This is a genomic window from Flavobacterium qiangtangense (assembly GCF_042658345.1).
Classification (GTDB): Bacteria; Bacteroidota; Bacteroidia; order Flavobacteriales; family Flavobacteriaceae; genus Flavobacterium; species Flavobacterium qiangtangense.
Genome location: NZ_JBHSQB010000009.1, coordinates 230,685 through 458,364 on the forward strand (window position 1 = coordinate 230,685; position 227,680 = coordinate 458,364).

Annotated in this window: 196 protein-coding genes, 1 tRNA gene and 1 pseudogene (1 of these 198 running past the window's edge); 133 read left to right on the forward strand and 65 right to left on the reverse strand. The window is 35.2% G+C overall.

Annotated features, from left to right (window positions below):
- From ACFPVY_RS12865 to ACFPVY_RS12900, 8 genes are all read left to right on the forward strand, one after another.
- Window positions 1–1,828, forward strand: the final stretch of a protein-coding gene (locus ACFPVY_RS12865) for an MG2 domain-containing protein (RefSeq protein ID WP_379792498.1). 2,705 nt of this gene lie to the left of the window's left edge; the window shows 1,828 of its 4,533 coding nt (coding positions 2,706–4,533); the start codon falls outside the window, past its left edge; its stop codon occupies window positions 1,826–1,828.
- Window positions 1,753–3,810, forward strand: a complete 2,058-nt coding sequence (locus ACFPVY_RS12870; protein WP_379792499.1) for an alpha-2-macroglobulin family protein — start codon at window positions 1,753–1,755, stop codon at window positions 3,808–3,810. The genes ACFPVY_RS12865 and ACFPVY_RS12870 overlap by 76 nt, the downstream gene beginning before the upstream one ends.
- A gap of 78 nt (window positions 3,811–3,888) precedes the next feature.
- The gene (locus tag ACFPVY_RS12875) at window positions 3,889–4,059 is read left to right on the forward strand and encodes a hypothetical protein (RefSeq protein ID WP_379792500.1); all 171 of its coding nucleotides are present in this window, start codon (window positions 3,889–3,891) and stop codon (window positions 4,057–4,059) included.
- A gap of 113 nt (window positions 4,060–4,172) precedes the next feature.
- On the forward strand, window positions 4,173–4,400 hold the full coding sequence (locus tag ACFPVY_RS12880; protein WP_379792501.1) for a CDGSH iron-sulfur domain-containing protein: 228 nt from the start codon (window positions 4,173–4,175) through the stop codon (window positions 4,398–4,400).
- A 134-nt stretch (window positions 4,401–4,534) separates the two neighbouring features.
- On the forward strand, window positions 4,535–5,074 hold the full coding sequence (locus tag ACFPVY_RS12885; RefSeq protein WP_379792502.1) for a DMP19 family protein: 540 nt from the start codon (window positions 4,535–4,537) through the stop codon (window positions 5,072–5,074).
- Between the two features lie 90 nt (window positions 5,075–5,164).
- Window positions 5,165–6,055, forward strand: a complete 891-nt coding sequence (locus tag ACFPVY_RS12890) for a S66 peptidase family protein (RefSeq protein WP_379792503.1) — start codon at window positions 5,165–5,167, stop codon at window positions 6,053–6,055.
- 31 nt (window positions 6,056–6,086) lie between these two features.
- A complete protein-coding gene (locus ACFPVY_RS12895; protein ID WP_379792504.1) occupies window positions 6,087–6,446 on the forward strand; it encodes a YraN family protein in 360 nt (119 codons plus the stop codon).
- A 73-nt stretch (window positions 6,447–6,519) separates the two neighbouring features.
- Entirely contained in the window at window positions 6,520–7,179 is a 660-nt protein-coding gene (locus tag ACFPVY_RS12900; protein WP_379792506.1) for an aspartate kinase, read from the forward strand.
- A gap of 50 nt (window positions 7,180–7,229) precedes the next feature.
- Here the strand turns inward: ACFPVY_RS12900 and mfd are convergent, their stop codons facing one another.
- The 3 genes from mfd to ACFPVY_RS12915 all read right to left on the reverse strand — a co-directional run bounded on the left by mfd (window position 7,230) and on the right by ACFPVY_RS12915 (window position 12,637).
- Window positions 7,230–10,562, reverse strand: a complete 3,333-nt coding sequence (mfd, locus tag ACFPVY_RS12905) for a transcription-repair coupling factor (protein ID WP_379792707.1) — start codon at window positions 10,560–10,562, stop codon at window positions 7,230–7,232.
- A gap of 28 nt (window positions 10,563–10,590) precedes the next feature.
- A complete protein-coding gene (locus ACFPVY_RS12910) occupies window positions 10,591–11,250 on the reverse strand; it encodes a hypothetical protein (protein ID WP_379792507.1) in 660 nt (219 codons plus the stop codon).
- Window positions 11,251–11,368: 118 nt separating this feature from the next.
- Entirely contained in the window at window positions 11,369–12,637 is a 1,269-nt protein-coding gene (locus ACFPVY_RS12915) for a M43 family zinc metalloprotease (RefSeq protein WP_379792508.1), read from the reverse strand.
- Between the two features lie 247 nt (window positions 12,638–12,884).
- Here ACFPVY_RS12915 and ACFPVY_RS12920 point away from each other — a divergent pair, with 247 nt between their 5' ends.
- Entirely contained in the window at window positions 12,885–13,835 is a 951-nt protein-coding gene (locus ACFPVY_RS12920; protein WP_379792510.1) for an L-threonine 3-dehydrogenase, read from the forward strand.
- Window positions 13,836–13,920: 85 nt separating this feature from the next.
- Here the strand turns inward: ACFPVY_RS12920 and ACFPVY_RS12925 are convergent, their stop codons facing one another.
- Entirely contained in the window at window positions 13,921–14,436 is a 516-nt protein-coding gene (locus ACFPVY_RS12925; RefSeq protein WP_379792511.1) for a nuclear transport factor 2 family protein, read from the reverse strand.
- 265 nt (window positions 14,437–14,701) lie between these two features.
- Complete coding sequence (locus ACFPVY_RS12930) at window positions 14,702–16,048, reverse strand: ammonium transporter (protein ID WP_379792512.1); 1,347 nt, start codon at window positions 16,046–16,048, stop codon at window positions 14,702–14,704.
- Window positions 16,049–16,282: 234 nt separating this feature from the next.
- Between ACFPVY_RS12930 and ACFPVY_RS12935 the strand changes: the two genes are divergently transcribed.
- On the forward strand, window positions 16,283–16,873 hold the full coding sequence (locus ACFPVY_RS12935; RefSeq protein WP_379792513.1) for a hypothetical protein: 591 nt from the start codon (window positions 16,283–16,285) through the stop codon (window positions 16,871–16,873).
- Window positions 16,874–16,926: 53 nt separating this feature from the next.
- On the forward strand, window positions 16,927–17,535 hold the full coding sequence (locus tag ACFPVY_RS12940; protein ID WP_379792514.1) for a hypothetical protein: 609 nt from the start codon (window positions 16,927–16,929) through the stop codon (window positions 17,533–17,535).
- A 26-nt stretch (window positions 17,536–17,561) separates the two neighbouring features.
- On the opposite strand, the gene ACFPVY_RS12945 is transcribed toward ACFPVY_RS12940, so the two are convergent.
- Window positions 17,562–18,800: an NAD(P)/FAD-dependent oxidoreductase gene (locus ACFPVY_RS12945; protein WP_379792515.1), complete on the reverse strand. Its 1,239-nt coding sequence runs from the start codon at window positions 18,798–18,800 to the stop codon at window positions 17,562–17,564.
- Window positions 18,801–18,926: 126 nt separating this feature from the next.
- Between ACFPVY_RS12945 and flxA the strand changes: the two genes are divergently transcribed.
- The 34 genes from flxA (at window position 18,927) to flxY (ending at window position 52,560) form a co-directional block, all read left to right on the forward strand.
- Window positions 18,927–20,447 (forward strand): flexirubin biosynthesis tyrosine ammonia-lyase FlxA, encoded by a 1,521-nt coding sequence (gene flxA / locus ACFPVY_RS12950; RefSeq protein WP_379792516.1) that lies wholly within the window; start codon window positions 18,927–18,929, stop codon window positions 20,445–20,447.
- Between the two features lie 13 nt (window positions 20,448–20,460).
- Window positions 20,461–21,573 carry a WG repeat-containing protein gene (locus ACFPVY_RS12955; RefSeq protein WP_379792517.1) on the forward strand — a complete coding sequence of 371 codons (1,113 nt, stop codon included), beginning with the start codon at window positions 20,461–20,463 and terminating at the stop codon, window positions 21,571–21,573.
- Between the two features lie 18 nt (window positions 21,574–21,591).
- Window positions 21,592–22,323, forward strand: a complete 732-nt coding sequence (flxB, locus tag ACFPVY_RS12960) for a flexirubin biosynthesis SDR family reductase FlxB (RefSeq protein WP_379792518.1) — start codon at window positions 21,592–21,594, stop codon at window positions 22,321–22,323.
- Between the two features lie 18 nt (window positions 22,324–22,341).
- Complete coding sequence (locus ACFPVY_RS12965) at window positions 22,342–23,562, forward strand: beta-ketoacyl-[acyl-carrier-protein] synthase family protein (protein ID WP_379792519.1); 1,221 nt, start codon at window positions 22,342–22,344, stop codon at window positions 23,560–23,562.
- A 9-nt stretch (window positions 23,563–23,571) separates the two neighbouring features.
- Complete coding sequence (locus tag ACFPVY_RS12970) at window positions 23,572–23,820, forward strand: acyl carrier protein (RefSeq protein ID WP_379792520.1); 249 nt, start codon at window positions 23,572–23,574, stop codon at window positions 23,818–23,820.
- 332 nt (window positions 23,821–24,152) lie between these two features.
- Entirely contained in the window at window positions 24,153–25,040 is an 888-nt protein-coding gene (locus ACFPVY_RS12975) for an LpxL/LpxP family acyltransferase (RefSeq protein WP_379792521.1), read from the forward strand.
- Window positions 25,041–25,188: 148 nt separating this feature from the next.
- The gene (locus ACFPVY_RS12980) at window positions 25,189–25,953 is read left to right on the forward strand and encodes a hypothetical protein (protein WP_379792522.1); all 765 of its coding nucleotides are present in this window, start codon (window positions 25,189–25,191) and stop codon (window positions 25,951–25,953) included.
- 115 nt (window positions 25,954–26,068) lie between these two features.
- On the forward strand, window positions 26,069–27,724 hold the full coding sequence (locus ACFPVY_RS12985) for a phytoene desaturase family protein (RefSeq protein WP_379792523.1): 1,656 nt from the start codon (window positions 26,069–26,071) through the stop codon (window positions 27,722–27,724).
- Between the two features lie 53 nt (window positions 27,725–27,777).
- On the forward strand, window positions 27,778–28,680 hold the full coding sequence (locus ACFPVY_RS12990; RefSeq protein ID WP_379792524.1) for a dialkylrecorsinol condensing enzyme DarA: 903 nt from the start codon (window positions 27,778–27,780) through the stop codon (window positions 28,678–28,680).
- 23 nt (window positions 28,681–28,703) lie between these two features.
- Window positions 28,704–29,837, forward strand: a complete 1,134-nt coding sequence (gene darB, locus ACFPVY_RS12995; protein ID WP_379792525.1) for a dialkylresorcinol biosynthesis protein DarB — start codon at window positions 28,704–28,706, stop codon at window positions 29,835–29,837.
- 6 nt (window positions 29,838–29,843) lie between these two features.
- The gene (locus ACFPVY_RS13000; RefSeq protein WP_379792526.1) at window positions 29,844–30,269 is read left to right on the forward strand and encodes a hotdog family protein; all 426 of its coding nucleotides are present in this window, start codon (window positions 29,844–29,846) and stop codon (window positions 30,267–30,269) included.
- On the forward strand, window positions 30,270–30,749 hold the full coding sequence (locus ACFPVY_RS13005) for a hotdog family protein (protein WP_379792527.1): 480 nt from the start codon (window positions 30,270–30,272) through the stop codon (window positions 30,747–30,749). It begins immediately after the preceding gene.
- Window positions 30,721–31,125, forward strand: a complete 405-nt coding sequence (DarG, locus tag ACFPVY_RS13010) for a flexirubin biosynthesis protein DarG (protein WP_379792528.1) — start codon at window positions 30,721–30,723, stop codon at window positions 31,123–31,125. The genes ACFPVY_RS13005 and DarG overlap by 29 nt, the downstream gene beginning before the upstream one ends.
- On the forward strand, window positions 31,125–32,120 hold the full coding sequence (darH, locus tag ACFPVY_RS13015) for a BtrH-related acyltransferase DarH (protein WP_379792529.1): 996 nt from the start codon (window positions 31,125–31,127) through the stop codon (window positions 32,118–32,120). The genes DarG and darH overlap by 1 nt, the downstream gene beginning before the upstream one ends.
- Window positions 32,120–32,875 carry an ABC transporter ATP-binding protein gene (locus tag ACFPVY_RS13020; RefSeq protein ID WP_379792530.1) on the forward strand — a complete coding sequence of 252 codons (756 nt, stop codon included), beginning with the start codon at window positions 32,120–32,122 and terminating at the stop codon, window positions 32,873–32,875. Before darH ends, ACFPVY_RS13020 begins: the two co-directional genes overlap by 1 nt.
- Window positions 32,868–34,130: an ABC transporter permease gene (locus ACFPVY_RS13025; protein WP_379792531.1), complete on the forward strand. Its 1,263-nt coding sequence runs from the start codon at window positions 32,868–32,870 to the stop codon at window positions 34,128–34,130. The genes ACFPVY_RS13020 and ACFPVY_RS13025 overlap by 8 nt, the downstream gene beginning before the upstream one ends.
- The gene (locus ACFPVY_RS13030) at window positions 34,105–34,554 is read left to right on the forward strand and encodes an acyl-CoA thioesterase (protein WP_379792532.1); all 450 of its coding nucleotides are present in this window, start codon (window positions 34,105–34,107) and stop codon (window positions 34,552–34,554) included. Before ACFPVY_RS13025 ends, ACFPVY_RS13030 begins: the two co-directional genes overlap by 26 nt.
- Before the next feature lie 118 nt (window positions 34,555–34,672).
- Window positions 34,673–35,839, forward strand: a complete 1,167-nt coding sequence (locus tag ACFPVY_RS13035; RefSeq protein WP_379792533.1) for a beta-ketoacyl-[acyl-carrier-protein] synthase family protein — start codon at window positions 34,673–34,675, stop codon at window positions 35,837–35,839.
- The gene (locus ACFPVY_RS13040; RefSeq protein ID WP_379792534.1) at window positions 35,840–36,463 is read left to right on the forward strand and encodes a 3-oxoacyl-ACP synthase; all 624 of its coding nucleotides are present in this window, start codon (window positions 35,840–35,842) and stop codon (window positions 36,461–36,463) included.
- A gap of 2 nt (window positions 36,464–36,465) precedes the next feature.
- Complete coding sequence (locus tag ACFPVY_RS13045; RefSeq protein WP_379792535.1) at window positions 36,466–36,723, forward strand: phosphopantetheine-binding protein; 258 nt, start codon at window positions 36,466–36,468, stop codon at window positions 36,721–36,723.
- Between the two features lie 3 nt (window positions 36,724–36,726).
- Entirely contained in the window at window positions 36,727–37,920 is a 1,194-nt protein-coding gene (locus tag ACFPVY_RS13050; protein ID WP_379792536.1) for a beta-ketoacyl-[acyl-carrier-protein] synthase family protein, read from the forward strand.
- On the forward strand, window positions 37,921–38,985 hold the full coding sequence (locus ACFPVY_RS13055) for a beta-ketoacyl synthase N-terminal-like domain-containing protein (protein ID WP_379792537.1): 1,065 nt from the start codon (window positions 37,921–37,923) through the stop codon (window positions 38,983–38,985).
- Window positions 38,979–39,752 carry a polysaccharide deacetylase family protein gene (locus ACFPVY_RS13060; protein WP_379792538.1) on the forward strand — a complete coding sequence of 258 codons (774 nt, stop codon included), beginning with the start codon at window positions 38,979–38,981 and terminating at the stop codon, window positions 39,750–39,752. Before ACFPVY_RS13055 ends, ACFPVY_RS13060 begins: the two co-directional genes overlap by 7 nt.
- Entirely contained in the window at window positions 39,742–40,365 is a 624-nt protein-coding gene (gene lolA2, locus ACFPVY_RS13065) for a flexirubin biosynthesis/transport protein LolA2 (protein WP_379792539.1), read from the forward strand. Before ACFPVY_RS13060 ends, lolA2 begins: the two co-directional genes overlap by 11 nt.
- Complete coding sequence (gene lolB2, locus ACFPVY_RS13070) at window positions 40,331–40,966, forward strand: flexirubin biosynthesis protein LolB2 (RefSeq protein WP_379792540.1); 636 nt, start codon at window positions 40,331–40,333, stop codon at window positions 40,964–40,966. The genes lolA2 and lolB2 overlap by 35 nt, the downstream gene beginning before the upstream one ends.
- A gap of 12 nt (window positions 40,967–40,978) precedes the next feature.
- A complete protein-coding gene (locus tag ACFPVY_RS13075; protein WP_379792541.1) occupies window positions 40,979–41,608 on the forward strand; it encodes a porin family protein in 630 nt (209 codons plus the stop codon).
- 14 nt (window positions 41,609–41,622) lie between these two features.
- Window positions 41,623–42,243 (forward strand): outer membrane beta-barrel protein, encoded by a 621-nt coding sequence (locus ACFPVY_RS13080; protein WP_379792542.1) that lies wholly within the window; start codon window positions 41,623–41,625, stop codon window positions 42,241–42,243.
- The gene (locus tag ACFPVY_RS13085; RefSeq protein WP_379792543.1) at window positions 42,243–42,611 is read left to right on the forward strand and encodes an ApeI family dehydratase; all 369 of its coding nucleotides are present in this window, start codon (window positions 42,243–42,245) and stop codon (window positions 42,609–42,611) included. Before ACFPVY_RS13080 ends, ACFPVY_RS13085 begins: the two co-directional genes overlap by 1 nt.
- A gap of 2 nt (window positions 42,612–42,613) precedes the next feature.
- A complete protein-coding gene (locus tag ACFPVY_RS13090) occupies window positions 42,614–43,099 on the forward strand; it encodes a hypothetical protein (protein WP_379792544.1) in 486 nt (161 codons plus the stop codon).
- 63 nt (window positions 43,100–43,162) lie between these two features.
- Entirely contained in the window at window positions 43,163–44,356 is a 1,194-nt protein-coding gene (locus ACFPVY_RS13095) for a DUF2062 domain-containing protein (RefSeq protein WP_379792545.1), read from the forward strand.
- Window positions 44,349–47,966, forward strand: a complete 3,618-nt coding sequence (locus ACFPVY_RS13100; protein ID WP_379792547.1) for a 1-acyl-sn-glycerol-3-phosphate acyltransferase — start codon at window positions 44,349–44,351, stop codon at window positions 47,964–47,966. The genes ACFPVY_RS13095 and ACFPVY_RS13100 overlap by 8 nt, the downstream gene beginning before the upstream one ends.
- Before the next feature lie 33 nt (window positions 47,967–47,999).
- A complete protein-coding gene (locus ACFPVY_RS13105) occupies window positions 48,000–49,517 on the forward strand; it encodes a phytoene desaturase family protein (RefSeq protein WP_379792548.1) in 1,518 nt (505 codons plus the stop codon).
- 17 nt (window positions 49,518–49,534) lie between these two features.
- Window positions 49,535–51,205 carry a C45 family autoproteolytic acyltransferase/hydolase gene (locus tag ACFPVY_RS13110; protein ID WP_379792549.1) on the forward strand — a complete coding sequence of 557 codons (1,671 nt, stop codon included), beginning with the start codon at window positions 49,535–49,537 and terminating at the stop codon, window positions 51,203–51,205.
- A 68-nt stretch (window positions 51,206–51,273) separates the two neighbouring features.
- Window positions 51,274–52,560 carry a flexirubin biosynthesis putative acyl-CoA ligase FlxY gene (gene flxY, locus ACFPVY_RS13115; protein WP_379792708.1) on the forward strand — a complete coding sequence of 429 codons (1,287 nt, stop codon included), beginning with the start codon at window positions 51,274–51,276 and terminating at the stop codon, window positions 52,558–52,560.
- A gap of 45 nt (window positions 52,561–52,605) precedes the next feature.
- On the opposite strand, the gene ACFPVY_RS13120 is transcribed toward flxY, so the two are convergent.
- Both ACFPVY_RS13120 and ACFPVY_RS13125 read right to left on the reverse strand, forming a co-directional pair.
- Window positions 52,606–53,781, reverse strand: coding sequence for a T9SS type A sorting domain-containing protein (locus ACFPVY_RS13120; RefSeq protein WP_379792550.1), 1,176 nt, complete (start codon window positions 53,779–53,781; stop codon window positions 52,606–52,608).
- Window positions 53,782–53,882: 101 nt separating this feature from the next.
- Window positions 53,883–54,317, reverse strand: coding sequence for a very short patch repair endonuclease (locus tag ACFPVY_RS13125; RefSeq protein ID WP_379792551.1), 435 nt, complete (start codon window positions 54,315–54,317; stop codon window positions 53,883–53,885).
- 173 nt (window positions 54,318–54,490) lie between these two features.
- Here ACFPVY_RS13125 and ACFPVY_RS13130 point away from each other — a divergent pair, with 173 nt between their 5' ends.
- Entirely contained in the window at window positions 54,491–55,045 is a 555-nt protein-coding gene (locus tag ACFPVY_RS13130) for a helix-turn-helix domain-containing protein (RefSeq protein ID WP_379792552.1), read from the forward strand.
- A 12-nt stretch (window positions 55,046–55,057) separates the two neighbouring features.
- Window positions 55,058–55,510 (forward strand): response regulator, encoded by a 453-nt coding sequence (locus ACFPVY_RS13135; RefSeq protein ID WP_379792553.1) that lies wholly within the window; start codon window positions 55,058–55,060, stop codon window positions 55,508–55,510.
- Between the two features lie 81 nt (window positions 55,511–55,591).
- Here ACFPVY_RS13135 and ACFPVY_RS13140 read toward each other — a convergent pair whose 3' ends face one another.
- On the reverse strand, window positions 55,592–56,179 hold the full coding sequence (locus tag ACFPVY_RS13140) for an HPP family protein (RefSeq protein WP_379792554.1): 588 nt from the start codon (window positions 56,177–56,179) through the stop codon (window positions 55,592–55,594).
- Window positions 56,179–57,456 (reverse strand): chloride channel protein, encoded by a 1,278-nt coding sequence (locus ACFPVY_RS13145; RefSeq protein WP_379792555.1) that lies wholly within the window; start codon window positions 57,454–57,456, stop codon window positions 56,179–56,181. Before ACFPVY_RS13145 ends, ACFPVY_RS13140 begins: the two co-directional genes overlap by 1 nt.
- A 216-nt stretch (window positions 57,457–57,672) precedes the next feature.
- Between ACFPVY_RS13145 and ACFPVY_RS13150 the strand changes: the two genes are divergently transcribed.
- The 4 genes from ACFPVY_RS13150 (at window position 57,673) to ACFPVY_RS13165 (ending at window position 62,525) form a co-directional block, all read left to right on the forward strand.
- Window positions 57,673–59,373, forward strand: coding sequence for an FAD/NAD(P)-binding protein (locus ACFPVY_RS13150; protein ID WP_379792556.1), 1,701 nt, complete (start codon window positions 57,673–57,675; stop codon window positions 59,371–59,373).
- Window positions 59,374–59,514: 141 nt separating this feature from the next.
- Window positions 59,515–61,554 (forward strand): tetratricopeptide repeat-containing sensor histidine kinase, encoded by a 2,040-nt coding sequence (locus tag ACFPVY_RS13155; protein ID WP_379792557.1) that lies wholly within the window; start codon window positions 59,515–59,517, stop codon window positions 61,552–61,554.
- 29 nt (window positions 61,555–61,583) lie between these two features.
- Window positions 61,584–62,237 (forward strand): response regulator transcription factor, encoded by a 654-nt coding sequence (locus ACFPVY_RS13160; protein WP_379792558.1) that lies wholly within the window; start codon window positions 61,584–61,586, stop codon window positions 62,235–62,237.
- A gap of 114 nt (window positions 62,238–62,351) precedes the next feature.
- Window positions 62,352–62,525: a hypothetical protein gene (locus ACFPVY_RS13165; protein ID WP_379792559.1), complete on the forward strand. Its 174-nt coding sequence runs from the start codon at window positions 62,352–62,354 to the stop codon at window positions 62,523–62,525.
- A 72-nt stretch (window positions 62,526–62,597) separates the two neighbouring features.
- Here ACFPVY_RS13165 and ACFPVY_RS13170 read toward each other — a convergent pair whose 3' ends face one another.
- The 9 genes from ACFPVY_RS13170 to ACFPVY_RS13210 all read right to left on the reverse strand — a co-directional run bounded on the left by ACFPVY_RS13170 (window position 62,598) and on the right by ACFPVY_RS13210 (window position 72,416).
- Window positions 62,598–63,524, reverse strand: a complete 927-nt coding sequence (locus tag ACFPVY_RS13170; protein ID WP_379792560.1) for a cation diffusion facilitator family transporter — start codon at window positions 63,522–63,524, stop codon at window positions 62,598–62,600.
- A gap of 94 nt (window positions 63,525–63,618) precedes the next feature.
- A complete protein-coding gene (locus ACFPVY_RS13175) occupies window positions 63,619–65,469 on the reverse strand; it encodes a hypothetical protein (RefSeq protein WP_379792561.1) in 1,851 nt (616 codons plus the stop codon).
- A gap of 8 nt (window positions 65,470–65,477) precedes the next feature.
- Window positions 65,478–65,909 carry a GPW/gp25 family protein gene (locus tag ACFPVY_RS13180; RefSeq protein ID WP_379792562.1) on the reverse strand — a complete coding sequence of 144 codons (432 nt, stop codon included), beginning with the start codon at window positions 65,907–65,909 and terminating at the stop codon, window positions 65,478–65,480.
- Entirely contained in the window at window positions 65,878–68,331 is a 2,454-nt protein-coding gene (locus tag ACFPVY_RS13185; protein ID WP_379792563.1) for an AAA family ATPase, read from the reverse strand. Before ACFPVY_RS13185 ends, ACFPVY_RS13180 begins: the two co-directional genes overlap by 32 nt.
- Before the next feature lie 13 nt (window positions 68,332–68,344).
- Window positions 68,345–68,860: a type VI secretion system TssO gene (gene tssO, locus ACFPVY_RS13190; RefSeq protein WP_379792564.1), complete on the reverse strand. Its 516-nt coding sequence runs from the start codon at window positions 68,858–68,860 to the stop codon at window positions 68,345–68,347.
- Between the two features lie 25 nt (window positions 68,861–68,885).
- A complete protein-coding gene (locus ACFPVY_RS13195; protein ID WP_379792566.1) occupies window positions 68,886–70,067 on the reverse strand; it encodes a hypothetical protein in 1,182 nt (393 codons plus the stop codon).
- A gap of 10 nt (window positions 70,068–70,077) precedes the next feature.
- Window positions 70,078–70,941, reverse strand: coding sequence for a TssN family type VI secretion system protein (locus ACFPVY_RS13200; protein ID WP_379792567.1), 864 nt, complete (start codon window positions 70,939–70,941; stop codon window positions 70,078–70,080).
- Window positions 70,938–71,864, reverse strand: coding sequence for a hypothetical protein (locus ACFPVY_RS13205; protein WP_379792568.1), 927 nt, complete (start codon window positions 71,862–71,864; stop codon window positions 70,938–70,940). The genes ACFPVY_RS13200 and ACFPVY_RS13205 overlap by 4 nt, the downstream gene beginning before the upstream one ends.
- Before the next feature lie 3 nt (window positions 71,865–71,867).
- Entirely contained in the window at window positions 71,868–72,416 is a 549-nt protein-coding gene (locus tag ACFPVY_RS13210) for a C40 family peptidase (protein WP_379792569.1), read from the reverse strand.
- Between the two features lie 459 nt (window positions 72,417–72,875).
- Here ACFPVY_RS13210 and ACFPVY_RS13215 point away from each other — a divergent pair, with 459 nt between their 5' ends.
- The 14 genes from ACFPVY_RS13215 (at window position 72,876) to ACFPVY_RS13280 (ending at window position 88,966) form a co-directional block, all read left to right on the forward strand.
- Window positions 72,876–73,868: a PKD domain-containing protein gene (locus ACFPVY_RS13215; RefSeq protein ID WP_379792570.1), complete on the forward strand. Its 993-nt coding sequence runs from the start codon at window positions 72,876–72,878 to the stop codon at window positions 73,866–73,868.
- A 44-nt stretch (window positions 73,869–73,912) separates the two neighbouring features.
- Window positions 73,913–74,377: a hypothetical protein gene (locus ACFPVY_RS13220; RefSeq protein WP_379792571.1), complete on the forward strand. Its 465-nt coding sequence runs from the start codon at window positions 73,913–73,915 to the stop codon at window positions 74,375–74,377.
- A 7-nt stretch (window positions 74,378–74,384) separates the two neighbouring features.
- On the forward strand, window positions 74,385–75,752 hold the full coding sequence (locus tag ACFPVY_RS13225) for a DUF5458 family protein (RefSeq protein ID WP_379792572.1): 1,368 nt from the start codon (window positions 74,385–74,387) through the stop codon (window positions 75,750–75,752).
- 192 nt (window positions 75,753–75,944) lie between these two features.
- Entirely contained in the window at window positions 75,945–76,331 is a 387-nt protein-coding gene (gene tssD / locus ACFPVY_RS13230; RefSeq protein WP_379792573.1) for a type VI secretion system tube protein TssD, read from the forward strand.
- A 110-nt stretch (window positions 76,332–76,441) separates the two neighbouring features.
- A complete protein-coding gene (gene tssD / locus ACFPVY_RS13235; protein WP_125012479.1) occupies window positions 76,442–76,837 on the forward strand; it encodes a type VI secretion system tube protein TssD in 396 nt (131 codons plus the stop codon).
- An 11-nt stretch (window positions 76,838–76,848) separates the two neighbouring features.
- On the forward strand, window positions 76,849–77,784 hold the full coding sequence (locus ACFPVY_RS13240; protein ID WP_379792574.1) for a polymorphic toxin type 23 domain-containing protein: 936 nt from the start codon (window positions 76,849–76,851) through the stop codon (window positions 77,782–77,784).
- Window positions 77,784–78,365 carry a hypothetical protein gene (locus ACFPVY_RS13245; protein WP_379792575.1) on the forward strand — a complete coding sequence of 194 codons (582 nt, stop codon included), beginning with the start codon at window positions 77,784–77,786 and terminating at the stop codon, window positions 78,363–78,365. Before ACFPVY_RS13240 ends, ACFPVY_RS13245 begins: the two co-directional genes overlap by 1 nt.
- Before the next feature lie 56 nt (window positions 78,366–78,421).
- Window positions 78,422–79,150 carry a tetratricopeptide repeat protein gene (locus tag ACFPVY_RS13250; protein ID WP_379792576.1) on the forward strand — a complete coding sequence of 243 codons (729 nt, stop codon included), beginning with the start codon at window positions 78,422–78,424 and terminating at the stop codon, window positions 79,148–79,150.
- Window positions 79,151–79,178: 28 nt separating this feature from the next.
- Complete coding sequence (locus ACFPVY_RS13255) at window positions 79,179–81,005, forward strand: type VI secretion system Vgr family protein (RefSeq protein ID WP_379792577.1); 1,827 nt, start codon at window positions 79,179–79,181, stop codon at window positions 81,003–81,005.
- Between the two features lies 1 nt (window position 81,006).
- Window positions 81,007–82,530: a DUF3289 family protein gene (locus tag ACFPVY_RS13260; RefSeq protein ID WP_379792578.1), complete on the forward strand. Its 1,524-nt coding sequence runs from the start codon at window positions 81,007–81,009 to the stop codon at window positions 82,528–82,530.
- 21 nt (window positions 82,531–82,551) lie between these two features.
- Complete coding sequence (locus tag ACFPVY_RS13265) at window positions 82,552–82,986, forward strand: hypothetical protein (protein WP_379792579.1); 435 nt, start codon at window positions 82,552–82,554, stop codon at window positions 82,984–82,986.
- Between the two features lie 42 nt (window positions 82,987–83,028).
- Window positions 83,029–83,832 carry a hypothetical protein gene (locus ACFPVY_RS13270; protein ID WP_379792580.1) on the forward strand — a complete coding sequence of 268 codons (804 nt, stop codon included), beginning with the start codon at window positions 83,029–83,031 and terminating at the stop codon, window positions 83,830–83,832.
- Window positions 83,833–83,853: 21 nt separating this feature from the next.
- Window positions 83,854–87,705 carry a PAAR-like protein gene (locus ACFPVY_RS13275; RefSeq protein WP_379792581.1) on the forward strand — a complete coding sequence of 1,284 codons (3,852 nt, stop codon included), beginning with the start codon at window positions 83,854–83,856 and terminating at the stop codon, window positions 87,703–87,705.
- A gap of 13 nt (window positions 87,706–87,718) precedes the next feature.
- Window positions 87,719–88,966 (forward strand): hypothetical protein, encoded by a 1,248-nt coding sequence (locus ACFPVY_RS13280; protein WP_379792582.1) that lies wholly within the window; start codon window positions 87,719–87,721, stop codon window positions 88,964–88,966.
- Window positions 88,967–89,029: 63 nt separating this feature from the next.
- Here the strand turns inward: ACFPVY_RS13280 and ACFPVY_RS13285 are convergent, their stop codons facing one another.
- Window positions 89,030–89,377, reverse strand: a complete 348-nt coding sequence (locus tag ACFPVY_RS13285; RefSeq protein WP_379792583.1) for a DUF6249 domain-containing protein — start codon at window positions 89,375–89,377, stop codon at window positions 89,030–89,032.
- A 129-nt stretch (window positions 89,378–89,506) separates the two neighbouring features.
- Between ACFPVY_RS13285 and ACFPVY_RS13290 the strand changes: the two genes are divergently transcribed.
- From ACFPVY_RS13290 to ACFPVY_RS13310, 5 genes are all read left to right on the forward strand, one after another.
- Entirely contained in the window at window positions 89,507–90,094 is a 588-nt protein-coding gene (locus ACFPVY_RS13290) for an RNA polymerase sigma factor (RefSeq protein ID WP_379792584.1), read from the forward strand.
- A complete protein-coding gene (locus ACFPVY_RS13295) occupies window positions 90,078–90,467 on the forward strand; it encodes a hypothetical protein (RefSeq protein ID WP_379792585.1) in 390 nt (129 codons plus the stop codon). The genes ACFPVY_RS13290 and ACFPVY_RS13295 overlap by 17 nt, the downstream gene beginning before the upstream one ends.
- 110 nt (window positions 90,468–90,577) lie before the next feature.
- A complete protein-coding gene (locus ACFPVY_RS13300; protein ID WP_379792586.1) occupies window positions 90,578–90,787 on the forward strand; it encodes a hypothetical protein in 210 nt (69 codons plus the stop codon).
- Window positions 90,788–91,016: 229 nt separating this feature from the next.
- Window positions 91,017–91,946 (forward strand): PfkB family carbohydrate kinase, encoded by a 930-nt coding sequence (locus tag ACFPVY_RS13305; protein ID WP_379792587.1) that lies wholly within the window; start codon window positions 91,017–91,019, stop codon window positions 91,944–91,946.
- 259 nt (window positions 91,947–92,205) lie between these two features.
- Window positions 92,206–94,104: an amidophosphoribosyltransferase gene (locus ACFPVY_RS13310; RefSeq protein WP_379792588.1), complete on the forward strand. Its 1,899-nt coding sequence runs from the start codon at window positions 92,206–92,208 to the stop codon at window positions 94,102–94,104.
- Window positions 94,105–94,573: 469 nt separating this feature from the next.
- Here the strand turns inward: ACFPVY_RS13310 and ACFPVY_RS13315 are convergent, their stop codons facing one another.
- Window positions 94,574–95,182, reverse strand: a complete 609-nt coding sequence (locus ACFPVY_RS13315) for a superoxide dismutase (RefSeq protein WP_379792589.1) — start codon at window positions 95,180–95,182, stop codon at window positions 94,574–94,576.
- Window positions 95,183–95,353: 171 nt separating this feature from the next.
- On the opposite strand from ACFPVY_RS13315, the gene ACFPVY_RS13320 reads away from it, so the two are divergent.
- The 6 genes from ACFPVY_RS13320 to ACFPVY_RS13345 all read left to right on the forward strand — a co-directional run bounded on the left by ACFPVY_RS13320 (window position 95,354) and on the right by ACFPVY_RS13345 (window position 105,617).
- Entirely contained in the window at window positions 95,354–95,986 is a 633-nt protein-coding gene (locus ACFPVY_RS13320; protein ID WP_379792590.1) for a hypothetical protein, read from the forward strand.
- On the forward strand, window positions 95,987–99,190 hold the full coding sequence (locus ACFPVY_RS13325) for a UvrD-helicase domain-containing protein (RefSeq protein ID WP_379792591.1): 3,204 nt from the start codon (window positions 95,987–95,989) through the stop codon (window positions 99,188–99,190).
- A 31-nt stretch (window positions 99,191–99,221) separates the two neighbouring features.
- On the forward strand, window positions 99,222–100,415 hold the full coding sequence (kbl, locus tag ACFPVY_RS13330; protein WP_379792592.1) for a glycine C-acetyltransferase: 1,194 nt from the start codon (window positions 99,222–99,224) through the stop codon (window positions 100,413–100,415).
- A 111-nt stretch (window positions 100,416–100,526) separates the two neighbouring features.
- On the forward strand, window positions 100,527–101,936 hold the full coding sequence (locus tag ACFPVY_RS13335) for an OmpA family protein (protein WP_379792593.1): 1,410 nt from the start codon (window positions 100,527–100,529) through the stop codon (window positions 101,934–101,936).
- A gap of 67 nt (window positions 101,937–102,003) precedes the next feature.
- On the forward strand, window positions 102,004–104,763 hold the full coding sequence (locus tag ACFPVY_RS13340) for a PD-(D/E)XK nuclease family protein (RefSeq protein WP_379792594.1): 2,760 nt from the start codon (window positions 102,004–102,006) through the stop codon (window positions 104,761–104,763).
- Window positions 104,764–104,852: 89 nt separating this feature from the next.
- Window positions 104,853–105,617, forward strand: a complete 765-nt coding sequence (locus tag ACFPVY_RS13345) for a hypothetical protein (protein WP_379792595.1) — start codon at window positions 104,853–104,855, stop codon at window positions 105,615–105,617.
- Between the two features lie 5 nt (window positions 105,618–105,622).
- On the opposite strand, the gene ACFPVY_RS13350 is transcribed toward ACFPVY_RS13345, so the two are convergent.
- Window positions 105,623–106,408: an alpha/beta fold hydrolase gene (locus ACFPVY_RS13350; protein ID WP_379792596.1), complete on the reverse strand. Its 786-nt coding sequence runs from the start codon at window positions 106,406–106,408 to the stop codon at window positions 105,623–105,625.
- 180 nt (window positions 106,409–106,588) lie between these two features.
- Window positions 106,589–107,881, reverse strand: coding sequence for an aminopeptidase P family protein (locus ACFPVY_RS13355; protein ID WP_379792597.1), 1,293 nt, complete (start codon window positions 107,879–107,881; stop codon window positions 106,589–106,591).
- A 162-nt stretch (window positions 107,882–108,043) separates the two neighbouring features.
- Here ACFPVY_RS13355 and ACFPVY_RS13360 point away from each other — a divergent pair, with 162 nt between their 5' ends.
- Together ACFPVY_RS13360 and ACFPVY_RS13365 are read left to right on the forward strand one after the other, a co-directional pair.
- Window positions 108,044–109,327 (forward strand): hypothetical protein, encoded by a 1,284-nt coding sequence (locus ACFPVY_RS13360; RefSeq protein ID WP_379792598.1) that lies wholly within the window; start codon window positions 108,044–108,046, stop codon window positions 109,325–109,327.
- A gap of 14 nt (window positions 109,328–109,341) precedes the next feature.
- Window positions 109,342–110,643 (forward strand): hypothetical protein, encoded by a 1,302-nt coding sequence (locus ACFPVY_RS13365; protein ID WP_379792599.1) that lies wholly within the window; start codon window positions 109,342–109,344, stop codon window positions 110,641–110,643.
- Between the two features lie 68 nt (window positions 110,644–110,711).
- Here ACFPVY_RS13365 and ACFPVY_RS13370 read toward each other — a convergent pair whose 3' ends face one another.
- Window positions 110,712–112,073 carry a hydroxymethylglutaryl-CoA synthase family protein gene (locus tag ACFPVY_RS13370; protein WP_379792600.1) on the reverse strand — a complete coding sequence of 454 codons (1,362 nt, stop codon included), beginning with the start codon at window positions 112,071–112,073 and terminating at the stop codon, window positions 110,712–110,714.
- A 201-nt stretch (window positions 112,074–112,274) separates the two neighbouring features.
- On the opposite strand from ACFPVY_RS13370, the gene ACFPVY_RS13375 reads away from it, so the two are divergent.
- From ACFPVY_RS13375 to ACFPVY_RS13410, 8 genes are all read left to right on the forward strand, one after another.
- Window positions 112,275–113,126, forward strand: coding sequence for a ChaN family lipoprotein (locus ACFPVY_RS13375; protein ID WP_379792601.1), 852 nt, complete (start codon window positions 112,275–112,277; stop codon window positions 113,124–113,126).
- Between the two features lie 227 nt (window positions 113,127–113,353).
- Window positions 113,354–114,211 carry a succinate dehydrogenase cytochrome b subunit gene (locus ACFPVY_RS13380; RefSeq protein ID WP_379792602.1) on the forward strand — a complete coding sequence of 286 codons (858 nt, stop codon included), beginning with the start codon at window positions 113,354–113,356 and terminating at the stop codon, window positions 114,209–114,211.
- Between the two features lie 15 nt (window positions 114,212–114,226).
- Window positions 114,227–116,227, forward strand: a complete 2,001-nt coding sequence (locus tag ACFPVY_RS13385; RefSeq protein WP_379792603.1) for a fumarate reductase/succinate dehydrogenase flavoprotein subunit — start codon at window positions 114,227–114,229, stop codon at window positions 116,225–116,227.
- A gap of 83 nt (window positions 116,228–116,310) precedes the next feature.
- The gene (locus ACFPVY_RS13390; protein WP_379792604.1) at window positions 116,311–117,054 is read left to right on the forward strand and encodes a succinate dehydrogenase/fumarate reductase iron-sulfur subunit; all 744 of its coding nucleotides are present in this window, start codon (window positions 116,311–116,313) and stop codon (window positions 117,052–117,054) included.
- 306 nt (window positions 117,055–117,360) lie between these two features.
- A complete protein-coding gene (locus ACFPVY_RS13395) occupies window positions 117,361–120,138 on the forward strand; it encodes a GH92 family glycosyl hydrolase (RefSeq protein WP_379792606.1) in 2,778 nt (925 codons plus the stop codon).
- 468 nt (window positions 120,139–120,606) lie between these two features.
- Window positions 120,607–122,028 carry a glycogen synthase gene (locus ACFPVY_RS13400; RefSeq protein WP_379792607.1) on the forward strand — a complete coding sequence of 474 codons (1,422 nt, stop codon included), beginning with the start codon at window positions 120,607–120,609 and terminating at the stop codon, window positions 122,026–122,028.
- Window positions 122,025–123,299 (forward strand): glucose-1-phosphate adenylyltransferase, encoded by a 1,275-nt coding sequence (locus tag ACFPVY_RS13405; protein ID WP_379792608.1) that lies wholly within the window; start codon window positions 122,025–122,027, stop codon window positions 123,297–123,299. The genes ACFPVY_RS13400 and ACFPVY_RS13405 overlap by 4 nt, the downstream gene beginning before the upstream one ends.
- A gap of 2 nt (window positions 123,300–123,301) precedes the next feature.
- Window positions 123,302–124,066, forward strand: coding sequence for an amidohydrolase (locus tag ACFPVY_RS13410; RefSeq protein ID WP_379792610.1), 765 nt, complete (start codon window positions 123,302–123,304; stop codon window positions 124,064–124,066).
- Between the two features lie 12 nt (window positions 124,067–124,078).
- On the opposite strand, the gene ACFPVY_RS13415 is transcribed toward ACFPVY_RS13410, so the two are convergent.
- Together ACFPVY_RS13415 and ACFPVY_RS13420 are read right to left on the reverse strand one after the other, a co-directional pair.
- Entirely contained in the window at window positions 124,079–125,680 is a 1,602-nt protein-coding gene (locus ACFPVY_RS13415; RefSeq protein ID WP_379792611.1) for an Ig-like domain-containing domain, read from the reverse strand.
- 93 nt (window positions 125,681–125,773) lie between these two features.
- Window positions 125,774–126,466, reverse strand: coding sequence for a ComF family protein (locus tag ACFPVY_RS13420; RefSeq protein WP_379792612.1), 693 nt, complete (start codon window positions 126,464–126,466; stop codon window positions 125,774–125,776).
- A 207-nt stretch (window positions 126,467–126,673) separates the two neighbouring features.
- Here ACFPVY_RS13420 and ACFPVY_RS13425 point away from each other — a divergent pair, with 207 nt between their 5' ends.
- From ACFPVY_RS13425 to ACFPVY_RS13450, 6 genes are all read left to right on the forward strand, one after another.
- Complete coding sequence (locus ACFPVY_RS13425) at window positions 126,674–127,540, forward strand: hypothetical protein (RefSeq protein WP_379792613.1); 867 nt, start codon at window positions 126,674–126,676, stop codon at window positions 127,538–127,540.
- 63 nt (window positions 127,541–127,603) lie between these two features.
- Entirely contained in the window at window positions 127,604–129,145 is a 1,542-nt protein-coding gene (locus ACFPVY_RS13430) for a glycine--tRNA ligase (protein WP_379792614.1), read from the forward strand.
- 485 nt (window positions 129,146–129,630) lie between these two features.
- The gene (locus ACFPVY_RS13435; protein WP_379792615.1) at window positions 129,631–130,434 is read left to right on the forward strand and encodes a LytR/AlgR family response regulator transcription factor; all 804 of its coding nucleotides are present in this window, start codon (window positions 129,631–129,633) and stop codon (window positions 130,432–130,434) included.
- Between the two features lie 186 nt (window positions 130,435–130,620).
- Complete coding sequence (locus ACFPVY_RS13440; protein WP_379792616.1) at window positions 130,621–130,908, forward strand: hypothetical protein; 288 nt, start codon at window positions 130,621–130,623, stop codon at window positions 130,906–130,908.
- A gap of 96 nt (window positions 130,909–131,004) precedes the next feature.
- On the forward strand, window positions 131,005–133,044 hold the full coding sequence (locus tag ACFPVY_RS13445) for an ATP-binding protein (RefSeq protein ID WP_379792617.1): 2,040 nt from the start codon (window positions 131,005–131,007) through the stop codon (window positions 133,042–133,044).
- Between the two features lie 3 nt (window positions 133,045–133,047).
- On the forward strand, window positions 133,048–133,716 hold the full coding sequence (locus ACFPVY_RS13450) for a response regulator (RefSeq protein WP_379792618.1): 669 nt from the start codon (window positions 133,048–133,050) through the stop codon (window positions 133,714–133,716).
- A 1,064-nt stretch (window positions 133,717–134,780) separates the two neighbouring features.
- On the opposite strand, the gene thiL is transcribed toward ACFPVY_RS13450, so the two are convergent.
- Window positions 134,781–135,827 (reverse strand): thiamine-phosphate kinase, encoded by a 1,047-nt coding sequence (gene thiL, locus ACFPVY_RS13455; protein WP_379792619.1) that lies wholly within the window; start codon window positions 135,825–135,827, stop codon window positions 134,781–134,783.
- Window positions 135,828–135,986: 159 nt separating this feature from the next.
- On the opposite strand from thiL, the gene ACFPVY_RS13460 reads away from it, so the two are divergent.
- From ACFPVY_RS13460 to ACFPVY_RS13470, 3 genes are all read left to right on the forward strand, one after another.
- On the forward strand, window positions 135,987–136,862 hold the full coding sequence (locus tag ACFPVY_RS13460; RefSeq protein ID WP_379792620.1) for an ABC transporter ATP-binding protein: 876 nt from the start codon (window positions 135,987–135,989) through the stop codon (window positions 136,860–136,862).
- A gap of 1 nt (window position 136,863) precedes the next feature.
- Window positions 136,864–140,514 carry an ABC transporter permease/M1 family aminopeptidase gene (locus tag ACFPVY_RS13465; RefSeq protein WP_379792621.1) on the forward strand — a complete coding sequence of 1,217 codons (3,651 nt, stop codon included), beginning with the start codon at window positions 136,864–136,866 and terminating at the stop codon, window positions 140,512–140,514.
- A 134-nt stretch (window positions 140,515–140,648) separates the two neighbouring features.
- A complete protein-coding gene (locus tag ACFPVY_RS13470) occupies window positions 140,649–141,125 on the forward strand; it encodes a DinB family protein (RefSeq protein ID WP_379792622.1) in 477 nt (158 codons plus the stop codon).
- Between the two features lie 72 nt (window positions 141,126–141,197).
- Here the strand turns inward: ACFPVY_RS13470 and ACFPVY_RS13475 are convergent, their stop codons facing one another.
- The 4 genes from ACFPVY_RS13475 to lepA all read right to left on the reverse strand — a co-directional run bounded on the left by ACFPVY_RS13475 (window position 141,198) and on the right by lepA (window position 144,613).
- Complete coding sequence (locus ACFPVY_RS13475) at window positions 141,198–142,160, reverse strand: helix-turn-helix transcriptional regulator (protein WP_379792623.1); 963 nt, start codon at window positions 142,158–142,160, stop codon at window positions 141,198–141,200.
- Window positions 142,161–142,188: 28 nt separating this feature from the next.
- Entirely contained in the window at window positions 142,189–142,494 is a 306-nt protein-coding gene (locus ACFPVY_RS13480) for a type II toxin-antitoxin system RelE/ParE family toxin (RefSeq protein ID WP_379792624.1), read from the reverse strand.
- Window positions 142,495–142,496: 2 nt separating this feature from the next.
- On the reverse strand, window positions 142,497–142,718 hold the full coding sequence (locus tag ACFPVY_RS13485; RefSeq protein WP_379792625.1) for an addiction module protein: 222 nt from the start codon (window positions 142,716–142,718) through the stop codon (window positions 142,497–142,499).
- A 98-nt stretch (window positions 142,719–142,816) separates the two neighbouring features.
- A complete protein-coding gene (gene lepA / locus ACFPVY_RS13490; RefSeq protein ID WP_379792626.1) occupies window positions 142,817–144,613 on the reverse strand; it encodes a translation elongation factor 4 in 1,797 nt (598 codons plus the stop codon).
- A 324-nt stretch (window positions 144,614–144,937) separates the two neighbouring features.
- Between lepA and ACFPVY_RS13495 the strand changes: the two genes are divergently transcribed.
- Window positions 144,938–146,509 carry a L,D-transpeptidase family protein gene (locus ACFPVY_RS13495; protein ID WP_379792627.1) on the forward strand — a complete coding sequence of 524 codons (1,572 nt, stop codon included), beginning with the start codon at window positions 144,938–144,940 and terminating at the stop codon, window positions 146,507–146,509.
- Window positions 146,510–146,575: 66 nt separating this feature from the next.
- Here ACFPVY_RS13495 and ACFPVY_RS13500 read toward each other — a convergent pair whose 3' ends face one another.
- Window positions 146,576–147,448, reverse strand: coding sequence for a T9SS type A sorting domain-containing protein (locus tag ACFPVY_RS13500; protein WP_379792628.1), 873 nt, complete (start codon window positions 147,446–147,448; stop codon window positions 146,576–146,578).
- A gap of 235 nt (window positions 147,449–147,683) precedes the next feature.
- Here ACFPVY_RS13500 and dusB point away from each other — a divergent pair, with 235 nt between their 5' ends.
- On the forward strand, window positions 147,684–148,682 hold the full coding sequence (gene dusB / locus ACFPVY_RS13505; RefSeq protein WP_379792629.1) for a tRNA dihydrouridine synthase DusB: 999 nt from the start codon (window positions 147,684–147,686) through the stop codon (window positions 148,680–148,682).
- 3 nt (window positions 148,683–148,685) lie between these two features.
- On the opposite strand, the gene ACFPVY_RS13510 is transcribed toward dusB, so the two are convergent.
- The 3 genes from ACFPVY_RS13510 to rbfA form a co-directional block, all read right to left on the reverse strand.
- Window positions 148,686–150,110: an MATE family efflux transporter gene (locus ACFPVY_RS13510; RefSeq protein ID WP_379792630.1), complete on the reverse strand. Its 1,425-nt coding sequence runs from the start codon at window positions 150,108–150,110 to the stop codon at window positions 148,686–148,688.
- Window positions 150,111–150,307: 197 nt separating this feature from the next.
- Window positions 150,308–151,501: an ABC transporter permease gene (locus tag ACFPVY_RS13515; RefSeq protein ID WP_379792631.1), complete on the reverse strand. Its 1,194-nt coding sequence runs from the start codon at window positions 151,499–151,501 to the stop codon at window positions 150,308–150,310.
- On the reverse strand, window positions 151,502–151,894 hold the full coding sequence (gene rbfA / locus ACFPVY_RS13520) for a 30S ribosome-binding factor RbfA (protein WP_379792632.1): 393 nt from the start codon (window positions 151,892–151,894) through the stop codon (window positions 151,502–151,504).
- A gap of 318 nt (window positions 151,895–152,212) precedes the next feature.
- Here rbfA and mce point away from each other — a divergent pair, with 318 nt between their 5' ends.
- Both mce and ACFPVY_RS13530 read left to right on the forward strand, forming a co-directional pair.
- Window positions 152,213–152,614, forward strand: a complete 402-nt coding sequence (gene mce, locus ACFPVY_RS13525; RefSeq protein WP_379792633.1) for a methylmalonyl-CoA epimerase — start codon at window positions 152,213–152,215, stop codon at window positions 152,612–152,614.
- 100 nt (window positions 152,615–152,714) lie between these two features.
- Window positions 152,715–152,788, forward strand: a tRNA-Ile gene (locus ACFPVY_RS13530).
- Window positions 152,789–152,898: 110 nt separating this feature from the next.
- Here the strand turns inward: ACFPVY_RS13530 and ACFPVY_RS13535 are convergent.
- From ACFPVY_RS13535 to ACFPVY_RS13570, 8 genes are all read right to left on the reverse strand, one after another.
- The gene (locus ACFPVY_RS13535; protein WP_379792634.1) at window positions 152,899–153,066 is read right to left on the reverse strand and encodes a hypothetical protein; all 168 of its coding nucleotides are present in this window, start codon (window positions 153,064–153,066) and stop codon (window positions 152,899–152,901) included.
- Window positions 153,067–153,565: 499 nt separating this feature from the next.
- Complete coding sequence (locus tag ACFPVY_RS13540) at window positions 153,566–154,615, reverse strand: serine/threonine-protein kinase (protein WP_379792635.1); 1,050 nt, start codon at window positions 154,613–154,615, stop codon at window positions 153,566–153,568.
- A 4-nt stretch (window positions 154,616–154,619) separates the two neighbouring features.
- Window positions 154,620–155,087 (reverse strand): hypothetical protein, encoded by a 468-nt coding sequence (locus tag ACFPVY_RS13545; RefSeq protein ID WP_379792636.1) that lies wholly within the window; start codon window positions 155,085–155,087, stop codon window positions 154,620–154,622.
- A 20-nt stretch (window positions 155,088–155,107) separates the two neighbouring features.
- Window positions 155,108–156,769: an LlaJI family restriction endonuclease gene (locus tag ACFPVY_RS13550; protein ID WP_379792637.1), complete on the reverse strand. Its 1,662-nt coding sequence runs from the start codon at window positions 156,767–156,769 to the stop codon at window positions 155,108–155,110.
- Window positions 156,766–158,454 carry an McrB family protein gene (locus tag ACFPVY_RS13555; protein ID WP_379792638.1) on the reverse strand — a complete coding sequence of 563 codons (1,689 nt, stop codon included), beginning with the start codon at window positions 158,452–158,454 and terminating at the stop codon, window positions 156,766–156,768. Before ACFPVY_RS13555 ends, ACFPVY_RS13550 begins: the two co-directional genes overlap by 4 nt.
- Window positions 158,455–158,456: 2 nt before the next feature.
- A complete protein-coding gene (locus ACFPVY_RS13560; RefSeq protein ID WP_379792639.1) occupies window positions 158,457–159,758 on the reverse strand; it encodes a DNA cytosine methyltransferase in 1,302 nt (433 codons plus the stop codon).
- On the reverse strand, window positions 159,755–160,003 hold the full coding sequence (locus tag ACFPVY_RS13565) for a helix-turn-helix domain-containing protein (protein WP_379792640.1): 249 nt from the start codon (window positions 160,001–160,003) through the stop codon (window positions 159,755–159,757). Before ACFPVY_RS13565 ends, ACFPVY_RS13560 begins: the two co-directional genes overlap by 4 nt.
- 548 nt (window positions 160,004–160,551) lie before the next feature.
- Window positions 160,552–160,803, reverse strand: coding sequence for a hypothetical protein (locus ACFPVY_RS13570; protein ID WP_379792641.1), 252 nt, complete (start codon window positions 160,801–160,803; stop codon window positions 160,552–160,554).
- Between the two features lie 93 nt (window positions 160,804–160,896).
- On the opposite strand from ACFPVY_RS13570, the gene ACFPVY_RS13575 reads away from it, so the two are divergent.
- Window positions 160,897–162,153: a toxin-antitoxin system YwqK family antitoxin gene (locus ACFPVY_RS13575; protein ID WP_379792642.1), complete on the forward strand. Its 1,257-nt coding sequence runs from the start codon at window positions 160,897–160,899 to the stop codon at window positions 162,151–162,153.
- Between the two features lie 160 nt (window positions 162,154–162,313).
- Here the strand turns inward: ACFPVY_RS13575 and ACFPVY_RS13580 are convergent, their stop codons facing one another.
- A complete protein-coding gene (locus ACFPVY_RS13580; protein WP_379792643.1) occupies window positions 162,314–162,958 on the reverse strand; it encodes a recombinase family protein in 645 nt (214 codons plus the stop codon).
- A 299-nt stretch (window positions 162,959–163,257) separates the two neighbouring features.
- On the opposite strand from ACFPVY_RS13580, the gene ACFPVY_RS13585 reads away from it, so the two are divergent.
- From ACFPVY_RS13585 to ACFPVY_RS13600, 4 genes are all read left to right on the forward strand, one after another.
- Window positions 163,258–164,448 carry a BT4734/BF3469 family protein gene (locus ACFPVY_RS13585; RefSeq protein ID WP_379792644.1) on the forward strand — a complete coding sequence of 397 codons (1,191 nt, stop codon included), beginning with the start codon at window positions 163,258–163,260 and terminating at the stop codon, window positions 164,446–164,448.
- A gap of 290 nt (window positions 164,449–164,738) precedes the next feature.
- Window positions 164,739–165,887, forward strand: coding sequence for a Shedu immune nuclease family protein (locus tag ACFPVY_RS13590; RefSeq protein WP_379792645.1), 1,149 nt, complete (start codon window positions 164,739–164,741; stop codon window positions 165,885–165,887).
- Window positions 165,888–166,245: 358 nt separating this feature from the next.
- A complete protein-coding gene (locus ACFPVY_RS13595) occupies window positions 166,246–168,045 on the forward strand; it encodes a DUF262 domain-containing protein (protein ID WP_379792646.1) in 1,800 nt (599 codons plus the stop codon).
- On the forward strand, window positions 168,035–170,356 hold the full coding sequence (locus tag ACFPVY_RS13600; protein WP_379792647.1) for a DUF262 domain-containing protein: 2,322 nt from the start codon (window positions 168,035–168,037) through the stop codon (window positions 170,354–170,356). Before ACFPVY_RS13595 ends, ACFPVY_RS13600 begins: the two co-directional genes overlap by 11 nt.
- A 41-nt stretch (window positions 170,357–170,397) precedes the next feature.
- Here ACFPVY_RS13600 and ACFPVY_RS13605 read toward each other — a convergent pair whose 3' ends face one another.
- Window positions 170,398–171,837, reverse strand: coding sequence for a tyrosine-type recombinase/integrase (locus ACFPVY_RS13605; RefSeq protein ID WP_379792648.1), 1,440 nt, complete (start codon window positions 171,835–171,837; stop codon window positions 170,398–170,400).
- Between the two features lie 414 nt (window positions 171,838–172,251).
- Between ACFPVY_RS13605 and ACFPVY_RS13610 the strand changes: the two genes are divergently transcribed.
- Both ACFPVY_RS13610 and ACFPVY_RS13615 read left to right on the forward strand, forming a co-directional pair.
- Window positions 172,252–172,743 carry a DUF1877 family protein gene (locus ACFPVY_RS13610; protein WP_379792649.1) on the forward strand — a complete coding sequence of 164 codons (492 nt, stop codon included), beginning with the start codon at window positions 172,252–172,254 and terminating at the stop codon, window positions 172,741–172,743.
- A 149-nt stretch (window positions 172,744–172,892) separates the two neighbouring features.
- Window positions 172,893–173,258 carry a nuclear transport factor 2 family protein gene (locus ACFPVY_RS13615; protein WP_379792650.1) on the forward strand — a complete coding sequence of 122 codons (366 nt, stop codon included), beginning with the start codon at window positions 172,893–172,895 and terminating at the stop codon, window positions 173,256–173,258.
- Window position 173,259: 1 nt separating this feature from the next.
- On the opposite strand, the gene ACFPVY_RS13620 is transcribed toward ACFPVY_RS13615, so the two are convergent.
- The gene (locus tag ACFPVY_RS13620; protein WP_379792651.1) at window positions 173,260–174,216 is read right to left on the reverse strand and encodes a bestrophin family protein; all 957 of its coding nucleotides are present in this window, start codon (window positions 174,214–174,216) and stop codon (window positions 173,260–173,262) included.
- 193 nt (window positions 174,217–174,409) lie between these two features.
- Window positions 174,410–174,799, reverse strand: coding sequence for a Fur family transcriptional regulator (locus tag ACFPVY_RS13625; protein WP_379792652.1), 390 nt, complete (start codon window positions 174,797–174,799; stop codon window positions 174,410–174,412).
- A 116-nt stretch (window positions 174,800–174,915) separates the two neighbouring features.
- Here ACFPVY_RS13625 and ACFPVY_RS13630 point away from each other — a divergent pair, with 116 nt between their 5' ends.
- Window positions 174,916–175,821 carry an NAD(P)/FAD-dependent oxidoreductase gene (locus ACFPVY_RS13630; protein WP_379792653.1) on the forward strand — a complete coding sequence of 302 codons (906 nt, stop codon included), beginning with the start codon at window positions 174,916–174,918 and terminating at the stop codon, window positions 175,819–175,821.
- Here the strand turns inward: ACFPVY_RS13630 and ACFPVY_RS13635 are convergent.
- Window positions 175,818–178,664: a PAS domain-containing protein gene (locus tag ACFPVY_RS13635; protein ID WP_379792654.1), complete on the reverse strand. Its 2,847-nt coding sequence runs from the start codon at window positions 178,662–178,664 to the stop codon at window positions 175,818–175,820. The genes ACFPVY_RS13630 and ACFPVY_RS13635 overlap by 4 nt on opposite strands.
- A 398-nt stretch (window positions 178,665–179,062) precedes the next feature.
- Between ACFPVY_RS13635 and ACFPVY_RS13640 the strand changes: the two genes are divergently transcribed.
- A complete protein-coding gene (locus ACFPVY_RS13640; RefSeq protein ID WP_379792655.1) occupies window positions 179,063–180,202 on the forward strand; it encodes a peptidoglycan DD-metalloendopeptidase family protein in 1,140 nt (379 codons plus the stop codon).
- Window positions 180,203–180,298: 96 nt separating this feature from the next.
- The gene (locus ACFPVY_RS13645; protein WP_379792656.1) at window positions 180,299–181,480 is read left to right on the forward strand and encodes an MFS transporter; all 1,182 of its coding nucleotides are present in this window, start codon (window positions 180,299–180,301) and stop codon (window positions 181,478–181,480) included.
- 20 nt (window positions 181,481–181,500) lie between these two features.
- On the opposite strand, the gene ACFPVY_RS13650 is transcribed toward ACFPVY_RS13645, so the two are convergent.
- From ACFPVY_RS13650 to ACFPVY_RS13665, 4 genes are all read right to left on the reverse strand, one after another.
- Window positions 181,501–183,285, reverse strand: coding sequence for a chondroitinase-B domain-containing protein (locus ACFPVY_RS13650; protein ID WP_379792657.1), 1,785 nt, complete (start codon window positions 183,283–183,285; stop codon window positions 181,501–181,503).
- Between the two features lie 271 nt (window positions 183,286–183,556).
- Window positions 183,557–184,222, reverse strand: coding sequence for a response regulator (locus ACFPVY_RS13655; RefSeq protein ID WP_379792658.1), 666 nt, complete (start codon window positions 184,220–184,222; stop codon window positions 183,557–183,559).
- An 11-nt stretch (window positions 184,223–184,233) separates the two neighbouring features.
- The gene (locus tag ACFPVY_RS13660; RefSeq protein WP_379792659.1) at window positions 184,234–186,129 is read right to left on the reverse strand and encodes a tetratricopeptide repeat-containing sensor histidine kinase; all 1,896 of its coding nucleotides are present in this window, start codon (window positions 186,127–186,129) and stop codon (window positions 184,234–184,236) included.
- An 86-nt stretch (window positions 186,130–186,215) separates the two neighbouring features.
- Entirely contained in the window at window positions 186,216–186,389 is a 174-nt protein-coding gene (locus tag ACFPVY_RS13665; RefSeq protein ID WP_379792660.1) for a hypothetical protein, read from the reverse strand.
- Window positions 186,390–186,727: 338 nt separating this feature from the next.
- Here ACFPVY_RS13665 and ACFPVY_RS13670 point away from each other — a divergent pair, with 338 nt between their 5' ends.
- The 4 genes from ACFPVY_RS13670 (at window position 186,728) to ACFPVY_RS13685 (ending at window position 190,791) form a co-directional block, all read left to right on the forward strand.
- Window positions 186,728–187,612: a hypothetical protein gene (locus ACFPVY_RS13670; RefSeq protein WP_379792661.1), complete on the forward strand. Its 885-nt coding sequence runs from the start codon at window positions 186,728–186,730 to the stop codon at window positions 187,610–187,612.
- A 262-nt stretch (window positions 187,613–187,874) separates the two neighbouring features.
- The gene (locus ACFPVY_RS13675) at window positions 187,875–189,311 is read left to right on the forward strand and encodes a transcriptional regulator (protein ID WP_379792662.1); all 1,437 of its coding nucleotides are present in this window, start codon (window positions 187,875–187,877) and stop codon (window positions 189,309–189,311) included.
- A 438-nt stretch (window positions 189,312–189,749) separates the two neighbouring features.
- Window positions 189,750–190,454: an aquaporin Z gene (aqpZ, locus tag ACFPVY_RS13680; RefSeq protein WP_379792663.1), complete on the forward strand. Its 705-nt coding sequence runs from the start codon at window positions 189,750–189,752 to the stop codon at window positions 190,452–190,454.
- A gap of 136 nt (window positions 190,455–190,590) precedes the next feature.
- The gene (locus ACFPVY_RS13685; RefSeq protein WP_379792665.1) at window positions 190,591–190,791 is read left to right on the forward strand and encodes a hypothetical protein; all 201 of its coding nucleotides are present in this window, start codon (window positions 190,591–190,593) and stop codon (window positions 190,789–190,791) included.
- A 31-nt stretch (window positions 190,792–190,822) separates the two neighbouring features.
- Here ACFPVY_RS13685 and ACFPVY_RS13690 read toward each other — a convergent pair whose 3' ends face one another.
- A complete protein-coding gene (locus ACFPVY_RS13690; RefSeq protein WP_379792667.1) occupies window positions 190,823–191,410 on the reverse strand; it encodes a riboflavin synthase in 588 nt (195 codons plus the stop codon).
- Window positions 191,411–191,467: 57 nt separating this feature from the next.
- Here ACFPVY_RS13690 and pdxA point away from each other — a divergent pair, with 57 nt between their 5' ends.
- From pdxA to ACFPVY_RS13725, 7 genes are all read left to right on the forward strand, one after another.
- Window positions 191,468–192,517, forward strand: a complete 1,050-nt coding sequence (gene pdxA, locus ACFPVY_RS13695; RefSeq protein WP_379792709.1) for a 4-hydroxythreonine-4-phosphate dehydrogenase PdxA — start codon at window positions 191,468–191,470, stop codon at window positions 192,515–192,517.
- A gap of 84 nt (window positions 192,518–192,601) precedes the next feature.
- On the forward strand, window positions 192,602–193,150 hold the full coding sequence (locus tag ACFPVY_RS13700; protein WP_379792668.1) for a YceD family protein: 549 nt from the start codon (window positions 192,602–192,604) through the stop codon (window positions 193,148–193,150).
- 9 nt (window positions 193,151–193,159) lie between these two features.
- Window positions 193,160–193,354, forward strand: a complete 195-nt coding sequence (gene rpmF, locus ACFPVY_RS13705) for a 50S ribosomal protein L32 (protein WP_125013250.1) — start codon at window positions 193,160–193,162, stop codon at window positions 193,352–193,354.
- 166 nt (window positions 193,355–193,520) lie between these two features.
- Window positions 193,521–194,519 carry a beta-ketoacyl-ACP synthase III gene (locus ACFPVY_RS13710; protein ID WP_379792670.1) on the forward strand — a complete coding sequence of 333 codons (999 nt, stop codon included), beginning with the start codon at window positions 193,521–193,523 and terminating at the stop codon, window positions 194,517–194,519.
- A 24-nt stretch (window positions 194,520–194,543) separates the two neighbouring features.
- Entirely contained in the window at window positions 194,544–195,029 is a 486-nt protein-coding gene (gene accB, locus ACFPVY_RS13715) for an acetyl-CoA carboxylase biotin carboxyl carrier protein (RefSeq protein ID WP_379792671.1), read from the forward strand.
- A 97-nt stretch (window positions 195,030–195,126) separates the two neighbouring features.
- On the forward strand, window positions 195,127–196,473 hold the full coding sequence (gene accC / locus ACFPVY_RS13720; RefSeq protein WP_379792672.1) for an acetyl-CoA carboxylase biotin carboxylase subunit: 1,347 nt from the start codon (window positions 195,127–195,129) through the stop codon (window positions 196,471–196,473).
- Window positions 196,474–196,616: 143 nt separating this feature from the next.
- Complete coding sequence (locus ACFPVY_RS13725) at window positions 196,617–197,456, forward strand: T9SS type A sorting domain-containing protein (RefSeq protein WP_379792673.1); 840 nt, start codon at window positions 196,617–196,619, stop codon at window positions 197,454–197,456.
- 65 nt (window positions 197,457–197,521) lie between these two features.
- Here the strand turns inward: ACFPVY_RS13725 and ACFPVY_RS13730 are convergent, their stop codons facing one another.
- On the reverse strand, window positions 197,522–199,423 hold the full coding sequence (locus ACFPVY_RS13730; RefSeq protein ID WP_379792675.1) for a S9 family peptidase: 1,902 nt from the start codon (window positions 199,421–199,423) through the stop codon (window positions 197,522–197,524).
- 177 nt (window positions 199,424–199,600) lie between these two features.
- Here ACFPVY_RS13730 and ACFPVY_RS13735 point away from each other — a divergent pair, with 177 nt between their 5' ends.
- From ACFPVY_RS13735 to ACFPVY_RS13760, 6 genes and pseudogenes are all read left to right on the forward strand, one after another.
- Window positions 199,601–201,121 (forward strand): dicarboxylate/amino acid:cation symporter, encoded by a 1,521-nt coding sequence (locus ACFPVY_RS13735; RefSeq protein WP_379792676.1) that lies wholly within the window; start codon window positions 199,601–199,603, stop codon window positions 201,119–201,121.
- Window positions 201,122–201,820, forward strand: a complete 699-nt coding sequence (locus ACFPVY_RS13740; RefSeq protein WP_379792678.1) for a DedA family protein — start codon at window positions 201,122–201,124, stop codon at window positions 201,818–201,820.
- A 145-nt stretch (window positions 201,821–201,965) separates the two neighbouring features.
- A pseudogene (locus ACFPVY_RS13745) lies at window positions 201,966–203,087 on the forward strand (NAD(P)/FAD-dependent oxidoreductase).
- A 21-nt stretch (window positions 203,088–203,108) separates the two neighbouring features.
- Window positions 203,109–203,786, forward strand: a complete 678-nt coding sequence (gene mtgA / locus ACFPVY_RS13750; protein WP_379792680.1) for a monofunctional biosynthetic peptidoglycan transglycosylase — start codon at window positions 203,109–203,111, stop codon at window positions 203,784–203,786.
- Window positions 203,787–203,793: 7 nt separating this feature from the next.
- Window positions 203,794–204,747 (forward strand): lipid A deacylase LpxR family protein, encoded by a 954-nt coding sequence (locus ACFPVY_RS13755; RefSeq protein ID WP_379792681.1) that lies wholly within the window; start codon window positions 203,794–203,796, stop codon window positions 204,745–204,747.
- 44 nt (window positions 204,748–204,791) lie between these two features.
- Window positions 204,792–205,094 (forward strand): hypothetical protein, encoded by a 303-nt coding sequence (locus tag ACFPVY_RS13760; protein WP_379792682.1) that lies wholly within the window; start codon window positions 204,792–204,794, stop codon window positions 205,092–205,094.
- 62 nt (window positions 205,095–205,156) lie between these two features.
- Here ACFPVY_RS13760 and ACFPVY_RS13765 read toward each other — a convergent pair whose 3' ends face one another.
- The 10 genes from ACFPVY_RS13765 to ACFPVY_RS13810 all read right to left on the reverse strand — a co-directional run bounded on the left by ACFPVY_RS13765 (window position 205,157) and on the right by ACFPVY_RS13810 (window position 216,723).
- Window positions 205,157–207,292: a prolyl oligopeptidase family serine peptidase gene (locus ACFPVY_RS13765; protein ID WP_379792683.1), complete on the reverse strand. Its 2,136-nt coding sequence runs from the start codon at window positions 207,290–207,292 to the stop codon at window positions 205,157–205,159.
- Between the two features lie 47 nt (window positions 207,293–207,339).
- Window positions 207,340–207,720 carry a DoxX protein gene (locus ACFPVY_RS13770; RefSeq protein ID WP_379792684.1) on the reverse strand — a complete coding sequence of 127 codons (381 nt, stop codon included), beginning with the start codon at window positions 207,718–207,720 and terminating at the stop codon, window positions 207,340–207,342.
- Window positions 207,721–207,901: 181 nt separating this feature from the next.
- A complete protein-coding gene (locus ACFPVY_RS13775) occupies window positions 207,902–208,471 on the reverse strand; it encodes a type 1 periplasmic binding fold superfamily protein (protein WP_379792685.1) in 570 nt (189 codons plus the stop codon).
- 20 nt (window positions 208,472–208,491) lie between these two features.
- Window positions 208,492–210,873, reverse strand: a complete 2,382-nt coding sequence (locus ACFPVY_RS13780; RefSeq protein ID WP_379792686.1) for a TonB-dependent receptor — start codon at window positions 210,871–210,873, stop codon at window positions 208,492–208,494.
- Window positions 210,874–210,955: 82 nt separating this feature from the next.
- Complete coding sequence (locus tag ACFPVY_RS13785) at window positions 210,956–211,303, reverse strand: hypothetical protein (RefSeq protein WP_379792687.1); 348 nt, start codon at window positions 211,301–211,303, stop codon at window positions 210,956–210,958.
- A 169-nt stretch (window positions 211,304–211,472) separates the two neighbouring features.
- A complete protein-coding gene (locus ACFPVY_RS13790) occupies window positions 211,473–212,462 on the reverse strand; it encodes an aspartate-semialdehyde dehydrogenase (protein WP_379792688.1) in 990 nt (329 codons plus the stop codon).
- A gap of 174 nt (window positions 212,463–212,636) precedes the next feature.
- Complete coding sequence (gene mscL, locus ACFPVY_RS13795) at window positions 212,637–213,020, reverse strand: large conductance mechanosensitive channel protein MscL (RefSeq protein WP_379792689.1); 384 nt, start codon at window positions 213,018–213,020, stop codon at window positions 212,637–212,639.
- Window positions 213,021–213,095: 75 nt separating this feature from the next.
- Window positions 213,096–215,537, reverse strand: a complete 2,442-nt coding sequence (locus ACFPVY_RS13800) for a bifunctional UDP-N-acetylmuramoyl-tripeptide:D-alanyl-D-alanine ligase/alanine racemase (protein WP_379792690.1) — start codon at window positions 215,535–215,537, stop codon at window positions 213,096–213,098.
- Window positions 215,538–215,666: 129 nt separating this feature from the next.
- Window positions 215,667–216,023 (reverse strand): DUF4160 domain-containing protein, encoded by a 357-nt coding sequence (locus ACFPVY_RS13805; RefSeq protein WP_379792691.1) that lies wholly within the window; start codon window positions 216,021–216,023, stop codon window positions 215,667–215,669.
- A gap of 76 nt (window positions 216,024–216,099) precedes the next feature.
- Window positions 216,100–216,723: a thymidine kinase gene (locus ACFPVY_RS13810; protein WP_379792692.1), complete on the reverse strand. Its 624-nt coding sequence runs from the start codon at window positions 216,721–216,723 to the stop codon at window positions 216,100–216,102.
- Window positions 216,724–216,825: 102 nt separating this feature from the next.
- On the opposite strand from ACFPVY_RS13810, the gene ACFPVY_RS13815 reads away from it, so the two are divergent.
- The 6 genes from ACFPVY_RS13815 to ACFPVY_RS13840 all read left to right on the forward strand — a co-directional run bounded on the left by ACFPVY_RS13815 (window position 216,826) and on the right by ACFPVY_RS13840 (window position 221,871).
- Window positions 216,826–217,971: a hypothetical protein gene (locus ACFPVY_RS13815; protein WP_379792693.1), complete on the forward strand. Its 1,146-nt coding sequence runs from the start codon at window positions 216,826–216,828 to the stop codon at window positions 217,969–217,971.
- A 150-nt stretch (window positions 217,972–218,121) separates the two neighbouring features.
- Window positions 218,122–218,799 (forward strand): 16S rRNA (cytidine(1402)-2'-O)-methyltransferase, encoded by a 678-nt coding sequence (rsmI, locus tag ACFPVY_RS13820; RefSeq protein WP_379792694.1) that lies wholly within the window; start codon window positions 218,122–218,124, stop codon window positions 218,797–218,799.
- A gap of 84 nt (window positions 218,800–218,883) precedes the next feature.
- Window positions 218,884–219,306, forward strand: a complete 423-nt coding sequence (locus ACFPVY_RS13825) for an OsmC family protein (protein ID WP_379792695.1) — start codon at window positions 218,884–218,886, stop codon at window positions 219,304–219,306.
- A 1-nt stretch (window position 219,307) separates the two neighbouring features.
- Window positions 219,308–219,658 carry a HopJ type III effector protein gene (locus tag ACFPVY_RS13830; RefSeq protein WP_379792696.1) on the forward strand — a complete coding sequence of 117 codons (351 nt, stop codon included), beginning with the start codon at window positions 219,308–219,310 and terminating at the stop codon, window positions 219,656–219,658.
- A gap of 38 nt (window positions 219,659–219,696) precedes the next feature.
- On the forward strand, window positions 219,697–221,391 hold the full coding sequence (recJ, locus tag ACFPVY_RS13835) for a single-stranded-DNA-specific exonuclease RecJ (protein ID WP_379792697.1): 1,695 nt from the start codon (window positions 219,697–219,699) through the stop codon (window positions 221,389–221,391).
- Between the two features lie 126 nt (window positions 221,392–221,517).
- Window positions 221,518–221,871 carry a hypothetical protein gene (locus ACFPVY_RS13840; protein WP_379792698.1) on the forward strand — a complete coding sequence of 118 codons (354 nt, stop codon included), beginning with the start codon at window positions 221,518–221,520 and terminating at the stop codon, window positions 221,869–221,871.
- A 117-nt stretch (window positions 221,872–221,988) separates the two neighbouring features.
- On the opposite strand, the gene ACFPVY_RS13845 is transcribed toward ACFPVY_RS13840, so the two are convergent.
- Window positions 221,989–222,738, reverse strand: a complete 750-nt coding sequence (locus tag ACFPVY_RS13845; RefSeq protein WP_379792699.1) for a UDP-2,3-diacylglucosamine diphosphatase — start codon at window positions 222,736–222,738, stop codon at window positions 221,989–221,991.
- 189 nt (window positions 222,739–222,927) lie between these two features.
- Between ACFPVY_RS13845 and ACFPVY_RS13850 the strand changes: the two genes are divergently transcribed.
- The coding region (locus ACFPVY_RS13850; RefSeq protein ID WP_379792700.1) for a choice-of-anchor L domain-containing protein at window positions 222,928–227,680 on the forward strand (4,753 nt) is incomplete at its 3' end.

Below are 227,680 nucleotides of genomic sequence, written 5' to 3' on the forward strand. Positions count from 1 at the left end.
CTCAAAAACAATTAATACCGAGAAAACTAAGGAGTTACTTTTAAGTTTTTTGCAAAATTTTAAAACAGGAGATTATCGAATGGTTTTTAAAGCAAAAGATGAATTTGGAAATGCCATTGAAACTTCAAAAAACTTCAAAATTTTGCAAAACAATGATGAAAAAGTAGCGATAAACCAAATAATTACAATTAACCAAATCAATGCAAACCCTGAGAAAGACGGCTTTGTGGAAGTAGAATTACATTCCAATGTCCCTGAATTGTATGTTTTTGCCAATGCCTTTTTCGATGGAAAAACATTCTTTGAGAAGTCAATTGTTTTAAAAAATAAGACGCGAATTAAAATTCCGTTTGAGAAAGAATATCGACAAAATGTGCAGTTGACCTTGGAAACTGTCTTTGAAAACCAAAATTATTTACAGTCAAAGGAAATAATTTTGAAACAAGAAAAAGACAATATGAACATTGAAATCGAAAGTTTCAGAAGCAAGATTGAACCCGGAAGCAAAGAAAATTGGAGCTTCAAGATTAAGGAAAATAACAAGGTTACGTCTTCAGAAGTTTTGGCTTCGATGTATGACAGTTCGCTCGATAAATTTACCGTAAAAGATTGGGAAAAATTAAATTTTACGGATAACATCAGCAATTATTTCAGTCAAAAAACTTTTTCTAACTTGGGAACAGAAAGTCTTTATATGACAGATTTGTATTCCCGTTATTTTCACTTTAATACCGCAGTAAAACCAATAGAATTAATGTGGTTTGGATTTAATTTTAGCAACAAAAATGATTACGAAGCGAAAGTTAAATATGAAACCCAAATTGCCGAAAAACGCATTCCAGAAGACGCCATTTTAGTTCACGGAATTGTGACTGATGCATCTGGAAATCCTTTGGTGGAAGCCAAAGTCTACCTTTCGGAAGAAAATAATAGAGCCACGACAACAGAATATGACGGATATTTTCAAATCAAAGCCAATAAAGGCGAACAACTCGTTTTTTCAGCGCCTAAACTGGGACTAAAAATTATCACGGTTTCTGGAAACGAAATAAATGTAACATTGGTGGAAGATAAAGATTCGCCCACAATGCCTGTGGTTATCCTTGATGGCACAGCTAGCGAAGTCAAGGCAGATTTACAAGAAGCTTCGATGATGATGAAATCAGTGAGTTCTACAGCCGTAGTTGTTACCACGCTAGGCGAAAAAATCAACGGATTAGAAATTTCGGGTTCTGGAGATAATCAAATGGTTTCCTTGAATGGTGCACGTTCTGGAGCGAATTTTGCGCTGTTTGTGGTTGATGGTGTTGTGGTTCCAGCAAATTCTTCGGTTCAATTAAACAGCGCCGATGTTGAAACCGTGACGATTTTAAAGCCAGAAGCTTCGGTTAAATTGTATGGCACAAAAGGGAAAAATGGAGCCGTAATCATCACTACAAAAAAGGCGTTAGAAGAATTGACAAATGTAAAAGCAAGGAAAAATCTGAGTGAAACCGCCTTTTTCTATCCAAATTTAAGAACCGATGAAACAGGAAAAGTAAGCTTTAATTTTACGTCGCCCGAAGCGTTGACCAAGTGGAAACTCCGCTTGTTTTCGCATAACAAAAAGGGCAATTCTGCGTATCTCGAAAATTATACGGTGACCCAAAAAGATTTGATGGTTATCCCAAATCTCCCAAGGTTTTTGCGTGAAAACGATACTTTGACAATCACCACAAAAATTGCGATCTCACTGCTGAATCCAAACAAGGAATGGCGGTTTTACAATTATTTGACGCTGTTTCGATGGAAAAAATCGATGTCAAGTTACATAATATCGAACCCATAAAAAACTTCTCGATTAATGCCAAAGGAAACACGGCGGTGAGTTGGAAAATTATAATTCCCGAGGGATTGCAAGGTGTTCAATATAAAATTTTGGCGAAAGCGGGAAATTTTTCCGACGGCGAGGAAAATATTCTGCCCGTGATGACAAATTCGATGCTGGTTACTGAAACCATTCCGTTGTGGGTTCGGGAAAAATCGACGAAGGAATTTACGTTTGAGAATTTAAAAAACAACACTTCTTCAACGCTTCGAAATCATAATTTGACATTAGAATACACGTCAAATCCAGCTTGGATTGCTATTCAGTCATTGCCATATATCATTGAATATGAACACGAATGTGCGGAACAAACTTTTGCCCGGTTTTATGGGAATACGTTGGCAAGTGAAATTATAAATAGCAATCCAAAAATTGCTGAAGTCTTTGAAACGTGGAGGAAATCTGGGAAACCAATCTCAAAATTGAACGAAAACGAGGAATTGAAAAGCATACTTCTGGCAGAAACTCCGTGGGTTTTTGATGCCGAAAGTGACGAACAAAAAAAGAAAAATCTGGCACAACTTTTTGATTTGGAAAAAATGAAAAGTTCGTTAGACAAAACTTTTGAAAAATTGGTAAAAAAACAAAAATTATCTGGCGGATTTGTTTGGTTTGATGGCGGTAACGAAAGCGATTTTATTACGAGGCACATTGTTTCAGGTCTGGGACACTTAGAAAAATTAAAAATTAGGCCAGAAATCAGCGCGAAATTTTCTACAATTACCAGAACTGCTGTTCCATATATTGATTCAAGATTTGTTCAAAATCATAAATATTATGAGAAATTGAACAAGAACAAAAAGTTTACGTGGCCGTATCGCTACACCGATTTGCATTATCTGTATGCGCGAAGTTTTTATGCAGAGAAATATCCGCTGACCGATAGTTTGCGGTTTTATGTCAAAAAATATACTGACGAAGTCAAAAAAGATTGGACTAATTATTCTATCTATGAAAAAGGTTTGAGCGCGCTGATTTTAAACCGTTTTGGCGAAGTTTCCACCGCAAAAAATATCGTAAGAAGCTTGAAAGAAACTGCTTCGAATAATGAAGAATGGGGAATGTATTGGATTGAAAATAATAACGGCTGGTATTGGTACCAATCGTCCATTGAAACGCAAGCGCTTTTGATTGAAGCATTTTCAGAAGTTGAGAATGACAAAAAATCAGTGGATGCTATGAAAGTTTGGTTGTTGAAAAATAAACAGTCAAAAAACTGGCCTACAACAAAATCAACAACCGAAGCCGTTTATGCATTATTAATGCAAGGCTCCGATTTTCTTTCGTTAAAAGACAAAACCGTTTTTAAAATTGGGAACGAAAAAATCTTGACCAAGAAATTGTCCGAAAATGAGAAAGAAGCAGGAACAGGTTATGTGAAAATGAATTGGAAACCAGAAGAAATCAATGCTTCGATGGCAAAATTGACGGTCATAAATAAAAATGATTCTCCCGGTTTTGGCGGATTTTATTGGCAATATTTTGAAGATTTGGATAAAATTAAAGGAAGCGAAAAAAGCGTGATGACCATTTCTAAAGAATTATATCTGAAGAAAAATACGGACAAAGGAGAAAAATTGCAACCGATAACCAATGAAAATTCTTTGAAAATAGGCGATTTGGTAACCATCAGATTGGTAGTTTTGACCAAAGAAGATATGGAATTTGTCCATTTAAAAGATATGCGTGCATCTTGTTTTGAACCAAAAGATGTGATTTCTGGCTATGAATATAAAGACGGTTTGGGATTTTATAAAAGCACGAAAGACCTTGCCACGCACTTCTTTTTTGACGAGATAAAAAAAGGAACTTACGTCCTGGAATATGACGTGAGGGTGACAAATCTTGGGAATTTTTCAAACGGAATTACAACAATCCAAAGCATGTATGCGCCTGAATATTCGAGTCATTCTAAAGGAATTCGAGTTACCGTTACAGAATGATTTAATGACAGTACTTTGTGAAATAGCATCGTAATAATTCCGTTATATTTGTAACCGGAAATCAAAGAAGATGAAATCATGGCAAAAGGACCCGAAAAAAACACAAAGAATAAGGCTTTGCACACCAAATTACTGAACCGAAAAAAGGCAAAACTCCAAGAAGAAAAAAAGGAAAAAGCCTTGCGGATGAAAGCTTTGGTGGCCAAAATGAATCAGCAGAAAAAGGATGATGATTTGAAAACAGAATAAATTTGCTCTAAATTAGAACCATTGTAAATTGGGCTTTCACGAGTAAAAACAGCACAAAAGCTTCATTTCCTTCAAATATATTTTGCAATCTTTGAACTCCAAAAAAGAGATTCATGAGTAAGACAAAATTAACCGTTACAAAGAACGGATTTATAAAAATTGATGGCGATTTTGAAATCGTTGATGCGGAAGGAAAAGTATATCATTTGCAAGGTAGAACTGCGCTAGGACTTTGCCGTTGCGGATTATCAGCAAACAAACCTTTTTGCGATGGCGCACATCGAAATGGTTTTGAGCATGATGCAACTGCATTTGATTTGCCACCGATGAAAGCGAAATAAGAAATTTTAAGATTATAAGGAAAGCCACACTCAGAATGTGGCTTTTTTTGTTTTTTGTTTAAAGTTAAATCCAAAAAATATTTTGTTGCTCAACTATTTAATTGAAATTTGCACCTACTTTAAAATTTGAAAATATGGAATTCGGGAAAATAATAGTTTCAGAAACAGCAATGAATAGCGAGAATCCGCATGATGTGATTTTGTCGAATATCTCAGTAATCAATTTAATGCGCGAAGAAAAAGTGGACGATGATTTGATTCACGAAGACGCTTTGATGAGCTATTATTTGGATTATTACTGGACACAGCTTTCCGAAGGAAATTTTGCGCAATTTGTGCACAAATCAGGTTGGGACAAAGAGTTGAACGAACTTATCGAAGAAGGTTTGGCGTTAATTGGCGCCGAAAAACATTTGGAATTGTTCCAACAGCAATCTAAAAAAGTGAAATTGATGAGCAGTGTCAAGCTCGGTAAGTTTTTGAAAGGAAAATTAGAAGGCGTAAATGCGGTGAGAGATTCCTTGAACAGCGACACTTTTTTTGAATTGGAAGAAAATCTTATTACGCTAAATGCTGATTTCTTAAAATCACACCCCGATTTTGAAGTGCTTTCTGTTGATGAAATTTTTGCTACCTTAGAAGAATTCGTCGGGCACGAAATTAAAAGAGTATAAATTAATCCAACCGAAATGTTCCTAAAAAAAATAATTGCCTTACTTTTCTTTTTCAATCTTTCCATTTTACATTCTCAAACTAAAGTTATTATGCCAGAATATTTAAAAAAAGGTGACACCGTTGGGATTTTGGCCACAGCCAGAAAAATCGATTTGGTTACATTACAACCCGGAATCAAATTATTAGAAAGTTGGGGATTGAACGTGGTCATCGGAAAGAGCATCGGAAAAGAACAAAATCAATTGGCCGGACCAGATTGGCAACGTGCCACCGATTTTCAAGAAATGCTTGATAATCCAGATATAAAAGCAATTTGGGCTGCAAAAGGCGGTTATGGAACCGTGAGAATCGTTGACAGAATCAATTTTGATAATTTCAAAAAGAAGCCAAAATGGGTCATCGGGTTCAGTGACGTCACGGTGATGCACAGCCACATTAATAATATGGATATTGGAACTTTGCACGCAATTATGGCGATTAGCGCAAAATCAGCAACTCCAGAAGCGATTGAAAGTTTCAGAAAAGCATTGTTTGGAGAAAAGCTAGAATACCACATTCCGCATCATGCTTTCAACAAAAACGGAAAAGCTACTGGCGAATTGGTCGGCGGAAATCTTTCGGTTTTGTACAGCATTCAAGGTTCAGAATCGGCAGTGGATATGAACGGGAAAATTCTTTTCTTAGAAGATTTGGATGAATATCTTTATCATATTGATCGAATGATGATGAATTTGAAACGAAATGGTTCTTTAAAAGGATTAAAGGGAATTATTATCGGTGGAATGACTTCGATGAACGACAACGATATTCCGTGGGGACACGATTCCTTAGAAATCATTCAAGACATTGTAAAAGATTTGAATATTCCGGTTTCTTATAATTTTCCGGCTGGACATATTAAAGATAATCGTGCCTTGATACTTGGAAAAACTGTTACATTTGAAGTGAATGATAAAGAAACCGTGTTAAAGTTTCAGTAATTTTTATTTTTCTTTAAAATCTATAAACGCCATGGCAGAACATAATGAACTCGGGAAATTAGGGGAAGAATTGGCTGTAGAACACTTGCAAAAAGAAGGTTATGAAATTTTAGAAACGAATTGGGTTTTTCAAAAAGCAGAGATTGATATCATTGCAAAAAAAGGCGAAATCATAGCGGTCATCGAGGTTAAGACGCGATCAAGCATTGAATTTGGATTGCCACAAGATTTTGTAAAACCAAAAAAAATCCAACTTTTGGTGAAAGCCATTAATGAATATATAATTTCTAACAATTTAGATTCAGAAGTTCGATTTGATATAATTTCTATTCATAAAGATGCGAAAATTTTTAAAATTGAACATTTAGTGGATGCTTTTTATCATTTTTAAGTAACAAAGTTTTAACAATTTGTTTTTAAATTGTATGTTTGCAATACAACTACCACTAAATACTATTTTTAATATGAAAACAATTTCCTCTGTAGTAGAGCATTACATTAAAACCAAGCCGTTCTTATTAAGCGCCTTGTCACAAGGAATTATAAACTTGACTTCCCTATCAAGAAATATGCTTCCAGATTTAAAGCAAGAATTAGGAAAAGACGTGAAACAAGGAGCCGTGGTTATGGCACTGAAACGTCTTTCAGAAGATTTAGATTTTAGATTAAATCACAAAATTATCAAAGTTTTAAAAAGCATTGGAGAAATCACGGTTCGTTCTTCATTAACAGATTTTACTTTTGCGGTTTCAGATAAAATTTTAGATAAACAAGCAGCTTTAATTTCTGAAATAAACACACATTCTGATATTTTTTATACGTCTTCAAGAGGTGTGAGCGAAACAAATATCGTGATCAGCGCAAGTATGGCGCACTTGGTGGACGAACATTTCGTTGGTGAAAAATTGCTTCACAAATGGGAAAATTTGGCTTCAATCACAGTGAAATTACCAAAGGATAACGTTTCAACTCCAGGAGTTTATTATTTTATTTTCCAGCGTTTGGCTTGGGAAGGAATTATCGTTAACGAAGTAATTTCTACATCTTATGAATTCACAATTTTAGTGAGCGAAGACGAGGTGGATGTTGCTTTTAAAGTAATCAAAGACTTGAGAAATCTATAAGATTTTCAATTAAATAAAAAAAATGCCTTTCAGTTTTGAAAGGCATTTTTTTATATCATTTCGATAAGTTCCAAAGCTTTTTTTACCGATTTTACATTCTCAAAAGTCAGCAACAATCGAAGTCCGTTTTTAGTTTCTTTTTCTTTCATTCTGCAAAGGTTTCCGTTCTTTTGAACAAATTGCAAAACCTTGTGAAATTGATTCGAAGTGTAATATTCAGATTGCTGGTCAGAAACAAAATAAGCAACCATTTTTCCTTGTTTTAAGACTAATTTCTCTATTCCAAGTTTTGTAGCGCACCATTTAATTCTGATGCTGTTCATCAATGCAATTGCTTGTCTTGGCAAAGCGCCGAATCGGTCAATCAGTTTCTGTTCGTAAGCAAGCAATTCGGCTTCATTTTTCACATTGCTCAATTCATTATACAAATTCAATCGCTCAGAAACATTGTTGATATATTCATCTGGAAACAATAATTCAAAGTCAGAATCAATCTGAATTTCCTTCACATAATCTTTCTCAGGCGCATTTTCATCTTCCGGATACAAATCCTTGAATTCGTTTTCTTTCAATTCTTCGATGGCTTCATTCATGATTTTTTGGTAGGTTTCAAAACCAATTTCGTTGATGAAACCGCTTTGTTCGCCACCCAATAAATCTCCGGCGCCACGAATTTCTAAATCTTTCATAGCAATATTGAAACCGCTTCCCAATTCGCTGAATTGTTCTAAAGCCTGAATTCTTTTTCTCGCATCATCAGTCATCACAGAATAAGGTGGCGTGATGAAATAACAGAACGCTTTTTTATTGCTTCGGCCAACTCTTCCACGCATTTGGTGAAGATCTGAAAGACCAAAATTATTGGCATTATTAATGAAAATTGTATTGGCATTTGGTACGTCCAAACCGCTTTCGATAATGGTTGTGGCCACTAAAACGTCAAAATCTCCATTCATAAAAGCCAGCATCAATTCTTCTAATTTTTTTCCATCCATTTGACCGTGGCCCACGCCAACACGCGCTCCAGGAACCAAACGTTGGATCATTCCGGCAATTTCTTTGATGTTTTCAATTCTATTATTAATGAAGAAAACTTGTCCGTTTCTTTGAATTTCATACGAAATCGCATCACGAATCAATTCCTCGTTAAATCCAACAACTTGCGTTTCAATCGGATATCGATTTGGCGGAGGCGTTGTGATTACAGATAAATCTCGCGCTGCCATCAATGAAAACTGCAACGTTCTCGGAATTGGCGTTGCTGTCAAAGTCAAAGTGTCAATATTCGCAGCAATCGTTTTTAATTTGTCTTTTACGTTTACTCCAAATTTTTGCTCTTCATCGACAATCAGCAATCCAAGGTTTTTGAAGGAAACATTTTTGTTGACCAATTGGTGCGTTCCAATAACAATATCAAGTTTTCCGTCGGCCAATTCTTTCAGCGTTTCAGATTTTTGCTTTGCAGTTCTAAATCGGTTCAAATAGCCCACCGTTACTGGCATATCTTTTAAACGTTCTGTAAAAGTTTTGTGATGCTGGAAAGCCAAAATGGTCGTTGGAACTAAAATTGCAACTTGTTTTCCGTTGTCAACTGCTTTAAAAGCCGCACGAATCGCAACTTCGGTTTTTCCAAAACCAACATCTCCACAAACCAATCGATCCATCGGACGCTCGCTTTCCATATCATTTTTCACGTCTTGCGTCGCTTTGTACTGATCTGGCGTATCTTCATAAATAAAAGACGATTCTAATTCGGCCTGAAGATAACTATCTGGCGCATATTGAAACCCTTTTTCCAGCCTTCGCTTTGCGTATAATTGAATTAAGTTGAAAGCAATATGTTTGACTCTGGCTTTGGTTTTTTGCTTTAAAACTTTCCATGCATTAGAACCTAATTTGTATATTTTCGGCGGAGATCCATCTTTTCCGTTGAATTTTGAAATTTTATGCAACGAGTGAATGCTCACGTAAACAATGTCGTTATCGGCATAAACCAATTTAATTGCTTCCTGTGTTTTTCCTTCCACCTGAATTTTTTGCAAACCGCCGAAACGCCCGATTCCGTGGTCAATATGCGTTACATAATCGCCAACGGAAAGCGTATTGAGTTCTTTTAAAGTAATCGTCTGCTTTTTAGAATAACCGTTTTTGATGCTGAATTTATGATAACGCTCAAAAATTTGATGATCAGTGTAACAGGCGATTTGGTTTTCTTCGTCCACAAATCCTTGAAATAACGGAAAAACAACAGTGTGATATTGCTTTCGGATATTTTCGCTGTTGACTTCGTCTAAAGATTCAAAAATATCGTGGAAACGTTTTGCCTGCTGTTCATTCGAACAAAAAATATAATTTTTGTATCCGTTTTGCTGATTGTCATTCAAATTATTTAGCAATAAATCAAATTGCTTGTTGAACGAAGGTTGTGGCTGAATGTGAAATTCAAAAGTTTTTTGAGTTCTGAATATTGCTTTCGAACCCATTTCTGCCACCGTAAAATCAAGCGCTTTTTTGATAAATGCTTCCTGATTTAAGAACAATTCTTCTGGAGCAATGTGATTTACAGTCGCATCCATTGTTCCAAAAATTTCTTTTGCTCGTCCAAAAAGCTGATCTAATTTTGAAAAAAGCAAATCGGTATTTTGAATAAAAAGAACCGTTTTTTCGTTGATATAATTTAAAAAACTCTCTCGATTTTCTTGGAAAAATTTATTTTCGACGTTTGGAATTATCGTAATTTTCTTTTGTTTTTCAACCGAAAGTTGAGTTTCTACATCAAAAGTTCTGATGCTATCTACTTCATTTCCAAAGAATTCAATACGAAACGGATTTTCATTCGAAAAAGAAAAAACGTCTAAAATTCCACCTCTGACTGAAAATTCTCCTGGTTCAGTGATGAAATCCACTCGTTTAAATTCATATTCAAACAAAACTTCGTTGATGAAATCGATGGAAACTTGATCACCAACAGCCACTTTCAAAGTGTTTTTGTCTAATTCTTGTCGGGTAACCACTTTTTCAAAAAGGGCTTCGGGATAAGTGACAATTACGGCCGGTTTTTTTCTAGAATTTATCCTATTCAAAACTTCCGCGCGAAGCAAAACACTTGCGTTATCAGTATCTTCAATTTGGTAAGGACGGCGATAAGATCCGGGATAAAACAAGACATCTTCCTCGCCAACAAGCTGTTCTAAATCGTTCAAATAATAAGCGGCTTCTTCTTTGTCCTGAAGAATTACTAAATAAGGAAGCTCATTTTTCTTGAACAAACTCGCCACAATCACAGACAATGAAGAACCCAAAAGGCCTTTCAAATGTACTTTATTTTCTCTGACTTCAAGGCTTTCTGCAATTTGCTTGACCTTTGGAGAATTGGCGTAAATATTTAAAATTGGTAGTTTCAAATGATTGTTATCTATGTAGTTTTGGATCTAAAGTTGGAACAATACCACTGTTTCCTCTGGAGTTGCTTGGTTTTTGCTGCTGCAAATTAATTGGAGCTTTTGGTTTCACAACCGAATCTCTTGGAATTGATCGAAGCATTTCGGCTTCACCTTCTTCTAATTTGATTTCACTTTTCTTGATAATTTCTTCCATCTGAGATTGCAGTGAAGCAATTTCCTCGTTGATTTCTGGAATTAACTTAACGACTTTTTGATCTTGTATGTAGCTTAAATTCATGAATAAGTCGAGCGATTTGACTTTTGTGCTCAAGGTCATAATTCGGCTTATAATTTCTGGCTTATTGAAAACTGACGGAATGTTGTTTTGCAATGCCGTAACTTTTAACGAAAGTGTTTTGGCTTTTTGCTGAAATGCCCCGATGGAACTTTTTGGTTTTTGATTTAATTCTGTCAAAAACAATCTCCATTCTGCCCAATTTTGAATTCTGCTTTGAACTTGTGAATTTGGCGGTGGTGTGTTAAAGATCCAAGCTTTGTTAATTGTTGTAAAAAGTTGTTCTTTTTTTTGAACTTCTTTTGCATTTGCTTGCACTGTTTTCGAGTCATCATCCTTGCAAGAAAAAATGGCAAAACAGGATATAACGATTATTAATAATTTAAGTTTCATAGACTTTCGGTAAGTTGCAAATTTACAAATGTTATTGAAACTTTTGAGTTTCTGCGATTTTGAGAATGATAAATTTTTGATAAAAAAAAAAGCCTTGATTTCTCAAGGCCTTTCAAAATTATTTGATGATAAGTTTGTCTGATTTTACAAACTCATTTTTGTCATAAATTCTCAAGTAGTAAATTCCCGATGCTAAACCGTCAACATTCATTCTATAAGAATCAGTTGAGTCAACTTTAGCAGATTTTACCAATTGACCGTTTTGATTGTAAATTTCAACTTCGTCTATTGATTTAAAAGGAGACGCTATAAAAAATTCAACACTCACCGGATTTGGATAAACCGTAATTGCTTTTATAGCTTGAAAATCCTCAACGCTTAGCGCTCCACACGCTGTTGATGCAGAAGTTAATAAACTGGCTCTTGGCCCGCTCATTGTGTTTTGAACCAAAGCTTTTTGGCCATTTGTGAACATTGCCATGCAAGCGTCATTCACATAATCCATATAATTCATGAAAATAGAACCGTTTGGAGTTGCAGTACAGGCAAATTCATTTGAGGGAAACGTTGGACATTCAAAATAGGGACCGTTAGTGGCAGGAGTATCAGCAACACCGTCGTCGTTTGAAGCACTTCCGCATAAACTATCATCTTCGCCCCAAGGATGATCAAGACCTAAATAGTGACCGATTTCGTGAGTACAAGTTCTTCCTAAGTTAAACGGAGCAGTAGCAGTACCAGTTGTTCCAAAATACCTGTAGTCACAAACAAAGCCGTCCCATGCTTGTCCGGCTTGATCCGGAAGATATGCCCAGCCTAAGATTCCGTTGTAATCTCCATTTAAAATCCCAACCCAAACGTTTAAGTATTTCGTTGGATCCCAAGCAGGATCTCCGGCAGCTAAATAATAACTGTCTCCAAAAGAGACACTTGATGCAATCGATTTTCTCACGATCCCAGTTGTTGTGGCGCCAGAAGGTGTTTTCGTTGCTTTGCAAAAAACGATTTCCATATCTGCAGAAATTCCTTGAAATACAGAAGGAACCACTGCGCTAAAATCAGTATTCAATTTTCTGTAATCTCTGTTCAATACATCAAGTTGTGATTGAATTTGAGCATCAGAAATGTTTTGGTTCGGATTTTTATATAAAACGTGAAACACAACAGGAATTGTAATTACAGTATTGGTACTTTGAGTTCCGTTAGAGCCACTAGTTCTAAAAAGATTGTCTTGTGACGAATTTTTGACAAAGTTCATCACTTCATCATGGTGCGCTTTTTTTTCGGGAGTATTCAAAACATTATTCATTTTTTCATGTGTTAAACATGTTCTTTGGGCAAATAATGTAGAAGAAGCTAATAAAAGCAAAAAGGTAATTTTTCTCATTTTTAAAATTTTAAAGGGACAAATTTAGAAAAATAACAATAGGAAATCATTTTGTTGTAAAGTATTTTGATTCAAATCATTTTAAAAGTATAAGATAGTTTATGCCATTCTTAAAAATGCTGACGATATAGCATTTAACATTCTTAATTCTTAATAAATTATTTATTTTGGATCGATTACTCTTATAATTTTTGAAGATTATCTATTTCGATATAGTATATTTGTGCCAACTACCAAATCATGTGAAATGCACGCAAAAATTTTAATCATTGGCGCTTGTGGCCAAATCGGGACAGAGCTGACCAAACAGCTTCGCAAACAATATGGAACTGACGCTGTAATTGCTTCAGACGTTCGAAAAGGAAGTGCTGAATTTGTAAATTCAGGTCCGTTTGAAGTTGTAAATGCTTTAGATTTCAACCAAATTGAAACGATTGTTGAGCAATATAATATTGAAGAAGTATATTTGATGGCGGCTTTGCTTTCTGCAACGGCTGAAAAAAATCCAGCATTTGCTTGGGATTTGAATATGAATTCGCTTTTTCACGTTTTAAATTTGGCCAAAGCCGGAAAGATTAAAAAAATATTTTGGCCTTCGAGTATTGCGGTTTTTGGACCAACAACTCCCAAAGAAAATACGCCACAATATACCATTATGGAGCCTTCAACGGTTTATGGTATCAGCAAGCAATCTGGCGAAAGATGGTGTGAATATTACCACAATATTTTTGGCGTGGATATCAGAAGCATCCGTTATCCTGGTTTGATCAGTTGGTCAACGCCTCCTGGTGGCGGAACGACAGATTATGCAGTCGATATTTATCATAAAGCGTTAAATGACGGAAAATATGAATGTTTTTTATCAGAAGAAACAAAACTTCCGATGATGTATATGGACGATGCAATTCGCGCGACCATCAGTATTATGGAAGCTCCGGCAGAAAATATAAAAATTCGTTCTTCGTATAATTTAGCCGGAATCAGTTTTACTCCGGATGAAATTGCCGCTGAAATTAAAAAGCATATTCCAGAATTTACAATTTCGTATGAGCCAGATTTCAGGCAAAAAATCGCCGACAGCTGGCCGTCAAGTATTGATGACGCCGAAGCTAGAGAAGATTGGGATTGGAAACACAACTTTGACTTGGAAAGTATGACGAAAGATATGTTGGAACATTTGAGAGAATTAGGAAATTAGCCAATTTGATAATTAGATAATTTTTTGGATTTTTCTTATAAATAAAAAACCGAGAATAGTTTTTTACTGTTCTCGGTTTTTTGTTTTATTGCTTTTTTAAATCTTCAATAAGTTTTGTCTCAATAGTTTCTTTTGCCTTGATGACTTCGTTAGAATTATCGTTTGGGATGGTCATGGACAAAACATAATGCTTAATTTTCCATTTTCCATTTGATTTTTCAAGAACTCCTGAACCTCGGCAGATTTTCATTTGCGTGTTTAAAAGTTCGTCAAACCAAGCTATTTTTTTGTCTGGACTGAAATAAATATTTCTTTGCAAAGCCGTAAAACTCCAAGCTTTTCCTTTATCAAAGTATGGTTTCGCCCAAATTTCGAATTCTTTTTTGTTCCAATTTTCTGTAGCGTCGGTCCCGATGTAAATGGAGTTTTCGGCTAATGCGCTGAAATATTCTTTAAAATTGGCGTCAGATGCGGCTTTGTGCCAAGAATCTAAAAGGTTGTTGATAGTTTCTTTTTCTGCGGTTTCTGTTTGCTTTTTTTGGGCGAAAGTTGCTGTTGAAAAAGCTATGGCTAAAAGCAAGACTGTCTTTTTAAAATTCATTTTAGTTTATTGAGAAGTTGGTAAGTCTCAAAGTTACAAAGTTGTTTTGCTTGAAAATTAAAATGATAGTTTTTTTTCTGCGTAAAGTAGGCAAGCAATCTTGTCGTCCCGAAGCTTCGGGATAAAAGAAGCCTGAAAGTTTGATTTCTAACCCCGATGGGCGGCAGTAGCCTTTTTCTGCTGCCCCGAAGCTTCGGGAGCAGGAAAAGCTACTGCAGACAGCGGGAATATGGATTAAAAAATACGTTTAGTTTGGTTTCAAAAATTAAGCGTGGCCAATTTGTTCGTCGTGCTGTGAAAGGTCGAGTCCCATTTCTTCAGATTCTTCAGAAACACGAAGCGGAATGAAAAGATTGGTGAATCTAAACAAGAAATAAGAACCGAAAAACGTGAAAGAAGCCACCAAAACCAGCGCCATCATGTGATGCGCAAAAACGGACCAGCCACCGTGAAGAAGGCTGGCGTTTTCGCCTTGGGCAAAAATGGCGGTCAAAATCATTCCGGTAATACCCCCAACTCCGTGGCAGGCAAAAACGTCTAAGGTATCGTCAATTTCTTTTAATTTTTTCCAATATAAAGCTTTGTTTGAGATCAAGGCAGCGGCGAATCCGAAGAAAATACTTTTGGGGATGGACACGAATCCTGCGGCTGGGGTAATGGCAACTAACCCAACCACAGCTCCGATGCAAGCTCCCATTGCAGAAACTTTTCGTCCGTTAATTCTGTCGAAGAAAACCCAAGTCAGCATTGCAGCAGCCGAAGCGATTGTGGTTGTTGCAAAAGCCATCGCTGCTGTTGCGTTTGCGGCTAAAGCAGATCCCGCGTTGAAACCAAACCAACCGAACCAAAGCATTCCGGTTCCTAAAAGTACGAACGGAATATTGGCTGGAATGTGACCGTTATTTTTTCTTTTTCCGAGTACCAAAACGCCTGCGATTGCGGCAAAACCGGCACTCATGTGAACTACAGTTCCTCCTGCGAAATCTTTCACTCCGAAATAACTTCCTAACAACCCGTCGGGATGCCAAACCATGTGGCATAACGGCGTGTAAATAAACAAAGTAAACAAACAAATGAACAAAAGAAACGAGATAAAACGGATGCGTTCCGCAAGAGATCCTGTAATAATAGCTGGTGTTATGACTGCGAATTTCATTTGGAAAAGCGCAAACAATATGAATGGAATGGTGGTGGCCATCTTTGCGTGTGGATGTTCGCCGACGTTATCAAAAAGCGAGTAAGTAAAGGGGTTTCCGATAATTCCATAATGTTTTCCGTCGATTGAAAAACCTATGGAATCTCCGAAGGAAAGACTGAAACCAACAACCACCCAAAGAAGGCTGATGACGCCAAGGCAAATAAAACTTTTTAGCATCGTGGAAATTACGTTTTTCTTGCCAACCATTCCTCCGTAAAAAAATGAAAGTCCGGGAGTCATTAAAAGTACCAAACAAGAAGCGGTAAGCAACCAAGCAACATCTGCCGGAACAATATTTTCTAACGGACCAAAATCTTTTGACGGGAAATCTGTTGCTGGTTCATAGAATAATCCTGCGATTGCAGTTATGGCGACTATGGCAAAAGATGCGATCCAACGTTTTTCTATTTTCATTATAAATTTATTTAACGCCTAATTTTATGGGGCAAAATTATAAAAAATATATCTTAATAACGTTTTAACCCTTATTTTTTTATATTCAAAAATTAAAATTTATATATTTTGTATCAAGGGAGATAAAAGGTCACTGAAAATTTTTCATATGACAATCAAAATATGGTTAAACTGCGTATATGATAAAATTTACCAGAAAAATGCGTTCCTTGTGGGAGATTTAAATTCTCGAATATGAAAAAACTGATACTATTTTTGTTTGTATTAACTCCAATTTTTGGATTCTCGCAATTGAAAGTTATATCTGGGGATTTTAAAAATCTAAAAGGTATTTCGCGATATAATGTCGTTTTCGACTATAAAGATTTACAAGTTCATGGCTTCGAAACTGAGGAGGCTTATTTAAAAGAAAAGATGGAGAAGCGCGAAAAAAAAGAAGGCGAGGCGCAAAAATTTAAAGAAAATTGGTATTCTGACCGTGAAAATAAATATGAGCCGAAATTTATAGAGTATATAAATAAAAGGTTTGAAAATGGAGAAATCACGGCGTCAAAAAATGGTGATGCTAAATTTACGATGAACATAAAAACAATTTGGATTTATCCTGGATATAACGTTGGCGCAGGAAAAGAACCAGCAAAGATCAGCGCTGTAATTACGATTTTTGAAACAGCAAATCCGCAGAACATACTTTTAATTGTGGATTTTAAACGTTCGATCGGTTTGGAACCTGGAACTTTTGACTTTGATCAAGGCTACAGAATTGCTGGCGCTTATGAAAAACTGGCAAAAAATATGGCGATGCAACTCAAACGATTTTTGTAATTATATTTTTACTATACTTGCACCATAAAATCAACCACTAAAAACATTTATTTATGAAAAAAATTACGCTTATTGCATTGTTGATGGTTTCTGCGTTGACAATGGCTCAAAAAATGAAAGTCGTGAAAGGCGATTACAAATTTTTAAATGGGCAAAAAGAATTAAACGTGGAGTTCAATTATGATAACCTCAAGCTTTTGAAAGAAAATTTGTCTGAAGAACAATATGTTTCGCAGAGAACAGCTGATTTAAATGAAAAAAGTAAAGGAAATGGCGATGTGTGGAAGAAAAAATGGAAGACCAGTCGCGAAGCAATTTGGAATCCGAAATTTCTGGAGTTGTTAAATAAGACTTATGGAAACGAAAAAGATGTGACGATTCAAGAAGACTTGAAAAGCGCAAAATATACACTTATTGTTGACGTAGCTTGGATTTACCCAGGTTGGGACGCAGCAATTATGAAACAACATGCTAAAGTTTCATTAAATTACAGATTCGTAGAAACTTCAAACAGAAGCAACGTTCTTTTAGAAATCACAAGCGAAGAAGCGCCAGGTGACCAGTGGGGAAATAACTTCAGCAATGAATCAAGAATTGGTGAAGGTTTTGCAAAGTCAGCAAAATCTTTAGGAAAAGAAATAGTGAAGAAAGCATTCAAATAAGATTCTCAGAAAACAAAAAAAGCGCCTTATTGGGCGCTTTTTTCGTTATTTAAAATGTGAGCCATATTTCGAATCACATTATCGTGTTTTTTCACAAACGGATTTTCTTCGTCCCAAACATATCCTGCCAAAACTGCGCAGATTTTTCGTTTTACATCCGGATTTTCTGGTCTGTGAAAAAATAAAGTCTGCAAGTTTCCGGTGTACCATTCTTTGACATAAGTCGCAAAAACATTGACACCGCGACGCATATATTCGGTGTATTCTTTGTCCCAATCCACTTTTTCACCGTTTAATTCTCTCAAAAATAATTTTGCAGAAAGCATTCCGGATTCTGTTGCAAAACAAACGCCGGAAGAAAAAACGGGATCTAAGAATTCAGAACTATTTCCGGTCAAAGTAAATCCTGGCCCGCAAAGTTGCGTCACAGAACACGAATAATTTTCAATTTTATGCGGTTCAAAAAGAAAGTCTACGCCTTCAAAACGGTCTCTGTAAAAATCAGATTTTTGAATGACGGATTTTAAAGCTTCTGTTTTATCTTCTGAAAGTGAATTGATGTAACTCGTTGGTCCGACAACTCCAATACTTGTATTTCCATCCGAAAAAGGAATCACCCAAAGCCACACTTTTGTTTCCAAAATATCAAAAGAAATCAACGTTCCTTCGCGACCTTCGGGTCTGTTCACATCTTTCACGTGCGCAAACATTGAAGAGTTTTCAGGAATAGAAGACGGTGCATCTAACTTTAAAATCCTTGGCAAAACACGGCCATAACCGCTGGAGTCAATAATGAATTTTGCTGAAATTTCTTTTAGGTTTCCATCTTTGTCTTTTACGAGCGTTTTTGAATTTGTACCTTCAAATTTTACGTCTAAAACTTCGGTCTCAAATTCCACGTCAACGCCTTTTCTTACAATTTCTTGCGCTAAAGTATTGTCAAAATCGGCTCTTGGAACTTGCCAAGTCCAATCCCAACCTTCAGAAAATTTATCAGAAAAATCAAAAAGACAAACTTCTTCGCCACGGATAAATCGTGCTCCAAATTTTTTTTCGAAGTTTTTTTCTTTTAGAGAATCTAATAAACCAGCTTCTTCATAATGTTCCATTGATCTGGGAATCAGACTCTCTCCAATAACAAATCTAGGGAACAGCGATTTTTCAACCACTTTAATAGAAGCATTATTTTTATGCAAATATCCAGCAGCAACGCACCCTGAAGGTCCGGCACCAATGATCAAAACGTCCACATTTTCCTTTAACATACTTTAGTTTTTTAAAACCTTAAAATTATCTTAATAAATCTTACATTTGCTCTGTAAAATTAGCAACAATATTTCAATATAAAAATAAAATAACGCTTATCAAATTAGCGCTATAAACTTGAATTAATGAATGTAATTAATGAATTTTTAAGTCTGGAGGAATTTAAGTCTGTCATTTTCAAAAAAAACGAAGTCAATGTAAGCGACGCTGTTTTGAAAAGAGTGATTGAAAGTTTCGATTTCCTAAAAGAATTTTCGGAAAACAAGATTATTTATGGCGTAAACACTGGCTTTGGACCAATGGCGCAATATAGAATCAAGGACGAAGACAGAATCCAACTTCAATATAATTTAATCAGAAGCCATTCTTCTGGAACGGGAAAACCACTTAACAAAACGTTTGTAAAAGCAGCAATTTTGGCTCGTTTGAACACGCTTTCTTTGGGCAATTCTGGCGTTCATCCTTCGGTAATTCATTTGATGAAAGAATTTATCAATCGCGACATCACGCCGTTGATTTTTGAACACGGAGGCGTTGGAGCGAGCGGAGATTTAGTGCAATTGGCGCATTTGGCTTTGACATTAATTGGCGAAGGCGAAGTTTTTTACAAAGGTGAAAGACGAGCGACAAAAGAAGTTTTTGAAATCGAAAATTTACAGCCAATTCAAGTGGAAATCCGCGAAGGTCTTGCCTTGATGAATGGAACTTCGGTCATGACCGGAATTGGGATTGTGAATCATTACCATGCAGAAAAATTGCTCGATTGGTCGCTTCAATTTTCGTGCGCAATTAATGAAATTGTAAAAGCGTATGACGATCATTTGTCTTCAGAATTGAACAATACCAAACTTCATAAAGGACAGCAAGATGTTGCCGAACGCATGAGAAACCATCTTTCTGACAGCAAATTGGTTCGAAAAAGAGCCGACCATTTATATACAGGAGAAAATACAGAAACAGTTTTTACCGAAAAAGTCCAAGAATATTATTCGCTTCGTTGCGTACCTCAGATTTTAGGTCCGGTTTTGGATACTATAAATAATGTAGGAGAAATTTTAGAAAACGAAATCAACTCTGCCAATGATAATCCAATTATTGACGTAAAAAACAAGCACGTTTACCACGGAGGCAATTTCCATGGAGATTATATTTCCCTTGAAATGGACAAGCTGAAATTAGTAATTACAAAGCTTACGATGTTGGCAGAAAGACAGTTGAATTATCTTTTGAATTCAAAAATCAATGAGATTCTTCCTCCATTTGTCAACTTGGGAACGCTAGGTTTTAACTTCGGAATGCAAGGTGTTCAGTTTACGGCAACTTCCACAACGGCTGAAAATCAGATGCTTTCCAACTCAATGTATGTTCACAGTATTCCAAACAACAATGACAATCAAGACATTGTGAGTATGGGAACAAATGCGGCTGTCATCACCGGGAAAGTGATTGAAAACGCTTTTGAAGTGCTTGCCATTGAGTTGATTACAATTGTTCAAGCGATAGATTATTTAGGGTGTAAAAACGAAATTTCTTCGGCAACAAGAAAATTATACGATGAAATTCGCGTCATAATTCCTGAATTTAAGGAAGATCAAGTGATGTATCCTTTTGTTCAAAAAGTAAAAGATTATTTGATAAATAATTAATAATTAGCTTATTATGAAAAAATTATTCTTCTTATTATTGGTTTTTGTGCAAATTTCAAATGCGCAAGAATTGGCTTTGGTTCGAAAAGACGGAAAATTTGGATACATTTCTCAAAAAGGAGATTTTGCAATCCAGCCAAAATTTAAAACTGCAAAAAACTTTTCTGACGGACTAGCTGCCGCAGAAGAAAACGGAAAATGGGGCTTCATAAATCCAAAAGGCGATTGGGCAATTCCTCCCACTTTTGACGATGCAAAATATTTTAACAGCGGTATTTGTATGGTTTCAAAAGACAAAAAATGGGTTTACATCAATAAAAAAGGTGAAGTTCAAAAAGCGCCTGAAACTGATAAATTATTTGATTTTGAGGAAGGCGTTGCATTTTTCCGCCAAAATAAAAAAGTAGGGTTGATTGGTCCAAAAATGAACGTGATTTTAGAACCAAAATACGATATGATAAAACCATTTGAAGATGGATACGCCAGAGTAAAAAATAACGACCGTTGGGGAATTATTGATAAAACCGGAAAAGTTGTCGTAGAAATAATTTATGACGAAGTCGGAAACTACTTTAAAAATACAACTTGGGCAAAAAACGGTTCTGCTTTCGGATTAGTAATCGCAGGAAAATTCAAAGCCATTGACGGAGTTGAAAAAATCTGGGATTTTCATTCGCAAGATTTGACTTACGCTAAAAAAGCAGGAAAAATTGGTTTCATCGACTTAAAAGGAAATTGGGCAATCGAACCAAAATTCGATAAAGCAAGGTCATTCTCAAAAAACCTCGCTCCGGTTTATGTCGGAAGCAAATGGGGTTACATTAATATGAAAGGTGCGATTGTAATTGAGCCTCAATTTAAAGATGCCGAAATTTTCAGTGCTGAAGGTTTGGCTCCAATCAAAGAAAAAAATTGGGGATTTATCAACGAATCTGGAAAAATCGTAATTCCAACGCAATACGGAATCACGGCTGGTGGCGTTTTTGCACTTTTCAAAGACGAGCAAAAAGGCTTCATCAACGGATTGGCAAGAGTGAAAAACGAAAGCAAATGGGGATTCTTAAAACCAGACGGAACCGTTTTAGGAAAACAATGGTTTGAAAACGCAGAACCATTCCAAAAATAAAAATTTTACAGAAAATATATGAAGTGTGCATTAGTAACAGGCGGTTCAAGAGGAATTGGAAGTGCGATTTGTCAAAAATTGGCAATCGACACCGATTATCACATTCTGATTAACTACCAATCTAATAAAGATGCGGCCGAAGAAACTTTGAAGAAAGTAATCGAAGCCGGAAATACGGGAGAAATCATCAAATTTAATGTGGCTGATGCCGAAGAAGTGAAAACTACGCTAACACAATGGCAAGATGCAAATCCAGAAGCGATTGTTGAAACCATCGTGAACAATGCCGGAATCACGCGCGACGGACTTTTTATGTGGATGAACCACGACGATTGGTCGCAAGTAATCAACACCAGCTTAAACGGATTCTATAACGTGACGAACTTTTTTATCCAAAAAATGCTTCGAAACAAATATGGCAGAATCGTGAATTTAGCTTCGGTTTCTGGAGTAAAAGGTACGCCCGGACAAACCAATTATTCTGCTGCAAAAGGCGCTTTGGTTGCCGTTACAAAAGCCTTGGCACAAGAAGTTGCTAAAAGAAATATCACGGTAAATGCTGTGGCACCTGGTTTTATAAAATCTGATATGACGAGTCAATTAGATGAAAAAGAATTGGTGAAATTAGTTCCTGTAAATCGTTTTGGCGAAGCCGAAGAAGTGGCTGATTTGGTTAGCTTTTTGGTGTCTAAAAAGGCGAGTTACATCACGGGAGAAATCATCAATATCAACGGAGGAATTTATTCTTAAACGTTCACAGTAAAGAAAATGGAGAGAAGAGTAGTTATCACGGGAATGGGAATTCATTCCTGCATCGGGACATCGCTAGACGAAGTGAAGCAATCTTTATATGAAGGAAAATCAGGAATTGGTTATGACGAAGAACGAAAAGAATTCGGATTTCGTTCGGCCTTAACCGGAATTGTTCCAAAACCAGACTTAAAAAATCTGCTAAACAGAAGACAGAGAATCAGCATCGGCGAAGAAACCGAATACGCTTATATGGCGACAATTCAAGCTTTGGAACAAGCCAAAATCGATGACAATTTCTTGGATAACAATGAAGTCGGAATTCTTTACGGAAACGACAGCGTTTCAAAAGCAATCATCGAAGCCACAGACATAGTTCGAGAAAAAAAAGATACAGCATTAATCGGTTCTGGAGCTATTTTTAAGTCGATGAATTCTACGGTAACCATGAATTTATCTACCATTTTCAGATTAAAAGGAATCAATTTGACCGTCAGCGCGGCGTGTGCCAGCGGTTCGCATTCCATCGGAATGGGTTATTATTTGATAAAAAGCGGATTGCAAGACACCATAATTTGCGGTGGCGCTCAAGAAATAAACAAATATGCGATGAGCAGTTTCGACGGATTAGGCGTTTTTTCTCCAGATGAAGCCGAACCGGCAAAAGCTTCAAGACCTTTTGATTCGTCTAGAAACGGCCTGATTCCAAGTGGCGGCGGCGCAACTTTGATTTTAGAAAGTTATGAATCTGCGGTAAAACGTGGCGCTCCGATTTTGGCAGAAATCATCGGCTACGGATTTTCTTCCAACGGCGACCATATTTCAACGCCAAATGTTGAAGGTCCTTCAAAAGCGATGCAAAAAGCACTTGACCAAGCTGGAATAAAAGCGTCAGACGTAGATTACATCAACGCTCACGCGACTTCCACGCCGGTTGGCGATGAAAATGAAGCGAAGGCAATTTTTGAAATTTTTGGCGAAAGCAATCCTTATGTAAGTTCCACAAAATCAATGACAGGCCACGAATGCTGGATGGCCGGCGCAAGCGAAGTCATTTATTCAATTTTGATGATGCAAAACAATTTCATCGCGCCAAACATCAATCTCGAAACACCAGATGAAAACTCAGAAAAATTAAATATTGCTAAAAATACGATTAATAAAGAAATTAATATATTTTTGTCCAATTCTTTCGGATTTGGAGGCACAAATTCCGCATTAATCGTAAAAAAGATATAACCCCAGCAGATGAACAAAGCAGATATTATCGAAAAAATAAACGGATTCCTTTCAGACGAATTCGAAGTTGACATTGAAACCATCGAGCCAGACGCCGTTTTAAAAGACACGTTAGGCCTTGATAGTCTTGATTATGTTGACCTTGTTGTGACTGTGGAATCGAATTTCGGAGTAAAATTGGGTGAAGCAGATTTCGTCGGAATTTCAACTTTCGAAAATTTTTATGATTTGATACAAAACAAAATTAAGAACAAATAGCATTTTTTTTAGAATCCAAGCAATAGGCGTTTTTTAAACCATTTTCCCGCCATCCGCTATATCTTTTCTCCCGAAAAAAATCGGGAAGAAAAGGATGCCGCTTCTGTCGGGGATATAAAACAAACAATAGGCCTTTTTTAAACTTTTGTACGCTCACAGAACCTGTTACGTTTCGCAAAAAACATAACAGGTTTTTTTAGTATTATTGTCATTTGTTGCAAAAACAAATTTGGAAATATTCTCAGAATCTATAAATTTTAATAACTGTTCAAAGCCACCAAAAAAATAATTCGTGTAAATTCGTGTAATTAGTGGCAAATAAATAATTTCAAATGAGCAAATGGGATGGTAAATCCAAAGGAGGCGTTTTAGGTTACCAAATATTCGTGTTCTTAATCAAGACTTTCGGCGTGAGAGTCGCCTATTTTATATTATATTTCGTTGCCACCTATTATTTTCTTTTCCTCAAAAAGAGCAATAGGGTGATGTTTTATTATTTCCAAAAAAGACTTGGGTACTCCAATTTGAAAGCCAGAAAAATGGTCTTCAAAAACTATTTTGCTTTCGGCCAAACCTTGATTGACAAAACAGCAATCGCTTCCGGAATGCGTGAAAAATTCACTTACGAATTCGACGGAATCGAAACCTTGCAAAAACTTTTAGCCGAAAAAAAAGGTGGCGTTTTAATCAGCGCCCACATCGGAAACTTTGAAATCAACGAATATTTTTTCAACGACATTGATTTTGACCTCGAAATAAATGTCGTCACTTCAGATACCGAACATCGCGCTATCAAAGAATATCTGGAAAGTGTTTCACAAAAAACAAATGCCAAATTCATTATCGTTAAAGATGATTTGTCCCATATTTTTGAAATAAATACTGCGCTTGCAAAAAACGAACTCGTTTGTTTCACAGGCGACCGATATATTGAAGGAACAAAAAGCATCAAAGAAACTTTCCTGGGCGAAGAGGCAAATTTCCCAGCCGGACCGTTTTTGATTGCATCAAGATTAAAAGTTCCGGTGGTTTTCGTTTATGTAATGAAAGAGCCAAAACTGCATTATCATTTATACGCAAGAGTCGCCGAAGTCACGCACAGAAACGACCGTGAACTACTGAAAACATACATCAAAAGCGTCGAATCGATGCTGAAAAAATATCCGTTGCAATGGTTTAATTATTTTGATTTTTGGGACCAGTTTCCGGATAAAAAATAAAAAATCACCACAGATTCGCAGATTTTTTGATTTGTTAATCTTGAAATAATAATTGGAAAATAAATCTTAAAATCTGCGGTGTAAAGAGACAGAAGAAACCAAATTTCAACGATTTCGAACATTCCTTAGTTACCTAACATTTCTGAACATGATGGATAAAAATTGTAAACTTTGTGTAAGTAGAAAAGCTGATAAAAGTAACTCTCACATTATTCCGAAATTTATGGGGAAAGGCCTCTATGAAGATATACAGCCTAAACATGCAATAATAGTAAATAAACTAGGAAAAGTTAGAAAGGAACAAGATACACCCAAAGAAGACAATCTACTTTGCGCTCAATGCGAAAAGCGCTTAGAAAAAATTGAAACATATTTTGCAGGAGTTTTTAGAGATTTAGGAAATATTCAGAGTTCTAAAAGAAAATACAAATTAGATAATTTATTCGGACAAGATTACTTAATCTGTGAAGAACTTAATCCATCGCTTTATAAACTATTTGTTTATTCGATAATTTGGCGATTATCCGTTTGTGAAATTTACGAATTTGGAGCCTTCAAATTATCAAAAGAAATCGAGGAAGAACTCAGACTATTTTTAGATGCTAATTTGACGGATACTCACAAAGAACTCATGGAAATTAATTTAGAGTTTTACCCTCTTTACCATAATATTCTAATTAAACCGAAAAGCAAGATAAGAGGATATTTTATGGCTTTTCAATCGAGCAACTTTACATTTAGTATCTTCACAGTTGATTATGCAATATTATTTTATGTAAATGAACGAGAATTGGTAAAAGGATTAGAACATTTCAGTAATAACAATGAAAATCCTGTCAAAATAATTTTAGGCAACGATAAAACTTGGATGGAATGGAATAATTTGGTATTTGCACAAATGCTAAAGAATTGAAACGTTAGTGGCCAAACGGAATTTAATATCGGTAGGAATAATGCATTTTTTGATTTTTACCTGAAGAAACTATACACATAAACAATAAGAATCTGCGGTAGAAAAAGCCAGAAAAATGGAAGAATTTGATTCAATAATTATAGGTTCTGGAGCTGGCGGATTGGCCACAGCTTTGTGTTTGGCGCGAGCGGGACAGAAAGTTTTGGTTTTGGAACAACATTCCGTTCCTGGCGGTTGGTGCCACAGTTTCACGCTGAACGGCCAGCGTTTCAGCCCCGGAGTTCACTATATCGGACTTTTGGACGAAGGGCAATCGACCAATGATTTGTACAAAGGTTTGGGCGTGGCAAACGACATTATTTTCTTTCGGATGAAAAAAGAAAGTTATGACCATTGCCTTATCGGAGACAAAAAATATGACTTCCCAGCAGGAATTGAAAACTTAGAATCTAGCTTAATTCTCCATTTTCCGAAGGAAGAAAAAAACATCAAAGAATATCTTTTCCTGATAAAAAAAGTCAACGAACAGTTGCAAATGATTCCGAAATTAAAAGGTTTTTGGCAACATCTGATTGTTCCTTACACGATGAAACATTTTGGGAAATTTGCACTTTTCAACTTAAAACGAGTGATTGATTGGCACATCAAAGACCCAGAATTAAAGGCAGTTTTGAACGCGCAATGTGGCGACCACGGTTTGCCACCAAGTCGGGCGAGTTTTCCGGTGCATTGTTCGGTGATGAATCATTATTTTGACGGCGGATTTTACCCAATGGGTGGCGGAAGTGGTATCGTAAAAGCAATGACCACAAAAATAAAAAGCTACAACGGCGTGGTGAGAACGCAACAATCCGTGGAAAAAATATTGGTAGAAAATAAAAAAGCCTACGGAATCCAATTGGCTGACGGAACAAAAATCTTGGCCAAAAATATTATTTCAAATGCCGACCCATCAACGACTTATGTTAAATTCATTGGAAAAGAAAACATCAGCAAAAGCCTTGCGAAGAAATTAGAAAACACCAAATATTCAGTGACTTCGCTGATTTTATTTCTGACTTTAGATATGGATGTTTCCAAAGCAGGAATTGATTCTGGTAATATTTGGAAATATAAATCAGAAGATATTGACGGTCATTTTGAAACCTTGACCAAAGGAAATATTTTGGAAGGTGACGAATTTCCGGCTTTCTTTTTTAGTTGCACAACGATGAAAGACCCGGTGAGTTTCAACGGAAGATATCACAATTTTGAAGTCGTGACGTATGTGGATTATGACAGTTTTAAAGATTTTAATAATTCAGAAGAGTATCATTCGCCAGAATACGAAGCGTTTAAAAAGCGAATCATCGAGAAGTTTATGAACAGCATCGAAAAAATTATTCCAGAAGCCAAAAATCATGTGGTTCAAGCCGAATTGGGAACGCCAAAAACCAACCAATTTTATATAAAATCCACAAGAGGAAATGTATACGGAACCGAAAAAACGCTCCGCCAAATTGGACCTTTTGCTTATAAAAATAAAACTGAAATCGAAAATCTTTTCTTGTGTGGCGCAAGCACTTTATCGCACGGAGTTACTGGCGCGACGTATTCAGGAATTGCAACGGCTTCCAAGATTTTGAACATTCCTTTTGATGATTTATTGGTAAAAGATGAAGGTCAAAAAATAACGATTTATGATGCGGAAGACCCATCGACTTGGGACGAATTCATCCATAGAAAAAGGGAAGATAAAATCAGGACTTTCAAGGAAATAAAAATTAATTAACATCAAATAACTGTTGTTGTTTTTATATTTGCTTTAAAACAAAATCCCAATTAATGAAAAATGTTCTCGTCATTCATTATTCGCAATCCGGACAATTGAGCGAAATTGCTAGAAATATTGCGAAACCGCTTCTTGAAAATCCAGATATTGACGTTTCATTTCATACGATAGAACCCGTAAAGCCGTTTCCTTTTCCTTGGAATAAAGATACTTTTTTTGACGTTTTCCCTGAATCTTTCCTTCAGATTCCAACCGATTTAAAGCCTGTTCCAGAAGAAATTCTGAACAAAAAATATGACTTGATTTTGTTTTCGTATCAAGTTTGGTATTTGACGCCATCGATTCCGGCGAACTCATTTTTGAAATCTCCAGAAGCTAAAAAACTCCTTGAAAATACACCAGTTGTAACAATTATCGCTTGCCGAAACATGTGGGCTTTGGCACAAGAAAAAGTCAAAAAATTATTGAAAGCAAACAACGCCGATTTAAAAGGAAACCTCGCATTCATTGACAGAGCGGGAAATTTAATCAGCGTAATCACGATTGTGGATTGGATGTTTTCGGGCGTAAAAAAGAAATATTTGGGAATTTTTCCATTGCCGGGAGTTTCTCAAAAAGATATTGATGAAGCTGATAAATTTGGGAAAATCATCAACGAAAGTTTAGACAAAAATAATCTTGAAAATCTCCAAGAAAAATTGGTACAAAACAACGGAGTTTATGTGAGTCCGTATCTTGTGAACGTTGATAAAAAAGGAAATTTTATCTTCAGCAAATGGTCAAAATTCATAAAATCTAGAAAAAATACAAGAAGTTCTTGGCTCAAGGTTTTTTATGTGTATTTATTCCTCGCAATTTGGGTAATCTCACCAATTGTCTATATCTTGCACGTGTTAACTTACCCTTTTACGTTCAAAAAAAGGAAAAACGCCATTAAATATTATCAAAGTGTCTGACACTTGAATTATCGCAAAACGCTATGTTTGAAGTATATATCACAAAATCCGGAAAATATTTGCCTAATGAACCCATTTCAAATGACGAAATGGAAAATTACCTGGGAAAAGTAAATGACACCGCATCGAAGGCGAGACGGCTGATTTTAAGAAACAACGGAATTCAATCACGCTATTACGCCATTGATGAAACCGGAAAGATCACGCACACGAATGCCGATTTGACCAACCGCGCCATCGAAGAATTGTATGATGAAAGTTTTACAAAAAAAGATGTAGAATTGCTTTCTTGCGGGACTTCCACGCCTGATAATCTGCTTCCGTCGCATGCGGTGATGGTGCACGGATTGATGAAAAATCATTCGGTGGAACTGAATTCTTCGTCAGGAGTTTGCTGTGCGGGAATGAATTCGCTGAAATATGGTTTCCTTTCTATAAAATCTGGAAACACAAAAAACGCAATCTGCACAGGTTCTGAGCGCGTTTCGTCTTGGCTGAAAGCCGATAAATATAATAATGAAGTTGTCAATCTTCAGAAATTGCAAGAACAGCCAGTTATTGCCTTCAAAAAAGACTTTCTTCGTTGGATGCTTTCTGACGGAGCGGGTGCTTTTTTATTGGAAAACCAACCAAAAGGAGACATTTCACTTCGAATTGATTGGATGGAATCGTACTCGTTTGCCTTCGAATTGGAAGCGTGTATGTATGCCGGCGGAGACAAATTAGAAAACGGAGAAATCAAGCCTTGGAGCGATTATTCTTCGGAAGAATGGCTGAACGAATCGGTTTTTTCCATCAAGCAAGATGTGAAAGAATTAGACAAATATATTTTGAAAAAAGGTTCGGATTGTATCCAAACAACCTTGGAAAAACATAAAATGAATCCGTCAGATTTTGACCATTTCTTGCCTCACGTGTCGTCGAATTATTTTGTAGATAAATTTTACAATGCGATGATTTCACGCGGTATGGATTTTCCAAAAGAAAAATGGTTTATGAATTTGTCGCGCGTTGGAAACGTGGGTTCGGCTTCGATTTATTTGATGGTTGAAGAATTGATGAATTCTGGCAAATTAAAAAAAGGAGAAAAAATCCTATTGATAGTTCCAGAAAGTGGCCGTTTTTCTTATGCTCACGCTTGTTTAACTGTTTGCTAAATTTTTATGGAACCTATTTTAGAGAAAAATAAAGTCGAAGAATTGTTGCCTCAAAAGTTTCCTTTTGTGATGGTAGATAGCCTTTTTTCGTACGAAGAAACCGCGCTGACTTCTGGTTTTACGATTAAGGAAGATAATATTTTTGCAGACAACGGAAGTTTTGCCGAAGCTGGATTAATTGAGCACATGGCGCAATCGGTGGCTTTGCATACGGGCTATAATTTTTTTCTAAAAAAGGAACAGGCGCCAACAGGTTACATCGGTTCGATTAAGGAAATTGTAATCCATGAAATTCCGAAAATCAACGATAAAATTGTGACTGAAGTTAAAATTCTTCAAGAATTTATGGGAATAACTTTGGTGGATATTTCAACCAAATTGAATGATAAAGAAATTGCTTTTGGGCAAATGAAAACTGTTTTGGCTAAATAAATGAGCGCGACAATCGACATACAGCATTTTCTTCCACATCGAAAACCGATGCTTATGGTCGATTTAATACTGGAATTAAATAAAGAAAAAGTAAAGACGACTTTTGAAATTTTGCCCGAAAATATATTTGTAGAAAATGGCTATTTCGCAGAAGTCGGGTTGATTGAAAACGCCGCGCAGACGTGTTCGTCAATTGTCGCACAATCTTATTTTGACAAGGCCGATTTAGAAAATAAAGATAAAAAAGACGTCATCGGATTTATCAGTTCGATTAAGACTTTAAAAGTATATTCGTTGCCAAAAGCAGGCGAAAAAATTGAAACGATTGCTACTCTGATTGCCAGTTTTGTTACCGAAATGTACACGACTTGCACAATGAAATGCGAGACTTTTTGTGGCGAAGATTTTTTGATGGAATGCGAAATTAATTTATTCATAAAGGAAAAAGCAGATGAAAAAGGAGGAAGTGCCACAAGATAAAAGCAATCTTTCTTCCATTAATATGAAGGAATTGTGTTATGCGGTTGACGAAAACGGCAACTATACCACAGCTTTAAGCGAAGGTTGGGAACCAAAAACAATCGCGCTTGACAATTCAATGCAATTGATAAATGAACGAATTGAAGACGCAAAAAATCAAGTTTTAAAAGGAGAAGCAAGCCCGATTTTATATTTTATGGAATTGCATCGAATGGACGAAGGTATTCTGGCAAGTTATGTCGGGAAGTGGGTTTGGCAAGTTAAAAGACATTTTAAACCGAACGTTTTCAGGAGCTTAAACGAAAAATTGCTTCAAAAATATGCCGACGCTTTTGGGATTTCAACAGATGATTTAAAAAATTTTAAAATAGACTAATGCAACTGGATTTTAAACATCATCAGTCCGCACATTGTGAAAACGGCGTGGCTTCTAATCTTTTGAAAGACAAAGGAATAAATATCAGTGAGCCGATGGTTTTTGGTATCGGTTCGGGACTTTTTTTCGTGTATCTTCCGTTTATAAAGGTGAATCACGCGCCAGTTGTGAGTTACAGACCATTGCCAGGAATGATTTTCAATAAGCTTGCAAAACGTCTTGGAATCAAAATTAAAAGAATAAAATTTTCTTCGGAAGCCAGTGCCAACAAAGCTTTGGAAGAAAATCTAAAAAATAATATTCCCACAGGTTTGCAAGTCGGAGTTTACAATCTGACTTATTTCCCAGATGAATATCGCTTTCATTTCAATGCGCATAATTTGGTGGTTTACGGAAAAAACGATGGTCAATATCTGATTTCAGACCCGGTTATGGAACACGTAACCACACTTTCTGAAGATGAATTGAACAAGGTTCGCTTTGCCAAAGGCGCGTTTGCTCCAAGAGGTCAGATGTATTATCCGATTCATATTCCGGTGGAAATTAATTACGAAAAAGCAATTATTACAGCGATAAAAGATACGTGCCGAAATATGCTGGCTCCGATTCCAATTGTTGGAGTAAAAGGAATCAAATTTGTTTCAAGACAAATCAGAAAATGGCCTGTCAAACATGGCAATAAAAAAGCAAATCATTACCTCGCGCAACTCGTGAGAATGCAGGAAGAAATTGGAACTGGGGGCGGTGGTTTCCGTTTTATTTACGCTGCGTTTTTGCAAGAAGCTTCTGTTCGATTAAAGAATGAAGAATTGCGAAAATTAGCTACCGAAATGACTGAAATCGGTGATTTATGGAGAGATTTTGCCGTCCAAGCGTCACGAGTTTACAAAAACAGGAGTGCTCAAAATGATGTGTATAATATGTTGGCAGACAATTTATTAGACATCGCCAATCGCGAAGAAATTTTCTTCAAAAAACTTAAAAAGGCAATCTAATGGAAAGCCCGATTATCCAGATAAAATCCCTTTCAAAACAATACAGAGATGCCGATATTTTCTCTGTAGATAAGCTGTCTTTGGATGTCAAGAAAGGCGAAATTTTTGGATTATTAGGTCCGAATGGAGCGGGAAAAACCACTTTAATTTCAATGCTTTGCGGATTGATAAAGCCAACTTCGGGAGAATTTTATATAAACGGACTTTCGTATAAAAACGATTCTAAAAATATCAAGAAAATAATAGGGGTTGTGCCTCAAGAATACGCATTATATCCAACATTAACCGCAAGAGAAAACTTGGAATATTTCGGTGCAATGTATGGCTTGAAAGGCAATGATTTAAAAGAAAAAGTGGTCGAAAGTCTTGATTATCTTGGGCTTTTAAAATTTGCCGATAAAAAAATCGATACGTATTCTGGCGGCATGAAACGCAGAGTAAATCTCATCGCAGGAATTCTTCATAAACCGACCGTTTTATTTTTAGATGAACCGACCGTTGGCGTTGACGTTCAATCGAAAAACGTGATTATTGACTATCTAAAAAAGTTAAATTCTGAAGGAACGACGATAATTTATACTTCGCACCATTTGATTGAAGCGCAAGATTTTTGTACCCAAATTGCAATTATCGACGCCGGAAAAATCTTTGCTGAAGGAACACCTGAAAACTTAATTTCAGAGACAGAAAACGCACATAATTTAGAAGACGTTTTTATTTCATTAATCGGAAAAGAACTTCGCGACAATGTATAAACTCTGGAGTTCCATAAAAAAAGAAGTGTTATTGCTCAAACGAGATTTGGGCGGATTGGTCATACTTTTCGTGATGCCGTTGGTATTGATAATCACGATTACGTTGATTCAAGACAGCACTTTTAAAACGGTAAACGACTCAAAAATTCCAATTTTGATTGTGGATAATGACAACGGCGAAGTTTCAAAAGTCATCCGAAAAAATTTGGAAGAAAGCAATTCCTTTGAAGTGATTTCTAAACCAAATGAAAACGAAGCAAAAGACTTAGTTCTCAAAGGAAAATACCAACTTGCCATCGTAATTCCGACAAAGTTATCCACGGATTTACAATTAAAAGTAAACCAAAATGTCAACAAAATAGTTTCAGAATTTGGAATGACAGATTCTACAGATGTTTCTTCAGACCAGAAAATTGACGCTAAAGAAGTCAAACTTTATTTTGACCCGGCGGTACAATCCACATTTAAAAATGCCGTAAAAAGTTCTATCGACAAAATGATTTCTCAAATTGAAACCAAATCGATTTACAGCGCTTTTCAAGAACAATTGGGCGAAGACGAAACCGCATTCCAGCAAGAAAATTTTATCACTTTTAAAGAAATTACGCCCAAAAAAGGCGATAAAGAAATTATCCCAAATTCAACACAGCACAACGTTCCGGCTTGGACACTTTTTGCGATATTTTTTATCGTAATTCCGCTGTCTATCAACATTGTAAAAGAAAAAAACCAAGGAACAATGATTCGTTTGCGAACCAATCCGGTTTCTTATTTTACGGTAATCGCCGGAAAAACAATCACTTTTTTGGTCATTTGCATGGTGCAATTTTACCTGATGGTAGCCGTCGGTGTTTACTTATTTCCACAAATTAATTTGCCCGCTTTACAAGTCGAAGGCATTTTAGGACTGATGAGCATTGTCGCACTTTTTGCAGGTTTCGCAGCCATCGGATTCGGAATTTTATTAGGCACAATCGCCAAAACGCAAGAACAATCAGCGCCATTCGGAGCCACTTCGGTAGTTATTTTAGCAGCAGTTGGTGGCGTTTGGGTTCCTGTTTTTGCAATGCCAAAAATTATGCAAGTCATCGCCGGAATTTCTCCAATGAATTGGGGACTTAACGCGTTTTATGACGTCATTTTAAGAAACGCAACATTCCTCGATATCGTTCCAGAAATCAGTTATTTATTCCTGTTTTTTATCGCAATGATATTGATTTCACTATTTTATGATGAGAAAAAAAGAGCAGTATAACGAAGCCGAATATCTGACCGTTTCTGAAGAAATCAGAATCAGATTCAATGAAACCGACCCGCTGGGAATCGTGTGGCACGGCTATTATATCACTTATTTTGAAGACGGACGCGAAGCTTTTGGCAGAAAACACGGCATTTCATACCTCGATATTCACAAATCAGGTTACACAACGCCCATCGTAAAATCAAGTTGCGAACACAAATTGACATTAAAATATGGCGACGTCATCCGAATCGAAACCTCGATAATTGACACGCCGGCCGCCAAAATAATATACAGATTTAAAATTTTTGACAGCGATAACCAGCTCGCTTGCACCGGCGAAACCGTTCAGGTTTTTGTCGATGCCGAAGGAAATCTGTCACTAAATATCCCGCCATTTTATGAAGAATGGAAACGAAAAGTGGGACTATTAAAATAATTTGAAACGAAAGTTCAGGCATTTGGAGAATCCATTTTCCCGCTGTCTGCAGTAGCTTTTCCTGCGAACCCCGCAGAAAAAGGCTACTGCCGCCCATCGGGGTTAGAGGAGAAACCATTTGAATTTCGAGAAACGCCAGTACCAAGCAATGCCAAGAGAAACCTACATAACAGCAACAAACTGCATCACGCCACTGGGTTTTGATGTGGAAACTAACATGCAAAATATTGAAAAAGGCATTTCAGGAATTTTAGAACACAACAATGAAAAATTCTCCCAAAACACTTTTTTAGGAGCAATCATAAATGATTCTGAATTAGAAATAGCTTTCAAAAAAATAAGCGAAGTTGAAGGTTTTACGAAGTTAGAAAAAATGCTAATTTTAGCTTTGAAACCAATTATTCAAAGAAATCCAACCGAAAAAACAGCGCTAATTCTTTCCACCACAAAAGGAAATATTTCAGAATTAAATACATCTTCCGAAGAAATTTCAGAAAAAGTATATCTCCAAAATTTAGCAAAAACAATAGCCGATTTCTTTGATTTTAAAACAGAACCAATTGTAGTTTCAAACGCCTGCGTTTCGGGAATTTTGGCTGTTGCAACGGCAAAAAGATTAATTCAAGCCGAAATTTATGACGATGCTTATGTAATTGCCGGCGATGAATTTTCAGAATTTGTATTTTCAGGATTTACCTCTTTTCAAGCTTTGAGCGACAAGCCGTGCAAACCTTACGACGAATCAAGAAACGGACTAAATTTAGGCGAAGCAACTGCGTCAGTTTATATTACTTCTGATAAAAATCAAGTAAAAAAAGACGCTATGAAAATCAGTGGCGATGGCGCAATTAACGATGCGAATCACATTTCTGGTCCGTCACGAACGGGCGAAGGACTTTTTAGAAGTATCGAAAGCGCTTTGAAAGAAGCCAAAATCAAGAGTTCAGAAATCCAATTTATTTCCGCCCACGGAACCGCAACTATATATAATGATGAAATGGAATCGATTGCTTTTTCACGATTGGATTTACAAAATGTTCCAATAAATAGTTTGAAAGGTTATTACGGCCACACTTTGGGAGCTTCCGGATTATTGGAAACCGTCATCGGAATTGAGTCTTTAAAACGAAATAGATTGTACAAATCGTTAGGTTTTGAAAATCCAGGAACTTCCGAAAAAATAAATGTCATTACCGAAAATAAAGATGCTGAAATCAGTTGTTTCTTGAAAACAGCTTCGGGTTTTGGCGGTTGCAACACAGCGGTTATCTTTGAAAAAATTTAGATGGAAAGCAAAACCTACATACAATCGTATTGCAAAATTGAAAAAAATGCAATTTGGCTGAACGGAGAAAAAATCTTCGAATCAGATGATTTGGCGTTTCCAGAATTTGCAAAAGAAGCTTACAAACATTTTGAGATTTCATATCCAAAGTTCTTCAAAATGGACAGTTTAAGCAAAATAGCTTTTCTGGCTTCTGAATTAATTTTCAAAGGAAAAATAAACCCTGAAATCGAGAACGATATTGCCTTGCTTTTTGCCAATAAATCATCAAGTTTGGATACCGATTTTAAATACCAAGAATCGATTTCTGATAAAAAGGAGTATTTTCCGAGTCCGGCGGTTTTTGTTTACACACTTGCAAATATCTGCATGGGCGAAATTAGCATCAAGAATCAGCTAAAAAGTGAAAATTGTTTCTTTATATTTGACACGTTTAATTCAGAATTTATGGCAAATTACGCCAATATTTTGTTGAAAACAGAAAAATCTGAAAAAGTGCTTTGTGCTTGGACAGAATTATATAAAGAAGATTACGAGGTATTTATGTATCTTGTTTCCAACGAAAATTTGGGCGAAACTTTAGAAAACACAAAAGAAAACTTAGAAAATTTATATAAAAAATAATTATGGAAGCATTAAAATTAGAGCTAAAAGAAAAAATCATCAATCTTTTGAATCTTGAAGATGTGAATGTGGATGAAATTCAAGATACGGATGCGCTTTTTGGCGACGGATTAGGCCTAGATTCTATCGACGCTTTGGAGCTGATTGTGATGCTTGACAAAGATTATGGAATCAAATTATTGGACCCAAAAGAAGGAAAAGCGATTTTTCAATCGATTAATTCAATGGCGTCTTACATCACTGAACACAGAACAAAATAACAGATGAGCAAAGTTGCCATAACCGGAATGGGAATTATTTCTGCTATAGGAAATTCTGTGGAAGAAAATCTTAATGCCTTGCTGAACGCGACTTCTGGGATTTCGACTATTGAAAATATAGATACAAATCACGAGAATGCGATTAAAGTGGGCGAGATAAAAATGACCAATCTTGAGTTGTCGCAACTGCTAGATTTGCCTGAAGATAATAATTTTTCGAGAACGTCTTTGCTCGGACTTTTTGCTGCAAAACAAGCCGTAAAAAATGCCGGAATCGAAAATATCAACGAACATAAAACCGGATTAATTTCTGCCACAAGCGTTGGTGGCATGGATATGACCGAGCGCTTTTTCTATGATTTCATTGAAAATGAAGAAAATCGCCGTTATATTTTGACCAATGATGCCGGAGATTCTTCGCATAAAATTGCGGATAATTTAGGTTTGGAAGGAATCGTGACGACCATAAGCACGGCGTGTTCGTCGTCTGCCAATGCGATTATGCTTGGCGCAAGATTGATTAAATCTAAGAAATTAGACCGCGTGATTGTTGGCGGAACAGACGCTTTGGCAAAATTCACCATCAACGGTTTTAAGACGCTGATGATTTTGTCAGACACTTTTAACACGCCATTTGACAACGACCGAAAAGGTTTAAATCTTGGCGAAGCGGCCGCTTATTTGGTTTTAGAATCGGATGAAATTGTTCAAAAAGAAGGCAAAAAAGTATTGGCGTACGTTGCTGGTTATGGAAATGCCAACGATGCTTTTCACCAAACGGCTTCTTCAGAAAATGGCGAAGGCGCTTATTTGGCAATGGAAAAAGCACTTAAAATCGCCAATCTAAAACCTGAAAACATAGATTATATCAACGCTCACGGAACGGCAACTCAAAATAATGATTTGTCAGAAGGAAGAGCGATTCAAAATATTTTTGGTCAAAATGTTCCCGATTTTAGCTCTACAAAACCGTTCACTGGACACACTTTGGCGGCAGCTGCGGCGATTGAAGCGGTTTACAGTATTTTGGCCTTGCAAAAAAACATCATTTTTCCAAACTTGAATTTTAAGACAAAAATGGAGGAATTAAATTTGGTTCCTGTGACTGAATTGAAAGAAAAAAACATCGAAAATGTGTTGTCCAATTCATTCGGTTTTGGAGGAAATTGTTCAACCGTAATCTTCTCAAAAAGCTAAATGAAAAAAGTATATATCAATGGTTTGGGATGTATTTCTTGCCAAAAGACTTTTGATTCTGTCTTTTTGGAGGAAGCTGAAATTGAAAAAAATCAGAACGTTTTAACCGCAAAAGAACCGGTTTACAAAGATTATATTTCGCCTGGCGCAAGCCGAAGAATGGCAAAAGGCGTGAAAAATGGAATTGTGGCTTCGGCGATGGCGATGAAAGATGCGAACGTTTCAAATCTTGACGCCATCATTACCGGAACGGGTTTGGGTTGTATCGAAGATTCTGAAAAATTCTTGAAATCCATTATTGATAATAAGGAAGAATTTTTGACGCCAACGTCTTTTATTCAATCGACCCACAACACTGTTGGCGGTCAAATCGCGCTTGGTTTGCAATGCAAAGCCTATAATTTTACGTATGTAAACGGCGGAATTTCCTTTGAATCAGCTTTGCTTGACGCGAAAATGCAATTGGAATTGGATGAATCAGAAACGATTTTGGTTGGAGGAATTGACGAATCGGCTGATTTTACAACGCAGTTTTTCAAGATTGCTAAAGTCATAAAAAGTGACGACGAGAGAAACATTTCCATTTTAGATAAAAAAACAAAAGGACACGTTGCCGGAGAAGGCGCTTCTTTTTTTGTTTTGGAAAATAAAAAAACCGAGAATTCTTATGCAGAAATTGCTTCGATTTCTGTTGTAAATACTTTAGAGCCAAATCAAATTGAAAACCAAATAAAGGATTTTTTAACTGAGAATTCCTTAGAAATAAATGATATTGACGCAGTTATTTTAGGAATTAATGGAGACATAAATTTCGATAACTATTACGACGATATTTCTGAAAATCTCTTTAAAAATACGCCACAAGTGTATTACAAACACTTGTCTGGCGATTATCACACGGCTTCTTCCTTCGGATTTTATGTAGCTTCAAAAATTTTGAAATTGCAAGAAATTCCAGAAATTATTCGGATGAATTCTGTTGAAAAACGCGATTACAAAAACGTTTTATTATACAATCAATATTTGGGGAAAGATCACAGTTTTATACTTTTAAAGCAATGCTAACACATAAAAGCAATACTTTTTTCTTGCTTGCGGTTTTATTTCTATTGTCGGTTTTAAGTTTTTACATAGAAATAAAATGGTACTATTTTGTGCTGGTTTTTTTGTTTTGGTTATTGATTGCAGTCGCTGGTTCGGGGTTGATTCGTATGAACTATCACTTGAAAGCACGTTCCAGGAGTTTTACTTCCGAAAGGAAAGTCGCCATAACTTTTGACGACGGACCCACTTTAATTACGCCAGAAGTTTTGGATATTTTAAAGAAAAATAATATTAAAGCTACCTTTTTTTGCATCGGACAAGAAATTGAAAAATATCCTGAAATCTTTGACAGAATTATCGCGGAAGGACATTTGGTCGGAAATCATTCCTTTACACATTCCAAGAAAATCGGGCTGTTTTCTAAGGAAAAAATGATGGAAGAAATTGCTTCCACGGATATTTCAATCGCCAAGTTTTTAGGCAAAAAGCCAAACTATTATCGCCCGCCGTTTGGAGTTACAAATCCAAATATTGCAAAAGCTTTAAAGTTATCAAAACACTATGTTATTGGCTGGAACGTTCGATCTTTAGACACCAAAATTAAATCAGAAAAGAAGATTTTAAAACGTATAAAATCCAGAATTTCTCCGGGCTCGATTATTTTATTGCACGACACTTCTTTAAAATCGGTGCGGGTTTTGGAACAATTATTGGTATTTTTACAAGAAAATAATTATGAAGCGGTTACGGTAGAACAGCTTCTGAAAATTCCTGCTTATGAAAATTAAAATGTTAACTGCAATACTTTTTTTATGCTCGATTGCTGGCTTTTCGCAAGAACAGAAAATGTCTGAAAGCGAGATTTCCAGCTTTAAAAGTGCGGTAAATTCCACGGCAAAAAGCACCAAAACATTGACTACAGATTTTACGCAATACAAACATTTAGACTTCCTTGAAAAAGATATTGAAACGTCTGGGAAGATGAATTTTAAAGCTCCGGGGTCGCTCCAATGGGAATATTTGAAGCCATACAAATACAGTATTGTTTTTAAAAACAACAAGATTTACATCAATGACGCTGGCAAAAAAAGCAACATTGACAACAATAAGATGTTTGATAAATTGAACAAATTAATCGTGGGAAGCGTAAACGGAAATATGTTTGATGACAAAGAATTTGCGATTTCATATTTCAAAACAAAGGATTTCAATATCACTAAATTGCTTCCAAAAGATGCGACTTTAAAGAAATATATCAAGCAGATGGAACTTTATTTTGACAAATCGAGCAACACCGTTTCTCAAGTGAAAATGATAGAATCTTCGAACGACTTCACAAAAATCGTCTTTAAAAACAAATCAATCAATGCAAAAATCGACGATTCCGTTTTTAATAATTAGCTTTTTTCTGTTGGTTTTATCGAACTCTTGCGCGGTAAAAACGGTGAAGGATTTTGACAAAACTGCCGTTTCTTCGGAAATATTTACGGCGCCATACTTCTTAGATAAATCTATCGATTACGTTTATAAATCAAGTATTTCAGTTTATGCGCGAGATTTCGGAGGCATTTTTATAGCCAAAAAAATCAACGATACCACTCACCGAATCGTTTTCACGACAGAATTTGGAAATAAATTATTCGATTTTGAAATCTCCGGAAACGAGTTCAAAGTCAATTTTATTTTGGAAGAATTGGACCGAAAAATCATCTTGAATATGCTGAAACGCGATTTTACGCTTTTGCTTAAAAAGGAATTTGTTGTCGAAGAGCAATTTGAAAATGAAAATTTTACGGTTTTGAAATCCCTTGAAAATAATCGAATCAATTTTTTATTTGTAGGGAAAAAATCTTTAAAACTCGAAAAATTAGTGCATTCCACAAAATCAAAAGAGAAAATAAGTATTGAATATTTGTCAGAAAATAATACTTTAGCTGATAAAATAATAATTGACCACAAAAACATTAAATTAAGAATTGAACTTAATTATTTGAAAAACTAAACTTTCCCCACTATGAAAAAACTTATTATTGCTACATTATTTTTATGTTTTGGAATTGCAAAAACGAATGCACAAGTTACGGTAAAACCGGGTGTTAAAGCTGGTTTGAATCTTTCTTCATTGACCAATTCTGAAGCTGATAGCCGAACAGATTTTTATGCTGGGGGGTTTGTCGATATCAAATTAGCTAGTTTTTATACGTTGTCACCAGAGATAATTTATTCTCGCCAAGGAGCTACAGTCAACAATTATTTTGATGAATTATATTTTCCAAATCCTGACGACCCAGCGTTTCGTTCCAGAAGTTTTGATCTCGAATTGCAGTACGTTTCGATTGGCGTGATGAATAAATTCAGAATTGTTGAAGGTTTTCATGCGATGGTTGGTCCGTCTTTTGATTTTAAAGTTGGTGATAATTTAGATAATGATGATTTGATTGATTTTGACTTGGCGATTTTAGGAGGTCTGGGTTACACTTTTCCAATTGGTTTGACGGTTGAAGCTCGTTTCAAGCAAGGTTTGGCTGATATTTTTGGAGATAATTACAGCTATAATTATGATTATGATGACAATTATAATGATAATTTAGACCACATTAAATTGAACCAAGTTTTGCAATTTGGAGTTTCTTACGCATTCTAATTTTTCAAACTGCTATGAAAAAATTAGTACTAATTGCAATTTTTTGTTCTTTAGGAGTTTCTGAAATGAACGCGCAAGTAACTTTCAAACCCGGAATCAGAGGTGGTTTAAATTTGACAAGCATCACACAATCGCGCGGTGATTTTAAGCCGACTTTTTACGTTGGCGCGCTTGGTGAAATTAAATTGACGCGAAGATATGGGTTGCAACCCGAAATTATCTATTCGAGTCAAGGTTCTAACAACATAATTACAGAAAATTACGATTACAATACCGGAGTCAATTTTAGAAGTAAAAAAGATGTAGAAATAAATTACATTTCGCTTTCGATGTTAAATAAATTTTACATCGTTAACGGATTTCACGCGGTCGTGGGGCCAACATTAGATTTTATGGTCAGCGATAATTTGGTTGCGCACGATTCTGATGTCGATTTGGGAATTGGCTTCGGTCTTGGATACACTTTGCCGTCGGGTTTAACGTTCGAGGCACGGTTTAAAAAAGGAGTTGTTTACGTTTTAGAAAGTGAATATTATCAAAGCGGAAGCGACTTTTTTTTCGGTGACTACAACACAAATATCCTTTTCCAATTCGGAGTTTCATACGCTTTCAACTTAAAAAGTAAAAAAGAATAATGCTATTAAAAGATTTTTACGAAGTTCAATTAATCGATAAAGTTTCAGATACAAAGTATTTTGCAACAATCATTTTGAACGAAAAACACGAGGTTTTCAAAGGACATTTTCCGGGAAATCCGGTGACTCCAGGAGTTTGTATGATGCAAATTATCAAAGAGTTAACCCAAGAAGTTACTGGTTTTTCATTGCAATTGAAAAGTTCCAATAATGTGAAATTTATGGCGCTAATTAATCCAGAGGAAACGCCAGAATTAAGATTAGAATTAGAAATTCTGCCAAATGAAGACGAAGTGAAAGTAAAAAACACGACTTCTTTTGGCGAAACTGTGGCATTAAAATTAAGCAATACTTACAAAAAAATCTAAAGTTGAAAACGATAATTTTAGTTGCATCTTTGTTCCTATTTGTTGTTACTCCAGAACTTTCGGAAGTCAGAAAACAGTACACAAATGCCATTGATTCAAAGGCAAATGCAGAGAAATTTTATAAATTATTAGAAAGCGTTTCAAAGGAAGATTCAAAAACTTTGGTCGCTTATAAAGGAGCTTCTATCGCATTGCAAGCCAAATTTTCTCCAAAAAAAGAAGACAAGAAAAAGCAATTTATTGAGGGAACACAACTTTTAGATTTTGCCTTAAAAAATGATGCAAAGAATTTAGAAATCAGGTTAATTCGGTTAAGCATCCAAGAAAACACGCCGAAAATAATGAAATATAAAGGAAACATCGCTGAAGACAAACAGTTCATTGTTTCCAATTTTTCAAAGCAAAATAATTCGCTGAAAGAATTTGTGAAATTGTACTTAAAACAATCCAAAGTTTTTTCGGCAGAAGAGAAAGCCACAATGCAGTAAACGTCTGTTTGCCAAAGCAAAATTAAAAAGTATCTTTGCAGGCAATCCCCGAAGGAATCAATAATGGACGCATCGTTAGAAATGTATGACAAGATGAAAAGGCTGAAGTGCTGTGTTATTATTCCTACGTTTAATAATCACAAAACTTTAAAAAGAGTTGTTGACGGCGTCTTGAATTACACGCAAGATATCATCATTGTCAACGATGGCTCTACCGATTCTACCTCGGAAATTCTTTCCAATTATACACAAATTACCCAAATTCATCTCGAAAAAAACAAAGGAAAGGGAAATGCCTTAAAATTTGGTTTTCGAAAAGCCAAAGAATTGGGTTTTGAACACGCCATTACAATTGATTCTGACGGACAGCATTTTCCCGAAGACATTCCAATTTTTATAGAATATTCAGAACAAGAAGGTGAAATTCTTTTAATCGGAAGCCGAAATATGGCCCAGGAAGGAGTTCCAAAAAAGAGCAGTTTTGGGAATAAATTTTCTAATTTTTGGTTATGGTTTGAAACAGGAAATAAGTTAGAAGACACGCAATCTGGCTTTCGTTTGTATCCGTTAAATAAAATTCCGAATCGTTTTTTTACCAATAAATTTGAGTTTGAGATTGAAATTATCGTGCGCTCGGCTTGGAACGGAACGCGTGTAAAAAATATCCCGATTCAGGTTTTATACGATATGTCAGAACGCGTTTCGCATTTCAGGCCGTTCAAAGATTTTACTAGAATCAGCATTTTAAACACGGTTTTGGTGACCATCGCCATTTTTTATATCAAGCCGAGAGACTTTTTTAGGAAGCTTAAAAAAAAAGGTTTTAAGAAATTTTTCCTTGAAAATATTTTAGAAAGTGAAGACAGCAAATTGATAAAATCGCTTTCCATCGCGCTCGGCGTTTTCATCGGAATTGCTCCTTTTTGGGGATTTCAAACGGTTTTGGTTTTGTTTTTAGCTTATATTTTTCGTCTAAACAAAGTCATTTCTTTTGCATTTTCGAACGTAAGCATTCCGCCGATGATTCCGCTTATCATTTTTGGCTCACTAAAAATTGGAGGTATTTTTATGGAAAATCCGCAAAATGTGTTCCCAAATTCATACACCGATTTTGATGAAATCAAGCAACATCTTACGCAGTATCTCATCGGAAGTTTTATCTTAGCATCGATTATGGCAGTGATTTTTGGAATTGCTGGCTATATTTTGATGACGATTTTAAGTTCCAATAAAAATAAACAAATCAGAAATGCATAAGTATTTCATCGCCATACATTTTTTCATCAGCAGAAACCGGTTGTTATCGGTTTTCTTCGCGTTTTTGGTGCTGGCTGTCTTCGGATTTTTCGCTTCAAAAATTAAATTTGAGGAAGATATTACCAAGTTAATTCCAAAAAGCGAACGTTCTGACGAAACCGCAAAAGTTTTGGGACAACTAAATTTTGCGGATAAAATTACCGTAATATTTAATGCAGAACGAGGCGCAACTTCCACCGATTTGACCGAAATGGCGACTGTTTTTTTAGACAGTTTGCAAAATTGTGATTCCTATATAAATTCGGTTCAAGGTCAAGTCGATGATGAAAATATTCAGGAAACTTTTGGCTTCGTTTATGAAAATCTTCCATTGTTTTTAGACGATGCCGATTATATAAAAATTCAAGAAAAGCTCAGAAATGACAGTATTGCCGAGACCGTTTCTGCAAATTATAGAAACATTATTTCACCAACCGGAATTGTAACCAAAGATTTCATTCTTCAAGACCCGCTCGGAATTTCGTTTATCGCTTTAAAAAAATTACAGCAATTAGGAAACAGTGATGATTTTATTTTGGAAGATGGTTTCATTTTGACCAAAGACAAAAAGAAATTACTGCTTTTTATCAACCCAAAACTTCCCGGAAGCGAAACGGAAAAAAACACGCTTTTTGTTGCTAAATTAAAGGCAATACAAGAAAATTTAAATACCAAATTTAAAGGAAAAACCAAGCTAGATTATTTTGGTTCCACGCTTATTGCCGTTGCAAATGCCGAACAAATCAAAAGCGATATTCAAACTACAGTAATCGTTTCGATGGGCGCGCTGATGCTGATTTTGTGCGTTTATTATCGAAAAATTTTCATCCCGATAATCATTTTTATTCCAACGATTTTCGGAGTTTTAGCTTCCTTGGCATTGCTTTATTTTGTAAAAGGAACAATTTCGGCAATTTCGTTGAGTATCGGCGCGGTTTTATTGGGCGTGACGATTGATTATTCGTTGCACATTCTCACGCATTACAAACACAACAGCGACATAAAATCGCTTTACAAAGACATCACGATGCCTTTGATAATGAGCAGTACGACTACTGCGGTGGCTTTTTTGTGCTTATTATTCGTGAAGTCAGAAGCGTTGCAAGATTTGGGAATTTTCGCTTCATCGAGCGTGGTATTAACTTCGCTGTTTTCGCTCTTGATTATCCCACATTTGTACACGCCAAAACCAGGCGAAAGCATTGAAAGAAAGACGGTTCTGGATAAAATGGCCGGTTTTGCATTTGAAAGAAATAAAATTTTGGTGATTTCAAGCATAGTCATAATTATCGTGAGTTTGTTTACCTACCAAAAAGTTGGTTTCAACAATGATATTTCGCAATTAAATTATGTCCCGACCGAGATTAAAAAGGCGGAAAGAGATTTAGAAACATCCACAAGTTTAACTTCGAAGTCGCTTTATGTGGCGGTTTATGGAAATTCCATCGATGAAGTTTTGCAGAAAAACGGAAGGCTGTACAAAGATTTGACCCAAGAAAAAAAGGAAGATAAAATCTTAAATTTTAGTTCTGTCGGAAGTTTATTGCTTTCAAAAACAGAACAGCAAAAGAAAATTGAAAAGTGGAACTCCTTTTGGGACCAAAATAAAAAGACAAATGTAACCAATGAATTAATTTCAGATGGACAAAAATTTGGGTTTAAGCCAACAGCTTATGAACCATTTTATAATCTTTTAAATAAAGATTTTGCCCAAGTTTCCCACCAAGAATTTTTGAAAATTAAAGCGTTGTCGCTTCAAGAATTTGTTACCGAAAAAAACGGTTTTTTCACGATTTCAACTTTGGTTAAAGTCAATGAAAAACAGCGAGAAGCTTTAGTTCAAAAACTTTCTAAAAACAAAGATTTGATTTTAATTGACCGTCAAAAGATGAATGAAACATTTTTAGGCGAATTAAAAAATGACTTTAATTTATTGGTCAATTATTCGTTTGTGGCGGTAGTTTTAATTCTATTTTTATTTTTCCGAAGAATCGAATTGGTCATCATAAGTTGCATTCCGATTGTAATTACAGGCCTTGTTACCGCTGGGATTATGGGTATTTTTGACATTCAATTGAATATTTTTAGCTTGATTGTTTGTACCTTGATTTTTGGTCATGGCGTTGATTTCAGTATTTTTATGACCAGCGCGTTACAGAAAGAATATTCCACCGGAAAAAACGAAATGGGAACTTACAGAACTTCTATTTTGCTGGCGGCGTTGACCACGATTTTAGCCATTGGAGCTTTGGTTTTTGCATCGCATCCGGCGTTGAAATCGATTTCAAGTGTTTCCTTAATCGGAGTTTTCGCGGCACTTTTAATTACGTTTATTTTCTATCCGATATTGTTCCGATTTTTTCTTTCTTCAAGAGTAAAAGCCGGAAAATCTCCGTTCGAATTTAGGACTTTGATTCATTCAACTTTGTCGTTTATTTATTATGGTTTAGGCGGATTTCTTCTTTCGATTTTGGGCGTTTTTTTTGTGAAATTTTTTCCGATAAAAAAGAAAACGAAGATGAAATTTTTTCATTATGTGATGTCAAAATTTATGAAATCGGTGCTTTATACGAATCCGTTTATCAAGAAAAAAATCATCAATACGCAACACGAAAAGTTTGAAAAACCGGCTGTAATTATAGCAAATCACACTTCGTTTTTAGACATTTTAGCTGTAGGAATGTTGAGTCCTAAGATTATTTTTTTGGTGAGCGACTGGGTTTATAATTCGCCAATCTTTGGAAAAGGCGTTCGCTTGGCAGGATTTTATCCGGTTTCACAAGGATTGGAGGGCGGTGTCGAACATCTTCGCGAGAAAGTGAACCAAGGATTTTCGCTGATGGTTTTTCCAGAAGGTTCGCGCTCGATAGACAATCACATCAAGCGTTTTCACAAAGGCGCGTTTTATTTGGCCGAACAATTTAATTTGGATATCGTTCCGGTTGTGATTCACGGAAATTCAGAAGTGCTTCCTAAAGGTGATTTTATCATCAACGACGGACCTTTGACGCTGAAAATATTGCCACGAATTACGCCAGAAAATAAAGAATTTGGAGAAAATTATGCAGAAAGAACCAAGAAATTAAGTGGTTTCTTTAAAGCTAATTTCCAACAAATGCGAACTGAGATTGAAGATGAAAACTACTTTAAGAAAATGATTCTTCATAGTTTTGCTTATAAAGAGACTGAAATTATTCAAGCCGTAAAATTAAACCTGAAATCAAATTTAGAAGTTTATTATAATTTAAATAAAGTCATTGATTCGAAGGCAAAAATTCTTAGAATTTCGAGTGATTACGGAGAATTAGACTTACTTTTAGGATTGCAAGAATCCCAACGAAAAGTAGATTCTTACATCGAAAACGAAGAAAAAAGAGCTATCGCCAAGACAAATTATATTGTAAAAAAACGTTCAATAAACTATTTAGATTCTTTAGAAGGTAAGGCTCTAAAATATGATTATTTGATAATTTCTTCGGAGGATAAATTGCTTTCAGAAGAAACGTTTTTCTCTAATTTCAACAAAATAATTGTTCTTGACATCGCAAATAAAACTTTCAAAATAAATTAATTATAATTGCATTTTCAACCAAAATAAAACGCTGTGAAAAAGGAATATGACGTAGTGATTATCGGAAGCGGGCTTGGTGGCCTGGTTTCGGCAATCCTGCTTGCGAAGGAAGGTTATAGCGTTTGTGTGCTCGAAAAGAACAATCAATTTGGCGGAAATCTCCAGACTTTTGTGCGTGATAAAACAATTTTTGATACGGGAATTCATTATATCGGCGGACTTGACGAAGGTCAAAATCTGAATAAATATTTCAAGTACATCGGGATTATGGATGACTTGAATTTGAAAAAAATGGACGAAGATGCGTATGACGTGATTTCGTTTGGAGACGATAAAATCGAATATCCGCACGCACAGGGTTATGAAAATTTCATTCAGCAATTGCTGAAATATTTCCCGGAAGATGAACCGTGTTTGCGACAATATTGCCGAGAAATTCAGGAAATATGCAATTCTTTTCCGCTCTATAATTTGAAGTTTGGAGGCGGTTACAACGAAGAAATTCTATCTAGAAACACAAATGATTTTTTAAACAGTTTGACTTGTAACGAAAAGTTAAAAGCGGTTTTGGCAGGCTCGAATTTTTTATATGCGGGAATCGAAGACAAAACACCTTTGTATGTTCATGCGCTATCGGTGAATTCTTATATTCAAAGTTCGTGGCGTTGCATTAATGGCGGCAGTCAAATTACAAAACAACTTATCAAACAGCTGAAAAAACATGGCGGTGAAGTCTATAAATACAAAGAAGTAAAAGGCTTTGGTTTTGAAGAAGGAAAGTTGGTTTCGGCCAAAATAAATCAAGACGAAGAAGTTTTTGGAAAACTGTTTATTTCGAATATTGAACCAAAGACGACGCTGAAAATGATTGGCGAAGAAAAGTTCAGAAAGCCTTTCTACAAAAGGGTTCAGAGCTTGGAAGGTGTTCCGTCTGCGTTCAGTATTTATATCGTTTTTAAGCCAGAAAGTTTCAAATATTTCAACCATAATTATTACCATTTCAATAAAAGTACCGAGGTTTGGAAAGCCAATGATTACACCGAAGAAACGTGGCCAAAAGCCTATATGGTTTCGATGAATATCGGCAAAAAGATGGAAGTTTGGGCTGAAAGTATGACCGCGATTACGTATATGAATTTTGACGAAGTCGAAGAATGGGCAAATACTAAAAATACGACTGCAGAAGAAATGGATAGAGGCGAATCGTACCAAGAATTTAAGGCCAGAAAGATTGAAAAATTCTTGAAAGCAATTGAAAAAAAATTCCCAGGAATCAGAGATTGCATTCGTTCAGTTCACGCGTCAACGCCGTTGTCTTATCGCGATTATATCGGCGGAGACCGAGGAAATTTATACGGTTACATCAAAGATTCAAACAATCCGATGAAGACTTTTATTACGCCAAAAACCAAGGTTGAAAATCTGTTTTTGACAGGCCAAAGTATCAATATGCACGGCGTTTTGGGCGTGACGATCGGTGCGGTTGTGACGTGTTCTGAAATCGTTGGGAAAGAATATTTGATTAATAAAATTAATGCCGAAGTCAGTTAGTTTTTAACTCTATTGCAATGAAGAAACTTTGTTTATTTCTACTTGTCGTCCTTTGTTCATGCGGTGTTAGAAAGTCCATCAAACATCTGCCACAAACCGAAGGTTACAATAATGAAATGCCGATTGTGACCAAACATTCCCCAACAAGTTTCAGCTATCAAGATAATTTTTTGTTCAAAAACCAGCAGAATAATCTGTGGGAAATGTATGTGGAAGGCGACGCGTTGCAACGCGGATTGATAATGGGAAGCTTGAGCGATTCATTGATTAAAAAGCAGGAAATCGTGTTTTTTGGGAAGATAAAACAGCTAGTTCCTTCAGATTTTAAATTGCGATTGTTGCGCCAGTTTTTGAAGGTTTACAATCGGAAATTATACAAAAATGTTTCGGAGGAATACCAAACAGAAATCTACGGACTTTCGCGATTTTCTTCCAGAGATTTTGATGATATTGCACCACCTTATTTGCGAACTTTATACCTTCACGGTGCGCACGACATTGGCCACGCGCTGAGCGATTTGTCGCTGGTTGGCTGTACTTCTTTTGCCGTTTGGAACCAAAAAACAGAGGATGGTTCGCTATTAATTGGAAGAAATCTAGACTTTTATGCCGGCGATGATTTTGCTGAAAACAAAGTCGTTTATTTTATAAAACCAGATTTGGGACATCCCTATATGTCGGTTTCTTGGCCGGGAATGATTGGCGTGGTTTCTGGAATGAATATGGAAGGTTTGACAGTGACGATAAACGCCGGGAAGTCAGATATTCCGTGGGTTGCCAAAACTCCGATTGCTATTTTGGCTCGGGAAATTTTGCAATATGCTAAGAATATTGACGAGGCGATTGCGATTGCCAAAAAGCGTGAAGTTTTTGTCTCGGAAAGCATTATGATTGGAAGCGCCAATGACGGAAAAGCCGTTTTATTGGAAGTTTCTCCGAATCATTTTGGAGTTTATGACGTCGCCAATTCTTCTGAATTAATTTGTGCCAATCATTTTCAGAGCGATACTTACAAAGACGACAAAAATAACAGCAAACATATCCTTGAAAGTCACTCGAAATACCGTTTTGACAGAATGGAAGAATTGCTTGAGGAAAGTGAAAAAGTAACTCCGGCGGAAGCAGTGAAAATCCTCCGGGACAAAAACGGATTGAAAGACAAATCGATTGGTTTTGGCAATGAAAAGGCGCTGAATCAACTTCTTGCACATCACGGAATTGTCTTCAAGCCTGAACAAAAATTAGTTTGGATTTCAGCAAATCCGTATCAATTAGGCGAATTTGTCTGCTATGACTTGAACAAAGTTTTTGGTTATGAAATCGAAAATAATTCAGAAAGTCGGGTGTTAAAAACGATGGCAGAAACCAAATTAAATATAGCTAAAGATGCTTTTTTAGATACAAAAGAATACGCCGATTATGAACAATTCCGAATCAAAAATCGGGAGTTTGATAAAGCTTTGAACGATAAAATAGAACTTTCAGAAGAATATATTTTGGAGTTTAAAAACTTGAATCCAGAACTTTGGGTGGTTTATTATAAAATCGGAAAATATTACCAAGAAAAAAAGCAGTTTCAGAAAGCTTCGGACAATTTTGAAACCGCATTGACAAAAGAAATTACTACATTGCCAGACCGAAAAGAAGTGGAAAAGCAGTTAAAGAAAGTAAAGCGTAAACTCGGATAATTCGATTTTTTGATAGTTCTATTTTCGAATTATCCAAGAATCTAAAAATCGACAATCTCAAATAAATGATATTCCCAGCAATAGAAAAAGCATCAAAAAACGAAATTAACAAGCTCCAGGAACAATTGCTTCAGGAAACTTTGCTTTATGTGAAATCGAATTCTGAGTATTACAAAGCGCTTTTTCTAGAGCAAAATATTGATGTGGATCTAATCAAAACCATCGCTGATTTACAACAGCTTCCGGTGACGACGAAAGATGATTTGCAGAAAAATAATGATGCTTTTTTATGTGTTCCAAAGCATAAAATTATCGATTATTGCACAACTTCAGGAACATTGGGCGACCCAGTGACTTTCGGCTTGACCGATAAAGACTTGGACCGATTGGCATATAACGAAGCAATTTCTTTTGATGTTGCAGGCGTAAAAGAAGGCGATGTCGTGCAATTGATGACCACAATTGATAGAAGATTTGTGGCAGGTTTGGCGTATTTTCTTGGCTTGAGAAAATTGGGCGTAGGCGTGATTCGCGTGGGTGCCGGAATTCCGCAATTGCAATGGGATTCTATCTTGAAATACCAGCCAAATTACTTGATTACGGTTCCTTCCTTTTTATTAAAACTGATTGAATTTGCCGAACAGCACAATATTGATTATAATAATTCTGGAATCAAAGGTGCGATTTGCATCGGAGAACCGCTACGGAATCAAGATTTTTCTCCGAATATTTTGGCCAAAAAAATTACGGACAAATGGAACATAAAGTTGTTTTCAACCTATGCTTCTACCGAAATGAGCACAGCTTTTACCGAATGCGAACATTCAAAAGGAGGTCATCATCATCCGGAATTAATTATTACCGAAATTCTCGACGAGCAAAATAATCCAGTAAAATCTGGCGAAAGTGGCGAGTTGACCATTACAACTTTAGGCGTAGAAGGAATGCCGTTAATTCGTTTTAAGACGGGCGATATTGTGCAACTTTACGAAGAACCGTGCGAATGCGGACGAACAACTTCCCGTGTCGGTCCCGTTTTAGGAAGAAAACAACAGATGATTAAATATAAGGGAACGACATTGTATCCGCCGGCGATGCACGATGTTTTGAACCATTTTGATGCAGTTGAAAATCATTTGATTGAAATTTCGATCAATGATTTGGGAACCGATGAAATCTTGATAAAAGTGGCTTCAGAAAAAGCTTCGGAAGAATTATTGCACGAAATAAAAGATTATTTCAGGGCAAAATTAAGAGTGACTCCAAAGATTGAATTTGCTTCAGTTGAAGAATTAAACAAATTAGTTTTTCCAGCAATGAGCAGAAAACCGATTCGTTTTTTTGATTTGAGATAAAAAAAAACGCTGGACTAGCCAGCGTTTTTAAAATTTACCATTTTATTATTGCTTAACAATTTTCAGATTTTTAGTTCCGTCTGAAGTTGTAACTTTTGCAATATAATTTCCTGTTTGCAAGCTTGAAAGATCCATCTTCGCCTCATTAGAATCAAAAGATTTTACCATTACTTGTTGCCCTACTAAGTTGTAAATAGTCACGTTAGTAATAGCATCTGTATAGGTAATATTAAGCATGTCTTTTACAGGATTTGGGTGAGCGCTTAACTTAGCTAAGTTAAAATCCCCTACTGACAACGTTGCCGTTATAGAAATATCATCTACATACAAAAATGCTTGATCGGGAACTGATGTGTTGTGGAACCCAACATAATAAACTCCGGTAGTTGGCGGTGTGAAAGTTGAAGTTGAAGACTGAAAAGGGCTTGCAATTGCGCTGTTAATCCCAGCTAAAGTCACAATTGGAGCAGAAGTCATTGCGGCAGCATTTGCAGCGGTTCCAAATTTTACTTCAAGATTTTCAACATAAGTTGGTCCATCAGAAGATTTATAATTAAAAGTAAGCGTATAAGAAGTTCCTGCGGTCAAATTAAGGCCTGCTGTGTAGAACCAGTCATCGCCCGGAGCTGTCGCATCCCAATTATAGCGGATACTTTTCGTTCCAGTTGAGGCCGTACTAGTCGTTCCAGTAAAGATTGACCAAGTTGTAGCGCCATTTACATTTTCTATTGTGATACATGCTCCATCTTGCACAGTCTCAAATCCCATTGTATAAGGAATATCAACGATTGGATTAGTGCAAACAGGTGGCGTACCACATTTGAATATTCTGCTTCTAATAGTATCTGATCCCACACAAGAAGCATTATCATGCGAGTAAAATCTAACCGTTCCGGTTACTGTCGAAACCCAAGTCAATGGACCAACGCCTGATGTGTAGGCAGTGGTTCCACCTGAATTGCTAATGGTTATGAAGTCGGTAGCAATGCTCGTGCGGAATACATAGGTTTGTCCTGTTGTGACACTAACGTTCGAATATTCATTGTTGTAAGCTAAAGTGGTGATGGTATTGTCAGTAGTTCCATCACAAACAGCAGTAGCAAAAGTAGCTGTTGGATATAAACCATTTGTGGCTGTCAAGCACTGCCCGTTCATTGATGAAGCGCCCAAAATACTCAAGGCAACAATCATTTTTCTGTAGTTAAGTAGTTTTTTCATCATAATTAAATATTTAAAATTTATCCTAAATTAGTAATTTTTAACTTACATTGCTTAATTTTAATGTTAAAATTGTTGTGTTAAATTAATTAGAACTGAATAATTTACAAATAATGAATCCTTTTGTGAATTTCTGCAATCTCTTTCTCAATCTTCCTGACTGTTGTGAATAATTTTTTCTGAACATCTTTACTCCAAAAACGCAAAACAATCCAGCCTTTTGAAGCGAGATAATTATTGACAATTACATCTCTTTCTTGATTTCTTTCAATTTTATTGATCCAATACTCTTTGTTGGAATCCAATCGCTTCTTGACATTTTCCCAGTCTTTTCCGTGGAAGAATTCACCGTCCACGAAAACAGCAATTTTATATTTTTTGAAGGACAAATCGGGAGTTCCAAAAATGGTTTTGTCATGTTTTCGATAGCGGTAGCCACGTTTCCATAAAGCTTTTGCCAAACGAACTTCTTCCTTGGTGTCCTTACTTTTTATGGCGCGCATGATTTTGCTTCGCTTCTCTTTTGAAAATACGTCCATTGATTTGGGGAATTTTGATGGTTTTATAAAGTTAGCGAAAGCACATTTTAAAGCGCGTTAAAGTCTCGTGAAATTCTGTAAATTGTTCGACATCGGTTACTAATAAATTCTTAATTGTTTTAAAGGCACGCGCTTTTTCACTATATTTATAACAACCAACCAACACAAACACAATGAAAATCTACATTAAATATGATATTAATGTGGCTTGTCGCACGATTGTTCAAGAGCAATTGGCAAAGCTCGGAATTGAGTATGATTTGCAAGATTTAGGAGAAATCCAAATTCCGAATGGTATTCCTCCGGAGGTATTTGCTCAATTGCAAGAGAATTTAAAACGTTATGGTATTGATATTTTAAATGACCAAAAAAGCCAGTTAATACAAAGGATAAAAAATACAATTATTGAAATGATTAATCAGGATAAGCTTCCGGCTTCGAAAATTTCATTGTATTTGGCCGAAAAAATGAATATGAATTACAGCTATATTTCAACGCTTTTTTCAGAGTTTACGCATAGTTCCATTGAAAATTATATCATTCTCCAGAAGATTGAGCGCGCCAAAAAGTTACTGCTTCAAGAGCTTTCACTAACAGAGATTTCATATATGCTGAATTACAGCAGTGTTGCCCATCTTTCGGGACAATTTAAGAAAACAACCGGACTTTCTCCATCGGTTTTCAAGAAAATTATTGACGGTAGAAAAAGACGAGTTTATACTACATAAACAAATATACATATGATTGAAGAAGAAAAAATGCACATCATCTTGGCTGATGATGATGAAGACGACCGCAATGTTTTTAAGCAGGCAATTGAAGAATTGGGCTTAAATATCGATTTAACAATTTATAAAAGTGGCGATGAGCTGCTTGACTATTTGTATGAACCAGCCACGGTTGAATTACCTCATATTCTGTTTTTAGATTTGAATATGTTGTGCACAAAATATGATGACTGTTTGAAAGACATCCGCAAAAATGCTAAGTTTCAGGATATGTCGATTGCCATTTATTCTACTTCCACATCTGAAAAAGACATTCAGGAAACATTTATCGGCGGCGCAAATATTTATATCAACAAGCCAAATGATTTTGAAGTTTTGAAGAAATCATTGCGCGAAGTTTTAAAAATCAACTGGCAATTTCACACTTCGGGATTGAGCAAGGACACTTTTTTATTTAGTATTTAGTTCCAAAAAAAAGCAGGTCACGAATGCACTAATTTTCCAACTTAAAAAGGAAAGACAATTAGTAGATTCGTGGCTTTTTCGTTATATTTTCTTAAAAAATCTTTTGAATTTTGTTCGAGCTACTTGCGAAGGATAACTTCTCTTGGAAGTCAAATTATTAAAAATCAGGGCGATTACCAATAAAATCAAAGCTCCTGAAAGCACCGGAGAAATTACATAGAAATAACCCAAATTCTTGATTTCAGCCGAACCCGTTACCGCAATCAGAGCCGTTGCGCCACCTGGCGGATGCAAGGTTTTGGTAATCTGCATAAAAACAATCGACAGCGAAACGGCCAATGGCGCCGCAACCCAAATTAAATCTGGAAGCAGTTTTTGGATCGTAACTCCGATAATGGCCGAAACCAAATGGCCTCCGACTAAATTCCGTGGCTGTGCCAACGGACTCTGGATAACGCCATACACCAACACGCACGAAGCTCCGAATGATCCGATTAAAAAGACCAAATCTGATTCAGGGAGCAATTTGTATTCTAAAAAAGTAATGATTCCCAAGCCAATAAAAGATCCGATGAATGCCCAAAAGTGTTCGGTAAAATCGACTAATGTTTCTTTGTACAAAACATATTTGGTCTTGCGGTACGTTCGCTTGATTTTCTTGATTGGCATTAGGCTGTCGCTTTTTCCTGGTAGGTATAAACGGTGTATGAACAGAAACGTTCTGCCGTAAATTTAGAAACAAAACAAACGATCAAAATAGGGAAGAAGAGCGTGTAATCTCCCACCAAACCGCACACTAAAAATAAAGCCGTGAACGGAGCGCTGATGCTTGCAGACAACATTGCTGCCATCCCAATGATCATAAAATTCAGCGGAATTACCTCAGCGTTAGCAAATTTATTCAAAAGCAAAGCAGTCAACAACCCGATGAAGGCGCCGATGAAAATGCTCGGTGCAAAAACACCGCCATCACCGCCGGCAGAAAGTGTTACCGAAGTAATAATTGGTTTCAAGATTATCACGGCGAGCAACGTCATGAAAATTGAAAGCGTTGGGATTATCGAACTCGACGTGGCAATATTTTGTTTGATGGCGTGATAACCGTCGCCAAAGAGCTGTGGAAAAAACGCAATGCTGATTCCGATGATGGCCGAACCGATGATTACTCTGTGGTATTTGGTTTTGATTGTGGCAAATTTTTTCTTGAAAAACAAAACGGTCTTGGTCAAATAAACCGAATTCAAGCCCGTAATAACGCCCAATAAAATAAAATATGGGATGGCGTGCCAGTGCCAAGTTTGGATATTGGTGGCAAACAACGCGGTTTCATGCAAGAAAAAAGACAAGGCCGTTGCCACGCCAATTGCGATGAATGTAGCGATTAAAAATACCTTTGAAATTTTCTTCGAAAGCACTTCATATACGAACAGAAATCCCGCCATTGGGCTGGTGAAAAGTGCTGCGATTCCGGCGGCTGTTCCGGCACAAATCAGTTCTTTTTTATATTTCTTCAAGAATTTTTCCTTCGAATGTGCGATTGATCCGATAGCGGCGGAAGAAACTACGGTAGAAACCTCGATTCCGGTAGAACCTCCAAAAATTACGGTTAAAAATCCGTTTAAATAATGCGACGGAATTTTATATGCCGGAAGCGCCTTGTTGGTTTTTAAGCTTTCAAAAACTTCCTTGATGCCTTTGTTTTCTTTATTCTTGAACAGGTATTTTCTTAAGATATAAATTATGGAAAGTCCGATGAAAGGCAAAATCAAGAATAAAAGCCAGTTGTTTTCGGCCTTGCCAAAAAAGACATCTTCATAATGTTCTGTGATGTGTTTTAAGGAAATGGCCAGCATTGCAGCTAAAAAACCAATGACCGCAGAGGCGATGATCAAGGTTTGCCATTGCAATCTGGTTAGCTTTTTTTTGCGGGAGGTGAAGTCAGACATTTTATAAAGTTTGAAGAAATACAAAGTTACCGATAAAAAGAGGAAGGGTAAAATGTGGGGAGAAATTAAAGAAAGTTTAACGTTAAAGTATCCCAGAATACCATTTTTTAAAAACAATTTCCAAATCTTACAATATTATCTCCGATTCATATAAGAATTTCCAGACATCTTCGGCTATCTTTATTGTATTAATTTTCACTAATCTCAAATTATCAAATGGAACAAAATCCAACGGAAACCATTGCCATCATTGGCGCAGGACCAAGCGGTCTTTTTATGCTGAAAAACTTGTTGCAGCATTCAAAACCTAACCGCATTATTTCCATATTTGAGAAAAAGCAAACTCTTGGCGCTGGAATGCCTTATAGTGAAGAAGGCGCCAACGTGGAACATATCACCAATGTTTCGGCTAACGAAATTCCAGAATTGGTGACTTCTGTTGCAGAATGGCTCGAGGGCGTTCCGACAGATGTTTTGGATATTTACAACATCAATGCTGACTATTTTAACGAGTATAAAGTGTTACCACGACTGCTTTTTGGAAGTTATCTTGAGGCGCAATTCCACCTGCTTTTATTGGCGGCCGAGCGATCTGGAGTTGAAATCAATCTTTATTTGAACAGTAAAATTAAAGATATAAAAGAGGCTCCAGCAACTGAAAAAGTGAAGATTTTCTTGGAAAACGGAGATCATTTTGAATTTGATCGCCTTGTGGTCTGCACCGGTCATTCGTGGCCAAAAAAATTAGAAGGAAAAATTGAAGGGTATTTTGATTCTCCTTATCCGCCGGCAAAATTGAAATTTAAGGCAAATCATCCTGTCGCTATAAAAGGTTCATCGCTTACCGCGATTGACGCAATCAGAACTTTGTCGCGGTTTAACGGAACTTATTCTCAAGATAAAGACGGAAAATTCAGCTTTACAAAAAATGCCGACAGTCCTGATTTTAAAATTGTGATGCACTCCCGAAGCGGTCTTCTGCCAGCCGTTCGTTTCCATCTAGAGGATTCTCATCTTGGCACGACTTCTTTGCTTTCAGAAAAAGAAATTCAAGCGCATATCAAAAGTAACGGAGGTTTTCTTTCGTTAGATTATATTTTTGATCAAAATTTTAAAAAAATATTGCTTGAGCGCGACCCAGATTTGTATGCAAAAATTGCTTCGATGAAAGTTGAAGAGTTTACCGAAACCATGCTAAAATATAGAGAAGGCGTTGATGCATTTGAACTTTTAAAACAAGAATTTGAAAATGCGGCGAAATCAATTGACCGAAAAGAATCGATTTATTGGAAAGAATTGCTGGCCATTTTAAGCTTTGCCTTAAATTATCCTGCAAAATATTTATCGGCCGAAGATATGATTAGGCTTCAAAAATCATTGATGCCATTGATTTCTGTCATCATTGCTTTTGTACCGCAAAGTTCTGCAGCCGAACTTTTAGCGTTGCACCAAGCCGGAGTCCTAGAAATTATTGCCGTGGGCGAAGACAGCGACGTTATTGAAAACGAAGAAGGCGGTATCTATTACAAGTATAGCGATGAAAACGGAGCGCATTTAGATTATTACAAAACATTTGTAAACTGCGTGGGACAGCCCCATTTTTCAATAGAATCGTTTCCTTTTGAAGGGTTGCGCGATGGAACCGTCAGCGCTGCGTTTTTAGAATTTAAGTCAGAACAAGAAGGGAAAGAGGCTGAAAAGGAAAACAAAAATGTGTTCAAATCAGACGATAAATTTTTACTGAAAGTGCCAGGAATAAGGATAAACGACGATTTTCAAGTTATTGGCGAAGACGGAAAAGCAAATAACAGCATTTTTGTAATGGCCGTTCCATACATTGGCGGTTACAATCCAGATTATTCGGGTCTTGATTTTTGCGAAGAAGCTTCCGGTCGAATTGCAAATACCCTGCAATAATTGCAATTCCATAATTTTATCTGTACGAATTTTAAATCGTAGGAAATAGTATGCTTTCCTACTACGAATTCCTTAAAATTCTCACAATGTATTTACTTATTCTAAAAAATCGATATATTTGGCTATCCCAATACAGCCCCTTTGAAGCAGTTATATATTCTCCTACTCACGCTTATTTTAATAAGCTGCAATACAAAAGACAAAAATGCAAATCGCGTTTTGGCCGTTACTGAGCCTATGGATTCGATTTTGGACAGTCCGAAGCTTGAGGAACTGCCACGCGAAGAAAAAATCAAACTTTTAGACAGTTTAACGCAAGTTGTGGCCAAGAGCCAAAATGATTCGGTTTCACGGTTTAATTTGATATTGGTTGCCAACCAATATTTTTACATTAACGAAATTGAAAAATACCAGGAGGTTTCTCAAAAACTGGTAGCAATGAGCGCTCAAGCCAATGATACGATAGGTTTGGCGCGTGGTTATCATTATTTGGGCGACTATTTTACAGACAGAAATAATCCTGACAGTTCTTATTTTTATTTTACAAAGGCCGAAAAACTTCTTGCGGATTCTCGCGACCGGGAAAACTTTGGTCGGGTAAAGCTGAAAAAAGGATATTTGATTTATAAGATTAATGATTTGGCATCTTCCGAAGCTATTGGAATTGAATCGTTAAAAATTGCCCATGAAGTAAAAGACTTAACGCTTGAATATGAGTGTTATAATTTTTTGAGTTCGGTTTTGACTTCAGAAAAAAAGTTTGCCGAGGCCATTGATTATAACGAAAAAGCTTTGAAAACGCTTGATGAATTTAAGGATGATCCGCAGTATTTTACCATTTTAAAATCCCAAACTTATAATAGTATTGGAACGGTTTATATGTCTCAAAAGGAATATATAAAAGCGTCTGAATACTTTAAAAAAGGGCTTGAGATGGAAGATCTAATCTCGATTCATCCTGCTTTTTATGCCTATATCTGGAATAATTTGATTTACTGCAGGGAACAATTAGGCGAAGAAAATATACTGGAAGATTATCAAGATTGCCTAAAAATCAGGGACAGCATGGGCGATCTTGCCGGAATTGTGGATAGCAAAATCAAACTTGCCAATTATTATCTTTCCAAAAAAGACACAGCTTATGCCTTTCGCTCGGTTCAGGAAGCAAATAAGCAGGCGATCGAAATAAAAAGCCATGACGCTGTAAATGAATCGTTGCAAATTTTGGCCAAAGCCGATACCAAAAACAGTACGGTTTATTTCCAAAAGTATGTTGATTTAACAGATGAAAATCTGAAACAAGAGCGGGAACAACGCGATAAATTTGCCCGAATTGAATATGAAACCGATGAAATTATTTCGCAGAAAAAACTAATAGAATCTGAAAAAGATCGCATTTCATTACAGCGTTGGATGATTTTGGGTTTCAGCTTGTTGATTGTGCTAATCGTTGCGCTTTGGTATATGATTCAGTCCCAACGTAATAAAAATAAAGAATTGCGCTATATTCAACAACAGCAGGAAGCAAATGAAGAAATTTATGAGCTGATGCTTGACCAACAGCAAAAACTAGAAGAAGGAAAACAGCTTGAGAAAAAGAGAATTTCGCAAGAATTGCATGACGGCGTGATGGGAAAATTAACGGGAATCAGGCTCAATCTCTTTGTTTTGAGTAAGAGACGGGACGACGCCACGATTGACCATTGCTTGCAACACATTGGAGAAATCCAGAATGTAGAAAAAGAAATCAGGACTATTTCACACGATTTGAACAAGAACTTTTTCTCTGATGTGGTCAATTTTATTGCCATTGTAAAAAATCTTTTTGCTTCGATTGAAAATCATTCTGATATTCATTTTGACTTAAAAGTTGATGAAAAAATCGACTGGGAAATTGTCAACAGCAATGCAAAAATGCAAATCTATCGTGTGTTACAAGAGTCAATCCACAACATTGAAAAGCACGCCAACGCTAGTGAAGTTCTTATTTCTATGGCAAAATCTGGAAACGATTTAACGATAGAAATAAAAGACAACGGAACCGGTTTTGACACAACAGTTGTTAAACACGGAATTGGGTTAAAGAACATCCAAGACCGCTTAGAACAAATTGGTGGCAAGGTTACCATTACATCTTCTTTGGGCAGTGGCACAATAATTCATCTTATTTTTCCGATATAAAACAGATACAAGAAGTAAAACTTATGGCAATGCGCATTTTAATGGTGGACGACCACCCAACTCAGCTTGACGGTTATAAAATTATTTTGACTTATAACAACCAAGGGATTGAAATTGATACCACAATGGCTTACAATTGCAAAAGCGCTTTTGAAATCATCACTGATCCTGAAAGTGAAGGTTTTGATATGGTTTTCTTAGACTTAAATCTTCCCGGTTATCCCGAAGAATTGTTGAAATCTGGTGAAGACTTGGCTTATCTTGTGAAAAAATATTTGCCAGCGGCTAAAATCATAATGCTGACTTCACATTCGGAAACCTTCTTGTTATATAATATCGTAAAAAAAATTGAGCCTGACGCATTTTTGGTCAAAAGCGATTTTGGCGGAGATGAACTTCTTGATGCCTTCGACGCGGTAATCAATAACCAAACTTATCATAGTGAAACCGTGACGGCGAGCATCCAAGAATTGCTTTCAAGAGAAGAATATCTTGACAGTTACAACAGGCAAATTATCACGCTTTTGGCGCAAGGCGTGAAGACAAAAAATCTTCCAGAACATTTGAATCTTTCGATGAGTGCCGTTGAAAAGCGCAAGTCGCAAATCAAGGATTATTTCTGCATTGAAAAAGGAAACGATGAAGATATTGTTCGCGAAGCCAGAAAACTAGGATTCATATAATTCCCTTCAAGTCTTTATTTTAACAATTGGTACGGTTTTTCCGTACTTTTTTATTTGAGTTACTTATTATTTTTACAGATAAATATAGAAAAGATAATTGTAGTTATCTCAAACATGATAAAATTGGTCACATTTCTGATATTTCTTTTGACTTCTTTGATTGCAAAATTTGAAGTGAAGCCAGAAGTTGTCGAGAAGAAAAGAGACATCAAGATTCAAAATTTACATCAAAAAATAAATCATCCGTTGCTTTTTCAATTTAATAAGAAAAAGGTAGATGAAAAATAATGTAGTTTTTAGTTTAAATAGGTAGTAGTTTTTACAAAGACGATGGTTTGGTAGGCCATCGTTTTTTTTTGTTTATAAGCCAGGTATTTTTTTGCCTTTCAGATTTTTTGCTTCGATATAAATCTTCTTAATCGACGGATACTTTTCCTTAATTCTATTTTCTAAATGATTGATGTTTTCAAAAAGTTGATCCATCGTCATTTCTGTTTTGAACTGAACATCAATGGCCAGCAAAATTTCTTCGGGAGCCAAATGCATCGTCAATGGATAATACAACGTCGAAACAGCCGGTTCTTCATTGATTAAAGTATAAACACCTTTGACAATATCGGCGTGGGCACTTTCGCCAACCAAAAGGCCTTTACTTTCCTTAACCATAATAATCGCTACAAAGATCAGCAACAAGCCAATCAACATCGAAGCGGCGGCGTCATAAACAGGATTGTTGAAATAATGGCACAAAAACACTCCTGCCAAAGCTAATAACAAGCCGAGTAACGCAGCACTTTCTTCATAAATAACGGCAAATAAAGCAGGATCTTTTGACAGTCGCACTTCTTTCCAGAAACTAAATTCTCCTTTGGTTTGGTTAAAAGTTTTCACGGCATAAATCAACGAAGCGCCTTCAAAAAACATTGAAACAATCAAAACGATGTAATTCCATTTTGGATCTTTTAATGGTTCAGGATGTTGCAAATGCGTGATTCCTTCATAAAGTGACATTCCACCACCAAGAGAAAATACCAAAACAGCAACAATTAATGTCCAGAAATAAATCTCTTTTCCGTGTCCAAAAGGGTGTCCGGCATCTGCAGGACGTTTGCTTCGGCTGATTCCCAATAGTAATAAAAGAGAATTTCCAGAATCTACCGCGCTGTGAATTCCTTCAGAAACCATTGCAGAACTTCCGGTAACTCCAGCGGCAATAAATTTAATAACGGCAATTCCAATGTTGGCACCAAGCGCGCCATAAATCGCCAATTTTGATTCTCCTGTCATGAATTTTGGTTTTACTTAAAGTTACCAAACAAATCAAGAAGTTGTATGAGAATTAGCATTTTTTAAGACTAATATTTTCTGCCAAATCTTGTTTTTAAGTATAAATAATTCGAAACGGAACAATATTTATCGCTCTGTTTTCAATCATTAATTTTAAATCTTCGCTCAAGAAATACCATTCTTCGTCGTTATAAAAGTCTTTATCTTTTCGGTGCAAATAAATGTCAATCGTTGGCGTATAACCCACGTTGCTGTCTAAACTCGTCTGGATTCCGTTTTTGACATCTACTTTTGTAATCGCATCTCCATAATGATTTTTGCACAAAATAATGATGTCTTGTCTGGTTACAACTCTTTGATTTGACACCAAATTTTCGCGATAAGCGTATATTTTCTCTGAATTAGAAAGTTCATCTTTTCCGCCTTGCGTTGTCGATAAAAGCATGATGTTATCTCTTTCAAAATCAGAACCTTTGTGAGAAACCAATCTTGAAAATGTATTTATTTTGTTCGCAGCTTCGCCGTTTGTGGTCCAATATTTTGCAAATAAAGTCCCGCGATTTGTGTTGTCTGTCGTATTTAAAATCAAATAAGGATTATTGATATTTTGCATCCCAACTTGCGACATTTTGTTTCTAAAACGAGAAATTATTTGGTTGATTTCCTTCAAATTATTATCGGTAAAATCATGTCCGAGTCTTGAAAAAGCCGCCGCTTCATCCCGAATCAAATCGATTAAATAATTGATTTCTTCCGTTGCATTTCGTTCGTCAAAACGCGCAACGCCACCAAATCTCAAATAAGCATAATCATTGTCGCCTTTTTCATCGTCGCTTTTTATGACATCAAATTCTTTGTTTTTATCGTCAACAACAGAAAATAATTCTAAGAAAAATTCGTCGTTCAAGTTCAGCGGATAAATGTTCAACAAGTTTTTAATATTTCCCTGAACTTCATTCAGCTTTTTATTAATCACCGGAAAACAATTATTGGCGCAGAAAACTTCTGATAAAATGTCTTTTCCAATAACATTTGGAAACTCAATTCGAATCCAAATTAATTTTTCTTCCGCCAATTTTTTAATGTCCTCAACAGGCAAAAAAGCACTCAACTCTGGTGGCAATGAATTGTTGCTATCGCTAATATCGATCACATCTTTTACCGTGATAAAATGCTGCTTATAAAAATCATTTGTGTGTTCTTGCGTTCTTTCGATATGGTAAAAATCCTCCTGAATTAATTCGCCATATTCGTTTGAATGCCTGTCATCATTGTTATAACCTTGAGTTGTGGTCAATAAATGGCCGTTTAAAAACCATTTTGCCCTTGGCAGAAAGTGAAAAAAAGTATTTCTGTCATGGATGTTTTTTAGGTAAAAATAGAACATCAAATCTTTTATAATTCCGTCACCTTGATGTTTTAATCCCAACCAAATTGTTCCGTGTGGCGCGGGTTTTGTGTAATTTGTGCTACTGATTGTTTCTCGAAATTGCTCTTTCACAATCTCTTGAACGCCATTTGGTAAAATGACATAATTCAACTTATTTCGGTTTAATTTTACTGGTTTTGTTGGCCCAAAGAAATAGTTTTTGATCACATTTTCTGTCGGATTATACGGATTTACTTCTTTTCGCTGAAAATAAAACTGGTGATAATCATTTAAAGTAACTTCGTTTTCCACCGGATATGCGCGCATAATTGCTCTCGCCGGCGTCGCTTTCGCGGAAGCTGTAGGCGTTAAAATATCGACTAATCTTTCGGTAATTCTTCTTCGGCTTGAGAAAATTTCATTTGATATTTTCTCTAATTCTTTGGCACAAACATCAAAAAGCAAATTGACAATTGGATCAAAGACATTTTCAAGCTCCACGTCAGAATATCCCCATTGTTTGGAGGCACGTTTGAGTAATCGGTCTTTTATTTGGTCTTTTGAAAGTTGCTTCATCGATGCGTTTATTTAAATGAAAATGGGGCTAAAAAGTAAGAGCTTTTGTAATAATAAGGTTGATTTGTTTTTTTAATTACGCCATAAACCACAATATCCAGACGCTTTTTTACACGAATATTTGTTTCATAACTGATCGTATCTTCGCTTACGCCTAAAGTTACATCGGTCACAATCAGGCGTTTTTCATATTGTTTTACCTTTTCATGAACAGATTCTTTGATCATGTCTTTCAGCTGATTGGCATTGGCCAAAAGATTAAAATCGGTTTCCCAAATCACGGTTCCAAAGCCGTCGTCATATTTATATTCACCAAAAATCGTGGTGATAATCAATGAAATATATTGGGCCAAAGATTCTTCGATAGTGACTTTTCTTATGTCTTCGCCAGTTGTCAATCGCTTGAAATCAATTGGAATTTTGTAAAATAGGTCTTTCATTTTCTATCGTAAATTTAATTTCTCCGTTTTTATCCAAAGTCACTTTTAAAGAATCTCCTTTTTTAATTTCGTTAGAAATTATCATTCTCGAAAGCGGTCTTTTCAGCTGATTTCTGATCGTGCCCTTAATTGGTCTTGCGCCATATTCTGGCGTGAAACCCATCAATGCGATTTTTTCTTTGTCTTTTTCGTCGATTTTTAAAGTGATGTCTAATTTTTCCAAAAGCTGTAATAATTCTTTTTTCAAATGGATGTCGAAGATTCGCGAAACGCTTTTTTTGCTGATTGGCGCAAACGGAATAATTTCTGTCAAACGGCCCAAAAACTCTGGACGGAAATAACCTGTCATCAATTGAATCAAGTCGTTTGATTTCGGAATTACCTCTTTTTCAAACGATTTTACGATATAATCCGAACCAATATTTGACGTAAATAAAATTACTGCATTTGAAAAATCACCTTCTTTCCCCAGTCGATCGTGGAGTTTTCCTTCGTCCAAAATTTGCAGAAATACATCAAAAACCGATTTGTGAGCTTTCTCAATTTCATCAAAAAGCACGATAGAATAAGGCTTTTGACGAATTTTATTGACCAACAAACCGCCTTCTTCATAACCCACGTATCCAGGAGGCGCGCCATATAAAAGTGCAGCCGAATGTTCTTCTTTAAACTCAGACATGTCTAATCTGATGATTGCGTTTTCGTCTCCAAAAAGAAAATCTGCCAATGATTTTGCCAGCTCTGTTTTTCCAGTTCCTGTTGGTCCGAGGAAGAAAAAAGAACCGATTGGCTGACCTGGTTTTGTCAATCCAGAACGTGATTCTAAAATGGCGTCTGCCACAACTTTTACCGCGTGATCTTGACCGATAACTCTTTGTTTTAAAGTGTTTTCAATGTCTAAAAGTCGCTCGCGTTCATCAGATTTTACTTTTCCAGCAGGAATTCCGGTTATTCCAGAAACCACGTGAGAAAGATGTGTATTTAAAACTATATTTTCTTCGTCATTCAGCTTTTCTAAACTTTCTAAAAGTGATTCTAAATGCGAAATTTTCTGCTCTTTTTCTATCGTAGAAAATTTATCATCGTCGTCGCTAAAAAGTTTTCCGGTCTTATTTTGAATATCCGAATGAAGCCAGTGAATTTTTTCTTCTTTTTCGATTTCCTCAATAATATCACGGATTTCTTCCAATTGCTTTTTCAATTCTGGAAGATCTTTTTTGATGTTTTCTTTGGCTACTTTTAAGGAAGACATCGTTCTGTCAATCAAGTCTAAAGCAGAATCGGGAAGTGATTTTTCCTTTAAATATCTTTTCGAAAGTCTTATAGATTCTTTCAAACCTTCTTCATCAATGCTGAAATCGTGGTGCGTTTGGTAATGAGAAATTACGTTTTTGATCATTCTCAATGCCAATTCCTGCGTTGGTTCTGTAACTTCCAACGTTTCAAATCTACGCGAAAGCGCATCGTCTTTGCCTAAAGATTTTCTGAATTTCTCTGTAGTTGTGGCTCCGATAAAAGTAATATCTCCTTTGGAAAGTTCTGATTTTATGATGCTTCCGATGCCATTTCCTTGGTTGGAATCAAATAACTCATGAATGTCGTCGATGAACAAAATTGGTTTTTCGTAGTTTTTTACTTCGTTGAAAATCTTTTGCAATCGATCTTCAACTTCACCTTTATATGAAGCGCCGGCGAACAACGGACCGATATTTATTTCAAAAACATTCGCGTTATTGAAAGCGGTCAAAGTCGATTTATCAGCAATTTTTCCGCAGAAACCTTCAATTAAAGTTGATTTTCCAACGCCAGATTCTCCGATTACGATTACGTGCGGTTTTAATTTTCGGTTTAAAATCTCGGTAATTGTCTTCAATTCGTCATCGCGACCAATCATCGGAATTGATTCTTTCGACTTGTATTGTTTCACTTTATCAGTGCAATATTTATCTAAAGTGGAAGAATTTCCTGTTTGATTTACTTTTGGTTTTTCAGAATTATTTGCTGTTTTTCCTCCATCAAATTGCTCAGACAAATCATTCGCGCTCAACGGAAGCGACTTCAACTGATCGTGCGAAAATCCCACGCCAGGAGTTACCAACGCCTTTAAAATCGGAATAAAATCAACTTCATCGCCGGTTTTTCTGGCAATTTCTTCGGCTTCAGAAAGCACGGTATTTACAGCGCTGTCAGGAGCCGGATCGTCATTTGGTTTCGAAGCTTTTGGATATTCGCTGATTCTGATGTCTGCCCATTCGTCTAGATAAAAAACGTCAATTCCTTTAGAATCTAATTCGCGCATGAACGAAAATTGAGGATTAAAAAGCGCTTTCATCAAATGTGCCGGCGAATATTTTTGGTTGAAATTGTCTTTCGCGTGTTGCTTTGCAATGTGAATTGCCTGCAAAATATCTTCTGTAACCATGATTTTTGAAATTTTAGTTAGCTCTTCTGCTCAATTGTGTTGCCATTTTTAAGTCTCGAACGAGTTCTTTATTTTCTTCTTCATAAGCCTTAATTTGCTCATTTAACGTCTCAATTTCTTTTTTAGAATCGTTTACTTGAAGCAACAATCTTTTGGCATTTACCAAATCTTTCAAGGACAAAATCACGTTGTCATAAAGTTTCAAACTTTGGTCAGAATCTGCCGGAATTTTTTCTTGAAGTTCAACCAATTCATAGTTGATATTTTGTTCAATGAACTGAAAACTTTGTGGCGCTTTGTCAAGAGAATCAATGAGAACGCCAATGTTTTCGATCTTTTCAGAAAACATTTTTTGAAAATTAAATTCAGCTACAATTTTATCATTTTCGTTTTTTAAGACCTCATTTTCTTTTATAGGTAATTTGTAATTGAAAAATATCGCAAAAAACAAGACTCCCGTTGTGACGATAAACATCAAAAGGAATAGCAAAAATGCCGAAGTTCTTTCTTTTTTATTTAAAATATCCATCTTTGGTGTAGGTTTTTGGTTGGTTTTATTCTGCTAAAAAGGAAGGTGATGAAGGCGGATTGTCGTCTTTATTTTCATTCCCGAAGAAGCTCACTTTTTCGTTTCGAACGATATTTTCATTAACAAAAATTCCGGTATCGCGTTTCTTTCCGATGTAATCTAATTGGTTTAAAAGATTAAACAAATAGTCGATTTTTGCAATAAAATTATTGGCGTGGGCAACGGTTGGTTCAATGTCAAAAGCTTTGTATTTTGAATTAATTGTTTCTGAAAAAAGCCTTTCATAATCGCCACTTGAAATCTCAGTCCATTCTGAAAAATAGTTGAAAAGCATTTCTTTTCCATCGCCAGAAAATGAATCAAAGCTGTTTTTGATAATTCGTGCCAAACTGACTACGTTTTCTAAAACCTCCATCGGTTTCATTTGGAAGCTTGTCCATTTGTTTCGAGTAATGTTTTGGGCAACATAATTTAGGATTTTTCCGCAAGAATCAAAAACCATATTTGCAATCAAATTCTCGTCTTCGGTACTATTTCTAAAACGAATTTTCTGAGAAATCTGAACCGCATTAAATTCCAATTGCTTGAAAAAAGATTCATAATTTTCGAACAAAGTTATCAACGTTTGATGGCTGTTCACCGTTAAACTTGGTGGAATATAATCGGTTAAAATTTCATAGCTGTTCGCCGAAGTTTTGAATTTTGCCAAAGGAAATTGCAACGCTCCAATGTTATTTTGATTGACTTCGCTTTCAATAACGCTGGTCAAAAAATAACGCGACATTGCATTTGGAAAACGCGGCGGAATTTCTTCCATATTTTGTTCTCCGGTCGGGATTCTTTGAAATGGATCAACATTCAATAACAAATAATAATTGTTTTCTTTGAAATCAAAATCTTTCAATTCGATTTTTTCATTGAATTCTCCTGTAAAATCAGTGATTTCGATTCTTCCACCGCCAGGAGTTACCGCCTTCATCATTTTAATATTGACACTCAATTCGTTGTGGGCGTCAATGGAAATTGAATATTGAAAAGGTCGTGTCAAATGTGTTGACATCAAGCCATAATTTAACTCATTTACGCCTAAATTTCGAGCGTCACGAACCAAATCTTCGATATTATCCTGTAACGTGATGAAGTGATTTTTGTTGATTTTCATTCCATCAATCCAGTTTACTGGAAAGTGTTTTATATTCTCAGCCATAATTAAAAAATTATATTCGTTGACATATTATTGTTTCTCCGTCTTTGATATTATTGGTATCGATAGCCAATTCTGGATCGATGTAATCTGATGAGCTGAACCATTTTGGCTTTGTATAAAAATACCAACCATACGGCTGATTTTTTTCATCTAAATAGTGAACCTGACTGTTCGGATTCTTCTCGTTATAGTCATTTATGAAATAATAAAACAGTTTTCCAAAGTCAAATGCACGAGGCGCTTTTACTTTAAAATTGATAATTGTTGAATCGTTTGCTTTCTTTGTAAAAACCAGATTTACAATAATTATATTTCTCATTTCAGAAATCTGCGGCGCCGGATATCTTGAATTAACCGGATAAAACCAACGTTTGTGCAACTTTGCCGGAATGGAAATCGCTGTTTTGAACAGTGCAAATACAAATGTGGGAATCAAGAAAAAAAGCATCGCTCCAAAGAAATAAAACATGTATTCCAATTCTTGAAAATGTCCCAAAAGCATGATCAAAAAAGCCAATAAAAACGTTCCGGAAACAATGGAAATAAAAATCTCTTTGTAGGTTTCTTTGGCGTCAAATTGCTTAAAATATAATTGATAAAACGTCAAATGAACTGATCCGGCGATTAAAAGATAAACTTGAAAAGAGATAAATCTGATGTTGATTGTGGTTTCTTTCAAATTGTATAAAATGGCTCCAAAGATCAATAGCATCAAGCCTTGGCATAAAATATATATAAAATAGCGCTTTTTATCTTGCCTGAATTTTGGAGTTTTCATTCCGATAAACATGCTTATAATCATCGCAATTGCAATGGCTAAAAAAATGTAAACTAACGTTTCGCCTCCGCCAATTTGGTTTAAATATTTTCTCATATTACTGTTGATATTCCAAGTCTTGATTTATAAATTGTGTCGTCCATTGCAAAAAGTTCATCTTCAGAATTCAATTGAATCTCGAAAGAATATTGTACTTGAAATGGCAAAAAAAGGTTGAAGAACGTATTTAAAAAGTTTTGCAAAACCTGCTCGTCAAAATAATTTGGCAGGTTGTCTGGGTTTTTCAAAGGACCAATATTAAAGTTGTATTTTTTCAAGAAAATCTCTTGATTGCTTTGTAAAGTTGTTGTGATTCCCATGATCATTTCGCTTGAATCTGCTTCCACGTCGTGACCATTTTCCAGCTGAATATTTCTGGAAGTAAAAGACACTTTTTCACCTAAAATCTTCTCAAGAATTTGACTGATATCGTCAACACTTTGGCCTGCATTTCCTTTTTGTTTCATTAAAGCATAAAACATTTTCACGGTCAAAAGATCAGGAATATTGTCTTCAACGCCCAGAATCATTCTGATGATATCGGCAATGCCATTTGTATTTATTTTCGAAAAGAAATCAGATTCATATTTTTCGATTTCATGTCTAAATCGAAACAGTTCATTTTCTAACGGATTGTAAAAATGGCGCGCTTCTTTTTCTTCTTTCTTCCGAATTTTAAATTCTTGTGAAGCGTCATTTCTTTGATCTCTATTTCTGTAATTGTGCGTAATACTTTCGGGCAAAATATCATAAAAACCATCGCGACTGATGTCAATATTTAAGATGTCAGAATCATTTGAATCAGTTGTTACATTCATGAAATCTTTACTGAACTTTCTGAAAAACACGCCTTTTGTCTGCAAAACAATATCTAAATCGTCTGTTTTGTTTTTTAAAAGCATGTCAAACAACAACTCAGCTCTTAAATCAAAAGAGGCGAGATGTCTGTAATTATCAACAAAATAGCGATTTTCTATCATAAATTAGTCTTGTTTAAATCTTCCGGCGGCCATGAAATTTTTCTTCCAATATTGTTTTTTCAAATTGGCGATTTCAACTCCTCCGACCAAATTCGCTGCAAAAAACTTATCATTTTTTAAATAAATTCCCACGTGCGTGATGATTCTTTCTTCGTTTAATCTAAAGAAAACCAAATCGCCTTCACGCAAATTTTCGTCAGATTTAAACAGCTCTAATCGTTTGTCAAGCGTCATTTCTTCTGCAGTTCTGGGCAATTCTTTTTTGTAAACATAACTGTATAATTGTTGTACTAAAGCAGAACAATCAATGCCATTTCGAGATTCTCCGCCCCAAACATATTTTGTGCCTTCCCAGCTTTTTATAAAATTATAAAGCCTTTCGTTGATGATTTCGTCTTGACTTACACTTAATTTTTTAGCAAAGTATTTTTTGTCATCTTCCGTCAGCTTTGTGTCATAAGTGTATTTAGGTTTTTTTTCTTTTTTACGACTTTCAGATGCTACCAATTCGTCAGTGATCGTAAACTCTTTTTGCGGACGGCATGACGCCATACAAATGAGTATATACGAACTTAAAAGACATAAGTAAATAATCTTTTTTAACATAAAGGCACACGATTTCGTTAATGAAAAACTTACTAATTTAATATAATTTTTGTTGCTCTTAAAGGGGGGAAAGCAATTATTTAAACGTAAAAATATTGGGAACTAATTTATACAATTCTAATTGATAAACAGTTTTAAAGGTGTTAAATTAATACTTTTTGGCTACAAAAAACATATTTAACAATTCCGTAAAGTGAATTTAACAAAATATTATCATTGCCTAAAATTGTAGGAAAATCAAGGTTTGGCAGATTATGCATATGTTAAAAGGCTGTTACTTAAACAACAAATATTGCAATTGTCTGCTGAATGTTGAAAATGGAAAGGAAATTTTTATAAATTTGGAATAAGACAAACTTCACTTATTTATTGCCCCCAGCAGTTATAATTAAATTAATTATAAAAATGAATAAGAGCAACCAAATCAAGACCCACTTCGATGGAAAAGTTATATTGTTTTTCTTTATAATTTTCATTGTTGCGTGCGGACTTTTAGCCTTTAAGATTAACACAAAAGAAGTTTGTACTGTAAAAGACTTTAAAATTGACGCGCCAAGTTTTAAATCTGGCGAGCTGATTACTTTTTCAGATAATACTTTAAACGCATCTGAATGGAGATGGTATTTTGGCGACGGCTCTAAAATTTCATACCGTTCAAAAGTGGCGCACTCTTTTTCGAAACCAGGAAAATATACCATAAAGCTCTTAGTAAATAATAGTTGCACTGTTGAAAAAACAATTACCATAGTTGAAAAAAATGAAGTTGTTGACGAAAGTCTTCTTCCAAAATTTACCGGGCCGGCTTTTGCTTACGTCGGAGAACCAGTTGCTTTCATTGACACAACGGCACACGCAAAATCATGGGAATGGCGATTTGGCGACGGAAGTAAAATAGATGCAATTGATAAAAATCCGACTTATACATACCGAACTGCCGGCGAAAAAGCGGTAACTCTTGTCATCAATGGCGATATGAAATATTTTGCCCAAAGAAAAATAACCGTGCTTCCGGCAAGAAAAGAGCAAAAAGATTTGGTTGCAGAAAGATTGGCCAGAAGAAGTAATGCAAGAGGTGACGTTGTTAATGATTATTTCAATAGTTTGCCAGATGCGCCAGGAAGAAGTCCAGAATTTGCTGGTCTTAACGAAGAAAAGTTTAAAGGAATTTTAAATGGAATTTGCAAAGACGAGCTTTCTTATGACAATGTAAAACGTTACTTCTGTGAAGATGATTTGCCTTTGATAAAGTTAAGGAATGACAAAACGATTTCTTTAAAACAGCTTGATACTGAAATTCGAAACAGAAATATCAATGTAAAAAAGATTCAATTTCAAAAAGATCAAGACGGATGTATTACACTTATCAACTTGAATTACAGGTACAAAACAATTTTTTAAATCTCATTTCTATATATAATTACTAATATTAAATAATCGACAGCATGGCAAATAATTTTTCAAACAGTTATGGAATTGGGGGTAACGAAGTCAGACAAGAAGGACAAGAAGCAATTTTAGAAATCCCTCAAAATAAAACATTAATCGCTCAAAAATTGACTCCAAATACTCCGGTTCGTCCAGAAATTGTAACCGGACTTAAAAATATGGATGAGGTTTTTGAACATTTTGACCCAAAGATTAACGTAGCCTTTGAAGATGACGAAGGGAAACTTACACGAGAGGAATTGTCATTTAAAAATGTTGGCGATTTTTCAATCAACGGTTTGACAGCTCAGAGTCCGTTTTTGACAGATTTGAAAACAAAAAATGAGCAATATCAAAAAATGATTAAACAATTAAAAACAAATAAAGTTTTAAAATTGGCTCTTCAAGATCCTGAAGCACGAAAATCAGTGATTGAAACTATCGAAAAATTAATCAAAGAAATCGAACAAACTGAAAAATAATTGAGCCATGGCAAATCAAGAAAACACTAAAGCGACAAATATTGCATTTGAAAATCAAGAAAATCAAACCAGAACTCTTGAGCAAAATGTAGAATCTTTTATACAATATGGAGGTTTTGATTTATTGGAAGGCGCAATCGAAGGCGTTCAAAATTTAAATCCCGAGAGAAAAGCGCGTAAAAATATCTTTTTGAGCGAAAGCAATAAAAAAGCAGAAAGACAAGCTTTAAAAACGGTGTTGAAACTTTGGGCAGAATCATTAAAAACTACTGATGACCTTTTAGAATTGGTAAATGAAAGCACAAAAAAATCAGAACAAGCAGCAAAAGCTTTGAAGAAAAATTTGGCTACAGCCGTTGAAGAGTCAAAAGAATTAGAAGAAAATTATAGAACACTTTCTCTTTTTTATAAAAATACTGAAGAAAGCAAAGTGAAAAATATTTCGATTATGAACGCAGAATTAGATCAATTGAAAGATCTTGACAATTCTCGTTTTATTGACAATATTCAAGAAGAATTGGTGAACGGATTTGACCGATTGGACCTACGTCAAAATTACTCACTTTTGGTAATCCCAGGATATTTGGGTTCTAACAAAGTGATTGAAAAATGGGCAAAAATCGCGTATGACAACAAAGTTATGTTGATCACCGATTTTCAACATTTAGACGAACCAGATGATGTTATGGAAATGTTTGAATCAGCAAATTTAACTGGCGGTGACACCTATCGTTCGAATGTGATGATGGCTTGTAATTGGTTAGTTGGTCGTGGAAAACACGACGAAATAGATGAATTAGATCATTTATATATTCCGCCATCGACTGCTTTGGCCGGAAAAGTGTACAATACTTTAATGTCGCAAGTTACTGCGGGTAAGAAATTTGGAGGAATCAATGAAGTTGACGGAGTGAAATTTGACTTAAAGAAAAGTGAAATTGCAAATCTTGAAAATTTAGGATTAATTCCGATGGTAAATGAGTATGGAAAAGTAATGGCTTTCTCAGGAAAAACGCTTTTTAGTGGCGATAATCTTGGACTGCAAACCTATTCTGTTGTTCGTGTTTTTGATTATGTAACAAAAGTTTTGATGGATTTCTTAAACCGAAGAGCTTTTGAAAACTTCAATGCAAAAACCAGAAAAGAGATTTTGAACCAAATCGTGAAATTCTTAGATAACGTTGCTGGTCCAGATAAATTGATTGAAGATTTTGAAATCAAAAGATTCGAGCAAGATCCAAACCAAAAAGATAGAATCTTTCTTGATATTCGATTGAAGCCTTATTTTCCGGCTAAAAACTTCTTGATTAAAATGGATGGTCAAAAAGGAGACGATGGAAACGACTGGGATACTGAGTACGCAGAGTCAAAATAATCACATTAACAGATTATGTTGCTTGAAACCAGTTAATTAAACCTAAATTTTTCAATTTTTTAACATTAATTTTATTGCAACTAATCTAAAAAAGTAATACCTTAGAATACAATTAATTAGCAGGAAAAATAGAATAGAAATTCCCCCAATTCTATCACAATTAATAAATTTTAATCTTTAAATTTTTTTATTATGTCATTCAAATCAAAACTAAAAGTTGGCGGGAAAGAATTAAACATTTTGAACGCTTCGTATGATTTGCATCAAGAAGTAGATGCTAGCGGACGTCCATCATCAGTAACACGTGGTGGAACAATTAATTTAACTGTAGAATCAACTGGAGATTCATTCTTCTTCGAATGGATGACCAACAATTTCGAAAGAAAAGACGGTTCAATTCAGTATGTAAAAAGAGACACCGACGCCAAATTAAAAGAAATGAACTTCAAAGAAGGATATCTTGTGAAGTACAAAGAATCTTTCGACGCTTCAGACGGTAGCCCATTAACTGAAACCTTCACAATTTCTGCCAAAGAACTTTCAATGGGCGGTGGAGAACACATTAACGAGTGGGTTTAATTCAATTAGAATTACTTTAAAGTCTTAATGATAAAGGGTTTGTGCACACATTCCCTTTGTCATTATATCTTATTATTTCAGTTTTTTTAATAATTAAATCTTATTCAAATATGTCATTTTTAGCTAAGCTTGAAATTGACGGAGAGGTTTTGAATGTATTAGAATTTCAATGCACTCTTGGTCAAGATACCGATAAAAGCGGAAAACCCTCGGCAGATCCTGCTGGAGGAAAAATCCGAATAGTTGTAGAATCTACAAAAAGCACTATGTTATTTGATTGGATGGTCAGCAATTCGCAGACAAAAAATGGAAAGCTCACTTTTTATAGGAGAGATGCCATTTCAAAAATGCGTGAACTCCAGTTTAAAGAAGCTTATTGCATCAGATATGATGAACTTTTCGTGGCTTATAACACGATGTCAATGAAAATTGAGATTGTAGTTTCGGCCAAAGAAATAAATATGAATGGTTCACAATTTGCCAGAAACTGGCCGTTGAAATTCTAAAATAATTTTTTATGAACGAACTTGATGCTAAATTTTTTGTAGGATTGAGTTGGCATTTCGGTGGCGGAAAATCTTATATGAGTGGCACTGCCGGCGTCGGTGTCAGCAAACGTTTTGGCAATGTGGAACCAGGCGTAAACCTTGCCATGAATTTTTATAATGGAGGAATGGGAGCACGTTCAGACAGCAATGCCATGAACTTTGACACCGTTCTTACCGGAAAAGTTACTGCGGGAGCAGGTCGCGCCAATCCAATGTCAGTTTATCCTTTGCACATGGAAAGCGGTACCGGAATGGATGATACTTATAAATACTCAGCAACTTTGGGAACCAGCATGATTTTGAACAATAACGGACGAAATCAGCAGGTTGGTTTTCTTCAGTTAAGAGCCTCTGATTTTGCCTTTCAGTTTTATAATGATTTTGGAGGTTTCAAAAAAATTGGAATCGCAGATGGTTATGACCGTTGGTGGACTGGTGGCGGAAAAGTCATTTTAGGAAACAACAATCAAAATTACCAAATGATAATTGCGAGCGATGTTTTTACTGCAGAAACAGATTCTGACAATGAATTTGATGAAGCAACCGCTGAACGCAATTTAGAGGAATTTAAAAGCCAAAATACGGGCGGATTTTTTAAAACGTTAGGCAATAAATTTTCAAATTACACGCCTGCCGTGGCTTCAGAAGTGAACCAAGAGTTTTTAAAAGAGTTTAGAAACAACGTTCCTTATAACAGCAATGCACATTCTTTTGACTTGAATACAGGCAGAACTTCCTTCAAATTAAAAACGCCACAAGGTTCTTTTGGAGTAAATGGATTGGGATCAGGTCATATGTATTCTCAAGATGGAATTCATAAAATTATAAATTTTCACTTAATTCCTTCTGAAAGACCAAATTATTGGGAGGTTCAAGTCGGACCTCAATTTAATACTGGTTTTTAATGAAAAACAAATTAACGATAATGATACTGCTTTTTGGATTGTTTTCGTGTGCGCAAAAATTGTATGTCAAAGACGATTATACACTTTATGACAAAAACTTTTTGCTTCCAGCAACATCTTTGTTACAAACCAATGGAGTATATGTTTTAGAAAGCATTTGGACGGATGAAAACGGAGAACGTAAACCAAATGAAAAAGAGCATATGTTTTATAAATTTTACAAAACAGGGCAAGTGAATTTGACAGTTGATTTAGACAATACAATTAAAACTGAACAAGATTTTATCGAAAGAATTAATCAAGATTTTCAACAATATAAAGAAGGAAAGAAACACACGCTTTTTGAAGGATATTATAAATTAAAAGACAATAAAATTGTCATTCAAAGAAAGGTTGTTCCAAGAAAACAATTCAATTATCGATATGGATATGTGCAAGATGACAAGCTGATAATTGTAACGAGCACGCATTTAGGCAAAGGTGAATTTGACGAAAAGCATTTTACAAATTTTTATAAAGAAACATATCAATTTAAGCCACTTTCCACGGCAAAATTAGAAAGCCAAAATCCTTATTGGTAATTCTATTTCATATTGTGAGCTTAATTTATAGTAAGGAATAGTTTAAAAACTCAAATATGAAAAAAACAGCTCAACTATTTTTTTTCTTATTATTCGCAGTTCAAGTTTTTGGACAAGAAACCACTCTTGCCATTTCTGATTTTGATGCGGCTTATCTCAAAGAAATAAAGACAGAAAATAACGCATTAACAGAGAGAATTTCTGCTTTTCCAAAAAATATTCAAGACTTAAACAAGCAAATTGGTCAAGCCATCAGAAACAATGACGATTCAAAAGCACTTGAATTGGCGTATGAAACCGATAAATTGTATCCAAACAATGCCGATATAAAAAATTTCATTGGAAAAAGACAGGCTAAAGCGCAAGATTATTCAAACGCATTAAAAAGTTTTGATGAAGCCATTAAATTAGACGGAAAAAATAAATGGTTTTACATCAATAAAGCTTCCGTTCAAGTAGAAAATAAACAACTTGCAGAAGCTTTAAAAACCATAGAAGCGCTTATCATTTTACAACCAAATTGGAGTTTAGCGTATAATTTAAAAGCGTCATTTTTGCGAGAATTGAACCAGCAAAGCGAAGCTTTGAGAGCCTATGAAATGGCAATTATGGGCGAGCCAAAAAGTGCGCAAATCTACACAAATCGAGGTGATTTATACAAAGAATTGAGCAAAGAAAAGGAAGCAATTGCAGACTACAAAAAAGCGTTGCAAATTCAGCCAGATTATTCCAGAGCCCAAGAAAAATTAAATATGATTTCAAAAACAGTTTCTGAAAAGAAATAGTTTCCACATAATTTAAAAAATAAGAGCGATGCCAATAAGTACACAAATCAAAATAGAAATTGCAGGCGAAGCGTTAACTCGTTTTTCAAAATTGGTGATTGAACAAAAAGTGCAAACACACCACAAGTTCTCATTATTGCAACCGTTGCCAAAAGAATTTGTGAGCCAAGCTATCGACAAGGCGCAAAGTTATATTGGAAAATCGATCAAAATCACCATAAATCCGTCAAATATGATGACTGATTCGCCATTGGTTTTTAACGGAATCATCACAGAAACTCAAATGGTAAGAACGGCAGGAGCTTCTGGCGGTATCATCATTAACGGCTACAGCCCCACAATTTTATTAGAAGGAACGCCTCATATCAAATCATTTACAGATAAAAATATTGCAGCAATTGTTCAAGAAGTCTTAGGTAATTATTCTTCTGAAAGTTTGAAACCATCAGTTTCAGTACAAAAAGATGCGACTTTATCTTACACCGTTCAATATACAGAAAGTGATTTTGGATTTCTTTCAAGAATTGCTCAAAAGAAAGGACAATGGTTTTATTTTAACGGAGAAGAATTAATTTTTGGTCAGCCAAAATCTAAAAATTTCAATTTAGAATATGGTAGAACTTTGCATTCTTTTAATATCGAAATGCGCGCAAAATCTTTAGGTTTTGAATATTTGGGATATGATCCGTCAAACGGAGAGTTGCAAAAAGCAAATTCTTCAGACGTAAATTATCAGCCAGAAGGTTACTCAAAATCGGTATTTGAATCTTCAAAAAAATTATTTCCAAATACTTCAACTTTGCTTTATTCGCATTCCTTGGAAGAAGGAAATTCGAAAACACATTTAACTGACAGAATTACAACGCAATTGCAATCTAGAACCGCTGATTTAGTTACTGCAAAAGGCGATTCAGATGAAACTGGTTTGAGAGTTGGCGACGTTGTAAATATTAAGGAACCCGCATTCTCGTTGACCGGAATTCTTACGGATGGTTTACAAGAGCAAAATTTTGGGAGCTATATTATTACCGATATTGTTCATATTTGTGATGAATCAGGTAATTATCACAATACTTTTGATGCCGTTCCAGAAGCGGTAATTTCTCCACCTTATGGAAATGTGCACAGTTTTCCAATTGCAGAATCACAACCTGCAACGGTAATTTCAAATGACGATCCCGCCGGATTGGGAAGAATTCAGGTGGCATTTGCTTGGCAAAAAGAAACTGAAAAAAATACGCCTTGGATCAGAATGACAAACCCACATTCTGGTAGCGGAAAAGGTTTTTATTTTATTCCAGAAGTTGGTGAAGAAGTTTTAGTGGGATTTGAAGGGGGAAATGCTGAAAAACCATTTGTTCTTGGATCAATGTATAACGGAAGTGCTTCCAGCGGTTACGCAGCCGAAAATAATTCTATAAAAGCAATTCACACACGCAGCGGTCATATCATAAAATTTACGGAAGATGAAAGCATTTTGATTACTGACAGAAGCGGTAATAAAATTCTTTTTGACACGCAGGGAAGCACAATTAATATTTATGCGCCACAAACCATTAATATTGATGCGACCGATATCAACATTTCTGCATCAAATAATATAAACATCAGCGCCGGCGCGAATCAAAATAATACTGTGGGAATTGACAATTCAACATCCATCGGAGGAAATCATTTTGTGAATGTGGGTGGTGAAATGTCTGAAAAAATTCTTGGCGATTTAATCTCGCATACTGAACAAGGAAGGTCAATTAGTTCTGAAAAAGGATACGAATCTTCAAGCAATGGCAATATCAACAAGCATTCACAAAAGGAAATTCAAAATAATAGTGTAGAAAAATCTCAAGCACATTGATATGAGTAAAACTACAATAGTTGGCGGAAGAATCATTGAATCGACGGGCGGAAATTTCAATATTTATGCGAAAGAAAACATCGTGTATCGATCTGCTACGACTATTACAGAAACTGGAGTTGAGAGAGGCGTAAATTATGGAAATCCTCAAAATCCGCCAGAAAGAAAAAATTATTTTACAAAAGGCTGGTGGTCGCTTGATATTGAGGGAAATAAAATTATCAAAAACGCCATTCCGTTTATGACCGTTTATTTTCATCTTGAAACAAAAAATATTCCAAATGGTGGGAATGTTTTTATGACGCTTTATGAAGAAGACAATAGCGAACCAGAAGAAAATGATACTGTTGCAGATAAAGATGATAAAATTACACTTGTCAATAAAAGCACCCAAAAAGAAACCCAAGTTAGGCCGGTAAATAATAACAAAATCGTGGTTCCCATTGAACTTGGCGGACTCGATAATTTTTTAGAAAATGAAGCTGACAAAGTTTTAGAATTATATTTTAGATGTAGTTATTCAAACGAAAATGCGCAATATCCGTCTAATATTCAAGACTATTTAAAAGTCAATGAAATTGTTGCAGACCGATATAAAATGCCAGGATTAAACGAAGAAGGTAAAGAAATTGCGAGCGATTTATCTTTTGGTTATGGTGTTAAAGGTCCAAATCCCATTTATTCGCCAAGCGCAATCACCACATATATTGACCAATATTCAGAAAAAGGTTTTCAACTCAACGACCACGCTTTATTTGTTAACAGCACCGCAAACTCCAATCAAAATGACAAGGCAAAATACAGCAGAGAAGAATGTTATAGTGCAAAATATACAATGGCAACGGTTCCATTTATTAATGTAGACTTAAATGTTCCAACAGGTTTAGATGTTCGAATTTTTGATAACCTTTCAGACGAAACGCTTTTTTGGGATTTTGAGCAAACTGCTTCACTTTATTTTGCAACAGGCTTATTACAAGGAAATTTGAAAAGAATGATTGCAAAATTTAAGTCAAATCAAGGTGGGATTTATGAAGATCCTGTTTTAACCGAAGCAATAATAAATAGTGACGTAACAAAAAAATATTGTGCTGATGTAGAGAAATATCTTTCTGAAAGCATCAAAACAAACATTACAAGCTTAGATAAAATTGAAGATAAGAAACCTTATTTTGGGAATCACAATACGCTTCAAGCGGATCGAAAAAACAAAAATAAAACGTTTTCAAGACCCATTTATAATGTCAATCGAACAGAAGGTTTGACAATTGCATTAAATGATATTTGGGCAACTCAAATTGTGATTAAAGAACTAAAAAATACAAACAATACTTATAAATGCAAATATGAAGTAATTCTTTGGGATCATTTTGGACTTGATTTGCCAGATATGGAAAAAATTTTCAACATAATTCCAAGTGTTGGAGAAGCGTTTGTCACTTGGTTTATTTTGCAACATTTGAGAGGATATAAGCCATTTGTAACGAAAATTAAATTTGAAAAAAAATTTGAAGGTACATTCTAAATCAATTTATATAATTTGAAAATGAATAAATTATTAATCATAATAAGCTTTTTACTGATGTCATGTGAAAATCAAGAAATGTTTGTCAATTTAAAAAATCATTCCGGAATTGGGGTTTTTAGTCGTGGAGAAAACGAGGGAAAATCTTTTTATTACCAAAGTATTTTGGTGACCGATGATTCAAAAGATAAGACGTCGCTTAAAGCGGAATTATTGGCGTATCACTCAAAAAAAAGCGACTCTATTTTTTCAGATAATAAAATAATACAATTCAGTTCGACTTTTTATGAAAGCAATAGCAAAACAGTATATTTTATTGAAAAAGGCGATGATCCCGGAGGTTTTTCAAGTGAGATTCTCACCGATTACTATGATGAATTTGGGATAGCCGAAGTGGTAACGAAAAGAGTAAAAAATTCTAATGAATTTAAAACAGAAATTAGTTTTAAAAAATAAAACACAAACGTTTGATTTGGTTTAATGGAGAAATTTACGCCTATGGAAAAAAGCGCTTTTTTTAAGACAAAAGTGTCTTCTAATTATTTTGAAGTAAGAAATGAAATTAGTTTAAAAACCGAAGAAAGTGATTTTAAAGCAAGTTCTACTTATGAAATAGTTATGAAAAAAACGCCTGATGAAGACTATGATTTGTTTGTGGACCGATTAAAATTTAAGGTCAACGGAAAAGAAATAGAGAACAAATTTTCAAAGGTTTCTGACGAATATTTTAAATGTATTTTTCCAATAAAATTGCTGTTGAATGAAGAAAGTTTTGAGTTGGCAAATTACGAAGAAATTAAAAATAGAATAATCGAAAAAGACAGACAATTGCAAGATGAGATGGAAGGTGATGGTCTAAAATACATTCGAGATCAATTTTTTGAAAAGACAAATTCTTATGAAAAATTAAGCGAATTCATTTTTTCTCTCGGAATCATCAAAACATTAGAAAGCGCGATGCAACGATATTCTTTTGAGAAGAAAAGCAAATTTGACTGGACCTCACCAATTGTTGGAAAAACAGTTTGGCAATTAAAAAATGCAGACGAAGCTAAAGTTTCTGGTGAATATATTTATCAAAATAGTGATCAAAGTGAATTGTTAAATCATTTTAACCAGTACAGAATTGAAAATAATTTAGAAGAAATTAAGGAAGAGGTTTTGATAAAATCTGCGCTGAAACAGCAAATAAATTATGCAAACGAAACGCTATTTTTTACAGAATCAAAAACCGATATCAGCATTGAAATTGGTTCATTTTTAGATTATCAAGAAACACTTTTTTTAAAATCAGTGATGTAATTAAGTTATAAAAACGGCATTATGGAAACAGAAACCATTGATAATAACGAGGCAAAAGTTCAAGATAAATATGATCAAGAACAAAAAAAACAGGCCGAAGAACAACAACAAAAAGAAGCCGAAAAAAGTGAACACGATGATAAATATTTTGTAGTTCACGGAGCGACTTGTGTTTGCAATAAAGCAGAAGATATTACCAAAGAGGCAAAAATTGAAGTCACATCACACAAAAAACTCGTGATCAACGACAGCGACGGAAAATTTGCCGTGACAGAAGACGATAAAACGATAAATCCGCCAACGGCAACTTATGGAAAATGCACTTTAAAACCTTCATCTTCGGGAAATATGCCGTGCGCGCCAGCTTTTGGTCCAAAATGGGATAAGACATACGATAAAAAAATAGTTTCTGGAAAAACAGTGCTTACAGAAATCTCCACATTGCAGTGTACAGTCGGCGGAACAATTTCCATTAAAAAACACGGTCAGACAAATACTGTGGTGAAAGAACACGCAGAAAATACCGATCCTGCAGAGCAAATGCTGATAAATCCCGCGGTTCAGAAGCCGGTTTTGGAACAAGCATTTCCGGTGGTCGATACTATCGTTTTAAAAAATATCACTGGTCGAACAAATTTCACTGAATTAAGTTCTGCAAAATCTAAGGAAGTCGAGAAAATCAGAATCCGAAAAAATGACGAATGTGTTTTTACGGCCAAGTTAAAATCCGGGAATTCAGATTTGACTTCTTGGGTAATTTATGAAGGCACAAAAAAATCATTCGTCAGAGAGCAAACTGGTCCTCAATTTCAAAATGCCTTTTTAGCTTTAGGAACGTATCGCGTGGAAGGTTATGGGAAACCAAAGAGCCCTGATTATAGCGACGGTAGATACGATAAAAATTATACAGATTGCTCCATTGACGTGGAAGTTCTAGAAAACAAACTTGACGGAAACTCTTTAGGAACAAAGGATGGTGATGTTTTTTCTAGGGTAGATAAAGCCAAAACAAATCGTTTGAGGCAAAATTTTCCTGCCGTTTTTAAAGCTAAATTTTTATTAGAACCAAACCAAGAAGAGCTTCAGAGACTCAAATTTTTTGCCAAAGATGAAGCCGGAAATTTGATAACTGACGGAACTCAAAATGGTAATTCGTATACTTTTATACCCACAAATACAACCTCGCAATATACAATAACGGCAGATTATACCAATGAAAATGGCGTTGTTGAAACCCAAACATTTTCTGCAAAAACAGAAAATTTGTCTGTTTTGAGCATCACAAATGCGGCTGAAGTGATTCGTCCAGAAACGCCAATGAAATTTTCTGTAGGAAATACACAGTACAAAAGTTCAAATAATATTACGTCTGAAGAAGGAAATCAAATTAAATGGAATTTGAACGGAAGACCTGTGGGAACGGGTTCTTCCATCAATTTATCTGGATCAAATTTTCTCAAATTAGGAAATTATGTCGTTGAAGCTTTTGTGAATACCAGCAATGCTTTTGGTCCTAAATCAAAAGATGAGGCCGATGATTGGCGTTTTTCGGTAAAACATAACGATGTTGTGAGCATCAGTTTTCCTGAACAAACGAAAGCTGGGCGAAAATTTACGCTAAAAGCCGACAAATTTATAATGCCAAAAAACGACGAAGAAAAAGTTGTTTGGGATGTTAACGGCAAGCAAATCGAGGCAAATGCAATTGATGTCAAAATCGCCAAACCAGGAAAATTGACCGTTACTTGCAAGATCAACAGGCAACCAGGTATCAAGCAAATTATCGATATAAAACAGGCTGAACTTTTAGATGTAGTTTTTACTGATAAAAACGGCGTAAAGATGCAAAAAGCCAGTTGGGGCCATAAAGCCAATATTTATATAAAACACAAAGAGCTTTTGGGCGAGGATTTTAAAGTTCAAATCATTGACGATTCTAACGCAAAAGTTGTTCATGAAACGGCGATAAAAAAATATGACGGCGCTCTGATTCCAATGTCTTTTGATGGAAAAATGAAGTCAAGCGCTGGCGGTCATACCAAATTTCACATAAAAATAGAGGCGCAAGAACTCACGGTTAAAAATGAAGAAGTTAAATTCCCAAAAGCGGGAAGCTTTACTATAACAAGCGACAGAGAAATTTTTGACGCGATGCTTGGCGAAGAAAATGCTTCAAAAAAACACACAGCTGTTGATTACGACAAAATAAGTTGGTTTTATGCCCATACAACAGGAATTCCGGCCAATGAAGAATTAACCGTTGAGGTTTGGCAATCAGTTTTTGGTTTTGACAAAGACATGAAATACACCACAAAAGCAAAGGTTGACGAATCTGGAGTTCTAAAATGTCAGATCAAATGGAGCAAAATTCCGAAGATAAAAGAAATGCGGAAGGTTTATATCCAAGTAAAAAATAAAAATGGAGACAGTCTTTATGACGCTGACGGAAAAACAGAGGAAGCAACAGTACTTTTGCTATTTGCGCCCGCAGCCGTTAAAATGGTTGAGAATAAAAGTGCAGTTATTGTTGGAACCAGTCCGGCAGTTAAAGCAGGCGGTTGTCCAAATTGTCAAAAGCCAGTTACCGTGGCAGAATTAAAGCAAATATTTACACAGGCAGACGACACGACTTTAAGCAAAGTGGCTGATTATTACACAAAGCACATGAAAGATCTTGGCATGGATACCTGCTGGAATAAAGCACACTTTTTTGCGCAAGCTGTGGTTGAGTCTGGGTTAAAATTGCACGTAAAAAGCGGAGAAAATTTTAATTGGTATTACAAAGGATTGATAACCACGTTTGCTGCCTTTCAAACAACAGAAGGTAGAAAAAAAGCAGAATTGTGGGGAAGAGCAGTACTTAAACCTGCACTTCCGGGTGTTTCAGATGAAAACCAAAAAAACATTGCAAATTGGGCTTACTCGCCAACTTCTGCAAAAGGAAAAGAATTAGGAAATACAAAAGCAGACGACGGTTGGAATTTTAGAGGAAAGGGACTTGTGCAATTAACAGGAAGAAAAGCTTATGAATATGCAAACACTTATACTTTAAAAGAAAATTCAAACATTGTAGAAAATCCTAATTTGGTTTTAACCGATGAAGGAATTGCCGTGTTGTCGTCGATGGCTTTTTTTAAATGGAAAAATATTAATACCTTAACGAATGGAAAAATGGATACCAAGCCTATTTCCATTAAAGTTGGTAAAGAAGTTGACGGAAGTTACACGAAAAAGCAAAACGCGTTTAAAGATTTTACTTCAAAAGTATTTAAAGTCGAAAGTTGCGTTTATGGAAAATCAGAGCCAATTCCCGGAAAAGCACCTTGGGTTCCGTTTGCTCTTAAAGAAATCGGACAAAAGGCGATTCTTGGAAAAAAAGATAATAATCCAAGAATCTCTGAATATTTCGATGCATCTTCCAATGGAAAAGGATCGAATGAAGAAACAAATTGGTGTGGCGCATTTGTGAGTTGGTGCTTTGTACAAGCGGGTTACACGCCTCCGGCACTTTCTTGCAGAGCGGCGATGTGGCAATTTTGGAAACAAGACAAACCAATTTATGGTTCTGCCGCAGTAATCGATTGGGATGATAATCAAGAGGCGAAACCAGATGGAAAAGGAGGAGCCGTGGGTGGTTCTGGTCACATCACTTTTGTAATAGGAATCAGCGAAGACGGAAATCATTATTACTGCGTCGGCGGAAATCAAGGCGGTTCGCCAGGTGCAAGAACCGTTAAGATTTCAAAATATAGCAAAAGCGACATCGATTGGTTTGTGATTCCGCCAAATTACACGCCAATTGCAGATGAATATAAACTTAAAATTATGAAAAGTGAAGCTGACGTTGACAAAGCTTCCACCACTAGAAATTAAATATTCAATACTTATGAAATTAAAGATGCTTATTTTCTTGCTGTTTTTGATAGGATTTTCTTCCTGCCAAGAAAAAGATAAGGACCAGTCAGAACAAATTAATACCAGCGATATAATGGAAAATAAAGAAATTGAAACTTTGTTAAAAAAGCAAATTGAGGCTGGATATGCAGCCGAAAGATCTGAAACAGATTATCCAAATTACACGCTTTCTGAAAATGACTTGAATGCTTCCAATGAAATTTTAAAAGGATATTTGTCTTCCAATGGATATAAAGCGCCTTCGAATGATGAATTCGGAAAAAGAATTGAAACCATTTTTGGAAGAAAACTCGATTTTAGTTCTGATAAAAAAACCGTGTTTGTAAGTTTTACTTCGCCTTGTCAAAAAGAAATGAAATTCTTTAAAAACACCGATTTAGATTATGCAAATTATATCAGCAAAGAAGGGAATTTTATTTCAGAGTTGTTTTTTATTCCTGAAATAATGGATTACCAGAAAGTATTTCCTGAAATCGCAAAATTTGAAAATGATTTGCAAGAAGAAACCGCTGGTATTAAAATTTATAAATGGAACTCAAAAACTGATTTATCACGAGAGAGAAGCTATAATTTAAAGACGGTTTTAGCGAGAAATAAATATTTGTTTAACGACAGCAAGGCAGATCTTGAATGGTTGTTGAGCAGTGATAAAGATTTTTTGAAAATGCTGGTTTCGGTTTATGGATATGATTCTGAAGAAAAAATCAACAAACTTGTATTAAATGATTTTTATTCAAAATATGATAAATCGGTACCAAAACAAACGCAGAAAATCGGAGAGCTTTTCTTTGCTAAAGATTGCGACGGAAATTTGAAAATGCGCAAAGGATTGTTAGATTTTGTAAAGAAAAATACAACAGCTTCTGACAATCGATTTATTTATGCATTGGCAAATTATGCGTTGGTTTTGTTTGGCGGCGATATCGATAAGGTTTTCAATGAGGGCCAAGATCCATCAAAGAAATTTAAAACAGAGGAAAAGGCAATGATTATTGCTTATATTGCTAGTATTGAAAGTCCGGCTGTCGAGAAATTCAAGCAGGAAAATGCAACAGTTTGGAACAACGAAGCATCTGTAATTTATAATGTAGCTTCATCACATCCCGAAATTATGGTGATAATGAAGAAGAATAACTACTATAATATTCCAAATTTAAGCCAAATTGCAGAAAGCGCAACTGCTGAGGTTGAAGCTTATAAAATGCACATGCAAGATTAATATTAAAATAAAAAAGCGCGCTTAAACAATTTTAAGCGCGCTTTTTAAATAGATTTTTGACTACTACTTTTTGTCTAAATCTTTTGATCTGCTGAATCCCACAAGCAAGCCGATTCCTGCCATTGTAAGGATAATTGACGGATAAACCGCGCCGTTGTTCAAATCTGTGTAGGTTGTGATTAATAACGCTACAAAAATTCCAACGCCGCTTCCGATCAATAAGAAAGCAAAATTTAAGACAAAAATTTTCCACATTGAAGTTGTTTCTGATCTTCCTTTCATAAAAATAGAAGCATCAACTCCTTTTTCGATTAATGCGATTCTTTCTCGGTTTCTGGTAGAATACATTAGATAAAAGATTCCGAAAAGCATTGCGAAAAAACTGATTGGTATTAACATTCCTGGACCCATAACTGTATTTTTTAATTGATTGATATACCCTTATGACGACACGAAATTAATTTAGGTTACAGATTTAAGAAAAAAAATTATTTTTAATTTTCTTGTAACCTTTTGCACAAATGCTTCGTCTTACCAAATATGACTAAATTATCTGATCAGCACTACATCGCAGAAATCATTGGAGGAAATTCTAATGCGTTTGCTATTTTGGTTGACAGATATAAGGATTTAATATTTTCCTTGGCCTTAAAAATGGTCAAAAATAGAGAGGAAGCCGAAGAGGTTGCACAAGATACATTCATCAAAGTTTTTAATTCTTTGGATAAATTTAAAGGAGATTCAAAATTTTCAACTTGGATATATAAAGTAGCTTACAATACTTGCCTTGACCGAATCAAGAAAAATAAAAAAGACGAAGGAAATATAAATATCGACGATTTCTCAGAACATTTGGTCAAAACAATGGAAAATGCGCTAAGTCAAATGATGGAAGACGAACGGAAGAAATCGATTCAAGATTGCTTAAATTTGTTGCCGAGTGAAGAAGGATTTTTGCTAACTTTATTTTATTTTGATGATCAGAGTTTAGAGGAAATCGCCAAGATTATGAACATCACCGCCAACAATGTAAAAGTAAAACTCTACCGAAGTCGTCAAAAATTAGCCTCGATTTTAAAAGAAAAATTGGAACCCGAAATTATAAATTACTATGAAAGAGAACGATAAAAATGTAGAGCAATTTATAGAAAAAGTAATGAAGGAAACTTCGTTAGAAACGCCATCTTTTGATTTTACGTCTAAAATTATGGCGCAAGTTTCTGTTTTAGAACAAAGCAAAGTCAAAGAATACAAGCCGTTAATTTCTAAAAAAATATGGTTTTCAATCTTTGCGGTTTTAGTTGCAATGGTTTTTTATAGCATTTTTGCAAACAACGAAAAAACACAATTTGATATTGATTTTAGCGCTAAAATTTCAAGTTTAATTCCAACGATTCACGTTTCTGACGTCACGACTTATTCAATTTTAATTGTGACTTTGATGGTTTTAATTCAGATTTCGATATTGAAAAATTACTTTGATAAAAGATTTAACACCTAAATATTTAAATCGTATAAAAACAAAATAAAATGGTGCAACAATAGATTGATTTTAGGTAGGTAATTTAGCAGGAAGAATCGCATTAATAACCACAACCAAAAAATAAAGCTATGGACTCAAATTACATTATCACCAGACTTAAATCAACACAATTCAAATATCCAACTGTAGAATTGTTGCGTTCAAGATTGAAAAATCTTGATGAAAATATCAGATTTGAAATTTTATCATCGTTAAAAAAAGAACTTTGGAAAGAGAAAAATGTTGATATTTATGAACCGCTTATCGAATTAGTTTATAGAATGCCATTGGCTTCATAGATTTCTAAAATAACAAAAAGCCCGAACAAATAGCAAAGTCTATTGGTTCGGGTTTTTTTATTTTTTGCAACCAATAAATAATAATGCGAAACTTTTAAATATTGTTTTAGCTTAAATATTGTAATCTGTTAAATATCAACATTATATATTATCAAAACTTTGTGCTTTACAATCGTTGCAGTTTTCAAACTTTAGAAGTATCTTTGCGCCTTAATTCGAAAATCTAAAAATGAATAAATTATTGATTGTCGGGACAGTTGCTTTCGACGCTATTGAAACTCCTTTTGGGAAAACAGATAAAATTTTAGGCGGAGCAGCAACTTACATTGGTTTGTCAGCTTCACATTTTAACGTTAAATCTGCAATAGTTTCGGTTGTTGGCGATGATTTTCCACAAGAATATTTAGATCTTTTGACAAGCAGAAATATTGATATTTCAGGTCTTGAAATTGTTAAAGGCGGTAAAACGTTCTTCTGGAGCGGTTTGTACCATAACGATTTGAATTCAAGAGACACTTTAGATACACAATTAAACGTTTTGGCCGATTTTCAACCAAAGGTACCTCAGGATTTCAAAAATGCTGATGTAGTTATGTTAGGAAACCTGCATCCTTTGGTTCAAAGCAGTGTTTTAGACCAAATGGCAAAACAGCCAAAATTAGTAGTTTTAGATACGATGAACTTTTGGATGGATTGTGCCTTGCCAGAATTATTAGACGTAATCAAACGCGTTGACGTAATTACGGTTAACGACGAAGAAGCAAGACAATTAACAGGAGAATATTCTCTTGTAAAAGCGGCTGCAAAAATCCACACGATGGGACCAAAATACGTAGTGATCAAAAAAGGAGAACACGGAGCGTTGCTTTTCCACCAGAAAGAAATTTTCTTTGCACCGGCATTGCCATTAGAAGAAGTTTTTGATCCAACAGGAGCTGGAGATACTTTTGCAGGAGGATTCTCAGGATTCATTGCGCAAAGCGAAAATGTATCTTTCGACAATATGAAGAATGCGATCATATACGGTTCAAACTTAGCGTCTTTCTGCGTAGAAAAATTCGGAACAGAAAGAATGGTCAAACTAGAAAAAGCAGAAGTACAAGAAAGACTGCAACAATTCAAAGCCTTGACCCAGTTCGACATCGTCTTAGAAAAATAACGGATAACACCGAAGCCTCAGAAACGGGGCTTTTTTTAATTTATAGCATTAGCGAGAGGCAAGAGAGAATAGCCAAAAGCTGAAAGAGAATCAAGAAAAAAGAGTCAAGAAAAAAGAACCGCCACCCAACTGATATTATTTTAAATGCCTTATATGATAATTAAAGCCACAATTATCAAATTCTAAAATTTCTAAAATAAAAGTACTTCGGTACAAAAATTGCTTTTACAAAAACAACAACTACAACACAACAACTACAATGAGCGACGCTTTAAAACACGAGTGTGGTATTGCCCTTTTAAGATTAAAGAAACCGTTAGAATTCTATAAAGAAAAATACGGCACGGCATTTTACGGAGTACAAAAAATGTACCTGTTGATGGAAAAACAGCACAATAGAGGTCAAGATGGAGCTGGTTTTGCAAGCATCAAATTAGATGTGGAAGCAGGAGAAAGATACATCAGTCGCGTGCGTTCAAATGATCCACAGCCAATCCAAGACGTTTTTGCGCAGATTAACGCCAGAATCAACGAAGAATTGGCGGAACACCCAGAATATGCTGACAGCGTGGAGCTTCAGAAAAAACACATTCCATATATCGGAGAATTGTTTTTAGGCCACGTTCGCTACGGAACTTTCGGCAAGAACAGCATCGAGAGCGTGCACCCTTTCTTGCGCCAAAACAACTGGATGCACAGAAACCTGATCGTTGCCGGAAACTTCAATATGACGAATGTCAAAGAACTTTTTGACAGCTTGATCGAGTTAGGACAGCATCCAAAAGAAATGGCGGATACCGTTACCGTAATGGAAAAAATCGGACATTTTCTTGATGATGAGGTTACTGATTTGTACCAAGATTGCAAAAACGAAGGACTTTCAAAAAGAGAAGCTTCGCCAGTAATTGCAGAAAGACTGGACGTTGGTAAAATCTTGCGCAGAGCGGCAAAGGGCTGGGATGGAGGTTATGCAATGGCAGGACTTTTCGGTCACGGAGATGCTTTTGTTTTCAGAGATCCAGCAGGGATTCGTCCGGCTTATTTTTATGAAGATGATGAAATTACAGTTGTCGCTTCAGAAAGACCGGTTATCCAGACGGTTTTCAATGTTCCTTTCGAAAAAGTGCAAGAATTAGATCCAGGTCACGCCTTGATTATCAAGAAAAACGGAACAGTTACGAAGGAAGAAATTCTGACTCCAACGGTTAAAAAAGCGTGTTCATTCGAAAGAATTTATTTCTCAAGAGGAAGCGACGCAGAAATTTACCAAGAAAGAAAAGATTTAGGAAAATTGATTCTTCCGGCAGTTTTGGAAGCAATTGACCAAGATACCGACAATACTGTTTTCTCCTATATCCCAAACACAGCAGAAACTTCGTTCTACGGAATGGTGGAAGCCGCACAGGATTTCTTAAACCAAAGAAAAAACGATTATATTTTAGCCAATAAAGACACGCTTACGGTTGAAACTTTGCACAAGTTATTGGAAGTAAAAATCCGTACCGAAAAAGTCGCGATTAAAGATGCCAAACTTCGAACATTTATTACAGAAGATAGCAGTCGTGATGATTTGGTTGCGCACGTGTATGACGTAACTTATGGCGTGATCAAGCCCGAAGATAATTTGGTAATCATTGATGACAGTATCGTTCGCGGTACGACTTTAAAGAAAAGTATCATCAAAATGATGGACCGATTAAATCCTAAAAAGATTGTTGTGGTTTCATCAGCGCCACAAATTCGTTATCCAGATTGCTACGGAATCGATATGGCAAAATTAGAAGGTTTGGTTGCTTTTCAAGCGGCTTTAGAACTTTTGAAAGAAAGAAACCTTTACCATATTGTTGACGAAGTGTATGCTAAATGTAAAGCGCAAGAAAATTTCAAAGATGCTGACGTTGTTAATTATGTAACTGAAATCTATGCGCCGTTTAAACCGCAGGAAGTTTCAGATAAAATTGCCACGATGTTAAGTTCAGAAGATATCAATGCTGAGGTAAAAATTATTTTCCAAACGGTTGAAAATCTTCATATTGCTTGTCCGAAGAATCTTGGAGACTGGTATTTCACCGGAGATTATCCAACGCCAGGAGGAAATCGCGTTGTGAATCGCGCCTTTATGAATTTTTATGAAGGGAAAGACTCTCGAGCTTATTAAGAAAAGGTTAAAAATGCGCACTTAATCGATTTTATGAGTCGATTGGTCTAATAAACTTTGCGATTAGCAAACATTTATCTTATATTTGAGCTACCATAGCATTAGTAGGTTAAGTTTATGGTAGATTTGGGGCAAAAAGGGTGGAAGAAATTCCGCCTTTTTTATTTTATAAAATTTCGTAAATTACTGTAATAAAGCATCTCATAACCGAGATGTTTTTTTTTGGTGAAGTAAGTAAAATATCACAAAAGTTGCACTTAATCGGTTTTATTAAACTTTAAACAGATATAATTGCACAAAGAATAAAACAGCTTTACATTTGGACTACCATAGCATTAGTAGGTTAAGTTTATGGTAGATTTGGGGCAAAAAGGGTGGAAGCAATTCCGCCTTTTTTATTTTATAGACTTTCGGTTTTAAGCAAAAAAAAGCGTCCTTTTCAGAACGCTTTTCTATAATTTAAGAAATATTATTTCTCAGAAGCATATCTTCTTGAAACTTCTTCCCAGTTGATTACATTGAAAAAAGCCTCGATATAATCAGGTCTTCTGTTTTGGTAATTCAAATAATAAGCGTGTTCCCAAACATCCATCCCAAGGATTGGAGTTCCACCGCAACCCACTTCTGGCATCAACGGATTGTCTTGATTTGGAGTACCACAAACTTCTAATTTCCCACCTTTTTGAACACAAAGCCAAGCCCATCCAGAACCAAATTGAGTAGCGCCTGCTTTTGCAAACTTCGCTTTGAACTCTTCAAAAGTTCCAAAATCTCTTTCAATAGCGTCTAATAATTCTCCTTTTGGAAGTCCGCCACCATTCGGAGACATTACTTTCCAAAACAAGTTATGATTGTAAAAACCACCCCCGTTATTTCTGACTGCAGCATTTTTTTTATCAAGGTTGATTAAGATATTTTCAATCGTTAAACCCGCCAAATCAGTACCTTCGATAGCAGCGTTTAAGTTGGTTGTGTATGCATTATGATGTTTAGTATGGTGAATTTCCATAGTTTTAGCATCAATATGTGGTTCCAATGCATCATAAGCATACGGTAATTTTGGTAATTCAAAAGCCATAATATGTTTGTTTTAAAGATTTATAAAATATTTATTTCAAAATTAAACATTTAACTTTGGAATTGGAAATACTATTTTGTTATAATTGTATTAACGTAAATGATAATGTCATAATTTTTAAGGCTAAATGTGAAGATTTGTCGATACTGGCTTGTTTTAAATTCTAGATTTATGAGAAATACACTTTTATATTTTGTGCTATTCTTTATTATTTCGTGTCAGAATAAAAAAGGAGATATTATTGAAATATATCTTACGAACCATAGAATTGAATCATACGAAGGAGTTCCCTTAAGAGTTGCTATAAAAGATAGTGTTATTTTGAGACAAGTTCTTGAAAGCTGGGGAGAAGAAATAAGAATTGACACGGTAAATGATAAGCCCATTTTTATGGGACATTTTCAAGCAGAAGAGAAAGATTTACAAAAGAAACCCTTTATAGAGGATTCAGAAATTATTGGTTTAGATTTTAAAAATTCCAGAATACATTTTAAGAAATCAGTTACAGAAAAAATATATGATTCTCTTCCTAAATGGAATAAAAGAAAAGAATTTGGAAAGCAGTTTGTGCTTTGCCATAATGGTAAAATTGTGATTAAAGGTTATTTGATAAATTCCTATTCGTCTAAATGGTCAAGTACTTATCTGATATCATATCACGCATTGCCAGATAAAAACGATGTTATAAAACAGGTTTCCTTTCCAATAAATTATGGATTGAATTTTGAGGAAAATAAATTAAAGAAGCACGAAAATTTATATGGAGCATTTAAAAACAGAGAAATTTTAGAAAATAAAAACTAAATGCAAAAGACAGCATTCTCCATATACGACGCGTCCGCAGGTTCAGGAAAAACCTTCACTTTGGTAAAAGAATACCTTAAAATTCTCTTGACATCTAAAAAAAATGATGCCTACAGAAATATTTTGGCCATCACTTTTACAAACAAAGCCGTGGCCGAAATGAAAGGCAGAATCGTCACGAGCCTTTTTGAGTTTACCAAAGACGAACCAAGCGCAAAAGCCGTCGATTTGATGAACATAATTGCCGAAGAAACCGCCTTGAAAACTTTTGAAATCAAGTCGAAATCACAGCAAATCATCAAAAATATTATCCACAATTATGCGTCGTTTGATATTTCCACGATTGATAAATTCACGCACAAAGTCATTCGCGCTTTTGCCCACGACTTAGGTCTGCCGATAACTTTTGACGTTTCCCTGGAAACCGATAATCTTTTAACCGAAGCCGTTGACGCCATAATTGCACAAGCCGGCGAAGAAGAAACGCTCACCAAATTGCTCGTGGATTTTACGATGGAAAAAACCGACGACGATAAAAGTTGGGACATCACCAGAGAAATTATGGACACAGGAAGATTGCTTCTCAACGAAAACAATCGTACTGAAATTACCCATTTTCAAGATAAATCAATCGCTGAATTTGTGGCCATAAAGAAGAAAATCCAAGAAACGGTTAAAAATCTAGAAACCGAATGCATTGATTTTGCAAGCCAAATTTTGGAACAAATTTCTTCTAATGCAATTGATGAAAAATCATTTTCTGCAGGACATTTTCCAAAGCATTTGCAAAGCATAAAAGACAATCGATTCAATTCAAAAAACAAGACGTATCACGAATTTGACGACATTAAAATAAATAAAACGGCAAAAGACAAATCAATAATTGAAAGTATCATCCCAGAAATGCTTTCGGTTTTGGCTTGCGTTTATAAAAATCACGAAAAGATTGGTTTTTACAATGCGTTCCTGAAAAATATTACGCCACTATCGCTTTTAAATACGGTCAGTCAAGAATTGGCCAAAATCCAGAAAGAGCAAAACGTTTTATCGATTTCAGAATTCAATGCGATAATTCACCGCGAAATTCAGAACCAGCCGGCTCCGTTTATTTATGAACGTTTGGGCGAACGCTACAAGCATTTTTTCATCGACGAATTCCAGGATACGTCAGAAATGCAGTGGCAAAACCTGATTCCGTTGATTGACAACGCGCTTTCGAGCGAAGATTTATCGGGAGAACAAGGTTCGTTGATGATTGTGGGCGACCCAAAACAGTCGATTTATCGCTGGCGTGGCGGAAAAGCAGAACAGTTTATCGAGTTGAGCAAAGACCACAATCCTTTTGTGAATCCTGATAAAAAATTGGAGCATTTGGATAGAAATTTCCGAAGTTATTCTGAAGTAATTGATTTCAATAATCGGTTTTTTAAGATGCTTTCCAATGAATTTACAAACGAAGATTACAAAGATTTATACGAAAATCACAGCCACCAGCATTCCAATTCAAAGGTTGGCGGTTATGTAAATATTTCCTTTATTCCAAATCCCGACACTTCGGGAGAAAAGCTAGATTCTGGAGAAGAAGCTTTAGATAAAACCGAATTATTTGTTTTGGCAACGCTAAATGCGATTCACAGAAGCAACGCGAGAGGCTTTGAATACAGGGATATTGCAATTCTTACGCGGAAGCGAGACCAAGGAATTGCACTCGCCAATTATCTGACAGAACAAGGAATTCCGTTGCTTTCGTCAGAAACTTTGATGATTGAAAATGCCACGGAAGTTATCTTTATTTTGAACGTTCTCAGGTATTTGAAAAACAGCAATGACTTGGAATCAAAGGCAAGTTTGTTGCAATATATTGCCCAAAATATCCAAAACGAGCTTCCGATTCACGACTTTATTTTTGAAGGAATGGCGTTGAAAGACGAAAAAGAATTTGAAAATTGGCTTTTGCATTTTGAAATATCGCTTTCATTCCAAAACTTACGCAGAAAATCGTTGTATGAAGCCGTTGAAATCATCGTTTCAAAGTTTATTAATTTGAAGCAAAACAACGCATATATTCAGTATTTCCTGGATTTGGTTCTAGAACGAGACGTCAAAAATCAAGCAGGAATTACCGATTTTTTATATTATTGGGAGAAAAACGGAAGCAAATTCAGCATTCCGTCGCCCGAAGGAAAAAATGCGGTCCGAATTATGACGATTCACAAGTCAAAAGGTTTGGAATTTCCGGTCGTAATTTTGCCTTTTGCCGAAGAAAATTATTCGTTGAAACCAAAAGATAAATTGTGGCTCGACGGCGAAGAAAATTTATCAGAATTGCCTAAAGTTTTAATTGATAATTCGAGTGCTGTCGAAGGTTTTGGCCAAGAAGCATCGTTTGTTTACCAACAGAAAAAACAAGAAGATTTGCTTGATAATGTAAATGTTTTGTATGTGGCGTTAACGCGCGCCGAAGAACAATTGTATGTGATTTCGAATATGAATTTGTCTTCCAAAGGAGAAATTCCGAAAAATAATATGGCGACTTTTTTCATTAATTATTTAGAACTTTACGGAGGTTTTGGTCCGGATAAATTTGAATATGAAATTGGAAATCCTACAAAATTATCAGACGCATCTTCGAAAATGGAAGAAGCGCCAAAAGTGCCTTTCGTAAAAGAAGTTTTAGACCCAAAAGCCATAAAAATTGCCCAAAGAGAATCGTTAATGTGGGGCACAAATCAGCAAAAAGCTATTGAATATGGAAACGTAGTTCATGAAATTTTGTCGTATGTGGAAACCATTTCTGATGTAGAATTGGCAATTTCAAAAGCCATTGAAAACGGATTAATTACGGAAAATCAAAAGGCAGAAGTTTCGGAAACAATCTTACATATTTTAAACCATCCAGAGCTTTCAGATTACTTTTTAATCGAAAATAAAGTGATGAACGAACAGACGATTATCCAGAAACAAGGCACGCCAATTAAACCCGACAGAATGGTTTTGGCACAAAATAAAGAAGTGTATTTACTCGATTATAAAACCGGAGTTCATAACCAAAAATACCAAAAACAGTTGGAAAATTATCAATTTGCCATTGAACAAATGGGTTTTAAAGTGACCAAAAAAGCGTTGGTTTACATCGGAGAACAAGTAAATGTAGTAAATTTGTGGGCAGAAATTAGGGAAAAGCCAATAGGCAAAAGTTCCTGAACCATAAACCCAAAACCTTATACCAAAAAATATGTACGGAAAAATAAAAGAACATCTTCAGTCAGAATTACAGACCATTGAAGATAACGGAATTTTTAAAAAAGAACGAATTATCACGTCGCCACAAGGTGCTGAAATCACGATTTCAACGGGCGAAAAAGTATTGAATTTTTGTGCCAATAATTACCTTGGATTGTCATCACATCCAGAAGTAGTTCAAGCAGCAAAAGATGCTTTAGATACGCACGGTTTTGGGATGTCATCGGTTCGTTTCATCTGCGGAACTCAAGATATTCACAAGACTTTGGAACAAAAAATTGCTGATTTCTACGGAACAGAAGACACGATTTTGTACGCTGCGGCTTTTGATGCAAACGGAGGCGTTTTTGAGCCTTTGTTAGGAGAAAATGATGCGATAATTTCTGATTCTTTAAACCATGCTTCGATTATCGACGGAGTTCGTTTGTGTAAAGCTTCTCGTTATCGTTATGAAAATAGCAATATGGAAGATTTAGAACAGCAATTAATCAAGGCAAATGAAGCGGGTCATCATTTTAAAATCATTGTGACAGACGGTGTTTTTTCTATGGATGGCGTGGTGGCTCCGTTAGATAAAATCTGTGATTTGGCTGACAAATATGATGCTTTGGTGATGGTTGACGAATGCCACGCCGCAGGATTTATTGGCGCTACCGGAAAAGGAACTTTAGAAGCAAAAGGCGTGATGGGACGCGTCGATATCATTACCGGAACTCTCGGAAAAGCGCTTGGAGGTGCAATGGGTGGTTACACAACTGCCAAAAAAGAAATCATCGAAATTTTGCGCCAGCGTTCACGACCGTATTTGTTTTCAAATTCTTTGGCTCCGTCAATCGTGGGTGCTTCAATTAAAGTTTTTGAGCTTTTGGAAAAAGACACAACGCTGAGAGACAAGCTTGAATGGAATACAAATTACTTCAAAAAAGGAATGAAAGAAGCTGGTTTTGACATCATTGACGGCGATTCAGCAATAGTGCCAGTAATGCTTTATGATGCAAAGTTATCACAAACTATGGCCAATGAATTGCTGAAAAAAGGCATTTATGTGATAGGATTTTTCTTTCCAGTAGTTCCAAAAGACAAGGCGAGGATCAGAGTTCAGCTTTCTGCGGCTCATACGAAAGAACACTTAGATGCTGCTATTCAGGCTTTTACGAGTGTAGGAAAAGATTTAGACGTAATCTAAATTAACATTTAACTAAAATTGCGTTAATTTTTTAACAGAAATCTTTGTAATTAAATTTTAACATCTTACTTTTGTCTGTAATTAACGTATTGTAATCTAATAAAATTAAGTATGAAACATCTAAACAAAATCTTTGCTGCTGCATTGTTAGCATTTGGCTTGAACGCCAATGCGCAAGACAGCGACAATCCGTGGGCGATCACTTTTGGTGCCAACGCAGTGGATACAAGAATTAGCGCAGCTAAAAGTTTTACAAACCAATTTGACGAATTTTTCAATGTAAAAGACAACTGGAATATTCTTCCTTCTGTATCTTACTTGAACGTGTCTAGAAGCGTAGGTTCTGGATTCGTATTTGGTGTGACTGGATCTGTTAACAAAATTGACAAATTCGTAAACACAAAAACTCCAGGAACTTACAGTACTTTTGTAACAACTGATCCAGGAGATTTGACTTATTATGGTATTGATGGGGTTATTAAATATAGCTTCATGCCACTTATCGGATCTAAAGTTATTGACCCATCGATCCACGTTGGTGGAGGTTACACTTTCTTAGGTGACGCTAGCGCTGGAACTGTAAATGGAGGTTTAGGATTAACTTTCTGGTTTACAGAAACTGTTGGTCTTTCTCTTCAATCTACTTACAAACATTCATTTGATGATACAAGAACGCCAAACGTTGATGTAGCATCTCACATGCAGCACTTTGCTGGTCTTACTTTCAAATTTGGAGGAAAAGATACAGACGGAGACGGAATCTACGATAAAGATGACGCTTGTCCAGAAGTTGCTGGTTTAAAAGAATTCCAAGGTTGTCCTGATACTGACGGAGACGGAATCGCTGATAAAGATGACGCTTGTCCAGAAGTTGCTGGTTTAAAAGAATTCCAAGGTTGTCCTGATACTGACGGAGACGGAATCGCTGATAAAGATGATGCTTGTCCAGAAGTTGCTGGTCCAAAAGCATTAAACGGATGTCCTGATACTGACGGAGACGGTGTTGCTGATAAAGATGACAAATGTCCACAAGTTAAAGGTCCTAAAGAAAATGCAGGTTGCCCATGGCCAGATACTGACGGAGACGGAGTTCTTGACAAAGATGACAAATGTCCAAATGTAAAAGGAACTGTTGCAAACAACGGATGTCCAGAAATTACTGAAGAGCAAGTTAATAAATTGAATGCTTACGCTAAAACTATCTTGTTCAACAGCGGTAAAGCTACTTTCAAACCAGAAACTATGCCAGTATTGGAAGCTATCAACGCTATCCTTAAAGAATATCCAACTTCAAGATTCTCTATCGAAGGTCACACTGATAGCGATGGTTCAAACGCGTTAAACCAAACGCTTTCTGAAAACAGAGCTGCAGCAGTTAAAAACTTCTTGATTGAAAATGGAATCGAATCTTCAAGATTAAGATCTACAGGATTTGGTGAAACTAAACCAATCACGACTAACAAAACTGCTAAAGGTAAAGCTGCAAACAGAAGAGTTGAAGTGAAATTAATCAAAGATTAATTAGAACCTAAATAAGTTTTTATTGAAAACGTCCCGATTTATCGGGACGTTTTTTTATTTTTACCTTATGACTACGACTACATTTCTTGATAAAATTGCCAAAACGATAATTGATAATTACAGCGAAAAATTATCAGATTTGATAGTTGTACTACCGAATAAAAGGGCAAAGGTATTCTTAATTGAAGCTTTAAAAAATGCAACAGAAACTACGGTATTTGCACCGCAGATTATCAGTATTGAAGATTTTATACAAGATATTGCTGGCATTCGTTCTGTAGATAGTATCGAATTGGTTTTTGAATTCTATGAAGTATATCTAGAAATTACGGCTAAAGATAAACAACAGACTTTTGAGTTGTTTGCCAATTGGGGAAAAACATTGCTTCAAGATTTCAATGAAATCGACCGCTATTTATTAGAGCCAAATCATGTTTTATCTTACTTAAAAGACATCGAAGATATCAAGCACTGGTCTGTCGATGCCGAAAAAAGAACCAAGATGATTGACAATTATCTTCAGTTCTGGGATTTGCTACCAAGTTATTATGAGTCACTTTACAACCATCTTCTTAAAAAAGGAATCGGTTACCAAGGTTTGATTTACCGCGAAGCCGTCAAAAATCTAAATCAGTTCTCAGACAAAATTGGCGAAAACGAATACCTTTTTGCAGGTTTCAACGCCTTGAATGCTTCCGAAGAAAAAATCGTACAACATTTATTGGCAATTGATAAAGCTAAAATTTTCTGGGATGCAGACGACGCGTTTCTGACTGACCCCTTTCACGATGCCGGATTGTTTTTAAGACGATTTAAAGAAAGCTGGAAACATTACAAATCACATCCGTTTGAATGGATTGTAGATGATTTCTCGCAATCAAAAAATATTCAGATAATCGGAACTCCAAAAACCATTGGCCAGGCCAAAATCGCTGGAAATATCATTGAAGAAAATATCGAAAAAAACGAAAATTCTTTGAACAAAACCGCAATTGTTTTGGGCGAAGAAAATCTTTTAGTTCCGTTGTTGTATTCGCTTCCAAATAGCGTTGGCGCGCTAAATATCACGATGGGATATTCCGGAAAAAATAATCCAGCGCAGATTTTGATAGCCAAATTGTTCAAAATGCACACCAATGCGTTGTCCAGAAACAAGAACAGTTACGTTTTTTATTACAAAGATGTGCTAGACATTTTAACGCATCCGCTGGTGGAACCTTACGCGAAAACTGGCGATTTGGTAAAAATCATCAACGCTAATAATTATACTTTTATACTTCAAAGCAAATTATTTGAATTAAACCAAAATCAAAGTCCGCTTTTTCTATTGCTTTTCAAAAAGTGGGAAAATGGCGCGATGGCAGTTTTACAAACTATTTCTGAATTATTGCTTCAGATAAAATCGAATTTAAGCAACGATTCTGAAGAAGAAAAAATCACGAAAGCCTTTGTGTATTCGATTTTTAAAGTGATTAACAAGCTGATAAATTATTACTCAAAACATCAGCAAATCGACACGATTGACACGCTTTACGCAATTTACAAACAGATTATCGATTTGGCCGAAGTTTCTTTTGAAGGCGAGCCTTTGAACGGATTGCAAATTATGGGAGTTTTGGAAAGCCGTGTTTTGGATTTTGAAACCGTGATTGTAACTTCGATGAATGAAGGTAAATTTCCGGCAGGAAAATCCCAGAATTCCTTTATTCCTTATGATGTGAAACGAGAATTGGGACTGCCGACTTTCAAGGAAAAAGACGCGATTTATACATATCATTTCTATCATTTATTACAAAGAGCAAAAAATATTTATCTGCTTTACAATACCGAAAGTGAAGGTTTGGACGGAGGCGAAAAGAGCCGATTCATAACCCAATTGGAAGTTGAGAAGCAAAAAAATCATACGATTACGCACGAAGTTTACAATGCCACTTTGCCAGACGTAGCGTATCAACCCATCGTGATTCCAAAGTCGGAAAAAGTGATGGAAAGATTAAGAGAAATTGCAGAAAGCGGATTTTCTCCTTCGGCGTTGACGAGTTATATCAGAAATCCGATTCAGTTTTACATGCAGAAAATCCTGCGCATTCGTGAAGTGGAAGAAGTGGAGGAAAATATTGCTTTGAATACGCTGGGAACCATTATTCATGGGACTTTAGAAGAATTATACAAACCTTTAATTGATAAATTTCTTACTTCCGAAGATATCAAAAATTGCATCAAATTAATCGATGAAGAAGTTTTAAAGCAATTTAAGGAAGTTTACAAAGAAGGCGAAATCAAGAAAGGGCGAAACCTTTTGGCTTTTGAAGTGGCCAAGCGAAACGTCTTAAATTTCTTGAAAATGGAACTTCAGGAAATTGAAAATGGCGATGCTGTGAAAGTTTTGGCATTGGAAAAAACATACGAGAGAAAGTTAGAACATTCCGGTTTGCCTTTTCCAGTTTTAATCAAAGGAAATGTAGACAGAATCGAACTTCGCAACGGAAAAATCAGAATTATTGATTACAAAACCGGGAAAGTTGATGCCAGAGATGTGACTCTAAAACAATGGAACAACTTGACTTCAGAAATAAAATCGGATAAAATTATTCAGGTTTTGGCGTATGCGTTTATGTATGAACCGCATCTTCAAGGACAAGAAATGGAAGTCGGAATTATTTCTTTCAAGAACTTAAAAAACGGATTTCTTCCGTTTAATTTTAAAATCGATAAGACGGAAATTTCTACAATCAACCAAGATATTTCTGAAAATTATATTGAACAATTGGTGGTTTTGCTGAATGAAATTTTGGATGTGAATGCTCCTTTTGAGGAGAAAATTTAGTGTTTTTCTTCCCTTTAGTGTTTTCTGTTTATATTTGCTGTCAATTCATACTATTAGTAACAATATTGGCTTAAGGAATAAAAAAAGTTATGGAAGAAAGCATATTTAAAGAAATACCTGCGCATAAAATTTATAGTGATAAGTTAATTTGGGTTGGCACGTTTTTAGGAGGTCCTTTAGTAGCGGGTTATTTTATTTCAGAAAATTATAAAGCATTTGGGGAACAGCAGAATGTAAATAGAACATGGTTGGCTACAATTATGGCATCAACAGTCATTTTTTTAATTATTTTCTTAATTCCAGAAAATATAAATATTCCAAATTTTCTTTTTCCACTTACTTATACGGCAATAGTAGTAGCAATTGTAAAGAAACTACAAGGTGAAAAAATGGATACGCATATCCAATTGGGTGGATTGTTTTTTGGATGGGGAAGAACTATTTTAGCCAGTATTATTGGTCTTATCGTGACTTTTGTTGGAATTTTTATAATTGCCTTTTCAATAGATTACATTCAACAGCCAGATAATGTTGTAAAGCAATATGGTACACTGAATCATGAGATCCATTACGATCCATTTAATATTTCTGAGAAAGATATAGATAATATTGCAAGTGCTTTTACGAGAGCAAATTATTTTGATAGAGATTTTGCGAAATTCGTTTATGCTAAGAAAGAAAATAATGAATATAAACTTTCGTTGTCAATAACAAATGATGTTTTGAAAGAATCTGCAATAATTCAAGCTTACAGGAAACTCCATGCAGATATTAAAAGAGAATTTCCGAAAAATAAAATAGTATTTTTGCTTGTTGTGGATAGCCTTGATAATGTTGTTATGAAAATCGAATAAATCGATTATTTTAGCATTCTAAAAAACTCCAACAAATTATTTCTCAATTCCTCACGATTTTCAATCGGGCTCATGTGTCCGTCTGGGAAAGTGATTAATTTAACCGAAGTATTTTCAATCTGTTCGATGCTTTCTTCGTAATTTAAAACCGGGTCGCTTTTTCCTAAAATCAATAAAATCGGGTAATTAGCAAAATGCAAAATCACTTCTCGGTCTTTGCGAATTTTCATTCCTTCGAGAGAAGCGACGATTCCTTGCAATGGCGTTTTTAAAGCTTCAGTTTTTACATTTTCAATTTCAGATTCTAATCTTTCTCGGTTATTTTCTGAAAATAAATTAGCGATAGAAAGCCGTACAAAGTTTGTATAATTTTGTTTTACAGCCTTAATTGCTCGGTCACGATTGGTTTTTCGTTCGTCAGAATCGGCTCTTGAAGTAGAATTTAAAAGCACAATTCCTTTCACATTGTCAGCATACAATTCGGCGAAGGCCAAAGCCACATAACCGCCCATGGAATGCCCGATGAAAACGGCTTTTCTGATTTTTAATTCTGATAAAACGGCGTGAACCACATCAGCATTGTCTTCCATCGAATGGATATAGCCCAAAGGTTCGGTGTTTCCATGACCCAATAAATCGATAGAAATTACGCGGTATTTCTTAGAAAAATCCGGAATAAAATAATCCCACATTTTGCTGTTTTCCAAAAATCCGTGGAGGAAAACCAATGCGGTTCCTTTGCCGGAATCTGTGAAAGAGATTTTTGTGTTTTTGTAGATTATTTGTTTCAAAGTCGTTGTTTTGTTTTGCAAAAATATAATTTATTAATTGTACGAGACAATTTTTTTGCCACAGATTAAATGGATTTCCAAAGATTCGCGATAAAAAATCATTTTTAATCTGTGGCAAAAAAAACGGCTCGCAATCTGCAAGCCGTTTTCTGAAAACTGCAATCTAAAAACTGCAATCTTTTAAGCATTCATCAAGCTCTCAATTTCCTCAACTTCCACAGGAATATTGCGCATCAAGTTAAACGGTTCGCCTGATTCTTGAACCACAACATTGTCCTCGATTCTGATTCCGAAACCTTCTGCTGGAATATAAATTCCTGGTTCTACTGTGAAAACCATATTGGCTTGCATTGGTTCGTGCAATAATCCGTAATCGTGCGTGTCAAGTCCCATGTGGTGCGACGTTCCGTGCATAAAATATTTTTTATAAGCTGGCCAATCCGGATTTTCGTTCTGAACGTCAGCCTTGTCTAAAAGTCCTAATCCTAATAATTCAGAAGTCATAATTTTTCCAACTTCCAAGTGATATTGTTTCCAAAGCGTTCCCGGCGTAAGCATTTTCGTAGCTTCATTTTTTACTCTCAAAACCGCGTTGTAAACCGCTTTTTGTCTTTCAGAATATCGTCCAGAAACCGGAATTGTTCTTGACAAATCGCTTGAATAATTAGCATATTCTGCAGCGACATCCAATAAAATCAAATCGCCTGCTTTACATTGCTGATTGTTTTCGATGTAATGTAAAACATTGGCATTATTTCCAGAAGCGATAATCGGCGTGTAAGCAAAACCTTTGGAACGATTTCTCACAAATTCGTGAATCAACTCAGCTTCAATTTCATATTCGGTCACATTTGGTTTTACAAATGACAATAATCTTCTGAAGCCTTTTTCTGTTATATTGCAAGCATTTTGGATCAAATCAATTTCCTCACTTTCCTTCACAGAACGCAAACGCTGTAAAATTGGGTTTGATTTTTCTACTTTGTGCGCTGGATAATTCTCTTTCCACCATTTTACAAAACGAGCTTCGCGAGTTTCAGTATCCACAGAAGCACGGTAATGTTCATTTGTATTGATATAAATCGTTTCAGAATAAGCCATGATTTCCTTCAAAGTCTTGTGGAAATCTTGCAACCAAATCACGGTTTTTACGCCAGAAGTTTCGAAAGCGCGTTCTTTTGTCAACTTTTCTCCTTCCCAAATTGCAATGTGCTCGTTGGTTTCTTTTAAGAAAAGAATCTCCTTTAAATTTTCATAAGGCGCATCAGGAAAAAGCAGTAAAATACTTTCTTCTTGATCAACGCCACTTAAATAAAAGATGTCGCGGTGCTGTGCAAACGGCAAAGTGCTGTCTGCAGAAACTGGATAAATATCGTTAGAATTGAAAATGGCAACACTATTTGGCTTCATTTGAGCCGTAAACTTTTCACGATTTTTGATAAAAAGCTGACGGTCGATTTGATGGTATTTCATAATTTAAAAATTTTGATTTTCAAAAGTAATAAGATTAATTTGAAACTTTTAGGGATTTTGCTCCAAAACCAAAATATTAACTTTGAATGTATTGTTTTGTTAATTTTTTTAATATTTTTATGTAAGTAAATACGACAAGATTTTTTCTAAAGCCAAAAACACATGGATAACCAAACAAGATTTTTTAAAAGCGCGATTCTTCTACAGTTTATTCCAATCGTTTTATTGGGCGTGTTTTTATATTCAAAATTCGAATTTCAGGAAATTGCAAACATTCGAGAATTTCATCCAAATGAATTTAATTTAGGGGCACTTTTTCCAGTTTTATTCTTTGTGATTTGCTGTCTGGTTTCAATTTTTTATTTGTTTTCAAAGAAAAATCCCAATGAAACCGCAGCAGTTGAAATCCAGAAAAATTTGCGGATTAAGAATTTCTGGAAATTCTCGTTTTATTCCAATGCAATTTTAGCGACCTCCATCTTGATTTTTTTCGGAATTATAAAATTGCAACATCCAAGAGAAATGATTGTTCGAGGCGATGAAATTTTCTACTTTTTTATTTTTTTTCAAGCGCTTTTGCCTGTTTTATTGTCCTTGATTCTAGCTTCGTTTATGCTGACTTCGGGCGTATACTGGAAAACAAATAAAACCTTGGCAAGTGTCACAATGTTTCTGGGATTTTTCTTTTTCATAACATTTTTTTTAGGCGATTATTTATTTCTGAATGAATTCAAAAAAATGTCAACGTATCATTATGAAGCTCATGAATTAGAAGATAATGCTCAAGAAATGCCTACAGTTGTTGAGGAAGAAATCGATGAAAGTCAATATCAGGAAGGCGATTCAAGTGAAGATCGAGGTGAGCTAGTTGAAATCGAAGAAGCTTGGAATTACTTTTTAAACAATAAATATGACTTAAAAGGAAAGCAAGAATTTACAGAAGTCAGATATCCCATGTATTCGAATTTCCTCGAAAATACCGAAGAGGACGGCGATTATTTTTTAACCGGTTATGTGAAAGAAATTCGAAAAGATCCGGCGATGATATCTTTGGCTTTTGAAATGTATAAAGCGGTTCTGTACAATTCGGTCTCCCGAAGAACGTATCGAATCGCAAATTTTGATAAGGTAATTGACGGTTTGCTTTTTACCTACGAAGATTTGACAAGCGAAGAAAATTCTGGAAATATGCAGAAAATTTACAAAATAATGAGTGCTCCAAGAGAAACTTATGATCTTGATGCCGGCGAATATTATCCGCAATTGGAAAAATATTTTACAGCCGAAACCGTCGAATTATTAGAAAGCACGCGACTTTCAAACGGAAGCCAATTTTCAAACGGAGATATTGTTTGGTTTTATAGTTTTTGGGCCAGACGAAATCACGAAGGAAATGTCAACGAAGTGCTGTCAGTGTTGAGAGAAATCCAAGAAAATTATAATTAAAAGCCGAAGCAAAAATGATAAAATCCTATAAATTTATTCTGATAATTGAAGCTGTTATTCTTCTTTTGTCTTGGTTTTTTAAACCCTACATTTCGTTTGATGAAAATAGGTCATTTGGAACATTTCAAATTTTTATTTTGTCATTTCTGCCTGCGATTGTGCTGGGAATTAGTATTTTATTTCAGAAAATAGCGATTTCTGTTATCCAGTCTGATTCTGGAAAAATTCATGAAGGCTTTTCAGAAGAGAAAATCTGGAAAATTTCATTTTATACAAATCTCTTATTTGCAATCGTCGCCATTATCGCGGTGATGATAATTTGGTTGCTGAAATTTGAAATCGCTCCGGTCACTACGTATGATTTTTCAAGAGATATGGCCACAATTCTGCTAACGTTATTGATAGCAAGTTTTGCCATTGGAATTCTGTTGGTGATAAAAAAAACCGTTTGGGAAGTCAATAAATTCGTGGGAATTTTAATGATTCTTATCTCGATTCTTGTTTTTTTAGCAGCAGTTTATATTCCTGCGATTGGTTATTTTTATTTAAACAAAACCTTTGGAGATTCCGTTGAAAATACTGTTGAAGTAAGCGATTCTGCTGATGAAATGACTGAAGTTGCTGACGAACCAGATACAAAAGATTATGATTTTTATTCGTTCAACCAAAAGGATTTTTCGGATGTGGAAACAGGCGGTTATTTCGAAAAATATTATGACCGAGGAACAAACGAAAATGCAAAATCACAAGAACTCTTAGCCTTGTTTCTGTCTAAAAATTTAGACATCCGAGATGACCAATATATTTCTGAAATGAGGTATGCGATTATGTATGCGCAACACGAGGATGAATTTTCTGAAATTAATGACATCGACGAACAAATGGGCCGAAAGCCAGAAGAAATTCGGCAGGCTTTTGATAGTTATAAACCTTTGATTTACGCTTTTTTGAATGATAAAATTTACTTTGATTCTAACTTAAATTTGATTGTAGAAGCTTTAATTGCCAGCCACGAAGATATTGCTGAAACTGAAAACGCAGAAGTTTCAATGAAAAAGATCAATACGATAATGAATATGGGTTTTAAGGGGGAATTTCCTGGTGAATATTTCGAATCGTTGCAGCCGTTTATGTCCGAAAAAGTTTTGGCTCCGCTGAAAAAAAATGCCCAAAAATTCGAAGAAGAATTTGAATATAATTATAAGTTAAACGCGGTTTGGATTTACAGTTTTTGGGGCCGAAGATTTGAAGAGAAAAACCACGAAGAAGTTTTTAAAATCTTGCAAGAAATCAATCTACATTATCAGGAAAGTTAAAAATAACCGCAGATTTTCTGATTAAAAATAAATCTGAAAATCTGCGGCGAAAATAGTTTGCTAGATTTTTAATCAATCCATTTGTAGTATCTCGAGCCAATTAAATTCGGAATTTCTTTCTCGATTCTGTCTAAAACCCATTCATTTTTCGGATTTCTGACTGCGATTTTCTGTTCTTTTTTATGGAGTTTTTCGTAGGTTTGAAAATCAATTTCTTGACTTTCTTTCAAAGTTTCGAAGAGTTTTACTTTTGAAATTTGTTCTTTCCAAGTTGACTGAATTTCGCCTTCAAAAACTTTTGATTTTGAACCGCTTCCGTATGCTAAAAACCCAAAATTCTTTCCAGCAATTTCTTTTTCTGAATCATAGAAATCTGCCAAAGTCGAAAGCAATCCCATAAAAATAGAACCAGTGTAAAGATTTCCAATTAGTGAAGAAGCCAATTCTGCCGGAAGCAATTTTTGGTTTACAAAATCTTTGTATTCTTCAGATTTGCTGATTTCTTTCAATTTATTTTGGTATTCAGAAGCATCTTCGTTTCCTGATAAGATCTTGGTTTTTGCGTCTAAAGTATAAATTTCTGAAAGCATTCGTCGCCCTTGAAAAGAATACGGCAAATGCATAATAATGCTTTCCCAAGAATCGTAAATTGTTTCTTCAGAATTTTTTAATTTCTTGAATGAAAAGTAAGCGTTTCTGGTGCGATCCATATAACATTGATTGGAATATTGTCCGTCAAAAACGGGCTGTTCTTTGTGGATTTCGATTTCGCTTTCCATGTTTTCAAACCAAGGCTCGTTGTTGAAATTTTTAGTAATTTCTGATTTTGAAATTGTTCGGTACGGTTTGAAAAAGTCGAAAAGACCTTTAGTGTTTGTTGCCCAATTGTTGTCAAAAGCAATAATTCTTGGATTTGAAGTTACTAACATTGCCAAAGCTCCGGCGCCTTGCGTGTATTCTCCGGTGGAATTTAAGTCGTATTTTGCAATGTCTGTTGTGACCACAATCGCTTTTTTTTCAGGATTTAATCGGATAAAATCCAGGCAGTTTTGCAACGCATCAACGCCTCCGATACAAGCAAAAGTGAAATCTACAGCGTCACACTCTGATAAAGAATCGGCGCCAAATTTTTCTTCCATCAAAGATAAAAGGAACGAAGCGATTGGTTTTGAAGAATCAATGCTGCTTTCAGTTCCGACATAAATTCTAGAAATTTCGGACAGATTAATTTCATTCTCTTGAATTAATTTGGTCAAGGCATTTGCTCCAAAAACCACGGGATCTTGATAAACATCTGGCAAAGTCATTTTGATCAAACCCAAACCTTTTTCCAATTTTTCAGGTTCGATATTTCTGGCATTCGCCAACGTTTTTATTGGTAAATGTATTTTTGCAATGTCAAAAGCGATGGCGTCAATTCCTGTTTTCATTCTGTTTTATTCTAAATTTTAGGATGCTAAAATTAGGATTCTGAATCTTAAAAAGACTTGTTTTTTATAGATAAATCGGACTTAAAATTGATTTTTATCGAATTAAAAATAAAGTTTCAGATAAATTACCAATTCAATAATTTTCGTTTTGCCGGCCGATGTTTTATGGCTATTTTTACACAACTTTTTAAAATTCATCCGATGAAATATTTTTTCTACATACTTGCTTTCCTTTTTTCGTTAAATATCGTGGCTCAAGACAAGCTTCCGTATCAATTATATGATAAAAACGGAAAGAAAACTACGTATAAAAAAATGGTGAAACAGGCTGAAAATGCTGAAGTTGTTTTGTTTGGAGAACACCACGATAACTCGATTGTGCATTGGTTGCAATTGGAATTTACGAAAGATTTATTTGAAAAAAAGCCATTGGTTTTAGGTGCAGAAATGATCGAAGCTGATAATCAAAAGCAGTTAAATCAGTACTTGACAGGTGAAATTAATCAAAAAGCGTTTGATACTTTAGCCCGACTTTGGAACAATCATAAAACTGATTACAAGCCGTTGGTGGATTTTGCAAAAGAAAAAAAACTGACTTTCGTGGCGGCAAATATTCCAAGACGATATGCGAGTTTGGTTTACAAGCAAGATTTTCAAGCGTTGGATAAATTATCTGCTGAAGAAAAAACATGGATTGCGCCGTTGCCAATTAAATATGATAAAAATCTTCCGGGTTATGTGAAAATGTTAGAAATGATGGGCGATCACGCAAGTCCGACGATGCCGAAAGCGCAAGCAATTAAAGATGCTACGATGGCGCATTTTATCTTGCAAAATTTAAAACCAAATACAACATTTGTTCATTATAACGGTTCGTTTCACAGTGATAATTTTGACGGAATCAATTGGTATTTGAAACAAGGAAAACCAGACTTGAAAATTATGACAATCGCAACGGTTTCTCAAAAAGACATCTCAAAAATCGAGAAAGAAAACCTAAAGCTTGCGGATTTTATAATTGTGGTGGACGAAGATGTTACTAAAACTTTTTAAAATTCCGCAATTTTCAAATGCTTTTAAAGTAATTTAAGGCGGTTTTTTACCAAATTCTTTGCTGTTTAAAATGCAAATCGAGAATAAAATTATTTATAACAAAATTTTGTGCTTGATTTACTGCGAAATACGTCCACTTTATACTGATTATAAATAAACCGAAAAGGTTGTAGTTAATTTGAATATGCCTTATTTTTGTGTGATTTTTTAAAACACACGAAACTCTTATGGCAAAATCTGCAATCTTAAAGTCATCGCTTGCAAAAAAGTATTGGATGTCTCTAACAGGTTTATTTTTATGCTTGTTTTTAGTTGGGCATTTAGCTGGAAACCTGCAATTGATTTTTAGCGATGCTTCGCACTTCAACGAATATGCATTGTTTATGACTACAAATCCGGTAGTCAAAATCTTATCTTATGTAACTTACATCTCAATTCTTTTTCACGCTGTTGATGGAATTTTGTTGACAATTCAAAACAGAAAAGCCAGGCCAATTAAATATGCCAAGGAAAATGCTGCTGCAAATACCGTTTGGGCATCAAGAAATATGGCTGTTTTGGGAACTTTGATTTTGATTTTTATCGTAACACACATGGTTAACTTTTGGGCCGTAATGCATTTTGATGAAAAAATGCCTTTGCAGACTACTCAAATCGATTACCAAGGTCAGAAATATGATTTTTATATTACAACTTCTTCTGGAAAAGACAAATATATTCCAACAAATTTAGAGCAAACTGGTCTTGAAATTAGAAACAGAACTGAATTTTGGGACAAAGCAGGAAACTTGAAAGTGGCAGACGGTTACAAAGATTTGCATAAAGTTACTTTCGCTTTCTTCAAAGATTCAAAATTCGGATTGATTGCTACAATATTATATGTGATTTCAATGATTGTTTTGGCTTTCCACTTGTCTCACGGTTTCGCCAGCGCATTCCAATCTTTAGGAGCAAATAACCCAAAATATAACGGATTGATTAAAGGTTTCGGAAAAGGATTTTCAATAATTGTACCTTTCTTGTTTGCAATTATCCCAGTTTATATCCACTTTTCAGAACAAATTAATTCACTTTTTGCTAAATAATATACTTATAAAATTATGAGTTTAGATTCAAAAATACCAAATGGTCCAATTTCGGACAAATGGACAAATTATAAAGACCATATTAATTTAGTGAACCCGGCTAACAAACGTAATATTGATATTATCGTTGTTGGAACTGGACTTGCGGGCGGTTCTGCTGCTGCAACTTTAGCTGAATTAGGTTATAACGTAAAAGCATTTTGCTTTCAAGATTCACCTCGTAGAGCACACTCGATTGCGGCTCAAGGTGGTATCAATGCTGCAAAAAACTATCAGGGTGACGGAGATTCAACTTTCCGTTTGTTTTATGATACTGTAAAAGGTGGTGACTATCGTGCTCGTGAAGCAAACGTTCACCGTCTTGCAGAAGTTTCTGCAAATATCATTGACCAATGTGTGGCACAAGGTGTTCCGTTGGCTCGTGAATATGGCGGACTTTTGGACAACCGTTCTTTTGGAGGAACTTTGGTTTCTAGAACTTTTTACGCAAAAGGACAAACCGGACAACAATTATTATTAGGAGCTTATTCTGCAATGAACCGTCAAATCGGTCGTGGAAAAATCAAAATGCACAACCGTCACGAAATGCTAGATTTAGTTATCGTAAACGGAAAAGCAAGAGGAATTATCGCTCGTAATTTGGTTACCGGAGAAATCGAAAGACATTCAGCGCACGCCGTTGTCATTGCTTCTGGAGGATACGGAAACGTGTTTTTCCTTTCAACGAATGCCATGGGAAGTAACGCGACTGCCGCTTGGAAAATACATAAAAAAGGAGCGTTTTTCGCAAATCCTTGTTATACACAAATTCACCCAACTTGTATTCCGGTTTCAGGAGATCACCAGTCAAAACTGACTTTGATGTCTGAATCTTTGCGAAATGACGGTAGAATTTGGGTTCCAAAATCATTGGAAGATGCGAAAGCAATCCGTGAAGGAAAAAAGAAACCTACAGATTTATCTGAAGAAGAAAGAGATTATTACTTGGAAAGAAGATACCCATCTTTTGGTAACTTGGTTCCTCGTGACGTGGCTTCTCGTGCTGCAAAAGAAAGATGTGATGCTGGTTATGGCGTGAACAAAACAGGTGAAGCAGTTTACTTAGATTTCGCGGCGGCAATTGAGCGTTATGGAAAAGAGCAAGCTTATATTAAAGGTCTTGATGCTGATGACAAGAAATTAATCATCAAATTGGGAACTGATGTTGTGGCTAACAAATATGGTAACTTGTTCCAGATGTATGAGAAAATCGTTGACGAAAATCCATACGTTACACCAATGATGATTTATCCAGCGGTTCACTACACAATGGGTGGAACTTGGGTTGATTATAACTTGATGACTACAATTCCGGGTTGTTTCTCAATCGGAGAATCAAATTTCTCTGACCACGGAGCGAACAGATTAGGAGCTTCTGCTCTAATGCAAGGTTTGGCTGACGGATATTTCGTATTGCCTTACACTATCGGAGATTATTTGGCTCCGGATATCAAAACTGGAAAAATTTCTACGGATTTACCAGAATTCGTTGAAGCTGAAAATAACGTTAGAGAGCAATTGAACAAATTTATCAATAATAACGGAAAGCATTCTGTTGACCACTTCCACAAGAAATTAGGGAAAATTATGTGGGATAAAGTTGGGATGGCGCGTAACGCTCAAGGTTTGAACGAAGCGATCCACGAAATTGCAGAATTGCGTGAAGAATTTTACAGAGATGTAAAAGTTCCGGGATCAATCGACAGTTTTAACCAAGAATTAGAAAAAGCAATGCGTGTGGCTGATTTCCTTGAATTAGGGGAGCTTTTCGCAAAAGATGCTTTACACAGAAACGAATCTTGCGGTGGCCACTTCCGTGAAGAATACCAAACCGAAGAAGGAGAAGCAATGCGTGATGACGAAAATTTCGCATACGTTGCTGCTTGGGAATACAAAGGAAAACCTAGCGAAGCTGTATTACACAAAGAACCTTTGGTTTACGAAAATATTAAACTGGTTCAAAGAAGTTACAAATAAAAATTAGTCAAAAGTCACAAGTCAAAAGTCTCAAAGTAGAAGACTTTCGACCTTCGACTTTAAGACTTTTAAACTGAAAAAAGATGAAACTTACATTAAAAATATGGCGTCAAAAAAACGCTAAAGAAACTGGAAAAATCGTGGATTACCCAATCGACGGTGTGGAACCAGATATGTCTTTCCTTGAGATGCTTGACGTTTTAAACGAAGGTTTGATCAATAAAGGCGAAGATCCTGTGGCTTTTGACCACGATTGTCGCGAAGGAATCTGCGGTATGTGTTCGCTTTTCATCAACGGTGAAGCACACGGGCCAGACAGAGCCGTGACGACTTGCCAATTGCACATGAGAATGTTCAAGGATGGCGACACGATTTTTATCGAACCGTTCCGTGCAAAAGCATTCCCGGTGATTAAAGATTTAGTTGTGGACAGAAGTTCTTTCGACAGAATCCAACACGCTGGTGGTTTTATTTCTGTAAATACTTCAGGAAACACGATTGACGCCAATACAATTCCAATTAACAAGCACGACGCTGACCGTTCGTTTGACGCTGCAACTTGCATTGGATGTGGCGCTTGCGTAGCTTCTTGTAAAAACTCTTCAGCAATGTTGTTCGTTTCTGCAAAAGTATCGCAGTTCGCTTTATTGCCACAAGGAAAAGTGGAAGCGCACGACCGTGTTTTGAATATGGTACACCAAATGGACCAAGAAGGTTTCGGAAACTGTACAAACACTGGAGCTTGTGAAGTAGAATGTCCAAAAGGAATTTCTCTTGAAAACATCGCAAGAATGAACAGAGAATATTTGGTTGCAAGTATGAAATAATTGGTTTTGACCAAAAGAAAATAGCCAAAAGGCAAACACAAGAGAACGCATCTGTTAATTCAGGTGCGTTTTTTTTTTTTGAAGCCAATCCCGCTTTCCGCTTCAACTCCTCAACAAAAAAGGCGTGTTTTTAAAAGATAAAAAGAGCTTCCGCCGGTCGCTTTTTTATCTCAAAAAACACTGCCTTTTTTGTTTCTGGGGTTTCCGCTACAATCGGGGCTAGGAGCGAACTTACGAACAATCTATACACAACAAAGGGAAGCTCTTCAACAATATTTTCTATATTTGAAAAACAAAACAAACAAAATGAAATATTTCTCCCTATTACTACTTATTTCAACGTTTACTTTCGCACAAAATTACCAAAAATATGTAAATCCGATGATTGGAACCGGCGGTCACGGACATACTTTTCCCGGAGCAACAGTACCTTTTGGGATGGTGCAACTTTCTCCCGATACCAGAATTGACGGAAGCTGGGACGGATGTTCAGGCTACCATTTTGACGATTCCATAATCTACGGATTTTCGCATACGCATTTAAACGGAACCGGAGTTTCTGATTTTGGAGATATTATGTTGATGCCAACAATGGGCGAGCCAAGATTGACGAACGAAGAATATTCTTCGAAATTCTCTCATAAAAATGAAAAAGCGTCAGCCGGATTTTATTCCGTAAAATTATACAAGCATAATATTGACGTGAGTTTGACAGCTTCCACTCGAGTTGGTTTTCACGAATATACGTTTAATAATTCTGGTCAAGCCAATGTTGTTTTAGACTTAAATCATCGAGATCATTTGCTGATGGGCGAAGTCAGAATTATTGATGAGAAGACAATTGAAGTGGTGCGAAACAGTGAAGCTTGGGCTAGAAATCAATTTGTTTATGCAAGAATTGAATTCAGCCAGCCAATGAAAATTACAAAAGTGAATAACAATGCATTCGCTCCGGCGAAAGTAACCGACAAATTTTTTGCAGGAAGTTTGCTGTCAATGAGTTTCTCCAAACAAGTCAAAAAAGGGGAAAAATTATTGGTAAAAGTATCGCTTTCGCCAACGTCAGTTCAAGGAGCGAATCTAAATATGTCTGAAATAAAACATTGGGATTTCAAAAAAGTAAAAATCGATGCAGAGCAACTTTGGAACAAAGAATTATCTAAAATTGAAGTCACATCTTCGGATAAAAATAAGAAGTCAATTTTCTATACGGCCTTGTATCACACGATGATGCAACCGAATATCGCACAAGATTTAGACGGAAAATACCGCGGGAGAGACAATGAAATTCACACCGCAGAAGGTTTTGATTATTACTCGGTTTTCTCGCTTTGGGACACATTCCGCGCTGCGCATCCTTTATATACTTTGATTGATAAAAAGCGCACGGCAGATTTTATCAATACTTTTTTGAAGCAATACGAACAAGGTGGAAGACTGCCAGTTTGGGAATTGGCGTCCAATGAAACGGATTGCATGATTGGCTATCACTCGGTTTCTGTAATGGCCGATGCGATGGCAAAAGGAATTACTGGCTTTGATTATGAAAAAGCTTTTGAAGCATCAAAACATGCAGCAATGTTGGACCATTTAGGTTTAAATGCGTACAAAAAAAACGGATTTATCAGCATTGATGACGAACACGAAAGCGTTTCAAAAACCGTTGAATATGCCTATGACGATTGGTGTATTGCGCAGATGGCGATGATTTTAGACAAAAAAGAAGACTACAACTATTTCATGAAACGTTCCCAAAACTGGAAAAATATCTTTGATTGGGAAACGAAATTTATGCGTCCGAAGAAAAATGGCGGTTGGGACAAACCTTTTGATCCCAGAGAAGTCAACAATAATTTTACCGAAGGAAATTCGTGGCAATATTCTTTTTTTGTACCGCAGGATATTCCGGGTATGATTGAGGCTTATGGCGGAAGTGAAAAATTTGAAGCTAAATTAGATGAAATGTTCAATAGCGAAAGCAAAACTACAGGACGAGAACAAGCCGATGTTACAGGATTGATTGGGCAATATGCACACGGAAACGAGCCGAGTCACCACATGGCTTATTTGTACAATTACATCGGGAAACCTGAAAAAACGCAAGCCAAAGTGAATTACATTTTAAATGAATTCTATAAAAATGCTCCCGACGGATTGATTGGAAATGAAGATTGCGGGCAAATGAGCGCTTGGTACGTTTTAAGTTCCATAGGAATTTATGCGGTAACTCCAGGAAGTGGCGAATGGACAAAAACAACACCTTATTTTGATAATGTAAAAATCAATTTTGAAAACGGCGAAAGTTTGAACATTTCTAAAAAAGGAATGAAAGGTTATTTGAAGGAAGTTTGGGCGAAAGCGAAGGAACAGAGTTTTGAAAAGATTACGATTGTTCCTGTTATTAGTGCTGAAAGTAAGTCTTTTAAGGATAAAATGGCTGTTGAATTTACAGCTATGAATAATCCAACGGAATACTTTTACAGTGTCAATGATAAAAAATTTGAAATGCTTAATAAAGGATTAATTTTAGACGAAACGTCCAATGTAAAGATTTACACAGACAATGGCTTCGGGAAAGTAAGCGACACTATTTCAGCCACATTCATCAAAAAGCCGAACAATTATTCGGTAAAATTAAACTCAAAATACAACCCGCAATATCACGCCGGAGGTGATGAAGGTTTAATTGACGGAATTTTTGGAAGCGAAAACTGGCGAAAAGGCGATTGGCAAGGTTATCAAAGCCAAGATTTTGAAGCGGTAATTGATTTGAATGAAACTAAAAAAGTGAAATCAATTTCTGCAAGATTTTTACAAGATTCAAGAGCTTGGATTTTAATGCCGACAAAAGTGGAATTTTATACTTCAGAAGATAATGTGAATTTCAAATTGGTAAAAACCATCGAAAATAAATTGGATGCCAGAAATACTGAAGTTCAAATTGCTGATTTTGAAACGTTAATTCCAGAAACAAGAGCAAAATTTGTAAAAGTAAAAGCTAACAATTTCGGAAAACTTCCAGAATGGCATCAAGGGGCTGGCGGTGAAGCCTTTATTTTCGTTGATGAAATTATAATTAATTAGAATGAAGCTACAAGAATTTTGATAATTATAAAAACTTCTCAAATCTGTGTTCCAATAAACTTTCGAGAATCGCATCATTTTTTTTTGGTGGAAATGCTTTTGTTTTCATCGATGAAATTACATTTAAAAAAAAGCAACACAGATTTAAATAATTTATAAAATTATAAAAATTTCTCAAATCTGTGTTCCGAAAATTTTTGAGAATGACATCGAGGTTTTGATGGGAATGCTATCATTTTTTTCGATGAAATCACATCGAAAAAAACAATACAGATTTAAAAAATTTAGAGAATTATAAAAGTTTCTCAAATCGGCGTTGCTGTCAGTTCAAGATATTTCAATTCTAATGCCATTCAATTTTACGACATTAAGAAAAATAATGTAAATTAATTTTTAAATCTACGAAATCGATATATTTCTGATTGGTAAATTTTATATCTTTATGAGAATTCAATTTTTTATAATCCGATGGAAATTTACCATATCAGTGCCGAATGTTATCCTGTTGCCAAAGTCGGAGGTCTTGCCGATGTTGTTGGTGCTTTGCCAAAATACCAAAACGATTTGGGCCACAAGGCTAGAGTTGTTGTCCCAAAATATGGCACCAAATTCAACCAAGAAAACAATTTTGAAATAATCCATTCTGGAAGTTTAAAACTCGGAATGTTCGATTTTAACTATGAAATCCAAAAAGAGAAAACGAATGTTTTGGGTTTTGAACTTTTCGTAGTTTCAATTCCCGCGCTTTTTGATCGGCCAAATGTGTATTCTTATGATGACGATACCGAGCGTTTTTTGGCATTTCAAATTGCTTTTCTAAAGTGGCTTTCAGAAACCAATCAACAGCCGGATATTTTGCATTCGCACGATCATCACACCGGATTGATTCCGTTTATGGTGCAATTTTGCTATGATTTTGCTTCTTTAAAAGAAACGCCGACGGTTTTGACAATTCACAACGGTCAATATCAAGGCTGGTTTGACTTTGATAAAATCGATTATATTCCTGAATTTAATAAATTAAAAACTGGATTTTTAGATTGGAATAATATCATAAATCCTTTGGCCACAGCAATAAAATGTGCTTGGAAAGTGACCACGGTTTCACCAAGTTATTTGGATGAAATCAGTTTTGAAATGAATGGTTTGGAAGATTTGCTTCGACTGGAACGACCAAAATCAATCGGAATCTTAAACGGAATCGACACTGAAATTTGGAATCCAAAAACCGATCCGATGTTAGAATCCAATTATGATTTGAAGGATTTTAAAGTCGGAAAACGTAAAAATAAACAAGCGCTTTGTGACCAATTTAATTTAGATGTTTCAAAACCGCTTTTCACTTTCATCGGAAGATTGGTCGATGAGAAAGGCGCTGACTTGCTTCCTGAAATCTGCAATTTGGCCCTGCTCGCACATCCAAAAGAAATAAACATCTTCATTTTAGGTTCTGGAAATCCAGATTTAGAGATGAAACTACAAGAAATAAAAAGCTTCCACCAAGGAAATTACAACGTTTACATTGGTTACAACGAAAAATTAGCGCATCAAGTTTATGCCGGAGCTGATTTTCTATTGATGCCTTCAAGAGTTGAGCCTTGCGGTTTAAACCAAATGTATTCGCTGAGATATGGAACGATTCCGATTGTCAGGCGAACTGGCGGTTTAAAAGATACCGTGATTGATATTGGCGACAACGGTTTTGGGATTTGTCACGAGCAAACTTCAGTTTCTGATGTTATTTATTCGATAAATCGCGCGGTCGAATTGTATCAAAATCAAGAAAAAACAGAAGCAATTATAAGAACAACAATGCAGATTGACCATTCTTGGAACAAGGCTGCACAAGAATATATCAACGTTTATCAATCATTAAAAACCGAAAAATGAATAAGAATACATTAGCCATCATTTTGGGTGGCGGGCAAGGTTCCAGATTAGCGCCATTAACAGAAAGCCGTTCAAAGCCAGCAGTTCCCATTGCGGGAAAATATCGTTTGGTTGATATTCCGATCTCAAATTGCATTAATTCTGACATCAAAAGAATGTTTGTTTTGACACAGTTCAACTCTGCTTCTTTGAATCAACATATAAAAAATACCTACCAATTTAGTCATTTCAGTAACGCTTTTGTGGACATTTTGGCGGCAGAACAAACGCCAGATAATCCAACCTGGTTTCAAGGAACTGCCGATGCCGTTCGCCAATGTATGTCGTATTTTGTGAACCACAATTTTGATTATGCGCTGATTCTTTCGGGCGATCAATTGTACCAAATGGATTTCAACGAAATGATTGAAGCGCACGAAAAAGCCGGAGCTTCTCTGACAATTGCAACGCTTCCGGTAAATGCAAAAGATGCTCCAGAATTTGGGATTTTGAAAACCGATGATAACAGCTTGATTACGTCTTTTATTGAAAAACCAAAAGCTGATTTATTACCAGAATGGACTTCAGAAGTAAGCGACGAAATGAACGAAGAAGGACGTCATTACTTGGCTTCCATGGGAATTTATATTTTCAATAGAGAACTTTTGATTCAATTGATGGCTGATCCTGACACGAAAGATTTTGGAAAAGAAATTATTCCGGAAGCGATTTTGAAAGAAAAAGTTTTGAGCTATCAATATGAAGGTTATTGGACAGATATCGGTAATATTGATTCTTTTTTTGAAGCAAATTTAGGCTTGACCGATGATATTCCGAAGTTTAATTTATTTCATAATACGAATAAGATTTTTACACGAGCGAGAACTTTGCCACCATCAAAAATCACCGACGGAACTTCGATTGACAAATCTGTAATTGCAGAAGGTTGTATCATCAATGGAGCAAAAATTGAGCATTCGGTAATTGGAATCAGAAGTAGAATTGGGATGGGTTCCTCGATTTCAAATACGTATATTATGGGGAATGATTTCTACCAAAATTTGGATGAAATCAGCCATAATTTAGAACATAATATTACGAATATCGGAATTGGGAAAAACTGCGTGATTGATAATACGATTATTGACAAAAACTGTAAAATTGGGAATAATGTGATTTTAAAAGGCGGAAAACACCTCGAAGATGCTAATACAAAACTGTACACAATTAAAGACGGAATCATTATCGTGAAAAAAAGAGCGATTCTGGAAGATGGATTTACTATAGAATAAATATGAAAATTGCTTTAATTCAAGCGCCGTTGGTTTGGGAAAATCCAAAAGCTAATCGTGACTATTTTGAAGAAAAAATCAAGTCGGTTTCTGATGAAATCGACTTGGTTATTTTACCCGAAATGTTCTCGACAGGATTTACTATGAATCCTTCGGAAGTTTTTGAAACTATGGACGGAGAAACCATTTCGCTTTTAAAAAATTTAGCGAAAGCAAAGAATTTAGCCATTACCGGAAGCTTGATTATTAAGGAAAACGATAAGTTTTACAATCGTTTGGTTTTTGTTTTTCCTTCGGCAGAAATTAAAAAATACGACAAGCGCCATTTGTTTTCTTTAGCTGGAGAAGAAAAAATTTACACAGCCGGAAATGATAAATTAATCGTGGAATATTTAGGTTGGAAAATTTGTCCGTTGATTTGTTATGACCTGCGATTTCCTGTTTTTGCCCGAAATGTTGAAGATTATGATTTGCTGATTTACGTAGCCAATTGGCCAGAAGTCAGAATAAATGCTTGGGATATTTTGCTAAAAGCAAGAGCTGTAGAAAATATGGCGTACACAATCGGAGTCAACAGAATTGGAAAAGACGGCAATGATTATCCGCATAACGGACATTCTCAAGTTGTTGATTTTCTTGGAAATTACGCCATCGAACCGCAAGAAACCGAAGGAGTTTTTACCACAGAATTAAACAAAAAAGAATTGCAAGAAGCCCGAAATAAATTTGGTTTTTTGAATGATAAAGATGATTTTGAGATAAAATAGAAAAGAAATGATTTACGGAGAAAGATTAAAAATTTCGTCCATATAATCCCAATTTGCCCTGAAATCATATTCACTTGGATAATAAATCACTTCTTCGGGTTGAAGTTTTTCAAGGAAATTTCCGGTGTCCCAAATGCCATTTTTATTCGTGTCATAAATAGCCCTGACCGAAACAATTCCAGGCTGAATTCCAGAAAAATCTAATATTTCATCATTTTCAACATACTTTGAAGTAAGAACTTCTCCTTTTTTATTTACAAGTTCTACAATCACCGGATACTGTTTTACGTTCTGAAGCCTCATTCTCATTGTGGCATATTCGCTCGAAGCCTGTGTTTTTAAATTGTATTTTAAGGTGTCATTCGCTGTTTCAAGATAAGTTGTCAGCGCTCCAGGAAGCATTACGATGGAATAGGATTGCGATTCCTCGAGAGCAAAATCCATTCTTATATTTTGATAGAATTCATCATAATTTGTCGTGAAATCAACCGCGACAGAATCTTTGTTAATCAAGCTGATTTTTGAATTATCAATCGAAGAAATAGGCAGTGAAGAGTTAATGGTAAATTTCTCCAGCGGATGCAATGTCCCACTTTGCTTTGGCGAAAAACTCAAAGTATCTTTCTTAAATTCCTTCATTTTAACCGTAAAATCTTTCTCAAAACTTCCTTTTTTCATTGAAATCGAAAGAGAATCTACTTTTAAAGGCTTGAACCATAATTGCAACGAATCTTTTTCAGGAAATTTTGTCAATTTTATAGGCAATTCTTCCGAGCCATTTTTTAAGGTAACCGCCACTTTATCAGCATTTCCTTCGTATGGAATTACCAATCTGTTTCCAGAAGCTTGATAAGGCCTACTTCCTTTAAAATCAGGAATTTCACTAAATAATTTTAACTCATAAACAGAATCTGTTGGGATGGTAATAAACTCTTTTTTAAAAGCAATTTTCTCCTTGTTTGCGTTAAATTTAAAATTGTTATTTAGGTCTTTTAAAGCAATCAGCATATATTTCCCTTCCTTTAAATTCTCCAATTTAAAAGTTTTCAAACTGTCTAAAGTATTGGTAATATATCTAGGATTTTGCTTATAAACGATAGAATCCGTAAACTTTTCATCCACTTCATAAAGCATTACAGACACAAAATTGTCCACATCTTTTTTCAAAGCATCTTTTACGGTGCCACTCAATTCAAGCGAATCGATATAAGTTCCGGTCGAAAAAACGTACTTAAATTGCTGATACGGATTTCCTTCGTTGTTATCCTGAATACTGCTTCCAAAGTTAAAACTATACGTAGTATTTGGTTTCAAAGTATCTTTAATCCTAATATTGATGTACTTGCTCGCGTTCGTTGGCGTGATCACCGGCGCATATTCCATCGGTGGCGACACGATCAACTGCTTATTCATGTCCTTAATCTTGATATATTCGTCAAACGTAATCCTGATTTCCTTCACGTTAAAATTAGTGCTGAAGTTTTCAGGCGAACTTGAGCGCATCACAGGTGGAATTGTATCTTTCATACCTCCAGTAATACTGCCCCTTTTTGCACAGCCAACAACCGCCAAAGCCAATATAAAAAGTAAAAATCGCAAACGAATCTTCAACATCAGAAAAATAATTTAGCCACAAAATAACAATTATATTTAGAGGAAACGAAATCTTTTAAGAAAATTATATTTCTGTTTTAGAAGCTAATCTGGCTAAAAACCAAGATTGTGCGTATCCGCGATCGAAACTATGCTCAGTTTTGTTCCGGGAATTTTCAAAATAGCTTTTGCACATGCTTCTAACGTGGAACCGGTTGTGATCACGTCATCAACCAGCAGAAAGTGTTTTCCATGATTTTCTTCGGAAAAATTGACTCCAAAAATTGTTGCATTCACGTCAGTTCTTCCCAAGAAATTTTTCTTTGTCTGCGTTTTTGAATAAATATTTCTGACCAATATAGAATCATCATATTTAATTTGAAGCTTTTCAGAAAGTGATTTCCCAAAGGTTTCAATCTGGTTGTAACCGCGTTCTTTCAGTCGTTTTTTATGTAAAGGCACCGGAATTATAGTATCAAAAGTTTTTGAGATTTCAAGATTTTTTAAATCTTCGGCATACCAATTTCCTAAGAAAGTTCCAATTTCTTGATGTCTATAATATTTTAAATTGTGAATCAAATTGTGAACAATACCGCTTCTGTGATAAAAAAGCATCGAAGCGCCGAACTGGATTTCAATTCGCCCATAGAATTTTTTGGTCAATTCATTCTCCAACTCTAAATGATAATTTGTCAGCGGAAGATTGTGCCTGCAAGAAGCGCAAATTATTTCTTCGTTTGAAAATAAAAAAGCTTCACAACCCAAACAGACCTTTGGGAACAACAAATTAAATAAATCTTTAAACATAGTTGATTGGCTTATAGCTTAATACGAAATAAATGTACAAAAATAAACGGCAATTGTTAAAAAAATTAAAAATTTATATTATTTAAGTTATTTCGACTAGATTATTTTAAGATAAAGTGCTTTTTAGCAGTTTAATTCACGCTTTGTCGATTATATTTTGTGACGCCGTATCGATGTTTTAGTTTTGCATAAATTTTACTACGAGAAATGGCTGTCAAAAATTATTTATTGGTCATAAAAGTTTCGGTCGTCATACTTTCTGTTGCGATCGTGGCACTTGCTGTAAAGTTGTATTATTCTGAAAATCAAAGAAATAGTTTGTTGAAGCATATTGAACTTGATAAAAAAATTCATAATAATGAGATGAATGAAATCTTAGTTCGGTATGATTCTGTGCTGATTAAAAACTTGAGATTAGAAGAAGAAGTTAGCGCAAATAACGACACGATTATTGACAACAATTCTGACTCTAGCCATAATAAATCCATCAAAAAATTAATAGGAAATATTTCTAATCTTGAAAAAGGAAATAACTTACAAGAGAAACAATTAGTTGCTTTAAATAGCATTTTAAAGTCAAAACAAATTGATCTTGAGTATGATAAAGGTGAAGTTGCTTCCTTAAATTCAAAAATTTCAAAGCTTCAAACCGAAATAAAAGAATCGGTTTCTGAAGTAGAAGCTAAAAAATTAAAAGCGATAAATGTGAACGCGATTGGTTCTAGAATAGTTTCCGAAAAAATTTTGGAAACTAAAAATCTCAACGGAACCGAGAAAATAAAGGTGTGTTTTACGTTAGAAGATAATCCGTTGATTGAAAATGGCGAAAAAGATATTTTTATCCAAATTATAAATCCAAAGTCGAATATTGTCAGTAAAAATCCTTCGGTTTTAGAAATAAAAGACAAAACACTTTTTTATAGCGCGAAAACAACCGTAAATTACGGAAAGGAAGATGTTGACGTTTGCGTTTTTGTTGATGCAAACAAAAACAATTTGGTTAAAGGAAATTATATAGTCAATATTTTTTCTGGAATAAATCTCATTGGCAAAACAAATCTTATGTTAAAGTAAATTTTCTTCCTATTAAATTTAACAACAGCCTCTATTTTCAATCCCTTTTTATATTTTTGCACTATGGCAAAACAAGAAGATTTATTTAAAAATGTAGTTTCGCACGCAAAAGAATACGGATTTATTTTTCCGTCAAGCGAAATTTATGATGGTTTAAGCGCAGTTTATGACTATGCTCAAAACGGAGTGGAGTTAAAGAAAAACATCCGTGAATATTGGTGGAAGTCAATGGTTCAGATGCACGAAAATATTGTGGGCCTTGATGCCTCAATCTTGATGCACCCAACTACTTGGAAGGCTTCTGGCCACGTCGATGCTTTTAACGACCCGTTAATTGACAACAAAGATTCAAAGAAAAGATACCGCGCTGACGTTTTAATTGAGGATTATGCAGAAAAATTAAACCAAAAAGCGCAGAAGGAAATTGAAAAAGCAAAGGTTCGTTTTGGCGATGCTTTTGACGAGCAAGAATTTATCAGAACAAACGCAAGAGTTGTTGAATATAAAGCGAAGCAAAGAGAAATTCTGGAAAGAATGGCAAAATCGTTGGGAGATGAAAATCTTGCAGATGTGAAAGCTTTGATCGAAGAATTGGAAATTGCTGATCCAGAAACGGGTTCAAGAAATTGGACAGAAGTGAAGCAATTCAACTTGATGTTTGGGACAAAATTAGGAGCTTCTGCAGAAAGCGCAATGGATTTATACCTTCGTCCAGAAACGGCTCAAGGTATTTTTGTAAACTTCTTAAATGTTCAAAAATCAGGAAGAATGAAAATTCCTTTTGGAATTGCTCAAACTGGTAAAGCGTTTAGAAATGAGATTGTTGCAAGACAATTTATTTTCAGAATGCGTGAATTTGAACAAATGGAAATGCAGTTTTTTGTGAAGCCGGGCGAAGAAATGAAATGGTATGAATACTGGAAAACGACGCGTTTAAACTGGCATTTGTCTCTTGGTTTAGGTCAAGAAAATTACCGTTTTCACGATCATGAAAAATTGGCGCACTATGCAAATGCTGCGGCAGATATTGAATTTAATTTCCCATTCGGGTTTAAAGAATTGGAAGGAATTCACTCAAGGACTGACTTTGACTTGAAAGCGCACGAGCAATTTTCGAACAAAAAGATGCAGTATTTTGATACCGAAGAAAACAAAAATTACACACCTTATGTTGTTGAAACTTCTGTTGGTTTAGACAGAATGTTTTTGGCAGTTTTTTCAAATTCATTGAAAGAGGAAACTTTGGAAGACGGTTCAACAAGAACAGTTTTACAGTTGCCAAGTGTTTTAGCGCCAACAAAAGTGGCAGTTTTACCTTTGGTTAAAAAAGACGGACTTCCTGATGTTGCAAGAGAAATTATTGAAGATTTAAAATGGGATTTCAATGTGGCTTATGATGAAAAAGATGCCGTTGGAAGACGTTACAGAAGGCAAGACGCACTTGGAACGCCATTTTGTATTACTGTTGATCACCAAACTTTAGAAGATAAAACGGTTACCATTCGCCACAGAGATTCGATGAAACAAGATCGTGTTGCTATCTCTGAATTGCGAGATATAATCAATAGAGAAGTTTCGATGAAACATTGGTTGATGAAAATGTAACTAAATTATTTGATATCAGAAAAGCCAGCCATTCGGTTGGCTTTTTTTTTGTCTAGAAAATTATTTTCGTAAGTAAAATATTATAAATAATTGATTCTCACTTTGCTACGATTCACTTTTACTTAGGAAAGTATTTTACATAATATTGAAAAAGATATCTATTTAATAAAAAAGTTAAGTAGTTCATCGGATTTTTACCTCCGTTAAATTATTTAATTAACAATAATTTAGAATGTATTAACAACAATTCTATTTTTGTAAATTATAAACTAAATTAGTCTGATTGCATACCACAAACTTTAGACTGAATACCAAACAATTTAAACAATTTATATAAGGAAAAAACGAATGATTTTAGGTTTAGAATAGTTCCCCAAACTACTTTACCACATTAAAAACTTAATCAAAAAATGCTCCGATAAAATGTCGGTCAGGCTTTTACATCCCTGATTGGAATTCCAAAAACAAATTTGTAAAAGCAATTGATGAGTAATTCCTATATTATCATTAACGATAATCAAGAGAATGTTTTGAAAATTCAGACCTTGTGTGATGAGTTTCAAAGCCTTCATTTTGTGGCTTCTGCAAATAATTATGCCGATGGATTAAACGCAATTTTAGAATTTCAGCCAAAGTTGGTTTTCCTTGAAATTGATCCAAAAGATAAAAAAAGTAACCTTTCATTGGCTTTAATTAATGAATTGTACCGATATCTGAAAGTGGTTCCAAAAATTGTAGTCACGGCAAAAAACGGAAACCTTGCTTATGAAGCGATAAAATTTGGAGTTTTTGATTACTTGGTTTTTCCATTTCCTATTTCTGAATTGCGAAAGACAATTTTTAAGTTTGAAAAGGAGGTTGATTCTTCCGTAGAAATAAATAATCCAACCGAAAATCTTCCCGTTTTTATTGATAACGACGCTTCCGAAAAGTCGTCAAATGAACTGACAATCTGCATCAAATCTTATGGCGATTATCGTTTTATAAATGCCAGCGACATTATCTATTTTCAGGCAGATAATAATTCAACTGATATTCATCTAGTTAACGGCGAGATGATTACGGCGTTTAAAACATTGAAACATTTTGAAAAAGTGCTTCCTTCAGATTTTTACAGAATCCACAACAGTTACATTATTAATAAGGCGTTTATCTCCAGAATTCATACTGGTAACGCGATATGTTACGTTAAAAATAGCACTATAAAGCTTCCTTTTTCTAAATCTTACAAGTATAACATCGATCAAATTATAATCGATATTTCAAATTCTGATTATTTAGAGATTTAATTTTTTTCTAAAATATATCCATCCGCTCGCAAACGAATGTCATTCACTCACAGATGTGGCCAATCTACAATGTATTTGATTTTATATGTTGTTGATATACAAAGACTTGGTAATTTTACGGTGTGAAAATAAAACATCACGACAAACAAATTTACTCGAATCATTAACCACAAAATGATATTTATTATGAAAAAAGCTATCTTAACAGCAGGTTTATTCTCTTTAGTTGTTTTAACATCTTTTACAACTTCAGAAACTTCAGTTCAAAATAACAGTACAGACGTTGTATTTGCTGAAATCGGAGGTACAGGAAACGGACAAAGCATCGGAGGAAACAAAAAGCATGATGAATTGGCAATTGGTGGTACAGGAAATGGACAAAGCATCGGAGGAAACAAAAAACATGATGAGTTGGCAATCGGAGGTACTGGAAACGGACAAAGCATCGGAGGAAACAAAAAACATGACGAATAGTTTTTCGTACATTATATAACAAGGCTGGCAATTAATTTTGCCGGCCTTTTTTTTTGTCAATAGTTTTACTACTTTTGGAAACCAACTCTAAGACTTTTGAAAAAAAATTACCCCATATTTTTCATCCTGGGTCTCTTGCTTATCGGATGCACAAAGAACAGAAAAGATTTTTCTGACTCAGATAATTCAGATAGTCTGGCGATTTTTTTGTCGTATGCTAATGAAGATTCGGTTCCTTTTGAAAAACGACTGAATTATAATGACAAAGCGTTGTCAATTATACTTGACGATGACAACGATTCATTGAGCAGGGCAAATCTTTTTAAGGTCGCCAACCGATATTTCAACATGAATAAGTTGGAAAAATATGAAAAGACTTCAAAGCTTATTATTGAAAAAGCAAAAGCAAAGCGAGACACAGCCAGCGTTGGAAAAGCGTATGTTTATTTGGGTGATTTTTATGCCAATACTTCAAAAAAGGATAGCGCTTTCTCATATTATACAAAAGCCCAAAAAATTTACCAAAAGCTGAATGACGTTAAAAATTTGGGAGGCGTTTACATTAGCATGGCTTTGGTTCAGGCAGATCAAAAAGATTATTTGGGTGGAGAACTTTCGGCGATAAAAGCTTTAAATGTGCTTCGGGAATCGCAGGAAAAGCCTAAAATCTATGAAGCTTATAATATTTTAGGATATATTTCAAATGAACTTCAAGACTATGAAAAGTCTTTAGAATATCATACAAAGGCGCTGAACTTGGCCAAAGAAAATAACTTAAATGAATTTTTTCAAGTAGCGACTTCTTTAAACAATATTGGTAATGTTTACCAAAATCAGGGCGATTATGAAAGCGCGATTTCAAATTTTAATGAAGCGCTGCGAGCAAAAAATCTATTCTCAGAAAAGCCTAATTTGTATGCTATTTTATTAGATAATTTGGGTTATTCCACGTTTAAACTCAGTGAGAATTCTGAGTTGCCACCTGAATTATTTAATAAGTCTTTAAAGATAAGAGACAGCTTAAATCTCACCTTTGGAGAAATCTATTCAAACATCCACCTCTCTGAATATTACGCTGCAAACAAAGATACTTCAAAAGCAAAAAAATATGCGCAGGAAGCATTGCGACTGGCAAAAGAAACAAAAAGAGACGCTGATGTTTTGATGGCGCTGAAGCAAGCAGGGACTGTGGAGCCCGAAAATGCAAGTATTTATTCCAGAGAATACATCAAGATAAACGACAGCCTTCAGAACGCAGAACGAAAAATAAAGGATAAGTTTGCCAGAATAGAATTTGAAACAAACGAAATTATTCAAGAAAAAGACAAATTAGCCGAGCAAAATAGAAACATGATTTTCTTTTTTGGATTGGCAATTATGATCGGAATTTTACTTTTTGTAATCAGAAGCCAACGGGCAAGAACAAAAGAATTGCTTTTAAAACAAGCCCAACAAAAAGCAAACGAAGATATTTATAATTTGATGCTTTTTCAGCAAGCCAAAATCGAAGAAGGAAGAGCGAACGAAAAAATCAGGATTGCGCAAGAGCTTCACGATGGAATTTTGGGAAGATTATTTGGCGCGCGATTAAATTTAGACAGTTTAAATAAGCGACAAGATGAAGCAGCAATTGACGTAAGAAATACGTATCTTGTTGAACTTAAAAGTATTGAACAGGATATTCGCGAAATTTCTCATGATTTGAACAGAGAAAAATCGGCATTAAATAATAACTTTGTAAGCATTGTAAATAATTTAATTGACCAGCAGGAAAATCTTTCTGACGCCAATGTTTCGTTTTTAATTGACCCAACGATTGAATGGGAAAAGCTTGAAAATACTGTAAAAATCAATTTATATAGAATTTTACAGGAAAGCCTCCAGAATATCAACAAATATGCTCAAGCCGAAAACATAAAAATTGAAATAAAAATTTCTGGAAACAAGCTCAAACTTGTTGTAAAAGATGACGGAAATGGATTTTCTGTCAGCAAGAAAAATAAAGGAATCGGATTGCAAAATATGCTTTCCAGAGCTGAAGCCTGCAACGGAAATTTAGACATAAAATCAAAACCAGGAAAAGGTACAACCATTACAATTGCAGTCCCAATTGAAACCAATATTAAAACCGAATAACAAATGGCAAAAAAATTAAATATTTTAATTGTCGATGACCATCCTTTTATAATTGAAGCTTATAAAAATACGATTGCCGGTTATCAACCTACTGAATTTGAATTCGAAATCACGCAAGCAAATGATTGTAAATCAGCTTATGAGATTTTGTCAAACCCAAATATGATTGCTTATGATGTAGCATTTTTTGACATCAGCATGCCTCCATACACAGAAAAAAACATTCTTTCGGGCGAAGATTTGGCACGCTTAATGAAAAAAGTTTTGCCTTCTTGCAAAGTTATTTTGCTGACGATGCACACAGAATCGTTGAAAATAAATAACATCATCAAATCGATAAATCCAAATGGTTTGATTATTAAAAATGACCTTACGTTTGACGAACTTTTGGTGGCTTTTGATAAAATTCTCAAAGGCGAAAATTATTATAGCCAAACTGTTATCAAATTTGTAAGTCAGCAAACGGGCGACAACAGCCGTATCGACGAATTTGACAGACAGATTTTATACCATTTGTCAAGAGGCGTGAAAACCAAAAATATTCCGCTTCATACTTCTCTTTCTCTGAGCGCGGTTGAAAAGCGAAAATTAAATTTAAAAGATTTATTCAATATAAAAGGAGGCGATGACGAAGCTTTGATTTCAGAAGGTCGCGAGCGTGGCTACATCTAAAATATACGGTAAAACCGTAAAACAAATGCGGTAAAACCGTACAGATGTTCTTATTTTAAACGGTATCTTGGCCCAAGAATTTTGAGTTAGATATTTGAAATTAAGTGTTTTAAAAATTTTCAACCTTTTAAATCAATGCCGTTTGACTGAACTAGCCAAATTTTGCCTTAATTTCTTCAGAAAAAATGAACCGTCTTTTTAATAAGGGACGGTTTTTTTGTTTTAAGGCGTTGGTTCATAGGTGACTAAAAAATTTTAAAAAAAAAATATGCGGTAAAACCGTAACCAACTTTACTTCGTATATAATAATTTTACAAAGTAATCAAAACCGAAACCTTTTATAAAAACCAAAAACCAAATTAAGCAGTCGTCGAAAAAATAATACCACCCTTTTGTCAGCCCCCAAATTTGACAAACCTACAAACTTAATGAAAGACTGCTAAAATGACCCAAGATAAAAAGGCGATGCTTCCCAAAGGCATCGCTTTTTTTATTTTCACAAATGCGGTTAAACAGTAAAAATTTTGCGGTAAAACCGTAATCACCTAATATCGTTTCAATCGTAAATTAGCAAAAAATAAACCTCCATGAAAAGTAAGTTGATTATCGCCAGTTCCATTTTTTCTATTTTGATTTTATGCAAAACGGAAAATTCCGAAGCCAAGGAAGAAAGAATTTTAAAAAATAATTCCTTGAAAATTTTTGACGAAAGCGCGTTTCATAATGAGAATTATTTAGGCTTTAAGTCTAAAAAAATAGATTAATATTTATTGTTTTAAGATAAATTAATAAATTAAAAATATAATTTTGCGAAAATATACGGGAAAACCGTAACCGGGTTTATTAAATATTGCACTACATTTACACTGTAATAAAGTTAAAAGTATTTCATATTAAAAATTCAACAAACCGAAACCAATAAACAGTAGAACAATTTATAATGCCACCTTTTTCGCCCCAAAAACTGGACTTAACCTAAATTTACTGTTTTGAAGAATTGGAAAATAAAAAAGCGATGATCCCCAAACCATCGCTTTTTTTATTGCTTAAAATTTTCTTTTAAATTATTGTTCCAAAGCATTCCAGCCTCTTGCTTTCAACGGAATTTTCGTGTCAGCTCTTGTAATCAGATGAATTCCTTCGCTTTCCTGAACCATGTGTCCGATGATTGAAAAATTTGGATTTCCTTTTATTTTGTCAAAATCATTCATTGAAATGGTGAAAAGCAATTCATAATCTTCGCCACCATTTATCGCAACAGTTGTGCTGTCAATATTAAACTCTTCACAAACTGAAATCAACTGCGGATCAAGTGGCAATTTGTCTTCATATAAATTACAACCCACGCCAGATTGCTTGCACAAATGCATAATTTCTGAAGAAAGTCCATCAGAAATATCGATCATCGAAGTTGGTTTAATTTCTAAAGCGTGAAGTAAAGTTCTGATGTCTTTTCTGGCTTCCGGTCTCAACTGTCGTTCAATTATATAAGTGTAAGCGTCTAAATCAGGCTGATTATTTGGGTTTACCTGAAAAACTTGTTTCTCTCTTTCCAAAACTTGCAATCCCATATAAGCCGCGCCAATATCTCCAGAAACCACTAGCAAATCGGTAGTTTTTGCGCCGTTTCTATAAACCAATTCCTCTTCGTCAGCTTCGCCAATCGCGGTGATGCTGATGATCAAACCTTTTTGTGAAGAAGTTGTGTCGCCACCAATTACGTCAACATTGTATTCTTTTGCGGCTAGAGCAATTCCGTCAAAAAGTTCTTCCAAAGCTTCCAACGGAAAACGATTTGAAACCGCCACCGAAACCGTAATCTGCGTTGGTTTTGCATTCATCGCATAAATATCTGACAAATTAACGACAACAGATTTGTAACCAAGATGTCTCAACGGCATGTACGCCAAGTCAAAATGAACTCCTTCAATCAATAAATCTGTGGAAATTACCGCTTTTTTATCTTTAAAATCAAGAACTGCGGCGTCATCACCAATTCCTTTTAATGTGGAAGGTTGGTTGATTTCAAAATTGGCTGTCAAATGTTTAATCAGTCCAAATTCGCCTAAATCAGAAAGGCTTGTGCGTTGAGGCGTTTTATCTTCTATCATTTTTTATTTTTCTTAAGTTGCAAAGGTACAAAGTTTAAAAGTCTATTCAATTTGAAATCTGCTTGGGCGATTGGTATTTCTAAAATATGTTAAAAAATCTGTAACAAAATTCGCTATCTTTCCACTAATTAGAATAATCAACCATTTATAACCACAATTATGAAGCTTAAAATAAATAACTTAAGTAAGACCTATAAAAACGGAGTGAAAGCGCTGGATAATTTGAATCTGGAAATAAATTCGGGAATGTTTGGACTTCTTGGTCCGAATGGTGCCGGAAAATCATCTTTGATGAGAACCATTGCCACACTTCAAAAACCAGATTCGGGAAGCATCGAATTTGAAGGAATTAATGTACTTGAAGATAATATTTCGCTTCGAAAAGTTTTGGGTTATTTGCCTCAAGAATTTGGAGTTTATCCAAATATGTCAGCCGAAACTTTGTTGGATTATTTTGCAAGATTAAAAGGAATTTCTTCGAGTTCAGAGAGAAAAATATTGGTTAAAAAAGTCTTGGAAGTTACCAATTTATATGAGCAAAGAGGGAAATCAGTAAGCGGTTATTCTGGCGGAATGAAACAACGTTTCGGAATCGCGCAGTTGCTTTTAAACAACCCAAAATTAATCATCGTTGACGAACCAACTGCCGGTTTAGATCCTGCAGAACGCCACCGTTTTTTGAACGTTTTAAGAGAAATCGGCACGAATCACGTTGTAATTTTCTCCACGCACATCGTGGATGACGTAAAAGAATTGTGCAACGAAATGGCGATTTTAAACGGCGGAAAAATTTTGGCACAAGGAACTCCGGCAGAAGCTGAAGCAAAATTAAAAGGTTTTATTTGGACCAAAATTATTGTCAGAGACGAATTGGAAACCTATGAAAAAGATTTCAACGTAATTTCATCAAAATACAACCAAGACAATACTTTAAATATTAAAGTTTACAGCACAGAAAAACCTGACGAAACCTTTATCAACGCTGATCCACAGCTTGAAGATGTTTACTTTGTTGCACTAAAATCTGACCAATAATATGTTTTCAACTATCTTTAATTTCGAATTAAAACGATGGCTGAAAACCTCGTCGTTTTATATATTTCTGTCGCTGTTCTTTTTTCTTTCGTTGCTTTTTGCAGCGATAAACTTTGGTTTTTTTGAAAACGTAAGCGCCGTCAGAAACTCAAACGCCTATGCAAATTCACCAATTGCAATCAACAATCTCATAAACGGGCTGAATACTTTTATTTATTTTCTGCTTCCGATAATCGTGGGAACTTCAGTATATCGCGACTTTAGGTACAATATGCACACGATTTTATTTTCGTATCCGTTTACCAAATGGGATTATATCGGCGGAAAATTCTTGAGTTCGCTGTTTGTGGTCATTTTAATTACGCTGACATTAATTTTGGGAGTTTTGACCGCATCGGTTTTGCCTGGCGTAAATCCAAATTTGCTAACCGATTTTAACGTGCTCGCTTTCGCGGAAACGTATCTTGTTTTCGTGATTCCAAATTTGTTTTTCATCGGAGTTATCATCTTTGCTTTGGTGACAATTTCCAGAAATATCTTCGTCGGATTTATTGGCGTAATCGTAATTTTCTTGCTTCAAATTATGCTTTCGAGCCTCACTCAAGATTCAGAAAATCGTTATGTCGTGGCTTTGTTCGAGCCTTTTGGTTCAGAAGCTTTAGATTATTATACAAAGTATTGGACGATTTCTGAACAGAATGAAAACCTGCTTCCATTGAAAGAAGTTGTGATTTACAACCGATTGATTTGGATTTCTGTTTCGTTAGTAATTCTCGGATTTTTATATAAATTTTTCACTTTTAGCCAAACGGCAATTACTTTTGGAAGAGGAAAAAAAGGAGATCGTGCCATTAAAAATAACTTTGGCGGAATCACAAGAATCGAACTTCCAGTTGTGAAATATGATTACTCTGGATGGCAAAATTTCAAAACAGCATGGAGCCTTTCCAGATTTGATTTTAGATTTATCGTAAAAAATTGGGCATTCATTGTGATTGCTTTCGTTGGATTATTGTTCATTATTTTAATGTCAGTAACGGCGGGCCAAATTTTTGGAACCAAAACATATCCGGTAACGTGGCAGATGCTTTTCTTGCCCGGAAGCACTTTTAATTTTTTCATAAATGTGCTGACTTTTTTGTTCGCGGGAATTTTAATTCACCGTGGCGAAACTTCAAGAATGAACCATTTAATTGACGTAACACCAATACCTAATTGGGTTTTACTATCTTCAAAATTCATTGCAATTGTAAAAATGCAAATCTTATTACTTGTTTTGATTTTAATTGCAGGCGTTTCAATCCAAGCATTTAATGGATTTTATGACTTTGAAATTGGACATTATTTGATTGAATTATACGGAATAAAACTTTGGAATTTAATAATTTGGGCATTTTTAGCTGTTTTAATCCAAACGCTTTTCAAGAATTATCTTTTGGGATTTTTCGTGTTGATTATCATGATGATTGGCTTGGCATTTTTGCCAGAACTTGGCGTGGAACAAGATATTTTTAGCTACAATTCTGATCCGGGTTACCAATATTCTGACATGAACGGGTATGGCCACGGACTTGAACTCTATTATTTGTATAAATTTTATTGGCTTTTGCTTGGCGTAGTTTTCTTCTGTCTGGCTTTATTATTTTGGACAAGGGGAATTCCGATGTCTGCAAAAGAGAAATTTGCGAATGCCAGACAACGCCTTACGCCAAAATTAGCGATTCCGTTGACTGTCGCCTTTTTAGGATTTTTGGCAATTGGCGCAACAATTTATTACGAAGATAATATTGAAAATCCGCGCTATTCTCAAAAAGAGCAAGAACAGCAAATGGTTGATTGGGAGAAAAAATATAAAAAATTCCAGCATTATGCACAGCCAAGAATCACGGATGTGAACGTGAACGTGGCGATTTTCCCAAAGACAAGAGATTTAGAAGTAAAAGGATATTACTTTCTGAAAAATAAATCGAAGGAAGCAATTGATACAATTTTTCTTAATTATGTCGATTTTGAAAACAAGTTCAAATTCAGCAAAGACGTTGTTTTGGTTTCAAAAGATACTATTTACAATTTCAATATTTACCGACTGAAAACCCCTTTAAATCCGGGTGATTCCATCAAATTTGATTTTGAAATTAAGAACAAGCCAAACACTTTGATAACTGACCATTCGCCTGTTTTAGAAAACGGAACTTTCATCAATAACAGTATGTTTCCGTCGATTGGTTATTCTGAGGATGGCGAACTTTCTGATGATGACACTCGTAAAAAATACGGCTTAAAGCCAAAGGATAGAATGGCAAAAGCTACGGATACTATTGCCAGAAAGAACACTTACATTTCAAGTGATGCCGATTGGATTAATTTTGAAACGACCGTCAGTACTTCAGACGACCAAACAGCGATTGCTCCGGGTTATTTGGAGAAAAAATGGACCGAAAACGGCAGGAATTATTTCCACTATAAAATGGACCGTCCGATGTTGAATTTCTACGCGTATCAATCCGCGCGTTACGAAATCAGAAAAGACAAATGGAAAGATGTTGCTATCGAAGTGTACTATCAAAAAGGACACGAATATAACATCGACCGAATGATTAAAGCGGTTAAAAAATCGCTGGATTATTATACTGAAAATTTTAGTCCATATCAGCACAAACAAGCGAGAATCATTGAGTTTCCAAGAACTGGTGGCGGTTTTGCGCAGTCTTTTGCCAACACAATTCCGTTTTCTGAAGCCATTGGTTTTATTGCCGATGTGGATGATGAAAATGAAGACGCTGTCGATTATCCGTTTTCGGTAACTTCGCATGAAATGGCGCATCAATGGTGGGCGCATCAAGTGATTGGCGCAAATGTTCAAGGTGCAACTTTAATGTCAGAAAGTTTATCTGAATATAGTTCTTTGAAAGTTTTGGAAAAAGAATATGGCAAATCTCAGATGCGCAAATTCTTGAAAGATGCGTTAGATAGTTATCTTCAGGGAAGAACAATGGAAAGCAAAAGCGAGCAACCGCTGATGTTTAACGAAAATCAGCAGTACATTCATTATAATAAAGGTTCGCTGGTTTTATACACTTTGAGCGATTATATCGGAGAAAAAAACATGAACAATGCTTTGAAAAAGTATATTGAAAAAGTAGCTTATCAAGAAGCGCCGTATACGAATTCCATCGAATTTGTGTCTTATTTGAACGAAGCCACGCCTGATTCATTAAAATACATGATTGATGATATGTTCAAAACAATCACTTTATATGACAATCGCGTGAAGGATTTTTCTACGAAGAAATTACCAAACGGAAAATATGAAGTGACGATTAATGCGCAAGTCAGCAAATATCGCTCAGACGCAAAAGGGAAAAGATCTTTCAAAGATGCTTATGGAAAAACGCTAACTTTTAAAGCAAAAGGCGAGAAATATGCTGTAGATTCTTATCCGTTAAATGATTATGTGGAAGTTGGAATTTTTGGCGAAGAGAAAGTCAAAGACAAAACCAAAGAAAAACAATTGTATTTGAAGAAGCATAAAATAACGAAAATCGATAATAAATTTGTCATTATCGTAGATGAAAAACCAACCGAAGTGGGAATCGATACTTATAATAAATTGATCGATACCAATTCTGAAGATAATAGAAGGAAGGAGTAATCTTCTGACAATTTTAAAAAAAGACGTGCTGAACAGTACGTCTTTTTTTATTTTTAAATTTTCAAAACCTACTGACAAACTGTTGTCACAAGCTGTCTTTAAATTTGTACTATAAACAATTAAAAGATAAAATTATGTTCGCAACAGCCCAAGTTATCAGTCAAGAAGATTTATTAAAACACTGGCAAGGTCACAGAAATTTGACTCGAAGAGTAATCGAATTATTTCCTGAAAAAGATTTTTTTGAGTTTTCAATTGGAGGAATGAGAACCTTTGCGCAATTAACTTCAGAATTATTGGCCATCGGAGCGCCAGGCTTAAAAGGAATCGTAACTCGACAGGTAGAACCATTTAAAGAAGAAGCAGTAAAATTCACGACAAAAGCAGAATTTCTTAAAAAGTGGGACGAGTCAACGGCAGAAATCAATGATCTTTGGGAACAATTAAGCATGGAAGATTTTAGCGATACTTTCAATCTTTTTGGGCAATATGAATTTCCGGTAATTCAGAATATTCTATATTTTATTGATAATGAAATACATCATCGCGGTCAAGGTTATGTGTATTTGAGAGCTTTGGGAATCCAGCCTCCATTTTTTTGGGAGAGATAATATTTACCGCAGATTCGCAGATTTTTTTAAATAATTTAGGCTATGCTTAGATTTTAATCTGTGAATCTGCGGTTACTTTTTTAACCGAAGCAAAGATTTCTCAACCAATTCCAAAACTCTTTCTTTCAAACTTTCAGGTTCTAAAATTGTTCCGTAATCGCCAAACATCATAAACCATCTCGGGAAATATTCCTCAACATTTGGACTCATAAAAGTCATTTCAATGTTATTTCCAACTGGTTTTTGAGAAACAAAACCATGATGTTTTTTCTCATAATCCAGATGTTTCGCGACTTTTTTGTCAATTAAAATTCTGACTTTTGTCGTAGGATATTTATTCTTGTCTTTTTCCAAATAAGTTTCCAAAGGTTCGTGTTCCAATGAAAATTCTTTTTCTGTAACTTTTATATCGTGAATTCTATCGGTTCTAAATTGCCTATAATCTTTACGCAAATGGCAATATCCCAACGTGTACCAATTGTCATTATCGTGAAAAATCCCAACAGGTTCAATAGTTCTTTCTGTGGCTTCTTCCGCTTCTGCGGTTTGATAAAATAAGATAATTTGGGTTTTTTCAGCAATACTTTTAAAAAGACAAGCCAAAGTATTCGGAGAATTATCATTGAACAAATTTCCTGTCGGTTGCATTAAAATGTTAGATTCAATGTTTGAAACCCAATCTTTGTCTGAACTCTGCAAAACCGCTTTCAGTTTAAATGCCGCTGAAGCATAATGGCTGCCCAATTCCTTATCAGTAAATTTCTGCATCAATTTTTCTGCAGCAATAAAACTGCTAGCTTCCTCACGCGTGAACATTACGGGAGGCAAACGATAGCCTTCCATCAAAGAATAACCAATTCCGGCTTCGCTATAAATCGGAACTCCGGAAGCTTCCAAAGTTCGGATATCACGGTAAATCGTACGCAAACTAACCTCAAAACGTTCGGCTAACTCGTGCGCTTTTACAATTTTTTTGGATTGTAATTGAATTAAGATCGCGACAATTCTGTCAAACCGTTTTGGAGTTTCGTCCATTTTGAAAAATGTTTTTTTAAACCAAATATTATTTAATATTTCTCTTCCAAATTTCTGGACTTCTTGAGGTGTGAAATACAGCAAATATTGTCACTGTTTTGATGTTTTCTTCGACAACATAATGAATTAAAAAAGGGAATTTTTCAATTTTCCTGCATCTAGTTTCATTGTATTTTACAGAAAATAAATAAGGGTCTTTTTTTAGCGAAGTAATTTGCTTTTTAGTCTGGCCTTTATATCGCAGACCTAGTCCTTTGACTTGCGACTCATACCATTCTGTAGTTTCTTCAATGTCATTTAAAGCATCGACATCAATTTTCAATTTGAAACTCAAGTTTAAAAATTTTTCGAAACTTCATCCCAATCTAAAAGTCTTTCGGGATTTGTTTTAGATTTAGAAATTCTATCCATCACAATTTTCTGATGTTCAATCGGAATTTCCATATCATCAGACCAAATCGCATCATTGATTTTAAGCTTGTCTTTCGGAGAAAGTTGCTTAACGGCTTCCATCAGCTGATTTACAGTTAGATTGATATTTAATTTTATAGTTTCCATAAGACAAATTTAATGAATTTCTTGACATAAATAAAAAACCCGACAACTTTCGCCATCGGGTTTATCTCAATTCTCAATACTATTTTCTTAATTCTTGATTAATCATTCAATTTAAGTACAGCCATAAAAGCTTCCTGAGGAATCTCAACATTCCCCACTTGTCTCATACGTTTTTTACCTTTTTTCTGTTTCTCTAAAAGCTTACGTTTACGAGAAATATCTCCTCCATAACATTTTGCAGTAACGTCTTTTCTCAAAGCTTTAATCGTTTCACGAGCAATGATTTTTGCTCCAATTGCTGCTTGAATCGGAATGTCAAATTGCTGTCTCGGAATTAATTCACGCAATTTTTCGGTCATTTTCTTTCCGATATTATAAGCGTTATCTTCGTGAATCAACGCAGAAAGTGCATCAACTCCTTGAGCATTTAATAAAATATCGAGTTTCACCAATTTTGAAGTTCGCATCCCAATCGGAGAATAATCGAATGACGCATAACCTTTTGAAACCGTTTTCAGTCTATCATAAAAGTCGAATACAATCTCAGCCAAAGGCATATCAAATGTCAATTCAACTCGGTCTGTTGTCAAATAAGTTTGGTTCGTGATCACGCCACGTTTTTCAATACAAAGCGACATTACGTTTCCAACAAAGTCAGATTTTGTAATGATTGTAGCTTTGATAAATGGCTCTTCAACGCGATCCAATTTTGAAGGTTCTGGCAAGTCAGATGGATTGTTTACGACGAAAGCTGCTTCAGGATCTTTTTTAGTGTAAGCCAAATACGAAACGTTGGGAACTGTAGTAATTACGGTCATATCGAACTCTCTTTCTAATCTTTCTTGGATGATTTCCATGTGCAACATTCCCAAGAAGCCGCAACGGAAACCGAATCCCAAAGCCGCTGAACTTTCTGGCGTAAATACAAGTGAAGCATCGTTCAATTGCAATTTTTCCATCGAAGCTCTTAAATCCTCATAGTCTTCAGTGTCCACAGGATAAATTCCGGCGAAAACCATCGGTTTTACATCCTCAAAACCTGTAATCATATTCGTAGTTGGGACTTTTGCATCAGTCAAAGTATCACCAACTTTTACTTCTTTAGCTTCTTTAATTCCAGAAATCAAATAACCAACATCTCCAGCAGAAATCATCTGTTTCGGAACTTGGTTCAATTTCAACGTACCAATTTCATCCGCAAAATATTCATTTCCGGTAGCCATAAATTTGATTTTCTGGCCTTTTTTGATTTGTCCGTTGATTACTCTGAAGATAACTTCAATTCCTCTAAAAGGATTGTAAACCGAGTCAAAAATCAACGCTTGAAGCGGTTCATTCGGATCTCCTTTTGGTGGTGGAATTTTCTCAATTACGGCCGCCAAAATATTTTCAACACCAAAACCAGTTTTACCCGAAGCGTGAATAATATCTTCTAATTTGCAACCTAGTAAATCAATAATATCGTCGCTAACTTCTTCAGGATTAGCACTTGGTAAGTCTACTTTATTCAAAACCGGAATAATTTCCAAGTCGTTTTCTAAAGCCAAATACAAGTTAGAAATTGTTTGTGCCTGAATGCTTTGTGCCGCGTCAACGATCAAAAGCGCGCCTTCGCAAGCCGCAATCGAACGGGAAACTTCATAAGAAAAATCCACGTGTCCCGGAGTGTCAATCAAATTTAAGATGTAATCTTCACCTTTATATTTGTATTCCATTTGAATAGCGTGGCTCTTGATCGTGATGCCACGTTCTCTTTCAAGGTCCATGTTGTCAAGCAATTGCGCTTTTTCTTCACGAGCCGTTACGGTTTGCGTAGCGCCAAGTAAACGGTCAGCCAACGTGCTTTTTCCGTGGTCAATATGTGCAATAATGCAAAAATTTCTAATATGTTTCATGTACAGTTTTGTATCAAATTTTACGCGTTCACAAAGAAACTTTTGATTATTTCTCCGCTTTCCTCTTTATCTCCTTTAAAGGTAAGGATTTAATCGGCAAATATAGTTTTTTAGTTGGTAAGTTGAAAGAGGAATTTTTGATAGAATTATTTCCTAAAAACTACCGCAGATTCGCAGATTTTTACATTCAAATTTCTTTGTCATAATTAGAAAATTTGCGAATCTGCGGTGGAAAATTCCGTAGTAATTTATGTTAAAATCGAATTAATGAATTTTCCTTCTGCACAAATTTTGTCTACATTTATTAAAAACAAAATTAACCCTATGAAAAAAGTATTTATACACATAATGATTGCTTTCATGTGCTCGATGGCTGTTGTTTCCTGCAAGAAAAAGGAAAATGACCTGTCAGACATCAAAGTCGATCCTGAAGACAGAGTGATTCAATTTGACAGCACAAAAGTCGCCGGATTTTTTACAAAATATCCTGATTATAAAGAATATGAAACTGAAATAAGACAGCTTTACAAAAAACACGACTATCATTATTTATGGTTTGATAAAAAAGGCGTGATTGAATTTGCCGAAGCGGTTTTCAACCAAGTCAACCAAATCAGCGCAGAAGGTGTTCCTGCAAAACTGCCTTACAAAGAACAGATTGACAATCTTTTTTATGAAAATGAAAATAAAGATCCTGATGTAAATTCAGAATTGTTGGTTTCGGCAATGTATTTCTTTTATGCAAAAAATGTGTACCAAGGCCTTGATGCCAATAAAAGTAAGCAAACGGGTTGGTATTTGCCTCGCGAAAAAACATCTTATGTTGCTTATTTGGATACGTTGATGAAAGATCCAACGCTCTTGAAAAAAGATGATTCTGAAATGATTCCGCAGTATTACAACTTGAAAAAAGCACTTCAGAAATACCGTGAAATCGAGAAAAAAGGCGGTTGGCAAAAAATTGCTTTGGAAGAAGGCGTGAAATCGCTGAAGCCAGGCGACAGTTCAAGCACGATTTTGCAAGTCAGAAAACGTCTTGTGGCTTCGGGCGATTTGAGCAAAGATTCTGGTTCAAATGTTTATGACGAAGAATTGGTGAAAGCGATTACGGCTTACGAAGTAAAAAATAATCAAGTTCCGGATAAATTGATCGGTCCAAATTTGATCAAGGATTTGAATATTTCTGTCCAAGATAGAATCAAGACAATCGTAGTAAATATGGAACGTTGCCGATGGATTTCTCCAAATTTCATCAAAGGAGGAAATTATATTGCCGTAAATATTCCGTCGTATAAAGTGCGTTACATCAAAGACGGAAAGCTAAAATTAGTGTCAAATGTTGTGGTTGGAAAAGAACTTCACAAAACCGTTGTTTTCAGCGGACAGATGAGTTATTTGGTTTTTAGTCCGTATTGGAATATTCCGAGAAGTATTTTGGAAAAAGAAATCAAGCCCGGAATTGCAAAAAACTCAAATTATTTAGCGCAACACAATATGGAATGGAACGGAAACTCAGTTCGTCAAAAACCTGGCCCGACGAATTCTCTTGGTTTGGTAAAATTCATGTTTCCAAATTCGAACAATATTTACCTTCACGATTCGCCAGCAAAAGGACTTTATAATAAAGAAAGTCGCGCGTTCAGCCACGGATGCGTTCGTGTGGAAAAAGCGAGAGAATTGGCCAACGCGATTTTAGAAGATGACAAAAATTGGAATTCGAAAAAAATAGACGAAGCAATGAATTCTGGAACAGAAAAGAATTACTCTTTAAAGAAAAAGATACCGGTTTATATCGCATATTTCACGGCAGCAGCCGATGAAAACGGAAACGTGAGTTTCTATGAAGACGTTTATAAAAGAGACGATAGATTGGCATCGTTGCTTTATAAATCTTAAAAAATAGATTGCATAAAAAAAGCGACTGCCTTAAAAACAGTCGCTTTTTTATTTTACGTTGAAAATTTAGTTTTTGACAAATTTCTTGGTAGTGCTAAACTTTTCTCCTTCCAATTTCAAGATATAAAATCCGTTTGAAAGATGATTTAATGGAATTTGAGTGTTTTGAGCCGAAATATTTTGGGTTCCTAAAACTTTTCCAGAAACATCAATAATGCTGTAAGAAGTAAAATCTGAACTGTTTCCTAATTCTAAATTCAAGAAATCTTTGGCAGGGTTTGGGTATAATTTAATCGAAGCAAATTCTGGATTTTCGATTCCCAGAGAACAATCTGTGTTTGCTGTAACAACAATCGGCTGACCAATAGTTGTATTCGAATTATTTGGGCAAACTCCCGGATGACCAACTGCGTGATATGAACCTTCGCCAGTAATTAAGTAGGTATTTCCAGTTTCCCCAGCAATCAATTCACCATCTTTATACCATTCGATATTCACAAAAAACGGATCAGTTGATAATAAAACTGTAGCTCCTTCACACAAATAAAAACCTTGTGTTTCTGGATTATAAGTCATCGTTTCTTCGTCAATTTGGAAGCTTACATTAAAACCAACCCAATTGTAACTGTCGATTTGAATCTCATTTGATTCATAAGTCACGCCATTTTTAATAGCAACAACTTTAAATAAAGCTTGATCATAAGTGTACCAATCATACGTAAATGAAGCAGAAGTTGCTCCAGAAATTGCTTCATAAGGATCATCTAAAAACCAATATTTAAAGTACCATTGATATGAGTCATAAGTAACTCCGTTTGTGATCGTTGCGGTGCCATCTGTCCAAGGACAAAGCATCGTGTCTCCCGAAATCGTCGGATTTTGTGCCAAAGCTGTTTGCAAGCTTCCAAGGCAAAAAAGCAATAGTAAAATTCTTTTCATAATAGTTATTTTAGTGTAATTTGTTTGTTATTTGATTTGCATCAATAGATTACAATTTTAGTTCTTAATAAATAGATTCCAGTGTTTTCAGGTGTTACAAAGTGTGACAGAAAGTGTGACAAAATGTGACATCTTAAAAAATGTGATTATTTACCAAAGTATTTCAATGCAGACTGCGAGGCAATTATGTTTCCTTAAATCTAAATTTTGTAATTTTGCACCAAAATAATTGAAGATGGTCAAGATTGGCAACATAGAATTACCTGATTTCCCTTTACTTTTAGCTCCAATGGAAGACGTCAGCGATCCGCCTTTTCGAAGGTTGTGTAAGCTTCACGGCGCGGATATGATGTATAGCGAATTTATTTCTTCGGAAGGCTTGATTCGTGATGCCATGAAAAGTCGCCAGAAATTAGATATTTTCGACTATGAAAGACCAGTCGGAATCCAAATTTTTGGTGGAGATGAAGAAGCAATGGCACTTTCTGCAAAAATTGTGGAAACAGTTCGTCCAGATATTGTCGATATCAATTATGGCTGTCCGGTAAAAAAAGTAGTTTGCAAAGGAGCCGGAGCGGGCGTTTTAAAAGATGTGGATTTAATGGTTCGTTTGACAAAAGCGGTGATTAAAAGCACGCATCTTCCGGTGACGGTAAAAACCAGATTAGGTTGGGACGAAGATTCTATCAATATTGATGAGGTTGCCGAAAGACTGCAAGACATTGGCGTTCAAGCGTTGACGGTTCATGCCAGAACGCGAGCGCAGATGTACAAAGGTCATTCAGATTGGACACATATTGAAAGAGTGAAAAATAATCCGAGAATCACGATGCCGATTTTTGGAAACGGAGACATTGATTCGCCAGAAAAAGCTTTGGAATATAAAAACCGTTTTGGCCTTGACGGAATGATGATTGGTCGCGCGGCAATTGGTTATCCGTGGATTTTTAACGAAATCAAGCATTATTTTAAAACCGGGGAAAAATTAGCGCCGCCAACAATGGAAGATAGAGTGGAAGCTGCAAAAAATCACCTGACTTGGTCAATGGATTGGAAAGGCGAACACATCGGAATTGTGGAAATGAGAAGACATTACACAAATTATTTCAAAGGAATTCCGAATTTTAAAGAATACAAACAAAGGTTGGTAACAACAGATGACGCCGACGGACTTTATAAAACTTTAGAAGAAATTATTGAAGTTTTCGGAGGTTTTCAGTTTGCGCAACAGTAAATTTTACACCTGAATCGTTTTCCATTTTCCCTTTTTGAACAAAATATATCCTGCAATGGTAATCGCGGTTTCTGCAATTGGAATCGCCATAAAAACGCCAGTTGGTCCCATTTTCAAGACTTTTGCCAAAACATAAGCCATCGGAATTTGGAACAACCAAAATCCGAAAAAATTAATCCAAGTTGGAGTCCAAGTGTCTCCGGCTCCGTTAAAAGTGCTGATCAAGACCATCCCAATTCCGTAGAAAATATAGCCAAGACTCATTATCCGAATAGCTTCCACGGCAATGCTTTGCACCAAAACATCATTCGTGAAAAAAGCGGCAATATATTCGGCACAAATCAAAGTAATTACCATAATTGAGGCCATAAAAATCACATTGTATTTTGCGGTTTGCATCACAGATTTTACAGCTCGATCCACTTGTTTTGCTCCTAAATTTTGTCCAACCAAAGTCGCTGCAGCATTACTCAAACCCCAAGCCGGCAAGATGAAAAACATCATGATTCGCAAAGCCGTTTGATAACCCGCAGAACCGTGGTCTCCGCCAGTTTCTGCGACTAATTTTGCTAAGAAAATCCAACTGCAAGACGCAATTACAAATTGCAAAATTCCTGGAGCGGCAACTTTTACGATCGCCTTGATTTGTTTCCAATCTGGAATAAAATAGCTTCCGATGATTTTTAAAATTCCTCTTCCATTGAATAAATGATAAGCTTGGTAAAAAACGCCAATCGTTCTTCCTGTTGTGGTTGCGATTGCAGCGCCAGTCAGTCCAAAAGCAGGAATTGGTCCGAGTCCGTTGATCAAAATTGGACATAAGATTATGTTGCAAATATTGGCAATCCACAAACTTTTCATGGCAATTGCGGCGTTTCCGGCACCACGAAAAATTCCGTTGATCAAGAATAATAATACGATAGAGCTGCTTCCGGCCATCATGATTTGCATAAAAGCGGTTCCGTGCAACGCAGCATCTTCTGAAGCGCCCATTAACATTAGGATTTCCGTTGCGTAAATAAATCCGAAGAAACTGATTATTGCATTTACGGCTAACGAAATTATCACGGCTTGCATTCCTGCTTTTGCTGCTTTCGTTGGGTCTTTTTCTCCAATTCTTCGAGCAACGACGGCGGTTGCGGCCATGCTTAATCCGATGGCTAAGGAATATATGATTGTTAAAACTGATTCTGTCAATCCAACAGTTTGTATTGCAAAGCTGGAATTTTCCAAATGTCCTACAAAATATAAATCGACCAAAGCAAAAACCGATTCCATCATCATTTCTAAAACCATCGGGATTGCCAATAAAATAACGGCTTTTCTGATGTTTCCAGACGTGTAATCAAAGTCGGCCTCTCCGCGAAGCGATTGTTTTGTAACGGTAATAATTCGGGATAAAAAACTAGGTTTATGTGTTTTTGTCATAATTTGATAAATAAAAAGTAAACGTTGCCAGCGTCATTTTGTGGCAACAAAAAAAGGTTAATCAAATGACCTAAATGATTTAGGCCTAAACAAAAACTATCATAGGAGTAAAAATTTTAAGTAGCAAAAGTAGAGAAAAATTGGGCAGAAAAAATGTTCGAATAAAAAAGAAATCTGCGCATCTGCGGTCTATTTCCTTAATCCAGCAGTTTTTTGGTCACTCTGCTCGAAGCAATTAGTGAAGAAATAAATCCTAAAGTAAAAATTGTAGCCAGAACAATCAGCACATTTTCGATATTGAAAATCACTGGATAAGGCATCGTGTTGGTAATCATCACCAGCAAAAATTCTTGCTGTAACAAAACAATTCCGATTCCCAGTGCCAATCCAATAACCCCGCCAACTACCGTCAAAATGGTACCTTGAAGCAAGAATATTTTTCGTAGTTTTTTGACCTCAACGCCCAAATTATAAAGCGTTTTTAAGTTGTTTTTCTTGTCAATAATCAACATAATTATCGCTCCGGCCAAGGTGAAAAGCGTCAAAATAATCACCAACGTAAAAATCAAATACAGCGCGGTTTGCTCGGTATTCAACATTTTATACAACGAATCATTCATCTGCTCGCGGTTTTTAATCGTGATTTTATTGGCAAAAATGTTTTGGAGTTTTTCTGAAATAATGCTTTGGTCAGCTTCCGGTTTTAATTTGAATTCGATTCCAGAAACTTGACTTGGCTTAAACTGAAGTAATTCTTGGGCTAGACCCAAATCTGCAAACACATATTTATTGTCTAATTCTTCGCTCACTGCATAAATTCCGGTCGGCAAAATCTTCGAAACATTAAACGCTTGTTTTGGGTCGATGGCGCCTTTTCCAGGTTTTGGAACATAAACTTCCAACGGAATACTGTAGTCGAAACTCAAGGAAAGCTTCTGGAAAATTCCGTGGCCGAGAACAACTTCGGGTGAATTTGGTTGTAACCAATTGCCCAAATAAAGACTTTTTTGCACGTTATTTACCTTTGGATACAAGCTGTCAACACCTTTTAAATAGGTCACAACTTCTTTTCCATCGTATAAAAAAAGAACGCGTTCTTCAATGGTTTTGCTGTAAGAAGCGATTCCGTCAACCGTTTTTAATTGCTTTTCCTGCGGGTCAGAAATCAAAAGCGATTTGCCCAAAGTACTCGTGATTTTCAAATCTGGATCGAAATCATTTGAGAATGAAAGACTAAAATCACGCAAGCCGCTGAAGACCGAAAGTACCACAAACAAAGCGCACGCACCCACGATAATCCCCAGCGAAGCAATTCCAGTAATGATATTAATGGCGCTGCTTTTGCTGAAACTAACGGTGTAACGTTTCGCTATGTAAAATGGAAAATTCAATTATGCTTTTCGTCTTTTTTCTAATAAATCACGGTTTTCAATCGGATTTTCTTTGTCTTTCAATGCATTGTCGATCTTCTCAATATAGTCTAAAGAGTCGTCGATATAAAACATCAAATTCGGAACTTTACGCAATTGCAAACGCACTCTTTGCGATAAATCGTGTTTGATTAAAGGCGTATTTGTTTTAATCGCCGCCAATAATTCGGCCGCTTTTTCCGTTGGGAAAATGCTCAAATGCACCGAAGCCACTGACAAATCTGAAGTCACATTCACTTTAGAAACCGAAATAATCAAATTTGAAATCCCGTTTTTTCTCACCTCACCTTGAAGAATATCCACCAAATCATTTTGCAGAACGCTTCCTATTTTTTTCTGTCTATTTGTTTCCATTTTGCAAAAATACGATTTTAAGTCGAAAGTCTTAAAGTTTGAAAGTCAAAAGTCTTAAAGTCGGATGTCATAAAGTAAGTAGCAACTTTAAACAAGTTTTATATATTTGCTTAGATTTTGAAGCCAGACAGTAGGCTCTTTTTTAAATGAAATTCCCGCTGCAGCAACTCGCTTTAAACCGGTTTGTTCACCGGTTTAAGAGCTCAGACAAATGCAGCATCGGGGCTATTTACAAACTTCAGGCTTCTTTTAAACGCTTACAACTGTTGTCAAAAAACGCTGCGACTTTGTAACTTAACTACGTTGAAACTTTAAACAATGAGAAAAATAGAACACATCGGCATTGCCGTAAAAGATTTAGAAACTTCAAACAATCTCTTCGAAAAACTCTTTGGAGCACCGCCATACAAGCAAGAAGAAGTTGCGAGCGAAGGCGTGAAAACGTCGTTTTTTATGAACGGCCCAAATAAAATTGAGTTATTGGAAGCCACAAATCCAGAAAGCCCAATCGCCAAATTCTTAGAAAAAAAAGGCGAAGGAATTCACCACATAGCGTTTGACGTGGAAGACATCGTTTCAGAAATCGAAAGATTAAAATCAGAAGGATTTACAGTTTTAAACGAAACACCAAAAAAAGGAGCCGACAATAAACTCGTGGCTTTTTTACATCCAAAAGGAACTAACGGCGTTTTAATTGAATTGTGCCAAGAAATCAAATAGATACCGATTTTATTGACAATAATTTTACCTTTCGGTAAAATCAATCCAAAAAACATTTGGAGTCAAGAAAAATTAGTAGTAATATTGCAACCTCTAAACCGGTCCTATAGCTCAGCTGGTTAGAGCACCTGACTCATAATCAGGTGGTCCCTGGTTCGAGCCCAGGTGGGACCACTTTTAGTTTTACAATCCCTTGACAAACAGTGTTTTAGTCAAGGGATTTTTGTTTTACGGTAAAATAAGCGTTAAAATTATTCGATGCAAAAAAAAGGGGTAGCTGACAGCTACCCTTTTTTAATTGCTCTTTCAAGCTCTACTATTTTAAATTTTTTTCGATTACTACCGAAGGGTCTAACTGCTCTAATGTAACCTTGTTCTTCATACTTTCTTAAAGTAGTATGGCTTTTAATATTTAAAATCTGCATAGCCCCTACACTATCTGTATATTCCAATTGTATTTCATTCAATTCGCATTGTCCATTTATTTACGGCATTTCCACATAATTAAACCGCTGGACAATGCTCTTACGGTTGTGTGAAAGTGTTATTACCAATTTACTATTTAAATTTTGAATATCAAAGTTAACATCACATTTTAGATAGTGAAATTTTTATTTTAGAAATTTTTCGCTTAATTTTTTTCTTAAAAATATATAAGTAATAATAATTGTCAACTAACGAATGAGTAGTGACGTTGAATATTGTTTTGCGTTTCAATGTGTCTAATTTAGGTCAAAGCAAATAAATAATTAACTGAATTCGTCTTATAAAGTTGGCGATAGAAATTTTACATTTCGTTACTATCCCCTTTTTTTACCACAGTGATATAATGGTTTCTTGCAGTAACTTTTAAGTTACTTTTGTTTAAATCATTTTTAGGCATAACGAATTTAGGAGCTGTATTTTGTGCTCTAGTTAATCCATTTTTGTTATATTTTATAAGCTTAATTTTCACAATTTCAAAGCTAGCTTTATTTTAGATAAAACGTTAGAAGTAGTAAGGTTATTGTGGCAATGAGCTGTTTCACGCTGCTCTCTGGCTGTAGAATTATTTGTTTTAGTAGTTATGATATTAATGTTATTTGGATTTGCCAAATTCACTGTCACTTTATAAGTATGGCTTCCATTATTGCGTTCCCAGTAATCGGTAATTGCTGTTTGTGAGAACCTCCAGTCTAAATTTTCGTCAATGTCGCTCAACTCATTTATAAGCTCTAAAACATTTTGGTGTCTGTCGGTAATATCTACATTCAAGGCTTTATTGACAACTCTCTGGAGTTTTAAAGGGATATGTGGAGTATAGCTCCCTCTGTTAGGGAATACTCCTGATTTTACTGCATTTACATATTCATCTTGTGTTTTATATCTAGTTAATTGACTATGAAATTGGTCTTCGCCATTAAGTAAACGATAAATAGTTAATCCCGCCAAATATATATCAAAATGAATTGTTTTATCACTACTTGTAAACGTTTCTGGCGGAAGTTGTTTTATATAGAATTGGTCTGGAGAAGCAAAACCAAAACTGTTCATTGCCTTGGTTAACCCAAAATCAGACAAAAGCGCTTCATCACTATCGGAAATCAAAATATTGTCAGGTTTAACGTCAAAATGGATTAACCCTTTCGAATGAATATGATGCAATCCTGATAAAAACTGTATTGAGTATCGGATAATTTCTCTAATCGTTAGATTTCTCGTTGCGATAAGTGATTTAAGCGAACCGTTCTTGTAATATGGCATAGCTATGTAAATATGGTCTGCATCAGAACAACCATAATTTACCTTCACGACATTACTATGTGAAGATACATAAAGTTTTTTTGCTTCCTCGTAATATTCTATTGGATTAACAATTTTGCTTTTCGCAATTTTTTTTATGACAATTTCCCCATCAAGTTGTTTGTCGTGAGCTAAAAATACCTGTGAGTTTTTACCTTCCTGACCTATCTCTTTTGTTGTTTCAAAATTTAGCTCTGTTGTATGTAGTCCTAATGGCATAATATTATATATTTAGAGCACTAATTGCCGACATTAAACTTTCTCTTCGCTCCAACGAAAAATTCTCCCAGTTTTCTATGGCCATAAAGTTCTCTTTACCCTCAGCAAATGGTTTAAAAGTTGCTCTTTCTATTCCAAGGTTGGCACTTATACTGGAAATCTGACCGACATAATATTTAACAATAGTTGAACTAGCAAATAATTCTTGAATTACTCCTTCTATATAAATTCTTGTGATATTGATTGATTGTGCATTTGATTCTGTAATTCGAATACAAGCATTGGTTATATTAAATTCATTAATGACGTCAAAAAGCGTATTCCTTAAAAATTTCAGTTGCTCTGGAATATTTAACGCTTTGGGATTGTTTATCTTGTCGACCAAAGTAATCTCTAATTCTTCATTTTCATATGTGACAACTGAAAAGTAAACAGTAGAAGGCGTTACTCTAATTCCTATCGATTTTTTCATAATAATTGACTTTATATTTTTTAAATCAGCGTATATTCAATATTCTGCTCCAAGTCCGAAGCAATTTGAGTCATTATATTTTTTATATCAGAAGCTTTTTCGAAGGCTAATATTAACTCATTATTAGTTTGTGATGGTTTGTAAACCTTACCATTAAGTAACCTGAAATACTTATCAAGAAAATCTTCCTCTTTTGGTTTTATCTTAAAGAAGTGATACTTTTCATTTATGAAAGATACTAATTTCTCTCTAAACAATTTTTGCGTATCTCTTTTGAAATTATTTTTTAACGTTGAGTTTCTTGATAAGTATACTGAAAGTACAAACAAAAAATTGACGTTGTATGATTGAATAAATAGTGTATCTCTGTCGAATAATCGGTTTTCGAAATGGAATTGCATTACTGTTTTTTCGGTATCGGTCAAATATGATTTAGAAAAATCAAAATCCTTACTCACGAAAGCAGAGATGAAGAAATTCGGAGTAATGTTATATCCTTCTGTCTCATTTTCCCTGTATCTGATTATTTGGTCTAAATTTCCACTGTTAAATAAATCAATGTTATATTGGATTACATTCTTTGCGTAAGTGAATTGTTTCGCTTTTGAATTCTTTCCTACATTATTTTGAAGTTTGTAATATTTACTATCTCCAATAAAATATATTTCATCTTCGATGAGAAGTGATTTGTATTTATAAATATGGTCGACTTGTTTTCCGTCTGCGTGATTCTTTAATTCAGGCAATAATTTGCTGTCTCCAATTAAATCGTCTACCATATCTTCAAATACAATATTGAAATCCTTTATTAGAAGAATTTCTTCCATCTGCTTCTTAGAATGGGTTCTTTCACTTCGCTCAAAGTATATGTATAGTAAATTGTACAGACTAATCATTTTGTCCGAGAAATATTTATACTTAATACTTTTCAGAAGTCGGCATCCTCTTTTTAACAATGTTTCGAATTGATGTCCTTTAATCAAATCATAGTTTTGAGGAATTTGAAAACTAAACGAATACTTTTCTTTAATTTGATTTAGTGTTGAATAAAAAAGTATAAGTAATTCTTCATCATCATTTATGTTCTTTCTTGTCGTTGCTAAATCAACATAAATTGGTTGGTTACTCTGAATAAATGGCTGTTTCTTATTAATGGTTTTATGCCAATTAATTTTGTTATGTTGGGAGTGAGCAGTTTTTGCAATAAATGTGAATAAGTCTTGATTTTCTTTGTGATATTTTAATAAACTTAAGATTATATCAAGTTCAGTACTTGAGTTTTCATCTAAATTGGTTACAATTTGATTAATAAATTGATTTTCTGAAATCGAATTGTAATAATGTCTTTTGTTGAATTGCTGAATTGCCCGATATAGCCAAGTTGAAATTTCAAAAATTAGCTTGTCTTTTCCTGTCTCCATCAACTTTCTGTTTGTTTCAAACGTTGTGCTGATTAAACATTCAGGAGTAAACTCATCAAAGGCTAAATTATTTTCATTGATAAAAACTTTAGGAAATATAATCACTGCATCGCCCCTTCCATCATTAATCTGCGGATTGAAATAATATCCGACAAAGTTAATTTTTGAATAAATACCATTGACAGGGAAGAAGTACCGTTCAGTTAAAACTCTTGAAAGGTCTTCCGTTTTGTAATGGTATTCTTCAAATAATATTATCATTGTTGAGGTTCAATTCCGTTGAATTTCAAAAATCCTTTTACAATATCTTTTGCATTGTCGTTATAAAGCTCTCCAAAATGAAAATCTTTTGCATTGCTTTCTTCGTTTTCGTATTTGAAAATAGAGTTTTGAGTTCCAAATTCATCCTTATAAACTTCTGACCATAAATAAAATATAACTTTAGACCTAAATTGTTCAAATGTTATATGTCCGTCTTTCGGATTTACAAAGCGATTTCCAAGTTGTTTATCCTCACTACCTGTCAACTCTTTGATTTTTGGATTGATATTCTCGATAAAATTACCCCAATTATACTTGTCCTCTTCAATAACAAGATTTAGAGAACTGGCATCCCCATAATTGATTGGTACAAACTCCCAATCCCAGCGTCTTTTGAACGCACTATCCATAGGAAATAAAGATTGGTCAGACGTGTTCATCGTGGCCAAGATATAGAGATTGTTTGGTAGAATGATTTTATCAAAATCTTCTGTTTGTATTTTTGCTTTGTGATTTTCTACTGCTTCTTGATTGTCAGAGCTTTCAAATACAGATTTAAGGTAGTTTGCTAAATCTTTATCGCAATTGATTTCATACTTTGAAAAGCCGTTATCATCCCTATCTAAACATTGAAACAAATCTCCAAAGATTTGAGCACAATTTCCTCTATTGATTTCTTCAATAATTAAGAAATATGGCTGTTCAGGATTTAGCCAAGCATTACAATATGCTTTTGTGAACGCCTGTGGGACAAAATCGTAATTTATGTTGATTCCGTTCATTATGGGTTTATAGCTTCCTACAAACGAATGATAATCTGTTTCAGGATGAAATGTAGTTCTTAATCGATTATGGCCATTTGTTCTTAACTCAATTTCACGGCTTTTTCCTGTTCCAGGCGACCCATAAAAGATGATTTGATGCGACAATGGTGCACTGTCGCTAAAATTTGAAATAACTGTATTGTTTTGAGTTGCCGTTAAGCCAATTTGATAAAATTCCAACACATTGAAATTAGCGACCAACAAGCATTTTAAATTTTCTTGTCCAGAATACAATGGCTGAATGAAAGGTCCTCTGGTCAGCTCACCTGGATTTGCGGTTATTAGTGTTTTGTCAAATCCAATTGTCTTTTTTGTATCATCAACCAGGTTAAATTCATTTTTTAATTTTGTAAAAACATTTTGTCCGTTAGGTTGGATTTCATCAAATTGAATATTAACCTCATTTTCTTTCGTGAAAAATGTATTTACAGCTTCAGTCAAATGAAATTTTAAAAGGAATAGATTTATCAAATCTACATCACTAAATGCGTCTTCAAATTCTTCATTTTGAAGACAAATTACGGCAACATTTTTTATTGGCAAAGAATTGCCTTTCAAAAGTATTTGAAAAATATTATGAATCCAGTTGTTGGGGAAAATGATATTTAGTGTTTCCTGTGACGGAAAATTTTTTCTATTGTCCTCATCAAAAAAATACTTGTCCTGTAACGAATTAGACAATTGTCTCGCAAAAACATTGTACTGAAAATTTGATTCAACTGGCTCTCCATCTTCTAAATTTAAGTGTTGTAAAAGCTCAAGTACACCAAAAAACTTATTTAATTGTGCTCTGGTCGTTTCCCCAATCTTAATTAGTTGTTTCCAAGATTCAAATATTGTTGTTTCTGAGAGAAATTTCATATTTATAATTTAATGGTATTTAACATCTTCTTAATTATTGCCTCTAATACAGGGACTGCTACAGAATTACCTAATTGTTTGTATGCTTGATTATCGGAAATGGGAAATCTAAAATTATTTGGAAATCCTTGCAGACGCTGAGCTTCCAAGACTGAAAGCTTTCTTTGCAAATCCCACAATTTTGGAACTCTATTTGCAATAATTGTCGGGGCATAGGTTTCTTGGCAAGCGTAAAAAGCTTCTTGAATTTGTGTTTTAGCTACATCTCCGATGTGAAATCGTAAGGCACCGTCAGGTTTCTGAAATGAAAACACACCGTGTTTACCTTTTTTTGTATTCGGATTATATTTCGAATTATCGTGTTGTACACGTAGTTCTTTGGAATTAAAGTGAAAATTTATTCTTTCGATTTCAAATTCAGATATTTTTAGCTTTTTATCTGAATTAGCTTTTTCGTCAATAATTGATTTTATCTTAGAACCTCTTCCTTCTCCTTTTGGGAATTCAAAATCGACATTATCTTTGAATCCGACGCAATACCATCTTTCACGATATTGGGGTAAGCCAAAATCATAACTGTTTAAAATTTCCCATTTTATTGAATAGCCTAAATCTTTTAGCGAATTTTCTATAATTTTTAAGGTCTTACCACCTTCGTGGGATTTCAGTCCTTTGACATTTTCTAACAAAAACATCCTAGGTTCAGTATTCTTCAAGATTTCCAAAATATCAAAAAATAAAGTACCTCTTGTTTCATCAAATCCTTGCTTTAAGCCTGCATAGCTAAAAGGCTGGCAGGGAAATCCTGCACACAGCAAATCATAGTTTTTAGGTATAAACTTTCTTGTTTCTGCTTTTGTAATATCTCCGAATGGAGTTTCACCAAAATTCGCCTCATAAGTTTTTTGGGAAAACTCATCCCATTCACTGGAGAAAACACAATTCCCTCCGAGATTTTGAGACGCCAATCTAAAACCACCAATCCCCGAAAACAAATCAATAAACTTGAATGTTGGATTTTCGGGACTTGGAAATGTTATATCTTCTTTTTTATAGTTGGATAACAGATATTGCATAGCATTTTCTGCTATAGCATTTGTAATCTCAGCTTCTGGATATTTTACTTCAAGTACGTGTTTTAAATAGAGATGTGCGCTTTTTTTATAGTTTTTAGAAATACCATTGTTGCTATTGTGAAGATAATGTGACAAAGAAGCCTTTCCATAATCTATGCTTTCTATTAGTTTGACTCTATATGTCTTTTCATTTATTTCTTCTAAACTTACATTTTCTACCAATTTCATTTTCGAATTAGAATTTTAGAATTATTGCTATTGTTGTTGTTGGTGTTGGTGTTGTTGTTGATTGCGGTCAGAATGTATTTTGCTTCTACATTTAATATTCTAGCAATATTAAACAGGACTTCAAAACGTGGCTGTTGTCTGTTTTGAGTATAGGAATTAACCATATTATAGCTTTTACCTAACCGTTTAGCAACCCATTTTTGTTTGATTCGTTTTTCCTCTAATACATCTTTAATTCTGTTCATAAAACTTATTGTTTATTGGAAAGTGTAAATATAGAAGTATTGTATTGAATGTCTCATATTTCAAGATGAAAATCTCATTTAATTGTGTTTAAAAACGTATGAAGGCAGTTATACTTATGTTGGTAAACGCTTTAGTTGTCCAAGTTGTGCATTTTTTTTTATTTCACTAGCAGATAATTTTCTACTTAAGGGATTGGCAAACTGAATAAATATAATGAGAATTGTTATGAGTGATTAGACTCTATGAGATTTTTTGTCGGCAATCTACAATTTATATGTTTGTGTTTTTTTTAAGTCCAAAACTAGGTTTTTGCTGTATTTTCAAGTATGCTTAATGGAATAATAGTCTTAAAAAAAGTAAGTTCAAAAAATTTTATAATTTTTTTTTCACGCTATTATGTGCTTCGAATGCTATGACGGGGGAGAGGGGGTTATGTAAGGGCGGATACAGGGGGGGCCTCAGAAACTAATTAGTGGTACAATAAGCTACTTTGNTGTTATTAGTGTATTTGGAGGGGTTTTAAAACCTTAATTAGATGGTAGCGGAATCACTGAGGTGGTTTTTTTTTGAATTCCAATCCGTCTAAAAGTTCACTTGGAGAAATGTCTAGAGCTAGAGCAATCTTAAAAAAAAGGTTCATAGTCATTCCGTGTTTTTGAGAAAATAAGTCCCGCACGGTTTTTTCATCGCATCCCACTTCGATTGCAAATTTTCTATTATTACCATCAAATTTGCCTAAGAATCTTTTGTGAATTCTTTGCAATAGTAACGTCTTAACTTCGTCTATCTGTGTCTGCATTGGACAAAAATCCAGAAGAAAAATTAAAAAAAAGCACAACATTAGCGGGGTTTTCCCCGCATTTCATATCTTTAGCAATTAAAATCAGAAGTTATGAATATAAAATTATTGCTAGTAACAAGCTTATGGATGCCATTTGTTTTTGCACAGACCATTAATATTCTGCCAAATGGCGTAGAGAAAGAAAGAATTGATTATTATCCCAACGGTAAAATATCGGAAAGAACCGTACAAGACTTAGATGGTAACGCAATATCCATCGAAAATTATTTCGAAGATGGAAAGGTAAAAAGCAGGTATTACTACAAGAAATCGTATGAGAATATTACTATTTCCTACTATGAAAATGGCAATCAAAAATCTCAATGCATTAGGAGAATTATTTGTCCAGATGGAGAGTACAATGACTACTATCCAGATGGAAAACTAAAGATTAAAAGAATTTATGATGAAGGAAAAAGAGTAGGCAAATGGCTTGAATATTCTCAAAACGGCGTGGTTACGTCACAAACTGATTATTCTCAAATAACATCTGTAGATGACAATCGAGACGCTGTATATTTTCATTCCAATGGAAATGTAGGAAGGCAAACCAGTTACTTGAATTCTCAACCGCACGGGAAATCAACTACCTATTGGCCAAATGGTAACATACTAAGCATTCAACATTATTATAAGGGTGAGGAAGATGGAGTATGGATTAGCTACAGTTCAAGTGGCGCTGTAGTAAAGTCAACACTCAAGGTTAGCAAATCGCGTGTAAATGATGAAAATATTTCTGATAAAACTAAATTAAAAAACTCTTTAATTGATATGTTGATTCTTTCTGACGGACGTAAGTTGACTGATAGGATTGTAGAATTAACGGTGGATTTAGATGAGCCGTTAATTGTATTTAAAGGAGGATTAATGAATTATATAGGAATTGAATTAAGTTTTGATATAAATGGTGTTACAGGTACTGAAAATTATTTCTTTGACATTAAGTCGTTCAAGCAAATTAATTTATTGGATGAGATAGCTCCAGAAAAACTGCAAGAATTTAAAAAATATCTCTTATTTCGTCAACGTGACCAACTAATTAAATATAAAAGGGAATATCAAAAAACTAAAGATTGGGCTACGGTTAGTGATGATTGGGAAAAGCTATATAAAAATACCTCATTAACAGACGATGATTTTATTATATCTGATTTGTCTGTAATGAAATTGTCACTATCTTTTGAAAGACCTTTGTCCTCAGCTATGCGTAAAGATTTATGGCTCTACGCTAAAGTGGATTTATATGCCGACACTCTCAATGATTATCTAAAAGCAAAGAATGTACTTTATAATATCTACCTAAAATAGTAAATAATCAAAAAATAAAAAGATTTTATAAACCCTATCACTTGGTGCATTGGAAATTTTCCTTTTTTAACGTAAAAAGCCAGTTTTCCAATATACTTTTCTTCAGTAATAACGTGTGAGGGATATAGATTTTAGAACAATATTTACAAGCAAAAAGAGGCTATTGAGCCTCTTTTTTGCATTCTTTTGCCTTTAAGATTTTTGATACTTTTTGTATTGTACCATTGCTTTTTGATGTAAGTTTCATAATATTTCTGACGCTCTGTTTTAGCTTTAGATATTTCACGATATCTGCGTGCTCTATAAGTATTTGCTTTTCATTCTTTATAGAACCCTTTTTTCGTCCAAGTACTCCACCATCATTTAAATATTTTTTTCTTCCTGATGCAAGTCTTAAATAAGTCTGTTGCAACTCTAATTGAGCAAAGCTTGCCCCAATACTTAACATCATTTGCACCATCGTATTAACGGTCCTATCTTTATTTAATGTATGTAAATTGTAATTATCGATGATTACATTAATTTTTTTGTCATTGCATAATTCAATGAATTGTAAAACGTTCACAACTTTTCTGCTAATACGACTTATTTCACTGATAATTATGTTGCTGATACCGTTATTAATGGCGAATGATAACATTTCCAAATTATTGCCTTCGTTCTTAGTTCCACTTTGGTAATATGCAAAAGTTCTAACGATTTCAAATTGGTTTGAGAATTTTTTATGAAGTTCTTCACTTTGCCTGGAAACATCTTGTTTTGTTTCATTAGTACTGCATCTCGCTATAATAATTGCTTTGAACATTTATGGGTCTGATTAAATTAGTTTCAAATGTAATAAAAAATATTACAGTATCATTAAAAGTCAAAGAATTTTTATGATACCTTATTTTGTATCAATCTAGGTGTTCTCTAGACTTTTTTTGATACAGTATTTATTTTGATACAAATTCATTTTTTTTTTAGATTAAAGCTTACGTTAACAAAAAAAAAGTAGTACAATTGTTAATAGGGTTGAGTGGTTCAATTCTTGGAGCAGATAATAAGCTCTCTAAAATGCGATAATCCAAAATCACATTTGATAATAGAATACAAATAATTAAAATGTATACTATTAATAAATTTAAAAATGTCAAAAGCCCTCAGGTGATTGACAATATGAACATAGATTCATTCTTCACTATAATTAAAAATGGAGATGAGAATATATCAAACATAAAAAAAGCTAGGGAGTTTGGAAAAGGCTCTGATGGTTATTCGAAAATTAAAAGTACTTTACTACCAACTTTCAGATTTAATTTCCAATTTAAACACAGTGCTAATAATGCTAATATTATGGCATCAACTGGATTAATCTACATTGATATTGACAATGTAGATTTCATCCCTTGGAGTGCTCATACATTCGCAGCTTGGCAATCTTTATCAACAAAAGGATATTCCATCTTGGTGAAAGTTGAGAACTTAAATATTCATAATTTTTCAGAGACTTATAACAACATAGCTACACTATTAGGGATTGATGCAGACCGAAATGCAGGCAAGATAACACAACAGACTGTTTTAAGTTTTGACGAGAATATATATATCAACAAAAATTCTCTAATCTATAAAGCTAATGACAGCAAGGTATCAAGCCTTGTAAATAAAAAAAAAGAAGAGAGTTTGTGTAGGAATGATACTTCCGAAAATCTCCGATTTAATAATATTGATGAATATTTTCAGGATGATAATACTTACCTTTTTTTTGAAAATGAAAAGGTAAAAATATGTGAACCCTTCGTTCCAAGAAAAGTTGAGGTAGGTGGGCGGAATACCGCTGTGTTTACTGTTATTTCACAACTTGCTGTTCTAAACCCTAGCCTTAATATGGATGAACTTATTAGGCTGGCTAAATCATATAATGAGAGATTCTGTCCTAAATTAGAATATCGTGAATTGTCGGCAGTAGTTAGAAGTGTGGTCAAGATGCGCAAAGACGGAAACCTTTATATAAATCTGAATAAGGAGAGGCGATTTTTGTTTAATCCTAAGTTTAAGATTTCACATAGTCAAAAAATGCTCATAGTAAATCAAAAAATGGGTGCTGTAAAAAGAGAAGCCACAGAACAAAAAATTTATGATGTAATTGAATCTTGGGGTTTTGAAAAACTTGGATTAATAAATCAGAAAAAAGTTTCAGATGAAGCTAATTTATCAATAGCCACAATCAAAAGATACTGGAAGCTATTTAAAGAGTTTGTAGGTGAATTAAATAGCTTATTTCAAGAGCAAGAAAACCTAGATAATCTCTAGGTTTTTTCGTTTTAGTTTAATAAATTATTTCTGATGATTAGAAAGAAAAGAAAAGAAATAATTAATTCTTTTGTAATTGAAAATTAATTGTCTATTCACAGTTGATTTAGAGCGTTAGAGGCAATATTTTGAATTATATAATGATTCTTTCTGTAAATTTTTTTTACTTATCCTGAAGCTTGTTTTTTCTAATTAATGTAACTTATGCCCACACTAGTTAGCTTTTTATAAAGTTAATTAGGTTAAAGAAAAATATTACATTAAGTTCGTAAACATTTAATTATTTCTCTATGTCACGAACTGATGCTTTTAAAACTCCAGAAGGTCAAATAATAGATAATTGTAATCTTCAAACGTTGTATAATCACGAATTTGAAAAAGGTAGGTTTTTCCAAGTGGTATTCCAAGGAGAAGAAGACATCCAAATTAAATTGGCGCCTAAAACAATGATGAAAGTTGTTTATTTGCCCGATAAGAATAATATTGAGGGCTTAGAAATTATAAAAGTTGTAGGTGGGGTGGTTAAAGAGAAATTAAAATTTAGCACGTTCGATTTACAACAATTGCGTAGTTTCCTTTCATTCATAAATAAAATTGACTTAGGGTCAATATCAGAGCGTAAAATTGTATTAGGAGATAGCGTAGATAATATTGATGAAAACACTAGAAAAAAATTTATAACGCTATTGTCTGGAACTGAAGGAGAAGAAATTATCAAAGAATTACTTGATAATGGGGTGTTGACTAGTCAAGACATTGTTAATACGGGATATCGAAAAGCGCAATTAGAAGAATTTCGAAAATTGTTAAATGTAGAAGGGTATTTACAAATATATAAAACCGAAATTGGTAAACCATCAACAAAGGATGAGACGGCTTGGCAACATTTTTTTAATTTGAATGCGTGGATTTTTGGATATGGATTACAATACAGATTCGAAGGAATATTGCAGAAAGAATTTCACGCTTCAGACACAACAGCGGCAGGTAGCGATGGTGTTATTAATGATTTTTTAATGGGAAATAATCAATTTACCACCTTTGTCGAAATCAAACTTCCTACGACGAGACTTTTTAAAAAAGATAAAAATCGTTCGGGAAGTTGGCAACTTTCGGAAGAGCTTATCAACGCTGTTTCTCAAATTTTAGAGCAAAAGGCAAGCGGAATGATTAAGATTGAAACTACTAAAAAATTAATTGATGATAAAGGGGGGGTGATTAATGCAAGAGCTTACGATTCTAAAACAATTTTATTGATTGGGGATTGGAAAGAAGTTTTTCAATCTGAAGAAGTAGAGGAAATAAGATTAATTAAACAAAAAACATTAGAATTATTCAGAAGGGATTCTAGAAATATCGAAATTCTTACATTTGATGAACTTTACAACCGAGCCAATTTTATAGTTTTAAATTCTGACATTAAAACCAATACTATGTAAAAATAGATTGAAGAATCATTTGTTCAATATCAAGCCCTTCCATCCCTTTTTTTATTTGCTTTGAAAAGTTTCCAACTAAATGTGCCCAAATAAATAATTTGTCATCTTCGTAAAGTACCTCTTCATACGGACGACATTTAAAATTGCAATGTTTAGCTTTTTCCTATATTAGCACTATGGGAAAAGTAATGAATTTGATTACAAATAATTGGAAAGCTCCCTTGTTTGGAGTAAGGTTATTGCAAGCATTTTATTTCCTTTAATTTATAGTTACAGGTAACCCAATATAACGACGTGATAACAACATTGATAGGCATAAAATAAAGAAAGCAAGCCTACACATCACCTACAAAAGACAATGGAAAACAAAAATATATCGATAAAAACAATCAGTTCCTTATTGGAAAGTAACTTCTTTATTCCATCTTACCAAAGAGGTTATCGTTGGACAGAGCAACAAGTAACAGACTTATTGAATGACATCAATGAGTTTTCGCCAAAAGAAATTCCCAATTCAAATGAAAAAACTTGGTATTGTTTACAACCAATTGTTGTAAAACAAAAAGATAAAAACGAATGGGATGTAATTGACGGACAGCAACGTATTACAACAACCTTCCTAATTTTGCATTATTTAAATCAAAGTTATGTTGAAAATCGCCAAAAAAAATTGTTTGGATTAAAATATGAAACCAGAGAAAATTCAGCTGATTACTTGCAAAAACAATTAAACGGGGAAGCTATAAATGACACGAACATTGATTATCATTTTATTTCGTCAGCGTATAAAACAATTTGCGATTGGTTCAAAAACAAAGGAGGACAATTTGATATAAATACGTTTGAATCAAAATTCAATTTTTCTACGAAAGTTATTTGGTATGAAGCTTCGAAAGATGAAGATTCAATTAATATTTTCACGAGAATCAACAGCGGAAAAATTCCTCTAACAAATGCGGAATTGATAAAGGCTTTGTTTTTGAATAGTTCAAATTTCGCAAATGCGGACACAGAAAAACTTCGTTTAAAACAATTAGAAATTTCATCAGAATGGGACAGAATTGAATATGCTTTACAAGATGATTCGTTTTGGTACTTCGTCAACAAAAATGAAAACGACTTGGCGACAAGAATAGAATTTATTTTCAATTTAATGTACGAAGTGGCACAAGCAAATGATGAAGAGATTTTTCAAAGAAAACAATTGAACATAAAAACTAAAGAACAAATTGAAGAAAGACGAAAAGAATACCCGACAATTGCCGAGAGGTTCGGGAATGATGATTATTCAACTTTTCGTTTCTTCAACAATCAATTCAAAGAAAAATCAACAGATGAAGTAGATAAAAATTGGAAAAAAATCAAAATATATTTCCAAACACTTGAAGAATGGTACAATGACAGAGAACTGTACCACAAAGTTGGCTATTTGATTTCGATTGGAACAAATATCAAAAACATTCTCAAAGAGAAAAAAGAAAAATCCAAAATAGAATTTTCAGATTGGGTAAAACAAGAAATACAATCCAAATTTAAAAATATGAATTTGGGAGAAGTAGTATATAACGGAAGGTATGTTCGTGAAATTTTATTGCTTCAAAACATACAGACAATGCTCAACAACGAAAACGAAACTAATCGCTTTCCTTTTGACCGATACAAAAAAGAATCGTGGGATGTTGAACATATTCACGCAATTGCGACAGAAGTTAAAGTGAAAAAAGAAAATCAAGTTGTATGGCTGAATAATAACTTTATTAAAACAGTGTATCATCAAGACGAAAATATAGACAAACAAATTGAGCAAATTATAAAATCGGGTAAAACAATAGACGAAAATGAATTTGATGATATTATTGACTATGTATTGGGCGAAGAAGATAACAGTATTCGAAACCTTTGTTTGTTAGATAGTGGAACAAACCGTTCTTATAAAAATGATTCTTTCACGGAAAAAAGAAAAAAAATAATTAAAAGAGAAATTGAAGGGATTTATATTCCTATTTGTACTAAAAATGTTTTTATGAAATACTATTCTGCTAACGTTAAAGACATTGAGGTTTGGAATGAAAACGATAGAACATCGTATTTTGAAAAGATACAAAAAGTAATCAATCACTATTTATCTCAAACGACATTAGTAGGAAATGAGCAGTAACCCAACATCAGAAAAATTAACTTTTCTTGAGTTAATTAATAAACACAAAATCGAAATTCCTCTTATACAAAGAGATTATGCTCAGGGAAGAGAGGAAAAGGCAGAAATTAGAATTAACTTTTTGAACACATTACTTGAAGCGGTTAATGGTAAAAAATTAGAGTTAGATTTTGTTTATGGTAGCGTAAACAAAGATAAAAATGGCGTTACAGCCTTACAACCACTTGATGGACAACAACGTTTAACAACTTTATTTTTGTTGCACTGGTTTGTTGCAATTAAAGAAAATAAGTTATACGATGAATTGAAAAACAACTTGATAAAATTCTCTTACGAAACACGCACAAGCTCTCGGGAATTTTGCAATGACTTAATTAATAAAGGAATTGATTTTAATAATTTATTAGAAACAGATTATCACGATAAAGAAAAAGCAAAGCCAAAGAACAACGAATTATCAAAAACAATAATTGATAGTTCTTGGTTTTTTCTTTCGTGGAAAAGAGACCCTACAATAAAATCAATGCTTACAATGTTGGATTCTATTCAGCAAACTTTTCAACACAAAATAGAGCTTTGGGACAACTTGAAAAATGTTAGTTTCCATTACATAGAACTGCAGGATTTCGGTCTTTCCGATGATTTGTATATCAAAATGAACGCAAGAGGAAAACCTCTTACTGATTTTGAAAATTTCAAAGCAAAGTTTGAACAATACATTAAACAGATTATATATAAAACTGATGAGAAAGGGAATAAGGTATTAGAGAACGGTAAAGAATTTATTTTAAAAGATAATTGGGAAAAGAATTTGGAACCCAATGACGCTGATACATTTGAAGAAAAAAATATAAAAATAAAAGAATACTTCAGTTACAAAATTGACACGCTATGGACAGATTTGTTTTGGAATTTTCGTGATAAAAATGAAAACATAATTGACGAACAACGTCTGAATTTTTTCAGAACAATGGCGGTAATTAATTACACGCTGAAAGCTAATAATAAAGACGATAAATTCAGAAAGAATGTTGATGTATTGAGAGGGGGTCAAACAATCTCATTCAATAAATATTTAGAGTTGGATTGTTTTGATGGAGATTATTTTAATACATTAAAGTCAGTTTTAAATAAAATCGCAGATAAAAAAGGGTTGAAAGAATTTCTTTCCGACACGACTTATGCAAATGAAAAAGAAATTTTCAATGGTGCAATTAAAAATAATTTAGGTTACGCTGAACTGTTGAAATTATTTGCTTTATATCAGTTTTTGGCTTGTGAAAATGATATTAATGAAATAAATCTTCAAAATTGGATGAGAATAGTCCGAAACCTTGTCGAGGCACACCGCTTATATTATGACAATGCAAACACTTTTGCAGATTCATTATTATTTTTGTCAAAACTCATTCCTTATAGAAATAAGATTGTTGAATATTTTAGAGATTCCGTAAGTCCTGAAGATAAAGGTTTTCCAAAATTCATAATTGAAGAAGAAAAAATAAAAGCAAATCTAATTCTACAAAATGATGATTGGAAAAAAGCAATTATTGAAATTGAAAATCACGGTTATTTCAATGGACAAATCGGTTTTGTATTAGACTGGTGTAAAGACGAAAATGGAATATATAGTTCTAAAAAATTCACGGAATACGCAGAAAAATCAAAAGCAATATTTAGTGAAGAGGGTTTGAAAAACTATGACAATTTTCTTTTTGAAAGGGCGTTATTAGCCACAGGAGATTATTTATTATCTAAAGGAAGAAATCGTAGTTTCTTAATCAATAAAGGACGTGATTTGCGTGATATTAGTTGGAAAAGATTAATAAGAGATAACAATAAACAACGCAAAGTTTTGAAATCACTTTTTGATAAAATCAACCCAATATCGTTAAATCAAGATTTAGAAAAAATTGTTGACGATTTTTCAGATAAAAATGATTGGCGATATTATTTCGTTAAACAATTTGAAATGATTAATTCTTGTGGAGAACAAAAACTTATACGGACAGACGATGTTAAATTCGATATTCTTTTGTTAGGTTCAACAATGACAAGTGGATTTCATAAAGAATATTACTCTTACTCTCTTTTTATAGAATTATCGAACAGTCTTTCATTAGCTGAGGATTTATACAGAGACCAAAAGTCTGTAGAATATTGGAAATATTTTGAATTAAACGGACAACAAATAGCATTTGATTGTAAGACAAAAAAATACGTTTGGACACAAAATTACGAGTGGGTCTACAAAAAGGAATATGGCAACAGAGAAAAAGCAATATCAGAGCTTATAAAAGCCGTAATGTGAGATATGATAGATTGCAAAAAAAAGGGTTGCTATTACTAAGCCTAGTATTTATAAAGTTTCGAGTTGCTTTCTTTTTGTAATTCTTCAAAAAAAAGAACAGCTTTATTTAAAAGTGACCTCTTATCGTAATATGTTGCCATTGATGTAGCTTTCTTGTTAGGGTGCGTCACCAACTCAATAATTGTTTGTGATATTCCAAGATTACTAAGGTTTGAATAAAATGATTTACGCAAATCGTGACTGGTAACTATGTCATCAATTTTACTTTCTTCTCGTACAGTACCACGCCTATAAGTATAATGTGTGATAAGTGTAGTTGGTGTCACTTCTGCTAATTTGAATAATTTTTTTATATTTTGATTTAGCCTTGAATTATCTGGGAATTTAGGGAACTCACTATTGTTAGTTCTTAATGTCTCTAAAGCCAGAGGTAATAATGGTATTATGCATTCCGTTTCAGTCTTGTTTTGGTAGGAACGTATATAATAAAAGCTCTTGGTGTTATCCTTAAAATGTTGTATTTTTTCTTTATGAGCCTCAACCATACTTTCATATCTCATTCCTGTGAGAGAAGACAATATAACATACTGCTTGGTGATTTTCATATCTTCATCATTTGTGCAATAATTCGCTATCTTAATTAAATTCGCTTCATTTACAAATATGTCTTTAGCTGCTGCTTTTTCCTTTAATACTAGATTGTGGTTACTTACGTCTAAGCTAATTGTGTTTCCATCTTTCAATGCGGATTTGCATATAAGAATCAATAATTTTTGGTATTTTATTATTCCATTTACTGAAAAGCCATTTTTCTTAATCTGTTGCGCTCTTTTACCTTCAACTTCTTCTAAGGATAGCACTCCACTTAACACGTCATCTTGAAAATTCCAAAAATCCCAATATGTAGATTCGTTAAGATTTTCAAAAGTTAAAGTTGTTTGAAAGTGCTTTTCGTATTTTTCTGTATAATATAATAATGTGCGATAGGTTTTTATGCGGCCTTCTGATAACGCATTTTTTTTACCGCTCCCTTTTATGTCTTCTAAATTTCCAATGTAGTTTTTTAAATATTTGTGAACTGTGGTAGTAGACTTGATTTCTTTGTCTTTTCTGCCCAATTGTACCAACAACTTTTCTTTGAACTCGGTTGAGGTAGGATAGGTGTTATCTATAGTGTAATGGGAATACAACTTGTCAATTTGCTTTTCAAAGTGACTTATTTTAAACTTAATTCCTGCGTTAGATTTAGAATATTTGTCAAAAATCACTTGGTCGAATTTATAATTGTTTGATATTTTGCCAAAATTGGAAGGTTTTATGGTGCTTTCTAAGCTTACCTTAACACGTTTATATTTTTTTGTACCATTCAGATATTCTGTAAAACCAGCGCTAATTTCAGCTATAATTAATTCTGGTTTATCCCTTTTTTCAGGATTAGTATCTTTAGCTTCAAGTTTATATGTTACTACAGGTTTTTTCATAAAGCAAATATAGTCACTACGGTAAAAAATACGGTAAAATTAGATGATTAATATTGTCGCATTTTGGTGTTTAATGATTTGACTATTTTTTGTAAGTCCTCTGATATATAGCTAATTTATTTTTATTTAGTTGGTTTTTAATTGTATAAGAAATATTATCTATGGTTCAGGTGGGACCACATTTTTAGAATATAAAGCCTTTGCAGAAATGTAAGGGCTTTTTTGTTTTATCGACAAATATTTTTGAAATATGTTTACTATCATTGAAACTAACGATTCACAATTTTTGCCTTTTCTTCAGCAAAGTTTAAATTTGGCAAAAGATGATCCGAATATAAGTCCTGATTGGACAAGTTGTTCAAATAATGCTATCAAAGCACTGTCTCAACAAACTTGAAGTAAAAAAAAGACCTTATGGGAATGATATTGGAATTTTATCGTTTATCAGATGAAAAGATAATTAAACTGAAAAATCAATCAGAGCAATCTTTTGCAGAATATTTGGAACAGAATTACGCATCAGTTTATGGAAAAGAACACAAAGAAAACGATACAGTATTTTCTCTAGATAAAACCTGGGATGTGATTAGATTTTTAATCATTGAAGCAGACAAAACTGAACACAAAATTTTGTCCGGAGTTTATGGAGAACCGCTGAATGGAAGCTTTTACAACGGCTATAATTTTTTGTTTTCAGAAAACGTAAAACTAATTAGCCACACACTTCAGAAAATTCACTACGAAGATTTGCTAAAATTTTATAACGAAGAAAAAATGAAGAGCCAAATGATTTACAATGCAACAAATTTCCAATTGAAGTTTTTAAAAGAGGAATTTGAAATTTTAAAGTTGGCATTTGAAAAGTCTTCGCAATTGGATTCAGCTTTGATAATAAATATTGGTTAGTAAGTTTTTAATTGCACAATTTTTTTAAAAAATTAAGCTCATTACGAATTACTCAATTTTACCCTTTAAAATTTCAAAAATCAAAAATTAACATCAGATATATTCTAAAAAATTAATATCTTGTTATTGAATACCAAACGATGACGAGGATGCTTGACGATAAAAAACTTTTAGACCAACTGGAAAAAATTTTACAGGAGGCAGTTGTCAAAAATGATCTAAAAAAACTCCAAAAAATAATACACCACGATTTTAACTACACCGATGAATTTGGCACAACATACGACTGTCTGGCTGATCTTCAGGCAAGAAATGCAGTTGTTCCAAAATTAGAATCTTTGGAAGTTTTAAGTCGGGATGTGAAATTTTTCGATAACGTGGCGGTAGTTAATTGCCATGAATTACGCATAGGCACACTTGATGGAAAACCGTTTGAAGCCAATTATTTCGTTAGCAGAATCTGGAAAAAAAAATCAAGATGGTGTCTGCTCAGTGTCACCTTGTCTCGGCTTTAATTTACATCACAACGCCCATTTCCGTTTTTGGCCTGGTCGGCATATCGATATCGCCATACATTTCCTTCACATTTTCTTCGACCGTCAAACTAATCGAACTCAACGGCGTGTCGTCCATTCTGTTTTCAAACGGATCTTCGGTTCTTTCTCCAATATAATCCAATGCAAGAAATACAAAGTTGATCACAATCGACAGCGGAATATTCACCCAGCCTAATTCTTCAATAAAAGCAAAAGGAATCAACGTTCCGTGAATTGTCACGAAAACTCTCGAGAAAAAACTATAAGGTCTCGGCAACGGAGTGTTTTTAATTCGTTCGCTCATACCTTGATGATTGTTAAATTCAGTAAGAGTTTCGCTGAGTTTCACAAATCGATAATCAGAAAGCCAGCCGTTTTCAAAAGCCGTTTTCAGATCATCGCCTTGAAGTTTCAGCAAATGGTTCGGCGGATTTTTTTTAGAAATTGCTTCGTCATATTCTTTCTGGCTCAAAAATTTTCTGATTTCGCCATAGCCATTTTTTACCTCAATTATTTCTCTAATATTCGTTTCGTTATAGTCGTGTTTCTGGCGAAGATAGACTCTCAGCGCATTTACAAACGCGATGTGGCGGTACAATAATCGGTTTCTCAGGTATTCAAAATCGTCATTTTTGGAACCATTCGGGATAATCATTGTCAATACTTCTCTTGCCCAAGATCTGCTGAAATTTACAATCAGACCCCAGATTTTTCGAGCTTCCCACCAGCGTTCATAGGCATTATTGTTCTTAAAACCCAGATAAATCGCTAACGCCGTACTTAAAGTTGCGACAGCATTAAAAGGAAGATTTAAACTCGTGATGTCAAAAATTTCATGGATAAGATATACGGAAACCGACAGCGCCACAAAATAAAGTAACTTAAGTCGAGTGTAATAAATAATGTGTTTCCAATTCAGATTTCTAGAGATAATCATAGTTAAAGTCGTTTGAGAATCTAAAATTAGGATTTTGATTTGTCTTTAGAAAGCTATTATAATTTTGTTATGACAGTTTTGTTAACTATTTATAATTTGTTTGGAGATAATGCAATAGAATAAATTTTTACGAGAAGATTTTAGTGATAACGCAAATATTTTACCGCAAATCAGTTAAATTTCCTCAAGAAGTTTATTGGCAATCCGGACAAATACCACTAACAAGACATTGTATTTCATGAACTTGGTATTCTTTCGGAAGATGAATTGTGGGTTCGCTGTTTTCAACGCAAGAAACTTTTTGGCATTTTACGCAATTGAAATGAACGTGATCATGGCGGTGTTTGTCCAAGCATTTATTGCAAATCGCATATTGAATTACGCCGTCAACACCAGTAATTTTATGAATTTTTCCGTCATCGTGAAGTTTGTCTAACGCTCTGTAAATCGTCACGCGATCGCAAAAATCGTTCATAATTAACTGAAAATCTTTGTGTGCAAGTGCTTGTTTTTTTTCTGCCAAGATTTGAAGAATCTTATTTCTTACAGCAGAACTCCTTTCACGAACAATTTTCTTTTCCATTTTACAAATTTACGAAAAATATTAAAAGCAATTATGTTGCCTTTAAAAATTCAACTATATTTGCAACATTGTTGCGTTTATTAAATAAAATTGGTTCCACTTTTAAATTCTTGAATATGAAAAACGATACTATTTTTGATGTAATTATTGTTGGAGGAAGTTACGCAGGCCTTTCCGCTGCGATGGCTTTAGGGAGATCGCTTCGTAATGTTTTGATAATTGATGCCGGAAAACCTTGCAATCGGCAGACGCCACATTCACATAATTTTTTGACCCAAGACGGAAAATCTCCAGCCGAAATTTCAGCATTGGCGAAAAAACAAGTTCTCGAATATAAAACGATTTCTTTTCATGAAGGAACCGCTTCAACTGCAAAAAAGGAAGATTTCGGATTTTCCGTAAGTACAAATTCTAACGAAATTTTTAAATCCAAAAAACTCATCTTGGCCACCGGCTTAAAAGATATTTTTCCGGATATTCTCGGATTTTCAGAATGTTGGGGAATCTCAATTTTGCACTGTCCATATTGTCACGGTTACGAAGTTAGAAATCAAGAAACCGGAATTTTTGCTAATGGCGAAATGGCTTTTGAACTGGCAAAACTAATTAGCAATTGGACAAAATCACTTACAGTTTTTACAAACGGAGAAGCCAATCTAACGAAAGAGCAATTGGCGAAACTTAATGAACGCGATATAAAAGTGAACGAAAAATCGATTTTAAAAGTAAATCATTCAAAGGGTTATGTAAAAGATATCGAGTTTATTGATGGTTCAAAAACTTTGGTAAAAGCAATTTATGCACGACCAGATTTGCAACAAAATAGTGAAATTCCAAAGCAATTGGGCTGTGAAATTTTAGAAAATGGATTGCTAAAAACCGACGCTCTACAAAAAACTACCGTTCCAGATGTTTATGCTTGTGGCGATAATGCCGCAATGCGGTCGCTTTCAATGGCAGTTTCCACAGGATCACTTGCCGGCGCGATGGTAAATAAAGATTTGATTTTTGAAAATTTTTAAGGCTTTGCTTTTAGTTGTTTCAAAGGTAAAATCACGATAAATTTTGCTCCAAAATCATCATTTCCTTCGGCTGAAATGGCTCCGTGGTGATTTTGGACAATTTTTTTACACATTGCCAGACCAATTCCGGTTCCTTCATAATCTGTTTTTCCGTGTAATCGCTGAAAAATATGGAATATTCGTTCTGCATATTCTTCTTTAAAACCAATTCCGTTGTCAAGATATATGATTTTTAAGTACTTGAGCTTCGGATTTGATAATTTGTATTTTTCAATTTCTTCAGGAGTTACATCTTCAGAAGTTATCGTGATTTCTGGCGGAATTCCAGCTCTGCTGTATTTCAAGGAATTAGAAATTAAATTTCCAAAAAGCTGTGAAATTTGTAACGGAATCGCTTCAATCGCGGGCAATTCGCTCCAATGTAAGGAAGCTTCTTTCTGCTCAATAATCAACTCAAAATCAGAAATTATTCCTTTTAATGATTTGTTTAAATCCACTTTCCTAAAAACTTCGTTATCTTTTGAAAGTTGGGAATAACCCAAAATATCTTTGATCAAATTTGACATTCTTTGCGTAGAATGATTGATTTTGTTCATATAATTTAATGAACGATCGCTGATATTTTCCAGGCTTTCTTCAAGCATTTTTCCAAATATCGAAATTTTTCGCAAAGGTTCCTGAAGATCGTGCGAAGCGATGTAAGCAAATTGCTCTAGCTCGGCATTTGATTCCTTCAAGTTATTGTTGGCTTCCGCCAAAGCTTTTGTCCTTTCGGCAACAATTTCCTCAATTTTTTTTCTTGCATAAACCTGTTGTGTAACGTCGCTGGCCACCACAATAATGCTTTGCACAATGCCGTATGCATCTTTTATCGGCTCATAAATGTAGCTGGCATAAATTGTTTTTGTGCCATCGCCATCGGGCAAATGAAATTCTTGATCTTCTGATTTATAAGAGTTTCCGTGTTGCATTATGTTGTCCAAAATCGGTTTCAATCCGTCATCTCTCATTTCGGGCATCGCCTCAAAAAACGGTTTGCCTAAAATAAATGAAGCTTTTCTGCCCAGCATTTCCTCCATCATTGAGTTGACGACTTCAAAAATATAATCCTTCCCATTAAAAATACAGATCGCAACCGGAGCCTGTAAAATCATGGAACGAAAGTTATTTTCGCTTTTTTCAAGTTCTTTTTTAACTAAAACTTCGCTGGTCACATCAACGGCCATATGGTGAATTCCATAGACTTTTCCCAGATTATTTCGAAGCGGTTTGTAGGTGAAATTGAAATAAAAATCCTGTAATTTTCCGTCAACAAGAATCGTTGCTTTTTCTTCGGTTCCTTTATATTCAATTCCGGTTTCGTACACCTTTTTCAATAATTTTGGGAAATCCTGATCTTGAAGTTCCGGGAGCGCATCGGTAAAAGTTTTGCCGATAACGGAAGAATCGCGTCCCCAATATTTGAGCATTATGTCATTGGCATACTGAAGTTTTATATCTTTTCCTTTATAAAGTGCGGCGGCGACCGAAGAATTTTCAATCAGAGTTCGATAGCGGTACTCACTTTCTTCCAGTTTTTGAAGCGCCACATTTAATTCGGTGACATCGGCGGCGGTGTTCATTACGCCATAAACTTCGCCAAAAGCATCAAAAAGTGGCGTGAAACTATAATTGAAATAAAACGTTTTTAACTCTCCATCATGAACAAGATTGATTCTCTGGTTTTTTGCGTGGAAAGCTTTTCCAGTTGTAAAAACGCTTTCAAGTTGAGGATAAATTTCTTGCGTTTCTAGTTCTGGCAAAACTTCAGAATACAATTTTCCAACAACATCTTTTTTCCCCCAAACGTCAAGAATCGATTGATTTACAAACTCAATTCGCATTTCTTTTCCGATGTAAACGCCAATCGGAAACGGCGCGCTTTCGATAAAACTTCTAAGTTGCTGTGCCGTTTTTTCTAATTCATTTTGCGTTTCGATTTTTGCATTTATTGCAATTTCAAGATTTTTTTCTTTCTCTAAAAGTTCCTTTTTGCCTAAAATTTGTTCTGTCACATCATTGGCAATGGTCATAACGCCAATCGGAATTTTTTTATCTTCTTCGTAATAAGGTTGCATCACAAAGTTATAGTAAGCAAATTCTTCCCGACCATTTTTAAAAATCATCACAGGCGTTTCATAAGCGGTGTAAGGAATTCCAGAAAGCCTGACATCGTGGATAATTTCGGCAAATCCTTGCGCTTCAATTTCTGGCAGAATTTCTAAAAGCGGTTTTCCAATTACACTGCTGTCTTTTCCCCACATTTCAAGCGTGGGCTGATTGGCAAGATCCACGATCATATCTGGCCCTCTAAAAATATGTATTCCTGCCGACGATTGCATAAACAGGTTGTGCGCCTGTTCGTGATGCTTGATTTCCTGATTTTTCTGTTGCGATTGAATTAATTCAGTCACGTCTTCAACAGTGTGAATTATATATAGAACTTGATCATTTTTTAAAAGAGGTTTGTTTTTTACGCTCCAATATTTCTCGATAAAAACGCCAGATTCGTCTGAAACGTCATATCTATGTGCCGCCAATCGCGAAGTTTTTTTCTCCAAAATACAAGTTTCAAATGATTCCCGAAGTATTGATTCTCCAGAACTTTCGGGGAATTTTGGATTCGGCGGGAAATTCTTGAAAATTCCTGCGCCAATTAACTCTTCGCGAGAAACTCCTGCAATTTGAACATATTCATCTGTTACAGAAATTATCTCAAAGTTGTTAGTTAAGGCATTAATCAATGCGCTTTTCTCGTGCATTGCTTCAAAAATAGTCTTGAAATCAATTAGGTTGTATTGCAATTTTTTGGTATTTAAAGATGCGGAAAGATGGAAACTTAAAAATAACACTTTCTGGGTAAAACGACAAATCATTTTAGGACTTTCACCCAAAAAATTAACGATTTTAGACTTAAACGACTTTGAATAACAATTGGTTGTGTATTCAAATAGATTTTTTTGATCTGCGGTAAAAATGTTATTTTCTTACAAAATTTATTTTATAGAAATGTAATCCTTTATATTTGAAATAAGTAAAGAAAAAATCGTTTTTAGTTTAAGTTAATAGTGTAGGTAAAACCTATAGTCCTTGATAAGCTATAGGTTTTTTTTATTTGTAAGAATTTAATTATTAGCAAGTTACTGGTTTTAAATAATTCTTAAAATAAATTTTTGGCATAATTCCTGCATGTATCTTAAGTATGAAAAGAAGAATTATTGTTTATCCGTTAGTGTTCGGATTTATGGCACTCTTGCTTTTAGGCTGTGCGAATATTACCAAAGTTACCGACTCCATCACCAATCCCGATGCCCGAAAAATTTATGAAAGAGAATTCAAAACGCAACCCGCTGTGTTTGAAGCCTGGACCGCTGTTTTTGAACAATCAAAATTAGACAGTCTTTCAGTTTCTTTGCCTTACGGCGAAAAAGGAAAATTTATTCCGACAAAAAATGTCGCTTACAGTTATACTTTACAATTAATCGAAGGCGAAGTTCTGACGGCAAATGTGGAGCGTGATTCGATAAAACAACAAGTTTTTATTGATGTATTTGAGTGGAATGAAGGTTCAAAAACCTTTGTGGAAGCTATTAAAACCGATACGTCCAAAATTGAATATGTTCCTAAGAATTCAGGCGTTTACAAAATAATTATTCAACCAGAAATTGGTGCTGATTCTGATTTCTTCATTGCTTTAAACAAAAAACCGGTATATGGATTTCCAGTTTCCGGAAAAGGAAATGCTGCAATCCAGAGTTTTTGGGGAAATGTACGCGATGGGGGAAAAAGATCGCACGAAGGTATTGATATTTTTGCTAAAAAAGGAACTCCGGTGGTCGCGGTTTATGACGGAACTATCAGCAGAACTGGCAATATGGGCCTTGGTGGTAAACAAGTTTGGCAACGAACCGGGCTGTTTGGTAATTCGATTTATTATGCACATTTAGACAGTATTGCCATTGAATCTGGCGCGAAAGTAAAAGCCGGCGACACGTTGGGATTTGTCGGAAATACTGGAAACGCCAGATTCACGCCGCCACATCTTCATTTTGGGATTTATAAAGGTTATCAAGGTGCGGTTGATCCGTTGCCATTTGTATATGAAACGGCTCAAATTACGTCGAAATCATATCCGAAGAATTTTAAAAATAATTATCTGAAAGTCAAAGGAAGTAAAGCTAATCTTAGAAAAAATCCAGAAACAAACGGCGCGAAAGTGGGAGAGTTGTTGGCTGACGAAAAGATAATTTTATTGGGACAAACTAAGGATTGGTTGCATATTCGAACTGCTTTAAACCAAAAGGCATTTTTGCACAAAAGTTTGGCCATAGAAATTAAATAGACCGAAATTAAACTGTGATTTTGGTTGAGTTTTTTGGCGAATTGAGGTCAATATTGCCTTTTGTGTTTCGTATCTTTGCACGCTTAAATTAAGCATATGAGTTCCTCTGGCGCAGTTCACCCAATTTACAACACACATTTCGGACTGGTTTGCTTGAGTTCGCTTCTGTTTTCGGCAAGTTTTAATATGCTAATTCCAGAATTGCCCGACTATTTAAGTGGTTTGGGAGGAGCTGAATACAAGGGTTTAATTATCGCATTATTTACTTTAACGGCGGGAATTTCAAGACCTTTCAGCGGAAGATTGACTGATACTTTAGGACGCGTTCCGGTAATGGCCGTTGGTTCTATTGTCTGTTTTGTCTGCGGATTATTGTATCCGGTTTTAACCACCGTTTCCGGATTTTTATTCTTGCGATTAATCCACGGATTTTCTACCGGTTTTAAGCCGACAGCAACAGCGGCGTATGTTGCAGATATTGTTCCAAGAGAAAGATGGGGCGAAGCTTTGGGAATTCACGGACTTTGTTTCAGCACCGGAATGGCCATTGGTCCGGCAATCGGAAGTACGATCAAGATTTATTCTTCGATGAATATGCTTTTTTATGCGTCTTCGGTTTTTGCCTTGCTTTCAATCATTATTCTTTTTAATATGAAGGAAACCTTGAAATACAAACAGCGTTTTAGTCTTCATATTTTAAAAATTTCTAGAAAAGATATTATTGCGGTTGAGGTGCTTCCGGCAGCGGTTGTGACTTTTTTATCGTATATGTCATACGGCGTTATTTTGACTTTGATTCCAGATTGGAGCGATCACCTTGGCATTGCCAATAAAGGACTATTCTTTATGGTTTTTACGCTGGCATCGCTCTTGATTCGATTTGTCGCAGGAAAAGCTTCTGATAAATATGGAAGGCTAAAACTGATAAATATCGGTCTGATTTTCTTGATTATTTCGCTTGTAGTCATGGCATTTTCTACTTCTTCCGAAGGGTTACTTTTGGGTTCGGCAATTTATGGAATCGCTACCGGAATTGTTTCTCCTGCATTAAACGCTTGGACGGTTGACATGAGTTTTCCTGAACACAGAGGAAAGGCGATGGCCACAATGTATATTGCTCTTGAAGCCGGAATTGGTTTGGGAGCATTAATTTCTGGATTTATTTATCAGGATGAATTGGCGAAAATTCCGATGCTGATGTATGCTGTTTCTGGGGTTACATTTTTGTCTTTGGTGTATGTTTGGTACCGTTTAAAATATAAAAAAGCTACCGTTTAAAGTAGCTTTTCTAAAGGTTTTTAATTTTTCAAAATCTTGTAAGTTCCCGATTTTGAGCCAGCGTTTACTTTTACGAGATATAATCCTGCTGGTTGATTTTCGAGGTTAAATTTTATATTTTCTTCAGATTGTTTATGGTTTTCTTCCAAAATCAATTTTGCATGAACATCATAAACCGAAACAGTAACTTCATTGAAATCAGTTTGATTCAAGTTTATTTCAAAATTTCCGGCTGTTGGATTCGGAAATATTTTTACACTTAAAAAGTCTTTTGAAACTACAGAAAGTGATTCTTCCGAAGCAAAAGGACCGACATCATTTATTGTTACTGGAAAATAAGTTGGAGTTGCCGTGCTAAAATGATCTGCTCCGGCATTGCTTGAAGTTGGTCGCGATTGTCCGTCAATATCTTCGTTTACATTTAAGGAAGGAACGCCGCTTGCAATTATTGGCGAAGTATTGGTCGATTTCCAGATCGTTCCGGTCAATGCTAAATTTGGATTTTGAACGGAAGCTTGTGTTGAATTAAACGCCGGACCGCCATCAATAACAGTCGCATTTGCGGTTGGATAAAAAATATTGTTCATCCAAGAAACTTCGCCAAGTTGATCGTTGAAAATTTTAACCATGCTGTTTTGAGAGCCAGTGACCAAGTTATTTGCGATCGTAATATCTTGTAATTTAATATTGTAAGAACCGTTTGATTTTGCATAACCAATTTGAATTCCGTGTGCGTTATTGACCAACGTGTTGTAAGCAATTGTTATACTTTCTCCTCTAAAATGAAGGCTAAAATCAGTATTTACGCCAGTAATTGCGTCGCCTTGCGTTAGCGTTATCGGCGCGTCAAACATGGTTCCTTGAAGTCCTTCTAAGTAATTATTTTTAATGATGTGGTCTTTGCCATAAGCCCTGATTCCGCCGGTGTAAATGGGCGTTGTGCCAAATAACCCGTTTGGTTTTCCTCCTCCGAAAAAATAATTTCCTTCGGCGATATTTCTATTTCCTTGGCGTAATGTCAGCGAGCCATAATTTCTGTTAAAAGTGTTGTGTCTTATTATGTTATCGCACGATTTAACCGAAACAATTTCTGGGTCGCCGTCACATTCTTCAAATAAATTAAACTCAACAGTTGTGTTGCCGCTTGATTGTGATAGTTGACTGTTCCCAATTCTGATCGCTTCCTTTTCGTTCTCAAGTCTTGGTCCGTTGTTGTAAAAATAATTGTGGTCAATTCTGTCATATTGAGATTGTTGATTCACGGTTTGGTCTTGATTGTAAGTTCCGTCAAGCGTGATGTAATTTCCGGCAGTTGTTTTGTTTTTGAAAATATTGTGGTCAATTCGGTTGTGATGGCTCAAGAATTGAAACGTATAATCGTTGTAATATCCGGTAACGACAACCCATTTTACCGAAGAAGTTGCTGCCAATTCAAAAACATTTCTAGTAATTCTGATGTTATTCGAAGCTTCAAGTTTTACCAAAGTGCTGTTGCTTTGGCAATTGAAAACAAAACCTTCTAAAATAATATGCGCAGATTTTTTAAAAACAAAAGCGGAATTTCCGGTCAAGGTTACACCGCCCACGGTTTGCGCTTTGATAGTTATTGGATTTTCAGCCGTAGCGATTTTAGTAAAACTGCAATAAAAATCAGGATAAGTTCCATCCGGAATTACAAATGTTGATCCAGGCGTCGCTGCGTTTACAAGCGTCTGAAGACTTGTATCTGTTGTCACGGTGGTTTGAGAATTTGCTATCAGACAAATAAATAGCGCGAAAAACGATAAAAAGTATTTTTTACTCATAATTTTAAAAATAAAGGATAAAATTCGATTAAATTGGTTAACCAAATATACGATATTTTTAATATCGTAATTTTTATCAGTTATTTTTGCATATTATTTAAATAAAATAAATATTAATTGTTTGTAATTTATAAAATGAGCCTCTGTGAAGTTATTGATTGCATTATCTTAAGCAAATTAAGAATTAACTAAAACGTTTTCGTGAAGCGAATTTGTGAATTCTGATATGATTTGTCTATTTTTTAGCAAAGAGGTTGACCAATTTAAATATTTATATTAATCCTAAATCTTTTGCATTGCTAATCAGATGAATAGTGTTTTTTGCTTTGAAATACGTTTTAAGTTTTAAAATGCGTTTCTCAATGCTACTATTGCTTGTTGGAATATTTTGCGCTTTAAATTTTTCAACAATTTCAGACTGAGTCAATCCGTTTGATAAAAGCTTAATTAATTTGAGGTCAAATTCTTCAATTTCAATGATCTTGGAAGTCTTTACTACGTGAGATAATTTTGAGTCGATATAATCTTCGTCTTCTTCAGCTAAAAATAAAATCGCTTTTTCTAGTTCCATTGAGCCATACCTTCCTTTTGAAACAAATCCATTGATGCCACAAATGTCAAAAAGCTGTTTGATTTTATATGATTTATCTTCAATCGAGTACGCGATAATTTTTAAGTCTGGTTGTGATTCTCTTGTGGCTCTGATCAATTCTTCGCCCGACGATAAGATGACTTCACGATGATCTTGTACAAAAGACAAATCGGTTATGAGCAAATCAAAAGGTTCGTCGTCAAGTTTGGCTTTTTTTATTTTTAGATAAGCTTCGTCGCAATATTTGCTGTGATGAATTTCAGCTTTTGTTAGTTCTGAAATTTGCGCAATTACTGAATTTTGAATGCTATCAATGTCTTCGGCGATTAGAATTTTTTTAAACATAACTTTTGATTTTATGAAGGAAGCGTGATTAAAATTTTCACTCCTTTGTTTGTCTTTTTGTCAAAAGTAATCGTTCCGTTGATTCCAGAAATACGGTTTTCCACATTTTGAAGGCCGTTTTTAAAAAAAGTTTTTCCTTCGCTAAATCCAACGCCATTATCAGAATAATTGACGCTAATGTTTTTGTTGGTAAAATCAAATTTAATCATGGTAAGGCTCGCCTGGCTGTGCTTTTTCATGTTAATCATCAACTCTTGAAGAATTCTAAAAATAGTTGTTTTTTTATTTTCGTCGACTGAATTCCAGTTGATGCTATTTTCTTCAATAATGATGACATTTAAATTTTCAGTTTGATAATCAGACAGCATTTGTTTTAATTGCAAAGGATAATTATCGCCCAAATCAATCGGACTATTTTCTCTCGAAATATCGCGTGTTCTACTGTAAACACTGTCTAAATCCGTAAGAAGAGTTTCTTTTTTATCAAGAATTTCAAGATTTTGGTTGTTGGCAAAATTCATGATATTATAAACGTCATTTGCCAATTCATCATGCACTTTTTTTGAAATACGAGTTTCCGTATTGTAGATTTCTTTTTGTTTTTCTATCGCATTTCTAATTTTGACGACTTTAAAAAAAAGGTAGCTTAACAACAGTAAAATTATCGTCGAGGTAATGGCCAAGAAGCTTCTGTTTTTGGCACGTTCTGCAATCAATTTGTTTTCTGCATTTTCTGCTTTTTCCTTTAAAAATCGTTCTTCCGTTTCTTTATTGTCAAATTTTAATTTAGAAAACTGATTTTTTGCATTTTCTTTTTCATAATTAATGCTGTCGTTAAGCTTGACATAATTTGAAAAAAGACGGTCAATTTCCAATTTGCTCGTTGCTGTTTTTGACAATAATTCAAGTGATTTCAACTTTGAATCGGCATCTTTTAATTTATCAGAAAGGACAAAAGCTTTTTTAGCATATTTATTTGATAGCTCAGGATCAGTGTTGAGGTAATAATTTGAAAGATTTAAGTTGGAAGCAATTAATCCGAGTTCGTCGTTGATTGAATCTTTGATTTTAAGAGATTCCAACATAAATTTTATACCTTTTGTGTCTCCGTTCAAATAATAAGTGTAGCCCAAATTATCTAACGCGCGCGCTTTACTTTCAATATGTGAATCAAGATTTTTTGAGGAAAATATCTCAGAATAAATAGTTATTGCTTTTTGATATTCTTTTTCTTCCTGATAAACTTTTGCGATATTATTTTTAATGATGTCCTTAAACAACTCTGTATCTGCATATTTCAAGGCTTCCTTATAATAAGATAAAGCCGCGTCAAAATCTCTAACATTTTCAAGAGAAAGTCCAATCATATTATTAAGATGCGAAATATATTCTCTGTTTTCGCTTTGATTTAACAAGTTCAAACCTTCTGTCGCATATTCTTGAACGTCATTAAAATTTGAAGTTTCCATCGCAATTTCAGAAAGTCTCAATAAGTTATATCCAGCTCTAAGGCTGTCTTTTAAAAAAAGATATTCGTTTTTCGCCTTTTGGAAATAAAAATAACTGGAATCTTTTTTAGCGGAAGAATTTGCTTTTAGAGAAAAATATCCTGCTTTTAAACTGGCATCTTTACTTTTTGATGCAATTTTTTTCAATTGATTTAAATTATAATCAAGGCTGTCTCCTTTTGCTTCAATATCATTTTGAATTTTAACATACAGAGCTGAATATAATACAGACAAATCACTTTTGTTTTTTGCCAAACGGAAAGCCTTATCTGCTGATTCAGAACGTTTTTCTAAAGTTAAAGAGTAATCTAGCGACTTCGCTGCATAAAAAGAAATACTGTCAGCATCGTTATTTTTACTGCTAAATTCATTTCGTTTTTCAACACAAGAGAAATACAATAAAAAATAAAAAAATCGGGGAGCATTGCTTCATGAAAGAAATGTTTCCCCGAAATTAGTAAAAAGATTACATTAATCTTGAAAAATTAACCGCCATTTCCTGGTGGTGGTGGAGGTGGTTTTACAGGAGGAACTGTTCCGGTACCACCAGAATCTGCGCTGGGATTAGATTGTGCGTTGTCAGAAACGCTATCAGCATCGCACGAAATAATTGAGGCGCACGAAATGATAATTGCTAAAGCAAAAAATATTTTTTTCATAAATAAATTCGTTGAAAATTTGACAATAGCTTACCTTCCAAAAAAAATATTTCGGTTAAATTGGCAAGCAAATTTTTGGGTCAAAACCCTTTTTTTGGGAAGTCAGCGAATCAAACAGAAGGAGTAATTATACTTCCCAGAAAATTATTTCACATCTGCTTGAAGTCGCTGTTTTTGAATCAGTTTTGTACATTTGTTCTCGATGCATTCAAGATCCGGTAAACTTGATTCTGTTGCAAAGTAAGGGCGGGTTTTGTCAGGGATTGTCAATGGATTCCGATGATTCCGAGAAATCCGATTGATTCCGAATTTATTTAGATAGAAGCTATTTGTATGATATGAAAATTACTCTTGAAGATTATAAAAAAGCTATTTTAGAAGAATATGAGCTAGCTAAAAATGGAGAAAAAAGTCACTATCTTTTAGATCCAACTCCTGCCAGTTTAAAAAAATTGGCATCAGAAATGTGTGAACATCTTTCTTATCAGGATGCGATTACGTTTAAAATTTTCTTTGGTTTTAAGTCAGATATAGAAAATAAAAGCAAGGCGATTTTAAATTTTGATACTGATAAATTTCGGCCATTGAGCAAATTTTTAAACGGAAAATCAAATTTGCAAGAGATTCAAAGTGCAAATCTTTTGGCGGTATTTGTTGATTTGGAAATTAGGCCTTTTTTAAAATTTACTCAAAATCAAATCGAAGATAATAGGAACGATGAGGTTCCAAGAGAATTTAAAAAAAATGGGGGAGAAATAGAAAATGTGTCTAAGGAAATAATTCTACAAAACGAAGCGAAGGTAAACCTTCAGAATTTCGAAAATATTTCAAAAAAGGTCACTTTTTCAAAACCAATAATGCTTTTTTGTGTTGGGATATTCGTGGCGTTATCGGCTTTTTCAGTGCAAAAAGCATTCGAAAAAAAATGCATGATTTGGAAGGATGATCATTATGAAAAAATAGATTGTGAAAACTCAGCAAACGAATTTGCAGGTTATTCGACCGCAATGCCAATTGATAATAATTTACTTAAAAATTTTAAAAGAATAAAAGTTTCTGACACAACCACTTTTTTTAAAAATGAAAAGCCAGTTGTTTGGTACTTAAAGCAAAACAATGAATGTGAGTTTTTTAATGCTCCAGGTTTGCATCCCATAAATAAAAAAACGTTGAAAGAAGTAACGCCTCATATTATTAAGGCGCACGTTTTTGACAGAGATTAATTTTTTTGTATTAAAAACGGCTAATTTAAAAATATTTAAAAATTTTGAGAGTTGAGAATAAATCAAAAAATATTTGACAAATTAATTGTTTTTTAATTTTAATATTGTTGTTAAACAGTTTATTTTTAATAATTTAACAGATATTTTTTGTATTTCTCTTAAATAAAATGTTTTGTTATTTCTATTCATAAATTTTATTATTTTGCATCCCATATTATAATGACTTAGCCTGTTCTTAACAAGATTATTGAACTCTGCATTTATGAAATGTATATTAAGCCTTTATTTTCTTCTCATTTTAAGTAGTACAAGTTTCTCTCAAAACTTTGAAACCACTCAAATTGATAGTATTCTTCGTGTTGTCGAGCGATTGGAAAAGCACGATTATCCTTATGGAATTACGTTGAGTCTAAAGACTTACGATGATTCAAAAAAACTGGATTATAAAGAAGGTATGCTTTCTAGTTTGTTACTAGCAAGTCGTGAGCAATATGAATTGGGAAAATTTGAAGACGCAATCAAAAATGCCTCAGAGGCCGAAAATATAGCTAACTATCTCATTGATTTTAAATCCCTTTCTGACGCTTTAAGATTAAGAGGTGTTTCTTTCACCCGATTAAAAAATTACAAAAGCGGAAGAATTTATTTAAAAAGAGCCTTGATAAGTGCGGGAAAACTTAATGATGTTCAAACAAAAAGTTCTCGAATCGGCGTTATATATAATGATATCGCATTTTCAATCGATCAAAATCATGGCGACTTAGATTCTGTAGCTTATTTTTATAGAAAAGGCTATCGCGAATTTGAGAAAATGGCGCTTAACAATTCTTTAAAAAATAAAACTTTATCGTTGGCTTGCTCCAATGTAGGTTCGGCATTTTTGAGGGCAAAAGAGTTAGATTCAGCGCAGTATTATCTTGACAGAGCTTTGCAACTTGCAAATTCTGTTGATCATAATGTGGTTATAGCAAATACTTTAAATGATTTGGGAAGTTTGTATTATCTGAAAAAAGATTATAATTCTTCAATAGATCGTTTTCAAAAAGGTATTTTAATTGCTAAAAAAATTAAAAATCCTTACATCTTGGCGTCTTTGTATTTAGGGATTTCAAAGGCTTTGAAAAAAGCAAATGATAACATCGGTTCTTCAAAATTTCTTTCCGAATATATTTCATTGAGTGACAGCTTAAAGAATTCTGGAAATTTAGATAACGAAAGCAAAAAATTATTGGAGCAAGAAAAAATAATTGTGGAGCCAATCAGGTCGACGCGATCATTTATTTTTATACTTTTTTTATCCTTAGTTTTCATTGGAATCATCTATCTCGCTTTGGGAAGAAGCAGAAAAGTAAAGAAAGTAGAAGTTGTTGATGAGACGATAAAAAATAATGCAAATCATGTAGATGAAAATCTTTTAAAGAGAATCGTCTTTCTCGCAAAAGAAGATGATCCATCATTTTTGGGAATATTTAAAGAAGCATATCCGGGGTTTTATAAAAAAATAAATGAAATTAATCCAAATTTAATTGCCGGAGAGCAAAAAATGTGCGGTCTTTTAAAATTGGATTTTACTACAAAGGAAATCGCCACCTGCACCAATTCATCTGTGAGAGCGGTCGAAGCAAAGAAATATCGTTTAAGAAAAAAATTAAGTATCGCATCTGAAGAAGATATAAATGTTTGGATGATGAATATTTAAAAGATATTTATAAATAAATGAGCCTCCTATTTTGGAGGCTTTTTTATAAAGTTATGTCACAACAAAACGAAATAGTTGTAAATAAAACCTCTAAACTTTAGTTTTCAGATTTAGTTAAAACAGTATTTATATTGTTTTCTAAGCATTTAACTACTCACTTTTTATAAATAACAGAATATAAGGTGTTTTTAATATTAAATACCTGTACTTAAATACCTGTAAAACAGTATTTTATTTTTTATTTTTTTTAATGAGTAGATATGAGTATTTAAATTTTTGTTAGCAAAATAGAGCTTGTATTTCTTTGTCTCGCAATAAGATGCTAAAGCTTTAGCAACAAGTTCAATAGAGAAAAAACTGAGTTTTTGGGAATTTCTCTTTAAGGAACTTAAATGGAATGCCAATTGCAATTTTGAATAAAATAAATTATTAAAACAAATGACAAAAAAATTAATTGCCGAATTTGTAGGTACTCTTTGGTTGGTTTTAGGTGGATGTGGTAGTGCTGTTTTAGCGGCCTCAATTCCAGAATTAAATGCAGGAATTGGATATGTTGGAGTATCCTTAGCATTCGGGTTGACCGTTTTAACAATGGTTTACACAATAGGAAATGTTTCTGGTTGCCATTTAAATCCGGCAATTTCAATTGGACTTTGGATTGCTGGGCGATTCCAAAGAAACGAAGTCATTCCGTATATTATTTCACAGGTTTTAGGAGGTTTAGCTGGCGCCTCAATTCTTTATTTAATAGCAAGCGGTCAGCCGAGTTTTGAAATTGGAGGATTCGCAGCAAACGGTTATGGGATACACTCGCCAAACCAATATGATATTTTTTCTGTTCTGACCACAGAATTAATTATGACATTTATATTTATGTTAATTATCCTTGGCGCAACGCACGAATCTGCACCAAAAGGTTTTGCAGGAATAGCGATTGGTTTAGGGTTAACGTTAATTCATTTAATAAGTATTCCTGTTTCAAATACTTCTGTAAATCCAGCAAGAAGTACGAGTCAGGCAATTTTTGTTGGCGGATGGGCGATTGAACAATTATGGTTATTTTGGCTTGCGCCAATTGCAGGTGCGATTATGGCCGGATTATTTTATGATTTTCTTTCCTCAGAAACTGTCGTTGAGTCATAACTAAAAATGCACTTGGGTTGATTTCCAACGTTTTCGTATTAAATTATCTTTTTTTAAACTTTAATTTAAACTATAAAACATTTTGTAAAATCGAATTTTTATTTACTTTTACCGGATATTAAGATTGTCCCAAACAATGAGAAATATTGCAATTATTTTTTTTGCGTTCACACAAGTTATGCTCGCTGCGCCACCAGAGCCTCAGCCATACACAACTACCCCGCCTCCTGTAGGACTGCCAATTGATAGTGGGGTTTGGGTGCTTTTAATAGCAGCTGTAATCTTTTCTTTTTATAAATTGAAACCACTTTTAAAACATAAAAAAACTCCGATGTAAATCGGAGTTTTTTGCTTTTATGATATTCTAACTATCGCAATTGATTCAATCGAGTCACGTATTTTCCAATAACATCAAATTCTAAGTTGATTTTTGTCCCAACTTTAAAATCTTTGAAGTTCGTGTGCTCGTGCGTGTAAGGAATTATCGCCACGCTAAATTCATTTTTCTTTGAATTGACAACGGTCAAGCTCACTCCGTTAACAGTAATTGAGCCTTTTTCAATGGTAATATTATTCAAGCTTTCGTCATATTCAAAAGTGTAATACCAACTGCCGCTATTTTCTTCAACGCTTTTACAGATTCCGGTTTGGTCAACGTGGCCTTGAACAATGTGGCCATCTAATCTGTCTCCAAGTTTCATTGCCCTTTCTAAATTTACGGTATCGCCCGTTTTCCATTCGCCAATATTTGTCTTGTCAATCGATTCTTTAATTGCGGTTACCGTAAAATCATCGCCAGAAATGGCAACAACCGTCAGGCAAACGCCGTTATGAGAAACGCTTTGGTCAATTTTCAATTCATTTGTAACCGAAGAAGTTACAGTAATATGTAAATTTTCCTGATCTTTTCGTATATCTTTTATAGTCCCGAGGGTTTCAATTATTCCTGTAAACATTGTGGTTTTATTTTACTAAATTTGCACTTCAAAATTAAGGAATAATAAGGAGCAAGCATTATGAAAAAAGCAGAAAATATAATTGTTGGAATTTCAATCGGAGATTTAAACGGTATTGGAAGCGAGGTCGTTTTAAAGACTTTCGAAGATTCACGAATGCTTGAGCTTTGTACTCCGGTGATTTTTGCCAATGTAAAAATTCTTTCGTTTGCCAAAAAAAGCCTTGATGCCGGAATGCAATTGCACGGAATTGACAGCTTGGACCAAATCATTACAGGAAAAATAAATGTCTTGAATGTTTGGAAAGAAAGCGTAAACATTGAATATGGAGTAAATGATGAAAACGTAGGCAAATATGCCATCAAGTCATTTGTTGCGGCTACAAAGGCATTAAAAGAAGGTTTGGTGGATGTTTTGGTAACGGCTCCTATTAATAAGTACAACATTCAGGCGGAAGATTTTAAATTTCCGGGTCACACTGATTATTTGGACCAAGAACTTGAAGGTGATGCTTTGATGTTTATGGTTCAAGATAATTTGCGAGTTGGATTAATTACAGATCATATTCCGGTAAATGAAGTTTCGGCGCATTTGACAGAAGCTTTGATTAAGAAGAAAATTGAAACTATAAAAAAATCTTTGATTCAAGATTTTAGTATCAACAAGCCAAGAATTGCGGTTTTAGGATTAAATCCACATGCGGGTGATGGTGGCGTGATTGGGAAGGAAGATCTTGAAATAATACAACCGGTCATTAAAAAAATGTTTGAAAGCGGGACTTTGGTTTTTGGACCATATCCAGCAGATGGTTTCTTCGGAAGCAATCAATATGAAAAATATGATGCGGTAATTGCGACGTATCACGACCAAGGATTGATTCCGTTTAAGACGCTTTCTTTTGGTAATGGCGTGAACTATACGGCGGGTTTAAATAAAATCAGAACGTCTCCAGATCATGGAACGGCGTATGATATTGCAGGAAAAGGGTTGGCAGATCACAATTCATTTAAAGAGGCAGTTTATCTTGCGATAGACATTTATCACTCGCGAAATGAGTATCAGATTATTAGCCAAAATCCGCTAAAAATTAAAGAAAAACAGTTATAAACAAAAAAATGTTTATAACGCTTTTGGATTTGCAATTATTTTATATCTTTGCACTCCCGAAGTTTAGGGCAAATTGTTGTGAAGATGAAAGTAACCAATGAATTTTTAATTCCTTTCGTAGGATTAAAGTTAGGAAAACATCAGTTTGAATATCAAATAAATAAAGAGTTCTTTGAGGACTATCAATATGACGAGTTTGAATCTTGTGATATTAAAGTCAACTTAGTTTTAGAGAAAAAAAGCACCATGCTTGAACTTCACTTTAAGCACAAAGGCACGATTCACGTTCCGTGTGACTTGACAAGTGAGATGTTTGATCTTCCTGTAAAAGGAAAAATTAAACTGATTGTTCAATTTGGAGAAGTTTTTAATGATGATAATGAGGAATTACTCATTTTGACCTTTGGGGAACATCAGGTTGACGTTAAGCAATACATTTATGAAATGATAGCGCTTTCGATTCCTCTAAAAAAGATTCATCCAGGCATAAAAGACGGAACTTTAAAAAGTGAAGCCCTTGACAAGCTAAATGAATTGAAAGTGAATGCCAAGGAACATAAGACTGATGTAAAAGAAGAAGAAACGACAGATCCACGCTGGGATCAATTAAAAAAACTATTAACGGATAAATAATATAGTAAAATGGCACATCCTAAGAGAAAAATCTCGAAAACAAGAAGAGATAAGAGAAGAACACATTATAAAGCGACTGTTGCTCAAATTGCTACATGTCCTATAACTGGTGAGGCACATTTATACCACAGAGCTTACTGGCACGAAGGTAAAATGTACTACAGAGGTCAAGTGGTAATCGACAAGCAAGAAGCTGTTGCTTAATACAATTTTGTAGATAAAAAACTTAACTCTCACGTTGTGAGAGTTTTTTTGTTATTTATAATTTATTGATAAATAACAACTTGCAACGAGATATGTTTTAGAAATTTTTTGTAATTTCCACCTCTTTTCGAATTCAATAATTTGATAAGAAAATTATTAAAAACTTATGAATAAAATCACAGCCGCAATTACCGCTGTTGGAGCTTACGTGCCAGATTTTGTACTTTCAAACCAAGTATTAGAAACCTTGGTTGATACCAATGATGAGTGGATCACTTCACGAACTGGAATCAAAGAAAGACGCATGCTGAAAGATGATTCGAAAGGAACGTCTTATCTTGCAATCAAAGCTGCAGAAGATTTAATTGCAAAAAATAACATCAACCCAGCAGAAATCGATTTGGTTTTGCTTGGTACCACAACTCCAGACATGCCAGTTGCTGCAACAGCAGTTTATGTTGCAACTCAAATTGGCGCTGTCAACGCTTTCGCCTATGATTTACAAGCGGCGTGTTCCAGCTTTTTATATGGAATGTCGACTGCATCAGCTTACATTGAATCAGGCAGATACAAAAAGATTTTATTGATTGGAGCAGATAAAATGTCTTCAATTATCGATTACACAGATAGAGCCACTTGCATCATCTTTGGAGATGGAGCAGGAGCCGTTTTATTTGAACCAAATCACGAAGGTCTAGGTTTTCAAAACGAAATCCTTCGCAGTGACGGAATCGGAAGAGATTTCTTGAAAATTGACGCTGGCGGATCATTGCTTCCTGCTTCTCACGAAACGGTTGATAACAAGCAACATTATGTTTTTCAAGACGGAAAAACGGTTTTCAAATATGCAGTTTCAGGAATGGCTGATGTCAGCGAAAAAATCATGGAACGCAACAACTTGACAAAAGACGACGTGAATTGGTTGATCGCACATCAAGCAAACAAAAGAATTATTGATGCAACGGCCAATAGAATGGGAGTGGATGAATCGAAAGTTCTAGTAAACATTCAAAAATATGGCAATACGACTTCAGCAACATTGCCATTGCTTCTAAACGACTTTGAGAAGCAATTCAAAAAAGGAGATAATTTAATTTTTGCCGCATTCGGAGGTGGATTCACATGGGGATCTATTTATATGAAATGGGCTTACGACAAACAATAAAACTAAAACCTAAATTCGAATATCATGGATATTAGAGAAATTCAAAACTTAATCAAATTTGTAGCAAAATCAGGAGCTACCGAAGTAAAATTGGAGATGGATGATATCAAGATCACTATCAAAACTACTGATGGAGGTTCATCTGAAACTACAACTTACATTCAGCAAGCGCCAGTAAGCCACGCTTTACCACAAGCTGCAGCGCCTCAGCCAACAGCTCCATCTGCTCCGGCGGAAACTGTTGCTCCAGCTGCTGACGATAATGCAAAATATATTACAATTAAGTCACCAATTATCGGAACATTGTACAGAAAACCATCTCCAGATAAAGCTCCATTCGTAGAAGTTGGAACTTCAATCTCAAAAGGAGACGTGGTTTGTGTTATCGAAGCAATGAAACTTTTCAACGAAATTGAATCTGAAATTTCAGGTAAAATCGTAAAAGTTTTAGTTGACGATTCTTCTCCAGTTGAATTCGACCAACCTTTATTCTTAGTTGATCCATCTTAATTTAGATTGTTAGATTGTTAGATTTTTAGAGCTATCGAAGTATCTAAAAATCGAATTATCAAATTATCGAATTGTCTAATTATCTAATTAATACAAGATGTTTAAAAAAATATTAATCGCAAACAGAGGAGAAATCGCACTTCGCGTGATCAGAACCTGTAGAGAAATGGGTATCAAAACTGTAGCTGTTTATTCAACTGCAGATGCTGAAAGCTTGCACGTTCGCTTTGCGGACGAAGCAGTTTGCATCGGCCCGCCACCAAGTAACTTATCTTACTTGAAAATGTCAAATATCATTGCCGCTGCAGAAATTACAAATGCAGACGCAATCCATCCAGGATATGGTTTCCTTTCTGAAAATGCTAAATTTTCAAAAATCTGTCAAGAACACGGTATCAAGTTCATCGGAGCTTCACCAGAAATGATTGACAGAATGGGAGACAAAGCTTCTGCAAAAGCGACGATGAAAGCGGCAGGAGTTCCAACAATTCCAGGTTCAGAAGGTTTGTTAGAATCTTTTGAGCAAACTAAGAAATTAGCTAGTGAATTTGGCTATCCAGTAATGCTTAAAGCAACAGCTGGTGGTGGTGGAAAAGGAATGAGAGCCGTTTGGAAAGAAGAAGAACTTCAAAAAGCTTGGGAAAGCGCTCGTCAAGAAGCTGCTGCATCTTTCGGAAACGACGGAATGTACATGGAAAAATTGATTGAAGAGCCTCGTCACATCGAAATCCAAGTGGTTGGAGATGCTTACGGAAAAGCTTGTCACCTTTCTGAAAGAGACTGTTCTGTTCAAAGACGTCACCAAAAATTGACTGAAGAAACTCCTTCTCCATTCATGACAGACGATTTGCGTTTGAAAATGGGAGAAGCTGCCGTGAAAGCTGCAGAATATATCAAATATGAAGGTGCTGGAACCGTAGAATTTTTGGTTGACAAACACAGAAATTTCTACTTCATGGAAATGAACACTCGTATTCAGGTAGAGCACCCAATCACAGAGCAAGTTATTGATTATGACTTGATTCGTGAGCAGATTTTAGTAGCTGCAGGTGTGCCGATTTCTGGTAAAAATTACTTGCCACAATTGCACGCTATCGAATGCAGGATCAACGCCGAAGATCCTTACAACGACTTCCGTCCGTCACCAGGAAAAATCACGACGTTACATACGCCAGGAGGTCACGGAGTTCGTTTAGATACGCACGTTTATTCTGGGTATACTATTCCGCCAAACTACGATTCAATGATTGCAAAGTTGATTACAACGGCGCAAACTCGTGAAGAAGCGATCAACAAAATGAAGCGCGCTTTGGATGAATTCGTAATTGAAGGTGTGAAAACCACGATTCCGTTCCACAGACAATTGATGGATGAACCAGCTTATGTGGCTGGAGATTACACTACAAAATTCATGGAAAGCTTCAAAATGAATGATCCTAAATAAATAGAATCCTATAAATTTTAAAAAATCCCAATCGAAAGGTTGGGATTTTTTTTTGGATTAAAAAATATGGTTTTTGGTTTTAAAAGCTAGTTTTAAGAAATTATTAATATATTTGGTATTAATAAACTTAAAAATGTGATATTATGAAACAAATTTACAAAATTGAAAATTCGTTCAGATTTTTCAAGAAAGGAATCATTTTAGCATCGTTTGCTCTTGCTTTTACAAGTGTAAACGCGCAGGTCACAACTTTTCCTTGGACAGAAACTTTTGAAGATGCTTCACCTACAAGAGCAGCTTGGACACAAATTTATGAAGTGAATACTATGTCTTGGACTTATGTTACATCGCCAACAACCGGCGGAACGGGAATTACGGCCTATGAAGGGACAAAATTTGCCAACTATCCTGGAACGTCTCATCTTTTTGATAAAACTAAATTGGTGAGCCCAGTTTTAGACTTGTCAAATCACGAAAATGTGAGTGTAAGTTTCTATTTTAGAAATCCATATTGGAATCCTGACCAAAACTGGTTGCGAATTTTCTACCGAACTTCATCAACTTCTGCTTGGGTTCAAGTTGCAGAATACCATTCGAATGTTACAGCGTGGACGACGTCAGGAACAATTGTACTTCCAAATCCGTCTGCAACATATCAAATTGCCGTGGAGTGCGAGACCGATTATGGATATTCTACAACTGTTGACGCATTGACGGTAACGGCAACACAGCTTGGAGTCAACGAATTTGCAAAAGCAAAAGTAAGTTATTACCCAAATCCTGCTGGAAATGTATTGAATTTTTCAAGCCCGGAAACAGTTTCTGAAATTCAAATTTTTAATCTTTTGGGACAAAAAGTTTTAGATCGCAAATTAAATGCGACTGAAGGTCAAATCGATTTATCTGGTTTATCATCAGGGAGTTATGTTGTTCAGACAACAACTGCAATTGGAACTGAAAGTTTCAAGTTAGCGAAGAAATAATTTATTTTTAAGCATAAAAAAATCCCGCAAGTTGATTCTTGCGGGATTTTATATTTTAAAATTTTCTACAATGTCTCTTTCAACCATCTAAAAAATTCTTTCTGCCAAACCTGAGCATTTTGAGGTTTTAAAACCCAGTGATTTTCTTCTGGTAAGAGAACAAATCTACTTTTGATACCTCGCAATTGCGCTGCTTGAAAAGCTTCCTGTCCTTGACCAATCGGAACTCTGTAATCTTTTCCACCTTGAAAAATTAAAATCGGTGTGTCCCATTTCGCCACATTGTTAATTGGATTAAATTCTGCGAATGTTTTTTGTGCCACAGCATTGTCTTTTTCCCAATAAGCGCCACCGTGATCCCAGTTGTTGAAGAAAACTTCTTCAGTGGTTCCATACATGCTTTGTAAGTTGTAAACGCCACAGTGCGAAATAAATGTCTTGAATCTTTTTTGGTGGATTCCGGCCAAATAAAACACAGAATAACCGCCATAACTTGCTCCAACAGCGCCTAATCTTGCTTTGTCAACATAACTTTCTTTTGAAACATCGTCAATCGCAGAAAGATAATCGTCCATCACCTGTCCGCCCCAATCTTTACTAATTTGTTCGTTCCATTCCACGCCGTGACCTTGCATTCCTCTTCGATTTGGCGCTACGACGATATAACCTTGTGCTGCCATAACTTGAAAATTCCAACGGAAAGAATAGAATTGCGTCAACGCAGATTGTGGTCCGCCTTGGCAATATAATAAAGTTGGATATTTTTTATTCTTGTCAAAATTTGGAGGAAGAACCACCCAGACCAACATCTTTTTTCCGTCGGTTGTGGTTACATATCTTTTCTCGAATTTGCTCAAGGCAATTTTTGAATACGCAGCGTCATTCACTTTTGTAATTTGGCTGAAGCTTTTCTTCTTGAAATCATACGAATAAATCTCAGAAGCGTGATTAAAATCAGTTCTTGTCACGATGATTTTTTCTCCAGAAAAGCCAACTATTTCATTTACGTCAAAATCTCCATCGGTAATTTGTCTTACGGTAATCGCAATTCGAGTCACACCCGGAAAATTTACTTCAAACAGTTGTTTCGTTCCATTTATCGGAGCTAAAAAATATACTTTTTTACCGTCAGCACTCCAAGTGAAACTGTCCACAGTTCCGTCCCAAGCGCTAGTCAAATTCATATCATTTCCTTTAAAACGGACGATGATATCATTTTTGTCGGCTTCATATCCATCGCGTTTCATCTGCAACCAAGTCAAATCTCCATTAGGCGAAAATTGCGGTGCGGTGTCATATCCCGGATTTTTTTCGGTCAAGTTTTTAGTGGTTTTTGTAGCCAAATCATATTGGTACAAATCAGTATTGGTGGAAATGGCGTATTTTGTCCCTTCTAATTTTTTGGAAACATAAACAATACTTTTTCCATCAGGCGACCAAACAAAATCTTCATCACCGCCAAAAGGTTTTTGAGGTGAATCAAAAGGCTCGTCTTTCATAATATCAATGAAATTCTCTTTGTCAGTCGCATTTGAATAAACCACGTGATTGTGCGTTCCGTCGTTCCAAGTGTCCCAATGTCTGTAATCCAAACCGTCATAAACCTGAACATTTGACTTGTCTAAATTTGGATAATAATCTTTGCCCAAAACTTTTCCGACCTTGATTTCCTTGCTTGATAGCAACAATTTTCCGTCAGGAGAAAGATTTTTGTCTTTCAACAACGTTTCATAATCTGTAATTTCGGTAGCTTTTCCGCCAGAAACCGGAATAGAATATACCTTTGAATCTGACTTGTTTTCTTCCACCGAAGGAATTGAAACTTTGTAAATAATATTTTTGCTATCTTTTGTAATTCCTAGCGGAGTTACTCGTCCGAGTCGCCAAAGTAATTCGGGCGTCATTACGTTTTGCGCTGATGCGGATAATCCAATCATACCAATTGTTAAGAGAAGAATTTTTTTCATTATGTAAATTTGTAAAGAAGGCCTAAATGTAGGCATTTTTTGGAAACTGGTTTAGACCCAAAACTAACGAATCGTTTAAAAACATCTGTAATCGGCGGTTTTTTATTGGGAAAAATCGTTTTAGTCAAGGCTTTTTTAAAAAATATGCCTATTTTCACGGACTAAAATTAAACTGATTTGAAAAACAACAATAAACTGTTCATCGCAATTATCGTCGCACTGGTTTTAGGCGTCGGATTAGGATACATTATCAATTATTCAGGAAAAGGAAATACCATCAGATATTCGCCGGCAAATCTTGGTCCTGATAAACTTTCTTTTGAGTTAAGCGATGGCAAAAAATACACGCAAGACGTTTATGTCGTTAAAGACAGCGCGAGTTATAAGGAATATGCAAAAACGCTTCCGGCAAACACGAACGAAATCATCGTTTTAAACGAAAAAAAAGCTACGCTTGTTCCAACAGTTGTTTCTGGAAACTCAAATTTAAATCTTGAAAAAGTTTCAAAATCTGAAAACGGATCACCAGCTTCCATAGAAAATATTGACTCTTTTGCAGAAAAAATAAAACTACTGGGAACCATTTTTATCCGATTAGTTCAAATGATCATCGCGCCGTTAGTTTTTTCAACTTTGGTTGTTGGAATTGCAAAAATGGGCGACATGAAAATGGTGGGTCGCGTCGGAGGAAAAGCAATGGCTTGGTTCATTACCGCTTCCTTGATTTCTCTAACAGTAGGTTTGGTTTTAGTGAATTGGCTTAAACCAGGAAAAGGAACTTCCATAAAAATGGATGACGTTTCTGCTGCAGAAGATTTGTTGAAAAATACAGGTTCTTTTTCGCTAGAACACTTTGTAACGCACGTGGTTCCAAAGAGTTTTGTGGAAGCAATGGCTACAAATGAAATCTTGCAAATCGTTATTTTCTCAATTTTGTTTGGTGTCGCGCTTTCAGGAATGGGAAAATTGGCAGATCCAATTATCAAAGTTTTAGATGTTATTTCTCACGTAATCCTTAAAATGGTAACTTACATTATGTGGGTTGCACCGCTTGGTGTTTTCGGCGCCGTTTCTGCCGCCGTTGCCGTTTATGGTTTCGAGATTTTCACTTTATACGCAAAATACTTGACAGATTTTGCCATCGGAATTTTAGTCCTTTGGGCATTATTGCTTCTCGTTGGATATTTTATCCTCGGAAACAGACTTTGGACATTATTAAAAAGAATCAAAAGTCCTTTGTTAATCGCATTTTCAACTACTTCAAGCGAAGCCGTTTTTCCAAAATTAGTCGAAGAATTAGAACGTTTTGGATGTAAAAGTAAAATCGTTTCATTCACTTTGCCTCTCGGATATTCCTTCAATCTTGACGGAAGCATGATGTACATGACTTTCGCCAGCATTTTCATCGCGCAAGTTTACGGCGTCGATATGACTTTAGGCGAGCAAATTACAATGCTTTTAGTCTTGATGCTGACCAGCAAAGGCGTTGCCGGAGTTCCAAGAGCGTCATTAATTGTAGTAGTCGCCACATGTGCAATGTTCGGAATTCCGCCAGAAGGAATCGCTTTAATCTTGCCAATTGACCACTTTTGCGATATGGCCCGAAGCATGACAAACGTACTCGGAAACGCCTTGGCGACAACCGCAGTCGACAAATGGGAATCAGAACCTGAAACAATAACAGAAACAGCAAGCTAAATGGAAAGTTTCGATTGGATGCAATTATTAAATCCTGAATTTTATATCAACCTGAAAATCAGCGGTGTTCCCATCGGCATTTATGTCGTTTTATTCATCGTTTTCGCAGAAACAGGACTTTTCGCCGGATTTTTTCTGCCTGGCGACACATTGCTTTTTCTAGCCGGAATTTACAGCACAGAATTGATGTCAACCATCATTTCAATTGACAACGATTTCATAAATCTTGCCATATTATCATCGTTAGTCGCACTCGCAGGAATCATTGGAAACACCTTTGGTTACTGGTTTGGATCAAAAAGCGGTTACTATCTTTACAATAAACAAGACACATTTTGGTTCAAGAAAAAATACTTAATCGAGTCCAGAATTTTCTTTGAAAAACACGGCGGAAGAGCCATTATCTTCGCCAGATTTGTCCCGATAATCAGAACTTTTGCGCCAATTATCGCAGGAATCGTGGGCATGGAAAAGAAAAAATTCATGTTTTTCAACATCTTGAGTTCCTTTCTTTGGGCATTCACTCTGATTTTTGCTGGCCACTATTTGAACGATTTATTTATGGCAGAATTCGGAATCAACTTAAAAGATCACATCGAAATCATCGTTTTGAGCATCGTCGCAATCACCACAGTACCGCTTTTGCTGAATTATCTAAAGAAAAAAACCGGAACAAAAGAAGACGAAAAGGAACTTTAGTTTTTTTTCAGAAGCGAAAGGACAGTGATTTTCAGCTATCCATTTTCCCGCTTTCCGGTGCAATCTCCCGATGAAAAATCGGGAGGATTTCCCCTGCAATCGGGGCTATAAAACAAACCATTTTAATTTTTTTAAACTTCAGGCCATGAAAGCGAACTTAAGCTACTGGGAAATAAAAAATTGGTTTTCAAATATTGATTACACCATCGTTGGCAGTGGAATTGTAGGCTTGCACACCGCATTGCGACTTCGAGAGAAATTTCCAGAAAGTAAAATTATAGTCCTTGAAAAAGGATTTTTGCCACAAGGCGCAAGTACCAAAAACGCAGGATTCGCCTGCTTCGGAAGCATCTCTGAAATCATCGACGACTTAAGAAACCATTCTGAAGAAGAAGTAATTCAGTTGATTCAAAAACGCTGGCAGGGTTTGCAATTACTCAGAAAGCGTCTTGGCGATCAAACCATAGATTATAAATTGTACGGAGGTTACGAACTTTTTTTGAAAAATTCTGAAAGTCATTATAACGAATGTCTGCAGAAAATTCCTTTTATCAATGACGTTTTGCGTCCGCTTTTTAAAGCTGATGTTTTTGCCAAAGAGATTGACCGATTCAACTTCGGAAATATCCAAGAATATTTAATTTTCAATCCGTTTGAAGGCCAAATCGATACCGGAAATATGATGGAAGCCTTACTGAAATTGGCAATTGCCAACAACATCCTCATTTTAAATCAGCAAACCGTTACCGAATATCAAGAAAATGCAAACGGCGTTCGCGTGGCTACAAATGATTTTGATTTCCAAACTAAAAAACTGTTTTTTGCCACAAACGGCTTTGCTGGAAATTTGACAAAAGGTGCTGTAAAGCCGGCAAGAGCACAAGTTTAAATCACAGAGCCAATTCCGAATTTAGATATAAAAGGTACATTTCATATTGACAAAGGTTATTATTACTTTAGAAATTTTGGTAACAGAATTCTGTTTGGCGGTGCCAGAAACGAAGATTTTGAAGGCGAAACCACAACTGAATTTGGCCAGACAGATTTAATACAAAATAAACTGGAGGAAATATTAAAAGAAGTAATTTTGCCAAACCAAGATTTTAAAATCGAACATCGCTGGAGTGGCATTATGGGAATGGGTTCTAGCAAGAATCCAATTGTTGAAAAACTTTCTGAAAATGTATATTGCGGCGTCAGATTAGGCGGAATGGGCGTTGCTATCGGCAGTTTGATTGGTCAAGAATTAGCAGATTTAGTAGATTAGATTATTGTTTTTTAGATTTTTATGGGTAAAAAAATACTTCAGTTTTTAATAAAATGTGCGCTTTGGTTCCTCGGAATTTCGGTGTTTTTTGTCATACTTTTTAAATTCGTTCCGGTCCCGTTTACGCCGTTGATGGCCATTCGCGCTTTGGAACAAAAAGAAGCCGGCAAAGAAATGACTTGCAGTCACGACTGGGTTTCGTTAGATGAAATGGCGCCAAATCTTCAAAAAGCGGTCATTGCCAGCGAAGACGCGACTTTCTTGAGCCACAACGGTTTTGACTTTGGAGCGATGCAAAAAGCATTCAAAAATAATTCCAAGGGAAAAAGATTAAAAGGCGGAAGTACCATTTCGCAACAGACTGCTAAAAATGTTTTTCTTTGGCAAGGAAGAAGTTATTTGAGAAAAGGTTTGGAAGCTTATTTCACGGTTTTGATCGAAATATTTTGGGGCAAAGAACGTATTATGGAAGTGTATTTGAACAGTATTGAAATGGGCGACGGCGTTTATGGCGTTGAAGCTGCATCCCAACATTGGTATGGAAAAGGCGCAAAATCGGTTTCAAAAAGAGAAGCTGCCGGAATTGCTGCAATTCTTCCAAATCCTAGAAAATTCAAGGCCAGCCATTCTTCTTCTTACACCGAAAGACGAAAAGGCCGAATTATGAAACACATGAATTACGTTAAATTAGATTACTAAAAATCAGATGCTGAAAAAAATTTCCCCGTTTTTTTTCTTGTTTTTTACCACCAGCATTTTTAGCCAGAATCATTCCGGAGAAGTCGGCATTATTGTCGATAATGACCTTTTTACTTCTACGGTAAACGATCAATATTACACCAACGGAATTGAAATTTTTTATCGTTTTCTGAGCCAAAATGAAAATCCAAACATCAACAAAAAGATTGTGGAATTCAAATTTGGGCAATACATTTACAATCCACATACGGTGGAAGCCCGAAGAATTTCCAGGCATGATAGGCCTTTTTCGGGTTATCTTTTTGGGGAATTTGGTATCAATCGATTTTATCAAAGTGAATCGGTTTTGAAAACAAATGTTCAATTGGGCGTGGTTGGTCCGTCTTCGCAAGCGGAAGGTTTCCAGAAATTATTTCATAAGGCTTTCGGTTATAAACCAGTTGAAGGTTGGGATTATCAAATTCGGGATGCTTTTGCCGTCCAAGGAAATGTGCTATATTCTACTAAAATATTTAGAAATAAACCAAGCGAAAAAATTGATTTTCACCTTCAAGGCGAAGCGAATTTTGGTACCGTTTTAAACGGAATTTCTATTGGTCCTTTGGCTAGAATTGCGCTTTGGAAAAAACTGCTTCCGGTTTATGATTCAAATCTTCACGGCGCATCGTTAAATTCAGATCAGGAAAAATATAAGGAACAAAGCGAGTTTTATTTCTACATTAATCCGAATTTTAACTACCAGATTTATGACACCACGATTCAGGGAAGTCTTTTTAATAACGACAGTCCGGTAACTTATGATTTGATTCCGATGCGATTCAATGGCGAAGCAGGTTTTAAATACCGAAAAAACCATTGGAATTTCCATTACGTTTTTGTTTATCGAGGCAAAGAAGTTGACAATGCTCGAAACGAGGGCTATTTTTATGGCTCAATTGGAGCGACTTATTTATTACATTAATTTCAGATTTTTTCCTTAACTTTAGTACTCTTAAAGATAAAATTATGAGTGCGAATTATAAATATGCAACAGTTTTGGAAGCAATAAAACAGCTTCGAGATCTGGGTTTTATGGTCGATTTTAATATTTCTGGAAATGCGCTAACCGTAAATGATGCCGAATACGACTGCGATGATTTTGAAATCACAGAAATTTATAGATATGAAGGCGATTCAAATCCAGATGAGGAATCAACAGTTTATGGAATTGAGTCGAAAGACGGCGTGAAAGGAATTTTGGTCACGTCTTACGGAATGTATATTGAAGATGCTTCTGAAGATTTATTGAAAAAATTATCGCTAAAATAAATATAAAAAAACCGCAAATCCACGGACTAATCTGTGAATTTGCGGTTTATATTTTAAATTAATTACTTCTTGTTTGGCAATTCTCTGTAACCCATATTGAAAAGTGTAAAAGCCATAACATCAGCTGCTTCTTCAATGGTTTTTGAAACTGGTTTTCCAGCACCGTGACCTGCATTGGTTTCAATTCTGATCAAAACTGGATTATCACCTTTTTTTTGTTTGGCTTGCAATTCTGCTGCAAATTTAAAACTGTGCGCTGGCACAACTCTATCGTCGTGATCGCCTGTGGTTACTAATGTTGCAGGGTATTTTACGCCTTTTTTCACGTTGTGAACAGGAGAATATGTTTTCAAATAATCAAACATTTCTTTTGAATCTTCAGCAGTTCCATAGTCATAAGCCCATCCCGCGCCAGCCGTGAACGTGTGGTAACGAAGCATATCTAAAACGCCAACTGCTGGCAGGGCTACTTTCATCAAATCAGGACGTTGGGTCATCGTTGCTCCAACCAAAAGTCCGCCGTTTGAACCACCACGAATGGCCAAGAAATCTGGTGAAGTATATTTCTCTTTCATCAAATATTCTCCCGCTGCGATAAAGTCATCAAAGACATTTTGTTTGTTTTGCTGAATACCGCCTTCGTGCCATTTTTTTCCGTATTCACCGCCACCGCGAAGATTTGGAACCGCATAAACACCACCTTGTTCTAACCAAACTGCATTCGAAATACTGAAGGCCGGAGTCAAACTCACATTAAATCCGCCATAAGCGTACAGGATTGTTGGGTTTTTTCCGTCTAATTTCAAGCCTTTTTTGTGCGTGATAATCATTGGAACTTTGGTGCCATCTTTTGAAGTATAAAAAACCTGCTTGCTTTCATAATCTTCTGATTTGAAATCTACTTTTGGTTTTTCATAGACTTTTGAAGCGCCCGCTTTTGGATTGAAAGCATAAATTGTTCCTGGAGTCGTGTAATTTGTAAAAGAATAATACAATTCTGTGTCTTCTTTTTTACCGCTGAAACCTCCAGCAGAACCGATCCCTGGTAATTTTATTTCGCGAAGCATTTTCCCTTCATAATCGTATTGTTTCACTTGGGAAACCGCATCTTTCATATAATTTGCAAAGATAAATCCGGCGCCAGTGCTTATTGATAGCACGTTTTCAGTTTCTGGAATAAAATCTTTCCAGTTTTCAGGTTTTGGATTTGCAGCGTCAACGGTAACCACTCTTTGGTTTGGCGCATTCAAATCTGTCGAAATAAATAATTTTGAGCCAACGTTGTCAATTACATTATTATCGCTGTTGAAATTATTTACAACGTTCACAATTTTACTATTTGGAACACTTAAATCTTTGATATAAAGTTCGTTTCCGTAGGTAGAATTGGCAGCAGAAATTACCAAATATTTGTCGTCTTCAGTCACGTAACCGCCCACATAACGGCGTTTTTCATTTTGGCCAAAGATAATCTTGTCTTCCTTTTGTGAAGTTCCAAGCTTGTGGAAATACATTTTGTGCTGATCTGTTTTTGCAGAAAGCTGGCTTCCGGTTGGCTTGTCATAGCTCGAATAATAAAAACCTTCGTTGCCAATCCAAGCGATGCCGCTGAATTTTACATCAACCAATTCTGCTTCTAATTTTTGCTTTGTAATAGCGTTCAAAATGATGATTTTGTTCCAATCGCTTCCTGCTTCTGAAATTGAATAAGCGACCAAAGAACCGTCTTTTGAAAATTGAACAGAAGAAAGCGAAGTGGTTCCGTCAGAAGAAAAAGTATTTGGATCTAAGAACAATTCTTCCTTGCCACTTTTGTCTTTTCGGTACATCACAGACTGATTTTGCAATCCGTTGTTTTTGAAATAATACGTATAATCGCCTTCTTTAAATGGAGCTGAAATTTTCTCGTAGTTCCAAACTTTTTCTAGTCTTTCCTTCAATTCTTTTCTAAAAGGAATTTTTTCTAAATAGCCAAAAGTAACTTCATTTTCAGCTTTTACCCAAGCCGCAGTTTCAGCAGATTTATCGTCTTCTAACCAGCGATATGGGTCTTTTACTTCGGTTCCAAAGTAAGTGTCAGTCGTGTCGACTTGTTTTGTTTCGGGATATTTTAGCACAATTTTCTCTTCTTTAATGGTTTCTTCTTTACAAGATAAAAGAGCGGATGCTGCAATCACTGTCAATACTAGTTTTTTCATTAAATTGTTTTTTGATTCCTACAAAAATAGGAAATGAAATGCATAAGTTAGTTAAAAAGCGGACGGTATTGTGGCCAATGTTTGTAAATCAAGATGATATTTAAAACTGCAACTAAAACTGCGCCGCCGATGCTTGGCAAATCTAAAAAGACGTGAAAAAGCAAAATGTTTAAAGAAATTGGGACTAAAACTATCAAAGCAAAAGCGATCCAGTTTTTAGTCAGAAGCATTATAGCTATAAAGACTTCGATCACGCCAACGATGGGCAAAACATAACCTGTTGCCACGAGCGAATTCATAAATTCTGAAGCGCTTTCTGGCAATTGTGGCGTTGGTAAAAAAGGCAACGCATAAAATTTATTAAGTCCGAAAACCAGCAAAATAATTCCTAAAAGTATTCTAACAATGGAGGTAAATTTTGAATTCATACTATCTATAATTTATTGGTTACTAAATGATTATTCAAAATTCTAAATTACTAAAAATATGTTAATGAAATTATGATGTGAATAAATTAATCGAAAGTATTTAGTTAATAATATTATTTTATATAATTTATAAAAAGAAAAAACCGCCTGTTAAAGCGGTTTTTTACTAAATATTTAATTGTTATTGAACGGTAATTGGGAAGCTAACTTGAATGTCAGTTTCACCACCTGCGTTTGTGATATTTCCTGATGCAACTCCATCAGCGCTTTTGCTAGGTTCGTGTCTTAAGATGATTGTCAAAGTTCCAGTTCCAACGGTTGCTCCCGTTGAGAAAGTGAAATTTAATCCCACTGGATTTCCGTTTTCATCATTTGGAACCGCGTATGCAAACGACCCCAAACTGTTTGAAACATTAAAGAAAAACTGGTGGTCAGCAGCTTCTTCCAATATTTCTTCGGTGATGCTTTCTGCTGGTGAAGCCGCTTCGTTCAGCAAATCTAAACTTCCTGAATAATTCGTATTTGCGGCAAGGTTTCCAGAAACGGTAACAACCGGCGCCAACGGACCTTCAGCTCCGTCTAAATCTTGTGATTTCAATGTAATAACTTGGCCTCCGCCAGTTAATGTTGCTGTTAAAGTGGTAATCACTTCTTCCTCATTTACAGCTCCAGCCGGACTGTCATCGTTGCTACAAGATGTGAAAAATAAAGTTGCTACAAGGCTTAGTGATAAAAATTTAATCGTTTTCATTTTTGATAATGGTTTTAGTTTTAATAATTTAATTTTAATTGAACTCTGAAATTACGTCCCAAATCATCTGCATAATAGCGTGTTCTGTTCAAATAATCGCGGTAGTTCGTGTTCAAAAGGTTTTGGATATTAAATCCGAGGGTCATTTTAGATTTCTCAAAAACATCAAAACTCATTTCTGAATTAAAATGCAGCAGGCTATATCCTTTTGGCGGTTTGCTTATTTCAACCAAAGTACTTACGGGTTCTCCAGTATCAAGCACATCTACGTAAAAATCATTATTCGGATATCGTTTTTGGGTCAAAACAGTTTCGTTTTTTAAGCTCAAGATAAGATTGTTCCAATTCGCTTTTTTGAAACTCACCGTGTTGTTAAAATTAAACGGAGGCATGTCAATTAAAGCTGAATTATTGGTTAAATCTTCGCCATGAACATAAGCGGCAGTCGAATGCCAATTCAGATTTTTTGCAAAATCATAATCGGCAGTAACATCGATTCCCAGAAGCCTTGCATCAACTTGACGGTATTCCCAAACCGGAAATGGTCCGCGATTTGACAAGATAATTGTCGTTGGAATCAAAACTTTAAAGTCGTTGATGAAATTCGCATACGGATTAATTTCCAAAGCAAATTTGCTTGTATTGTAATTTAAAGCCGTAGAAAATTTTGTAGCAACTTCGCGTTTCAATCGCAAATCTCCCAACTCAATTTGTCCGGTGGAATGGTGCAAACCATCGCTGAACAATTCTGCCGGATTCGGATTTCTGCTGGTCAAACTGATATTTGTAATCCAGTTCAATTTCTCGTTAATTTCATAATTTGTTCCTGCGCTACCAGAAAAATTATGATAACTAAAAACTGGATTTGTGTACCATTGCTGACCTTCTTCACCAATAATAAACTGGCTAAATTCATCGTCATAATCACGTTCTGTCCATCTTGTTTTCAAGTAATATTTCTTGGCATCAATGTGACTGAAGTCATAACGAATTCCGGTTTCAAGGGAAAGCTTGTCATTGAAAACATAATTTCCAATGGCGTAAACTCCGGCGTCGAACTTGTCATAATTTGGAATCAAAGCGCGAACATTCGTATTTTCTGTGTCGGCAAAATTGTTCTGATAACCGCCGTTTATCCCAAATTTATACTTGAATTTTTCAGAATAATTTCCTTCAAAATCAGCGTTTACCGTATGTGTTTTTAAATCTAAATCTAGCGAAGGTTTGTCTTTATCATCACCACGGCGAAGGTCAAATTCTAAACGATTATTGAATTGAAACGAATATTGAAGCGACAGTTTTCGGTCATTTGAGAATAATTTATAATAATTTATTTTTCCCAAATGATGTTGCAACTGCTGTTTTGGAGCATCGATATCATACGTAAAATCTGAAATATATTGCGGTTCGCCACTGTTTATGGCACGAATCAAATCAGAAGTACTGCTAATGTGCGACGCTCTCAAAATCGCGATATCGGCATTGAAATAACTATAGAAAAAATTAAATCCTTGGTTTTCTCCTTTGTATCCAAGACTTCCAGACAAATTTCTTTCACGGTTTCCCGTATTTGAAAGTACATAATCAGGAGATTGAAATTCGCCGAGATATTTGAAAGTTCCTTGAAGATTCCAATTCCAACCGCTTTCATAACCTTTAAAAAGGGAAGAAGTAACGCTTCCGCCACGACCGTTTGACTGAGCGTTCAAGATTGTTTTTCCAAAAATAGTATCCTTCACGGGAATATGTGGCGGATCAATAACGACCGTTCCTCCGATGGCATCGCCACCAAACTGAAGTCCGTTTGCACCTTTAATAACCGAGATTTTTCCAGCTGTGTTGACATCCATATTTGGCGCGTGTTCGGTTCCCCATTGCTGGTCTTCGAGACGCACATTATTGTTGATGATCAACACGCGACTGCTGTGCAAACCGTTGATAATCGGCTTGACAATCGTGTTTCCGGTTTTTAAAGATGAAACGCCACTGATTTCTTTCAAGGCATCGCCCAGACTTTCACTGCTGTATTTTTCGATAGTCGCAGTTTTGATTTCTTGGGCTTTATTTTTGGCATACGTTTCTTTCAAAACCACTTCTTGCAATTGCGAAACATCTGGTTTTAATGAAACATTTAAGGTTTTATTTCCTTGGAAGTCTAGAATTGTATCCAAAGTTTTATAACCCAAATATTCTACAAAAACCTGCAAACGGGCATTCGGAAGTCCTTTAATTACAAAGTTTCCCGACTCATCTGTGTTTGCGAAATACGTAGATATGTGGACGTGGCTACCCGCCAAAGGTTGATTTTTCTCATTAGTAATTCTTCCCGATAATGAATTTTGGGAATATACAAGAGATTGATTTCCTATAAAAAGGAAAGCAAATAATAAAATATAGCGCATTTTGAAAAAATCTAAAATGATAATTGAGGCTAGTTCCAAAACGTGGAAAAGCCAGAGAGTAGGGGAGTTCCCTCTAAATCAATTAGCAGTTTGACGGCGGACCGCGGAGCGATAGAAGTGTTCCTGAGAAAAAATTTGGTGCTTCTGTAGCGGGGAAACTAAATTGGGCGAAAGCCCTGTATGAAATTTGAGGTTTGAAAGTCGTGAATTCTGCGGCAATAAAATTGCTTAGTGTGAATTCGCAAACAAAACATTTTTCGTGATTGTGATCTAAAGTTTGGATTTTTGTACTTCCATCGTTGTTTGAATTACTGACAAAAGTGGTTTCCTGATCTAAAAAATGCTCGTAAGAATGGACAGACTGAAACAGTATCGAGAACAATACCGTCAGCATTAAAGAGAGATTTATGAGTACAAATTTCTTTTTCATCCGATGCAAATGTAGGGAAGTGAAAAGTAAAATTTAATGTTTTAACATATTTTAAGAGTTTTTAAGCAGGTTCATGGAACTGGGTTTTGGGTTCAAGATTTTTAAAAATGCGCATAAAAAAAGCCGTGACTTTTCAATCACAGCTTCCTTTTTATAAAATTTAATTTTCTTAAACCAATTTGTTCGCAACTAAATATTCAGCGATTTGAACCGTATTTGTAGCGGCACCTTTTCTCAAGTTATCCGCCACAATCCACATATTTAAAGTGTTTGGTTGCGATTCATCACGGCGAATTCTTCCCACAAAAACATCGTCTTTTCCTTGTGCAAATAAAGGCATCGGATAAGTGTAAGTATCAGTATTATCCTGAACCACAACTCCTGGCGTTTCGTGAAGAATTCTTCTGATGTCGCTTACTTCAAAATCATTTGAAAATTCCACATTTACGGCTTCGCTATGGCCACCAACAATTGGCACACGAACCGCAGTTGCAGTCACGGCAATGGTTTTATCGCTCAAGATTTTTTGCGTTTCACGAACCAATTTCATTTCTTCTTTGGTGTAACCGTTATCTTCAAAAAGGTCACATTGCGGGATTGCATTTCTGTGAATTTGGTATTTGTAAGCCATTTCACCTTTTGCTCCAACATATTCATTTTCTAACTGTTCTACAGCTTTTACGCCAGTTCCTGTGATCGATTGGTAAGTAGAAACGATAATTCTTTTGATATTATATTTTTTATGCAAAGGCGCCAAAGCCAAAACCATTTGAATAGTCGAGCAATTTGGATTTGCAATGATTTTATCGTCTTTTGTCAATTCCGAAGCATTGATTTCAGGAACAATTAATTTTTTGTCAGTGTGCATTCTCCAAGCTGATGAATTGTCAATTACTGTGGTTCCAGCTTCAGCAAATTTTGGTGCCCAAGCTAATGAAGTTTCGCCACCAGCTGAAAACAAAGCGATTTCTGGCTTCATGGCAACGGCAGTTTCTAATCCAACAACCTTATATGTCTTTCCTTTAAACTCAATTTCTTTGCCCACAGATTTCTCTGAAGCAACTGGAATTAACTCGGTTACAGGAAAATTTCTTTCTGCCAAAACTTGAAGCATTACTTCGCCAACCATTCCGGTTGCGCCAACAACAGCAACTTTCATATCAATATTTTTAATTGTTAAACTGATTTTCTGAATGCAAAAGTAGCTAATTAAGTAATCCAAAAAACGTATTTTTAAAATATAACAAATTGTTATGAAAAATATTTAAAAACAAAAAAACCGTCCAGTTTAAGGAACGGTTTAAGTTAGAATATATAATGTAGCGGAAATTTATTACTGTCTGCTTTTTAAAGAATCACGGATTTCCATCAACAACTTCTCTTCATTTGAAGGAGCTGGTGGTGCCGCTGGAGCTTCAACCTCTTTTTTGCGTGAAGAATTTACACCTTTTATAATTAAAAAGAGCACGATTGCCACAATGAAAAACGAGATTACATTTGATAAAAAGTTACCATATTTAACGCTGTTCCATTCTAAGGTTGCAATGTCTTTTGCGCCCGCCGCCTCTAAAGCCGGATTTAAAAGTAACGGCGTGATTACGTCATCTACGAGCGATTTTATTATTGCACTAAACGCCGCGCCAATTACAACACCGACGGCCAGATCGAGTACATTGCCTTTAAAAGCAAATTCTTTAAATTCTTTTACTAATCCCATAATTATTTGTTTGGTTGATTTAAACTAGTTTTAAGCTAAATTAAATAAAAAAATTTAACATTTCAAGAAAAAAAACTATTCTCGATAAAAGATCCGTTTTACACGATGAGAAATTCCAGTTAAGATTTCATAAGGAATTGTGCCTAATTTTTCAGCGATATAAGTCACATTTGGATTTTCTCCGAAGATAATTACAGAATCGCCTTCCGAGCAATTAACTTCAGAAACATTCACCATCAACATGTCCATGCAAACACTTCCAACGATATTCGCTTTCTGGTTTTTAATCATTATATAACCAGTTTCGTTTCCCCAACTTCTAGGAATTCCGTCGGCATAACCAATGGGAATTGTTGCAATTTTGGTTTCTTTTTCTGCCATAAAACGTCTTCCATAACCCACACTTTCTCCGGCTTGAATCGTTCTGATTTGGGAAATAATGGATTTTAAAGTGCCTACATTCTCTAAATATTTTGTTTCGGACGGATCATTTGAAACGCCGTAAAGTCCAATTCCAAGGCGAACCATATCATATTGCGCTTCTGGATAATTGCTAATTCCCGACGTATTTAAAATGTGACGAATCGGGTTTATTGAAAGTTCGTTTATAATTCTTGAAGACAATTTTTCAAACAAAGCAATCTGGGATTTTGCAAATTCGTGATGTTTCAAATCGTCGCTCGTCGCCATATGGCTCAAGATACTTTTTACTTTTATAGAAGGCGTATTTTTTAAAGTCGCAATCAATTCTTCTAAATCATTTTCTTGAAAACCAAGACGATGCATTCCGGTATCCAATTTTATATGGACAGGAAAATGCTGTAAGTTTTTCTGGTCGGCGATTTTCAAAAAGGCCCGCAAACCTTTAATCGAATAAATTTCGGGTTCTAAATTATGCTCAATTATTGCGGGAAAACTTGTATTTTCTGGATTCAAAACCATAATAGGCAACGTGATTCCTGCGCTTTTCAACGAAATTCCTTCGTCGGCAAAAGCAACGCCAAGATAATCTACTTTGTGATATTCTAATAATTTTGCAATTTCAAAACCGCCGCTTCCATAACCAAAAGCTTTGACCATGACCATCAATTTGGTTTCCGGTTTTAATTTAGATTTGAAGAAATTTAAGTTGTGGCTTATTGCGTTCAAGTTGATTTCCAAAACCGTTTCATGCGTTTTCTCTTCCAGTAAAGAGGTAATTTCTTCAAACTGGAAAATTCGCGCGCCTTTGATCAAAATCGTTTCGTTTTCAAAGGTCAGATTCTTGAAATCAGCAATAAAATCGGGCGTATTTTTATAGGTAATTATGTTTTTGAAACTTTCAGAATAGTTGGAAATTTCTTCTCCGATTCCGATGATTCTGTCAATTTCATTAGAAGTTACTAATTCCGAAACTTTGGTATACAATTCATCCGTCGGCAATCCGCTTTGAATAATATCCGAAAGAATTATCGTTTTCTTTTTGTACTGTTTTTGCTGTTCTAAAAAATCTAAAGCAATTTTTAAGGATTGATAATCAGAACTGTAGCTATCATCAATTATCGCTGTATTGTTATTTCCGTTTTTAACTTTCAGTCGCATTTCTACAGAATACAACAATTGAATTCTCTCCCGAATTACTTCTGGTAAATAACCTAAATGCAATAAAGTCATCAAGCAATTGATAGCATTTTCAACCGAAGCTTTGTCTTGAAACGGAATAATTACGTCAAAAGAAATGGCTTCATATTTAATGCTTAATTGTGTTTTATCTAAAGTTGATTTCTTCGTAATAAAAACATCCGCTTTGTCATCTTCAAAACTCCAAGTAAATGTTTTTGTCTTTTGATTTACAATCGAATCAACCAAATTATTTTTCTGGTAAATAAGAATTTCAGAATTATTAAAAAGGCGGAGTTTTTCCGTAATTTTTTCTTCCAAATTTAAAAAGCCTTCGTCGTGTGCAGAACCGATATTGGTCAAAATTCCAATCGTCGGCTGGATGATTTTTTCCAGATTTTCCATTTCGTTCGTAGTGGAAATTCCGGCTTCAAAGATTCCGAGATTGTGTTTTTCATTAATCGAAATCACCGAAAGCGGCACTCCGATTTGGGAATTATAACTTTTCGGACTTCTGATAATATTATAATCCGGACTCAAAAGAAAATTCAGCCATTCTTTCACGATGGTTTTTCCGTTGCTTCCGGTAATTCCGATAATCGGGAAATGAAACGATTTTCTATAGAAAGAAGCAAAATCCTGCAACGCATTTAAGGTGTTTTCTACGACTAAAAAATTAGCTTTTCCTTCTAAATTATTTGGAATATGATTTACGACAAAATTCTGAACTCCTTTTGAAATCAAGTCTTCAATATATTGATGCGCATCATTATTTGCTCCAGATAAAGCAAAAAATAAAGTTCCAGAATTATTCTGAAGCGAACGGCTGTCGATAGAAACGTTGTCGATTTCTAGTTCTGAATTTCCGTGGAAAACAGCTTTAATTTCGGGAATTATGTGTTGGATTTTTAAGCTCAAGTTTTCTTTTTTAGTTTGAAAGTTGGAGAGATTCAAAGTTACAAAGTTAAAAAGTAAACTTGTGAATTAATAATTGATTTGTCAAAGTTAAAATCCATCGTAGCTAAACCTTAAAGCATAAATGAATATTTATTGCATTTCATTTTGATATTTTTTCCAAACAATTTCCATTAAAATTTTTCCTTTTGGACTTTGATAGAAAGCTTTTATTTTTTTTAAATCTTTAGAGCTAATTTCGCCTTTGTACAATTCTCCCGTTTCAATAAAGAACTTGGCGTCAATTTTTAGGTCTTTCGATTTTACATGAAAATGTGGTGGATTATGATCATTAGGATAAATAATGACTTCTAAATTATCAATTGTTTTAATCCGTTCTTTATCAATAAAATTAGGATTATCGAGAAGGTACTGAATTAAATTGTCATCGTAGCTTAGATAAGTGCGGAGAACTTCTACTATCGCTTTTTGTATAATATCTTCTGCCATATTTAGATATAGAATTAGTTGATATTAAAAAATTAATTACATTGTACAGAATTTCGTCTAAAAAATTAATACTGAATTACAGATCCTTTTTCTTAGCAAAAAAACTTTCCTCATTATCCTGCAATTCCTTCATCGCATTAAAATAAGCAGCACGACTAAGCGGCTCATATTCTTCGGTTTCACCAAGCATAACCAAATTGTTATTGTTCGCTTTTCTAAAACTATAATTGGCTAAATTTCCGGTTCTGGTGCAAACTGCGTGTACTTTTGTCACATATTCAGCGGTCGCCATAAGTGCTGGCATTGGGCCAAAGGGATTTCCTTTAAAATCCATGTCTAATCCGGCAACAATCACGCGAATTCCAGAATTGGCTAAATCATTGCAAACTGAAATAATTTCGTCATCAAAAAACTGTGCTTCGTCAATGCCGACAACTTCACAACCTTGCGCCAAAATTCTGATGTTTGCGGCAGCTGGAACCGGCGTGGAGCGAATTTCGTTTGAATCGTGCGAAACCACCATTTCGTCGTGGTAGCGCGTGTCGATTGCAGGTTTAAAAATCTCCACTTTCTGCTTGGCAAATTGAGCTCTTTTCAATCTACGAATCAACTCTTCGGTCTTTCCCGAAAACATCGAACCGCAGATTACTTCAATCCACCCAAATTGTTCTTTATGATTTACTGTATTTTCGAGAAACATTTTGTAATTTTCAGCCTTAAAAAGGATTAGTTTTTTTTACTTTTGACAGAAACAAAAATAGTAGAAAACCGTCGCTTTACTCAATATAATATCAAAAAAGTTATGAAGAAAAAGTTAGAAGCCGAATTAATCAGCATTGCACACAGAATCTTGAAGCTGAAAAACAAATCAGAGTTGGTTCAATTGCACCAAGAATCTCAAAAATTGTATGAGAAACTGTCTGTTTTGCTTTTCGTAGAAGAAAATTTCGCAGGATTGCAACCTACCATCGGCAAATCTGAAGCTTATGAAGTTTTGGAAACTGCTTTTGAGGAAAGCCAAGAAGAAGTTAGCCAAGAGGGAAAGGTTGCTGAGTTGACTGAAAACGTTGAGAGTAAAGAAGAAGTTTCGCAAGAAATCAAAGAAGAAGAAGCGGTGGAAGAAAGCGAATCTGAAAACGAAGAGATAGCCGAAGCTGAATCTGAAGAGGAAACAAAATCTGCGGAAGAAACGGAAGAAGTTGTTTCAGAGGAAGATAATTCAGAGGAAGAAAAAGTGGTTGTAGGCCAAATCGAACTTTCGGAAGAAGATTTAGACGAAGAAGAGCCGACTGTTTTTGAAACGGAAGAACCAACTTTAGAAGAAGCCGAAGAAGCTGTTGACCAAGAAGTAGAACCAAAAGTCGAAGAAATCGCTTCATTGGAAACGGAAGAAACGAAGAAAGAAGATGATGATTTTATGCCAACTTTTGAATTGGCTTTTGATAAAAAAGAAGAAGAAACGGTTGAAGAAGTAGCTAAAGAATCGGGACATCAAATCATTTTTGAAGATTTCTTAGGAGATCATTATAAGGATTTGGAATTCGTGAAAGCAGAAATCGAGAAAAAGCACGAACACGATCACGACGAGGAAAGTAAAGCAGAAGTAAAGCCAGAAGAAGAAGTAAAAGCGCAAGAAACAGTTCATGAAGAAGCTCCAAAAGAGGAAGAAAAAGTAGAAGCTCCAAGGGAAGAACCAAAACCTCACGTTGAAAAAGTAACCAAAGGAATTACAATTGGTTTGAACGACAGAGTTGGTTTTGTAAACCATCTTTTTGGCGGAAGCAACGAGGATTTCAATCGAGTTTTATCGCAATTGAACACTTTTGATACGTTTCAAGATGCTAAAAATTTCATCGAAGATTTGGTAAAACCAGATTACAACGAATGGAAAGGCAAAGAAGATTTTGAAGAGCGCTTTTTGGAAGTTGTTGAAAATAAATTTAAATAAAAGTTGCCGCAGATTCGCAGATTTATTTTTTTGCCACAGATTTCAAAGATTCTCATGGATTTTTAGCAAGTTGCTAATCATTTTTAATCTTTTAATCTGTGGCAAAAATGAATAAAAAAATCTGCGAATCTGCGGTCAAAAAAATAATAAATGTCAAAATTATATCTAGTTCCCACGCCAATCGGCAATCTTGAAGACATGACTTTCAGAGCTATAAAAGTTTTGAAAGAAGTAGATTTGATTTTGGCGGAAGACACTCGAAACAGCGGAAAACTGCTGAAACATTTCGAAATCGGGACGCACATGCAAAGCCATCACATGCACAACGAGCATAAAACGGTGGAGAATTTAATCGCTAGATTGAAATCGGGAGAAACGATTGCGTTAATTTCTGATGCGGGAACTCCGGCGATTTCTGATCCTGGATTTTTGCTGACGCGAGCTTGTGTTGAAAATAAAATTGACGTGGAATGCCTTCCTGGCGCGACTGCTTTTGTGCCAGCTTTGGTAAACAGCGGTTTGCCGAATGATAAATTTGTTTTCGAAGGATTTTTGCCTGATAAAAAAGGAAGACAAACACGTTATTTGGCTCTGGCCGAAGAAACGCGAACGATGATTTTATATGTTTCGCCACATAAATTGGTAAAAACCTTGGCAGAATTTATCCAATATTTTGGCGAAGACAGAGCGGTTTCGGTTTCAAGAGAATTATCAAAATTACACGAAGAAACAATTCGCGGAACTGCAACAGAAGTTTTGAAACACTTTGAGACAAAACCTCCAAAAGGGGAAATTGTCGTTATTGTTGGAGGAAAACCTACTAAGTAAAACACAGATTGCACAGATTAGCACAGATTTTCTAGACAAAGAAATTTTTAAATCTTTGAATCGTTCAATTTTTAAATCTTAATTATGAACACTCACCAAGTAAACACAAAATGGCTAGGTTATATGTCATTCGAATCTACAAATCCGGGGGGTTTGATCAAGATGGATTCTGATTCAGAATTTGGAGGAAATAACGACGGATTGCGTCCAAAATCAATGATGCTGGCTTCGCTTGCAGGTTGTACCGGAATCGACATCGCTTCGTTGGTCGAAAAAATGCGTGCTGAAATCGATACTTTTACTATTGATGTGGAAGGCGATTTGACCGAAGAACATCCGAAATTCTATCACACCGTTCGTGTCGATTATAATTTCTACGGAAGTGATTTAGACCAAACAAAACTTCAGAAAATCGTGGATTTATCCGTAGAAAAATATTGTGGCGTGATGGAAATGTTCCGTCATTTTGCAAAAGTGGAGGTGAGAATTAATTATTTCAATCAATAAAATGACTACTACAATTTCTTTTTTAGAACAACTTGAAGAAAATCCAAAATCAATTACTTTTCAAGACACGATAAATGTCATTGAAGAAAACTATGATTTTGAACCAACAGCTTTCAAAAACGGAAATCAACATAATAATACCGGAGAAAATAACGGTTCTTGCAAGATATTTTCGTTCGCAAAATTGCAAAATCTTTCAAAAGAAGCGACTTTGGCTTGCTTTGGAAGTTATTATTTTGATGATGTTCTGAAAAATCCTGATGGGAATGATCATCAAAATATTCGGAACTTTATGCAATTCGGTTGGGACGGAATTCATTTTGAAGGAGAAGCATTACTAGAAAAAAGATAAAAATATTTTAATCCAGAAAAAATAAACACCATACAAAAATGCGTTGGAACTTAAAACCAAAACCCGATTCAGAAAAAGTAGAAAGCTTAAAAAATTCCTTAAATATTGACGAACTGACAGCAACTTTGCTCGTTCAGCGTGGCATTGAAAACTTTGAAGAAGCGCGCCAATTTTTTAGACCCAAATTAGAAGATTTACACGATCCTTATCTGATGAAAGATATGGATAAAGCGGTAATTAGAATTGAAAAAGCAATTGAAAATCAAGAGCGAATTTTGGTTTTTGGCGATTATGATGTCGATGGAACGACTGCAGTTTCCTTGGTTTCTTCCTACTTAAAAAGCTTTTATCCAAATGTAGATACCTATATTCCTGATCGTTATGCTGAAGGTTACGGCATTTCGTATAAAGGGATCGATTATGCCGAAGACAACGAAATTTCATTAATAATTGCGTTGGATTGCGGTATAAAATCCATCGATCATATTGCTTACGCGAATGCAAAAAATATTGATTTTGTGATTTGTGATCACCACCGTCCGGGGAATTCTTTGCCCGAAGCTGTGGCTATTTTAGACCCAAAAAGACAAGATTGCAATTATCCGTACGATGAACTTTGCGGTTGCGGGATTGGTTTTAAATTGATTCAAGCGTTAGGCCAAAATAGAAACCAGACGATTGAAGATTTGATCCCTTATTTAGATTTGGTTGCCACAGCAATTGGTGCTGATATTGTTCCGATTACTGGAGAAAATAGGATTTTAGCTAAATTTGGTTTGGACGTAATCAACTCAAATCCGCGTCCGGGTTTCAAGGCAATTACGCAGAATGTAAAGAAAAAGGAACTGACAATTACCGATGTTGTTTTTATAATTGCACCGAGAATTAACGCAGCTGGAAGAATCAAACACGGAAATTATGCTGTGCAACTTTTAACGGAATTTGGATTGGAAGAAGCAGAAGCTTTTGCCAAAGAAATTGAAACTTTTAATGTGGACCGAAAAGAATTAGACAAACAAATCACGATTGAAGCACTTTCTCAAATTACTGTTAATAAGGAAGAAAAAAGATTTTCGACAGTCGTTTATCAAGAAAATTGGCACAAAGGCGTAATCGGAATCGTGGCTTCGCGATTGATTGAAACTTATTATCGTCCAACTTTGGTGTTTACAAAAAGTGGTGATAAATTGGCTGCTTCGGCACGTTCTGTAAAAGATTTTGACGTTTATAATGCGTTAGAAGCGTGTTCTGATTACCTGGAACAATTTGGAGGACACATGTACGCCGCAGGATTGACTTTAAAAGAAGACCAGTTTGAAAATTTCAAAAATCAATTTGAAAAAGTGGTTTCTGAAACGATTACCGAAGAACTTCTGATTCCGGAAATATTGATTGACGCGGAAATTAATTTGACCGATATCAACGAAAGATTTATTAGAATTCTGAAGCAATTCGAACCATTCGGACCAATGAATATGACTCCGATTTTCTTGACTAAAGATTTAATCGATACTGGTTATGGAAAAAAAATCGGAAAAGATGACGAACATTTAAAGCTTTTTGTAAAACAAGGAAACTCTGAAGGAATCGGAGCAATTGGCTTTAAAATTGGCGATAAATTAGATTTGACAGCAAACAGACAATTTTTTCAAGCGGTTTATTCGATTGATGAAAATGAATATAATGGGAATGTGAGTTTGCAGATGAGACTGAGGGATATTAAAGAAAACTAATATCGTTAGTCATTGCGAGGAACGAAGCAATCACGTTAAGTTTGTTTTTTTTGCGATAATTTTTTTAAAAAAATAATTTAGAATCATTTTAAATAATTCTTATATTTGTTTGAAATAATTTTGGTTATGAAGGAAATCGAGCAAATTTACTACAATGATTTTGGTGTTGCTTTTCATTGGAAGAAAGAAAAACAAATTTTGAAAAGCAAAGTACAATTGGTTTTTAAGGAAACTGGTTTTTATCTGTCAAAAGAAGAATTAAATATTTTTGCCGATAATATTGACGCAACTTGCGATGAAATGAATTGCAACGGATGCCAATTTCAAAGAAAATGCCACAAGTTTTTATTGAAAACACCTTTACAGCAAATTGATTTGGCCGTTTCTTTAGATGAATTATTGCAGATTAAGGATTTGGTTGAAGGCACAATTTTTCAAATTCAATTGAAAGATTATTTAGATGAGGTCTGCCAGAATTAATCTGTTTTAATAAAAAATATATGGTTTTTTAAACTTCAATAAAGCGAACAACATGCTGATTTATACTGCTATTTGCAATATTGATGCTTTTGACTTTATGACTTTTAAACTTTCGACTTACTTATATTCTTTCAGCTCAAATTTTTCTCCGTCAAAAACTCCATAAGTAAAATATCCTATCCAGTCGCCTAAGTTGGCATACGTAGAATTTTCTCCTACCTTAATAGTCATTGGCAAATGTCTATGGCCAAAAATGAAATAATCATAATGTTTGGTTTCCAGCTTTCTTTTGGAATATAAAACGAGCCATTCGTTGTCTTCTCCCAAATAAACCACGTCTTCATCGCCTGAGATCAGTTTGTTTTTTACGGATAAATATTGCGCTAGACGAACTCCCAAATCTGGATGAATCCAACGAAACAGCCATTTTGAAAAAGGATTAGTAAAAACTTTCTTCATTCTTTTATAGCCTTTATCGCCTGGACCAAGTCCGTCGCCGTGCCCAATCAAGAAAAGTTTATTGTCAAAAGTGAATTCTTTGGTGGTATGATAAACAGGAATGTCCAATTCTTTCTGGAAATAATCTTCCATCCACAAATCGTGGTTTCCTACGAAGAAATAAATCGGAATTCCAGAATCGCGAAGTTCTGCAAGTTTTCCTAAGACGCGAACAAAACCTTTTGGGACCACAGTTTTGTACTCAAACCAAAAATCAAATAAGTCTCCTAATAAAAAAAGTGCGGTTGCATCTTTCTTTATTTCATCGAGCCAGGCAACGAATTTTTGTTCTCTAGGAAAGCTTAATTCGGGCGTTGGCGCGCCGAAATGTTGGTCAGAAGCAAAGTAGATTTTTGTGGTTGAATCCAAGATAAAAGTAATTAAGATGTCAAAGATAGTAAAGATTAGCCACTTTTAAAGATTTGACATTTTCTTAACACTGAGCAAAAAATTTGTTTCAAATGTCTATTAATGAGATTATTGTTGATTCATAACTTTGTGTTAAAATTATTTTTCGCTATTTTCGGAATCTATAATCAACCTAAATATTTTCAGTCTATGAAAAAAATTACATTATTACTTTTAATGGTCTTCAGTTCTTTTCTGGGCGTTGCACAAGTTGCATTGTCAGAAGGATTCGAAGGCACATCGACGCCTGCTTCGGGCACTTGGGCGCTTGGCTCAGGTTCTTGGGCAGTTTTCGATAACGGAGTTGGAACCCAGATTTCTTGGGCGGCTACCAGTGCGCCTGCTTTGATTCACCAAGGTTCAAGAGCGGCTTTAATGAATGGAACCGTGGACAATCTTGGTATTGGAAATGTGTCGCAAGATTGGTTAGTTACTCCTGCAGTAACTGCTCCATCAAATGGGCAGTTACGCTTTTTTACAAGGCAGCAAACAGCCGGTAACCAAGGTTCTATTTTTCAAATTAGGATTTCCACAACTTCGCAAACAGACGCAAGTACGTTTACGCTGTTGCAAGAATGGAACGAATTAAATTTGAATACTACATTTAATGAGTACCAAGAAAAAGCGGTTTCATTAAATGTTCCTGCGGGAACAACGGTTTATGTGGCTTTTGTTTTAATCAATACACAGATTGCTAACGCGCCTTCTTCAGAAAGATGGTTGGTGGATACTGTTTCTATTTTAGAACAATGTATCGATCCTACAAACTTGGGTAATGGAGCAATAACTCCAACAACGGCAAGTTTAACATGGGATAATCCAGGTGGAGCATCTTCATGGGAAATTGAAATTGTACCTGCGGCTACGCCAACTCCAAGTGGGCATGGTGTGGTTTATAACGGTAATTCGCCTTATGCATCAACAGGAACTGCAACGGGTTCACCCTTGGTTCAGACTCCTTATGTTGGCGGGCAAGAATATAAATATTACATAAGGGCGCTGTGTGCAAATTCAAACAGCAACTGGGTTGGACCATTTAATTTTACCGTAAGTCAAGTTGGTGAAACGTGTAGCTCTGCTATTCAGATTCCTTCTTTGCCTTATTCAACAACAGACGATACTGCAAATTATTCAGATACAGTTGAAGGCGCTCCAGGAACATCATGTGGAGCTACTTTTTCATACCTTAACGGGAATGATGTGTTTTACGCTTATACAGCGACAGAAACAGGCATAATCAATATAACAATGACGCCAACAGGATCTTATTCTGGAATATTTGTTTACAATAGTTGTGCAAATGTTGGAGTAAGTTGTATTGCTGGAGTAGGAAATTCTGGTACCGGTATAAGAGAAATTCCAGCATTAGCAGTTACTGCGGGTCAGACTTATATTATCGTTATTTCAACTTGGGCGTCGCCGCAAACGACACCTTACACATTGTTAATTCAAAAAGTTAATTGTACGCCTCCAACAAATCTTGGCGCAACTGGATTTGGGCAGACTTCTGCAACCCTTTCTTGGGGAAATCCAGGAAATCTTGCAACTTCTTGGGAAGTAGATGTACAAACGGCTAACACTCCGATACCTTCTGGAGCAGGAGTTACAACTACAAATAACTTAACATATCCGGCTGGTGGTTTAACTTCTGGAACGGCTTATAGATTTTATGTAAGAGCAGATTGTGGCGACGGAACCTTTAGTGCGTGGGCCGGACCTTATTTCTTTAACACAACTGTTTGTGATGCTGTCAACCAATGTAATTATTCTTTTGTGATGACAGATGAATTTGGCGATGGTTGGAATGGCAACACAATGAGCGTTCGCCAAAACGGAGTTGTGGTTGCAACAATTGGAGCAACATTTACCACTGGTGAAGGACCTGTTACAGTAACTGTTCCGTTATGTAATGGAATTCCATTTGAATTATTCTGGAATTCTGGAGGAAGTTTTGCATCAGAAGTAGGAATCCAAGTTATTGATGCTTATGAAGAAGATGTTTATACAAAGTTACCTGGCGAAGGAACTCAAAATAGCTTACTTTATACAGGTTTAGTAAATTGTACTCCTCCAACATGTCCAAAACCACAGGCGTTGGCAGTGTTAAGTACAACTTTAACGACTGCAGTTTTAGATTGGAATGAAATGGGAGGCGCAACATCATGGGAAGTTGTTTATCAACCAGCAGGTACAAATACACCAACAGGAACAAGTATAATCGTAAATACACCGCCACCTTACACATTAGAAGGTTTGACTTCAGGAACAGCTTATTCTTTCTTCGTAAGAGCATTGTGTAGTACTACTGATTTCAGTAACTGGTCAGGGCCAAGAAATTTTTCAACTGCAATTGAAAACGACGAATGTGCGGCTGCGGTTGTAGTTCCGGTAAATCCAGATTTAGTTTGTGCGCAGACAGCTTCAGGAATTTTGATCGGTGCAACAGAATCTCCAGAAACAAACGACTGTTTTGGAAATTCAGATGATGACGTTTGGTTTGAATTCGTAGCAACTGCAACATCACATACAATTGGATTGATAAACGTGTCAGGAAGTACAACAGATTTAGTACACGTCTTATATGAAGGTGATCAATGTGGTGCTTTAACACAGTTGTATTGTAGCAATACTTTTAATAATTCAAGTCAGGCAAATGGATTGACGATTGGCAATACTTATAAAATTAGAGTATATTCTTGGTCTTCAAGTCCACAGACTACTTCATTTGATATTTGTATTAGAACACCACAACCGCCAATCGCAGTTAACGGTACACAATATACAATGCAACAACTTATTCAAGACGTATTAATTGGATCAGATTGTGCTATCGTGACAAATGTTACTTCTTCAACAGGAACAGACTTTGGACAATCAAACGGTATTGGATATTTTGATCAAAATGGATCTAACTTCCCTTTTGAAAATGGAGTAGTTTTAGCAACAGGAAATATTTCTGAGGCAGAAGGTCCTTATCCAGGAAACAGTGATACTTTCGACACTTCAGTTTGGCCTGGAGATGATGAGCTGAATGCATTAATTGTTCCTGGCGGAAATACAGCTGGATTAAACAATGCATCTATTTTAGAATTTGATTTCGTTCCTTTAACAAATCAAATCAGCTTTGACTTCCTTTTTGCTTCAAACGAATATGGAACATTCCAGTGTAATTATTCAGATGCTTTTGCATTTATACTCACAGATTCAAATGGAGCTTCTCAAAACCTTGCTGTAATTCCAGGTACAAATATTCCTGTATCGGTAGTTAACATTAGAGATAACGCAAATAATCCTTCATGTGGTTCTGCAAATGTCGAATATTTTGGTCAATATAATGTTGATGATCCTGAAGCTTCTGCTATAGGGTATGGTGGTCAAACTGTGGTTATGACAGCTCAAGCGCCAGTAATTGTAGGTCAAACCTATCATATTAAGTTGGTAATTGCAGATTATCAAGATTCATCTGTAAATTCTGCGGTATTCTTAAAAGGAGGAAGTTTTGATATCGGAGATATTGACTTAGGTGTTGATTTAACTGTAGCTGGCGGAAACGCTGTTTGCGGTGGAGAATCATACACAATTGAAAGCGGTCTTGATCCAGATGACTATGATTTTACATGGACAGATGAAAACGGAGCTGTTATTCCAGGTCAAACAGGTCCAAATCTTGAAGTTACAGAAACTGGTACTTATACAATCAGCGCTGCTTTCACGGGTTCAACTTGTTCGGTAACTGCTGAAATTCGAATTGAATTTTATGACGAAATTGAAGTAATTACAGGTGAACCTGATGATTTAGTGGCATGTGATCCAAGTGGTTTTTCAACATTCGACTTGTCAACAAATACAACTTTATTACTTGCAGGTTTAACTGCTTCAGAATATGATGTTTCATATCACTTGTCTCAAGCTGATGCAGAAGCTAATGTTGGAGATTTACCATTAACATATACCAATGTTGTTCCAAATCTGCAACCAATTTTCATTAGAATCTTAAACAATGTAACAGGATGTATTGGTTACAAAACATTTGATTTAATTGTGCAAGATCTTACGCCACAATTTACATTAACGGATGATTTTTCTTTATGCGAAGGTACTTCTGGAACAATAACAGTAACGCCAACGAACTTTAATGCTTCAGACGTTACATTCACTTGGACAGTTGACGGAGGCTCACCGCTTCCTGATACAGGAAGTACAATTACGGTTTCAACAGCAGGATTCTATGAAGTAACAATTAACAATAATGGATGTTCTGCTTCAGACGGAACAACAGTTTTAGTTACGCCTGTGCCGGTTGCAGATGTAATTTCTGATCAAATTGTATGTGAGAACTATACGCTTCCTACATTAAGTACAGGAAATGCTTATTTTACAGCAGAAAATGGCGCAGGATCTCAACTTGCAGCAGGTACGGTAATTTCACAAACGCAAACAATTTACATCTATGCACAATCAGGAACTAATTCAGATTGTACAGATCAATCTAGCTTTTTAGTTACCGTAGTTCCATCAGTAGATGCAATTGTTGACGGATCTTGTGACGGTTCAGAATATACGATGGAAGTACTTCCGGTAAATTCAAGTTATGATGCAAGTACAGCTATTTATTCTTGGGCAACAGCATCAGATCCTGCAGTTATCTTAGGGACTCAACAAAGTCTTGTAGTTACACAAACAGGAGATTATGTAGTAAATGTTACTGTTGGTGGAGTTACAGGTTGTACTTACAGCTTCAACTTCACGGCAAACGGAACGACCTGCAACATCCAGAAAGGTATCTCACCAAACGGAGACGGTAAGAACGACAACTTCGACCTTTCAGGTCTTCAGGTAAGAAAGATCAGCATCTTCAACCGCTACGGTAAGATAGTGTATGAGTTTTCAAACTATACCAACC

What these genes read in the sequence shown, in the direction of transcription:
- ACFPVY_RS12870 (WP_379792499.1), top strand. Translation starts at nt 1,753, where the DNA reads ATGGCGGTTTTACAATTATTTGACGCTGTTTCGATGGAAAAAATCGAT.
- ACFPVY_RS12875 (WP_379792500.1), top strand. Translation starts at nt 3,889, where the DNA reads ATGGCAAAAGGACCCGAAAAAAACACAAAGAATAAGGCTTTGCACACC.
- ACFPVY_RS12880 (WP_379792501.1), top strand. Translation starts at nt 4,173, where the DNA reads ATGAGTAAGACAAAATTAACCGTTACAAAGAACGGATTTATAAAAATT.
- ACFPVY_RS12885 (WP_379792502.1), top strand. Translation starts at nt 4,535, where the DNA reads ATGGAATTCGGGAAAATAATAGTTTCAGAAACAGCAATGAATAGCGAG.
- ACFPVY_RS12890 (WP_379792503.1), top strand. Translation starts at nt 5,165, where the DNA reads ATGCCAGAATATTTAAAAAAAGGTGACACCGTTGGGATTTTGGCCACA.
- ACFPVY_RS12895 (WP_379792504.1), top strand. Translation starts at nt 6,087, where the DNA reads ATGGCAGAACATAATGAACTCGGGAAATTAGGGGAAGAATTGGCTGTA.
- ACFPVY_RS12900 (WP_379792506.1), top strand. Translation starts at nt 6,520, where the DNA reads ATGAAAACAATTTCCTCTGTAGTAGAGCATTACATTAAAACCAAGCCG.
- ACFPVY_RS12910 (WP_379792507.1), bottom strand. Translation starts at nt 11,250, where the DNA reads ATGAAACTTAAATTATTAATAATCGTTATATCCTGTTTTGCCATTTTT.
- ACFPVY_RS12915 (WP_379792508.1), bottom strand. Translation starts at nt 12,637, where the DNA reads ATGAGAAAAATTACCTTTTTGCTTTTATTAGCTTCTTCTACATTATTT.
- ACFPVY_RS12920 (WP_379792510.1), top strand. Translation starts at nt 12,885, where the DNA reads ATGCACGCAAAAATTTTAATCATTGGCGCTTGTGGCCAAATCGGGACA.
- ACFPVY_RS12925 (WP_379792511.1), bottom strand. Translation starts at nt 14,436, where the DNA reads ATGAATTTTAAAAAGACAGTCTTGCTTTTAGCCATAGCTTTTTCAACA.
- ACFPVY_RS12930 (WP_379792512.1), bottom strand. Translation starts at nt 16,048, where the DNA reads ATGAAAATAGAAAAACGTTGGATCGCATCTTTTGCCATAGTCGCCATA.
- ACFPVY_RS12935 (WP_379792513.1), top strand. Translation starts at nt 16,283, where the DNA reads ATGAAAAAACTGATACTATTTTTGTTTGTATTAACTCCAATTTTTGGA.
- ACFPVY_RS12940 (WP_379792514.1), top strand. Translation starts at nt 16,927, where the DNA reads ATGAAAAAAATTACGCTTATTGCATTGTTGATGGTTTCTGCGTTGACA.
- ACFPVY_RS12945 (WP_379792515.1), bottom strand. Translation starts at nt 18,800, where the DNA reads ATGTTAAAGGAAAATGTGGACGTTTTGATCATTGGTGCCGGACCTTCA.
- flxA (WP_379792516.1), top strand. Translation starts at nt 18,927, where the DNA reads ATGAATGTAATTAATGAATTTTTAAGTCTGGAGGAATTTAAGTCTGTC.
- ACFPVY_RS12955 (WP_379792517.1), top strand. Translation starts at nt 20,461, where the DNA reads ATGAAAAAATTATTCTTCTTATTATTGGTTTTTGTGCAAATTTCAAAT.
- flxB (WP_379792518.1), top strand. Translation starts at nt 21,592, where the DNA reads ATGAAGTGTGCATTAGTAACAGGCGGTTCAAGAGGAATTGGAAGTGCG.
- ACFPVY_RS12965 (WP_379792519.1), top strand. Translation starts at nt 22,342, where the DNA reads ATGGAGAGAAGAGTAGTTATCACGGGAATGGGAATTCATTCCTGCATC.
- ACFPVY_RS12970 (WP_379792520.1), top strand. Translation starts at nt 23,572, where the DNA reads ATGAACAAAGCAGATATTATCGAAAAAATAAACGGATTCCTTTCAGAC.
- ACFPVY_RS12975 (WP_379792521.1), top strand. Translation starts at nt 24,153, where the DNA reads ATGAGCAAATGGGATGGTAAATCCAAAGGAGGCGTTTTAGGTTACCAA.
- ACFPVY_RS12980 (WP_379792522.1), top strand. Translation starts at nt 25,189, where the DNA reads ATGATGGATAAAAATTGTAAACTTTGTGTAAGTAGAAAAGCTGATAAA.
- ACFPVY_RS12985 (WP_379792523.1), top strand. Translation starts at nt 26,069, where the DNA reads ATGGAAGAATTTGATTCAATAATTATAGGTTCTGGAGCTGGCGGATTG.
- ACFPVY_RS12990 (WP_379792524.1), top strand. Translation starts at nt 27,778, where the DNA reads ATGAAAAATGTTCTCGTCATTCATTATTCGCAATCCGGACAATTGAGC.
- darB (WP_379792525.1), top strand. Translation starts at nt 28,704, where the DNA reads ATGTTTGAAGTATATATCACAAAATCCGGAAAATATTTGCCTAATGAA.
- ACFPVY_RS13000 (WP_379792526.1), top strand. Translation starts at nt 29,844, where the DNA reads ATGGAACCTATTTTAGAGAAAAATAAAGTCGAAGAATTGTTGCCTCAA.
- ACFPVY_RS13005 (WP_379792527.1), top strand. Translation starts at nt 30,270, where the DNA reads ATGAGCGCGACAATCGACATACAGCATTTTCTTCCACATCGAAAACCG.
- DarG (WP_379792528.1), top strand. Translation starts at nt 30,721, where the DNA reads ATGAAAAAGGAGGAAGTGCCACAAGATAAAAGCAATCTTTCTTCCATT.
- darH (WP_379792529.1), top strand. Translation starts at nt 31,125, where the DNA reads ATGCAACTGGATTTTAAACATCATCAGTCCGCACATTGTGAAAACGGC.
- ACFPVY_RS13020 (WP_379792530.1), top strand. Translation starts at nt 32,120, where the DNA reads ATGGAAAGCCCGATTATCCAGATAAAATCCCTTTCAAAACAATACAGA.
- ACFPVY_RS13025 (WP_379792531.1), top strand. Translation starts at nt 32,868, where the DNA reads ATGTATAAACTCTGGAGTTCCATAAAAAAAGAAGTGTTATTGCTCAAA.
- ACFPVY_RS13030 (WP_379792532.1), top strand. Translation starts at nt 34,105, where the DNA reads ATGATGAGAAAAAAAGAGCAGTATAACGAAGCCGAATATCTGACCGTT.
- ACFPVY_RS13040 (WP_379792534.1), top strand. Translation starts at nt 35,840, where the DNA reads ATGGAAAGCAAAACCTACATACAATCGTATTGCAAAATTGAAAAAAAT.
- ACFPVY_RS13045 (WP_379792535.1), top strand. Translation starts at nt 36,466, where the DNA reads ATGGAAGCATTAAAATTAGAGCTAAAAGAAAAAATCATCAATCTTTTG.
- ACFPVY_RS13050 (WP_379792536.1), top strand. Translation starts at nt 36,727, where the DNA reads ATGAGCAAAGTTGCCATAACCGGAATGGGAATTATTTCTGCTATAGGA.
- ACFPVY_RS13055 (WP_379792537.1), top strand. Translation starts at nt 37,921, where the DNA reads ATGAAAAAAGTATATATCAATGGTTTGGGATGTATTTCTTGCCAAAAG.
- ACFPVY_RS13060 (WP_379792538.1), top strand. Translation starts at nt 38,979, where the DNA reads ATGCTAACACATAAAAGCAATACTTTTTTCTTGCTTGCGGTTTTATTT.
- lolA2 (WP_379792539.1), top strand. Translation starts at nt 39,742, where the DNA reads ATGAAAATTAAAATGTTAACTGCAATACTTTTTTTATGCTCGATTGCT.
- lolB2 (WP_379792540.1), top strand. Translation starts at nt 40,331, where the DNA reads ATGCAAAAATCGACGATTCCGTTTTTAATAATTAGCTTTTTTCTGTTG.
- ACFPVY_RS13075 (WP_379792541.1), top strand. Translation starts at nt 40,979, where the DNA reads ATGAAAAAACTTATTATTGCTACATTATTTTTATGTTTTGGAATTGCA.
- ACFPVY_RS13080 (WP_379792542.1), top strand. Translation starts at nt 41,623, where the DNA reads ATGAAAAAATTAGTACTAATTGCAATTTTTTGTTCTTTAGGAGTTTCT.
- ACFPVY_RS13085 (WP_379792543.1), top strand. Translation starts at nt 42,243, where the DNA reads ATGCTATTAAAAGATTTTTACGAAGTTCAATTAATCGATAAAGTTTCA.
- ACFPVY_RS13095 (WP_379792545.1), top strand. Translation starts at nt 43,163, where the DNA reads ATGGACGCATCGTTAGAAATGTATGACAAGATGAAAAGGCTGAAGTGC.
- ACFPVY_RS13100 (WP_379792547.1), top strand. Translation starts at nt 44,349, where the DNA reads ATGCATAAGTATTTCATCGCCATACATTTTTTCATCAGCAGAAACCGG.
- ACFPVY_RS13110 (WP_379792549.1), top strand. Translation starts at nt 49,535, where the DNA reads ATGAAGAAACTTTGTTTATTTCTACTTGTCGTCCTTTGTTCATGCGGT.
- ACFPVY_RS13120 (WP_379792550.1), bottom strand. Translation starts at nt 53,781, where the DNA reads ATGATGAAAAAACTACTTAACTACAGAAAAATGATTGTTGCCTTGAGT.
- ACFPVY_RS13125 (WP_379792551.1), bottom strand. Translation starts at nt 54,317, where the DNA reads ATGGACGTATTTTCAAAAGAGAAGCGAAGCAAAATCATGCGCGCCATA.
- ACFPVY_RS13130 (WP_379792552.1), top strand. Translation starts at nt 54,491, where the DNA reads ATGAAAATCTACATTAAATATGATATTAATGTGGCTTGTCGCACGATT.
- ACFPVY_RS13135 (WP_379792553.1), top strand. Translation starts at nt 55,058, where the DNA reads ATGATTGAAGAAGAAAAAATGCACATCATCTTGGCTGATGATGATGAA.
- ACFPVY_RS13140 (WP_379792554.1), bottom strand. Translation starts at nt 56,179, where the DNA reads ATGCCAATCAAGAAAATCAAGCGAACGTACCGCAAGACCAAATATGTT.
- ACFPVY_RS13145 (WP_379792555.1), bottom strand. Translation starts at nt 57,456, where the DNA reads ATGTCTGACTTCACCTCCCGCAAAAAAAAGCTAACCAGATTGCAATGG.
- ACFPVY_RS13150 (WP_379792556.1), top strand. Translation starts at nt 57,673, where the DNA reads ATGGAACAAAATCCAACGGAAACCATTGCCATCATTGGCGCAGGACCA.
- ACFPVY_RS13160 (WP_379792558.1), top strand. Translation starts at nt 61,584, where the DNA reads ATGCGCATTTTAATGGTGGACGACCACCCAACTCAGCTTGACGGTTAT.
- ACFPVY_RS13165 (WP_379792559.1), top strand. Translation starts at nt 62,352, where the DNA reads ATGATAAAATTGGTCACATTTCTGATATTTCTTTTGACTTCTTTGATT.
- ACFPVY_RS13170 (WP_379792560.1), bottom strand. Translation starts at nt 63,524, where the DNA reads ATGACAGGAGAATCAAAATTGGCGATTTATGGCGCGCTTGGTGCCAAC.
- ACFPVY_RS13175 (WP_379792561.1), bottom strand. Translation starts at nt 65,469, where the DNA reads ATGAAGCAACTTTCAAAAGACCAAATAAAAGACCGATTACTCAAACGT.
- ACFPVY_RS13180 (WP_379792562.1), bottom strand. Translation starts at nt 65,909, where the DNA reads ATGAAAGACCTATTTTACAAAATTCCAATTGATTTCAAGCGATTGACA.
- ACFPVY_RS13185 (WP_379792563.1), bottom strand. Translation starts at nt 68,331, where the DNA reads ATGGTTACAGAAGATATTTTGCAGGCAATTCACATTGCAAAGCAACAC.
- tssO (WP_379792564.1), bottom strand. Translation starts at nt 68,860, where the DNA reads ATGGATATTTTAAATAAAAAAGAAAGAACTTCGGCATTTTTGCTATTC.
- ACFPVY_RS13195 (WP_379792566.1), bottom strand. Translation starts at nt 70,067, where the DNA reads ATGGCTGAGAATATAAAACACTTTCCAGTAAACTGGATTGATGGAATG.
- ACFPVY_RS13200 (WP_379792567.1), bottom strand. Translation starts at nt 70,941, where the DNA reads ATGAGAAAATATTTAAACCAAATTGGCGGAGGCGAAACGTTAGTTTAC.
- ACFPVY_RS13205 (WP_379792568.1), bottom strand. Translation starts at nt 71,864, where the DNA reads ATGATAGAAAATCGCTATTTTGTTGATAATTACAGACATCTCGCCTCT.
- ACFPVY_RS13210 (WP_379792569.1), bottom strand. Translation starts at nt 72,416, where the DNA reads ATGGCGTCATGCCGTCCGCAAAAAGAGTTTACGATCACTGACGAATTG.
- ACFPVY_RS13215 (WP_379792570.1), top strand. Translation starts at nt 72,876, where the DNA reads ATGAATAAGAGCAACCAAATCAAGACCCACTTCGATGGAAAAGTTATA.
- ACFPVY_RS13220 (WP_379792571.1), top strand. Translation starts at nt 73,913, where the DNA reads ATGGCAAATAATTTTTCAAACAGTTATGGAATTGGGGGTAACGAAGTC.
- ACFPVY_RS13225 (WP_379792572.1), top strand. Translation starts at nt 74,385, where the DNA reads ATGGCAAATCAAGAAAACACTAAAGCGACAAATATTGCATTTGAAAAT.
- tssD (WP_379792573.1), top strand. Translation starts at nt 75,945, where the DNA reads ATGTCATTCAAATCAAAACTAAAAGTTGGCGGGAAAGAATTAAACATT.
- tssD (WP_125012479.1), top strand. Translation starts at nt 76,442, where the DNA reads ATGTCATTTTTAGCTAAGCTTGAAATTGACGGAGAGGTTTTGAATGTA.
- ACFPVY_RS13240 (WP_379792574.1), top strand. Translation starts at nt 76,849, where the DNA reads ATGAACGAACTTGATGCTAAATTTTTTGTAGGATTGAGTTGGCATTTC.
- ACFPVY_RS13245 (WP_379792575.1), top strand. Translation starts at nt 77,784, where the DNA reads ATGAAAAACAAATTAACGATAATGATACTGCTTTTTGGATTGTTTTCG.
- ACFPVY_RS13250 (WP_379792576.1), top strand. Translation starts at nt 78,422, where the DNA reads ATGAAAAAAACAGCTCAACTATTTTTTTTCTTATTATTCGCAGTTCAA.
- ACFPVY_RS13255 (WP_379792577.1), top strand. Translation starts at nt 79,179, where the DNA reads ATGCCAATAAGTACACAAATCAAAATAGAAATTGCAGGCGAAGCGTTA.
- ACFPVY_RS13260 (WP_379792578.1), top strand. Translation starts at nt 81,007, where the DNA reads ATGAGTAAAACTACAATAGTTGGCGGAAGAATCATTGAATCGACGGGC.
- ACFPVY_RS13265 (WP_379792579.1), top strand. Translation starts at nt 82,552, where the DNA reads ATGAATAAATTATTAATCATAATAAGCTTTTTACTGATGTCATGTGAA.
- ACFPVY_RS13270 (WP_379792580.1), top strand. Translation starts at nt 83,029, where the DNA reads ATGGAAAAAAGCGCTTTTTTTAAGACAAAAGTGTCTTCTAATTATTTT.
- ACFPVY_RS13275 (WP_379792581.1), top strand. Translation starts at nt 83,854, where the DNA reads ATGGAAACAGAAACCATTGATAATAACGAGGCAAAAGTTCAAGATAAA.
- ACFPVY_RS13280 (WP_379792582.1), top strand. Translation starts at nt 87,719, where the DNA reads ATGAAATTAAAGATGCTTATTTTCTTGCTGTTTTTGATAGGATTTTCT.
- ACFPVY_RS13285 (WP_379792583.1), bottom strand. Translation starts at nt 89,377, where the DNA reads ATGGGTCCAGGAATGTTAATACCAATCAGTTTTTTCGCAATGCTTTTC.
- ACFPVY_RS13290 (WP_379792584.1), top strand. Translation starts at nt 89,507, where the DNA reads ATGACTAAATTATCTGATCAGCACTACATCGCAGAAATCATTGGAGGA.
- ACFPVY_RS13295 (WP_379792585.1), top strand. Translation starts at nt 90,078, where the DNA reads ATGAAAGAGAACGATAAAAATGTAGAGCAATTTATAGAAAAAGTAATG.
- ACFPVY_RS13300 (WP_379792586.1), top strand. Translation starts at nt 90,578, where the DNA reads ATGGACTCAAATTACATTATCACCAGACTTAAATCAACACAATTCAAA.
- ACFPVY_RS13305 (WP_379792587.1), top strand. Translation starts at nt 91,017, where the DNA reads ATGAATAAATTATTGATTGTCGGGACAGTTGCTTTCGACGCTATTGAA.
- ACFPVY_RS13310 (WP_379792588.1), top strand. Translation starts at nt 92,206, where the DNA reads ATGAGCGACGCTTTAAAACACGAGTGTGGTATTGCCCTTTTAAGATTA.
- ACFPVY_RS13315 (WP_379792589.1), bottom strand. Translation starts at nt 95,182, where the DNA reads ATGGCTTTTGAATTACCAAAATTACCGTATGCTTATGATGCATTGGAA.
- ACFPVY_RS13320 (WP_379792590.1), top strand. Translation starts at nt 95,354, where the DNA reads ATGAGAAATACACTTTTATATTTTGTGCTATTCTTTATTATTTCGTGT.
- ACFPVY_RS13325 (WP_379792591.1), top strand. Translation starts at nt 95,987, where the DNA reads ATGCAAAAGACAGCATTCTCCATATACGACGCGTCCGCAGGTTCAGGA.
- kbl (WP_379792592.1), top strand. Translation starts at nt 99,222, where the DNA reads ATGTACGGAAAAATAAAAGAACATCTTCAGTCAGAATTACAGACCATT.
- ACFPVY_RS13335 (WP_379792593.1), top strand. Translation starts at nt 100,527, where the DNA reads ATGAAACATCTAAACAAAATCTTTGCTGCTGCATTGTTAGCATTTGGC.
- ACFPVY_RS13340 (WP_379792594.1), top strand. Translation starts at nt 102,004, where the DNA reads ATGACTACGACTACATTTCTTGATAAAATTGCCAAAACGATAATTGAT.
- ACFPVY_RS13345 (WP_379792595.1), top strand. Translation starts at nt 104,853, where the DNA reads ATGGAAGAAAGCATATTTAAAGAAATACCTGCGCATAAAATTTATAGT.
- ACFPVY_RS13355 (WP_379792597.1), bottom strand. Translation starts at nt 107,881, where the DNA reads ATGAAATACCATCAAATCGACCGTCAGCTTTTTATCAAAAATCGTGAA.
- ACFPVY_RS13360 (WP_379792598.1), top strand. Translation starts at nt 108,044, where the DNA reads ATGGATAACCAAACAAGATTTTTTAAAAGCGCGATTCTTCTACAGTTT.
- ACFPVY_RS13365 (WP_379792599.1), top strand. Translation starts at nt 109,342, where the DNA reads ATGATAAAATCCTATAAATTTATTCTGATAATTGAAGCTGTTATTCTT.
- ACFPVY_RS13370 (WP_379792600.1), bottom strand. Translation starts at nt 112,073, where the DNA reads ATGAAAACAGGAATTGACGCCATCGCTTTTGACATTGCAAAAATACAT.
- ACFPVY_RS13375 (WP_379792601.1), top strand. Translation starts at nt 112,275, where the DNA reads ATGAAATATTTTTTCTACATACTTGCTTTCCTTTTTTCGTTAAATATC.
- ACFPVY_RS13380 (WP_379792602.1), top strand. Translation starts at nt 113,354, where the DNA reads ATGGCAAAATCTGCAATCTTAAAGTCATCGCTTGCAAAAAAGTATTGG.
- ACFPVY_RS13385 (WP_379792603.1), top strand. Translation starts at nt 114,227, where the DNA reads ATGAGTTTAGATTCAAAAATACCAAATGGTCCAATTTCGGACAAATGG.
- ACFPVY_RS13390 (WP_379792604.1), top strand. Translation starts at nt 116,311, where the DNA reads ATGAAACTTACATTAAAAATATGGCGTCAAAAAAACGCTAAAGAAACT.
- ACFPVY_RS13395 (WP_379792606.1), top strand. Translation starts at nt 117,361, where the DNA reads ATGAAATATTTCTCCCTATTACTACTTATTTCAACGTTTACTTTCGCA.
- ACFPVY_RS13400 (WP_379792607.1), top strand. Translation starts at nt 120,607, where the DNA reads ATGGAAATTTACCATATCAGTGCCGAATGTTATCCTGTTGCCAAAGTC.
- ACFPVY_RS13405 (WP_379792608.1), top strand. Translation starts at nt 122,025, where the DNA reads ATGAATAAGAATACATTAGCCATCATTTTGGGTGGCGGGCAAGGTTCC.
- ACFPVY_RS13410 (WP_379792610.1), top strand. Translation starts at nt 123,302, where the DNA reads ATGAAAATTGCTTTAATTCAAGCGCCGTTGGTTTGGGAAAATCCAAAA.
- ACFPVY_RS13415 (WP_379792611.1), bottom strand. Translation starts at nt 125,680, where the DNA reads ATGTTGAAGATTCGTTTGCGATTTTTACTTTTTATATTGGCTTTGGCG.
- ACFPVY_RS13420 (WP_379792612.1), bottom strand. Translation starts at nt 126,466, where the DNA reads ATGTTTAAAGATTTATTTAATTTGTTGTTCCCAAAGGTCTGTTTGGGT.
- ACFPVY_RS13425 (WP_379792613.1), top strand. Translation starts at nt 126,674, where the DNA reads ATGGCTGTCAAAAATTATTTATTGGTCATAAAAGTTTCGGTCGTCATA.
- ACFPVY_RS13430 (WP_379792614.1), top strand. Translation starts at nt 127,604, where the DNA reads ATGGCAAAACAAGAAGATTTATTTAAAAATGTAGTTTCGCACGCAAAA.
- ACFPVY_RS13435 (WP_379792615.1), top strand. Translation starts at nt 129,631, where the DNA reads ATGAGTAATTCCTATATTATCATTAACGATAATCAAGAGAATGTTTTG.
- ACFPVY_RS13440 (WP_379792616.1), top strand. Translation starts at nt 130,621, where the DNA reads ATGAAAAAAGCTATCTTAACAGCAGGTTTATTCTCTTTAGTTGTTTTA.
- ACFPVY_RS13450 (WP_379792618.1), top strand. Translation starts at nt 133,048, where the DNA reads ATGGCAAAAAAATTAAATATTTTAATTGTCGATGACCATCCTTTTATA.
- thiL (WP_379792619.1), bottom strand. Translation starts at nt 135,827, where the DNA reads ATGATAGAAGATAAAACGCCTCAACGCACAAGCCTTTCTGATTTAGGC.
- ACFPVY_RS13460 (WP_379792620.1), top strand. Translation starts at nt 135,987, where the DNA reads ATGAAGCTTAAAATAAATAACTTAAGTAAGACCTATAAAAACGGAGTG.
- ACFPVY_RS13465 (WP_379792621.1), top strand. Translation starts at nt 136,864, where the DNA reads ATGTTTTCAACTATCTTTAATTTCGAATTAAAACGATGGCTGAAAACC.
- ACFPVY_RS13470 (WP_379792622.1), top strand. Translation starts at nt 140,649, where the DNA reads ATGTTCGCAACAGCCCAAGTTATCAGTCAAGAAGATTTATTAAAACAC.
- ACFPVY_RS13475 (WP_379792623.1), bottom strand. Translation starts at nt 142,160, where the DNA reads ATGGACGAAACTCCAAAACGGTTTGACAGAATTGTCGCGATCTTAATT.
- ACFPVY_RS13485 (WP_379792625.1), bottom strand. Translation starts at nt 142,718, where the DNA reads ATGGAAACTATAAAATTAAATATCAATCTAACTGTAAATCAGCTGATG.
- lepA (WP_379792626.1), bottom strand. Translation starts at nt 144,613, where the DNA reads ATGAAACATATTAGAAATTTTTGCATTATTGCACATATTGACCACGGA.
- ACFPVY_RS13495 (WP_379792627.1), top strand. Translation starts at nt 144,938, where the DNA reads ATGAAAAAAGTATTTATACACATAATGATTGCTTTCATGTGCTCGATG.
- ACFPVY_RS13500 (WP_379792628.1), bottom strand. Translation starts at nt 147,448, where the DNA reads ATGAAAAGAATTTTACTATTGCTTTTTTGCCTTGGAAGCTTGCAAACA.
- dusB (WP_379792629.1), top strand. Translation starts at nt 147,684, where the DNA reads ATGGTCAAGATTGGCAACATAGAATTACCTGATTTCCCTTTACTTTTA.
- ACFPVY_RS13510 (WP_379792630.1), bottom strand. Translation starts at nt 150,110, where the DNA reads ATGACAAAAACACATAAACCTAGTTTTTTATCCCGAATTATTACCGTT.
- rbfA (WP_379792632.1), bottom strand. Translation starts at nt 151,894, where the DNA reads ATGGAAACAAATAGACAGAAAAAAATAGGAAGCGTTCTGCAAAATGAT.
- mce (WP_379792633.1), top strand. Translation starts at nt 152,213, where the DNA reads ATGAGAAAAATAGAACACATCGGCATTGCCGTAAAAGATTTAGAAACT.
- ACFPVY_RS13540 (WP_379792635.1), bottom strand. Translation starts at nt 154,615, where the DNA reads ATGCCATTAGGACTACATACAACAGAGCTAAATTTTGAAACAACAAAA.
- ACFPVY_RS13545 (WP_379792636.1), bottom strand. Translation starts at nt 155,087, where the DNA reads ATGAAAAAATCGATAGGAATTAGAGTAACGCCTTCTACTGTTTACTTT.
- ACFPVY_RS13550 (WP_379792637.1), bottom strand. Translation starts at nt 156,769, where the DNA reads ATGATAATATTATTTGAAGAATACCATTACAAAACGGAAGACCTTTCA.
- ACFPVY_RS13555 (WP_379792638.1), bottom strand. Translation starts at nt 158,454, where the DNA reads ATGAAATTTCTCTCAGAAACAACAATATTTGAATCTTGGAAACAACTA.
- ACFPVY_RS13560 (WP_379792639.1), bottom strand. Translation starts at nt 159,758, where the DNA reads ATGAAATTGGTAGAAAATGTAAGTTTAGAAGAAATAAATGAAAAGACA.
- ACFPVY_RS13565 (WP_379792640.1), bottom strand. Translation starts at nt 160,003, where the DNA reads ATGAACAGAATTAAAGATGTATTAGAGGAAAAACGAATCAAACAAAAA.
- ACFPVY_RS13570 (WP_379792641.1), bottom strand. Translation starts at nt 160,803, where the DNA reads ATGCAGACACAGATAGACGAAGTTAAGACGTTACTATTGCAAAGAATT.
- ACFPVY_RS13575 (WP_379792642.1), top strand. Translation starts at nt 160,897, where the DNA reads ATGAATATAAAATTATTGCTAGTAACAAGCTTATGGATGCCATTTGTT.
- ACFPVY_RS13580 (WP_379792643.1), bottom strand. Translation starts at nt 162,958, where the DNA reads ATGTTCAAAGCAATTATTATAGCGAGATGCAGTACTAATGAAACAAAA.
- ACFPVY_RS13585 (WP_379792644.1), top strand. Translation starts at nt 163,258, where the DNA reads ATGTATACTATTAATAAATTTAAAAATGTCAAAAGCCCTCAGGTGATT.
- ACFPVY_RS13590 (WP_379792645.1), top strand. Translation starts at nt 164,739, where the DNA reads ATGTCACGAACTGATGCTTTTAAAACTCCAGAAGGTCAAATAATAGAT.
- ACFPVY_RS13595 (WP_379792646.1), top strand. Translation starts at nt 166,246, where the DNA reads ATGGAAAACAAAAATATATCGATAAAAACAATCAGTTCCTTATTGGAA.
- ACFPVY_RS13600 (WP_379792647.1), top strand. Translation starts at nt 168,035, where the DNA reads ATGAGCAGTAACCCAACATCAGAAAAATTAACTTTTCTTGAGTTAATT.
- ACFPVY_RS13605 (WP_379792648.1), bottom strand. Translation starts at nt 171,837, where the DNA reads ATGAAAAAACCTGTAGTAACATATAAACTTGAAGCTAAAGATACTAAT.
- ACFPVY_RS13610 (WP_379792649.1), top strand. Translation starts at nt 172,252, where the DNA reads ATGGGAATGATATTGGAATTTTATCGTTTATCAGATGAAAAGATAATT.
- ACFPVY_RS13615 (WP_379792650.1), top strand. Translation starts at nt 172,893, where the DNA reads ATGCTTGACGATAAAAAACTTTTAGACCAACTGGAAAAAATTTTACAG.
- ACFPVY_RS13620 (WP_379792651.1), bottom strand. Translation starts at nt 174,216, where the DNA reads ATGATTATCTCTAGAAATCTGAATTGGAAACACATTATTTATTACACT.
- ACFPVY_RS13625 (WP_379792652.1), bottom strand. Translation starts at nt 174,799, where the DNA reads ATGGAAAAGAAAATTGTTCGTGAAAGGAGTTCTGCTGTAAGAAATAAG.
- ACFPVY_RS13630 (WP_379792653.1), top strand. Translation starts at nt 174,916, where the DNA reads ATGAAAAACGATACTATTTTTGATGTAATTATTGTTGGAGGAAGTTAC.
- ACFPVY_RS13640 (WP_379792655.1), top strand. Translation starts at nt 179,063, where the DNA reads ATGAAAAGAAGAATTATTGTTTATCCGTTAGTGTTCGGATTTATGGCA.
- ACFPVY_RS13645 (WP_379792656.1), top strand. Translation starts at nt 180,299, where the DNA reads ATGAGTTCCTCTGGCGCAGTTCACCCAATTTACAACACACATTTCGGA.
- ACFPVY_RS13650 (WP_379792657.1), bottom strand. Translation starts at nt 183,285, where the DNA reads ATGAGTAAAAAATACTTTTTATCGTTTTTCGCGCTATTTATTTGTCTG.
- ACFPVY_RS13655 (WP_379792658.1), bottom strand. Translation starts at nt 184,222, where the DNA reads ATGTTTAAAAAAATTCTAATCGCCGAAGACATTGATAGCATTCAAAAT.
- ACFPVY_RS13665 (WP_379792660.1), bottom strand. Translation starts at nt 186,389, where the DNA reads ATGAAAAAAATATTTTTTGCTTTAGCAATTATCATTTCGTGCGCCTCA.
- ACFPVY_RS13670 (WP_379792661.1), top strand. Translation starts at nt 186,728, where the DNA reads ATGAAAATTACTCTTGAAGATTATAAAAAAGCTATTTTAGAAGAATAT.
- ACFPVY_RS13675 (WP_379792662.1), top strand. Translation starts at nt 187,875, where the DNA reads ATGAAATGTATATTAAGCCTTTATTTTCTTCTCATTTTAAGTAGTACA.
- aqpZ (WP_379792663.1), top strand. Translation starts at nt 189,750, where the DNA reads ATGACAAAAAAATTAATTGCCGAATTTGTAGGTACTCTTTGGTTGGTT.
- ACFPVY_RS13685 (WP_379792665.1), top strand. Translation starts at nt 190,591, where the DNA reads ATGAGAAATATTGCAATTATTTTTTTTGCGTTCACACAAGTTATGCTC.
- ACFPVY_RS13690 (WP_379792667.1), bottom strand. Translation starts at nt 191,410, where the DNA reads ATGTTTACAGGAATAATTGAAACCCTCGGGACTATAAAAGATATACGA.
- ACFPVY_RS13700 (WP_379792668.1), top strand. Translation starts at nt 192,602, where the DNA reads ATGAAAGTAACCAATGAATTTTTAATTCCTTTCGTAGGATTAAAGTTA.
- rpmF (WP_125013250.1), top strand. Translation starts at nt 193,160, where the DNA reads ATGGCACATCCTAAGAGAAAAATCTCGAAAACAAGAAGAGATAAGAGA.
- ACFPVY_RS13710 (WP_379792670.1), top strand. Translation starts at nt 193,521, where the DNA reads ATGAATAAAATCACAGCCGCAATTACCGCTGTTGGAGCTTACGTGCCA.
- accB (WP_379792671.1), top strand. Translation starts at nt 194,544, where the DNA reads ATGGATATTAGAGAAATTCAAAACTTAATCAAATTTGTAGCAAAATCA.
- accC (WP_379792672.1), top strand. Translation starts at nt 195,127, where the DNA reads ATGTTTAAAAAAATATTAATCGCAAACAGAGGAGAAATCGCACTTCGC.
- ACFPVY_RS13725 (WP_379792673.1), top strand. Translation starts at nt 196,617, where the DNA reads ATGAAACAAATTTACAAAATTGAAAATTCGTTCAGATTTTTCAAGAAA.
- ACFPVY_RS13730 (WP_379792675.1), bottom strand. Translation starts at nt 199,423, where the DNA reads ATGAAAAAAATTCTTCTCTTAACAATTGGTATGATTGGATTATCCGCA.
- ACFPVY_RS13740 (WP_379792678.1), top strand. Translation starts at nt 201,122, where the DNA reads ATGGAAAGTTTCGATTGGATGCAATTATTAAATCCTGAATTTTATATC.
- mtgA (WP_379792680.1), top strand. Translation starts at nt 203,109, where the DNA reads ATGGGTAAAAAAATACTTCAGTTTTTAATAAAATGTGCGCTTTGGTTC.
- ACFPVY_RS13755 (WP_379792681.1), top strand. Translation starts at nt 203,794, where the DNA reads ATGCTGAAAAAAATTTCCCCGTTTTTTTTCTTGTTTTTTACCACCAGC.
- ACFPVY_RS13760 (WP_379792682.1), top strand. Translation starts at nt 204,792, where the DNA reads ATGAGTGCGAATTATAAATATGCAACAGTTTTGGAAGCAATAAAACAG.
- ACFPVY_RS13765 (WP_379792683.1), bottom strand. Translation starts at nt 207,292, where the DNA reads ATGAAAAAACTAGTATTGACAGTGATTGCAGCATCCGCTCTTTTATCT.
- ACFPVY_RS13770 (WP_379792684.1), bottom strand. Translation starts at nt 207,720, where the DNA reads ATGAATTCAAAATTTACCTCCATTGTTAGAATACTTTTAGGAATTATT.
- ACFPVY_RS13775 (WP_379792685.1), bottom strand. Translation starts at nt 208,471, where the DNA reads ATGAAAACGATTAAATTTTTATCACTAAGCCTTGTAGCAACTTTATTT.
- ACFPVY_RS13780 (WP_379792686.1), bottom strand. Translation starts at nt 210,873, where the DNA reads ATGCGCTATATTTTATTATTTGCTTTCCTTTTTATAGGAAATCAATCT.
- ACFPVY_RS13785 (WP_379792687.1), bottom strand. Translation starts at nt 211,303, where the DNA reads ATGAAAAAGAAATTTGTACTCATAAATCTCTCTTTAATGCTGACGGTA.
- ACFPVY_RS13790 (WP_379792688.1), bottom strand. Translation starts at nt 212,462, where the DNA reads ATGAAAGTTGCTGTTGTTGGCGCAACCGGAATGGTTGGCGAAGTAATG.
- mscL (WP_379792689.1), bottom strand. Translation starts at nt 213,020, where the DNA reads ATGGGATTAGTAAAAGAATTTAAAGAATTTGCTTTTAAAGGCAATGTA.
- ACFPVY_RS13805 (WP_379792691.1), bottom strand. Translation starts at nt 216,023, where the DNA reads ATGGCAGAAGATATTATACAAAAAGCGATAGTAGAAGTTCTCCGCACT.
- ACFPVY_RS13810 (WP_379792692.1), bottom strand. Translation starts at nt 216,723, where the DNA reads ATGTTTCTCGAAAATACAGTAAATCATAAAGAACAATTTGGGTGGATT.
- ACFPVY_RS13815 (WP_379792693.1), top strand. Translation starts at nt 216,826, where the DNA reads ATGAAGAAAAAGTTAGAAGCCGAATTAATCAGCATTGCACACAGAATC.
- rsmI (WP_379792694.1), top strand. Translation starts at nt 218,122, where the DNA reads ATGTCAAAATTATATCTAGTTCCCACGCCAATCGGCAATCTTGAAGAC.
- ACFPVY_RS13825 (WP_379792695.1), top strand. Translation starts at nt 218,884, where the DNA reads ATGAACACTCACCAAGTAAACACAAAATGGCTAGGTTATATGTCATTC.
- ACFPVY_RS13830 (WP_379792696.1), top strand. Translation starts at nt 219,308, where the DNA reads ATGACTACTACAATTTCTTTTTTAGAACAACTTGAAGAAAATCCAAAA.
- recJ (WP_379792697.1), top strand. Translation starts at nt 219,697, where the DNA reads ATGCGTTGGAACTTAAAACCAAAACCCGATTCAGAAAAAGTAGAAAGC.
- ACFPVY_RS13840 (WP_379792698.1), top strand. Translation starts at nt 221,518, where the DNA reads ATGAAGGAAATCGAGCAAATTTACTACAATGATTTTGGTGTTGCTTTT.